General features: G+C 40.9%; 208 protein-coding genes, 1 other RNA gene, 1 pseudogene and 2 riboswitches (1 of these 212 cut by a window edge). Of the genes and pseudogenes, 107 read left to right on the top strand and 103 right to left on the bottom strand.

The features are described 5' to 3' along the window. On the bottom strand, positions 1–1,495 hold the 5' portion of the coding sequence (locus AN214_RS02375; protein WP_054978255.1) for a response regulator. 656 nt of this gene lie to the left of the window's left edge; only the first 1,495 of its 2,151 coding nucleotides appear in the window; it begins with the start codon at positions 1,493–1,495; the stop codon falls past the left edge of the window. Positions 1,496–1,652: 157 nt separating this feature from the next. Beyond that, positions 1,653–1,976: a DUF3718 domain-containing protein gene (locus AN214_RS02370; protein ID WP_054978254.1), complete on the bottom strand. Its 324-nt coding sequence runs from the start codon at positions 1,974–1,976 to the stop codon at positions 1,653–1,655. A gap of 668 nt (positions 1,977–2,644) precedes the next feature. On the opposite strand from AN214_RS02370, the gene AN214_RS02365 reads away from it, so the two are divergent. Further along, positions 2,645–3,010, top strand: a complete 366-nt coding sequence (locus AN214_RS02365; RefSeq protein ID WP_010561467.1) for a DUF4870 domain-containing protein — start codon at positions 2,645–2,647, stop codon at positions 3,008–3,010. 59 nt (positions 3,011–3,069) lie between these two features. Here the strand turns inward: AN214_RS02365 and AN214_RS02360 are convergent, their stop codons facing one another. Next, complete coding sequence (locus tag AN214_RS02360) at positions 3,070–3,975, bottom strand: response regulator (RefSeq protein WP_200911108.1); 906 nt, start codon at positions 3,973–3,975, stop codon at positions 3,070–3,072. Between the two features lie 82 nt (positions 3,976–4,057). On the opposite strand from AN214_RS02360, the gene AN214_RS02355 reads away from it, so the two are divergent. Next, positions 4,058–4,855 carry a hypothetical protein gene (locus AN214_RS02355; protein WP_054978253.1) on the top strand — a complete coding sequence of 266 codons (798 nt, stop codon included), beginning with the start codon at positions 4,058–4,060 and terminating at the stop codon, positions 4,853–4,855. A gap of 1 nt (position 4,856) precedes the next feature. Here the strand turns inward: AN214_RS02355 and cysC are convergent, their stop codons facing one another. The 15 genes from cysC to ubiE all read right to left on the bottom strand — a co-directional run bounded on the left by cysC (position 4,857) and on the right by ubiE (position 19,984). Then, entirely contained in the window at positions 4,857–5,453 is a 597-nt protein-coding gene (cysC, locus tag AN214_RS02350; protein WP_054978252.1) for an adenylyl-sulfate kinase, read from the bottom strand. A gap of 22 nt (positions 5,454–5,475) precedes the next feature. Then, entirely contained in the window at positions 5,476–7,200 is a 1,725-nt protein-coding gene (locus tag AN214_RS02345) for an SLC13 family permease (RefSeq protein WP_054978251.1), read from the bottom strand. Positions 7,201–7,202: 2 nt separating this feature from the next. Further along, the gene (gene cysN / locus AN214_RS02340) at positions 7,203–8,621 is read right to left on the bottom strand and encodes a sulfate adenylyltransferase subunit CysN (RefSeq protein WP_054978250.1); all 1,419 of its coding nucleotides are present in this window, start codon (positions 8,619–8,621) and stop codon (positions 7,203–7,205) included. Next, entirely contained in the window at positions 8,621–9,520 is a 900-nt protein-coding gene (gene cysD, locus AN214_RS02335; RefSeq protein ID WP_010561473.1) for a sulfate adenylyltransferase subunit CysD, read from the bottom strand. The genes cysN and cysD overlap by 1 nt, the downstream gene beginning before the upstream one ends. Positions 9,521–9,557: 37 nt before the next feature. Continuing rightward, complete coding sequence (gene cysG, locus AN214_RS02330) at positions 9,558–10,982, bottom strand: siroheme synthase CysG (RefSeq protein ID WP_054978249.1); 1,425 nt, start codon at positions 10,980–10,982, stop codon at positions 9,558–9,560. A 528-nt stretch (positions 10,983–11,510) separates the two neighbouring features. Further along, positions 11,511–12,524 carry a porphobilinogen synthase gene (gene hemB / locus AN214_RS02320; RefSeq protein ID WP_054978247.1) on the bottom strand — a complete coding sequence of 338 codons (1,014 nt, stop codon included), beginning with the start codon at positions 12,522–12,524 and terminating at the stop codon, positions 11,511–11,513. Then, positions 12,524–14,380 carry a diguanylate cyclase gene (locus tag AN214_RS02315; protein WP_054978246.1) on the bottom strand — a complete coding sequence of 619 codons (1,857 nt, stop codon included), beginning with the start codon at positions 14,378–14,380 and terminating at the stop codon, positions 12,524–12,526. The genes hemB and AN214_RS02315 overlap by 1 nt, the downstream gene beginning before the upstream one ends. Beyond that, entirely contained in the window at positions 14,371–15,159 is a 789-nt protein-coding gene (locus AN214_RS02310) for a TatD family hydrolase (RefSeq protein ID WP_054978245.1), read from the bottom strand. Before AN214_RS02310 ends, AN214_RS02315 begins: the two co-directional genes overlap by 10 nt. 4 nt (positions 15,160–15,163) lie before the next feature. Next, positions 15,164–15,652: a type VI secretion system-associated protein TagO gene (locus tag AN214_RS02305; RefSeq protein WP_054978244.1), complete on the bottom strand. Its 489-nt coding sequence runs from the start codon at positions 15,650–15,652 to the stop codon at positions 15,164–15,166. Between the two features lies 1 nt (position 15,653). Next, positions 15,654–16,412 carry a twin-arginine translocase subunit TatC gene (tatC, locus tag AN214_RS02300; protein WP_054978243.1) on the bottom strand — a complete coding sequence of 253 codons (759 nt, stop codon included), beginning with the start codon at positions 16,410–16,412 and terminating at the stop codon, positions 15,654–15,656. Further along, positions 16,393–16,734, bottom strand: a complete 342-nt coding sequence (gene tatB, locus AN214_RS02295) for a Sec-independent protein translocase protein TatB (protein ID WP_054978242.1) — start codon at positions 16,732–16,734, stop codon at positions 16,393–16,395. The genes tatC and tatB overlap by 20 nt, the downstream gene beginning before the upstream one ends. A gap of 3 nt (positions 16,735–16,737) precedes the next feature. After that, positions 16,738–16,962: a Sec-independent protein translocase subunit TatA gene (tatA, locus tag AN214_RS02290; RefSeq protein WP_010561481.1), complete on the bottom strand. Its 225-nt coding sequence runs from the start codon at positions 16,960–16,962 to the stop codon at positions 16,738–16,740. 37 nt (positions 16,963–16,999) lie between these two features. Continuing rightward, the gene (gene ubiB / locus AN214_RS02285) at positions 17,000–18,610 is read right to left on the bottom strand and encodes a ubiquinone biosynthesis regulatory protein kinase UbiB (RefSeq protein ID WP_054978241.1); all 1,611 of its coding nucleotides are present in this window, start codon (positions 18,608–18,610) and stop codon (positions 17,000–17,002) included. 11 nt (positions 18,611–18,621) lie between these two features. After that, on the bottom strand, positions 18,622–19,227 hold the full coding sequence (locus AN214_RS02280; RefSeq protein WP_054978240.1) for an SCP2 domain-containing protein: 606 nt from the start codon (positions 19,225–19,227) through the stop codon (positions 18,622–18,624). Between the two features lie 4 nt (positions 19,228–19,231). Next, complete coding sequence (gene ubiE / locus AN214_RS02275) at positions 19,232–19,984, bottom strand: bifunctional demethylmenaquinone methyltransferase/2-methoxy-6-polyprenyl-1,4-benzoquinol methylase UbiE (protein ID WP_054978239.1); 753 nt, start codon at positions 19,982–19,984, stop codon at positions 19,232–19,234. A 247-nt stretch (positions 19,985–20,231) separates the two neighbouring features. On the opposite strand from ubiE, the gene AN214_RS02270 reads away from it, so the two are divergent. Then, the gene (locus AN214_RS02270; RefSeq protein WP_161805653.1) at positions 20,232–22,052 is read left to right on the top strand and encodes an EAL domain-containing protein; all 1,821 of its coding nucleotides are present in this window, start codon (positions 20,232–20,234) and stop codon (positions 22,050–22,052) included. Positions 22,053–22,107: 55 nt separating this feature from the next. Here the strand turns inward: AN214_RS02270 and AN214_RS02265 are convergent, their stop codons facing one another. Continuing rightward, a complete protein-coding gene (locus tag AN214_RS02265) occupies positions 22,108–23,118 on the bottom strand; it encodes a diguanylate cyclase domain-containing protein (RefSeq protein ID WP_054978237.1) in 1,011 nt (336 codons plus the stop codon). Positions 23,119–23,490: 372 nt separating this feature from the next. Here AN214_RS02265 and AN214_RS02260 point away from each other — a divergent pair, with 372 nt between their 5' ends. Beyond that, positions 23,491–25,281 (top strand): DUF885 family protein, encoded by a 1,791-nt coding sequence (locus tag AN214_RS02260; protein ID WP_054978236.1) that lies wholly within the window; start codon positions 23,491–23,493, stop codon positions 25,279–25,281. Positions 25,282–25,377: 96 nt separating this feature from the next. Continuing rightward, positions 25,378–25,462: riboswitch (cyclic di-GMP riboswitch) on the bottom strand. Positions 25,463–25,622: 160 nt separating this feature from the next. Next, positions 25,623–26,684, top strand: coding sequence for a potassium channel family protein (locus AN214_RS02255; RefSeq protein WP_054978235.1), 1,062 nt, complete (start codon positions 25,623–25,625; stop codon positions 26,682–26,684). Between the two features lie 45 nt (positions 26,685–26,729). Here AN214_RS02255 and AN214_RS02250 read toward each other — a convergent pair whose 3' ends face one another. Together AN214_RS02250 and AN214_RS02245 are read right to left on the bottom strand one after the other, a co-directional pair. Then, complete coding sequence (locus AN214_RS02250) at positions 26,730–26,978, bottom strand: hypothetical protein (protein ID WP_010561489.1); 249 nt, start codon at positions 26,976–26,978, stop codon at positions 26,730–26,732. A 193-nt stretch (positions 26,979–27,171) separates the two neighbouring features. Beyond that, positions 27,172–27,639, bottom strand: coding sequence for an EVE domain-containing protein (locus AN214_RS02245; protein WP_054978234.1), 468 nt, complete (start codon positions 27,637–27,639; stop codon positions 27,172–27,174). 74 nt (positions 27,640–27,713) lie between these two features. Between AN214_RS02245 and tesB the strand changes: the two genes are divergently transcribed. Beyond that, positions 27,714–28,574, top strand: a complete 861-nt coding sequence (tesB, locus tag AN214_RS02240) for an acyl-CoA thioesterase II (RefSeq protein WP_054978233.1) — start codon at positions 27,714–27,716, stop codon at positions 28,572–28,574. Between the two features lie 43 nt (positions 28,575–28,617). Here tesB and plsB read toward each other — a convergent pair whose 3' ends face one another. After that, positions 28,618–31,029 carry a glycerol-3-phosphate 1-O-acyltransferase PlsB gene (gene plsB / locus AN214_RS02235; RefSeq protein WP_054978232.1) on the bottom strand — a complete coding sequence of 804 codons (2,412 nt, stop codon included), beginning with the start codon at positions 31,027–31,029 and terminating at the stop codon, positions 28,618–28,620. Positions 31,030–31,257: 228 nt separating this feature from the next. On the opposite strand from plsB, the gene lexA reads away from it, so the two are divergent. From lexA to AN214_RS02210, 5 genes are all read left to right on the top strand, one after another. Further along, on the top strand, positions 31,258–31,875 hold the full coding sequence (lexA, locus tag AN214_RS02230; RefSeq protein ID WP_054978231.1) for a transcriptional repressor LexA: 618 nt from the start codon (positions 31,258–31,260) through the stop codon (positions 31,873–31,875). A 338-nt stretch (positions 31,876–32,213) separates the two neighbouring features. After that, positions 32,214–33,344 (top strand): cytochrome c oxidase subunit II, encoded by a 1,131-nt coding sequence (gene coxB, locus AN214_RS02225; protein ID WP_054978230.1) that lies wholly within the window; start codon positions 32,214–32,216, stop codon positions 33,342–33,344. Beyond that, complete coding sequence (ctaD, locus tag AN214_RS02220) at positions 33,344–34,918, top strand: cytochrome c oxidase subunit I (protein ID WP_054978229.1); 1,575 nt, start codon at positions 33,344–33,346, stop codon at positions 34,916–34,918. Before coxB ends, ctaD begins: the two co-directional genes overlap by 1 nt. Further along, positions 34,918–35,493, top strand: coding sequence for a cytochrome c oxidase assembly protein (locus AN214_RS02215; protein WP_010561496.1), 576 nt, complete (start codon positions 34,918–34,920; stop codon positions 35,491–35,493). Before ctaD ends, AN214_RS02215 begins: the two co-directional genes overlap by 1 nt. After that, a complete protein-coding gene (locus tag AN214_RS02210) occupies positions 35,477–36,355 on the top strand; it encodes a cytochrome c oxidase subunit 3 (RefSeq protein WP_054978228.1) in 879 nt (292 codons plus the stop codon). Before AN214_RS02215 ends, AN214_RS02210 begins: the two co-directional genes overlap by 17 nt. Before the next feature lie 13 nt (positions 36,356–36,368). Here AN214_RS02210 and AN214_RS02205 read toward each other — a convergent pair whose 3' ends face one another. Further along, a complete protein-coding gene (locus tag AN214_RS02205) occupies positions 36,369–36,587 on the bottom strand; it encodes a DUF2909 domain-containing protein (RefSeq protein ID WP_010561498.1) in 219 nt (72 codons plus the stop codon). 20 nt (positions 36,588–36,607) lie between these two features. Between AN214_RS02205 and AN214_RS02200 the strand changes: the two genes are divergently transcribed. The 13 genes from AN214_RS02200 (at position 36,608) to AN214_RS02140 (ending at position 49,070) form a co-directional block, all read left to right on the top strand. Then, entirely contained in the window at positions 36,608–37,327 is a 720-nt protein-coding gene (locus AN214_RS02200; RefSeq protein ID WP_054978227.1) for an SURF1 family protein, read from the top strand. Then, positions 37,320–37,844 carry a hypothetical protein gene (locus tag AN214_RS02195; RefSeq protein WP_054978226.1) on the top strand — a complete coding sequence of 175 codons (525 nt, stop codon included), beginning with the start codon at positions 37,320–37,322 and terminating at the stop codon, positions 37,842–37,844. Before AN214_RS02200 ends, AN214_RS02195 begins: the two co-directional genes overlap by 8 nt. Positions 37,845–37,853: 9 nt before the next feature. After that, a complete protein-coding gene (locus AN214_RS02190; RefSeq protein WP_054978225.1) occupies positions 37,854–38,846 on the top strand; it encodes a heme A synthase in 993 nt (330 codons plus the stop codon). A 10-nt stretch (positions 38,847–38,856) separates the two neighbouring features. Continuing rightward, positions 38,857–39,744, top strand: a complete 888-nt coding sequence (gene cyoE / locus AN214_RS02185; protein ID WP_054978224.1) for a heme o synthase — start codon at positions 38,857–38,859, stop codon at positions 39,742–39,744. Between the two features lie 9 nt (positions 39,745–39,753). After that, entirely contained in the window at positions 39,754–40,371 is a 618-nt protein-coding gene (locus AN214_RS02180) for an SCO family protein (RefSeq protein ID WP_054978223.1), read from the top strand. Positions 40,372–40,484: 113 nt separating this feature from the next. After that, positions 40,485–40,754: a lipid asymmetry maintenance protein MlaB gene (locus tag AN214_RS02175; RefSeq protein ID WP_010561504.1), complete on the top strand. Its 270-nt coding sequence runs from the start codon at positions 40,485–40,487 to the stop codon at positions 40,752–40,754. 12 nt (positions 40,755–40,766) lie between these two features. Further along, on the top strand, positions 40,767–41,129 hold the full coding sequence (locus AN214_RS02170) for a response regulator (RefSeq protein ID WP_010561505.1): 363 nt from the start codon (positions 40,767–40,769) through the stop codon (positions 41,127–41,129). Between the two features lie 13 nt (positions 41,130–41,142). Then, complete coding sequence (locus AN214_RS02165; protein ID WP_054978222.1) at positions 41,143–43,239, top strand: chemotaxis protein CheA; 2,097 nt, start codon at positions 41,143–41,145, stop codon at positions 43,237–43,239. Continuing rightward, a complete protein-coding gene (locus AN214_RS02160) occupies positions 43,239–43,739 on the top strand; it encodes a chemotaxis protein CheW (RefSeq protein WP_054978221.1) in 501 nt (166 codons plus the stop codon). Before AN214_RS02165 ends, AN214_RS02160 begins: the two co-directional genes overlap by 1 nt. Before the next feature lie 90 nt (positions 43,740–43,829). Next, complete coding sequence (locus AN214_RS02155) at positions 43,830–46,556, top strand: methyl-accepting chemotaxis protein (protein ID WP_054978220.1); 2,727 nt, start codon at positions 43,830–43,832, stop codon at positions 46,554–46,556. A gap of 53 nt (positions 46,557–46,609) precedes the next feature. Continuing rightward, entirely contained in the window at positions 46,610–47,428 is an 819-nt protein-coding gene (locus tag AN214_RS02150; protein ID WP_082428463.1) for a protein-glutamate O-methyltransferase CheR, read from the top strand. Then, positions 47,425–48,033 carry a chemoreceptor glutamine deamidase CheD gene (cheD, locus tag AN214_RS02145; protein WP_054978219.1) on the top strand — a complete coding sequence of 203 codons (609 nt, stop codon included), beginning with the start codon at positions 47,425–47,427 and terminating at the stop codon, positions 48,031–48,033. The genes AN214_RS02150 and cheD overlap by 4 nt, the downstream gene beginning before the upstream one ends. Positions 48,034–48,041: 8 nt before the next feature. Beyond that, positions 48,042–49,070 (top strand): chemotaxis response regulator protein-glutamate methylesterase, encoded by a 1,029-nt coding sequence (locus AN214_RS02140; protein ID WP_054978218.1) that lies wholly within the window; start codon positions 48,042–48,044, stop codon positions 49,068–49,070. Between the two features lie 5 nt (positions 49,071–49,075). On the opposite strand, the gene AN214_RS02135 is transcribed toward AN214_RS02140, so the two are convergent. After that, positions 49,076–50,101, bottom strand: coding sequence for a polysaccharide deacetylase family protein (locus AN214_RS02135; protein WP_200911107.1), 1,026 nt, complete (start codon positions 50,099–50,101; stop codon positions 49,076–49,078). Between AN214_RS02135 and AN214_RS02130 the strand changes: the two genes are divergently transcribed. Next, a complete protein-coding gene (locus AN214_RS02130; protein WP_200911106.1) occupies positions 50,078–51,412 on the top strand; it encodes an MATE family efflux transporter in 1,335 nt (444 codons plus the stop codon). The two genes, AN214_RS02135 and AN214_RS02130, sit on opposite strands and share 24 nt — an antisense overlap. On the opposite strand, the gene AN214_RS22930 is transcribed toward AN214_RS02130, so the two are convergent. Both AN214_RS22930 and nfuA read right to left on the bottom strand, forming a co-directional pair. Continuing rightward, entirely contained in the window at positions 51,366–51,638 is a 273-nt protein-coding gene (locus AN214_RS22930) for a hypothetical protein (RefSeq protein WP_082428466.1), read from the bottom strand. The two genes, AN214_RS02130 and AN214_RS22930, sit on opposite strands and share 47 nt — an antisense overlap. After that, complete coding sequence (nfuA, locus tag AN214_RS02120; protein ID WP_010561515.1) at positions 51,631–52,206, bottom strand: Fe-S biogenesis protein NfuA; 576 nt, start codon at positions 52,204–52,206, stop codon at positions 51,631–51,633. The genes AN214_RS22930 and nfuA overlap by 8 nt, the downstream gene beginning before the upstream one ends. Positions 52,207–52,415: 209 nt before the next feature. Between nfuA and AN214_RS02115 the strand changes: the two genes are divergently transcribed. Continuing rightward, entirely contained in the window at positions 52,416–54,971 is a 2,556-nt protein-coding gene (locus AN214_RS02115) for a M14 metallopeptidase family protein (protein ID WP_054978214.1), read from the top strand. A gap of 66 nt (positions 54,972–55,037) precedes the next feature. Here the strand turns inward: AN214_RS02115 and AN214_RS02110 are convergent, their stop codons facing one another. Then, the gene (locus AN214_RS02110; protein ID WP_082428462.1) at positions 55,038–55,730 is read right to left on the bottom strand and encodes a ComF family protein; all 693 of its coding nucleotides are present in this window, start codon (positions 55,728–55,730) and stop codon (positions 55,038–55,040) included. A 61-nt stretch (positions 55,731–55,791) separates the two neighbouring features. Between AN214_RS02110 and bioH the strand changes: the two genes are divergently transcribed. From bioH to AN214_RS02095, 3 genes are all read left to right on the top strand, one after another. After that, complete coding sequence (bioH, locus tag AN214_RS02105; RefSeq protein WP_054978212.1) at positions 55,792–56,532, top strand: pimeloyl-ACP methyl ester esterase BioH; 741 nt, start codon at positions 55,792–55,794, stop codon at positions 56,530–56,532. A gap of 102 nt (positions 56,533–56,634) precedes the next feature. Then, the gene (locus AN214_RS02100) at positions 56,635–56,925 is read left to right on the top strand and encodes a flagellar basal body rod C-terminal domain-containing protein (RefSeq protein ID WP_054978211.1); all 291 of its coding nucleotides are present in this window, start codon (positions 56,635–56,637) and stop codon (positions 56,923–56,925) included. A gap of 13 nt (positions 56,926–56,938) precedes the next feature. Continuing rightward, on the top strand, positions 56,939–57,772 hold the full coding sequence (locus AN214_RS02095; protein ID WP_054978210.1) for a putative metalloprotease CJM1_0395 family protein: 834 nt from the start codon (positions 56,939–56,941) through the stop codon (positions 57,770–57,772). Positions 57,773–58,034: 262 nt separating this feature from the next. Here AN214_RS02095 and AN214_RS02090 read toward each other — a convergent pair whose 3' ends face one another. Further along, on the bottom strand, positions 58,035–60,332 hold the full coding sequence (locus AN214_RS02090) for a Tex family protein (protein ID WP_054978209.1): 2,298 nt from the start codon (positions 60,330–60,332) through the stop codon (positions 58,035–58,037). Between the two features lie 156 nt (positions 60,333–60,488). On the opposite strand from AN214_RS02090, the gene greB reads away from it, so the two are divergent. From greB to envZ, 3 genes are all read left to right on the top strand, one after another. After that, positions 60,489–60,995, top strand: coding sequence for a transcription elongation factor GreB (greB, locus tag AN214_RS02085; RefSeq protein WP_054978208.1), 507 nt, complete (start codon positions 60,489–60,491; stop codon positions 60,993–60,995). A 104-nt stretch (positions 60,996–61,099) separates the two neighbouring features. Beyond that, on the top strand, positions 61,100–61,819 hold the full coding sequence (ompR, locus tag AN214_RS02080; RefSeq protein WP_010561523.1) for a two-component system response regulator OmpR: 720 nt from the start codon (positions 61,100–61,102) through the stop codon (positions 61,817–61,819). 19 nt (positions 61,820–61,838) lie between these two features. Beyond that, positions 61,839–63,146, top strand: coding sequence for a two-component system sensor histidine kinase EnvZ (gene envZ, locus AN214_RS02075; RefSeq protein WP_010561524.1), 1,308 nt, complete (start codon positions 61,839–61,841; stop codon positions 63,144–63,146). A gap of 20 nt (positions 63,147–63,166) precedes the next feature. On the opposite strand, the gene AN214_RS02070 is transcribed toward envZ, so the two are convergent. Continuing rightward, positions 63,167–63,862 carry a 2OG-Fe(II) oxygenase gene (locus AN214_RS02070; protein ID WP_054978207.1) on the bottom strand — a complete coding sequence of 232 codons (696 nt, stop codon included), beginning with the start codon at positions 63,860–63,862 and terminating at the stop codon, positions 63,167–63,169. A gap of 76 nt (positions 63,863–63,938) precedes the next feature. Here AN214_RS02070 and AN214_RS02065 point away from each other — a divergent pair, with 76 nt between their 5' ends. Continuing rightward, on the top strand, positions 63,939–64,334 hold the full coding sequence (locus tag AN214_RS02065) for a thioesterase family protein (RefSeq protein WP_054978206.1): 396 nt from the start codon (positions 63,939–63,941) through the stop codon (positions 64,332–64,334). On the opposite strand, the gene AN214_RS02060 is transcribed toward AN214_RS02065, so the two are convergent. Together AN214_RS02060 and uvrA are read right to left on the bottom strand one after the other, a co-directional pair. Continuing rightward, positions 64,331–65,326 (bottom strand): hypothetical protein, encoded by a 996-nt coding sequence (locus tag AN214_RS02060; protein WP_054978205.1) that lies wholly within the window; start codon positions 65,324–65,326, stop codon positions 64,331–64,333. The two genes, AN214_RS02065 and AN214_RS02060, sit on opposite strands and share 4 nt — an antisense overlap. 35 nt (positions 65,327–65,361) lie before the next feature. After that, positions 65,362–68,181, bottom strand: coding sequence for an excinuclease ABC subunit UvrA (gene uvrA, locus AN214_RS02055; protein ID WP_054978204.1), 2,820 nt, complete (start codon positions 68,179–68,181; stop codon positions 65,362–65,364). Between the two features lie 330 nt (positions 68,182–68,511). Here uvrA and AN214_RS02050 point away from each other — a divergent pair, with 330 nt between their 5' ends. Continuing rightward, the gene (locus tag AN214_RS02050) at positions 68,512–69,900 is read left to right on the top strand and encodes an MFS transporter (RefSeq protein ID WP_054978203.1); all 1,389 of its coding nucleotides are present in this window, start codon (positions 68,512–68,514) and stop codon (positions 69,898–69,900) included. A 16-nt stretch (positions 69,901–69,916) separates the two neighbouring features. Further along, entirely contained in the window at positions 69,917–70,591 is a 675-nt protein-coding gene (ssb, locus tag AN214_RS02045; protein WP_054978202.1) for a single-stranded DNA-binding protein, read from the top strand. 104 nt (positions 70,592–70,695) lie between these two features. Here the strand turns inward: ssb and AN214_RS02040 are convergent, their stop codons facing one another. Continuing rightward, a complete protein-coding gene (locus AN214_RS02040; protein WP_054978201.1) occupies positions 70,696–71,256 on the bottom strand; it encodes a hypothetical protein in 561 nt (186 codons plus the stop codon). Between the two features lie 103 nt (positions 71,257–71,359). Continuing rightward, positions 71,360–71,704, bottom strand: a complete 345-nt coding sequence (locus tag AN214_RS02035; RefSeq protein WP_054978200.1) for a HopJ type III effector protein — start codon at positions 71,702–71,704, stop codon at positions 71,360–71,362. Positions 71,705–71,846: 142 nt separating this feature from the next. On the opposite strand from AN214_RS02035, the gene AN214_RS02030 reads away from it, so the two are divergent. After that, positions 71,847–72,335 (top strand): DUF4442 domain-containing protein, encoded by a 489-nt coding sequence (locus tag AN214_RS02030; protein WP_054978199.1) that lies wholly within the window; start codon positions 71,847–71,849, stop codon positions 72,333–72,335. Here AN214_RS02030 and AN214_RS02025 read toward each other — a convergent pair. From AN214_RS02025 to AN214_RS02015, 3 genes are all read right to left on the bottom strand, one after another. After that, on the bottom strand, positions 72,332–73,000 hold the full coding sequence (locus tag AN214_RS02025) for an EAL domain-containing protein (RefSeq protein WP_054978198.1): 669 nt from the start codon (positions 72,998–73,000) through the stop codon (positions 72,332–72,334). The two genes, AN214_RS02030 and AN214_RS02025, sit on opposite strands and share 4 nt — an antisense overlap. Continuing rightward, positions 72,970–74,553: a GGDEF domain-containing protein gene (locus AN214_RS02020; protein ID WP_161805652.1), complete on the bottom strand. Its 1,584-nt coding sequence runs from the start codon at positions 74,551–74,553 to the stop codon at positions 72,970–72,972. Before AN214_RS02020 ends, AN214_RS02025 begins: the two co-directional genes overlap by 31 nt. Before the next feature lie 256 nt (positions 74,554–74,809). After that, positions 74,810–75,697 carry a DMT family transporter gene (locus AN214_RS02015; RefSeq protein WP_054978196.1) on the bottom strand — a complete coding sequence of 296 codons (888 nt, stop codon included), beginning with the start codon at positions 75,695–75,697 and terminating at the stop codon, positions 74,810–74,812. A gap of 325 nt (positions 75,698–76,022) precedes the next feature. On the opposite strand from AN214_RS02015, the gene AN214_RS02010 reads away from it, so the two are divergent. The 3 genes from AN214_RS02010 to AN214_RS02000 all read left to right on the top strand — a co-directional run bounded on the left by AN214_RS02010 (position 76,023) and on the right by AN214_RS02000 (position 80,722). After that, positions 76,023–76,304 (top strand): hypothetical protein, encoded by a 282-nt coding sequence (locus AN214_RS02010; protein WP_152960695.1) that lies wholly within the window; start codon positions 76,023–76,025, stop codon positions 76,302–76,304. Between the two features lie 68 nt (positions 76,305–76,372). Then, positions 76,373–77,602, top strand: a complete 1,230-nt coding sequence (locus AN214_RS02005) for an efflux RND transporter periplasmic adaptor subunit (RefSeq protein ID WP_054978194.1) — start codon at positions 76,373–76,375, stop codon at positions 77,600–77,602. Between the two features lie 9 nt (positions 77,603–77,611). After that, on the top strand, positions 77,612–80,722 hold the full coding sequence (locus AN214_RS02000; protein WP_054978193.1) for an efflux RND transporter permease subunit: 3,111 nt from the start codon (positions 77,612–77,614) through the stop codon (positions 80,720–80,722). Between the two features lie 53 nt (positions 80,723–80,775). Here the strand turns inward: AN214_RS02000 and AN214_RS01995 are convergent, their stop codons facing one another. After that, entirely contained in the window at positions 80,776–83,499 is a 2,724-nt protein-coding gene (locus tag AN214_RS01995) for a choice-of-anchor B family protein (protein WP_054978192.1), read from the bottom strand. A 97-nt stretch (positions 83,500–83,596) separates the two neighbouring features. On the opposite strand from AN214_RS01995, the gene AN214_RS01990 reads away from it, so the two are divergent. The 10 genes from AN214_RS01990 to AN214_RS01945 all read left to right on the top strand — a co-directional run bounded on the left by AN214_RS01990 (position 83,597) and on the right by AN214_RS01945 (position 96,226). Then, positions 83,597–84,238 (top strand): MbnP family protein, encoded by a 642-nt coding sequence (locus AN214_RS01990; protein WP_054978191.1) that lies wholly within the window; start codon positions 83,597–83,599, stop codon positions 84,236–84,238. Between the two features lies 1 nt (position 84,239). Next, positions 84,240–85,349 carry a methanobactin export MATE transporter MbnM gene (locus AN214_RS01985; protein WP_054978190.1) on the top strand — a complete coding sequence of 370 codons (1,110 nt, stop codon included), beginning with the start codon at positions 84,240–84,242 and terminating at the stop codon, positions 85,347–85,349. An 89-nt stretch (positions 85,350–85,438) separates the two neighbouring features. Then, positions 85,439–86,485 carry a proline racemase family protein gene (locus tag AN214_RS01980; RefSeq protein WP_054978189.1) on the top strand — a complete coding sequence of 349 codons (1,047 nt, stop codon included), beginning with the start codon at positions 85,439–85,441 and terminating at the stop codon, positions 86,483–86,485. Beyond that, on the top strand, positions 86,482–87,573 hold the full coding sequence (locus tag AN214_RS01975) for a Xaa-Pro peptidase family protein (protein WP_054978188.1): 1,092 nt from the start codon (positions 86,482–86,484) through the stop codon (positions 87,571–87,573). The genes AN214_RS01980 and AN214_RS01975 overlap by 4 nt, the downstream gene beginning before the upstream one ends. An 11-nt stretch (positions 87,574–87,584) precedes the next feature. Next, the gene (locus AN214_RS01970; RefSeq protein WP_054978187.1) at positions 87,585–88,526 is read left to right on the top strand and encodes an ornithine cyclodeaminase family protein; all 942 of its coding nucleotides are present in this window, start codon (positions 87,585–87,587) and stop codon (positions 88,524–88,526) included. 13 nt (positions 88,527–88,539) lie between these two features. After that, complete coding sequence (locus tag AN214_RS01965; RefSeq protein ID WP_054978186.1) at positions 88,540–88,932, top strand: DUF3592 domain-containing protein; 393 nt, start codon at positions 88,540–88,542, stop codon at positions 88,930–88,932. Positions 88,933–88,967: 35 nt separating this feature from the next. After that, entirely contained in the window at positions 88,968–89,762 is a 795-nt protein-coding gene (locus AN214_RS01960; RefSeq protein ID WP_054978185.1) for an ABC transporter substrate-binding protein, read from the top strand. A gap of 198 nt (positions 89,763–89,960) precedes the next feature. Beyond that, a complete protein-coding gene (gene acnB, locus AN214_RS01955) occupies positions 89,961–92,558 on the top strand; it encodes a bifunctional aconitate hydratase 2/2-methylisocitrate dehydratase (RefSeq protein WP_054978279.1) in 2,598 nt (865 codons plus the stop codon). A 196-nt stretch (positions 92,559–92,754) separates the two neighbouring features. Continuing rightward, a complete protein-coding gene (locus AN214_RS01950; protein WP_152960694.1) occupies positions 92,755–95,502 on the top strand; it encodes a metallophosphoesterase in 2,748 nt (915 codons plus the stop codon). Between the two features lie 109 nt (positions 95,503–95,611). Continuing rightward, entirely contained in the window at positions 95,612–96,226 is a 615-nt protein-coding gene (locus AN214_RS01945; RefSeq protein ID WP_054978183.1) for a paraquat-inducible protein A, read from the top strand. Here AN214_RS01945 and AN214_RS01940 read toward each other — a convergent pair. Then, positions 96,223–96,819 (bottom strand): FMN-binding negative transcriptional regulator, encoded by a 597-nt coding sequence (locus AN214_RS01940; protein WP_054978182.1) that lies wholly within the window; start codon positions 96,817–96,819, stop codon positions 96,223–96,225. The two genes, AN214_RS01945 and AN214_RS01940, sit on opposite strands and share 4 nt — an antisense overlap. A gap of 1 nt (position 96,820) precedes the next feature. Next, positions 96,821–97,402, bottom strand: a complete 582-nt coding sequence (locus AN214_RS01935; RefSeq protein WP_054978181.1) for a GNAT family N-acetyltransferase — start codon at positions 97,400–97,402, stop codon at positions 96,821–96,823. 105 nt (positions 97,403–97,507) lie between these two features. Between AN214_RS01935 and AN214_RS01930 the strand changes: the two genes are divergently transcribed. Then, on the top strand, positions 97,508–98,971 hold the full coding sequence (locus tag AN214_RS01930) for a PLP-dependent aminotransferase family protein (RefSeq protein ID WP_054978180.1): 1,464 nt from the start codon (positions 97,508–97,510) through the stop codon (positions 98,969–98,971). Here the strand turns inward: AN214_RS01930 and AN214_RS01925 are convergent. Further along, on the bottom strand, positions 98,948–99,343 hold the full coding sequence (locus tag AN214_RS01925) for a hypothetical protein (RefSeq protein ID WP_054978179.1): 396 nt from the start codon (positions 99,341–99,343) through the stop codon (positions 98,948–98,950). The genes AN214_RS01930 and AN214_RS01925 overlap by 24 nt on opposite strands. 71 nt (positions 99,344–99,414) lie before the next feature. Here AN214_RS01925 and AN214_RS01920 point away from each other — a divergent pair, with 71 nt between their 5' ends. Next, on the top strand, positions 99,415–100,464 hold the full coding sequence (locus tag AN214_RS01920) for an NAD(P)/FAD-dependent oxidoreductase (RefSeq protein WP_054978178.1): 1,050 nt from the start codon (positions 99,415–99,417) through the stop codon (positions 100,462–100,464). Here the strand turns inward: AN214_RS01920 and AN214_RS01915 are convergent. Together AN214_RS01915 and AN214_RS01910 are read right to left on the bottom strand one after the other, a co-directional pair. Further along, positions 100,432–101,181 carry an AraC family transcriptional regulator gene (locus AN214_RS01915; RefSeq protein ID WP_054978177.1) on the bottom strand — a complete coding sequence of 250 codons (750 nt, stop codon included), beginning with the start codon at positions 101,179–101,181 and terminating at the stop codon, positions 100,432–100,434. The genes AN214_RS01920 and AN214_RS01915 overlap by 33 nt on opposite strands. Continuing rightward, positions 101,178–102,533, bottom strand: coding sequence for an MBL fold metallo-hydrolase RNA specificity domain-containing protein (locus AN214_RS01910; RefSeq protein ID WP_054978278.1), 1,356 nt, complete (start codon positions 102,531–102,533; stop codon positions 101,178–101,180). The genes AN214_RS01915 and AN214_RS01910 overlap by 4 nt, the downstream gene beginning before the upstream one ends. A 165-nt stretch (positions 102,534–102,698) precedes the next feature. Between AN214_RS01910 and AN214_RS01905 the strand changes: the two genes are divergently transcribed. After that, positions 102,699–102,932: a hypothetical protein gene (locus AN214_RS01905; protein ID WP_010561556.1), complete on the top strand. Its 234-nt coding sequence runs from the start codon at positions 102,699–102,701 to the stop codon at positions 102,930–102,932. Positions 102,933–103,345: 413 nt separating this feature from the next. Next, positions 103,346–106,210, top strand: coding sequence for a TonB-dependent siderophore receptor (locus AN214_RS01900; RefSeq protein ID WP_054978176.1), 2,865 nt, complete (start codon positions 103,346–103,348; stop codon positions 106,208–106,210). Between the two features lie 89 nt (positions 106,211–106,299). Here AN214_RS01900 and AN214_RS01895 read toward each other — a convergent pair whose 3' ends face one another. Further along, positions 106,300–106,944 (bottom strand): DUF2959 domain-containing protein, encoded by a 645-nt coding sequence (locus AN214_RS01895; RefSeq protein WP_054978175.1) that lies wholly within the window; start codon positions 106,942–106,944, stop codon positions 106,300–106,302. Between the two features lie 76 nt (positions 106,945–107,020). On the opposite strand from AN214_RS01895, the gene AN214_RS01890 reads away from it, so the two are divergent. Next, positions 107,021–107,914, top strand: a complete 894-nt coding sequence (locus tag AN214_RS01890) for a virulence factor BrkB family protein (protein ID WP_051320887.1) — start codon at positions 107,021–107,023, stop codon at positions 107,912–107,914. A 1-nt stretch (position 107,915) separates the two neighbouring features. After that, positions 107,916–108,353 (top strand): D-aminoacyl-tRNA deacylase, encoded by a 438-nt coding sequence (gene dtd / locus AN214_RS01885; protein WP_054978174.1) that lies wholly within the window; start codon positions 107,916–107,918, stop codon positions 108,351–108,353. On the opposite strand, the gene AN214_RS01880 is transcribed toward dtd, so the two are convergent. Continuing rightward, positions 108,342–109,007: a hypothetical protein gene (locus tag AN214_RS01880; RefSeq protein ID WP_082428459.1), complete on the bottom strand. Its 666-nt coding sequence runs from the start codon at positions 109,005–109,007 to the stop codon at positions 108,342–108,344. The two genes, dtd and AN214_RS01880, sit on opposite strands and share 12 nt — an antisense overlap. A gap of 125 nt (positions 109,008–109,132) precedes the next feature. On the opposite strand from AN214_RS01880, the gene AN214_RS01875 reads away from it, so the two are divergent. Then, a complete protein-coding gene (locus AN214_RS01875) occupies positions 109,133–110,032 on the top strand; it encodes a bifunctional GNAT family N-acetyltransferase/hotdog fold thioesterase (protein ID WP_054978173.1) in 900 nt (299 codons plus the stop codon). Between the two features lie 31 nt (positions 110,033–110,063). Here AN214_RS01875 and mgtE read toward each other — a convergent pair whose 3' ends face one another. The 12 genes from mgtE to AN214_RS01815 form a co-directional block, all read right to left on the bottom strand. Continuing rightward, on the bottom strand, positions 110,064–111,425 hold the full coding sequence (gene mgtE / locus AN214_RS01870) for a magnesium transporter (RefSeq protein WP_010561565.1): 1,362 nt from the start codon (positions 111,423–111,425) through the stop codon (positions 110,064–110,066). A gap of 123 nt (positions 111,426–111,548) precedes the next feature. Beyond that, on the bottom strand, positions 111,549–111,821 hold the full coding sequence (locus AN214_RS01865; RefSeq protein WP_054978172.1) for an HPr family phosphocarrier protein: 273 nt from the start codon (positions 111,819–111,821) through the stop codon (positions 111,549–111,551). 15 nt (positions 111,822–111,836) lie between these two features. Next, entirely contained in the window at positions 111,837–112,685 is an 849-nt protein-coding gene (rapZ, locus tag AN214_RS01860) for an RNase adapter RapZ (RefSeq protein ID WP_010561567.1), read from the bottom strand. Between the two features lie 15 nt (positions 112,686–112,700). Beyond that, positions 112,701–113,156, bottom strand: coding sequence for a PTS IIA-like nitrogen regulatory protein PtsN (gene ptsN / locus AN214_RS01855; protein ID WP_010561568.1), 456 nt, complete (start codon positions 113,154–113,156; stop codon positions 112,701–112,703). 1 nt (position 113,157) lies between these two features. Then, positions 113,158–113,445, bottom strand: a complete 288-nt coding sequence (hpf, locus tag AN214_RS01850) for a ribosome hibernation promoting factor (RefSeq protein ID WP_038638076.1) — start codon at positions 113,443–113,445, stop codon at positions 113,158–113,160. Between the two features lie 22 nt (positions 113,446–113,467). Then, on the bottom strand, positions 113,468–114,964 hold the full coding sequence (locus AN214_RS01845; RefSeq protein ID WP_054978171.1) for an RNA polymerase factor sigma-54: 1,497 nt from the start codon (positions 114,962–114,964) through the stop codon (positions 113,468–113,470). 78 nt (positions 114,965–115,042) lie between these two features. Beyond that, positions 115,043–115,768, bottom strand: a complete 726-nt coding sequence (gene lptB, locus AN214_RS01840) for an LPS export ABC transporter ATP-binding protein (protein WP_010561571.1) — start codon at positions 115,766–115,768, stop codon at positions 115,043–115,045. Next, on the bottom strand, positions 115,765–116,283 hold the full coding sequence (gene lptA / locus AN214_RS01835; protein WP_235576700.1) for a lipopolysaccharide transport periplasmic protein LptA: 519 nt from the start codon (positions 116,281–116,283) through the stop codon (positions 115,765–115,767). Before lptA ends, lptB begins: the two co-directional genes overlap by 4 nt. Position 116,284: 1 nt before the next feature. Beyond that, positions 116,285–116,836 carry an LPS export ABC transporter periplasmic protein LptC gene (gene lptC / locus AN214_RS01830; RefSeq protein ID WP_010561573.1) on the bottom strand — a complete coding sequence of 184 codons (552 nt, stop codon included), beginning with the start codon at positions 116,834–116,836 and terminating at the stop codon, positions 116,285–116,287. Then, complete coding sequence (kdsC, locus tag AN214_RS01825; protein ID WP_054978169.1) at positions 116,836–117,408, bottom strand: 3-deoxy-manno-octulosonate-8-phosphatase KdsC; 573 nt, start codon at positions 117,406–117,408, stop codon at positions 116,836–116,838. Before kdsC ends, lptC begins: the two co-directional genes overlap by 1 nt. Beyond that, entirely contained in the window at positions 117,405–118,367 is a 963-nt protein-coding gene (locus tag AN214_RS01820) for a KpsF/GutQ family sugar-phosphate isomerase (RefSeq protein WP_054978168.1), read from the bottom strand. The genes kdsC and AN214_RS01820 overlap by 4 nt, the downstream gene beginning before the upstream one ends. A 9-nt stretch (positions 118,368–118,376) precedes the next feature. Continuing rightward, entirely contained in the window at positions 118,377–119,360 is a 984-nt protein-coding gene (locus AN214_RS01815; protein ID WP_054978167.1) for a calcium/sodium antiporter, read from the bottom strand. Between the two features lie 162 nt (positions 119,361–119,522). On the opposite strand from AN214_RS01815, the gene mlaF reads away from it, so the two are divergent. From mlaF to murA, 7 genes are read left to right on the top strand one after another with little or no spacing between them, the layout of a single operon-like run. Next, a complete protein-coding gene (gene mlaF, locus AN214_RS01810) occupies positions 119,523–120,332 on the top strand; it encodes a phospholipid ABC transporter ATP-binding protein MlaF (RefSeq protein WP_010561577.1) in 810 nt (269 codons plus the stop codon). After that, a complete protein-coding gene (mlaE, locus tag AN214_RS01805; RefSeq protein ID WP_010561578.1) occupies positions 120,325–121,104 on the top strand; it encodes a lipid asymmetry maintenance ABC transporter permease subunit MlaE in 780 nt (259 codons plus the stop codon). Before mlaF ends, mlaE begins: the two co-directional genes overlap by 8 nt. Positions 121,105–121,114: 10 nt before the next feature. Next, positions 121,115–121,630 (top strand): outer membrane lipid asymmetry maintenance protein MlaD, encoded by a 516-nt coding sequence (mlaD, locus tag AN214_RS01800; RefSeq protein WP_054978166.1) that lies wholly within the window; start codon positions 121,115–121,117, stop codon positions 121,628–121,630. A 20-nt stretch (positions 121,631–121,650) separates the two neighbouring features. Next, positions 121,651–122,310 carry a phospholipid-binding protein MlaC gene (locus AN214_RS01795; RefSeq protein WP_054978165.1) on the top strand — a complete coding sequence of 220 codons (660 nt, stop codon included), beginning with the start codon at positions 121,651–121,653 and terminating at the stop codon, positions 122,308–122,310. Positions 122,311–122,313: 3 nt separating this feature from the next. Continuing rightward, positions 122,314–122,598 (top strand): lipid asymmetry maintenance protein MlaB, encoded by a 285-nt coding sequence (locus AN214_RS01790; protein WP_054978164.1) that lies wholly within the window; start codon positions 122,314–122,316, stop codon positions 122,596–122,598. 5 nt (positions 122,599–122,603) lie between these two features. Next, positions 122,604–122,858, top strand: a complete 255-nt coding sequence (locus tag AN214_RS01785; RefSeq protein WP_010561582.1) for a BolA family protein — start codon at positions 122,604–122,606, stop codon at positions 122,856–122,858. Positions 122,859–122,867: 9 nt separating this feature from the next. Beyond that, positions 122,868–124,127, top strand: coding sequence for a UDP-N-acetylglucosamine 1-carboxyvinyltransferase (gene murA, locus AN214_RS01780; RefSeq protein ID WP_054978163.1), 1,260 nt, complete (start codon positions 122,868–122,870; stop codon positions 124,125–124,127). Between the two features lie 68 nt (positions 124,128–124,195). On the opposite strand, the gene AN214_RS01775 is transcribed toward murA, so the two are convergent. From AN214_RS01775 to AN214_RS01765, 3 genes are all read right to left on the bottom strand, one after another. Further along, complete coding sequence (locus tag AN214_RS01775; protein WP_054978162.1) at positions 124,196–125,272, bottom strand: trypsin-like peptidase domain-containing protein; 1,077 nt, start codon at positions 125,270–125,272, stop codon at positions 124,196–124,198. Between the two features lie 155 nt (positions 125,273–125,427). Beyond that, complete coding sequence (locus AN214_RS01770; protein ID WP_054978161.1) at positions 125,428–126,792, bottom strand: DegQ family serine endoprotease; 1,365 nt, start codon at positions 126,790–126,792, stop codon at positions 125,428–125,430. A gap of 118 nt (positions 126,793–126,910) precedes the next feature. Next, on the bottom strand, positions 126,911–127,369 hold the full coding sequence (locus AN214_RS01765) for a ZapG family protein (RefSeq protein ID WP_054978160.1): 459 nt from the start codon (positions 127,367–127,369) through the stop codon (positions 126,911–126,913). Positions 127,370–127,475: 106 nt separating this feature from the next. Between AN214_RS01765 and zapE the strand changes: the two genes are divergently transcribed. Continuing rightward, the gene (zapE, locus tag AN214_RS01760) at positions 127,476–128,570 is read left to right on the top strand and encodes a cell division protein ZapE (RefSeq protein WP_054978159.1); all 1,095 of its coding nucleotides are present in this window, start codon (positions 127,476–127,478) and stop codon (positions 128,568–128,570) included. A gap of 60 nt (positions 128,571–128,630) precedes the next feature. On the opposite strand, the gene AN214_RS22925 is transcribed toward zapE, so the two are convergent. Then, positions 128,631–128,894, bottom strand: coding sequence for a hypothetical protein (locus AN214_RS22925; RefSeq protein WP_235576699.1), 264 nt, complete (start codon positions 128,892–128,894; stop codon positions 128,631–128,633). An 80-nt stretch (positions 128,895–128,974) separates the two neighbouring features. Beyond that, positions 128,975–129,181 carry a hypothetical protein gene (locus AN214_RS22920; protein WP_235576698.1) on the bottom strand — a complete coding sequence of 69 codons (207 nt, stop codon included), beginning with the start codon at positions 129,179–129,181 and terminating at the stop codon, positions 128,975–128,977. A 396-nt stretch (positions 129,182–129,577) separates the two neighbouring features. Between AN214_RS22920 and AN214_RS01750 the strand changes: the two genes are divergently transcribed. The 9 genes from AN214_RS01750 to AN214_RS01710 all read left to right on the top strand — a co-directional run bounded on the left by AN214_RS01750 (position 129,578) and on the right by AN214_RS01710 (position 138,493). After that, the gene (locus AN214_RS01750; protein ID WP_054978158.1) at positions 129,578–130,585 is read left to right on the top strand and encodes a hypothetical protein; all 1,008 of its coding nucleotides are present in this window, start codon (positions 129,578–129,580) and stop codon (positions 130,583–130,585) included. 650 nt (positions 130,586–131,235) lie between these two features. Continuing rightward, positions 131,236–131,664 (top strand): 50S ribosomal protein L13, encoded by a 429-nt coding sequence (rplM, locus tag AN214_RS01745; RefSeq protein WP_010561590.1) that lies wholly within the window; start codon positions 131,236–131,238, stop codon positions 131,662–131,664. 12 nt (positions 131,665–131,676) lie between these two features. Then, positions 131,677–132,066, top strand: a complete 390-nt coding sequence (gene rpsI / locus AN214_RS01740; protein ID WP_010561591.1) for a 30S ribosomal protein S9 — start codon at positions 131,677–131,679, stop codon at positions 132,064–132,066. 224 nt (positions 132,067–132,290) lie between these two features. Continuing rightward, complete coding sequence (locus AN214_RS01735; protein WP_054978157.1) at positions 132,291–134,366, top strand: TonB-dependent siderophore receptor; 2,076 nt, start codon at positions 132,291–132,293, stop codon at positions 134,364–134,366. A 414-nt stretch (positions 134,367–134,780) separates the two neighbouring features. Further along, positions 134,781–135,371 carry a ubiquinol-cytochrome c reductase iron-sulfur subunit gene (gene petA / locus AN214_RS01730; RefSeq protein ID WP_010561593.1) on the top strand — a complete coding sequence of 197 codons (591 nt, stop codon included), beginning with the start codon at positions 134,781–134,783 and terminating at the stop codon, positions 135,369–135,371. Further along, positions 135,371–136,636 (top strand): cytochrome b N-terminal domain-containing protein, encoded by a 1,266-nt coding sequence (locus tag AN214_RS01725; protein WP_010561594.1) that lies wholly within the window; start codon positions 135,371–135,373, stop codon positions 136,634–136,636. Before petA ends, AN214_RS01725 begins: the two co-directional genes overlap by 1 nt. Then, a complete protein-coding gene (locus tag AN214_RS01720) occupies positions 136,633–137,370 on the top strand; it encodes a cytochrome c1 (protein WP_040641442.1) in 738 nt (245 codons plus the stop codon). The genes AN214_RS01725 and AN214_RS01720 overlap by 4 nt, the downstream gene beginning before the upstream one ends. Before the next feature lie 77 nt (positions 137,371–137,447). Further along, positions 137,448–138,071 carry a stringent starvation protein SspA gene (sspA, locus tag AN214_RS01715; RefSeq protein WP_010561596.1) on the top strand — a complete coding sequence of 208 codons (624 nt, stop codon included), beginning with the start codon at positions 137,448–137,450 and terminating at the stop codon, positions 138,069–138,071. Then, positions 138,071–138,493 (top strand): ClpXP protease specificity-enhancing factor, encoded by a 423-nt coding sequence (locus AN214_RS01710; RefSeq protein ID WP_054978156.1) that lies wholly within the window; start codon positions 138,071–138,073, stop codon positions 138,491–138,493. Before sspA ends, AN214_RS01710 begins: the two co-directional genes overlap by 1 nt. A gap of 65 nt (positions 138,494–138,558) precedes the next feature. Here the strand turns inward: AN214_RS01710 and AN214_RS01705 are convergent, their stop codons facing one another. From AN214_RS01705 to AN214_RS01675, 7 genes are read right to left on the bottom strand one after another with little or no spacing between them, the layout of a single operon-like run. Next, positions 138,559–139,821: a TRAP transporter large permease gene (locus AN214_RS01705; protein ID WP_054978155.1), complete on the bottom strand. Its 1,263-nt coding sequence runs from the start codon at positions 139,819–139,821 to the stop codon at positions 138,559–138,561. Further along, entirely contained in the window at positions 139,808–140,272 is a 465-nt protein-coding gene (locus tag AN214_RS01700) for a TRAP transporter small permease (RefSeq protein WP_054978154.1), read from the bottom strand. Before AN214_RS01700 ends, AN214_RS01705 begins: the two co-directional genes overlap by 14 nt. Continuing rightward, on the bottom strand, positions 140,262–141,227 hold the full coding sequence (locus tag AN214_RS01695; RefSeq protein ID WP_054978153.1) for a TRAP transporter substrate-binding protein: 966 nt from the start codon (positions 141,225–141,227) through the stop codon (positions 140,262–140,264). Before AN214_RS01695 ends, AN214_RS01700 begins: the two co-directional genes overlap by 11 nt. A gap of 44 nt (positions 141,228–141,271) precedes the next feature. After that, on the bottom strand, positions 141,272–141,835 hold the full coding sequence (dolP, locus tag AN214_RS01690; RefSeq protein WP_010561601.1) for a division/outer membrane stress-associated lipid-binding lipoprotein: 564 nt from the start codon (positions 141,833–141,835) through the stop codon (positions 141,272–141,274). Then, complete coding sequence (locus tag AN214_RS01685) at positions 141,835–142,422, bottom strand: SIS domain-containing protein (protein ID WP_010561602.1); 588 nt, start codon at positions 142,420–142,422, stop codon at positions 141,835–141,837. The genes dolP and AN214_RS01685 overlap by 1 nt, the downstream gene beginning before the upstream one ends. 1 nt (position 142,423) lies before the next feature. Continuing rightward, entirely contained in the window at positions 142,424–142,795 is a 372-nt protein-coding gene (locus AN214_RS01680) for a YraN family protein (protein ID WP_054978152.1), read from the bottom strand. Between the two features lie 15 nt (positions 142,796–142,810). Then, positions 142,811–144,688: a penicillin-binding protein activator gene (locus AN214_RS01675; RefSeq protein ID WP_161805651.1), complete on the bottom strand. Its 1,878-nt coding sequence runs from the start codon at positions 144,686–144,688 to the stop codon at positions 142,811–142,813. A 63-nt stretch (positions 144,689–144,751) separates the two neighbouring features. Between AN214_RS01675 and rsmI the strand changes: the two genes are divergently transcribed. From rsmI to AN214_RS01645, 8 genes and pseudogenes are all read left to right on the top strand, one after another. Then, entirely contained in the window at positions 144,752–145,633 is an 882-nt protein-coding gene (gene rsmI, locus AN214_RS01670; RefSeq protein WP_054978150.1) for a 16S rRNA (cytidine(1402)-2'-O)-methyltransferase, read from the top strand. A 75-nt stretch (positions 145,634–145,708) separates the two neighbouring features. Continuing rightward, positions 145,709–147,208 (top strand): OmpA family protein, encoded by a 1,500-nt coding sequence (locus AN214_RS01665; RefSeq protein ID WP_054978149.1) that lies wholly within the window; start codon positions 145,709–145,711, stop codon positions 147,206–147,208. 72 nt (positions 147,209–147,280) lie between these two features. Further along, positions 147,281–147,658, top strand: an RNA gene (gene rnpB / locus AN214_RS02495) — RNase P RNA component class A. 286 nt (positions 147,659–147,944) lie between these two features. Continuing rightward, positions 147,945–148,085 (top strand): annotated as a pseudogene (locus AN214_RS23295) (DUF6538 domain-containing protein); the annotation flags it as partial. Beyond that, positions 148,086–149,723: a DUF3258 domain-containing protein gene (locus tag AN214_RS01660; RefSeq protein WP_161805650.1), complete on the top strand. Its 1,638-nt coding sequence runs from the start codon at positions 148,086–148,088 to the stop codon at positions 149,721–149,723. Between the two features lie 140 nt (positions 149,724–149,863). After that, positions 149,864–151,093, top strand: a complete 1,230-nt coding sequence (locus tag AN214_RS01655) for an ABC-three component system protein (RefSeq protein WP_054978147.1) — start codon at positions 149,864–149,866, stop codon at positions 151,091–151,093. Beyond that, a complete protein-coding gene (locus tag AN214_RS01650) occupies positions 151,074–151,739 on the top strand; it encodes an ABC-three component system middle component 1 (protein ID WP_054978146.1) in 666 nt (221 codons plus the stop codon). Before AN214_RS01655 ends, AN214_RS01650 begins: the two co-directional genes overlap by 20 nt. After that, entirely contained in the window at positions 151,714–154,047 is a 2,334-nt protein-coding gene (locus AN214_RS01645; protein WP_054978145.1) for an AAA family ATPase, read from the top strand. Before AN214_RS01650 ends, AN214_RS01645 begins: the two co-directional genes overlap by 26 nt. Positions 154,048–154,277: 230 nt before the next feature. Here the strand turns inward: AN214_RS01645 and AN214_RS01640 are convergent, their stop codons facing one another. From AN214_RS01640 to AN214_RS22635, 4 genes are all read right to left on the bottom strand, one after another. Then, entirely contained in the window at positions 154,278–154,715 is a 438-nt protein-coding gene (locus AN214_RS01640) for a DUF6641 family protein (protein WP_054978144.1), read from the bottom strand. A gap of 22 nt (positions 154,716–154,737) precedes the next feature. Then, positions 154,738–156,774: an ATP-binding protein gene (locus AN214_RS01635; RefSeq protein ID WP_054978143.1), complete on the bottom strand. Its 2,037-nt coding sequence runs from the start codon at positions 156,772–156,774 to the stop codon at positions 154,738–154,740. Positions 156,775–156,912: 138 nt separating this feature from the next. Next, positions 156,913–157,482, bottom strand: a complete 570-nt coding sequence (locus tag AN214_RS01630; protein WP_054978142.1) for a hypothetical protein — start codon at positions 157,480–157,482, stop codon at positions 156,913–156,915. Between the two features lie 100 nt (positions 157,483–157,582). Beyond that, entirely contained in the window at positions 157,583–157,750 is a 168-nt protein-coding gene (locus AN214_RS22635) for a hypothetical protein (RefSeq protein WP_161805649.1), read from the bottom strand. Between the two features lie 189 nt (positions 157,751–157,939). Here AN214_RS22635 and AN214_RS01625 point away from each other — a divergent pair, with 189 nt between their 5' ends. Continuing rightward, positions 157,940–159,124 (top strand): hypothetical protein, encoded by a 1,185-nt coding sequence (locus AN214_RS01625; protein ID WP_152960693.1) that lies wholly within the window; start codon positions 157,940–157,942, stop codon positions 159,122–159,124. A gap of 57 nt (positions 159,125–159,181) precedes the next feature. On the opposite strand, the gene AN214_RS01620 is transcribed toward AN214_RS01625, so the two are convergent. Beyond that, positions 159,182–159,949 carry a hypothetical protein gene (locus AN214_RS01620; RefSeq protein ID WP_054978140.1) on the bottom strand — a complete coding sequence of 256 codons (768 nt, stop codon included), beginning with the start codon at positions 159,947–159,949 and terminating at the stop codon, positions 159,182–159,184. A gap of 250 nt (positions 159,950–160,199) precedes the next feature. On the opposite strand from AN214_RS01620, the gene AN214_RS01615 reads away from it, so the two are divergent. After that, the gene (locus tag AN214_RS01615; RefSeq protein WP_054978139.1) at positions 160,200–160,715 is read left to right on the top strand and encodes a hypothetical protein; all 516 of its coding nucleotides are present in this window, start codon (positions 160,200–160,202) and stop codon (positions 160,713–160,715) included. Between the two features lie 75 nt (positions 160,716–160,790). Beyond that, positions 160,791–161,063, top strand: a complete 273-nt coding sequence (locus AN214_RS23290; RefSeq protein ID WP_054978138.1) for a viroplasmin family protein — start codon at positions 160,791–160,793, stop codon at positions 161,061–161,063. On the opposite strand, the gene AN214_RS01605 is transcribed toward AN214_RS23290, so the two are convergent. The 15 genes from AN214_RS01605 to glnA form a co-directional block, all read right to left on the bottom strand. Further along, entirely contained in the window at positions 161,060–161,626 is a 567-nt protein-coding gene (locus tag AN214_RS01605; RefSeq protein WP_054978137.1) for a recombinase family protein, read from the bottom strand. The two genes, AN214_RS23290 and AN214_RS01605, sit on opposite strands and share 4 nt — an antisense overlap. Positions 161,627–161,952: 326 nt before the next feature. Then, positions 161,953–163,290, bottom strand: coding sequence for a Na+/H+ antiporter NhaA (gene nhaA / locus AN214_RS01600; RefSeq protein WP_054978136.1), 1,338 nt, complete (start codon positions 163,288–163,290; stop codon positions 161,953–161,955). Continuing rightward, positions 163,277–164,275, bottom strand: a complete 999-nt coding sequence (hflC, locus tag AN214_RS01595) for a protease modulator HflC (RefSeq protein WP_054978135.1) — start codon at positions 164,273–164,275, stop codon at positions 163,277–163,279. Before hflC ends, nhaA begins: the two co-directional genes overlap by 14 nt. Continuing rightward, complete coding sequence (gene hflK / locus AN214_RS01590; protein WP_054978134.1) at positions 164,272–165,327, bottom strand: FtsH protease activity modulator HflK; 1,056 nt, start codon at positions 165,325–165,327, stop codon at positions 164,272–164,274. Before hflK ends, hflC begins: the two co-directional genes overlap by 4 nt. A gap of 37 nt (positions 165,328–165,364) precedes the next feature. Further along, the gene (locus AN214_RS01585) at positions 165,365–166,423 is read right to left on the bottom strand and encodes an alanine/ornithine racemase family PLP-dependent enzyme (RefSeq protein WP_082428455.1); all 1,059 of its coding nucleotides are present in this window, start codon (positions 166,421–166,423) and stop codon (positions 165,365–165,367) included. Further along, positions 166,420–167,616 carry a DUF1611 domain-containing protein gene (locus tag AN214_RS01580; protein WP_054978276.1) on the bottom strand — a complete coding sequence of 399 codons (1,197 nt, stop codon included), beginning with the start codon at positions 167,614–167,616 and terminating at the stop codon, positions 166,420–166,422. The genes AN214_RS01585 and AN214_RS01580 overlap by 4 nt, the downstream gene beginning before the upstream one ends. An 891-nt stretch (positions 167,617–168,507) precedes the next feature. After that, positions 168,508–168,930, bottom strand: coding sequence for a group 1 truncated hemoglobin (locus AN214_RS01570; protein ID WP_054978132.1), 423 nt, complete (start codon positions 168,928–168,930; stop codon positions 168,508–168,510). Next, positions 168,930–169,751 carry a DUF3034 family protein gene (locus tag AN214_RS01565; RefSeq protein WP_054978131.1) on the bottom strand — a complete coding sequence of 274 codons (822 nt, stop codon included), beginning with the start codon at positions 169,749–169,751 and terminating at the stop codon, positions 168,930–168,932. The genes AN214_RS01570 and AN214_RS01565 overlap by 1 nt, the downstream gene beginning before the upstream one ends. Further along, entirely contained in the window at positions 169,735–172,065 is a 2,331-nt protein-coding gene (locus AN214_RS01560; protein ID WP_054978130.1) for an EAL domain-containing protein, read from the bottom strand. Before AN214_RS01560 ends, AN214_RS01565 begins: the two co-directional genes overlap by 17 nt. Next, a complete protein-coding gene (locus AN214_RS22845; protein ID WP_200911105.1) occupies positions 172,043–172,621 on the bottom strand; it encodes a methylamine utilization protein in 579 nt (192 codons plus the stop codon). The genes AN214_RS01560 and AN214_RS22845 overlap by 23 nt, the downstream gene beginning before the upstream one ends. 310 nt (positions 172,622–172,931) lie before the next feature. After that, on the bottom strand, positions 172,932–177,191 hold the full coding sequence (locus tag AN214_RS01550; protein ID WP_054978128.1) for a PAS domain-containing protein: 4,260 nt from the start codon (positions 177,189–177,191) through the stop codon (positions 172,932–172,934). A 143-nt stretch (positions 177,192–177,334) separates the two neighbouring features. Continuing rightward, positions 177,335–178,729 (bottom strand): nitrogen regulation protein NR(I), encoded by a 1,395-nt coding sequence (gene glnG, locus AN214_RS01545; protein WP_054978127.1) that lies wholly within the window; start codon positions 178,727–178,729, stop codon positions 177,335–177,337. Further along, positions 178,729–179,805 (bottom strand): nitrogen regulation protein NR(II), encoded by a 1,077-nt coding sequence (glnL, locus tag AN214_RS01540; RefSeq protein WP_054978275.1) that lies wholly within the window; start codon positions 179,803–179,805, stop codon positions 178,729–178,731. Before glnL ends, glnG begins: the two co-directional genes overlap by 1 nt. A 101-nt stretch (positions 179,806–179,906) precedes the next feature. Beyond that, positions 179,907–180,437, bottom strand: coding sequence for a DUF4124 domain-containing protein (locus AN214_RS01535; RefSeq protein WP_054978126.1), 531 nt, complete (start codon positions 180,435–180,437; stop codon positions 179,907–179,909). Between the two features lie 224 nt (positions 180,438–180,661). Continuing rightward, positions 180,662–182,068, bottom strand: coding sequence for a glutamate--ammonia ligase (glnA, locus tag AN214_RS01530; RefSeq protein WP_054978125.1), 1,407 nt, complete (start codon positions 182,066–182,068; stop codon positions 180,662–180,664). 461 nt (positions 182,069–182,529) lie between these two features. Here glnA and typA point away from each other — a divergent pair, with 461 nt between their 5' ends. Further along, complete coding sequence (gene typA, locus AN214_RS01525; protein WP_054978124.1) at positions 182,530–184,356, top strand: translational GTPase TypA; 1,827 nt, start codon at positions 182,530–182,532, stop codon at positions 184,354–184,356. A gap of 240 nt (positions 184,357–184,596) precedes the next feature. Here the strand turns inward: typA and AN214_RS01520 are convergent, their stop codons facing one another. From AN214_RS01520 to dapA, 5 genes are all read right to left on the bottom strand, one after another. Further along, complete coding sequence (locus AN214_RS01520) at positions 184,597–185,601, bottom strand: phospholipase A (RefSeq protein WP_054978123.1); 1,005 nt, start codon at positions 185,599–185,601, stop codon at positions 184,597–184,599. A 108-nt stretch (positions 185,602–185,709) separates the two neighbouring features. After that, positions 185,710–186,822, bottom strand: a complete 1,113-nt coding sequence (locus AN214_RS01515; protein ID WP_054978122.1) for a succinylglutamate desuccinylase/aspartoacylase family protein — start codon at positions 186,820–186,822, stop codon at positions 185,710–185,712. Between the two features lie 2 nt (positions 186,823–186,824). Then, positions 186,825–188,030 carry a PLP-dependent decarboxylase gene (locus AN214_RS01510; RefSeq protein WP_054978121.1) on the bottom strand — a complete coding sequence of 402 codons (1,206 nt, stop codon included), beginning with the start codon at positions 188,028–188,030 and terminating at the stop codon, positions 186,825–186,827. Then, the gene (locus AN214_RS01505) at positions 188,030–188,770 is read right to left on the bottom strand and encodes a 2,3,4,5-tetrahydropyridine-2,6-dicarboxylate N-succinyltransferase (protein ID WP_010561625.1); all 741 of its coding nucleotides are present in this window, start codon (positions 188,768–188,770) and stop codon (positions 188,030–188,032) included. The genes AN214_RS01510 and AN214_RS01505 overlap by 1 nt, the downstream gene beginning before the upstream one ends. Positions 188,771–188,782: 12 nt before the next feature. Beyond that, positions 188,783–189,664 (bottom strand): 4-hydroxy-tetrahydrodipicolinate synthase, encoded by an 882-nt coding sequence (gene dapA / locus AN214_RS01500; RefSeq protein WP_054978120.1) that lies wholly within the window; start codon positions 189,662–189,664, stop codon positions 188,783–188,785. A gap of 125 nt (positions 189,665–189,789) precedes the next feature. Continuing rightward, positions 189,790–189,984, bottom strand: a riboswitch (Lysine riboswitch). A 175-nt stretch (positions 189,985–190,159) separates the two neighbouring features. On the opposite strand from dapA, the gene AN214_RS01495 reads away from it, so the two are divergent. Together AN214_RS01495 and AN214_RS01490 are read left to right on the top strand one after the other, a co-directional pair. Further along, a complete protein-coding gene (locus AN214_RS01495) occupies positions 190,160–191,098 on the top strand; it encodes a Solitary outer membrane autotransporter beta-barrel domain (protein WP_082428454.1) in 939 nt (312 codons plus the stop codon). 187 nt (positions 191,099–191,285) lie between these two features. Further along, the gene (locus tag AN214_RS01490) at positions 191,286–192,335 is read left to right on the top strand and encodes an energy transducer TonB (protein ID WP_054978118.1); all 1,050 of its coding nucleotides are present in this window, start codon (positions 191,286–191,288) and stop codon (positions 192,333–192,335) included. 49 nt (positions 192,336–192,384) lie between these two features. Here AN214_RS01490 and AN214_RS01485 read toward each other — a convergent pair whose 3' ends face one another. Both AN214_RS01485 and AN214_RS01480 read right to left on the bottom strand, forming a co-directional pair. Next, positions 192,385–193,005, bottom strand: coding sequence for a hypothetical protein (locus AN214_RS01485; protein WP_054978117.1), 621 nt, complete (start codon positions 193,003–193,005; stop codon positions 192,385–192,387). A gap of 91 nt (positions 193,006–193,096) precedes the next feature. Further along, a complete protein-coding gene (locus AN214_RS01480; RefSeq protein WP_054978116.1) occupies positions 193,097–193,993 on the bottom strand; it encodes a TraB/GumN family protein in 897 nt (298 codons plus the stop codon). Positions 193,994–194,523: 530 nt separating this feature from the next. On the opposite strand from AN214_RS01480, the gene ilvG reads away from it, so the two are divergent. From ilvG to AN214_RS01440, 8 genes are all read left to right on the top strand, one after another. After that, positions 194,524–196,173 (top strand): acetolactate synthase 2 catalytic subunit, encoded by a 1,650-nt coding sequence (ilvG, locus tag AN214_RS01475; protein WP_054978115.1) that lies wholly within the window; start codon positions 194,524–194,526, stop codon positions 196,171–196,173. After that, positions 196,170–196,418: an acetolactate synthase 2 small subunit gene (gene ilvM / locus AN214_RS01470; protein ID WP_010561632.1), complete on the top strand. Its 249-nt coding sequence runs from the start codon at positions 196,170–196,172 to the stop codon at positions 196,416–196,418. Before ilvG ends, ilvM begins: the two co-directional genes overlap by 4 nt. Positions 196,419–196,442: 24 nt before the next feature. Then, complete coding sequence (locus AN214_RS01465; protein WP_010561633.1) at positions 196,443–197,357, top strand: branched-chain amino acid transaminase; 915 nt, start codon at positions 196,443–196,445, stop codon at positions 197,355–197,357. A 64-nt stretch (positions 197,358–197,421) separates the two neighbouring features. Then, positions 197,422–199,278 (top strand): dihydroxy-acid dehydratase, encoded by a 1,857-nt coding sequence (gene ilvD / locus AN214_RS01460; protein ID WP_054978114.1) that lies wholly within the window; start codon positions 197,422–197,424, stop codon positions 199,276–199,278. Continuing rightward, positions 199,278–200,825 carry a threonine ammonia-lyase, biosynthetic gene (gene ilvA / locus AN214_RS01455; RefSeq protein WP_054978113.1) on the top strand — a complete coding sequence of 516 codons (1,548 nt, stop codon included), beginning with the start codon at positions 199,278–199,280 and terminating at the stop codon, positions 200,823–200,825. Before ilvD ends, ilvA begins: the two co-directional genes overlap by 1 nt. Positions 200,826–200,931: 106 nt before the next feature. Then, a complete protein-coding gene (locus AN214_RS01450; RefSeq protein WP_054978112.1) occupies positions 200,932–202,107 on the top strand; it encodes a methyltransferase in 1,176 nt (391 codons plus the stop codon). 24 nt (positions 202,108–202,131) lie between these two features. Next, the gene (can, locus tag AN214_RS01445) at positions 202,132–202,782 is read left to right on the top strand and encodes a carbonate dehydratase (RefSeq protein ID WP_054978111.1); all 651 of its coding nucleotides are present in this window, start codon (positions 202,132–202,134) and stop codon (positions 202,780–202,782) included. Continuing rightward, a complete protein-coding gene (locus tag AN214_RS01440; protein WP_054978110.1) occupies positions 202,733–203,506 on the top strand; it encodes an ABC transporter substrate-binding protein in 774 nt (257 codons plus the stop codon). Before can ends, AN214_RS01440 begins: the two co-directional genes overlap by 50 nt. An 8-nt stretch (positions 203,507–203,514) precedes the next feature. Here the strand turns inward: AN214_RS01440 and ubiK are convergent, their stop codons facing one another. Continuing rightward, positions 203,515–203,775: a ubiquinone biosynthesis accessory factor UbiK gene (gene ubiK, locus AN214_RS01435; protein WP_010561639.1), complete on the bottom strand. Its 261-nt coding sequence runs from the start codon at positions 203,773–203,775 to the stop codon at positions 203,515–203,517. Between the two features lie 130 nt (positions 203,776–203,905). Here ubiK and rep point away from each other — a divergent pair, with 130 nt between their 5' ends. After that, on the top strand, positions 203,906–205,918 hold the full coding sequence (gene rep, locus AN214_RS01430; RefSeq protein ID WP_010561640.1) for a DNA helicase Rep: 2,013 nt from the start codon (positions 203,906–203,908) through the stop codon (positions 205,916–205,918). 3 nt (positions 205,919–205,921) lie between these two features. Here the strand turns inward: rep and AN214_RS01425 are convergent, their stop codons facing one another. The 3 genes from AN214_RS01425 to elbB all read right to left on the bottom strand — a co-directional run bounded on the left by AN214_RS01425 (position 205,922) and on the right by elbB (position 209,917). After that, the gene (locus AN214_RS01425) at positions 205,922–208,435 is read right to left on the bottom strand and encodes a diguanylate cyclase domain-containing protein (RefSeq protein WP_054978109.1); all 2,514 of its coding nucleotides are present in this window, start codon (positions 208,433–208,435) and stop codon (positions 205,922–205,924) included. A gap of 278 nt (positions 208,436–208,713) precedes the next feature. Then, positions 208,714–209,109: a cytochrome c5 family protein gene (locus AN214_RS01420; protein WP_010561642.1), complete on the bottom strand. Its 396-nt coding sequence runs from the start codon at positions 209,107–209,109 to the stop codon at positions 208,714–208,716. A gap of 157 nt (positions 209,110–209,266) precedes the next feature. Further along, entirely contained in the window at positions 209,267–209,917 is a 651-nt protein-coding gene (gene elbB / locus AN214_RS01415) for an isoprenoid biosynthesis glyoxalase ElbB (RefSeq protein ID WP_054978108.1), read from the bottom strand. 491 nt (positions 209,918–210,408) lie between these two features. Here elbB and polA point away from each other — a divergent pair, with 491 nt between their 5' ends. Further along, positions 210,409–213,147 carry a DNA polymerase I gene (gene polA, locus AN214_RS01410; protein ID WP_054978107.1) on the top strand — a complete coding sequence of 913 codons (2,739 nt, stop codon included), beginning with the start codon at positions 210,409–210,411 and terminating at the stop codon, positions 213,145–213,147. Between the two features lie 282 nt (positions 213,148–213,429). Here polA and yihA read toward each other — a convergent pair whose 3' ends face one another. Further along, positions 213,430–214,071, bottom strand: coding sequence for a ribosome biogenesis GTP-binding protein YihA/YsxC (gene yihA, locus AN214_RS01405; RefSeq protein WP_054978106.1), 642 nt, complete (start codon positions 214,069–214,071; stop codon positions 213,430–213,432). Positions 214,072–214,414: 343 nt separating this feature from the next. Here yihA and AN214_RS01400 point away from each other — a divergent pair, with 343 nt between their 5' ends. The 5 genes from AN214_RS01400 (at position 214,415) to hemN (ending at position 218,880) form a co-directional block, all read left to right on the top strand. Then, positions 214,415–215,047: a cytochrome c gene (locus tag AN214_RS01400; protein WP_054978105.1), complete on the top strand. Its 633-nt coding sequence runs from the start codon at positions 214,415–214,417 to the stop codon at positions 215,045–215,047. A 575-nt stretch (positions 215,048–215,622) separates the two neighbouring features. After that, complete coding sequence (locus tag AN214_RS01395) at positions 215,623–216,270, top strand: class I SAM-dependent methyltransferase (RefSeq protein WP_054978104.1); 648 nt, start codon at positions 215,623–215,625, stop codon at positions 216,268–216,270. Between the two features lie 36 nt (positions 216,271–216,306). Further along, entirely contained in the window at positions 216,307–216,888 is a 582-nt protein-coding gene (gene yihI, locus AN214_RS01390; RefSeq protein WP_054978103.1) for a Der GTPase-activating protein YihI, read from the top strand. After that, complete coding sequence (locus AN214_RS01385; RefSeq protein WP_010561649.1) at positions 216,888–217,391, top strand: DUF2489 domain-containing protein; 504 nt, start codon at positions 216,888–216,890, stop codon at positions 217,389–217,391. Before yihI ends, AN214_RS01385 begins: the two co-directional genes overlap by 1 nt. A gap of 118 nt (positions 217,392–217,509) precedes the next feature. Continuing rightward, entirely contained in the window at positions 217,510–218,880 is a 1,371-nt protein-coding gene (gene hemN / locus AN214_RS01380; protein WP_054978102.1) for an oxygen-independent coproporphyrinogen III oxidase, read from the top strand. A gap of 4 nt (positions 218,881–218,884) precedes the next feature. Here hemN and AN214_RS01375 read toward each other — a convergent pair whose 3' ends face one another. The 3 genes from AN214_RS01375 to AN214_RS01365 all read right to left on the bottom strand — a co-directional run bounded on the left by AN214_RS01375 (position 218,885) and on the right by AN214_RS01365 (position 220,513). After that, positions 218,885–219,376: a DUF1285 domain-containing protein gene (locus tag AN214_RS01375; RefSeq protein WP_054978101.1), complete on the bottom strand. Its 492-nt coding sequence runs from the start codon at positions 219,374–219,376 to the stop codon at positions 218,885–218,887. A 31-nt stretch (positions 219,377–219,407) separates the two neighbouring features. Next, a complete protein-coding gene (locus tag AN214_RS01370; RefSeq protein ID WP_054978100.1) occupies positions 219,408–219,977 on the bottom strand; it encodes a YceI family protein in 570 nt (189 codons plus the stop codon). Between the two features lie 68 nt (positions 219,978–220,045). Next, positions 220,046–220,513 (bottom strand): DUF721 domain-containing protein, encoded by a 468-nt coding sequence (locus tag AN214_RS01365; RefSeq protein WP_054978099.1) that lies wholly within the window; start codon positions 220,511–220,513, stop codon positions 220,046–220,048. 348 nt (positions 220,514–220,861) lie between these two features. On the opposite strand from AN214_RS01365, the gene secA reads away from it, so the two are divergent. The 5 genes from secA to nagP all read left to right on the top strand — a co-directional run bounded on the left by secA (position 220,862) and on the right by nagP (position 230,260). After that, complete coding sequence (gene secA, locus AN214_RS01360) at positions 220,862–223,573, top strand: preprotein translocase subunit SecA (protein WP_054978098.1); 2,712 nt, start codon at positions 220,862–220,864, stop codon at positions 223,571–223,573. A 68-nt stretch (positions 223,574–223,641) separates the two neighbouring features. After that, positions 223,642–224,031 carry an 8-oxo-dGTP diphosphatase MutT gene (gene mutT / locus AN214_RS01355; RefSeq protein ID WP_054978097.1) on the top strand — a complete coding sequence of 130 codons (390 nt, stop codon included), beginning with the start codon at positions 223,642–223,644 and terminating at the stop codon, positions 224,029–224,031. Positions 224,032–224,174: 143 nt separating this feature from the next. After that, positions 224,175–225,863 carry a gamma-glutamyltransferase gene (ggt, locus tag AN214_RS01350; protein ID WP_408002950.1) on the top strand — a complete coding sequence of 563 codons (1,689 nt, stop codon included), beginning with the start codon at positions 224,175–224,177 and terminating at the stop codon, positions 225,861–225,863. Positions 225,864–226,064: 201 nt separating this feature from the next. Beyond that, complete coding sequence (locus tag AN214_RS01345) at positions 226,065–228,650, top strand: family 20 glycosylhydrolase (protein WP_054978096.1); 2,586 nt, start codon at positions 226,065–226,067, stop codon at positions 228,648–228,650. Positions 228,651–228,961: 311 nt separating this feature from the next. After that, positions 228,962–230,260, top strand: a complete 1,299-nt coding sequence (gene nagP, locus AN214_RS01340) for an N-acetylglucosamine MFS transporter NagP (RefSeq protein ID WP_054978095.1) — start codon at positions 228,962–228,964, stop codon at positions 230,258–230,260. Positions 230,261–230,686: the final 426 nt, after the last annotated feature.

Here is a 230,686-nt window from a genome sequence, read left to right as displayed (position 1 = left end):
GTTGATCCATCGCCATAAACTCAATTGCGAGCTTTTGATTTAATGGAAGATCTTCAACTAGTAATACAGATAACCCAGTAAGTGTATCGGCTTTTTCTTTGGTTTGTTCAACAAGGCTTAGCTCACCAAGGCTAAAGCGAATATCAAAACTAAAACGGCTACCTAAATCGAGTGTACTTTCAATATTGAGCTCGCTCTGCATTTTGTTAAGTAATCGCTCACTTATTGCTAATCCTAAGCCAGTTCCACCTTTGATTTTTCCAGCATCACTTTGTACATAAGGTTCTTTTAATTGTTCAATTTCTGATGCTGGAATGCCTGGGCCTGAATCTGTTACGGTAAATCTTACAATATGCTCTAGAGGTGCTTTAGAAAGAACTTCAACCGACAGTGTAACTTGGCCTGTGTCGGTAAATTTAATAGCGTTACCGAGTAAATTAATCAATACTTGGCGCACGCTTTGTTGGTCAAAGTAATAGCACGCTTTTTTCGGTAAGTTATTGTTGAGTTTGAAATCTATGCGTTTTTGTTGGGCGAGAGGGCGATATAACAAACATAAGTTTTCTAACCAAGGTGTTAGTTCTATGTCTTCCTCTGTTCCTGTTTCAGCATTTTGTTCTAAACGTGCGTAATCAAGCACTTTGCCAATTAGTAAGTTGAGTGATTCTGATGAATTGATGATTGCTTCACAATAAGGCTTCACTTTGGCGCTAGGTGATTGGTTTAAAATTAATTGAGCACTACCCATAATGCCGTTAAGTGGGGTTCTTATTTCATGACTCATGGTACTTAAGAATAAACCACGTAACTCCGCATCTTGCTGGGCTTTGTCTTTTAGGACTGAAAAGTGAAGAGCTTTTCGTTCACTGCACAAATAGGCCATACCTAGTGCGTAAAGTAATGGGCTGACAATGCCCGTAACCATAGCACCGATGGCAAACCATTCATGTTTAAATAATTCGGGTGTGCCTAGCGACATAAGATAGTAAGTACGAATTGGGTATACAGTTATGAAAATAAGCGCGTGGCATAAATAGATATGTTTAGAGAAGCGGTGATTGGACGTATCCATTGTGAACATAATCCATAGGATCATAACGCCTTCAAGAAACCGCTGAAGGTTAAATATTAGTAATCGATTGTGTGCATTTGATTCGCCATAGGTATACCAAGAAAACATGATGATGCAGCAGACAGTCACCAGGTTAAATAGCTTTATAGCGATACTGTTAATCGCAAAAAAACGCTGTAGGCAATGAATACTTAATATCGAGCAGCTAAGAATGATTAAACTTGCAATACCCGCTTTTATATCGATAACGCGATATAAATAAAGAGAGTAACTAAACAGAGCTAGTAACATTAAGCTCGGTAAAAGCAGATTGGTAAACGCCCCATCGACGCTTTTATTTTCTCGCCAAACTTGAAAACTAATAAACCACGAGAGTAATAAAACAACGCCACTAACAATGTAAAGGGTATTTAAATCAAGCATATCAAGACTTCTGTAAGCTGTATTTAGCTATGCTATCTTAACGGTGGCTAAAAAAGCAAAAGGCAAACATTAATTGCTCGCCTTTTAGTTATTGGATTGGGATGTCATATCTAAGATTAGTTATGTTGCTTTACAAAAGCAAGAAGCCTTTTAACATTTATTTTACAATGTTGTTGTTTGCAAGTTGTTCTTGGCTTGGCTCAAGTCTTAAGTGCGCAATTGCTTTGTATGAATTGTGCTTTTGTGCAAATTCAGAAAGAGAAAGGCCATTACAAAATAGCACCTCTTTAGCTTGATGTTTACGTAATCTCGCTTGCTTTAAGCGTTTTGTAATAACCACTGGTTTATCTTTGATAATTGCAGCGCAAAGGCTTGAATCTGCTGAAGAGTCTGTTGTAACTACTTGCTTGCTATGTGCTGAAGATGGTGCGCTAGTTAATGAGAGTAGTGCGATTCCTGCTGTGATTAATAGTGTTTTCATTTTCGTGTCCTTTAATGTGGCGTTGGGTAAAGTGCACTGAAAAGGTAACTTAAAATTTTCATAAGAGTGTTTGAAAACTATGATGTGCTGTAACCAAGTATGTAGGAATTTTCTGTTTGAAAAGTAATCGATTAACAAGTTGTATAGTAAAACATAGGTATTCACATCTGCATTGTTGCTTATTTTGCAATTAAATTCCGTTCGCCATTTAAATCAATCCGACTGTCTTAGGTTATTTAGTTAAAAATGTAAAAAGGAGCAAAAAAGGTTAATTTTTAGTGCTGGGTCATAACAAATAATTTGTTACACATGTATAGCGAGAACAAGCATAAAAAAGACCATTTGGGTCAATACGCGCTGTTGATTTAATAAATATATTTGTGTGATATGAGTACTATCAAGGCAAGCTTGAATTAAGTTACGACTAAGGTGAGTGATATTGCTGCCTTTAGTTGTTGCAATAAAGCCACGCATGTACAGTGCAACAAAGCTAAATTATGTTTTGTCTGTATATCGATACAAGTAAGCAGTAGATTTATAGTTTACTGTTTTTAAGATAGTTTTTTATCTTAACAGCTCCGCCCAGTGATTCTCTTATTGCAATAATTTCAGATGCTTGTAAATTAAGCATTCTGGCAACAAATAAGTTCATCATAAGGAGATAAAAGGTGACTGACCAGGTAGTTGAAACTAACGAAAAGCAAGATGCGTCGGCAAAAAATGGCGCTAAGATTAACTATGTACTTTACCTAGCGAGCATTATTTTAGGTATTACAGGTTTGATCGGCGTGATCATGGCATATGTTAATAAAAAAGATGCACCAGAATGGCTACAAACACATTATCAGTATCAAATCCGTACGTTCTGGATTGGTTTATTGTATGTTGTGATTGGAACAATTCTTTCTGTTGTTGTAATCGGTTTCGCAATCATTCTATTTTATCTTGTTTGGCTAATTGTACGTTGTGTTAAAGGGCTTAAAGCGCTGGACAAAAACGAGCCAATCGAGAATCCAACATCTTGGATGTTCTAAGCAGTTGATTTGAGATGTAGAAGGGCGCCTAACGGCGCCCTTTTTGTTTTTCTAGCGGTTTAGAAGCCTATGATAGTTATTCGCCCCTGAGCCAAAGGGAGAATTTGTATCGAGATATCAAGCCGCCTATTAGCGGGCGTCTTGTAGAGATTTTCTAATTTGGGAAAGGATTGGTCGATAAAGTTAGTATTTTTTAAGCGTAAACTTTTTCGGCTTTGGTGATCAAGAAATGCCACAGCGACCTTTTGCAGAATCTGTTGACTGGTTTCCATCACATACTTACTTGGGCGTTTGGTTTTAATAACGCGTTGAATATGTCCATTTGTTACGTTTGGGTTGCTTTTTGCCAAGGTACACGCGGCATAAATATCGAGTAAGGCCACTGAACGTACTTTTTGTGTTTCACAGTCTTCAAACACCGCCATAATGCAGGGCAGTTTAGATTCATCAAATACCTGTGCTTTGATAGTGTTTATTGTTAATTCTGAAGATGTGAGCTTTACCAAGCTTTTTTCGAGTTGATCAAGGTTAGGCAGTGCCAGTCCTTCTGAAAGTTCTTCTATCTCGTCGAGTATAATCTCGCTTTGCTCCGCGCCTTGCACTAAAGGCAGTAATTTTTCGTAAAGCTCTTGGTCATCAAATGGCTTGCTGAGTACAAAATCAGCTCCCGCTTTTTGTGCTTGTTCGAGTTGCTTTGTATCGTCGATGGTGGTGATCATACCGATTTGCGTATTTAACTGCTTCTTACGAATCGCCTTTATTAATGCGATTCCGCTGAGCTCCGGCATATTCCAATCAGTCAGTAAAATATGAGGTTGCCATTGCCCAATGATGGCAAGTGCATCAATCGGATTATTTGTTTTTTTTATTGAAAGATGACGATAACCAAAACCTTCAAGCGAGCGTCTTACAATTTCAAGGGTCGCTTTGCTATCGTCTACAACAAGTATTCTCAAAATTAACATCTGCAATTGTAGATAATTCATTCAGTATAGTCGCAAAAAATAATCAAGACTATACTTAACTTGTTGTCTTGCTGGAGAAGTTATGAATATCCCAGGTTTAACCTCATTCAAAGTTTTAGAAATACTCGCGCTGGACCTAGGCTTGCTTATTCTTTTGGGTTGGTTTGTCATTTTATGGCTGATCCTTCGAGAGTTTAGAAAATTCGCACATAAAGCGGGTGGTAATGGTTCTCATATCGACGATAAATTGATTGCAGAATATCAAGATTCAATTGAGATGGCGCTCAATTACAGCGCTGATAACCGCGATACGCTCGATGCACTAATTCGTGTACAACAAGGGCTAGAAAATCAACTTGCTAATATTAAAGCATCGACGTCAGATCACATCAGTAAAGAAGAAAAAGCATCAATGGATGATTTGAATGCGCGTTTAAAAAAAGCCCATAAATTAATTCATAAGCTGAAAGGTGATTTAGACTCCAGTGTGAAAAAGCTAAAAATTACCCGCGAAAAACTTTACTCTCAGTACGACACAGTTGAGCGTTTAACCAAAGAAAACAAAAAAATCAGCGAGCAGTTTGAACAGTTAGAACGAGAATACGTGCAATTAACATCAAACCCCTCAACAACTTCAAGTAGTGACGAAAATAACAATTTAAAAAGAGCGCTGCAGCAATACAAAAAGCAAATGACCGAACAAGATCAAGTTATTCAGCAGTTAATGGCGCAAGGTGCGGATAATACTGATGCAGGTGAAGCAAAAAAGTTACAGCAAAAATTGTTAGAAGCGGAAGAACGACTAACACATCTAGTAAAAGAAAAAGACTTTGTAGAGAAGAAATTTCTCGACTTGCTACAACAAGTCGAGAAAAAGTAACTTATATAATATTGCGCTGTTTTAGTTCAGCAATTATTTGCTTAACTGAATCAGCAACTGTATTTGCGCCTGTATCCAGTGATATCTCAGGTGACTCTGGTGCTTCATAGGTTGAATCGATACCGGTGAAGTTTTTAATCTCACCTGCACGCGCTTTTTTGTAAAGACCTTTCGGATCGCGCGTTTCACACACTGCTAACGGGGTATCTAGGAATACTTCAATAAACTCACCGTCATCTACTAGCTCGCGTACCATTTTGCGTTCAGCCTGAAATGGTGAGATAAACGCACTCAGTACTACAAGACCTGCATCGACCATTAACTTAGCAACTTCACCCACGCGGCGAATATTTTCTTGGCGATCTTCATCGCTAAATCCTAAATCACCACAAAGACCATGACGCACATTGTCGCCATCGAGCAAGTATGTGTGTACTCCCATTTCATGAAGTACCGTTTCAAGGGCATTAGCAACGGTGCTTTTCCCTGAACCTGAAAGACCTGTGAACCATAAAATGCATGGCTTATGGCCTTTTTGCGCTACGCGGTTTGATTTCTCAACATGGTAGTTGTGCCAAACGATATTTTCGTCACTCATAATGGGTTCTACAATCCGTTAATTAAAATGGAAAAACAATAGGTATAAAGATCAGTGCCGTAATGGAGTAAACCAGCGACATTGGAATGCCAACTTTAATGTAATCTTTAACTTGATAATTGCCTGCACTGTACACCATTAGATTTGTTTGATAACCAAACGGTGAAATAAAGCTAGCTGATGCGCCAAACGCTACAGCCATTATAAATGGCAGAGGGCTCACGCCAAAGCCAATTGCTAATGAGTAGGCGATAGGGAACGACAGTGCAGCTGCTGCATTATTGGTAATAAGTTCAGTACACAGTAGGGTTAGTAAGAATATAACCACAAGCGCCGTATACGGGCCAAATTGACCAACTAAACTTAATACAAACTCTGATATTTGCGTCGCCACGCCGGTATCGATCATCAATTTAGCAAGACCAATGGCACTGCCGACGATAACAACTAACTCTATTGGAAAACGACGTTTTATTTCACTGACCGAGACTACGCCCCACAACATAAAGCCTATGAGTAGTACAATGAGGCCTTTTACCAGCGGTACTATGTCGAAAATACTTAGACCAATTACCGCAATAAAACCCGCAAATACACAGTGAGACTGTTTTTCATCGAGGTGGCTTTGTAAGTCGAGTCCTGAGATATAAACGAATTCGCGTTTGAGCTTTTTGTTTGATTGGAAGTCGCTGCTTGGCGCTAAAATAAGGCTGTCGCCAGCTTGTAATTGAATATTGGCGAAGCTTCCTTCTAAGCGACTATGGCCGCGACGTATAGCCACTACTGCTGCTTTAAACTCCTTACGGAAGTTAGCATCTTTAAGAGTTTGTCCAACCAACGAACTGCTATGACTTATAACCACTTCAACAAAGTGTTCAACTGCCATTTCGTGTTTATCATGGATAACTTCTAATCCGTCAAACTGTTTTAATAACGGCACCGATTTTAAATCACCTGAAAACAGTAAAATATCACCGGCTTTAATTGCTTGCTTTGGCGTTACTGCGGCAATGCGTTTTTCACCGCGTATAATCTCGGCTAAGAAAATATCTTTTAATTCACGTAAACCGTTCTCTTCAACCGTTTTGCCAATTAATTTAGAGCTGGCCTTTACTTTACCTTCGAGGTAAAACGGTGTGACTTCATCGTCGGCTTCTTGATAATTGGGCAGAAATTTTAATAACAGTAAAATTGCAATTAAACCAGCACTTAAAACCGCCAAACCAACCAAGGTGAAGTCAAAAAAGCCGAGAGGCTCCATACCAGCTTCAACTGCAAAGCCATTGACAATAAGGTTAGTTGAAGTACCAATTAAAGTGAGTGTGCCACCTAGTATTGCCGTATACGACAAAGGCAACAATAGCTTTGACGGGGCATGGGTTTTGTTTTCTTTTACTGCCGAAATGAGGCTTGCTACCACAGCAGTATTGTTGGTAAATGACGATAAAAAGGCGGTTGATAAGCCTAACTTAGTGACTGACTTTGATAAGCTTCCTTTTGCTAAGGAAGTTGACAGTTTACGAACAAACGCGGTTTTTTCGATGCCAATACTTATTAAAATCAACAACACAAGTGTAATAAGGGATGGGTTAGTGAAGTTAATTAGCACGCCTTCTAAATTTATCAGACCTGCTAAATAACTCACACTAATTGCACCAGCAAAAACCCACGCAGGTTTTAGTCGCGTGCCAAATAGGCAGGCGACTAAAACGAACATAATAAGGCTAAGGCTGACTTGCTGATACATACTTATAGCTTTGAAATATCAATTGCTTGCCAGTGAGGGAAGTGTTTACGCACTAATGCATTAAACTCAACTTCAAAGGCACTAAAATTAGATGGTGCTTGTTGTGTATCGGCAGTGTCAAGTACTTGTTCAATCATACCTGCTGCAACGGTTAAGTTTGACAGGCGATCAATCAAGATAAATGAGCCTGTTTCACGGTTTGCTGCGTAAGCATCAGCGAGCACCTGTTCATCGACTTCAATTGTAACAATCGCGATTTCGTTCAGCTGTAAGCTGTCTGCCTGACCGTGCGCTAAGGTGTTAACGTCGATAGTGTGATCAATCGCAACCACTTTCGCAGTTGTTTTCTTAGTTGCCAACTTAACATTATATTCTTTGCCTAGCACTAACGGTGCTTCGTGCATCCATACTAGCTTAGCTTGCAAGCGGTTTGAAATTTTAGCTGCACTATTAGCTGGTACAATAACATCACCACGGCTAATATCGATTTCGTCATTAAGTGTTAATGTAACTGCTTGTCCGGCTTCTGCGCGCTCTAAATTACCATCAAAGGTTACGATTTCTTTTACCGTAGACGTTTTGCCTGAAGGCAGTGCTTTTACTGTTTCACCTACCGTTAATTCACCCGCAACTAAAGTACCTTGGAAACCACGGAAATTCAGGTTAGGGCGTGTAACTAGTTGTATTGGTAAACGTGCTTCAAACTCGGTATTAGCCGCTGCCGCAGGCGAGTTTTCAAGTAACTCAAGTAGCGGGGCTCCTGTGTAATATGGTGTTTTTTCTGAGCGTGTTACAACGTTATCGCCTTTTAAGGCAGACATTGGAATAAAACGAATGTCTTCAACATTAAGTTGCTCAGCAAAGTCTAAATAGTCTTGCTGAATTTTGTTGTAAACGGCTTCATCAAAATCCACGATATCCATTTTGTTGATCGCTACAACAAACTGTTTAATACCCAGTGAATCACAAATAAAGCTATGACGTTTGGTTTGCACTTGCACACCGTAGCGGGCGTCTACCAGAATAATTGCTAAATCAGCTGTCGATGCACCTGTTACCATGTTGCGCGTGTACTGTTCGTGCCCTGGTGTATCAGCAATAATAAACTTACGCTTATTGGTTGAGAAATAACGGTAAGCAACGTCAATTGTGATACCTTGCTCGCGCTCTGCTTGCAGGCCATCAACGAGTAGTGCTAAGTCTAGTTCTTCACCCGCATTACCTACTTTTTCGTTATCTTTATGAAGTGCCGCTAGCTGATCTTCATAAATTTGGTGGCTGTCGTGTAACAAACGACCAATCAGTGTTGATTTACCGTCATCTACGCTACCACAGGTTAATAAACGCAATAAGCTTTTGTCTTGTTGACGCGACAGGTATTGCTCGATACCTAATTCTCTTACTTCATTTGCTGTCGACATTAGAAATAGCCCTCACGTTTTTTCTTTTCCATAGAACCCGACGAATCGTGGTCAATTGCACGGCCTTCGCGCTCAGATGATGTTGATAACAACATTTCTTCAATGATGCCGGTTAAGGTATTTGCTTCAGACTCAACTGCGCCTGTTAGTGGGTAACAGCCTAAGGTACGGAAACGTACAGAGCGTAGCTCTGGCTCTTCGCCTTCACGTAGTGGCATACGTTCGTCATCAACCATGATAAGTAAACCATCGCGCTCAACAACAGGGCGTTTGTCTGATAAGTAAAGCGGCACAATTTCGATGTTTTCTTGGTAGATATATTGCCAAATATCAAGCTCAGTCCAGTTTGATAGTGGGAATACACGAATGCTTTCACCAGGGTTTACTTGACCGTTATAGTTGCTCCACAGCTCTGGGCGTTGGTTTTTAGGATCCCAGCGGTGATTTTTATCACGGAACGAATATACACGCTCTTTTGCCCGTGATTTTTCTTCATCACGACGCGCACCACCAAATGCCGCATCAAAGCCATACTTATCAAGCGCTTGTTTTAAGCCTTGAGTCTTCATAATGTCAGTATGCTTAGACGAACCATGGGTAAATGGACCAACACCCATAGCAATCCCTTCTGGGTTTTTATGCACAATTAGTTCAAAATCGTATTCTTTTGCTAAGCGGTCACGAAACTCGATCATTTCGCGAAATTTCCAATCGGTATCTACATGTAGCAGTGGAAAAGGAATTTTGCCTGGGTAAAAAGCCTTGCGCGCTAAGTGCAATAACACCGATGAGTCTTTACCAATTGAGTAAAGCATCACAGGGTTTTCAAACTCAGCCGCAACCTCGCGGATAATTTGAATACTTTCAGCTTCGAGTTGCTGAAGATGGGTTAATGCCATGATTTTGTCCTAAAACGTAAAGTTAATTCTAAATTCTTTATGCCGCATTGGTGAGCAGCTGGCTGCTCGACAAATGTGGCTGTTGTGAATTACCAAACCAAGCAAGCTCTTTGCTAAGGTTAGCTACTTCACCAATAATGAGTAATGCTGGCGATTTAATTTGCTCGCGTTCAATTAAACTTGCCAAGTCATTGAGTTCACCTGTTATCACACGCTGTTCTTTACGTGTGCCATTCTCAATAATCGCTACAGGTGTCTCAGGTGCGCGCCCATATTCAATCAGTTTTGCTTGAATATGCGGCGATTTTATCACACCCATATAAACAGCGAGAGTTTGATTTGCTTTAGCCAGAGATTGCCAATCAAGTTCTTGACCCTCTTTTTTACAATGGCCTGTGACAAATTGAATTGCCTGCGCATAATCTCTGTGTGTTAACGGAATACCCGCATAAGCAGAACAACCTGCTGCAGCTGTAATGCCTGGTACAATTTGAAACGCTATATTATGCTTAGCAAGTTCTTGTATTTCTTCACCGCCGCGACCATAGATAAACGGGTCACCGCCTTTTAAACGGCATACTGTATTACCTTGCTTTGCAAGCTCAACCAAGATTTGGTTGATTTCATCTTGCGGCACACTATGATTGCCTGCGCGTTTGCCAACACATATGAGCTCTGCATCTTTTCGCACCAAAGTCATGATTTCCTCAGATACCAGGTAATCATACACGATAACATCTGCGGTTTGCATTACTTGCAGAGCTTTAATTGTTAAAAGCTCTGGATCACCAGGACCTGCACCTACCACATATACTCCACCATTCAACTGGTTGTCACCAGCTAAGATGTTTTCAAAGGTTTGTTCTGCAGCAGCAATATCTCCTTTTGCTACTTGCGCTACTGCATCTGACGTAAATGCTTTTTCCCAAAACATGCGGCGTTTGCTAAAGCTATCTAACTGGCTTTTTACTTTATCGCGGAAGTTACCCGCAAGCTGTGCTAATGGGCCAATATGTTGTGGAATTATGGTTTCAAGCTTTTCACGTAAGCGACGCGCAAGCACCGGCGCTTTGCCTGCGCTCGAAATTGCGATGGTGATTGGGCTGCGATCCACAATTGATGGAAAAATAAAGCTGCATTTAGGTTGGTCATCAACCACATTTACAAAAATATTCTTTGCTTCTGCGGCATCAAAAACGGCTTTGTTAACAGCTTCAAGGTCGGTCGCCGCAATCACTAAGCTTTGATTTGTAATATGTTGCTCAGTAAAGTAATCGTGGATAAGAGTTACTTTTTTATCGTTACTAAGCGCTATTAACTCCGCACAAAACTCAGGCGCAACAAGGGTAATGCTGGCGTTAGCCTGCAGCATAGCTTGGCATTTGCGATGTGCTACATCACCACCACCAACAATTAATACAGGCTTATTTTCAAGCTTGGTAAAAATTGGAAAATAGTCCACGTGTTGTCCCCTAAGAAAGCGATAATTTTGCGCTGTGTTATCAGGCTGATTGCGTTACAGGCAAAGATTTAGCATGGAGCATAGAGAAGAGCTTAGAAAGAAAAAAATAATTTTAAATCTAGCTATATTCTTTTTAGTTATATATCGACTTTAATTTTGGTTTAAGTAAGTAAAAACAAGGGGGTTAATTAAAAACGTTGTGTTTAGTAGCGATTAGCCATTATAGTTATTAGATATAAATTTTTATTTTGAGCTGAGACAGCGATGTTGCAAGTGATTTATTTATGCCTATTTGCCTGTTTTGGCGCAACGGCAACCTGTTTTTTGCAGTTTATGTATTTCTATTGGATTAAGCGAGAAATGAAGTTGGTTTATTTGCAGCGCGCAGGCGGAGGCCTTGTGCTTGCTATACTCTGCTATGGTTTTATTATGGTGCTGCATTAGGGGTTATTAAATTGTGCTGCGCGGCGATAACTTTGCTGGGAAAAATAAAAAAGGGCGTTAAGCGCCCTTTTCTGTTTGTTTAATCTAATCTTTTTCGTTTAACCAAATTGCAGCTTTCTTAGCGAAGTAGGTTAAAATGCCATCGGCACCAGCGCGTTTAAAAGCAAGTAATGACTCCATAACGATTGGTTTTTCAGCTAACCAACCATTTTCGATTGCCGCCATGTGCATCGCGTATTCACCGCTTACTTGGTATGCAAAGGTTGGTACGCCAAATTCATCTTTTACGCGGCGTACCACGTCAAGGTAAGGCATGCCAGGTTTTACCATCACCATGTCTGCACCTTCTTGCAGATCTAATGCGACTTCACGTAGTGCCTCGTCTGAATTAGCAGGATCCATTTGGTAGGTCTTTTTATCAGCACCTTTTAAATTACCAGCAGAACCGACCGCATCTCTAAATGGACCATAGTAGCTCGAAGCATATTTCGCCGAATAAGACATAATGCGTGTGTTGATAAAACCGGCATCTTCCAATGCTTCACGAATCGCACCAATGCGGCCGTCCATCATATCTGATGGCGCCACAACATCTGCTCCTGCCTCAGCATGAGACAGTGCTTGCTTAACTAGAATGTCTGTTGTGATGTCGTTTAGTACGTAACCGTCTTCATCAATAATGCCGTCTTGGCCGTGAACCGTAAATGGGTCGAGTGCAACATCAGTAATGACGCCCATCTCTGGCACTGCTTGCTTGAGTGCTTTAACGGTACGCTGAGCTAGTCCTTCAGGGTTGTACGCTTCTTCTGCTTCAAGTGATTTTTTATCTGCTGGCGTCACTGGAAAAATTGCGATTGCAGGTACACCAAGTGCAGCAAGTTCTTTTGCCTCTTCAATAAGTAAATCTATTGAAAGACGTTCAATTCCTGGCATAGAATCAATTTTTTCACGACGATTTTTACCCTCTAATACAAATACTGGATAAATTAAATCGGCCGTTGTAAGTACGCTTTCTTGCATTAATTTGCGTGAGAAAGGGTCTTTACGCATACGACGCATGCGTGAATAGGGGAATAAATCTAAACCTGATTGGGCCATTATAACTCCTCGGGGTCTTTGGGTGACTGGGTTGAATCGGCAATAAGAACACGATTTCGACCTTGCTGCTTGGCGCTATAGAGTGCCTTATCTGCCCAGTCGGTATATTGATTTGGATCTAAGCTTGCATCGGCAACCTTGCTAAATATGCCGGCGCTAATCGTCAGTTTTACATCACCAGAGCTGGTTTTTATCGCATGTTTTGCAATATTTTGACGAATGGTTTCAGATACTAACTTAGCACCTTGGCTATCGGTATTTGGTAAAATCAGGGCAAATTCTTCACCGCCATAGCGACATGCGATATCAGATGGACGACGCAATGCCCCTTTGATACTCGCTGCAACATACTTAATCGCTTCATCACCCGCTAAATGACCATACTCGTCGTTGATCGGTTTGAAATGGTCGATATCCAACATTACTACAGCCAAAGGTGTTTGTTCACGGCGAGAGCGACGAAACTCCATGGTGATTTTCTTATCAAAATGACGGCGATTACGCAGCCCAGTTAATGCATCAAGTGTATTTAGTTCTTCGAGCTCAAGGTTCTTTTCTTGTAGTTCTCTAAGGGTCACTTCTAGCTCAAAAGTACGCTGCTGTATTTTACTTTCTAATTCTTCTTGGTGTAACTCTTGTAAGCGGATCGTTTCACTCTGAATGGCTTCGTTAGCTTCTGCTTCTGCAAGGCGTTTTTGTTGCTGACTTACCTTAATATCACGCTGTTGAATATATTGGCTAATTGCAATTAATGTAAGAGCAATACAGCTAATTAGGTAGCTTACACCAAACACCACCATAAGCTGGCTAAAGTAGATACTGTAAGAAAAGAGCAATGCACCTTTATACAAAAGGGTGATTAGCAGCGGTAAAATGCACACTACAAGTAATTGTGCCTTGGTGTCTTTTTTCTGCGCGCGAATGCCAGTTACTAGTAACAAAATAAGCACATGAATAAGCGCAAAAATAACCGCCACAGTAAGGGCTATGGTGTAGCTTAAAAAAGGTGCTATAACTACTAAAGCTAAGCTGATACCAAGCGTAATGCGCAAACAGGCAACGTGTGGCTTTGCAAGGCTATGTAGCCCTAATATTCGTTCGGTAAGAATGTTTAGTGGGACGAGCACAAAGATGGTTAACGCCGGAATAATGGTATGAATTAACCAAAAGCTTTGGTCAGAAATATAGCGATAAACGTAGCCGAGTAGCCACGCAAATAAAAACCAAACGCAAATATTAAACACTGCTGCAAGGGCAAAGCTTTGCTTTTTAGTAATTAAAAACAGCACAGATAAAATCAGAGATGATGCAAACATCACTCCTAATATCAGCCCCATAATGAGGTTGAACTTGGCTTTTTTCTCAATGTACTTATCGTGCTGCCAAAGCGATAAGTTAAGCTTCATTACGCCTGCTGTTTCAGCTTTTATATAGTATTCATAATGTGTATTTGGTGACAGACTGAGTTTAAATATCTGATCAGCATCTTTTAAATAGCGCGTTTTAATCGGCATGCTATCACCAAGTGTAAGCTGGGTTTGCGTTAAGTTATTGCCTTTTTGATATAACGTGAGCTTATCGATATGAACAAATGCGTTAAACAAAAAGAGCTCTTGCTGCATCTGTGTATTATTATTTATCTTAAATTTCAGCCAAACAGGCGAATTACCCAGTCCAAGGTTGACTTGTCCTGATTCAACACGTTGCCAGGTATTTACTGGGATTTTCTCAGGAGAGTCACTTGGTACTAGGCTGTAGTCAAATACTAACTGCGTATATCTGTTTAATTTAGTATTTAAGGTATTTGCTTGCAGTGCACATGAGAATAACAGGCAGATAAACAAGATCAGTCGCATGCACTCACTTCCAAAGCAAAGAGCTTATGCGCATTATTAAATGCTGCATCAGCGACTTCTTCTACAGGTAACCCATACAACTCAGCAGCTTGCGCAACAACATGTGTAATATGCATTGGTTCACAGCGGCGAGATTTTGGTTTTGGTTTAATATTGCGTGGCAGCAAATACGGTGCATCGGTTTCAAACAACAGCTTGTCGAGCGGAATTCGTGGCAATAATTGACGCAACGTATCTCCACGGCGTTCATCGCACAGCCAACCCGTAATGCCAATATAAAAACCAAGTTCTAAGTAGGCCTCTAACGCTTGCTCACTGTCAGTAAAACAATGCACAACGCCTGGTACTTCAGCTTCTTTTACTATTGCTAAAAAGTCTTGGTGCGCATCACGCTGATGCATATAAAGCGGTTTATTAAGTTTATTTGCCAGTGCCACTTGCGCGGCAAATACTTCGCGCTGTTTGTCGCGTGGTGAAAAGTCCCGATTATAATCGAGGCCACATTCACCAATTGCAACCACGGCGCTATCACTTGCCAGTGACGCGATGGTTTCGCAATAATTGCCTTGTGCTGTTTTCGCATCATGCGGGTGAATCCCCGCACTTGCTGTTAGATTAAAGGTGTGGGCGAGCGCAATAGCTTGGCGGCTATCATCAATGTTTGATCCAATTAGCAGTATATTTTCAACGCCTGCAGATTGTGCACGGCAAACTACATCTGCTCTGTCTTTGGCAAATTGCTCGCTGCTAAGGTTTACACCGATATCAAAGTAACGCATACGACTATTTACGTTTTACTTTAATGCCTCTGTTTCTACCCTTAACTTTCATCGTAAATGAATTAAACATGCCGCGAGAAACGATAACTGTCTCACCTTCTTTAACCGTAAAGTAATCAGAGCCAATCTGGTGCCAAACATGGCCATTCTCCAACGTTATCATAAGCTCGCCGTGTGGTTTTTTCTTAACGTCAACTACAACAGAAGTTATTTCATCCGCCTCTTTCTTTACATTTTTATGCTCAAGGCCAAAATCGTCTTTTGCTGTTTGTGGTTTTGCTTTGTTGTTTACTGCTTGCGCAGGTTTAGCTTTTTTATTGTTATTCGCTTTTGCTGCTGTAAGCTCTTTTCCTGCAACAACTTGGTCATAACACTGCAAGCGCTGAAAATCATTTTCGATAAAACTACATGCTTTTAATGCCTGTGTATTAATTTCTTGTGCACTTAGTGGCAAAGTAAGTAGTGAGAATAAAACAATAGATAACTTTTTCATTTTAGTTTTTAGCCTCTTCAGGGTCTGTGTTCTTTTGATAAAATCCTGCTAGCAGTAAGCCTAACTCAAAAAGGGCTAGCATGGGAATAGCCAACAATGTTTGCGATAAAACATCTGGTGGCGTTAAGAACATCGCAACAACAAATGCGCCAACGACAACATAAGGTCGCTTTTCTTTTAGTTTTTCTTTTGTTGTCGCACCGCTCCAACACAGCAGCATAATTGCGACAGGAATTTCAAATGCAATACCAAACGCGAAGAATAGCTTTAAGACAAAGCTCAAATAACTGCTGATATCGGGTGTAATGGTCATTACTTCAGGGCCAATACCAGTGAAGAATCCTAATACAATCGGCATTACAAGGTAATAACAAAAGGCAATGCCGCCATAAAATAAAATTACTGAGGCTGCCAGGATTGGAATTAGCGCGCGCTTTTCATTTTGATACAAGCCGGGCGCAATAAACCCCCAAATTTGATGCAAAATAAACGGGAAGGCTAAAAACAACGCAGCGAACAATGTGAGCTTGAATGGCGCAAAAAACGGCGCCGTAACATCGGTTGCGATCATGCTCGCATTTTCGGGTAAGTGTGAAATAAGCGGTGTTGCGACAAATTCATAAATATCATTAGCAAAATAAACCAATGCTAAAAATATTAACAAAATGGATGCGAGTGCTCGCATTAGTCGGTTGCGTAATTCTACTAGGTGACTAATAAAGGTTGGCGCTGGTTCAGCGTTACTTTGGTTGTTGGTCATTATTGCTGTTCTGCGCTTGCTCTGTATTTTGTTTGGTATTTTTGTAACTGTGAGTTACCGATTGCGCCGCTTCTGAAAGTTCAGTAACCGAGCGTTTTAGCTCTGGCGACAGGTTATCCATACCTTGTTGTTCTGCTTTCTTTAAGTTTTGGTGCAATTCATGAACGCGCAGTTCTTCATTAATTTCAGCCTGTACATTTGTTGCCATTTGTTTGACCGTTTTTATCCAGCGTGCAACTGAGCGTACCGCAGTGGGTAAGCGTTCAGGGCCGAGTACAATTAGACCTACAACTAAAACAACAAATAGCTCCCAAAAGCCCATTATTTAAACCTTATCGTGCTTTTTTTCGCTGTCGGTAACTTTATCGCTTTCGCTTTTGTTTTGAATTGCGTCAGATTGTTTGTCTTCATCTGATACTGCTTTTTTAAACCCTTTAACAGCGCCACCTAAATCACTACCAATACCACGCAGTTTTTTAGTACCAAACAGTAATACGATAATTGCCAAGATAATAAGTAGCTGCCAAATGCTAATACCACCAATACCCATAATATGTTCTCCAAATCAGTAGATGGTTAAATTATACCTAATGATTGCCTGAATGTCGCAAAGCTCGCCAAGCGCTCACTGTTGCAGCCGTAAACAGTGCAGCAGCAGGAATAATGAAATTAGTAACAAAAAATACTGTGCCAGTTAATGTGAATGTCATGGCAAATATTGCCCAGACTATAGCACGATTAGATTGTTGTATTGTGACGTTTGCACTCGAATTAGTGTGTTGTTTAAGTGCTTTGTAGAGTAAATCTGGCATTTCAGGCAGTTTTTCACCCCAAAATGGCAGATTTTCTTTAATTTGTGATAATACCGCTTTCGGGCCAATTTGCTGTTTTACCCATTCTTCTAAGAATGGTTTGGCGGTTTTCCAAAGATCAAGTTGCGGATAAAGCTGACGGCCCAGCCCTTCAATATAAAGTAAGGTTTTTTGCAGTAACACAAGCTGTGGCTGCACTTCCATATTAAAGCGTCTAGCGGTATTAAACAGGTTTACCAGCACTTGGCCAAATGATATTTCGGCTAGAGGTTTTTGGAATATAGGTTCGCAAACTGTGCGAATTGCAAACTCAAACTCTTCAACATTTGTATCGGCCGGCACCCAGCCTGAATCAACATGTAGCTCTGCAACTTTGCGATAGTCGCGGTTAAAGAATGCAATAAAGTTTTCGGCTAGATAGCGTTTATCTTCTTTATTGAGCGTACCGACGATACCGCAGTCTATACCAATATACATTGGATTTTCAGGGTGCTCTCGCGATACAAAAATATTGCCAGGGTGCATATCAGCATGGAAAAAGCTGTCGCGGAACACTTGGGTAAAGAAGACTTCAACACCGCGTTCGGCAAGTAGCTGTAAATTAGTGTTTTGTGCTTCTAGCGCTTCAATATCTGATACTGGAATGCCATAAATGCGTTCCATAACAAGCACATTTTTGCGGCTTAAGTCGCTATAAACGTACGGAATATAAAGACTATCTGAATCTTCAAAATTACGTTTAAGCTGAATCGCATTCGCCCCTTCACGCTGTAAGTCGAGTTCATCTAACAAGGTTTTGCGATACTCGTTAATGACTTCCACAGGGCGCAATCGTTTGCCATCAGGCATAAATTGACTGACTAATTTGGCCAGTTGCGTCATTAGCTTAAGATCAGAGTAAATGGCGTCTTCAATGTCAGGGCGAATAACTTTAATCACAACTTCGTGTAATTCATCTACGTGTTTTAGTTGTGCAGTATGAACTTGTGCAATAGATGCTGACGCCAGAGGTGTTTGTTCAAACTGTTCAAATAGCTGATGAATATCATCAAGTTCTAGTGCTTGTTCAATTAACTGTTGCGCTTGTTTGCCGTCGAATGGCGCGACATTATCTTGTAATAAACTAAGCTCTTTCGCGATATCAGGTGGTAATAGATCACGACGAGTTGATAGCATTTGGCCAAATTTAACCCATACAGGCCCCAATGACTCAAGGGCTAAACGCAAACGCTGACCGACACTTTTATCTTTGTGTTTATTGCCAAGCCAAAAAAAACAACTGCGCGCGAGTTTGCCATACCAAGGAAACAGGTGTGCCGGAATTAGTTCATCTAAACCATAGTTAAGAAAGGTTTTAATAATTTTATAAGCACGTGAAAAATGCACTAATTGAGCCCTTAAATTGCGTTACAAAGCTTATCTACGCGCTGCTCTAATTGCGCTAAACTTTGCTGTAATGAGCGACACTGCTGTTTAAATAATTGCGCTTCCAGTGGGTGAATAGACACTTTTAACTCATCTTGCAGTAAGCTGGTAAACGTTGTCTGTGATACCGCGCTTTGCTTTTTTGCGTTACTAATCGCGTGTTTAATGCCATTAACTAGCGTGTATGCCAGGCCATCGCCTAAATACGATGACAAATTATCAGCCCAGTCGATGTTCAGCGCGTTAAATGCTTTGCTATATTGTTGGGCTAGGTTTAAATCACCTTCAAGGTCGAGTCTACCGCTGCGAATTAGTTGGGTTACTTTTTCTGGCTGTTTGAGTTCAAGCAAGGTGCTTAAATCTGCGCGAATGAGGCAGTCGCTTTGGCTATCGCCTTTTGGTAAAACATGAAAGCGTTGACCATCAAACAACAGCCTAATAAATAACGAAATATCGGTAACGTCGATGGTAAGCTGTTTACGCGTTGCTGCATGTAACTCGGAGACAAACTGCCCATCAAGCTTGGTTAGTTGATTAAGCAGTTGCTCTATTGCGGCAGAAATTAGGCTCGACACCATAAGCTTAGAATTTAAACCCTTTATGAAGTGCCACAATACCACCGGTTAAGTTTTCGTAGCTAGTCATTTCAAAACCCACATCTTCCATCATTTGTTTAAGCGTTTCTTGATCTGGGTGCATGCGAATCGACTCAGCTAAATAGCGATATGATTCAGCATCGTTCGCAACTAACTTGCCCATATTCGGTAATAGGTTAAACGAGTAGAAATCGTAGGCTTTACTGAGTGGTTCGTGAATTGGCTTTGAAAACTCTAATACAAGCAAACGACCACCTGGCTTTAATACACGCTGCATTGACGCCAGAGCTTTGCTTTTATCGGTTACATTGCGAAGGCCAAAGGCAATTGTAATAAGGTCAAAGGTGTTGTCTGGAAATGGTAACGCTTCTGCGTTCATTTGCACGTATTCAATGTTGCCTACTTTACCTAGGTTACGTAGTTTTTCGCGACCGACTTTAAGCATTGAGTCGTTAATATCGCCTAATACTACTTGCCCTTCAGGACCAACGATATCGCTAAAACGCGCCGTTAAATCACCGGTGCCACCGGCTAAGTCAAGAATTGTTTGGCCAGTGCGAGCGCCCGAGCAAGCAATTGTGTGGCGTTTCCATAAACGGTGAATACCAAACGACATTAAATCGTTCATTACATCATATTTAGCTGCAACAGAATGGAATACATCGGCGACTAGGCCTTGCTTTTCTTCTCGTGCAACAGATTTGTAACCAAAGTCAGTTTGCTCGTCGTGTGGCTTCATTTTCAATCCTATGATTATTAACGCCCATAGTTTACTCGAATGGAATAAGAAATGACAATCATCAGCGTGCCTTAGCGCTTAAATTGGGCACTTTTATTGATCTCACACTAAACTGAAATAATAAAATAAAAATTAGTCAAAACAATCGATGACCCTGAAAACTTATTTTAATGTGATTATTGCTTTCATTATGGTCTCACTTTTTATTGTGATAACCAGTTTTACCGTGAGCAATAGCAAAGCATTTATGAAAAACCAGCTTGCTGAGCAAACTGAATTGTTGGGGTTAACGTTAGTGCAAAGTATTTCGCAGTCAGCGAATGCTAATCACCAGTTATTGACGGAGCAGGTTTCGCAGTTTAGCCGCTTACATCAATATGCTTATATTAGAGTTCAGCACCTTGATAAAACTTTTATAGAAAAGCGAGCAACGCAGCCATCGGCTATGCCGAAGTGGCTTGCGAATTACCTGTCTGTTTCTAGTCCATTGTTTCAACAAAGTTTCGCACTTGCGGAGCAAGAATACATGGTGCAATTGCAGCTACAGGCTTCGCCCGCGAATAACTATATCTATGGCTCATTTAAAGATGTGTGTGCGGTATTTACGTTTTTTATCTGTTTTGCTTGGTTTATTTTACACATTGCAATTCGCGCGCTAAAAGCCCCGATCGATGCTTTGCATCAACACACCAATAAACTTGCTAATAAAGAGTTTACCGAGGCACCTGAGATACAAAGTGTGTCTGAAATGAATGCGTTAATGTCGAGCCATAATCGCATGACAAATCAAGTGAAAGAATTGGTGAACGAGCTAACTCAGCGCTTGGAACATGCTAAAAACGCGTTGTACAGAGATGAGCTGACTCAACTCGGTAATCGCCGTTTGTTTTGCGCGCAATTTGAACAATTACTTAGTGATGAGAAAAACCAAAGCGGAGCACTTATATTAGTGCGCTTAAGTGAGTGGGAAACGGTGCGTCGTAAAGAGGGGTTTTCTGTAGCGCGGTCCTTTTTAGAAGATGTGATATACACATTGCAAACACATTCAAAGCAAGGTGTTAACGCGCGAATTTTTCGCTTAAACGATAATGAATTTGCGTGTGTTTTACAGCATGTTACACGAGACGAGCTAGTAAACGTTTTGAGCGATATGGCGTCGCACTTGGCTCGTTTACAAGGGCAATACCAGCAAAAGAAAGAAGTATTAGTGGGTGCTGTGTTATGGCAAAGCGGTGAGGCAATGCCTGAGGTTATGAAAGCGGCAGATGAAGCCGTATTAATCGCTGCGAAAGAACGCAGAAAATATCATTTATATGAACCGTCTCAACACATGAAAAAAGTATCTGATATGCTGGCGACACGTGAGCGTGTTTTAATGGCAATTAGTGAATCAACACTGGGCTTATCGCAGCATAGCGTGATGATGTCAGATCAAGTTAGTTTAATGTTTTCAGAAGTACTCACGAAAATCACCTTCCAAGATGAAGTGATCCCTACTTTATTGTTGCAATCAAAAGCCGAGCAATTTTCAGCAAGTGGCGAACTCGATAAGCGTATTTTTAATTTGATTAGAAGCTGGTATGTAAAAGGGCAGCTAGACTTGCCTGTGAGTATTAATGTATCGGTTCACAGTGTATTAGACGATACTTTTTATGCTTGGTTGACAGAACAAGCACATCAATTCGCTGATTTGTTTACATCAATAATTTGGGAATTTGATGAACAAATGCTGTCGCAAAGCCAGCTTGCGCCGCAGGTAATTTCTAAGTTACATAAATTGGGTTCTAAAGTTGCGATTGACCACTTTGGAACCGGAGACAATACATTACTCGCATTGAGAAAGTGGCCTGTTGATATTGTTAAGCTTGATGGTAGTTTTATTCGTGAGTTAGAGCAAAAACAAGATTCTTGGTACTTTCTTGAGAATATTATTAAATTGGCGCACAGCTTAGGAGTTGTTGTGGTATGCGAACAGCTTGAATCTGAAGAACAGGTCAAATGGGCGCAGCAGTTAGGTAGCGATGGCTTTCAAGGTTTTAAGCTCGCACTACCTCACGCGATTGGGTAACAACGCCCGTAATCATAACGCTGATTTTAAGTTAAATAGCCTACAACTATAAAACCTAATGAGTATTATAAAATACGTTATTTTTACCTTGAAGTTTGGCTCTTGCGACTGAATGTCTGGCGCTTGCCGTTAACTGCTTTAGATCTTGCTCTTTTTCTTTCATCTCGCTAATACCTAATGAGACGGTTAATGTCGGTAAGCGCTTACCACTGCGAGAGCTTATGAATTTTAGCTTTTCTACGCCAGAGCGCATACGCTCCGCGATTTCTTTTGCTGTTTGTACGTTAACGTCAGGCAGTAAAATCATAAATTCTTTGCCTTTAGTGCGCACAGGCAAGCCACTGTCTTGAACGTACGAACGAATTTTTTTGGCGACTTTACCAATTACAACATCACCTACCGCTTGACCATACTTCTCATTAAAGTCATTAAAGTCATCAATATCAATTGCTATGGCGCATAGCGATTTACCTTGTTCTACCCAAACCGCAGCTTTGTCTACCATATAAGTTTCTTTATATAGGCCGGTTAGCGGGTCAACATGGCGATGCTTTTCAATTTGTTGCAGTTGTTGCTGGCAATTTTTAAGCTCTTGTCTCGCTTGTAATAATGATTCATGCACGTGTTGTTGCGAACCTTTTAGCTCATAGCTCGCATCAATTAAGTCAGCAATAAGCTGTTTTGCTTCACTGATATCTGCATCGTCAATGGCAACTAAACTGCTATCCAATGTGGCGATATATTTGTTGACGCTATCACTACTTTTTTCAACTGAATTATCCATAATATCAATTGTTTCTGACACACCTTTAACAAGCTGCTTCTGGCTTGAATCGTGTTCAGATAAATAGCGGCTAAATAGGTTTTCTAGGGTGTAACTATCCAATTTTTCGTCGGCAGCAAGCAGTGCTTCAATTTCTTCGCACAGCGCATCATGAGATTTAGAGATATAGCTATAGATCGTATGATAATTGATCGGAATTGGTGGTAAGTTATACCTTTCTAAAAACCAGCAAACCTCCGTCATTTTTTGCTGTGCTTGTGCCATGGAATCATGGTACTTCATAAAATCCCAACCTCAGTGGTTAATTACTGCTTAAATATTCACCCTAAATTACTAGCAACCTTCATCCCTTGAAGTCCAAAGTAATTAGAAAACAATTTTTATCTTTTGGGAATAGGAAAAGTCTATTAATTATTAAAAAAAATCGCTTTTATTTAGCTTAAATTTAACTAGTGGCACTATGTGATTTTGGCGAGATGAGCCCAAAGGTGTGTAATTGCTGTATTTACTATATTGATTTTGTTGGGTTTAAGTGTATTTGAATTAAGTAATTTATGATTTTTTGCAATTATTTACTTACTTGGTCGCAAATTGGTTGAGATTAAAAATTGAATTTGCGTATGCTGAGTCAACTTTCTATTTTGGTTATTGTTTATGAAACCGTTCAATTTATCCTTAATTGCGCTGACATTATCTAGTACTTTATTGGTAGGCTGCCAATCAACTCCAAACATCACTTCGCCTAGTTCAACAAGTGTGCAAGCGCAGAGCGTGAGTGTTTTTGAAAACGTCGCGAATGACATTGTGGCATATCGTAAAAGTGTTGACCCGTATCAGCAAAAAGAGGGGATTAACGGTTATTTTCTACCAAATTTATCGCCTGAGTTTTTAGCTAATAATCACGCCAAGAATGTAGCGTTTCTAACACAATTAAACGCTATTGATGTGAGCGCGTTAGATGAACAAAACCGAATTAATCATGCGATTATTGTTTCTCAAGTACAAAACACGGTAGATGAGTATGACTTTAATGCACACTATATGCCGTTAACCTCTGAGTTTGGTTTTCACTCTGCATTGTCATTTATGGTATCGCGCAGCAGCTTTAAAACTGTTGAAGATTATCAGCTTTACTTAAAACGCCTTGCAGATGTACCGCGTTATTTTGAGCAGAATATAGCGTGGATGAAAAAGGGGGTTGCGATAGGACTAACTCAGCCAAAACCAGTGCTGTTAGGTTATGAGGACTCAATTAATGCGTTTATTGTAAAAAGCCCAGAACATTCGGAGTTCTATAAGCCATTTAAAAACAAGCCAGAGCACATTTCTGACGCTGATTTTGCAAAACTTAAAAAGCAAGCGCAATCGATTATAAGCAACAGCGTGATTCCATCGTATCAAAGTTATTTATCTTTCTTCGAAACCGAATATGCGCCGAATGCACGTGCCGAAATTGGTATTTCAACCACACCAAACGGCAGTGAGTTTTATCAAAATCGTGTTAAGCATTACACCACAACTGATATGACTGCCGAGCAGGTACACCAGCTGGGTTTAGCTGAAGTGAAGCGGGTTCGAGAAGAAATGCAGCAAATCATTGACTCAACAGGTTTTAAAGGTAGTTTTGCTGAGTTTGTGCAATTTTTACGAACTGATCCGCAATTTTACGCTAAATCGGCTGAGCAACTATTAAAAGAAGCTTCGTTTATAGCGAAAAAAGCAGATGCGCAGTTACCTAAATTTTTTAAATTGCTACCACGCACACCTTATGGCGTAGCGCCTGTACCAGACTCAATCGCGCCTAAATATACAACAGGTCGTTATGTCGGAGCGAACAAAGACACTGCGCCAGGATATTATTGGGTAAATACATATGGCTTAGATAAGCGTCCGCTTTATGTGTTAGAAGCATTAACATTGCACGAAGCTGTGCCGGGTCATCATCTACAAATATCACTCAATAAAGAATTAGAAAATGTGCCGGGTTATCGTCGTAGTCACTATATTTCAGCATTTGGCGAGGGATGGGGCTTATACTCTGAATACCTCGGCAAAGAAATGGGTTTTTACCAAGATGCCTACAGTGATTTTGGCCGTTTAACCTATGAAATGTGGCGTGCGGCACGCTTAGTTGTCGATACTGGTATGCATATGTTTGGTTGGAGCCGTGAGCGCGCAATGACCTTTATGCAGGATAACTCTGCGCTTTCGTTACACAATATTAAAACTGAAACAGATCGTTATATTTCGTGGCCTGGACAGGCGTTATCATACAAAATTGGAGAGCTAACCATTAAGCGCTTACGTAAAAAGACAGAGCAAGCGTTAGGTGCCGAGTTTGATATTAGAGAATTCCACTTTCAAATTTTGAAAAATGGTTCACTTCCACTGAATTTACTCGAAGAACAGATTGACGCATACATCGAAACGGCGAAAAAAGCGTAAGGGTGCATTGCTAAAATAAAGGCTGCTCCAAAGTCCCATGATTCTTATATTCGTGAGATGGTTTCGAAGCAGCCTACATAGCCCCCGACCTGTTATCGTGGTAGCTTCGCAATCATAGGAATGCTCCCTTAGACCGATAGCTTTGCGTCGTCAGCTTTCGCTAAGTTTGCCTTTGTCGAACTTAACAGTTCAAATTAAGTCTAGAACGGGTTTCATTATTTTGCCTATCAATTTGCTGTTTTTTTACTGCAATCTAAACTGAGATATTTTCACGTACTGCTTGCTCCACTTATTAGATGACGCTACAGTGCGTATCATTAGTAAAATAAATAATATTTATCATGAACTTAGTTATAAAGAAAATTCTAGTAGCTATTCGGCGCCATATTCACTACGTAAGTTGGACGTCGGTTGTTTCTTTGGTGGCAGCACATATGCTCTTAACTTGGGTGTGTTTATTTGCAGCGAAAGAAACAGAGTTATTAGCGATAAATCAATTTATTTATTACTACATAGTAACCACTTCGACAGTTGGATATGGTGATCTAAGTCCCAGCTCCGATTGGGGAAAACTATTTGTAGCCTTGGTGCAAATTCCTATTGGGTTAGCACTATTTGGTGTGGTGTTAGGTAAAGTTGGACAAAGTATTACGGGGTTAATCAAGGCATCTATGACGGGCGATAAAGATTATTCAGGGCAAAGCGAACATATTCTAATTTTTGGTTATCATCCTTCGCGCACACGTAAGATGATTAATTATATTTTGGCTGATAATAAGCGCCTTGAGCGACGAATTTTATTGGCCGTTGACGAGCAAATGACGCATCCGTTTTCAGATAACCCACATGTGGATTTTGTTCGCCTTTCAAGTTTCACTGATGTTGATGAACTTAAACGTGTGGCAATTGATGGTGCTGATAAAGTAATCGTTGATGGCAACGATGATGATCATACGTTTACTACAGCGTTGAAAATCAGTCGCTTAGTGCATTCATCTTGTCATATCAGCGCGTACTTTCTTGATGAAAGTAAAAGTGAGATGTTGCGAGAACACTGTAAAAACGTCGAATCTACGAGTTCGAAGTCGGTAGAAATTTTGGTTCGCTCGATGCAAGATCCAGGTTCAAGTCGTATTCAAGAAGAGCTGCTTTCAACGTTACATGGCGATACTCAGTTTAGTTTGGAAGTCGGTGACATTAAGCAAAATGTTAAATTTGAAGTGTTATTTTTCCACTTTAAAAAGCAGTTTGATGCGACCATTTTAGGTGTAGCGCATAACCGCATCGGTGAGGGATTAGACTTGAATCCGCCGCTAGAAATGGAAATAAAACAGGGCGATATTTTGCATTATATGTCAGTTGAGCGAGTGCTCAGTTATGAAGTCGATTGGCAATCGATGTAATTGTGTATTAAACAATGAATAAAAAGGCAACCTAGGTTGCCTTTTTTAGCGAATGCGAAAATGCGGCTCCATATCGACCTCACCAAGATAGTCGATCGTTGCATAGCTAGTATCACATCTTGCGAATGCTAGGTAGTTTTCTTCTAGTTTTCGCGCAAAAGCAAGTTGATAACCATAGCGATTTAATTTATTTAATTCGACTTTTTGGGCAAAACTTAAGTTGCTCCAAAAGGCATTTAAATCACCTTCTCCTTGCCTTCTCTCCGCTGTAGGCTTATTTGTTAAAGCAGACATAATCTTTCGCAATTAAAAGTTAGACAACTTATACTAAACTATTAAAAAGAATACTGTCTAGTCCGATCTGCTTACTTAGTATACTTGTAAATCGTGGTGCAACTTTATGATTGCAGCAGCGAGAAACATGCAAACGTCACTCTGGTAATCAATTCACTCTTTAAACAAACGCTTTGCTTGCTCGTTTGCGTGACTATTTAAGTAAATTGCTAGTGTATTTATCGAGTATATATTGCCACTCAGATTCCCGCACCGGTTGAATTGATAGTCGGCTGCCTTTTTGCACTAAATGCATATCTGCCAATTGATGATCAGCTTTAAGCTTAGTGAGTGAAATAATACGTAACTTTTCAACGAATTCTAATGTGACACTTATCCATCTTGGGTTATCGGGTGTTGCTTTAGCATCAAAGTATTTTGATTGCGCATCGAATTGAGAAGGATCGGCAAAGGCTGTTTTAATTACCTTAGCAATGCCAACAATGCCAGGTTGTTTACAGCTAGAGTGATAGATAAATACGAGGTCGCCTAACGCCACTTGGTCGCGTAGAAAGTTACGTGCTTGATAGTTGCGAATACCATCCCAAATCTCGTCATTTTTTGCTTTTAAATCGTCGATAGAAAATTCGTCAGGCTCTGTTTTAAATAACCAATACTGCATTACCTATTCTCGCTAATGTTAAAGTGACAGGTGTTTGCTATTATAGCAATACTAGGAAATTACGAAATAGTGTTATGAGTCAGGTACTAAACGATCTTTTAGCATTGCTGAAGTTAGAAAAAATAGAACAGGGGCTGTACCGTGGCCCTAGCCAAGATCTTGGTTTTAAAGCTGCTTTTGGTGGTCAAGTTATGGGACAAGCGCTATCTGCTGCAAAAGAAACCGTTGCAGAAGATAGGCAAGTGCACTCGCTGCACTCATACTTTTTAAGGCCTGGCGATGTTGATCACCCGATTGTTTATGATGTAGAGAACATTCGTGATGGCCGCAGTTTTAGCACCCGCAGAGTTAAAGCGATTCAATTTGGTAAGCCGATATTTTATATGACTGCTTCTTTTCAAGTGGATGAAGAGGGGGTGACTCACCAAGCGGCGATGCCTAATGTACCAGGCCCTGAAAAGCTGCCATCCTCATTGGATGTTTATCGCGAACACAAAGAACTGATCCCGGAAAAAATTCGCAATAAAATTATTTGTGACAAGCCAATTGAAATGCGACCGGTTAATTTTCAAAATCCGTTTAAGCCAGAAGTAACCCTTGCTGAGCGCTATGTATGGTTTAAGGCTAATGGTGATATGCCAAATGACCCGCGAGTACATAAATATTTGCTGGCATACGCTTCTGATTTTGAATTTTTACCTACAGCGTTACAACCGCACGGTTTGTCATTTTTACAACCGGATATGCAAGTAGCCACCATTGACCATGCGATGTACTTTCATCGTCCATTCCGTTTAGATGAATGGATTTTGTATGCAGTAGATAGCCCTTCTGCCAGTGGTGGTAGAGGGTTGGTGCGAGGGCAGTTCTTTAATCAAAAAGGTGAGTTAATTGCCTCGACGATTCAAGAAGGCGTTATTAGAAAATATGGATAAAAAAGGCGGTGTATACCGCCTTTATTTTTGTTGCTGATAACGGCTAGTCTTCAAGTGCACTGGCAATACTTGGATTAAGCTGTTTTAGAATGATTTGACTCAACTGCTTCGTTGCCTCATTGCCCGTGATGCACCCTTGTTCGCAATCATCAATTATGTGGTTTTGCTTAAGTGTGCTAATAAAGCCAGACAATACTTTTTTATCAAAAAACTCTGGTGTATCGATACCAAATAGCTGTGCAAGCTGTTGCGCAAAGTCTTGGCTTTGCGTTTCAAGCTGGTCGCGCGAAATGCTGTCACTTGCCAGAATTAGTTTAATTACGCTGGCATAGCGAATTAATGTGCACTGGATAAAGCGTGCTAACAAGTTAAGCTGAGCTAGAGACTTGCTGCTAGGGTTAACTGAAATCGCATCGTTTTCAACGGTTAATAACCCAATACCGCTCAAGGCTGCAAGTGAGTCATTTAGATACGTTTCGCAGTACGGTTGCATAAACCACTCCTGTTTAAAGAGCGGATATAACGCGTTAACTTGCTTGATTAGCTGGTCGCGAGAAATGTGTTTTTGGCTAATTAAAATTGAGCTAATTAGACTTGGTACTGCGAATAAATGGAGTACGTTATTGCGGTAGTAGTTCAATAATACTTTTTGCGTGTCTTGAATACGGATTACTTCAACTCGCCCTTGCGTAATCACTTCAAACTTATCTAACGTGAGTGCGTGTTCAAGCAGCTCTTCAGCACTTTTGTTTGGCACACTGACATCTTTGCTGTAAGGCGCTAATTCAAGCAATCTCAGGTAGTTTGTCATACAAGCAGTGAGCTCGTTACGCGTCATCGCTTGTTTTTCGGTGTTTAACAAAATTAATGAGATTAAAGTAACGGCATTGATCGCAGCCGCATTGTTAATGTTGACCATCACTGAATCAGCAAGTTTGCCAACCATTGGCGTTAGCCAATTAGGCTTTTCATCTGCAGCAATGCTGTCGCGCCAATTTGACTGGTGCTGGGTAAGGTATTGATTAATGTTGATTGGTTCGCCAAAGTTTACATTACCTTTGCCGTAATTTTTGAGCTTACGTAATGTTTTGAATACACCCAGTACGGATTCATTTTTCTTTTTTTGTCCAGCAAGTTCACCAAGGTAAGTGTTTACTTCCATTACATGCTCGTACCCAATATATACAGGCACGATTGAAATTGGACGATCAATACCGCGCAAAATTGATTGTAATGTCATCGCTAACATACCGGTTTTAGGTGGAAGTAAACGGCCAGTTCGGCTGCGGCCACCTTCTGTATAAAACTTAACAGCGTAGCCTTTTATAAATAACTGGCTTAAGTATTCACGGAACACTGCGGAATAAAGCTTGTTGCCTTTGAACGAACGGCGTAAGAAAAAGGCACCACAGCGTCTGAATATTGGGCCTGCAGGCCAAAAACTTAAGTTTATACCTGCTGCAATATGCGGTGGCACATAACCTTGATGATAAATAACATAAGTAAGTAATAAGTAATCCATATGGCTGCGATGGCAAGGCATATAGATGATTTCGTGGCCTTTGTCGGTCAGCTCTTGAATTCGTTCCGGGTTATTTACTTCGATACCATTGTATAATTTGGTCCACAGCCACGTAAGAATGCGTTCAGAAACACCGATCATTGACTCGTTATAGTTGGCAGCAATTTCATCAACCAGTTTTATGGCATTTTGCCGCGCTTCAACAATTGAGATATTTTTACTTTTTGCTTCATCTTCAATTGCGGCTTTGACTGTGCTTGAAGCTAAAAGACCTTGATACAACTGATCACGAGATGGCAGTTTAGGACCAAGCGCAGCGAGCTTCTGACGTTTAAAGTGAACACGGGCAACACGAATGAGTTTATGCGGTAAATCATCACTTTGTTGCTTACTAGTAAGTTGCGATAGTTCTAATGGACGACTAAAACGAATTAAGTTGTCGCGGCCAGACAGTAATACCACAAATACTTTACGCAACCAGCTTGGTGTAAGAGAACTGGATAAAATAGTGCCAAGGCCTGGCTTTTCCTTGCCTGGATTGCGTCCCCATAAAATGGTTACAGGAATAACTTGTAAATCGGTAACGTCAGATTGCTTTAACGCTGCAAATATCTCTTCACTGATTTCGAGCGCTGGGCTGTCTTTTTTGGCTTTGCCAAACAGTGGCGAGCGATGATGAATTGGAATGTACCTTGGAACTTGCTTATCACCAATTTGCTGTGTGACCTGAGGGTCTGGTAACCCGAGTTTTTTACAAGTATTGCGTAACGCGGCTGAATCAGAAAAAGAATTTAATAATGTGATGTAAACGGTCGGCTTGTTTTTGTCTATTGCTAGGTTGTCTAAAGGGTGTTCAGGTACTATTTTCGAACGCACTAAAAGCTTGTTCATACCGTTTGCAAACCACTGAATCATAGAGCCAACCAACTTCATAACACCAACCTAAAAACAAAAGGGGCGCTAGCATACCAGTTAACTCTAAAAGATTAAATAACTGGTCGTGCCAGAGGAAAAATAAAGCAATTTACTGCGATGATTTTTGATTTGCAGCAATTATCGTCTGTAACTAAGCATAGTGCTAATTATCAAATAATTAATAGTTGCGAAATAAGAATAACTGTATATACTCACAGTTATATGTACTGTATGGAAAACCAGTGAATGAGACCATTAACAAAACGTCAGGCACAAATCTTAGAACTTGTTAAAGTATTTATTAAAGATACTGGCATGCCGCCAACGCGCGCAGAAATCGCATCGACACTCGGTTTTAAAAGTGCAAACGCTGCAGAAGAGCATTTAAAAGCATTAGCCAAAAAAGGCGTAATTGAAATGGTGCCCGGCGCTAGCCGCGGTATTCGTTTAGTGGAAGAAGATGAACCCGAGCAATTAGGTTTACCGTTAATTGGTCAAGTTGCCGCAGGTTCACCTATTTTGGCTAATGAGCACATTGAAAGCCATTATCAAGTTGATCCTAACCTATTTAACCCATGTGCAGATTTCCTACTGCGTGTACGTGGTGAGAGTATGAAGGATATCGGCATTATGGACGGTGACTTGCTCGCTGTTCATCGCACACCTGTGGCTAACAATGGTCAAGTGGTTGTAGCCCGTGTTGATGAAGATGTAACTGTAAAGCGTTTTGAAAAAGCAGGCAAACAAGTACTATTACATGCAGAAAATGATGAATTTGACACAATTAAAGTCGATTTAGAGCATGACCATTTTAATATCGAAGGCCTTGCGGTTGGTGTTATTAGAAATGCCGACTGGATGTAATACACTACTTTTGACCTTGGCTAGTGAGTAGCTTTACTAGCCTCAACCTGCTTTTAAACCCCCTGTTTCTTACTATAACCCCTTCTATTTTTACATCTTCAAAAATCGCTAACTTATAGATTTATAAAAAATTTATCTTAAATTTGACTTGCGTAAAATTTAATCGTTTACTAGACCTTAGTAGTAACCTTGTTTTCTTTTTAAGCAAAGGGCGGCTTTTAGAAAACAAATATAATAAAGAAAATGGAGTGATGCTGTAGTGCGTCGTGCGATTTAATCGCTAAAACTTTCACTGACCATTTCCTAACAACATAATAATAATTAGCTAAGGAGCGAGCATGAGGCTAGTGAAACTATCCTTATGGTTACTATTGAGCTTTCCTTTTTTAGCAGTTGGGACGAGTCAATATAACTTACCTGTTGGGGTGACAGACATCAGCCGTGATGTCTACGAGCTCCATATGACAATTTTTTATATCTGTTGCGTTATTGGATTAGTGGTATTTGCCATTATGTTTTGGGCAATAATCCATCACCGCAAATCAAAAGGAGCAGTGCCTGCTCAATTTCATGAAAGTACTAAAATTGAAATACTCTGGACCGCAATTCCATTTGTTATTTTGATTGGTATGGCAGTGCCTGCGACCAAAACCTTGATTGCAATGGAAGACACCACCAAAGCTGATCTAACGATTAAAGTTACAGGGTCACAATGGAAGTGGCATTATGAATATCTTGACCACGATGTGTCGTTTTATTCTGTTCTTTCGACTCCTCGTGAACAAATCACCAACCTAGATCAAAAAACAGAAACCTACCTGTTAGATGTTGATAAACCGCTTATTATTCCAAAAGGAAAAAAAGTACGCTTTTTAATGACGTCGGACGACGTAATTCACTCTTGGTGGGTACCTGAGTTCGCTGTTAAAAAAGATGCGAACCCAGGCTTTATTAACGAAGCGTGGACTAAGGTCAATGAGACCGGTATTTATCGTGGTCAGTGTGCTGAGTTGTGCGGAAAAGACCATGGCTTTATGCCAGTGGTTGTTGAAGTTAAAGAGCCTGCTGAATTTGATCAGTGGTTGGCAAATGCGCAGCTTGAAAAAGCGCAAGCAGCGGCCGCAGAAAAAGCATCACTTGACCTCACACTATCGCAAGATGAGCTAATGACGCTAGGAGAGCAAGTGTATATGGCTAATTGTGCTGCGTGTCACCAACCTACAGGAATGGGATTACCTGGTGTGTTCCCAGCGCTAAAAGATAGCCCGATAGCACTTGGCGATGTTAAAGCACACATCGATATTGTGGTTCATGGCAAGCCAGCAACAGCAATGCAAGGCTATAGCAAAATGTTGTCACTAAAAGAGTTAGCGGCAGTAGTGACCTATGAGCGAAATGCTTGGGGTAATAACACTGGCGATTCAGTGCAACCAAGTGATATTCAAGAATCTGTGGGAGAAGCACAATAATGACAACACTAGCTGAATCTCATCACCACCATCATGCGCCAACAGGACTAAAACGTTGGCTATTTACAACTAACCATAAAGATATCGGTACGCTTTATCTGTTATTCGCCCTGTTAATGTTTTTAACGGGTGGCGCAATGGCACTGGTTATTCGTGCCGAATTATTTCAACCAGGCTTACAATTTGTAGAGCCACACTTTTTTAACCAAATGACTACAGTTCATGGCCTCATTATGGTTTTCGGTGCAGTTATGCCTGCGTTTACTGGCTTGGCAAACTGGATGATCCCTATGATGATTGGCGCGCCAGATATGGCACTACCGCGCATGAATAACTGGAGCTTTTGGATTCTACCATTTGCGTTTTTCATTCTGCTTATGTCGTTATTTATGGAAGGCGGCGGCCCAGCTTTTGGTTGGACGTTCTATGCGCCACTATCAACCACATATAGCAATGATAATACGGCACTATTCGTCTTCGCTGTGCATATCATGGGTATTAGCTCAATTATGGGAGCAATAAATGTAATTGTAACCATAGTGAATATGCGCGCACCGGGCATGACGTATATGAAATTACCGCTGTTTGTATGGACGTGGTTAATTACTGCATTTTTATTAATTGCGGTGATGCCGGTACTTGCTGGGGCAGTGACTATGGTGCTAACTGATAAGTACTTTGGCACAGATTTCTTTAACGCGGCTGGCGGTGGCGACCCAGTAATGTTCCAGCATATTTTCTGGTTCTTCGGACATCCTGAAGTTTACATCATGATTTTACCGGCGTTTGGTGTTATCTCGACGATTATTCCAGCGTTTTCACGCAAGAAACTGTTTGGCTATGCCTCAATGGTATATGCCACAGCATCAATCGCGTTTTTGTCGTTTATTGTATGGGCGCACCATATGTTTACTACTGGCATGCCATTGGCGGGTGAGTTGTTCTTTATGTATAGCACCATGCTGATATCTGTGCCCACGGGGGTAAAAGTTTTCAACTGGGTAGCGACAATGTGGCGCGGCTCCATTAGTTTTGAAGTGCCGATGCTGTTTTCCATTGCCTTTATTGTGCTTTTCACCTTAGGTGGATTCTCTGGTTTGATGTTGGCAATAACACCGGTCGATTTTCAGTATCACGATACTTACTTTGTGGTTGCTCATTTCCATTATGTGTTGGTAACGGGGGCTGTATTCTCGATAATGGCAGGGGCTTATTATTGGTTACCAAAGTGGACAGGCAACATGTATCACATTGGTCTTGCTAAAACCCATTTTTGGTTATCGCTAATTAGCGTAAACATTTTGTTCTTCCCAATGCACTTTGTGGGCTTAGCAGGTATGCCGAGGCGTATTCCTGACTATGCACTGCAGTTTGCTGATTTTAATGCATTGATCAGTATTGGTGGGTTTGCCTTTGGTTTATCTCAATTACTTTTTGTTGCCGTTGTTTATAAGTGTGCAAAGGGTGGCGAAAAAGTACCTGCCAAAGTGTGGGATGGAGCCGAAGGGTTGGAGTGGGAAGTTGCATCACCTGCACCTTATCATACGTTCTCTGAGCCGCCGGAAGTGAAGTAATGAATAACGTCAAGCTACTCAAAAAGCTAATCTTAACCAGTTTATTAATGTTTGCGTTTGCCTTTGCTCTGGTGCCACTTTATGACGTTTTCTGTGACATCACAGGATTGAATGGAAAGCCTAATATGGAGCAGGCACAAGTGAGTGCGCAAAGTGATGAATCGCGCAGTGTACGCGTTACATTTATCACACATGCGCAAGCTGGTGCACCGTTTAAAGTCAAAGCCAAACGCTACAGTGTTGACGTTAGCCCAGGTGAAATGGAGCGCATAGAATTTATTGCGCAAAACCTTTCGAGTAGCAACAAGATAATGCAAGCCGTACCGTCAGTAGCACCAGGTCGGGCGGCTAAATATTTACATAAAGTGTCTTGCTTTTGTTTTAATCAACAGCCGCTGACAAGTAAAGGCTCAGCGGATTTACCATTGCTCTTTTACCTCGACGAAACCTTGCCAAATGATATTCATGAAGTGACCTTGTCGTACACCATTTACGATATTACAGCAGATGTTGAAGGTAAAGTTGCAAGCAATAGCAAGCGCGATGGAGAGTTAGTCAATGAAAACTCAATATGAAAAATATTATGTACCTGAGCAAAGCCAATGGCCGATTGTGGGTGCTGTTGCTCTGTTCTTAATTGCCATCGGAGCTGGCTTAGCGGTAATGCAAACTGCAAAGCAGCAAGGAGGTTTTGGTTTTCACATTTTAATCTTAGGCATTGCGGTTTTACTTTATATGCTGTTTGGTTGGTTTAAAAATGTGATTGATGAATCTCAAGGTGGGCTTTATTCATCGCAAATGGACCGCTCGTTTAAGCAGGGGATGGCGTGGTTTATTTTCTCTGAAGTGATGTTTTTTATGGCATTTTTTGGAGCGCTATTTTATGCCCGTACATTTGCTGTACCGTGGCTCGGTGGTGATAGCAATAACGCGATGACAAACGAAGTGCTATGGCCATCATTTGAAGCCGTATGGCCTTTAGTTAGTACGCCTGGTGGTACAGAAACGCAAGTAATGGGTTGGCAAGGTTTACCACTTATCAACACTATTATTCTTTTAACCTCATCGGTGACTTTGCATTTTGCACACACCGCAATTGAGCATGGTAAACGTACGCAGTTAAAAGCAATGCTTGGCTTTACTATTGCTTTAGGGGCGATATTTTTAGCGCTACAAGGTGAGGAGTACGTTCATGCGTATCAAGATCTAGGTTTAACACTGGACTCAGGTATATATGGCAATACGTTCTTTTTGCTAACTGGCTTTCACGGTATGCACGTCACGTTAGGCACGCTCATTTTACTTGTCGTATTTATACGAATTTTAAAAGGGCACTTTAGTGAAGAAAAGCACTTTGCTTTCCAAGCTGCAGCTTGGTATTGGCATTTTGTTGATGTTGTATGGTTGTGTTTGTTTGTATTTGTTTACGTACTTTAAAGGTCAATAACCACTAACCAACAGTGTAGGGATTGCTGTTTGGTGTGATGATGCCAAACAGCATTGCCAGCAAAATAATCATCAGAACAATTGCAGAAAATAACACTCGGCGCCCTAAATAATGGGACATAGAGTTTGCAGCAGCGTCGCTTTTAAGCATACAAAACAGTGCTTTAAACAAACTAAAAACGATGTAAAACAATAAGAATACGATAATTAATTTTATCAACATAAGTTTAGGGAGTTTGCTATATGCGGTTAATCCAGAATAGTGCAAAAAGCATCACTCTGCTAGTGTGTACAACAACTGTCGCATTAATATGCGCGAGTTTAGCTGTGTGGCAGTATCAAAGATCACAGCAAAAAATAACGATTATTAAAAAACTAGATCAGCTTAGCCAGCAAGGGGTTATTCCTTGGTATCAGCTCGCTAGTTTACCAAGCGATTGGCTTGCAACGGGCCTTAAAGTATCACTATCAGGCGAAGTCTCTTCACAGTTTTGGTGGCTTGATAATCAAGTGGTTAATAGCCGTTTTGGTTACGACTTGATCATTGCCGTGAAACCAAAAAACTCTTCACGCTGGTGGCTGGTTAATCTTGGCTGGTTTGCGGGCTCATTAAATCGAGAGCAATTACCAGAAGTAAGCTTGCCTCAGCAACTAACACTCACCGCTTTATTAAAGGTTGGTAACTTTACCAGCTTTAACTTGGTATCAAATGATCTTGAATTACGCCAAGGACAACGGTTGCAATACATTACGCCAGAGTTTGCTGCAAGTGCGCTCCAGCAGCCATTCGCGCCATATATTCTTTATGCGCAGCCGGACAGTGCGCTGGGCGAATTTCATTACCAAGTTATTAATATGTCGCCAGATAAACACAAAGCGTACGCCTTGCAGTGGATTTTACTCGCTCTCGCTGCGATTGTGATTGGTGCGGCTATGTATCGAAAAGGAAGTGCACATGAATAAGACTCTTGGACTTTTTATTATTTGTTTTTTAGCGCCAGCGTTAACTGCTTTTTTGGCGTTAAAGTTTGATTGGCTTGAACCCGCACAAACTAATTTCGGGCATTTTGTTGAAAATGAACAAAAAATTGAACAGTGGCCGGCGGAATCTCAACTTAAATGGTCGCTCGTTACTTTATCGGAAGAGGTTTGTGCGCAACATTGCGAAACTCGAAAGCAACTAATTAAAAATGTGTTTGATGTGCTTGGTAAACATAATTTATATGTTGGGGCATTTTCCCTTTCGAGCAGCCAGCAGGCATTGCAGCTGACCAATTTAACTGCACATGAAAATGCTGTTACACAACTAGAAAATCAAACACTTGCTATTGAATCAGATGCAATTTATTTAGTCGATCATCACGGTTTAATAGTGCTTGAGTACCCCGTTAATTATCAGCTTCAGTCAGACAATAATATGAAACGCGGGCTTATTAAAGACCTTAAAAAGCTGCTCAATTATAGCCGCAGTAGAGCATAGGAGGCGCGAATGAATCAATATCATAAAATTGTACTGTTTGGCTGTATTTTTGCGTTTATTGTGGTGGGATTAGGTGCATATACGCGACTTAGCGATTCGGGCTTAGGCTGCCCTGATTGGCCAGGGTGTTATGGTTTTTTAACTGTGCCAAATGAAGTGCATGAGCTAGAAAAAGTCGAAACACATTTTCCAACACATGAGGTCGATCAAGGAAAAGCGTGGAAAGAAATGATCCATCGCTATTTTGCCGGCACGCTGGGCATTATTATTTTGCTTATTGCGATAATGGCGTTTAAGCAACGGCAGCACCGATTAGCGCCAGTCAAGTTACCGTTATTAATTTTGGGGCTAGTCGTATTTCAAGCTGCGTTAGGCATGTTAACAGTCACGATGAACTTACAGCCACTCATCGTAATGGGGCATTTACTCGGTGGCTTTACGATTATGAGCTTGTTGTTCTTGCTCTATATTAGGCTTACTACAGAACGCATCCCAGGTGGAGATTCAGGCGCAAAACCGCATTATGGCTTGGCAATAATCGCATTGTGCTTCGTTGTTTCGCAGATTGCATTAGGTGGATGGTTAGCGGCAAATTACGCGGCCTCACATTGTGCAGATTTCCCTTTGTGTGGAGCCAGTACATTTGAGCGTTTTTCATTTACGAGTATTTTTCAATTACCGAATGATCACGCCAGTTATGAGTTTGGAGTGTTGTCGGCTGAAGCGCGTATGTCGATTCACTTTTTCCATCGTATCTGGGCTATGGTTACTACGTTTGTGGTGCTTTGGGTTGGTTTTAAAATTCTAAAAGATTGTTATTCAACAGTAATAAAACGAGCTGTTTATCATATTTGGGTGGTGTTGTTTTGTCAGATAGGGCTGGGAGTTAGCTTAATTTTGATGCATATTCCGCTCAATATTGCGCTTATTCATAATATGACAGCAGTGTTGCTACTTTTAAGCTGCGTTCGGCTTGCATATCTCATTAAAAGCAAGTGCTAGGGAGTCAACTATGACCAGTTATGTTTTACAATTTCAGCGCTCACTAAGCGCTAAAGTTCATGAATACTTAGTGCTTTGTAAACACAAAGTTGTGATGTTACTAGCGCTTACCGCTGTGGTTGGACAAGGTTTGGCACCCTATGTTGGGCGAAGCTTGCTAGAGCAGGTGTTAACCATAGTAGGTATCGCATTATTAGCCAGTAGTGCTGCGGTGATTAACCATATTGTTGATAGCGATATAGATAAAAAAATGAAGCGCACGGATTCGCGCCCTGTCGCAACCGGCAGTGTGACCAATCGTCAGGCGTTTGTCTTTTCAATGACGCTGTTAGTTATTGGGTTTTGCATGTTAGTTGCTTACGCAAATTGGCTGACCGCTTGGCTTACCTTAGTTGCTTTAGTCGGATATGCGTTTATTTATACGCTGGTATTAAAAAGGCGCACGCCACAAAATATTGTGATCGGGGGTTTTGCTGGCGCGATGCCGCCGTTGCTGGGGTGGGTGTCTGAAACTGGCTCAATGTCTGCAGAACCATGGTTATTAGTGATGATAATTTTCACTTGGACACCACCGCACTTTTGGGCGTTAGCCATTGATCGTAAAAAAGATTATGAAAACGCAAAAGTCCCCATGTTGCCAGTAACGCATGGTATTGAGTTCACCAAAACAATGGTGTTGTTATATAGCGTTTTATTGACATTGGTTTGTGTTTTACCGTTTTTAATTGGTATGTCAGGAAACTTTTATTTAGCGGTAAGTGTGTTACTCAATGGTGTATTTATGTACCGTGCTTGGGAGTTAAAATTTGCTGCCAAAGAAAAGTCTGCGATAAAGCTATTTATCTATTCCATTTGGCAACTTATGATACTATTTATCGCACTATTTATTGATAAGTGATTGATTTAAATGAGTCAATTTAAGCTTTTAATTGTTATATCTTTAATTTTTATGGTTTTGGGTTGCGGCCCAAAATCACCTCCGCAAACAAGCGCATTACTCTATCAAGAGGCTAAGATTGTTAAGCCATTTGTGCTGCAAGACCAAAATGGCCAACAGGTTACTAATCAAAACTTAAAGGGCAACTGGACGCTATTATTTTTAGGTTATACAAGTTGCCCAGATATTTGCCCAATGACGTTGGCAAAATTAACTCAGATAACAAAAGAGTTATCGCCTAACTTTGCCATAAATGTATGGTTTGTATCGGTTGATCCTAAGCGTGATAACGCAGAAAAACGCAAGCTGTACATTGATTACTTTAACCCCGATTTTACTGCTGTTTCAGCAGAGCATAAGCATTTATTTCCATTTGTTCGAAACCTAGGTTTAGTGTACGCCATTCATGATGATGGTGAGTCGGAAAATTACACAGTTGACCACAGTGCATCCGTCACGCTAGTCGACCCAAATGGTGCCGTTAGAGCCATTTTTAAACCTGAATTTGCCAAAGGCAAAGTACCGTTAATTAATCAAAGTGAAATGACACAAGATCTGACCTCAATTATTGGGTACTACAGCAATTAGTATCGATTTATGATCTGCTAACGCATTAATTAGCTTTAATTAAATCGATATTATTTTGGCAAATTTTCATTCTGGGTCTACGCTTAATTTTAAGCGAACAAGGAAAGAAAATTATGTATCAGTTACCTGCTGAGCTTGTCATAAACTCAGTTTCTGAGCTTAAAGAATCTCTTTTAGATTTATTATCGAAACAATCGAGTATTGATCTGGATATTTCCTCGGTTACTCGCGCTGATACCGCTTCAATTCAACTACTCTGTTCGTTGCAAAAAAATCTAGCGGAAACTCAGCATCAAATTACGTGGCATGGCAAAAGTGATGCGTTATTTGCTGCAGCAAAAACATTGGGAGTGCAAGATTTTCTTGCCTTATCAGAACAATAATTTGGGGTCTGTATGAAAAAGATTTTGGCGGTTGATGATTCTGCATCAATGAGACAAATGGTTGGTTTTACGCTTAAAAAAGCCGGTTTCGATGTAACAGAAGCGAAAGACGGAAGCGAAGCGTTAGAAATCGCTAAAGGCAACAGCTTTGATGCGGTTATTTCCGATGTGAATATGCCGATTATGGACGGCATTACACTTATTCGAGAATTAAGAGCGCTACCTGCCTACAAGTTTACGCCTATGCTAATGCTTACTACTGAATCGGGACTGGATAAAAAAACCGAAGGTAAAGCCGCTGGCGCCACTGGATGGATCGTAAAACCATTTAATCCAGATCAGTTATTAGCAGTTATTAAGAAAGTCATCCGATAAATCAGGAGGCGGCATGAGCATAGACTTAAGCCAATTCTTTGAGGTTTTCTTTGAAGAGAGCCTTGAAGGTTTGGATGTCATGGAATCGGAGTTACTCAACCTCACACCTGGTGATGTAGATAACGAGACGATTAATACTATTTTCCGTGCCGCGCATTCTATTAAAGGCGGAAGTGGAACCTTTGGCTTCACACATGTTTCCGACTTTACTCATGTTTTAGAAACGTTATTAGACCAAATCCGTGAAGGCAGCAGAGAATTAACCGCCGAACATGTGAATCTGCTTTTGCAGTCGGTTGATTGTTTGCGCGAAATGTTAGGTGATTTACAAAATAATCAAGAAACAGACCTAACGACGGCAATTCAGTTAAAAGAAAAGTTTGAGGCAATTTTAGCGGGTGAGTCACAGCCAGCTAGTACACCAGCAGCTACAAAAAGTAGCAACGATAATCCACCGGTGGAGCACGGTGCACTTGATACCTACGAAGTGATTTTTAAGCCGCAACATCATTTATTTAAAACGGGTAATGAGCCCATTTATTTGATTGAAGAGTTGGCAGAACTAGGTCAGCTCGACGTATCTGTGAATTTAGATGATGTACCTGATATTCATAACCTTGCGGCTGACGAATGTTTTTTAAATTGGTGCTTTTATCTCGAAACCGATAAAGGCGAAGAGGCGATAAAAGAAGTATTTGAGTGGGTTGAAGATGATGCCGAAATCACTATCACCTTGTGTGGCGGATTGTTTGGTGACGACCCCGTAGAATCTGAATCAGAAGATGTAAGTGAGCAAGTTACTGAAGAGGCTCCAACGCCAACAGCTGAAAGTAAAAGTGACAAACCTGCGCCAGCAGCAAAAGCATCTGCGAAAAGTGGTTCCACCGAAAGTACGTCAATTCGAGTCAGCATTGATAAAGTAGACTCACTAATTAACATGGTTGGCGAGCTGGTAATTACTCAAGCAATGCTTACACAGCTTGGTGAAGGAGAAATTACCGAAAACAAATTAATGGCCTTGCAAGAAGGGCTTGCACAACTTGCTCATAACACACGTGATTTACAAGAAAGTGTGATGCGAATTCGCATGCTGCCAATCAGTTTTGTATTTAGTCGCTTTCCCCGTTTAGTGCGAGACACATCGCAAAAACTAGGAAAAGAAGTCGAACTAAAACTCCTTGGTGAGCAAACTGAGCTTGATAAAACAGTAATGGAAAAAATCTCAGATCCTATGGTGCACTTGGTGCGAAACTCACTGGATCATGGCCTAGAAACGCCAGAGCAGCGGGAAGAAGCGGGTAAGCCAAGAGTTGGCACCGTTACACTTAATGCATTTCATCAAGGCGGTAACATAGTTATTGAGATTATGGACGATGGTGCTGGCTTAAATACACAAAAAATCAAACAAAAAGCGATTCAAAACGGCCTAATTAGCGATTCAGACGACTTATCGGATGATGAAATTAATGAGCTAATTTTTATGCCCGGTTTTTCAACCGCAGATGAAGTGAGTGACATCTCTGGCCGCGGCGTGGGTATGGACGTAGTAAGACGGAATATCCAATCGCTTAATGGCTCAATTGAGGTTACTTCAGAACAAGGTATTGGTTCAACCTTTACGATTCGCCTACCGCTTACTTTAGCTATTTTAGATGGTCAGTTAGTGACCGTTGCTCAACATACTTACATCATTCCGCTGATTTCTATTGTGGAGTCATTACAAATTGATCTGAAAATGGTGAATTGCGTGGGCGGCGGCTTAAACGTTTTACGCTTACGCGATGAATATATTCCTATTTTACGATTACATAAAATCTTTAATCACAGCGGTGCAATTGAAGATCTTGATAAAGGCCTGCTGGTTATTGTTGAAAGTGACAACCAAAAAGTCGGGTTATTAGTTGACGATTTACTGGCACAACAACAAGTCGTCATTAAAAGCTTGGAAGCTAATTATCAGAAAGTAGAAGGGGTCTCTGGCGCAACTATTTTAGGTGACGGAAGAGTATCGCTAATTATTGATATTACTGGGCTAATCAAATTAGCGGGCCTGAAAAAAGCAGGCACTTCTGAGCTTGCAATTGAGCCGATAGAAAGTGAGGAAGCTTGATGGAAGCGATAGCAAATGATCTTCTCGAGTCGAGCGAAGAGAATCAAGAAGAGAATATCTGCCAATTTCTGACTTTTATGATGGCAGATGAAGAATATGGTGTGGATATTCTCGCAGTGCAAGAGATCCGTGGTTGGGAAGAAATAACTCAAATTCCCAATTCGCCAAGTTATGTCAAAGGTGCCATTAATCTGCGCGGCACAATAGTCCCTATTATTGATTTGCGGGCGCGATTTGGCTTGCCGCAGGTGCCGTATAGCTCAGTGACTGTAGTAATTGTGGTCAAAGTTGACCTAGAAAGTGGCGACAAAATTATGGGATTAGTGGTGGATGCAGTATCAGATGTTTACAGCATTTCAGAGTCTGACGCGCGCGATGTGCCTGATGTAACTAATACTGAAAATACTGAGTTTGTTCATGGTCTGGTCAATGTCGGTGAAAAAATGGTTGTGTTGTTAGATTTAAAACGGGTGTTGAATCTTTCTAAAGAGCCGGACTAATAAAAACAATAGCTCATCAACAGGTGAGTACTAAGCGAGTGTAAAAGCCGATGATGAAATGCAATCAAATAAAAAAGGGTGGAGATTGATATGTGGTGGTCTAGCAAAACACCAGACGCAGCATCTGGGAAATCTGAGAGTGATTTAATCTTAGCAGCCTTAAGTCGATCTCAAGCTGTGATTGAGTTTAATCCTGATGGTACTGTAATTACGGCTAACACCAACTTTTTAAATGCGTTGGGATATCGCTTAGAGCAAATTCAAGGACAGCATCATCGCATGTTTGTACCCCCTGCACATGCCAATAATGCTGAGTATAGCCAGTTTTGGGCTCGGCTAACGCGTGGCGAGTTTATCTCCGGTGAATTTAATCGTATTAATGCCGAAGGCAAAGAGATTTGGATTCAAGCGTCATACAACCCTATTGTCAATGAACATGGTGTTGTTACTAAGGTTGTAAAATACGCAACGGATATCACAGAACGTAAACTGACTGCTGCGGACTCCGAAGGGCAGCTAAAAGCAATTCGTAAATCGCAAGCCGTAATAGAGTTTAATCTCGATGGCACAATCATTACAGCAAACGATAATTTTTGCAGTGTTATGGGTTATCGATTAGATGAGATTGTTGGCAAACATCATAGTATGTTTGCAAAGTCAGAATACGCTTCGAGTCAAGACTATAAAGATTTTTGGCAAAAATTGAATCGCGGTGAGTTTTGTACTGGTGACTATAAACGAATTGGCAACGGCGGAAAAAATGTATGGATTAAGGCGTCTTATAATCCGATTTTTGATCCGAACGGTAAGCCCGTTAAAGTTGTGAAATATGCGAGCGATATTACAGAGCAAAAAGAAGCAGAGTTTGAAGCGCGTTTGGCCGCCAACCGTGCAAACGCACTTAAAGTGTGTCAAGCAAATGTAATGATTGCAGACAATGACTTAAAGATAGTTTTTATTAACGATGAAAACTTAAAAATGCTTAAAGGTCGCGAAGCGTCAATTCGTAAAGTATTGCCAAATTTTGATGCTAATAATTTAATTGGGCAGTGTGTTGATGTTTTCCATAAAGATCCAAGCCATCAACAAAAAATGCTAGCTGCGCTTAAAGATGTGTATCGCACCAGAATCACGGTTGCTGAATTAACCTTCTCACTTATCGCAACACCTTGGCTGAATACCGAAGGTGAACGCATTGGTACCATTGTAGAATGGCAAGATTTGACCGATGAATTGGCAGCGCAAAGAAAAGCAGAGGCAATTGCCGCTGAAAACTCACGAGTTCGCCAAGCACTTGATACGGTTAATACCAACACAATGATTGCTAATGCGAGCAATGAAATTGTGTATATGAATAGTGCTGTGTTAAATATGATGCGCAATGCCGAATCTGATATTAAGCGCGATTTACCTAACTTTAATGCGTCGTCATTAATGGGTTCAAATATGGATGTATTCCATAAAAACCCGGCACATCAGCAACAAATGATAGAGCGTCTGACATCAACGTATAGCACTGAAATTTTGGTCGGCGGCCGCACTTTTGCGCTTACTGCGAATCCTATCTTCTCCGACAATCAAGAGCGTTTGGGCACGGTTGTGGAATGGCTAGATAGAACTGCTGAGGTGGCAATTGAGAAAGAAATTGACGAGCTTGTAACCGCGGCATCGCAAGGTGAACTAGATACGCGTATCGATCAATCGGGTAAACAAGGTTTCTTCTTAAATCTTGCGCAAGGGCTTAATAGGTTAGTTGAAATATCCGAAGAGGTAATCACTGAAGCAGCAGAAATGCTTGATGCCATGGCGCATGGTGACTTGACCAAGCGTATTCAGAGCGATTACCTAGGCTCATTTGATAAGTTAAAACGCGATGCAAATACAACGGCAGAAAAGCTGACCGAAGTGATAGAGAAAGTTAGCGTGTCTTCTAATCTTGTTGCCAGTGGCGCGGAAGAAATTTCGCAAGGTAATACTGATTTAAGTCAGCGAACCGAAGAGCAAGCGTCGTCATTAGAAGAAACAGCTTCAAGTATGGAAGAGATGACCAGCACCGTTCGCCAGAATGCCGATAATGCAAAAGTTGCGAATGAACTAGCCAACGACACCCAAGTAAAGGCTAAACAAGGTGGAGAAGTGGTTGAGCGTGCGGTAGAAAGCATGGCCGAAATCAATCAAGCCAGCAAGAAAATTGCAGACATCATAGGTGTTATTGATGAGATTGCATTCCAAACTAATTTACTTGCACTGAATGCTGCAGTAGAAGCTGCAAGAGCAGGTGAGCAAGGACGAGGCTTCGCAGTTGTGGCTGGTGAAGTGCGAAATTTAGCACAACGTTCAGCCGCTGCAGCTAAAGAAATTAAAGAGCTAATCCGAGACAGTGTGAGCAAAGTTGAAGACGGAACGCTACTGGTGAATGAATCAGGTAGTACGCTGCAAGAGATAGTTGCCTCAGTACAACGAGTAACAGAAATGATTGCTGATATAACGGTAGCATCGGAAGAGCAAAGCTCGGGTATTGAGCAGGTTAACAAAGCCATTACGCAAATGGATGAAATGACTCAGCAAAATGCCGCGCTTGTAGAGCAAGCCTCTGCGGCGAGTGAATCCATGGCTGAACAAGCAAATGGCATGCGTCAGTTATTAAGTTTCTTTAATACTAGTGGCAATCATAGTATTGAGTCTCCGATGATTACACCGCGACCCGCTGCAAAAAGCGCCCCAAAAGTTGCTTCGCGTAATGAGCGTTTGCAAATAACCTCGGCTCCATCGGGCGATGATTTCGCCGATAGCAGCGAAGAGTGGGAAGAGTTTTAACAGTTCGTTAAAGCTAGGCCGAGGTTTCTGCTTAGCTTACTCTAGGAGTCATTGTGGCGAAGGAATTTCTGCTAACAGATCAAGAGTTTGAATTGATCGCAAAAATGGTTTACGAAGCCTGTGGTATTGTGCTTGGTAGCCATAAACGTGAAATGGTTTATTCTCGTTTGGCGCGCCGTATTCGTGCATTAAATTTGGCAAGTTTTGCACAGTATATTACTTACCTTGATCAACATAAGCGTGACGAGTTTAGTCATTTTATTAATGCAATCACTACTAATTTAACTTCATTTTTTCGCGAACCGTATCATTTCGATTTTTTGCGTGAAACGCTTATTGCTCAAATTCTTGAACGTAATAAAAGCTCAAGGCGAGTAAGAATATGGTCAGCGGGTTGTTCTACAGGTGAAGAGCCTTATACGATAGCGATGACTTTGGCTGATAAGTTTCCGTCTAATTGGGATGTGAAGATATTAGCAACGGACTTAGATTCAAATGTACTGGCGAAAGCAAGCGCGGGTGAATACGCAGAAAACTCAATTACAGGCTTAGATAACGGCCTAAAAAAACGCTTTTTTCTGCGTAATAAACAAAGTGGCCTGTTTAAAGTAAGGCCTGAACTAAGAGACAAAATTTACTTTAAGCGACTTAATTTATTACAAGAGTGGCCTATGAAAGGTGAATTTGACGTGATCTTTTGTCGTAATGTTGTGATCTACTTTGATCAGCCAACAAAAGAACTGTTATTTCAACGCTATGCTGCTCAGCTATGTTCGCAAGGGCATTTATTTTTAGGTCATTCAGAAAGTATGAATAAGACACAAACGGAATTTGTAGCGCTTGGTAAAACCATGTACAGGAAGGCACTTTGAACGAGAATTTTAAGCAGTGCCTAAACGGCTTTGAAAACATAAAACGTTATTGGGATAGAGGTCGTGACGCCGTTGTCGCGAAAATTTTACCCGGCGAAGTGTATGTTACTAAACAAAATGAATTAATTTCTACGGTGCTGGGCTCGTGTATATCAGCATGTGTTTATGACTACAAAATGGGGATAGGCGGCATGAATCACTTTATGCTTCCGGCAAATAATAATGCAAGTATTGATAGTCTAAGCTGTCGCTATGGTAACTGGGCGATGGAGTTTTTGATTAATGAAATTATTAAAAACGGTGGCAATCGCGATAACTTTAAAATTAAAATTTTTGGTGGTGGTAAGATAATTCGCGGAATGGGCGACATTGGCGAAGGTAATATTATATTTGTGTCGCAATTTTTAAAAAACGAAGGGTTGCAAGTTGAGTCCCATGATGTTGGTGGGCCTTGGCCGCGAAAAGTGCTGTTTAATCCCACTACAGGCAAAGCACAGGTAAAAAAACTTCGAAGTATGCATAACGATACAATTCAACAACGTGAATTTAAATATCTTCACGAAATTGAAGAGCAAGATACGCATACTGATATCGAGCTATTTTAGGAATTAAGATGATCAGGGTTTTAGTAGTTGATGACTCACCATTGATTCGAGCGGTACTGACAGAGGTCTTACAGCAAGCACAGGATATTGAAGTAATTGGTACGGCAAATGATCCGTATCAAGCGAGGGATTTAATTAAAAAGCTTAATCCAGATGTGCTAACGCTCGATGTAGAAATGCCAAAAATGGATGGCGTGAGTTTTTTAAAAAACTTGATGCGACTAAGGCCGATGCCAGTTGTAATGATTTCGACCTTAACTCAGCAAGGCGCACCGATAACGCTCGAATGTTTAGAATTAGGAGCCGTTGATTTTGTTGCCAAACCAACACAACAAGTTGGTGACAAACTGCATGGCTACGCGCAAACCTTACACGAAAAAATAAGAGCGGCAGCAAAAGCTCGTGTACGAGCGATAAAACCCGTAACTACTCCTGTGACGAGTGTGGTTACGGGTACTTTTGATAATGCTAAGCTGGTGGCAATTGGTGCATCAACTGGTGGCACTGAGGCAATTAAAGAAGTGTTAACTGGCTTGCCTGAGCAATTTCCGCCAATTGTTATTACTCAGCATATTCCACCTGTTTTTTCTGCTTCGTTTGCAGAGCGTATGGATCGTTCAGTTGCGTTAACAGTTAAAGAGGCGGAGGATGATGAAGAAATTAAGCCTAATCATGTTTATATCGCACCTGGCGATTACCACTTAGCAGTGGTGAGCAAAGGCACGAAACTGATGTGTAAAGTGGTTCAATCTGCACCTGTTAATCGTCATCGCCCTGCTGTCGATGTATTGTTTAAATCAATTGCTAAATTAAACTTGGGTAAAAAAGTGTGCGCGTCGTTACTTACTGGCATGGGGGCTGATGGTGCCGCTGGTTTGTTAAAGCTAAAAGAGTGTGATGCGTATACTTTGGCACAAGATGAGGCGTCGAGCGTGGTTTGGGGTATGCCGCGCGCTGCAGTCGAATTGGACGCAGCGCAAAAAGTTCTTAGTTTAGATTCGGTTGCAAATGAAATTGCAACTTGGGCAAAAAAATAATTCTGCTATTCAGTTATCACGAAAGGGTGAGATAACCAGTAAAATCGGCCCGCTTTAGATTTACTTGGCGCAGTACAATTGTAACGCGAACGTCCTTTGTTTAGCTCACCTTCACTTTGCACGGTAACTTCATTTTCACTTTGCCAAGTAATTTTGGCTGTGTTGCCGCTGATAAAACAATTGAATTGCGAATTGTTAAAGTCTCTCTCGGTAAAGGTTAATCTGAGTACTGGTGTCGTGTTGGTTGTAACCGATTGTGCTTTTAGGTTAAATGAAAACGGCAGACTTGCGATTTTTGTTTTTAACGTGTCTAAATTGGCATAAACCCCTGATGCCGGAAAGCGCGGCACGCGCGTTAAGTCGGTACTTAACCCAACAGCGCCTGAATGCTGACCAATACCAACATAGCCCAACTCTTTTACTAACGTTTGTAATTCACGATTAAATTCACCATAGGGATAGGCGACATACTTAAAGTTGTGGCCAATCTCCTGCTTAATACGTTGTTCAGAATGCGTGATATCGTTGCGTATTCTCTCTCGCCATTGCTCAAGTGACTCGTTATTTTCGCGGATATGCAAGTAATCGTGCTTTGCGCTGTGGTTTGCAATGTATGCACCTTCTTTCGTCAGTGCTTTTAGCTGCGGCCACGTCATCACATAGCTTTTACCTTCGTCTATCAGTTGTGGGTTTACAAAAATGGTATAGGGATAGTTAAAGCGCTTTAAAATGGGGGCTGCTTGCGTGAAGTTATTAATAAATCCATCGTCAAATGTGAGTGCAACTGTTTTGTCAGGTATACTCTTTTGCTCTTTAACTGCTTCAATAATGTGCTGAAGTGGAACAACACTATAATTATTATCTTTTAAATAACTTAAGTGGGCGCTGAATTCATTTTCAGATAGGCTTGTCACACGTGGTAAAGTTTCTGATACATGGTGATATTGTAAAATCACAGCGGCATTAGCAAACGTAAAATAACAGATTAACCATAATCCAATAAATAAATGAAAAACTTTTTTACTCGTCATAAATCGTTCCATGTTGGGCTGCTAATACTCGCTTGGCCGATGATTATATCAAACATTAGTGTACCACTTCTCGGTTTGGTAGATACAGGTGTAATCGGCCACCTCAGTGACGCTAGCTTTTTAGCCGGCGTGGCACTTGGCAGCATGGTTATCAATTTACTTTTTTGGCTCGCAGGTTTTTTACGTATGAGCACAACCGGCTTGGTTGCACAGGCTTACGGCAAAGACAGTAAAAATGGTTTGCTGCAAGAGCTAAAACGCGCAGCACTGTTTGCGTTCGCTGTTGCGCTATTGTTACTAGCAATAAGCCCTGTGTTCAGCCATTTTATGGGGCTGTTTTTATCGGGAAGTGATGCCGCGATAAAGCACGCACAAACGTATTTTAATATTCGTATTTTTAGCGCGCCTGCCGCATTACTCAATATGGTGTTATTGGCGTGGATGTTAGGCACACAATACAGTAAAGGCACGTTAATGATCGTGCTGGTGACCAATGTCGCCAATATTGTGCTCGATATTGTATTTGTAGTGGGTTTTGACTGGCAGGTTGAAGGTGCTGCACTTGCTTCGGTATTCGCCGATTACATTGGTTTATTTGCCGCTTTGTTGCTACTTAAAGCGCGTTTTACTAAACATGGATTATCGTTCTCCGCGCTTTTTAAAACATCACTCGACGGCCTATCGAGTGCGCTTAAGCTAAATCGAGATATCTTTATTCGCTCATTGTTTTTGCAGCTTTGCTTTGCCTTTATGACTTACTATGGCGGCTTTTTAGGGGATGCCACACTTGCTGCAAATGCTGTATTACTTAATTTTTTATTATTAGTAAGCTTCGCTTTAGATGGCATTGCCTATGCTGTAGAAGCTAAAGTGGGCCAAGCAAAAGGACGAAAAAAGGCGCAAGCGATTCATATTTGGGTTGTTATCGGCCGCTTTTGGGCTTTTATGTTTGCTTGTTTATACAGTGTAATGTTTTTGCTGCTAGGTAGCTGGATTATCAGTATGTTAACCGATCTGCCTAATGTGTTGGCGACCGCCGAGAAGTTTCTAATTTGGTCTATTATTTTGCCGCCAATTGCTAGTTTTTGCTTTTTGTACGATGGCGTGTTCGTAGGTTTAACCCGCGCAAAAGAAATGCGTAATACCATGATTTTTTCAGCACTTGTTGGCTTTGCGGGAGTATTTGCCATTAGCTACCCTTTGGGTAATCACGGGTTATGGCTGGCAATGACGTGTTTTATGGCGTTAAGAGGATTAACGCTGGCTAAAAAATATCACGATTTTTGGCGCTCTCGTCAGCTTTTGCAATAACTTGTGAAAAGCGATTAGCAAAAATACCTAAATAGCCGTAAATGGCAAAGTACAGCGCGATAGGTAGTAGAACAAGCCCTGCTATTTGAAAATAATGACTGTTGAAGTAGCCATAAACAATTAAGCTGGCAGCAATAAAAAACAAGCCTAAACCGCTGAAAAAGCGTTTTAGGCTTGTTTTAGGTTCTTGACCTAGTCGGTAGACTAGATGTTTGAACTTAGTAATATGAATGCTCGCCAGACTGGTGTTCAGTAATGTCACGTACACCTGTGATTTCATCAAACTTAGCAACCATTTGCGTTTCAATGCCGTCTTTAAGTGTTACATCAATCATTGAACAACCATTACAACCACCACCAAACTGGACTACGGCAATACCGTCTTTGGTGATTTCAACTAAGTTAACCTGACCACCGTGATTCGCTAGTTGTGGGTTAATTTCTGTTTCAATCATATGTTGCACACGCTCTTGCAGTGACGCGTCATCACTTAGCTTCTTCGCTTTTGCATTTGGTGCTTTAAGCGTTAGTTGCGAGCCCATTTTGTCAGTAACAAAATCAATATCGGCTTCTTCTAAAAACGGTGCGCTTTCTTCGTCAACAACGGCATCGAATCCATTAAATGGTAACTTAATGTCCGTTTCTTCAACGGCATCTGCCGGACAATATGACACGCCACACTCGGCTTGTGTTGTACCTGGGTTAACCACAAAAACGCGAATGTTAGTGCCTTCAGCTTGATCTGCTAGCAGTTTGGCAAAGTGGCTTTGTGCTGCCTCAGAAATGGTAATCATAATTCGACCTATACCTGACTAATTTACTCGGTTTTTAGTATATCACTTTTTTGCTTTGCTAAAATAGTAGGGCAAGTTGAAAAGGTTTTAACTTATCTTATTTTTTTGCTGCTTCAACTTAAAGCTGTAGGTTTGCGTAGTAAACATTGTTAATGTGAATATGCATAAAAATGCAATAAATATAACTAACCTATCATTATGGCATCACTATGAAAAAGCTGTCCTTTTTTTTAATAACAGCCTGTTTGACACTGTTTAGCTGTATCAGTTCAGCAACGAACTTGAACTTTTATTTTGACGATAATATTCGTTTCGATCCTTCTATTCCTACGCCAGAGTCTGTTCTGGGTTATCAGGTAGGCGATTGGCATGTTCGCCATGATCAGCTTGTTAGCTATATGAAATTGCTCGCTGAAAAAAGTGAGCGCATCAACATTGAGGTGATTGGTTACAGCCATGAACAACGTCCGTTATTATTATTAACGATCGCTAACCCAGCACGCTTAAATAACATAGAAACTGTGCGTAAACAGCACTTAGCGCAATCAATCGAAGGTACAACAATCAATGCTGATGCACCTGTAATCACGTGGATGGGCTATAGTGTGCATGGTAACGAAGCAAGTGGCAGTAATGCTGCGTTATTAGTTGCCTATTACCTTGCTGCAGCGCAAGGTGAAAAAATTGATCGCTTATTAGACGAAACAGTTATTTTGTTAGATCCTGCATTAAACCCAGATGGTTTAGCGCGATTTGCACAATGGGTGAATAGTCATAAAGGCAAAAACTTGGTCGCAGATGAAAACCACAGAGAACATAATGAAGCTTGGCCGAGCGGCAGAACAAACCACTATTTTACCGACCTAAACCGAGACTGGTTATTGCTTCAACACCCAGAGTCGCAGGCGCGTATTGCTAAGTATCATCAATGGGTGCCCCATGTATTAACTGACTTTCATGAAATGGGTCCACACAGCACTTATTTTTTCCAACCGGGTATTCCATCGCGTAAGTTTCCACTTACTCCTGAGCAAAATGTAGAACTAACAAAAGAAATAGCGACCTTTCACGCAGCCGCATTAGATCAACAAGGTGAGCTGTACTTTACTGAAGAAAGCTTTGATGACTTTTATATTGGTAAGGGTTCTACTTATCCTGATATTCACGGCACCATTGGTATTTTGTTTGAGCAAGGCAGTGCCCGAGGCCACAAGCATGAAACTATCAATGGTGTGCGCGAGTTTTATGATGCTGTTAAAAACCAATTAACAACCTCTTTATCTACTTTTGATGCGGTTGTATCGGGCAAGCAAAGTTTGCTGTCTTACCAGCAGAAGTTTTATCAAGATACCGCAAAGCTTGCGAAAAAAGATAAAGTAAAAGGCTATGTAGTTGCAGCTGGTAACGACAAATCACGTTATGAGTTATTTTTGTCGCTATTGCAGCAGCATCAGATTAAGGCATATCCACTGAGTAAAGACGTTAGCGTTAACAAGCAAGGTTTCTCTGCTAATAGCAGCGTTTATATTCCGCTAAATCAGCCTCAATATCGCTTAATTAAAGGCGCATTTTTAGAACAAACAAGCTTTAACGATAATACCTTTTATGATGTTTCAGGTTGGAACTTAGCGCATTCATTTAACCTTGAATTTTCTGCTGTAACCTCAACCCGTGGTATTAAATACCAAGACTCATGGCAGCCAGCTAATCAAACTGAAAACCAGAACCTAGCTTCAAGTTATGCTTATGCCTTTGAATGGAACGATTACCTAGCACCTAAGCTGCTATCACAGTTACAGCAAAATGGTGTTATTGCTCGAGCGGCAATGAAACCATTTACCGCATCTACTGCAAGTGGTGAACAACGGTTTGCTGCTGGCGCAATTATTATCGCCAAAGGTCTGCGACAAGATGCTGATTGGTTTAACAAGGTTCAGCAATTAGCTAGCAATTCACCGGTAAAAGTACATCAAATAACATCGGGATTAACAGCGCAAGGTGTTGATATTGGTTCGCGCAATATCGTGCCGTTAAAAACACCAAAAGTATTACTATTAGGCGGTAAAGGTACAAGTCAATATGAAGTAGGTGAAGTTTGGTATTACCTTGACCGTTACTTAGATATTGCCGCTACGTTGGTTGATTTAGACCGTTTAGAACGCATTGATTTATCATCATATACGCATGTTATTTTAACCAATGGCAGTTTTTCGACTGTAAATGCAAAAATGGTTGAAAAGCTAAAATACTGGGTGCAACACGGTGGTGTAATTTGGGGTCATAAATCGGGTGCTAAATTCTTAGCTGACAAGGGTATTTTGAAAGCGGAATATCTTTCAACTAGCGAAATGGCAAAAGCTTTCCCAACCGACAACTTGAGTTATGCTGATAAAGATAGTTACCATGGTGATAAACGAATCGCAGGCGCTATTTTTAATGCGAATATCGATTTAAGCCACCCTCTAAGCTTCTCATTTGAGCGTGGCACATTGCCGGTGTTTAAAAACAGCACCTTTGTTTTAAAACCAAGTGAAAAGCCGTTTGTAAATGTTGCAACCTATACTAAAACACCGCTACTAGCGGGCTTTAGTCATGAGCTAAACAATCAGCAAATCGCCGGTGCAGGCGTTTTAATGGCACACAATTATGGTAAGGGCAAAGTGATTGCAATGTCAGATAACCCAGTGTTTCGTAGTTATTGGTATGGCACAAGCCGTTTACTAAGTAATGCTATTTTTTTTGGTCATGCGATTGATGTTAAATAGCCTAAGTTACTAAAAGTTTATTATGTAAAAGGCGTCTTGGACGCCTTTTTTATTAACAGGATTAACTTAACTCGATTTCGTTGGATCACTAATCGCAAACACCCACACTGAAACCTGTTTCACCCCTGCGCTTTTTAATAACCTTGCAATTTCATTAACCGTGTATCCCGTAGTTATGATGTCATCAACAATTGCAACATGTTGGTATTGGTGTTTGAGCTCACAGCTAAACGCACCTTTAATATTGGTTTTTCGAGCGCGTTTATTTAGTTCGCTCTGCGGCTTAGTGCGTTTGGTGCGGATAATGGATTTGGTATCAACTGCAATACCGGTGCGTTGCCAAATTTCTTCACTTTGATTGAAACCGCGAAAAATGCGCCGCTGCCAATGCAATGGTACTGGCATTAACACATCGGGCATTTGCCAATTATGTTCTGCTTGCGCGTCTTTCATTTGCGCTTTAATTAACTGATGTAATGCCGCTTTGCATGTCAGTTGTTTATTAAATTTAATGCCTTTTAGCCAAGTTGAAGCCGGATGTTGATACCAACAAGCTGCAAAGAGTGAGTCAAATGTAGGGTTGGGTATTAGTTTGTTGATATCTGGGCGGTGAAGTAGGTTTGCTGAGCTTTTAAAACTTAACCGCTCAATATCAGACAAACATACGCGGCAAATTTTTGCCGGAGCACGAATAGGTTGACGGCAGCACACGCATAGATTCGGCAATGCCCAATTGAAAAGTCGGGAGCAGTAATTCATATAGGATTTCCATATCGCTAACTGTTAGTATAGCGGCAAAAATTTAAAGTGAGGGCAAAGTATGGCTGATGTAGTTCTACTGCATGGTTGGGGCATGAATAAAGGTATTTGGCAGTTACAAAAAGATGCACTTGAGGTGCAAAGTGACCATACAATACATACTTTGAATTTACCTGGTTTTGGCGGTAATCAATTTAGCGATGCTGTATATAATTTAGAATGTGTTGCAAGGCAACTAGCAAAAGATATTGCAGACCAGTCTGTGTTAGTTGCTTGGTCTTTATCTGGTCTCGTTGTGCTAAAAATTGCTGCGCTCTTCCCTGATAAAGTAAAGAAGATTGTGCTGGTTGCTTCAACCCCATTTTTTGCAAGCAGTGAGCAGTGGCGTGGTATTGACGACAAGGTGTTAGATACCTTTATGGCGCAATTGAGCACCAATCACCAAAAAACTGTAGAGCGGTTTTTGGCAATTCAGGCAATGGGAAGTGAGCATGCAAAGCAAGACATTAAGCAAATAAAAGCCTTGCTTGCTGAATACCCAGCGGCGCAAGAGATCGCGTTATCAGGAGGTTTGGCTATTTTAAAAAATGAAGATTTGAGAGATCTTTTTGCGCAACTTCCTTTACCTATCTCTGGTATTTTTGGCCGCCTTGACTCCCTTGTGCCAGTGAAAGCTGTCGCAAAAATGCAGCAACTTAATCCTCAATTTAAGGCAGATATTCTAGCTAAAGCATCTCATGCACCTTTTATTTCTCACCCGCAAGAATTTACTAACTTATTGTTATCTCATATAGAAAGTTAAAACATTTCCAGGGCGGCAAATTATTGCCGCTTTAACTTTATTTTGATGGAATTTTGAGCGATAATAAAGCTATCACTATTCTTTATGAATAAAGGAGTGTTTATGGACGTTTCAAACAACTTGGGGTCTGCATTTAATGCTGGCTTACAAGGCCTGCAAAGTGCTTCTGATAGTATTACTGAGTCTTCAGCAAATATTGCACGTGCGCAAACGGAACGAGAAGTTGAACGCGCCGAGCCAGCACCAGAAACGCGTGAAGCGCAAAGCCCACGAGTTAATGTAACTAACGAGCTGGTAAACCTTAGGGTTGAGCAATTTAATGCGCAAGCAAATACTCGTTCAATTCAAACGGCAGATGAGGTGTTGGGTACTTTAATTGATGTAAGAGTTTAGCTCAGCAAAACAAATGAACATCGTAACAACTTATCCTAACATTAGCTTAAATACGGCTAATGTACATACTGAGACAGCGCGACGTGATAATCAGTTGCGCGATTTAGTTACGCCTGTAAAGCAAGCAGAAGCTGCCGCTGCAAATTCTCGTCTCGCAGCTGATCAAGATAAAACACGTCAACCTGGCAGTAGCCAAATTGAAAACCAAGACGCGCTCGAAAATAAATCCGAAGACATCACTAAAGTAAGTGAAAAAGAGCAAGAACAGGAACAGCAAGAGCAGCAAAGTAAGCAACAAGAGCAAGAGAAGCAAAAACAGCTTGAGCAAGTAGAGGCGCAAGCACTTTCTCAGCTCAAGCAAAGAGATCGCGAAGTCAAAGCACATGAGCAAGCACATGCGGCAGTAGGTGGTCAGTATGCTGGTAGCCCAAGCTATGAATATGAGCGTGGTAGCGATGGCAACAATTATGCAGTTGCGGGTGAAGTGCCGATTGATATAAGCGAAGTACCTAACGACCCGCAGGCAACCATAGACAAAATGCAGCAAGTGCGCGCAGCTGCACTAGCCCCACAAGAACCATCAGGAGCGGATCGCTCGATTGCTGCTGAAGCGAATCAGAAAATGAGCGAAGCGCGAGCTGATTTGAATGCTGAGCTGAGTACGTTTTTTGATAAAAACGAAGAAAGCTCAGATACAGAGGCTGACGATGGCGAAGCTAAGCAAGCTAACTACGATTTTAGTGAGCGTCGTGATTCTGAAGTTAATCAGCGAGCAGAACGCATCGCTAAATTCTATCAGGCTGCAACGTCGCCGTTTGAACGGCCCAACTTAGCAAGCTATGCATAAATAAAAAAACCGCACCCAGTGCGGTTTTTTATGATTGTGTTTATAACAATTCGGCAGCGCTTGATCGGGTTTTCTACTGTGTTATCGGCTGACTTACATAGAATGACTATGCCACGCAGCCTCTGCCTTGTATAAACCCCAATCAAACTGCTGCAAAAACGAACTTGAAAGATCAACAGACCCTAATCAAACTAGCGGGCAAAGTATCACTCACAGTTCTCAAATGTACTTGAAAGATCAACAGCCCGTAGCTTAAATCACGTTATTTCTTTAGCTTTGCGAATGCTTCAGCAAATGCGTTACCCATAGCAGCATTATTATTTTGCTTAGGCTTTGCTTTTTTTGCAGTAGCTTGCGATGGTTTATTCGTTTTCGGCTTGGCGGCTGGTGCTTTCTCACGCACTTCTTCGTCTAAGCGCATCGTAAAGCTGATACGTTTGCGTTCGACGTCTACTTCAAGCACTTTTACTTTTACAATATCGCCTGCTTTTACCACTTCACGTGGATCTGAAACAAACTTGTTGGTTAATGATGAAATATGCACTAAGCCGTCTTGGTGTACGCCCACATCGACGAAGGCGCCAAAGTTTGCAACGTTTGATACAACACCTTCTAAAACCATACCTGGCTTAAGATCTGCGATTTTTTCAACACCATCTTTAAAGCTTGCTGTTTTGAATTCTGGACGAGGATCGCGACCTGGTTTATCAAGCTCAGCTAAAATATCGCTGATGGTTGGTAGGCCAAACTTATCCGTTACAAAGTCTTGTGGTGAAAGTGATTTTAGTAAACCTGAATTACCAATGAGTTCTGCCACTGAAACGTCCGCCTTTGCAGCGATGCTCTTAACAATCTCATAAGCTTCAGGGTGAACAGCGGAGCTATCTAATGGATCTTTGCCTTGGTTAATGCGTAAGAAACCAGCAGATTGCTCAAATGCTTTAGGACCAAGGCGTTCAACTTTTTTAAGCTCTTTACGTGAATTAAACGTACCGTTTTGGTCGCGGTAGCTAACAATATTTTGCGCAAGGGTTTTGTTTAAGCCTGCGACACGTGTTAATAGTTGTGCTGATGCCATGTTTACATCTACACCAACGGCGTTTACACAGTCCTCAACAACAGCTGTTAGGCTTTGACCTAATTGGCTTTGTGATACATCGTGCTGGTACTGACCAACACCAATTGCTTTTGGCTCAATTTTCACAAGCTCAGCAAGAGGGTCTTGTAAACGACGTGCTATAGAAACCGCACCACGAATAGATACGTCTAGATTAGGAAACTCTTCGGCTGCAACTTCAGATGCTGAGTAAACCGATGCGCCAGCTTCGCTGACCATAACTTTGCTCATTTTTAGGTCGGTTTCTTGTTTTAACAGTTCGGCAATTAATTTGTCACTTTCACGTGATGCTGTGCCGTTACCGATGGCGATAAGCTCAACTTTATGTTGGCGGCACAATTGACTTAGTGTACGCAGTGACTTATCCCAATGATTTTGTGGTGCATGTGGGTAGATCGTTACGTTATCGAGCAGCTTGCCGGTTTTATCTACCACCGCAACTTTACAACCTGTACGTAAGCCAGGATCGAGACCTAACGTGGTTTTTGCGCCCGCTGGCGCAGCCATTAATAAATCATTTAGGTTCTTAGCAAAGACATCAATTGCACCTTGCTCTGCAACTTCCCTGATCTTACCTAAAAACTCGTTTTCTAAGTGAAGTGCTAATTTAATTTTCCAGGTCCATTGCGCTACTTGCTTAAGCCATGGGCTCGCTAGTACGTCTAACTTGTAATGATCGGCGATAATACGAACACACTCAGCGTTACCATCTTCTAAACTTGGATCAGGATTAATTGTTAGGCTGATAATGCCTTCATTACGCGCACGCAGCATTGCTAATGCTCGGTGTGACGGTACGCGGCTTAAGGCTTCGCTGTGTTCAAAGTAATCTTGATATTTGGCACCGTCTTTTTCTTTGCCAGCAATCACTTTGCTTTCAATAAACGCATGTTTTTGTAGCATGCTTCTTAACTTAGCCAGCAATTTTGCATCTTCCGCAAAACGCTCCATTAAGATAAATTTAGCACCATCAAGCGCTGCTTTACTGTCTTCAATGCCTTTTTCAGGGTTAATAAAGTCAGTTGCGGTTACTTCTGGATCAAGCACTGGGTTATCTAATAATTGGTTTGCCAGCGGCTCAAGACCTGCCTCAATAGCAATTTGCCCTTTAGTACGGCGTTTTGGTTTATAAGGTAAGTAAAGATCTTCCAGTTCTGTTTTACTGGTTGCCTTATCGATATCGGCCTTTAACTCAGCACTTAGCTTATCTTGCCCTTCAATGGTCTTAAGAATAAATGAGCGACGTTCTTCTAACTCACGAAGATAGCCAAGGCGCTGTTCAAGTAAACGCAGTTGGCCATCATCTAAACCACCGGTAACTTCCTTTCTATATCGAGCAATAAATGGAACGGTTGCTCCATCGTCTAATAATTGTGTTGCAGCAGTCACTTGCTGTACTGAGGCGTTTAGCTCGTGAGCTAATTGATTAGCAATAGCGTTCATTAAAAACCTTTAAATCGGTAAAAAGTGGGTGGTTTGTAATTTTGAGAGACCACACCAGAAAATTTGTTTTATATATATTGCCTATAGATCTTGTATCTAAACTTAAATTTTTCAATCATAAGCAATAAATAAATTACCACACCTAGTTATTTAATTATGAGAAAACCACCTAAGCAGGTATTTCCTAAGCGTTCCAATTATATTACACGTAGCGGCTATGATGAACTAGAAAGGGAGTTACGTTACTTATGGAAAGAAGAACGCCCAAGAGTAACACAAGCAGTATCGGAAGCTGCGGCACTTGGCGACCGTTCGGAAAACGCTGAATACATTTATGGTAAAAAGCGATTGCGTGAAATTGACCGCCGCGTACGCTTTTTAACCAAACGTCTAGAACAAGTGAATATAGTTTACCCGAAGCCTGAACAAGCAGGAAAAGTGTTTTTTGGTGCCCGTGTCGAAGTGGAAGATGAAGAAGGTAATACCTTTAACTATCAGGTCGTTGGGCCAGACGAGTTTGATGTGAAAAATGGCAAAATTAGCATCGATTCACCCTTTGCTCGTGCTATGTTAGGTAAACAAGTTGATGATGAGTTTGAATTTAAAAATGCTGAGGGTATAGCATTATTTTTTATTAATGCCATTACTTATGATGCGCCATAGTAAGAGTTTGTAATACCTAGTAACACTCTTCCTTTACCTAATTGTCAAAAAAGTATTTATAGTAGGCTATATTGCCAAAGAAAAAATAACAGAAGAATGAAATCATGGGACAAGAAACAACAAAAATACTAGTAGTCGATGATGACATGCGTTTACGCAGCTTACTTGAGCGCTATTTAGTAGAGCAAGGCTTTATTGTGCGCTCTGCGGCAAACTCGGAGCAAATGGACCGCTTAATTGAACGAGAAAACTTTCATTTAATGGTATTGGACCTGATGCTACCAGGCGAAGATGGTTTATCGATTTGCCGCCGTTTACGCCAAAAAGAAAATGACATCCCAATTGTTATGCTTACGGCTAAAGGCGATGAAGTTGATCGTATTATTGGTTTAGAACTTGGCGCTGACGACTATATTCCTAAGCCGTTTAACCCGCGTGAACTACTTGCACGTATTAAAGCTATTTTACGTCGTCGTGCCAGTGATGTACCAGGCGCGCCTTCGGCTGAAGAAAATGAAATACGCTTTGGCCAGTTCTCATTAAACTTAGCAACACGCGAAATGAGTAAAGGCGATGAAACAGTGTCGCTTACCAGTGGTGAGTTTGCAGTATTGAAAGCCTTAGTTTCACATCCTCGCGAACCGCTAAGCCGTGATAAATTAATGAACTTAGCACGTGGTCGTGATTACAGTGCGTTAGAGCGTAGTATCGATGTGCAAGTATCTCGATTACGCCGCATGATTGAAGAAGACGCTGCTAATCCGCGTTACATTCAAACCGTATGGGGCTTAGGCTACGTATTTGTGCCAGATGGCAAAGAATAACCACAGCTAAGCTAACATTATGCGTATTTTTCCGCGCAGTGCATTTGGTCAAACCGTTTTTTTGGTTGGTGCACTGCTGCTTATCAATCAAATCGTATCTTATATTTCGGTTACGCTTTACGTTGTAAAACCTTCTATCGAGCAAGTTAACTTAATGCTGGCGAAACAAGTTCGCACGGTATTTATTGGTCATCAAGATGGTGTGGAAATGTCGGATGAAGTTGCGGAGCAATTTTATTTGGCTACTGGCGTTGAGATGATGAGCGAACGTGAAGCGATGCGACACGGCTTAGAACAAGCCAGCGAATATCCTTATTTGTCTCGGGTGATGTCTGAATATTTGCAGGGGGAGGCGCGTGTACGCATTAGTCAGACCGATATCCTTGTGTATTGGGTTGAGCCACCGCAAGCGCCAGGCTACTGGGTTAAAATTCCGTTAGTCGGTTTTCAAGAGGCGAATGTAAAAGTACTGACTTTCTACCTTGCCTTTATCGGTGTGTTAAGCGTGTTAGGCGGTTGGTTATTTGCAAGTCACTTAAACCGCCCTCTAAAAGCAATGCAAAAAGCAGCTAACAAGGTGGAAGTGGGCGATTATTCGAGCCAACTTCCCGAGCTAGGTTCAATTGAAATGATTGAAGTAACGCGTGCTTTTAACCAAATGTCACGTGGCCTTGCTGCGGTAGAAGAAGATCGAAGACTGTTAATGGCTGGTGTTTCCCATGATTTACGCACGCCATTAACACGTATTCGTCTTGCAACAGAAATGATGTCGGAACATGAAGATTACTTACGAGAAGGCATCATTACCGATATCGAAGATATGAATGCGATTATTGATCAGTTTATTGAGTATCTGCGCAATCATAAGCTAAGTGATTTAGCGCCAGACGATATAAATGCACTTGTTTCGGAAGTGGTTGCATCGGAACAAAAGCAAGGTCGAGAAATTAGCTTTAGTGCTAATGAAGCGTTACCAAATATTCCAATCAGCCATGTTGCCATGAAGCGCGTAATTACAAATATGATTGAAAACGCGCTGCGCTATAGCGAAGAGGATGTCACCGTTGTGACTCAATACTCTGCGAATAAAGAGTATGTTGAGATCCTTGTGCAAGACAAAGGCCCTGGTATTCCTGAGCACGAGTTAGAGCGAGTGTTTCAGCCGTTTACCCAAGGCGATCAGGCGCGCGGTAGTGAGGGCAGTGGCTTAGGACTTGCAATTATTAAGCGCATTGTCGATATGCATCAAGGAAAAGTAACATTGCGCAATCGTGCTGAGGGCGGTTTAGAAGCAAAGGTTAGCTTGCGAGTTCATTTAACAAACTAACCTTATGGTGCCTAGCTTATTTAGGCACCATAAATTTGTTCTGCAGTATTGAACAGTACCCATGATGTGACAATGTACTTATCATTGGAAACTGGAATACACCCTCTGTGGGTGTGAGTGAAATACGCCGGTGCAATTACCATAGAGCCTTGCTTTGGTTTAATCTTTTTATTTTGATAATAGAATTCAGTCTCACCACCTTCTTCCACATCATTTAAATAAAACATAAACAGTAAAATACGGTGCAAGCTATCGTTATGGCCTTTTTGCGGATAAACCTCACTGTGCCAGTAGGGGTAACCGCCTTGGCCAGCAGTGTATTTTTGCGCTTGAATTTGACCCAAGCGAAAAATTTGTTGCACTAAAACGGGTAACTGAGGGCGACCCACTTCTTCAAAGTTTTCTACCGTTAAGTCAACTGGCTGTTTGGTTTTTGGGTGATATACTTTTAATCCAAATGCGCCAATAAGTGCAAAGAAGTGTTCTTCAAAATACTCAAATACTTTTTCGGTGGTGTTTTGCAGAATATGTTGTAGCTCACTTTGATATTCGATGTGTTGGTTCAAATATAAGTCTTGGCTGTTCTTTTTACTAAGGTCAACGCCGCCACTGGTTTTGCCTTGTGTTAAAAACGGGCTGTTATCAAACTTAGTGAGGAAGTTGTCACAAAACTCCTTGCTAAGTACATTGTCGTATACTCGAATAAAATCCTGCATTATTGACCTTATTATTTTAATTATTAATAAACATAACTATAGTGAGCACATATTTAGTTTATAAAGCTCATTTACTATGTTTAGTGAAACACTTATGCCGCGTTTTAGCGAAACAGATGCGTTAGGACATATCAATAATACAGCGCTACCGGTTTGGTTTGAAGCGGCGCGTACCCCTTTTTTTCGTTTCTTTACACCAGACTTAGATTGCAATAATTGGAAGCTTATTGTTGCCAAAATCGAAGTGGAATTTAAAGGTGAGCTATTTTATGGTCAGGAAATTACCATAAACTCCAGCATTATCCGTATTGGCAATTCATCGTTTGTAATTTGCCAAGAAGTGTATCAGCACAATGAACTTTGTGCAGTAGGTCACGCCACAATGGTGCGCTATGACTTTGATAAAAAAGCGTCGGTAGCACTTAACGATACTGAGAAAGCACAGTTAATGGAACATTTTAAGGCGAGTTAATTATTTTTGAATAAATGGCTCGCAGGTGAATCGCACACCGTAACGGTAAATTGGTAGCCATACTGTGCGTTGTTATCTTTGCTAATGAGTAATACCTCATGGTCGTTTAGTTCAACCGCTTTTGTGTTGTTCGGTTTACTGCAGCGTGAATATTTGTCGGCTTCTTGGCGATATGCAAACATCGCTACTAGATGATGAATAACTGACTCGTAGCCTTGGTTTATCGGTATTGTTAGTTCGTCAGTGGCGCCCGAATCATCATTAAAGCTAATGCTAAATGTTTTTTTCTCTGGCTTTTCTAGTTCAGGTGTATCAGATGGCGTTAACCTATCCTGTTGTTCGTTAAACTTAGCCTGCTCTTTTTCAGTGGTGGTAACGTTTGGGTCAATACTTTGGAAGATTCTATCAATCTCCTGTTGATCGCCTAACCACAGTGACGTTAGCTGGAAAAGTACGGTAAAACAAACAGTAAAGCGCATCGCATTGGAAAAGAAAGGATGATTGCTTTTTGAAAAGAAGCGCACAATTTTAATGCCAAACGGTTTTGCCAATAAAATAGTAAATAAGTAAAAAGGAACAAACAGTTGGTAAATAAATAAAGCGAATACACTAATGCCGAGCAGCCAGCTTGGCAGTACCATTAAAATGGCAAAGTTATGGGTATAATTAAAGTGCGTAGCAGACACACCGGTTACTTCATTTACTAACGACGCACTCGAGGCTAAAGCAAAGTTAGTTATGACTGCATAAAACAGTAAAATCACCGCTTTGCCAGCCAACGTGTCCCAAGCCTTGGTAAACCTCGGCCAAAATTCCATAATTAGGCCAACTAAAGTCAATAACGCTGCAAGCTGGTAATCGCCTTGAAAAACCACAAGCAAGGCAAATGATAAACTATAGAGTTTTTCTGGCAGCGACAATGACTGCCAAAAGTTAACTAGCTTTAATTTTACTAATGTTAACTTTGGCAGTTTTTGACTAATTAATTCCATTTAGGTACTTTGTTTTTTTATTAAGTAAGAGTAACTTATAGCATTTGTTTTAAGTAGCGACCAGTATGAGACACAGGATGTTGTGCAACTTCTTCAGGCGTACCCGAAACTAAAATCTCACCACCGCCCGAACCACCTTCAGGGCCTAAATCAATAATCCAGTCGGCAGTTTTAATCACATCGAGATTGTGCTCGATAACCACAATGGTATTGCCGTGATCACGTAAGCGATGCAAAACGACAAGTAATTGCTGAATATCAGCAAAGTGTAAACCTGTTGTCGGTTCATCCAGAATGTATAACGTTTTACCGGTATCGCGTTTAGATAGTTCGCGGGCCAATTTAACACGTTGCGCCTCACCGCCAGAAAGCGTTGTTGCCGCTTGGCCTAGACGAATATAACTTAAGCCAACGTCCATTAAGGTTTGTAACTTGCGTGCAATAGCGGGAATTTTGTCAAAAAATTCGCGCGCATCTTCCACGGTCATATCAAGCACTTGATGAATATTTTTGCCTTTGTATAGTACTTCTAAGGTTTCACGGTTGTAACGTTTACCGTGGCACACATCACAAGGTACATACACATCAGGTAAAAAGTGCATTTCTACTTTAATTACACCATCACCCTGACACGCTTCACAGCGCCCGCCTTTTACGTTAAAGCTAAAACGTCCAGGCTTGTAACCACGTGAACGGGCTTCTTGCGTGCCTGAAAATAACTCACGAATAGCAGTGAAAATACCTGTATAGGTAGCAGGGTTCGAACGTGGAGTACGTCCGATAGGGCTTTGGTCAATATCGATGACTTTGTCGAATAAATCCATACCGGTAATGGATTTATAGGGTGCAGCTTCGGCAGTTGTTGCGCCATTGAGTTCAGTATGAGCCACTTTAAATAAGGTGTCGTTGATTAAGGTCGATTTACCAGAGCCAGAAACGCCCGTAATACAGGTCATTAAACCAAATGGAATTGATAGGTCGACACTTTTTAAGTTATTACCTGTTGCGCCTTTTAACTCCAGCCATTTATCTTGTGGCTGGTGGCGAGTCGCAGGTATTTCAATTGCTTTAGTGCCCGCTAAATACTGTCCAGTAATTGAGTCCTTACAATTTACAATGTCGTCACGGGTACCTTCGGCAATAACTTGCCCACCATGCACCCCAGCGCCTGGGCCAATATCAATAATATGATCCGCAGCACGTATTGCATCTTCATCGTGCTCAACCACAATTACTGTGTTACCTAAATCACGTAAGTGCGTTAATGTGGCGAGTAATCTGTCATTATCTCTTTGGTGCAAACCAATTGAGGGTTCATCTAAAACGTACATAACACCAACAAGGCCAGCACCAATTTGACTGGCAAGGCGAATACGCTGTGCTTCACCACCCGATAACGTATCAGCGCTGCGCTCAAGTGATAAGTAATTAAGCCCAACATTTACTAAAAACGATAAGCGATCACTAATCTCTTTTAAGATTTTCTCGGCGATTTTTGCTTTTTGTCCGCTAAAGCTTAATTCACTGAAAAAATGCTGTGCTTCACCGATACTCATGCGTGTTACGAGAGGTAAATTAGTAGTGCCAATAAACACGTTACGTGCTTCTTCTCGTAAACGTGAACCATGACAGCTAGGGCAGTCTTGATTCGTTTGGTATTTGGCCAGCTCTTCACGTACTGAATTAGATTCTGTTTCTTTGTAGCGGCGTGCCATATTATTTAGCACGCCTTCGAATACGTGATTCCGTACAACAACGTCGCCACGGTCGTTGCGATATTGAAATTCAATTTTAGTACGCCCCGAACCATTTAGTACCACTTTTTGCGCATCGGCTGGTAGTTGTTCAAACGGTGTTTCAACATCAAAGTCGTAGTGATTTGCAACGGCTTGCAGCATTTGGAAATAGTAAAAGCTACGCTTATCCCAACCGCGAATAGCACCGCCAGCAAGGCTAAGCTCTGGATTTTGTACCACACGGCTTGGATCAAAATACTGGCGTACACCCAAACCATCACAGCTTTGACAGGCACCCGCAGGGTTATTAAATGAGAATAAACGCGGTTCAAGTTCGGTCATGGCATAACCACAACTCGGACAAGCAAAATTCGCCGAGAAAACAATTTCGTCTTTTTCTGGCTCATCCATGTAGGCGATTTGTGCCACGCCATTTGACAGATCTAATGCTTGTTCGAACGATTCAGCTAAACGAAGTTGTAGGCCATCTTTTACCTTGATACGGTCTACAACCACTTCAATTGTGTGTTTTTTATGGAGCTCTAGCGTTGGCGGATCTGAGAGATCACATACTTCGCCATCAATTCGCGCGCGAATAAAACCTTGTGCTGCTAAGTTCTCAAGTAACTTGATATGTTCACCCTTACGCTCTTTCACTACGGGGGCAAGCAACATTACTTTTGTGCCTTCTGGCAGCTCAAGTACCTGATCGACCATTTGACTAATGGTTTGTGCGGTAAGTGGTAAATCATGAGTAGGGCAGCGAGGTTCACCAACACGGGCGAAAAGCAGCCTTAAGTAATCATAAATTTCGGTGATAGTGCCTACGGTAGAGCGTGGGTTATGAGATGTTGATTTCTGTTCTATCGAAATGGCTGGCGATAAACCTTCAATATGGTCTACATCTGGTTTTTCCATTAAGGATAAAAATTGACGCGCATAAGCAGAAAGTGACTCAACATAACGGCGCTGACCTTCGGCATATAACGTATCAAATGCCAGCGATGATTTTCCTGAGCCAGATAAACCAGTGATAACAATCAGTTTATCGCGTGGAATAGTTAAGTTGATATTTTTTAAGTTGTGCGTGCGGGCGCCGCGAACCTCGATATGTTCCATTGTTATCCTATAGCATTAGCGAACAGCAATATTGCGCCTAGTATTGCATTATATTGTATAAATATACAGCCCTAACTTATACCGATGCCCCAAATGGCTCATCATGTTATAAGGCTAAATTGCGTATTAAATAGAGCTTAGTAGGCGCAAATTTAAATGGGTAATAGTTTATTTAAGCAGAAATTACCTGCATGGATCACCTTAAGTAGCGGAATTAGTTGAGTAGGTGTAACGATAAACATTTTTAACCAAATACGGGTTAGAATAACTAATAAGGTTTATGGTAAACTTGCCGCCTTAATTTTCTAATCATTATTTGCTAATTCGTTAATGTCAGCTTCTTCATTAAATGCTCTTGAAAAACGCACAGCGGTGTCGCTTGCATGCGTATTTGCATTTCGCATGCTCGGCTTATTTATGCTTATGCCTGTGCTTGCAATCTACGGTACTGAATTAGAAGGGTTTTCGCCTTTATGGATTGGTATTGCGATAGGCGCATATGGCTTAACACAAGCGCTTTTACAAATTCCTATGGGTTGGTTATCAGATAAATTTGGTCGTAAACGGGTGATTGTAGCGGGCTTAATTATGTTTGCGATTGGCTCGGTGATAGCGGCTATGGCCGAATCAATTTACACCGTAACCCTTGGTCGCGCATTACAGGGAATGGGCGCAATTGCCGCCGCTGTATTGGCGCTAGCGGCTGACTTAAGTCGTGATGAGCAACGTCCTAAAGTAATGGCTGTTATTGGTATGTGTATTGGCCTTAGCTTTGCTGCTGCCATGTTGCTAGGGCCAATGATTGCTGCGTCATTTGGTGTGAGTGGTATATTTTGGCTGACGGCATGTTTGGCTGTGTTGGGGATTTTTATTGTGTTAACTGTGGTGCCAACCGCGGTAAACCGTGCACCCAAAGGCGATACATCCGCCTCTTTGAACGATATTAAAAACCTAGTGAAGCACCCGCAATTAGTGCGTTTAAACTTAGGTGTGATGTTACTCCACTTAACTTTAACTGCGGTGTTTGTTGCGCTGCCGGCTGAACTTATTAAAGACGGGTTAGCCGCAGAAATGCATTGGAAGCTTTATATTCCGGTTTTATTATTGGCGTTTGTATTTATGGTGCCAATGATGATTATTGCGATTAAAAAACAAAAAGAAAAAATGGCCTTTTTAGTATCAATCGCACTGATTGTTGCAAGTTTAATGAGCTTAAGTTTGTTTGGCTCAAGCGCACTTATTATTGGCGTGTGCATGCTTATTTATTTTATAGCGTTTAACTTTTTAGAAGCCACAATGCCGGCATTGGTTGCGCGCATTTCCCCTGCAGGCCAAAAGGGATCTGCAATGGGCGCATTTAGTTCTACCCAGTTTTTAGGCGCCTTTTTAGGCGGTATTATTGGTGGGTATTTCGCGCAAGTAAGCGATGCTCAGACAGTATTTGCCGCAGCAACCTTGGTTGGGGTAATATGGTTTGCTATAGCGTGGGGAATGGAAGTACCACCAAAAAGTAAGCTGATAAGCTTACTCACTGAATTACAAGGGGAGAAAGAAAATTTTGACCCTGAAAAAGCAGCCGAAAAGTTAGCAAATGACCTTGCTGATTTACCGGGTGTATTAGAAACAACAGTAGTACTTGAAGAAAATCGTACATACTTAAAAGTAAAAGAATCAGAATTCGATTTGCAACAAGCGAAAGCGGTTGCAGGTATAGTTTAATTAAAGGAGACAGACCATGGCTCGTGGTATTAACAAAGTGATCCTAGTTGGTAATTTAGGCCAGGATCCAGAAGTGAGATATATGCCAAACGGTAACGCAGTTGCCAATATCACACTTGCAACGTCTGACAGTTATAAAGATAAAAACACGGGTCAGTTAGTCGATAAAACCGAATGGCACCGTGTGGTGTTTTTTGGCAAGTTAGCTGAAGTGGTTGGTGAATATTGCCGTAAAGGTTCGCAAATTTACGTTGAAGGTAAATTACAAACGCGTAAGTGGCAAGATCAGCAAGGCCAAGAAAAGTATACAACTGAAATTGTGGTTGATGGCTTTACCGGTCAAATGCAAATGCTAGGTGGCCGCGGTGATAACGCGGGTAGCAATTCTGGTGGTGGTTTCCAACAGCAGAATCAACAGCAATCAGGTTTTGCATCACAACAATCACAAGGTTTTAACCAAGGTGGTCAACAGCAACAAGGTGGCTTTAACCAGCAACCTGCACAGCAGCAATCTGCGCCAGCACAACAGTCTGGCGGTTTTGCACCACAGCAAGGTGGTCAGCAACAATCTGGTGGTTTTGCACCACAGCAGCAATCAGGCGGCTTTGCACCTAAGCAAAATGCACCACAAGGCGGCGCATCAAACCCAATGGAACCACCAATTGATTTTGATGATGATATTCCGTTCTAGTTTCCGTGAGTAGAATAAGTGTAAAAAAACACTTGTAAACTAGATCAAAAATCATTAAGCCCAGCAAAAACGCTGGGTTTTTTTATATGTTTTTTCAACGGGAATTAGTTAAATACTTGCTCAAACCAACTCTTTTTAGTCGATGGGTTAATTTGGTCTAATACTTCATTTAGATCATTAACAGTTAATTCAACTAGCTCTGAAATATTTGAGTTATCAGATGCCATGAAACCAGAAGTTTCATGATGAGTTGCAGTGATAACTGATTTATTTTCTAATGCGATAAGTTTGCTGTAAAGAGAAGTAATCGGGAAACCTGTAAACTGATTTTTGGTTTTTGACGTTTTAATTTGACCAAATAAAACACCATCAACCTTAAGCTCTTTAGCAAGTTCAAACATCACTTTTTGAGGGAATTCGTTATATTCTTTTATTAAGTTACGTTTATCCAGCTCAAGCCTAATGTGATCTGGTGTATAAACGATTACTTTATCGCTGATAGCGAATACTCTATCTAATTCCATCTCAACAGCGTCAGCTTGCTTACCTTCAATAGGTGCGATAGCAATAGCTTGCCAATTAGCATTGATGTATCTGTTATTGATTGGTGTTTGTGAACACGCAGAGATCAATAAAATGAAAGTGATTAAAAGTAGTTTTTTCATGTTTATCCATGCCATGAGTAAAAAGTTTTTTGATACTAACAAATTACTTTAAATCACACCAAGCGAAATCAAAGTCTTGTTCATTCTTTTTACAATCAGAAGTTTAGCAAGCAGTTAATGCAAGACTATTGAAGTTCACACCCGCCCAACCTGTTTTTATAAAGTTGCGAATATTTTGGTGATCGTCACCATTTGGGTGTTGTAACACATCAACTCGGTAGTAATCGCCAAAGCAGTTTAGAGTTTGCTCTTCATTTAAGTTGTTAAGCTTTGCGAAGCTGAAAATTTTACAGCTACCCGCATTTTCACCAGCGTTATTTATCAGCTCGCCATTAGTAAATGTTTGAGGTGTATAGCTATAGTGATTTTCAATCACAGTCATTACTTGTTGAAAAGTAACACTTTCAGGGGAAGTTTTTAGTTGTTCAAGTAGCGTTTCTAGGGTCATAATACTTACGTCAAAAAGTTAAAAGCACACTATGCAACTTATTGGATTGTCAGTGAAATAGTATTTAGCTATTTGATATTTTGCTGTTTGAGTTTGCTTGCGGTAACCTAGGTGGTCAAACCAGTTAAGTTGAAAAAATAGTATGGCAAATAAATTAAGCAAGCTTGTTAATAAAATCTATAAACTGCCAAAGTCGACCCATGAATTTTTACTGACTAAGTTATTTACCAGTCAGGTTAAATTTGCGGGCACTGCAAAACTACGGGTTTTATCAATTAGTAATGACAAAGTAGTGGTTAAACTTGCAAATAAAAAACGAGTGCAAAACCATATTGGTGGTATTCATGCGGTTGGTGCAGCATTAGCTGCTGAATCAGCGTCGGGCATAGTGTTTGGTATGAATGTGCCTGATAGTCACTTACCGTTACTGAAATCAATGACGTTAGAATACAATAAGCGCATGCAAGGTGATATCACGGCAACAGCGCAGCTATCATCTGAAGTGATCACAGCAATCAATAGTGATGAAAAAGGGGACTTAATTGTGCCTGTAGTACTATCTGATGAAAGTGGTAATAGCCCAATACATTGCGAAATGCGTTGGGCTTGGGTGCCGAAAAAGCGTCGTTAACAGCAGGCCTTTTGGGTTAGTGTGTTAGCAGCTAAATACGCTTTTAGCGCATCGATTTCTAACGGTTTGGCATACAAATAGCCTTGTTCTATATCTATGCCTAGGGTGCGCACTATTTCATGTTGTGCTGTAACTTCAATGCCTTCTGCTACGGTGACAATATCGTGGCATTTGGCAATGGAAACAATCTGATGCAATAGTGCCGCATCTTGTTCTTTTTCATGGATATGGGTGATAAAACTGCGGTCGATTTTTAACTCGTGAATCGGGTAGTCACGCATTTGAGAAAGCGATGAATAGCCCGTACCAAAATCATCAAGTGAAATTAAAAAGCCATAACTCATTAGCTTTTCAAACAAGCCCTGCACCGCACCTTTATCTTCAATAAAAATAGATTCGGTTACTTCTAAAATCATGCGACTTGGTGAGATTTGGTAATGCTCGACATGATGCTTAAGAATATCAAATAGCGGTGTGTACATGAGCTGATACGCCGATACATTTATTGATAAACTGATTTCAGTGTATTTCAAATGCTGCGCATAATCGTAAAGCGCTTGTTGAATAACAAACTCTCCGATATTTGCAATTAACCCTGTTTCCTCGGCGATTGGAATAAATTTATCTGGTGCAATTAAGCCGAGCTTTCTATTGTGCCAGCGCAACAGAACTTCAACACCCTTAACTGAGCCGTGCGCAGAGCAAATTTGCGGCTATAGGTTAAATAAAGCTCTTTATTTTCAATCGCATGTTTTAGTTCAGTTTCAATGTCTACGCGTTGATGTAATTGCTCCGCCAAGCCTTTATCAAAAAAACAGTAACGATTTTTTAGCTTCTTAGCTTCGAACATGGCTATTTCAGCATAAATTTCAGCGGTTTGAGGATCAATATGTTCATCAGCATGGTAAATGCCGATACTTGCGGTTATTGAAAGCTGTAAATTATCGAGCATCATTGATTGCTCAATAGCGTTTAAAATATTGCGTGCTAACGAACTACTTATACTGCGGTCAACCGTTTGTAAAATAACAAAAAATTCATCACCACCGGTGCGTACAGGCAAAGCGTTTGATGGGCAAGATTGCGCAATACGTTCGGCAATCAGTTGTAAGGTTTTGTCGCCGGTGTGGCGACCAAATCGGTCATTAATAAGTTTAAAGTTGTCTAGATCGATGCACAAAAGGGTGTAGCGACCTTGATTATGAATTTGTTCATTAACTAATGTGTTATCAAAGAAATAGCGGTTCGCCAGTTTGGTGAGTTTGTCGAAGTTGGCTTGTTGATAGAGTTTGTTTTTGTAGCCAAGATCAAGTCGATACAAGTGTCGCGTAATAAAAAAAGTGGCAACAATAGTAAGCAAACCAAACGCGCCAATCCAACTGGCAAAGTTGCTTACTTCGTTGTAGATAGTTTTTAACGGCACTCTAACCGCAATAAAAGTATTAAAATGCGTATTGTATGATATGCCGACTCTTACATTGGCAATACCCTGAGTGCGGTTGGTATAAATAGCAACGCCATCACTTTGCAAGTACTTATCTACTGTACGGCCAGTGGCTTTTTTAATGCTTTTATTCACGTAGGCAACAAATGCAGGTGGCATAGGCTGGTTGTAGGCATTACTAAGATCACCATGTAATGATTGTGGTGCTGTGTGGTAAAGGCTCCAATACTGATCTTTAATGCTTGGCTTTTGCGTTACCAATATCTCCATACCTTTATCTAAAATATTGTATCGCCACGGATTATATTGTGAGTTTAAATTTATCTCAGCTACCATCAAAAGCGGAGGTTGAGCATTGCTTAACTGCGATAAATAGCTAATCGCCATGCGCAGTGAGCCATCGTTAGCTTCGTAATACGGAATACTAAACAGCAATTTATTACTTTGAATAACCTGCTTAATGCCAAGTTCAGATAAATTTGTTGCAGGTTTATCAGAGATTTTTCGGGTTGTATGTAGCGCCGTTAGCTGCTGATTATTGGTAAGTTTGAAGTAACTTATATTCAAATAGCGAGGAAAGTTGGCGAACGTTTCTCGGCTTATTTGTGCCAGCGCTTGCTGGCTGTAAGGTTGCTTTAGTTCTGATAGAAATCTTTCAGCCATAGTAAACACGACTAAATGCTGTTCTAGCTGAGTAACTGAAGAATCCATAATGAATTCTGAGTGTGCTTTTATTTTCTCATCGACTTTGGCCAAATGATTTTGATAATGCATAGCGACAAGCGTTGTTGCTAAAACAAAAATTAGTGCGACAATAATGATAAAGAGGCGGCCAAGAAAAGAGCTGTAAAAATGTTTTATTTCAGAAAAATCGTACATACATTAATGAAAAATGTTCCATTGCCTTGTTAGCAATTTAAACCTTTTAGGGTTTTATAGTATATCAACAATAGGCATGAAAGCCCTGTTTTAAATCAATCAAGTAATACAGATAACGCTAACTGTAGCGCAATTTTGGCGGTTCAACCCGTTAGCGTTTGGCTTTTACTAACTTTTGTAGTGCCAAACCACACACTATAAAACCTAAACCTATAATCGTGGTGGAATGAATTGCTTCTCCCAGCAAGGTGTAGATAAAGATAAGTGATAAAAACGGTGAAATAAAAATTAAGTTACTTACACTCGCCGTGTTTTCAGCTTTTTTCATTGCCATTAACCACAGCACAAACGTAATACCCATTTCAAATAATCCAACATATGCTGCGGCAAGCCACGCTTTACCTGTCGGAATTTGCCAAGCGTTTTGCCAAGTCAGTACGAAGGCAATAAACGGTAAACCAATAGAAAAACAAATAAATAAGCTAATTACTGGTTTGTCAGTGTTTTTGGTACTAAAAATCCAATACAGCGCCCAAAGTAACGTTGATAATAAAGCAAGCCCTACACCTAGCGGGCTTTCAAAATTAAGCTCAGTGAATTGCCCTTTTGTACTAATAATCAGCACACCTAAATAGGCAAAAAGCAATGCGGTAATATCAACTTTTCGTAGGCGTTGCCCGAGCATTGGTACTGCAAGCAAACTCAATGCAATCGCCCATGTGTAATTGAGTGCCTGCGCTTGTTGTGCGGGTAGTAAATCATAAGCTTTAAACAGAATGAGGTAATACAAAAATGGATTAAGTATGCCTAATTTTAAATACAGTAAAGGTTTAGTTAAAAACGCCGTTTTTACATGTTTATAATCACCATTTACAAGTAAAAATATGGCTAAAAACAACCAACTAAATGCAGAGGCATAAAACACCAACTGAAGTGGTGTAAGTTGCATCAATGCGAGTTTAAAAGCAGTAGCTACCGTCGACCATAAAAAGACCGCTGATAAGGCGTACAGAATTGCATGTTTTTGGTTTTTTACCATTAGTCGTTTAATTTAATTGCAAAGATGAAAATGAGTGTATGTATATTTTATAATATCTAGATGGCTATGTTAGTTAAATATGCTGATCTATATGGTTATTAATATGTTAAAAGCGGTATTTTAATTTCGAGCGCATTGTTTTGGTATTGATCTTTAGTATCTAGGACCTACTGATTTGCGTTATAAAACGAAGTTTAAGTAACAACAGGTGCTCGCCTTGGGGCTAGCTAAGTTTTATACAATCACGTATACTTTTTACGTTATGCGAATTTTGTATTTAATGCTTATTTTCAGTATTTTTCTAAATCCATTTGCGGCGAACAGCATGCAAGGGGAAGAAATGTCGTGCGCTGAAATGCATCAAGTAGAAAAAAGCATGGAAAGTTCAAATCACAGTTGTTGTGATGACAGTCAAATGCAGCAAGAAATGGCTAAGCATGATTGCGAAACCTGTAATGATTGCAGCGCAAAATACCATACCTCATGCTGTGTCTTTTCGGCATTGGCTTTCTTAGAGCCAATAGCAAAAGAGCTCGCGTATCTCACCATTGGGCTTTCAAACTACCCAACACCACTGCAAGTTAGCATTATACCGCCAATAGCTTAATTCAATATTTTAAGCCGTATTTGCCAACGTCAAATACACCTTATTTATTTGAATTGAGAACTAAATCTATGAAAAATTTATTAATTATTTGCTTAACGCTTTTTGCAAGCCTGAGTTTTGCAAACGTGTCATCGCCTAATCTGGTAAATGAATTGACACAACCACCTGCCAAAAACACCAAGTTTGTCTGTCCAATGCACAGCCATATTGTTAAAGACCACCCAGGAAAATGCCCTATTTGTGGTATGGACTTAGTGGAGCTTTCAGCACCTGAAAGTAGTGAAGAAGTGGCGATTTCAGTATCAGGGCATACTCAGCAGAGCATGGCGTTAACCAAAGCACCCGTTGAGCGTTCTACTTTATGGCGTTTTATTGAAACCTTCGGCAAGGTTGAGTATGACGAAAATGGCCTAACCCATATTCACCCAAGAGCAACGGGCTGGGTTGAAAACCTACAAGTTAAAACTTTGGGCGCGCGCGTAAAAAAAGGTGAGTTACTTTATGAAATTTATGCACCTGAGTTAATTGTTGCCCAAGACGATTATTTATCCCTGCTTAAAACAAACCCAACGAATAAAGCCCTAAAAGAACGTGGTCGCACACGTTTACGTTTATTAGGTATGTCTGAAAAACTAATCGAACAAGTTGAGAAAACTAAAGAGTCACTGTTTCGCGTGCCTTACTACGCACCACATAATGCGATAGTTTCTGATCTTGGCATACGTGAGGGAATGTATGTGCAGCCAGCCGTAAAGCTAATGACTTTGGCGGATCTTTCACAGGTGTGGGTGTTAGCCGATGTGTTTGAGCATCAAATTGATTGGGTGGAAAATGGTAAGTGGGTTGAGTTTGACCTACCAGCGATTGGTGTGTACGCCATTGAAGGTAAGATTGAATATATCTATCCAGCGCTTGATCCTAAAACCCGTACATTAAAGGTTAGGTTGTCTTTAAATAATGAAAGCGGTTCATTTAAGCCAGATATGCTAGCGAATGTACGTATTTATGGTGGCCCCAAAGAAGATGTACTTAATATTCCCGTTGAAGCGCTAATTCGCACTGGCAAGCAGAATCGAGTAGTTGTAGAGCAACACGATGGCACCTTTGTCTCTCGCGAAGTGATGGTGGGCATGATCACCCAAGGCCGCGCTGAAATTATGCAAGGGCTAGCGCAAGGTGAGCAAGTGGTAACTTCTGGCCAATTCTTAATAGATAGCGAATCGAACATTCGCTCAGCTATTTTGAAAATGAGCCAGGATGGCAAACCAGCTAAAGCAATGCAGTCGCATCAACACTAGGAGGCGGTTATGTTGCAGTGGATTATTCAAACTAGTTTAAAGTACAAAGTATTGGTGCTGTTATTAGCTGCCATGCTAGCGATTCTTGGTGTTTATTCAGTAAAACAAACACCGCTTGATGCCATTCCTGATTTATCGGATGTGCAGGTTATTGTTAAAACGAGCTTTCCGGGACAAGCACCTGAAGTAGTTGAAGAGCAAGTAACGTATCCGTTATCAACCAGTTTAATGGCGGTACCAAAAGCAAAAACAGTGCGAGGTTTTAGCTTTTTTGGTGACTCTTACGTGTACATTATTTTTGAAGACGATACCGACTTGTATTGGGCACGCTCGCGGGTGCTTGAATACCTAAACCAAGTTACCGCTAATTTACCAAGTGATGCCAAACCAACTTTAGGACCCGATGCGTCAGGGGTTGGTTGGGTTTATCAATATGCCTTAATTGACAAAACAGGTCGGCAAAATTTAGCCCAGCTGCGTACTTTGCAAGACTGGTTTTTAAAGTATGAATTGCAGTCAGTGACAGGAGTGAGTGAAATAGCTACCGTTGGCGGCATGGTGCAAAGCTATCAAGTGGTTGTGGAACCGCTAAGGTTAATGCAGTACGGCATAACGCTTACACAAGTTAAGTCAGCGATAGAAAACGCTAACAGCGAGGTCGGTGGCTCGGTACTTGAAATGGCAGAAGCTGAATACATGGTGCGCAGTCGCGGCTTTTTAACCGATTTAGCTGCATTTAAAGCCATTCCACTTGGCATTATTAACGATGATGGAAGCCCATTATTACTTGAACATGTTGCAACTATTCGTTTAGGCCCACAGATGCGCCGAGGTATTGCTGAATTAAATGGTGAAGGAGAAGTGGTTGGTGGCATCGTGGTGATGCGAGATGGCGAAAATGCACTGACAACCATTGCCAATGTAAAAGCTAAAATTGCCCAAATTACCCCGAGCCTACCGCAAGGGGTTGAGATTGTAACGGTTTACGACCGCTCAAACTTAATTGAACGTTCGGTTGAAAATTTACAGTCAAAACTGATTGAAGAAATGATCGTGGTTGCCTTGGTGTGCTTAGTCTTTTTAATGCATGCACGGTCAACGCTAGTGGCTGTGATTTGTTTACCGTTAGCGGTATTAGCGGGCTTTATACTAATGCGCTTAATGGGCATTAATGCCAATATTATGAGTTTGGGTGGTATTGCGATTGCGATTGGCGCTTTAGTTGATGCAGCCATTGTTATGGTGGAAAACTGCCATAAACACCTTGAGCATTATCGCGCTGAAACGGGCGAAAACGCTAAGGGAAAAGCGCATTGGCTATTGGTAAGTAAAGCTGCTGTGGAAGTAGGGCCTGCGCTTTTCTTCTCGCTAATTTTAATTACGGTGAGCTTTATGCCGGTGTTTGCCTTTGAAGCTCAAGAAGGTAAATTATTTAGCCCGTTGGCTTACACCAAAACTTTTGTAATGGCGGCTGCAGCACTGTTAAGCGTGACCTTAGTGCCTGTGTTAATGGGGTATTTAGTACGTGGTAATATTCCAAATGAGCAAAATAACTATCTCACTCGCGCGTTGGTAGCAATTTATCGCCCGATTTTAGACCTGTGCTTAAAAGTACCTAAATTTACGCTGTTGGTTGCTATTGTGATTGCGGCATCGAGTTATTACCCGCTTTCTAAATTAGGCAGTGAGTTTATGCCTGAACTAGAAGAGGGAGACTTACTCTACATGCCAACCACGCTGCCGGGAGTTTCCATTGCGGAAGCGGGTGAAATACTACAACAAACCGACCGCTTAATTAAAACTCAGCCCGAGGTACTTAGCGTATTTGGTAAAGTAGGCCGCGCAGAAACCGCAACCGATCCTGCGCCGCTCACCATGCTTGAAACCACCATTCAGTTAAAAGCAAAGAGCGAGTGGCGCGAAGGAGTCACCCTTGAAACCATTATTGCTGAGTTGCAAGCGAGTGTGAATTTTCCGGGACTTGCCAATGCCTGGGTGCAACCGATTAAAACCCGTATTGATATGTTGTCGACCGGTGTTAAAACTCCAGTTGGCATTCAAATCTCGGGCGATGATTTAGCGCAAATTGAGCAAATAGGCCGTGATGTGGAGCGTATTTTAGCGAATGTACCTGGTACGCTATCGGCGTATGCCGAACGTGCGCAGTCAGGGCGATATATTGATATATCACCAAGGCGCAAAGACGCAGCCAAATATGGTTTAAATATTGCTGATATTCAAAATCTAGTTAGGCATGCGTTAGGTGGCGCCAATATTGGCCAGTCGGTGCAAGGCAAAGAGCGCTTTCCAATTAACTTGCGCTACCCACGCCGCTATCGTGACCAAATTGAAGAGCTAAAAACATTACCGTTTTTATCACCAACGGGTGCATGGGTCACGCTAGAACAGGTTGCTGATATTGAAATTAAAGATGGCCCAGCGATGATTAAAAGCGAAAATGGTCGTTTTATTGCGTGGACATTTGTCGATTTAGCGCCAGATACGGTTATTGGTGATTATATTGCGGCTGCCAAAGCGGCACTGGATAGTGAGTTAGTGCTGCCTGCTAAGCACAGCATCCGTTTTTCTGGCCAGTACGAGTATATGGAACGAGTTACCAGTAAATTGGAATTGCTGATCCCAATTACCTTGGCGATTATTTTCATCATTCTCTACCTCGCATTCAATTCATCACTGCAGGCAACGTTAGTGATGTTAACACTGCCCGTGGCACTGGCGGGGTCATTATGGTTTGTTTATTTGCTGGATTATCAGTTATCCGTTGCGGTTGCGGTAGGTATGATTGCCCTTGCGGGGGTTGCGGCTGAATTTGGTGTCGTGATGCTGATTTACCTCAATCAGGCGTTAAAGCAACATCAGGATATTTTAACTGCGGTTAAACAGGGGTCGGTACAGCGCGTTCGCCCTAAAGCGATGACGGTACTGACTATCGTAATTGGTTTAACACCGATTATGTTGGGTGGCGGCACGGGCAGTGAGGTGATGCAAAAAATTGCAGCGCCAATGCTTGGCGGTATGGTGATAAGCCCACTGGTTAGTATGCTGGTATTACCTTGTGCGTATTACTTGTTATATCGCAATGAACGCACCCAAGCATAAAGCAAAAAAGCGCCAAAAGGCGCTTTTTTTCAAAGATAATCAGGCCTAACTTTTTACCTTCTACGAATTGCTAACAGTGACATTAGTAGTAATAAGTAAATAGGTAAACTACCACTGGATGAGCTTGATTCTTCTGGTACCGGTGGGCCTACTGGAATAACTGGTGCAACAACGGTAATGATTAACTCATCACTGCTGCTCGCGCCATGTTCATCGGTTGCTGTAAATGAAATGACAGCAGTACCCGCTTCGCTGCTAGCTGAAACGCTGGGCGTTAAGCTATCTGCATTAGTGATATTAATTGCAACACCTGAGACAAATTGCCACTGATAATTCAGTTGCTCTGTGCGATCATCGCTCGCAGTTGCGGCATTTAACACTGTTGATGCATTTGTTGCCAACTCTATATCGTTACCGGCGTACACCTCAGGCGCGCTATTGCTATCGTCATCTGAAATGGTAATTTCAATCTGCTGATTGCTTAACAGGCTGTCATCATTATTAGTGAGCTTGATAATAAAGCGTTCAGCACCTTCAATTTCTTGATCGTCCGTAATGCTGAATGCAATGGTTTTATTGGCAGTGTCGCCTTCAGCCCAAGTTACAGTGCCATTCTCAAAAGAAATATCGTTACTGCTCGCTGTTAGGTATTCAACTTGGTAGTCAAAGGTAATTTGGCCGCGGCTGCCACCCATGCGGCTTAATTCAATATTTACATCACCTGTTTTTTCAGAGAAGGTGCGGCTTGTTTGAACAAAACCAACTTTGCCTTGGCTGGCAAGGCCATTAATGGTGACTTTCATAATTCGGTTATCACCGATTTCAAGGTTGCCTGATGCGTTGTGTAAGCGAATATAAAAATCTTTAAGCGATGTTTCACCGTTATCTGTAAGCGCCATGCCAATTACTTTAGGTGTTGTATCGTTGGCTGCCCAAGTTAATGTTTGAGAGCTATTTCGTAGGTTCATATCACTATCAAGTAATGCGCTACCATTGATGATTTCAAATTCAACACTAGCTTCATCGCTAACTGCGGATGGCTTAGTGACGACAAGGCGCAGTTCATCACTGCGCTCAGCAATTAATTCGGTGTTTTCAAACGCTACATTAACGTTATTATCACGAGTGTTATCTTTTAATACGTACAAGCCGCTATTAATGTCGCTGATTAAAATATTGCCAGACGGTAAATAAGGATAAGCGCCCCAAGCACCATTAAATGATGGATTATCTGATGTTGGGAATGTATCGAAGTAACCAACTTCTTGCGGATTGATTGGGTCACTAATATCTAAAATAGTTAAACCGCGCTCGTAATTAGACATGTAATAACGGTTGCCTTTAACAAAGCCGTTGTGGTCGATGGTGCGGTTATTACTGGTCCATTTACCAACAATCGTTGGCTGTGTTAAATCGGCTAAACCTAGAATGCGTACAGTGGTATTTAAACCGCCTTTATTCTCATCAAACTCATCATGCACATACACGTAGCGTTTGTTCTCGTGCCACCAACCTGAATGAACATACTGGCTGCTGCTATCAACATCATCATAGCCAACTTGGCCTAAACGTTCTGTATTGGCAGATTGGGTTGCATCCCAAATGCGAATTTCATTCTCGTTAAAATCTATAAATACATCACACACACCGCTAGTGGCATTAACGCAATCTCGCGTAGCACGGGTGTCGTTTATCGACATGCTGGTGGCGTCATGAGTGTAGTTAGCCCGTGATGTTGAGCCAATATCAAAGCTTTTGCTGGGATTACTGGGCGTTGTTAAGTCATAGGTAGTAAACGAGCCGCCATATTTGTTTGAACCAACGATTTGCATTTTTGCAGATTGGCCGTTGAGCGGTAGATTTAAACTGTAATCAACATTACTGACATACACATTATGCGCGCTACTCACTGTGAAGTTAGTACCAGAGAGCGATACCGATGTGGGTAAATTATTTAGGTTAATTATCTGCACGCCAGTGTTTGCTTCAGCTGTTACATAGGCGTACGCTTGGTAGGCGTTTAACGATTCATCGTAGTATTGCAGCACTTTAATGTCACGCCATGTGGTATTAGCACCTGCGACACGTCCAACTAATGTTGGATTAGTCGGATCTGCCAAATTGTATACGCGGATACCATCAGAAAATCCCATAATGGCGTATTCAATACCACTATTTAAATCAACATGCCCCCAAATATCATTGCCTGAGGTATTTGCTGGCAATGGTACGTGGGCAACTAAATCTACATTGTTACAGGAATACGAACCAGCACGGCCATTTTCACATGTTGTGCTACTTTGCTGCTCAAAAAGCGCTTGATGACGCGCTAGTTTTTGTTTTAGCTGTTTTGAAATTGTTAAGCTTTTAGTATCTGCAATGACATTAAAGCCAGCCTTTTGCAGCATGTCATGCAAGGCTATTGGTGCACCAACAATTTGTGTTTTGTTGCGATTAGGGTTTTGTACTTGAAAGTGGTCAAAGCGGTTAAAGCCGCCTAACACGGGTACTAACTCGCTTTGTAAATAAAATAGCTCAGATTCATTTTTTAACTCGTATTGACCGCTGGCAACCAATACTTTGTCACCTTTACTTGCTTGCGATACTGCGTAGGCGATGGATTTACATGGCCTGACGGGGTTGTTGCAGTCGCCTTTATCAATTCCGTTTTCGGTTACATAACGCGCCTTATCATGTTCTGTATGTGCGATCGCGTTTAGGCTGGTAATGCCACTTGCCAAAGCGAGTGTTAGCAGTGTAAGTTTCTGAGTCATCATAACTTTGTTAGAATCCTGTTCCTGTATTAATTACAGTGTAACTAATCAATGAAGAGAGTAAACCACCTTGCTTAGGTCATTTTGTATACTTTTGTTAATGAGCTTTTTGTTTGCATGCAAAGAGCCATCGACCACTAAAATTGAATTTGTTGTAAAACAACATGGCGTTCAACGCACATGTGATGAGCGGCAAACGCTTATGTGGTTTGTCTCAGAATTTGCATCAAAGACGGCAATCTCAATTAAGCCCAGTCATTTTTCATCAAACAGCGTTGCCTTAATTGGTGCAAATTGTGAGAAAAGCAGTTGGCAAGTTGAGCTTATGGCAGGTGATTTAGAAGGAAAAAAGCTATCATTTGAGATGGCGGTTCCGTTTAATGAAAATCACCTTAATCCACTTACTGCGGCATCACCACTTAACATTAGTGAAATGTTTTGGAGTTGGCAGTTAGGCCATAAGTTTTTCCGCTTTGATGGCGACAATGGCTTTGCTTTCCATTTAGGCAGTACCGGCTGTAAAAGCGCATCGCGTTTACGCGCACCATCAACACCTTGTGCTTTTCCAAACCGTTATCAGTTTGAATTAGCTCAATTCGATGTGAATAAACCGATTGTTTTAGACTTAGACCGTTTGTTTTCTGAGGTAGATCGTTCTCGATCTTGTATGAGTGAACAAGCGAACGAGATTTGTCAGCAGTTGTTTAGCAATTTAACAACTAAGATATTTTATCAGGAATAATATGCGTCGTTCTTTACTGTTGTTGGCACTATTACTTGTGGGTTGTAGCGAGCCAAGTAAGCCATATAAATGGCAATTACCTGAGGGTTTCCCCGAACCGCAAGTGCCTTCAACTAATCCCATGAGTGATGCCAAAGTAGAACTTGGTCGTCACTTATTTTATGACAAAAACTTATCAGCCAATGGTTTGCAAAGTTGCGCGTCATGCCATCAGCAAGATCGAGCATTTTCCGAAATGATCCCAACCTCGATTGGTTCGACAGGTGAGCTACATCATCGCAATGCGCAGGCCTTAGTGAATGTTGCTTACAATAAAACATTGACTTGGGCTCACTCTGAAATGACAGAATTAGAACAGCAAATTTTACTCCCGTTATTTGGTGAAACACCGCTTGAAATGGGGGTGACAGGGCACGAAGAAGAGGTGTTAGCACGCTTTAATACGCCAGAGTACAACGCATTATTTGAGCGCGCTTTTGGCACACAAGATGCGAGTTTCGATCACATTGTTAAATCGCTTGCCAGTTTTACGCGTAGTTTGATTTCATTTCAAAGCCGTTTTGATCAATATGCCTACGCGATGAAGGATGATGCCCTAACAGCAAGCGAAATACGCGGTATGGATTTGTTTTTTTCAGAGCGTTTAGAGTGCCATCACTGCCACGGTGGTTTTAACTTTACGCAATCAACCACACACCAAAAACAGCAATTAGACCGTCATCCGTTTCATAATACAGGGCTTTATAATATTGATGGAAAAGGGGCTTTTCCGCTAAGTGATCAAGGATTATTTTCTATCACAGAAACGCCACAAGATATGGGTAAGTTTAGGGCGCCAACATTACGTAATATCGCCTTAACTGCGCCTTATATGCACGATGGTAGTTTACAAACGTTAGAGCAAGTAATTGATTTCTATGCCGATGCTGGCCGCAATATAACAACTGGCAAGCATCGTGGTGATGGCCGTGAAAATCCATATAAAAGTGCATTTATTAAAGGTTTTCAGTTAACTGAACAAGAAAAGCAAGACTTAGTGGCATTTTTACACACTTTAACTGATGAAAAATTCATAAAAAACAAAGCATTTAGTAATCCATTTAAACAATAATCAAGTACTTCAGCTGGGCTTAATATTGATTTTAATATTTTCAAAGGTATATTGTATGCAAATATTGATTTCGATATAGAAAGCTAAATATGAACACAAATGCGTTTGCTAATTGGCAACCAAGCAAAGCAATGCAACAAATTACCACTCTTGAAATGCACACAGGTGGTGAACCGTTACGCATTATTACATCGGGGTTTCCTACTTTAAAAGGCGACACCATTTTAGCAAAACGTCAGGATTGTTTAGCTAATCATGATGATTTACGAAAAGGCTTGATGTTTGAACCTCGCGGTCACGCAGATATGTATGGCGCATTGATCGTTGAACCTGAGCGTGATACCAGTGACTTGGGAGTGTTGTTTTTACATAACGAAGGTTACAGCACTATGTGCGGTCATGCGATTATCGCGCTATCTAAAGCGGCAATCGAGTCGGGTGTTGCCAGTAAACAAGAGGGCGTTAATCAGATTAATTTTGATGTGCCTTGTGGTCAAATTCGCTCATCGGTAACGGTTAATAATGGTGAAGTAAGCGATATTCGCTTTTTAAACGTGCCTTCATTCTTAGCGATAAAAGCACAGCAAATAGAAGTCGAAGGCATAGGAACTGTGACTTTTGACTTAGCCTACGGCGGTGCGTTTTATGCCTATGTGGATGCGGATGCAATCGGTTTGTCACTAAAACAAGATAACAGTAATCAAATTATTGATTGGGGTAAGCGTATTAAACAGGCGGTGAGTGCCAACACCGAAATTAACCATCCTTTTGAAGCTGATTTAAGCTTTTTGTACGGCACTATTTTTGTTTCGCTTACCCAAATGGAAAACCCTGATTCGCATAGTCGCAATGTGTGTATTTTTGCTGAAGGTGAGTTAGATCGTAGCCCAACAGGTTCGGGTGTAGCGGGGCGAGCAGCAATTCACTTTGCTAAAAACGAAATTGAAGCACAGCAAGAGATTGTGATTGAAAGTATTTTAGGTTCACAGTTCATCGTTAAAGTGGTTGATACACTAGAATATGGTGATTACATGGCGGTGATCCCAGAGGTGAGTGGGAACGCCAATGTGGTGGGTAAAAACACTTTTTATTTTGATCAGAACGATGCATTAAACACAGGATTTATTTTCCGATGAGTAGCCCATTTTTATCGCGCCAAGCGACGTTTCGCAGTTTATTAACCAGTTCACAACTCGATAGCGCATTGATTTTTGGCTACGAGAATATTCGCTATTTATCTGGTTTTAGCGGTCATGCCGCGTATTTAGTGATTAATCAAAATAGTGGTTATTTAGTCACTGATTACCGTTACGCAGAGCAAGCCACAAATGAAAGCCAAGGCTTTGAAGTAATTTGTCGCGACCGTGATAACGAAACGTTAGGCCATTGCTTTAATCGCCTTATCGACCAAGGTGCTAAGCTCGGTTTTGAAGCTGATCACATTAATGTTGGGGCTTGGCAAGCAATAAATGCAGAGTTGTCAGCAGCACAATTAACACCAATTCAAGGCGTTGTTGAACGTATGCGCTCAGTAAAAGATGATTGGGAAGTGAAGCAAATTGAGCTCGCAGCAGCGATTGCCGACCAAGCACTTAACGAAACATTGCCTTACTTTAAAACCGGAGCCAGTGAGCGCGATATTGCACTTGAGCTTGAATATCGCATGCAAAAGCTCGGTTCAAATGGCATGAGCTTTGACACGATTTTGTTATTTGGCGAGCGCACCTCTTTACCACATGGTATGCCGGGTGATCGCAAACTCGCTGTAGGTGATTTTATTACCTTAGATTTTGGCGCCGTAATTAATGGTTATCGCTCTGATATGACGCGTAGTTATATTTATGGCGAAGCCAGTGAAAAACAACAATTGGTTTATCAAACTGTCGCAGATGCACAGGCTGCAGCTATGGCTGAAGTGGTTGCAGGTGCTGCTGCAACCAATGCTTTGAAAGCAAGTCATCGCGTTATTGAAAATGCGGGCTTTGCTGAGTATGCAGGTGAAGGGTTAGGCCATGGCGTAGGATTATTTTTACATGAATTTCCAATTATAAAACCTAACTGTGATTACCATCTTGAAGCCGGTAATGTCATTACGATTGAACCGGGAATTTATATTCCAAACTTTGGTGGTGTGCGTTTAGAGGATGATATTTTGGTTATTGAAAATGGCTTTAAGTTACTGACTCATGCGCCTAAGCCAATGATTTTACCTGAAAGAGGTTAAGTGGATACGCCATGAAAATAATTGAAAAAGAACAGGTATTATCTAGCCTTTCGTTTGATGCCTTAATTAATGCACTTAACACGAGTTTTGCCGGCAACTTTTTAATGCCACAGCGACAAGTGTTTGAACTGCAACCAGGCGACCCTTCACATAATGCATTTGCTGTTTTACCAGCGTGGGATGAAGAAGTGATTGGGGTGAAATCCTTTACTTATTTTCCGCAAAATGGCGAGGCGGGCTTTGAATCCTTATATTCTAAAATTATGTTATTTGACCGAGCGCATGGTGTGCCGCTTGCGCTGGTGGATGGCACAAGTGTGACGCTTTGGCGCACCGCTGCAGTTTCCGCACTGGCGGCACGCTATCTAGCACGTGAAGATGCAGAGCATTTAGTGTTTTTTGGTAGCGGTAACCTTGCCAGTTATATGATTAAAGCGCATTTGTCAGTTCGCAATTACTGTAAAGTGACCATTATTGGCCGTAATCGCGACAAGGTAGACAGCTTGATAAGCCAGTTACAAAGCGAATTTAGTCAAGTTGCATTTGTTGTTGGGCAATCTGATAAAGAGACGATTGCAAGTGCCTGCACAATTAGTTGTGCAACAGGCTCACCTGAGCCGTTATTTGATGGTAGTTGGCTGAGTGCTGGTACGCATATAGACCTAATCGGTAACCATCACAAACATTGCCGAGAGTGTGATACACAAACAGTAACAAAAAGTCAGGTTTACGTGGATGGTCTAACAAACGTGTTAAATGAAGCGGGGGAGTTGTTAATTCCGATGTCTGAAGGAGCGTTTAGCCAACAGCAGATAAAAGGTGAATTAGCCGACTTATGTGCTAAACGAGTTTCAGGCAGACAGCAAGAAAACAACATCACATTATTTAAATCGGTAGGTACGGCACTTAGCGATCTTGTGGCTGCTAACCTCGTTTATAAGTTATCTAACTAAGCTGAGAATGGACATGAAGTTAGAGTTGTTTTTAGTTGGTGGGTTGATATTACTGTGGGGCTTAGAGCCATGGGGTTATTATTTTTTATGCCGTCAACGGAAACGCTCTTGGCGTGCTTGCGCGATAGAGAAAGCCACATTAGTTGGCTTACAAGATTTAGTGCCATTTTATAGCTTTAAAGATAAACAAATGATGCTGCAATACTGTTTTGAACAAGAAAAATACAGTGTTATTTTGGCGTATGACAAAAGTTGTCTAAATGCGCTTAATGAGAATCAAACAGTGTATTTGTTTGTTGACCCAACTAACCCAGAAAAAGCATTTTTATACCGTATGCCTAATCGCATCATTGCTTATTTATTTCCTTTAATCGGCACACTTTTATTTACGCTAGCACTCACCTAGACTAACGGTATTGTCTTCTTTTTATTGAATAAGCGATGTGGCGACGTTGGATTGGGATTAGCTTTTTATTACTGATTGTTGTATTTGTGGCTACCCGCGTAAGTGCTGTTGAACTTGAAATGGTTGTTACAGAGCATTTTCCACCTTATCAAGTTAAATCAGGGGAAAAACTCGATGGCGTAGCGGTAGATATTGTTAGGGCGTTACTGCGCCGAGAGCAAATCTCCACTGAGCATTTAGTATTGCCTTGGTCCCGTGCTTATCATATTGCTACCACAGAAAAAAACGTATTAATTTACTCAATGCGCCGAACGCAAAAACGTGAAAGTAGTTTTGAGTGGATTGGACCGGTTTTTCCAAATAGCTCAATGCTACAAAGCAAAAGCTCATTGTTTTTATGGCAATTAAAAGCACGTGAACAAGCAAACGTTACGACTCAGTCAATGCAAAATCTAACCTTAGTCGTCGCAAGAGATGATTACATTATGGATGAAATTGTTGCACGCTATCAGTGGCCTGAAAAAAACATAATGAAGGTAAGGCATTGGCCTGAAGCAATTAACGCACTAAAAGAGCAGCGCGTAGATGCGATTGTATTGCAGAAAAACAATTTAATCGCACTTAGCAAGCAAATGGCGTTTGATTTAAACGATTTTGTGCCTGCTGTTGATTTGGGGCGTACTCCTCAGTTGTATGTTGCTCTTAGTAAGGGGTCTGATAAACAGCTAGTTGAGCGTTTACAGCAAAGCTTAGCGAGCTTACATGCTTCTGAAGAATATAATGTAATTGAACAACAATGGCGTTCATCATTCATAAAAGTTAATTTTTAACTCCTTTCTATTCATGCTACTTATGATAAGCATAAACATGCTGGCCTTGGATCGTAATATAAAACCCTTATACTAAAGGTGAATAACTAACCAATACCTGACGCTTTTAATTAAAGTGCTACAGTTTATTAAAGTGCTTGAAGTCGTTCAAATACTCAAGCCATGTTAGGTATTTCACGTCACCAAGGAGGTATTATTGTGCTTCAAGAATATCGTTTACATGTCGAGCAGCGTGCAGCTCAAGGTATAGTGCCAAAACCGTTAGATGCACAGCAAACCGCTGAACTTATCGAATTAATTAAAAACCCGCCGGCAGGTGAAGATGAATTTGTTTTAGATCTACTCGTTAATCGCGTACCGCCAGGTGTTGATGATGCGGCATACGTAAAAGCAGGGTTCTTAGCTGCGGTCGCGAAAGGTGAAGCATCATCGCCACTGATAACAAAAGAATATGCCGCTGAACTACTGGGTACCATGTTAGGTGGCTACAACATCGCCCCGATGATTGAATTACTAGACGATGAATCGTTAGCGCCTATTGTGGCAAAAGGGTTATGCAAAACATTACTAATGTTTGATGCGTTTTACGATGTAGAGGAAAAGGCAAAAGCGGGTAACAAATATGCGCAACAAGTGATTGAGTCATGGGCAAATGCTGAGTGGTTCACCGACAGGCCCGCTGTTGCCGAGAAAATTTCTGTTACTGTGTTCAAAGTAACAGGCGAAACCAATACTGATGATTTATCTCCTGCGCCAGATGCTTGGTCACGTCCAGATATCCCACTACACGCGTTAGCAATGCTTAAAAACGAGCGTGAGGGTATCAAGCCAGAAAAGCCGGGTGAAATTGGCCCTATCTCTCAACTTGAAGAGTTAAAAGCAAAAGGTTTGCCACTTGCGTATGTAGGTGATGTGGTAGGTACGGGGTCTTCTCGTAAATCAGCGACTAACTCAGTGCTTTGGTTTATGGGCGATGACATTCCATTCGTGCCTAACAAACGGGTTGGAGGAGTATGTTTAGGGGGGAAAATTGCCCCTATTTTCTTTAATACCATGGAAGATTCAGGCGCGTTACCAATTGAGCTGCCCGTTGATGAATTAAATATGGGTGACCAAATTGATATTTACCCATATGAAGGCGTTGTTAAACGTTTTGGTACTGACGAAGTAATTTCTACGTTTGAACTTAAATCAGAAGTAATTCTTGATGAAGTACAAGCGGGCGGTCGTATTCCACTTATCATCGGTCGTGGTTTAACAGATAAAGCGCGTACGTCACTTGGTCTTGATCAAGAAACAATATTCCGTAAACCGGCAACTGCAGCCGATACTGGCAAAGGCTACACGCTAGCGCAAAAAATGGTGGGCAATGCGTGTGGCGTTAAAGGTGTGCGTCCTGGTCAATATTGTGAACCGAAAATGACAACTGTTGGTTCACAAGACACCACAGGCCCAATGACACGTGATGAACTAAAAGACTTAGCATGTTTAGGTTTTTCCGCAGATTTAACCATGCAGTCGTTTTGTCATACCTCTGCTTACCCAAAACCAATTGATGTAAATACGCATCATACATTACCCGACTTCATTATGAATCGAGGAGGGGTATCGCTTCGCCCCGGTGACGGTATTATTCATTCGTGGCTAAACAGAATGCTGTTGCCTGATACCGTGGGAACGGGTGGTGATTCACATACACGTTTTCCTCTGGGTATTTCTTTCCCTGCAGGCTCTGGTGCGGTTGCTTTTGCCGCTGCAACGGGAGTAATGCCGCTCGATATGCCGGAGTCAGTACTAGTAAGGTTCAAAGGTGAAATGCAAGCGGGCATTACGTTACGCGACCTTGTACATGCCATTCCTTACTATGCAATTCAGCAAGGCTTATTAACGGTAGAGAAAAAAGGCAAAGTTAATGAGTTTTCAGGGCGAATTTTGGAAATTGAAGGGCTGGAGTATTTAACCGTTGAGCAGGCATTTGAACTGTCTGATGCATCAGCAGAGCGATCTGCGGCGGGCTGTACCGTGAAGCTTTCACAGCAATCAATCGAAGAATATTTAAACTCGAATATTGTTATGCTTAAGTGGATGATCACAGAAGGCTATGGTGATGTACGCACTATTGAGCGCCGAATTACCAAAATGCAAGAATGGTTAGATAATCCAGAGCTTATGTCGGCGGATGTGGATGCAGAGTACGCCCATATCATTGAGATTGATTTAGCAGAAATCGAAGAGCCTATTTTATGTGCGCCAAACGATCCAGATGATGCTCGCTTGTTATCAGAGGTGCAAGGCGAAGAAATTAACGAAGTGTTTATTGGCTCTTGTATGACAAACATCGGCCATTTCCGTGCTGCAGGTAAGTTACTTGATAATTTTAAAGGCCAATTACCAACACGAATGTGGATTGCACCACCAACCAAAATGGACCGTGATCAGCTTACCGACGAAGGCTACTATGGCATTTATGGTCGTGTAGGTGCCCGTATTGAAACCCCAGGGTGCTCGTTATGTATGGGTAACCAAGCGCGAGTTGCCGATCAATCTACAGTGGTATCTACTTCTACACGTAACTTTCCTAACCGCCTAGGTACGGGAGCAAATGTGTTTTTAGCATCTGCCGAACTTGCTGCAGTAGCTGCAATTATAGGTAAATTACCTACGGCAGCTGAGTATCAAGAGTACGCGACAATGATAAATGCAACAGCTGCTGATACATACCGTTACTTAAATTTTCATAGAATGCCACACTATACTAAAAAAGCTGAGCAAGTGATTATTCAGCAAGCAGTGTAACGATTCAGCTGTGTAATTGAGTGTGATGGTTATAAAAGCCGATGTTATTTAGCATCGGCTTTTTGCATTTTAAGATAATTTAATTCTTTAAATCTGGGAATTTATTATTAGCTATGATGTAATATTTTCAATAATTGTTGTTAAATTAACCATTTGTTAATTTTTATAAATGCGAATTTAAACGCGAGGCAAGGAAGTGTATTTCAGAGTATTGCTATATGTGTTCAGCTCATTGCTGTTGTTGGGTTGTGTAGGTGAAGGCGAAACCAGCAAATCAGTTAGTGAAGATGCGGCGCAAACACCGGTACCCGTAGGCAGTGAAGGGGGAGTTATACGCTTTGATGGCACAGGCACTTTAGATCTAGAAGTTGGCGCAGTTGCCGATGGCTTGACACTGTCAGTTGATGTAGGGCAATCGCAAGCCTTTCCCGATGCACAAAATTCGCTTTCAAAAGTGTATTCGATAACACCAATCGAAACCGCATTATTTGATAAAGCCGATCTGACGATTCCATTACCAAGTGATTATCAAGCGGACCAGCAATATGTACTGGCAAGGCTTGTTAACAATACATGGGTACCTAATTTTAATTCGCGCATAGAAGGTAATTTTATTAGCGCTGAAATTTATCACTTAGGTATATATGGCATTCGTAAATTACCGAATGTTTCTACCTTTAAATCCATTGGCCCAGCATGTGATATGGCTGCTGTACAACAAACGATTCGTTTTGTGCATGTTGCTGATTTGCATTCTCGCTTCGGCTATAAAGAGCGCTTATACAGCCGTTTGAAATCATTGCATTTAACTTCACTTGAAGAAAATCCTTACACTGTTTTTACCAACGGGGGCGATGATTATGAAAAAGGCAATGTGGCTGAGCAAGTATCTATGGGTCGGGCCTCATCACTGGCAACACAAGCTATGGAGTTTGATGTGCGTGTGGTGGGAAACCACGATTATGCTTGGGGTGAAGACGAACTACTAGCTTACGCACAAGATGAAACTGCACTGGTACTTGCTTCAAATACGCAATATGTTGGTGAAAAAGCACAAGGCTTTGCTACACATAAATTTGGCATTATTGATGTAGGTTGTGTCAAAGTTGGTTTCTTGGGTATGACCTCAGGTCCATGGAATGAGCTTGATAAAGAATACAAAGAACGCCCATTACCTGATTTTATTGATAATTTTGTAATGGATTATGAGTTTACCGAAGTCGCAGAAGGTTTAGTGCGCTTTTATGGTGAGCAAGTTGATTATCTTGTAATGGTGAGCCATTTAGGTTGGGTGGATGATCGCATTGCGCAAAACGTACCTGAGATTAATTTAATTCTTGGTGGTCATAGCCATGATAAGCCGCAAATCCATAGGTATAACGACAATCAATCGATTGTGATTGAACCCGATATTTACGGCATGGGCGCAACCGTGATTGATATCGAATTTAATTTATTTGATAAAACGTCGCGTCCAGTGCGCTTTGAAAATAATGAAATTCAAATTGATACTTTAGATATCAATACATTTCATGAACCGCTTGATAATAAAATAGCAGAAATCGTTAAAACTTATTTAGAAGATCCAAACTATAAAGTAGCAATTTCTGAAAATTACCCCGACCGCAATGATATTGAAAAAGTGCTAGCCGATGCGTTGATGTTTACTCACAAGGTAGACGCTGTTTTGTTGGGGGCTTATGACTTGGCAGATCCGTTTAGCTTGTATCCTTGGCAAGCTGGTGGTGTAACCCAGCAAGAATTGCATGATGCGTTTCCGGTAGAGCGTCAGCCATCGAATACATTGGGTTTTAATGCGGTTTACTCGGTTGAAGTGTCAGGTGCGGATTTAGAGTCTATGGTGGGGCAGCAGCCCCAGTGGCAATACTTTGGTGAGCAGCAATTTAATCCAGATAGCACCTACACAGTTGCGCTTTATAAAGGTGCCGCACTAAACCCAACGTTATTTTTTAACGACATTAGTTTTAAAAACGCCACTGCACTAAATGATAGCTGGCGCGTAATTGAAGAGTATGGTCGTTATCGCACTGGCCAATGCTTGCACTTAGACACAGGTACACAATTAAATGCCTGTAAAGAAGATGAATTTATAACTCTTTGGCAGTTTGATAATAGCGAAGATCCATTTTTAGCGGACTATGGTCCATCGACCATGAAGTTGTTTAACCCTGATCGTAAAAGTTATAGCGATGATGTGATTTTTGAAAAAATTTCGCAACTTGAAGAATCAATCCCGAGTCTCGCAGGTTTTGATGCAACCGTTATGAAGTTCCCACGCTTTAAAATAAACGAAGGCTTAAAAGTGCGCCATAACGTAGATGCCAACGGTGATTGTGTCGATCAAGGACTGGTGTCTGATTATTCATTGGTAATGGATATATTGTGGCCAAGTGAAAGTGTGGCGAAATACCGTCCGTTATTACAAACATCTCTAAATTACGAAAGTGAAATCGAAGACGAAAAAAAGGCTGAAATTCGCTTTGAATCAATAGAAGGAGAACGTACAACTGGCGGCGTTGGATTTGATGGCTTTTGTGGTGAAATGTTTCCAGACACTTGGTACAGAATTGCACTGGTATTTTATAGTGCCCCATTTGATGGCACCTTTAAAGTTTACATTAATGGTGAATTAGCCTGTGAGAAAACAGGTCGAAATATTACTGAGCGTTTTGCATTAAGCGAGCAGTTCTTATTACTAACCGATGGAACTTGGGCAGCCCAACCAGGGTATTTAAATGCTGCGCTATTTGCTGGCCGAAGCTTAAGTGAAACGGAAATTAAAATGATGGGTGGACCATCAGCCAAAATGACGTTTTCGCAAGAAAAAGCCACAACCAGTGAAACAATTTTGCGTCATCAGCAAAGTGCACCAGGGCGACCGTATAATCCATGGCTTGAACAGCGCAATAAGTTCTTTAAATGAGTTAGTTGCGTTATAAGTTGCTTCGATTTATAACGCTTTTTAACAAATCAAATTAGCCGCACAATGTGTGTTGCGTTAAAGTCGGGAAAATTAATTTTTAAGAAGCATTATGAAAACAAAAATTAGCGCTGTTATTTTATTACTCGTGAGCATTGCCTTGCTGATCCCTGGGGTAACTCAGCCCGTGTTAACACTGCAAGGGAATATTGATAAAGCCAAAATTGTAGATGTGGGTATTACCATGCTTGCCGAAGAAGGCGATGGCAATACACGCAGCATGCTTCGTATGTTTTCGGGTATGCTTGGCCTTGATAAGTTAGAAGGTGAAGTTGAAGCCTATCGCAAAACCCGCAGTATTGTTGGCACCATTAAAGAACTTACCAATAACAAAAACCATGTGGTGGCAGTGTTAGTTGGGTTATTTGCGGTGATCATTCCATTTTTAAAACTGTTGATGCAGCTACTCAGTGTATTATTGCCCGCTAAAATTAAGCTCACTCGTTTGCTTAATACCGCTGCTTCTAAGCTTAGTAAGTGGAGTATGACTGACGTATTTGTGATTGCACTTATCGTTTCTTATTTGGCTGGCAATGCCGATGGGCAAATGGGCGATATGTTAAAAATGAAAGCCGAGCTAGGCATCGGCTTTTGGTTTTTTACTGCGTATTGTATTGTGGCAATTGCCTCTTCTCAGTTTGTAGAGCGCATTCATAAAGCCCGCTAATAAATCAATTCGGCAGAGTCTTTATCGCCACGAGCATAAAGACTCTGTTTTATCTCTTTTCGCGTTTCACTTGTCTTATCTTGACTTAGTTTGAAGTTACCAACGACTTCTGCAATCTCTATTTTAAACACCATTATGTACTTTAATGATTGCGATATTTCATTCTCATCTACTTGAGAAAGTTGCCACTGCGTTGCCAGTTTATCTTCAAATTTCGCAACGGAGTAAGCCATTATCTCGCGCTTTTGTGATGGCTTTGTAATCGGTTGTGCTGTGCCTTTTACCTCTAGTTTGGCGTAATGCCATGTAGGTAAATAGACTTTTTCGGCATCATTGGGAGAAACATAACAGTCTGCACCATTAAATAGGCATTTTACGTTTAAAGGCTGCTTGGCAAGTAGCTTGGCAAGCGGGTTGTTTGCTGCCATGTGCCCCAATAAGTGCTGCTTTTTTTCATCAAGCACTAATGGAATGTGGCAAAGCTCAATGTCGCCTTGCGCATTTTGATAAATCAAACTTGCTAGCGGAGACTTCTCAATGTGCGTTAACAGTCGAGCGAAGTCATTTTCAATATATTGGCGTGGTGGATACATGTTATAACTTTGCCTCTAACTGTTGTTTTACATTTGGCCAGATTATATGAGTGATGCTAAATACTGCGCTATTACGATAGCTACCGTCAATTAGCTTTCTATCTTGCCATGCAATGCCTTCAAATTGTGCGCCTAATCGGGCAATGGCATTTCGTGATTTTTGGTTATTTTCATGGGTGCGAAGTTCTACTCGGGCAGCACCAAGTTGTTCAAATGCGTAACTTAACAGTAGATATTTTGCATGTGTATTGATATGGCAACGTTGAAATTCAGGGGTAATAAACGTATGGCCAATTTCAAGTTTATCGTGATTAAAATCAAGAGCAAATAAGCGTGTGCTGCCCACCAGTTGATTACTTTTTTTATCAATAATCACTAACGGCAATTGCTTATCAGCTTGGTATTGCGCTGTTTTATTAAACCAATGCTCAAGCGTATCTTTATCTTTGCAGTAATTGCTAAGCACATATTGCCAAATTTTCGGGTTTTTCCCTGCTTGTAATAAATCATCTAAATGGTGGTGTTGCAGCTTTTGTAAAATGACTTTGTTAGTTTCAAAGTGTGTTTGTGTTAATTGTTGCATGGTGACCTCATTCCAAATTTATAATGCTTAATGAGGTGTATTAAAAAAGAAATCTGGTATAACGTTAACAACCAATTTTTGTTATTTATATAGACCAGAAATTAAATGCGCTTACTGACTATTTCAGTTAATTTACATGAAAAGAAATACCTCGCCATTGCTGCGAGCATTCGAGAGGCCATTTTATCGGGTCAGTTAAAACCACAAGACCGATTGCCGGCAAGCAGGGATTTAGCAAATCAGCTCAATGTGAATCGTCATACTATTATGGCGGCTTGCGATGAGTTAGTGGCGCAGGGGTATTTAGAAAGTTTACCACGTATTGGTTATCAAGTGGTTTCGGTCTTACCGGTAGAGGGTTGTGTACCAAATGAATTGAGCGAAACTCAGCAATTTAACTTGGCTCACTTATTTAAATCGCCAAAAGCGAGTCTTTCTAACGCTGATTTTAACGTACGCTTTAATTTTGCTGGTGGATTACCAGATATAACGCAATTTTCAATGAAGGTATTTAAAAGCCACTTAAATACAGCGTTAAAACAGTTAGATCTTGGCAGTTTGCATTATCAGGGCACGCTCGGGAATGAAACATTACGTGAACAAATAAAAAAATATTTAATAAGAGCGCGCGGTCTTTCATCTGGCGAAATTTTAATAACCAATGGATCGCAAGAAGCATTGTTTATTGTCGCGCAAGCGGTGTTACAGAGCGGTGACAATGTGGCGGTTGAGCAACTTAGTTATCCGCCTGCATGTGCTGCGCTCAGCTCAAATGGTGCAAACCTGATTACCATTGAACAGGATGAGTTTGGTATAAAACCTGAAAGCTTAAAGCGTGTGTTGGCAAAAACCAAAATAAAGCTTTTGTATTTAACGCCACTACATCAGTACCCAACAACAGTGACATTATCGCCACAGCGTCGCAGCCAAATATACCAATTAGCTCAGCAGTATGATTTTTTAATTTTAGAAGATGATTATGATCATGAGTTTCATTATCGCTGTTCACCGTTAGTACCAATGGCGGCAAATGACCCTGATGGGCGAGTAATTTATATCTCAACGTTTTCAAAAATTATGTTCGCAGGCGCGCGATTGGGCTATGTTTCGGCTCACCCTCAAGTTATTGAGTATTTGGCTAATAGTAAAAAAATTATTAACCACAAAACCGAATGTGTGTTACAGCAAGCGGTGGCTAATTGGATGAGCGAAGGGGACTTTGAAAGGCATCTTCGTAAAATGACACAATTGTATTTAGCGCGCAGAGATCACCTTGTGCTGTTGTTAGAAAATTACAAACAAGCAGGTTACCCGATCACTTTTGCTGTTCCCGATGGGGGAATGGCTATTTGGCTTGGTTGCAAGCGTGATTTAACTGGTTTTACTGAGTTGGCACAGGCGCATGGAATATACATTCAATGTCAGCAAGACTTTAACGCACAAGTAACCAATTGTGATGAGCAAGGTTATCAGTATCTGCGTTTAGGGTTTGCCAGTATGGAAGAGCAAACCCGTTTAGAGGCGGTTAATGCATTAATGGCGTTATTATTCCCCGCTTTGCGTACTTAGCCAATTGAGCGCTTGCGCTTTATTGTTGAAACACTGATGTGTTAGTCCCGCAGTAGGGTAAACATAGTCACACACTTGTTGCGTCATCGACCTTGTTACGCAATGTTCAAGATTTACTGCGACAGCTTTGGCACTGGAGGCTTTTAAAAACTCAATGTGTGCATTTTGTGCGTCTGGCGTTGGCAGTGCCTCGCCATGAATGTTAAGTAATACATCAAAATCAGTAATTTGCTGATTACGCACCATATCAATTAATTGCTCATGTAAATGCATAAAAAATTCAGCATTCCATGGCCCGGTTGTGTTTATTTCTAGCGTTTTTCCTTGCCAATTAAGGCTGACATCGCCATGCATTTTAAATTTTTCAAACATATAGCGTTTAAATTCAATTTTTAGTTTTGCTGTACCTTTATTCTAGCTGAGAGTTTTCAGTTGGAGTAGTCATGAAACAAGCAATTATTGTTGGTGCAGGCCATGCTGGTTTAGCAACCGCCTACTTATTGAGGCAAAAGGGCTATCACAAAGTGGTTATTTTAGAAGCATCAAATGCTGTAGGTAGTGCGTGGCGAAATCGTTATGAAGGGTTAACTTTGTTTACTTCTCGGCGCTATAGTCAGTTGCCAGGGTTGAATATATCAGGCAACGCAAGTGAGTACCCGTCAAAACAGGAATTTGTTGAATATCTTGAACAATATGCTGCTGCACTTTCGTTAGATATTAGATTTGGCCGTAAAGTAGTTGATGTGCGAAATGACACCGATGGCTTCACAGTAAACTGCAGTAATGGTGAAACCTACCACAGCAAAATGCTGTTTGTATGTACTGGTGCATTTCAAATTCCTCATTCGTATCAGCTGGATAGTAACTCTTTTTATCACGGTAAAGTGTTTACGCCAGAATCTATTGGTGATCGACACTTAACATGTGAAAACGAAAACTGGTTGGTGATTGGTGATGGTGCCAGTGGCCGGCAACTGGCAAAAATGTTGGTTAAAAAGAATCAAGTCTTTTTATCTACGGGCAAAGCACGCACTTTTTTACCACAGCGTTTTTTGGGTAGAGATATTTTCTTTTGGTTAGATAAGCTCGGCCTGACTCGTCTGGAAAAACAACATTGGTTAGCGAAAAAAATGCGAAAGAAAGACCCATTTCCTGCAACTGGTAGTCGTAATCATCAGTTAGCTAAGGCTGGAATAACACTTTGTAAGCGCTTTAACTTGAATAAGTTAAATAGCGAAAAGCCAATAACACTTAAAGGGCAAGTGATAGATAAGGTGATAATTACTACAGGCTATAAAAATGACTTTTCTTGGCTTGAAAGCTGTTTAGCGGAACAAGCTAGCAATAAAGATATTTTTGATAAAGTATCCGACATATCGGGGTTATATATCTTGTCTCAACCTTGGCTGAACTCGCGTGGTTCGGGCTTGATTATGGGCATTGAGCATGATTTTAATTTATTAGACTTGCTCGAATGTAAGCGTTCCTTTTAATAGCTTTGGTTGTATGCCAAATAACTTTTTACATTCGCGACTTAAGTGTGCGGCATCACTAAACCCTACTTGATGGGCGGCTTTGGTTAAATCAAAGCCATTTGCGAGTAATGGTATTAAGCGTTTGAATCGTAAGTAGCGTTGATAACTTTTAAATGGCATGCCAATTTGTTCACTAAATAAATGTGATAATCGGCTTTGCGATAAATTAACTATTTTTGCTAATTGTGAAAGATTTAGCTGGGCGCTGTCACACTGCTCTAAGTGATTAAGTATTTTTGCAATACGCGGATCCGTAGGGGACTTTGCTTGGGTATGGTAGCATAAAATACTATTTAAAAATTCAGTCATCGCATAATCAAAGCTGCCTGTTTTATCAATAAAATATTGCCAAAGGTATTGCGATTTGGCCTGTTCAAAGCGGGTGTAAACATTGTTTTCATTTTTTTGGCAGTTAATAAGGTGCGTTAGCTTTTTACCAAGCACACTAAAATTATCAATCAATATGGTGATCACCGGTTTATCACTTTTTAAAGTGTGCTTTACCTTACTTGCAATTATTAAGCAGTTTGTGGAAAGCGTTTTTTGGTCAACAGTAATACTGGCTTGTGGCGACAATAAGTTAATTTGAATAAATTGATGGTTATGTTCATTTGCCATCAATTTATCATTAAATGCGATATAAACGCCTTGGTAGGCTAAAAAACGGGTTTTCAAAGTTCTACTTGTTCCAAATACTCAGCTACTTTGGCGTCAATTCCAAGCTGCTCCTTAATGTGACAGCGCATTGCCTCACATGCACTGACTTCACCATGGTTAATATAAATTTGCTTTGGTAATGCTTCGCCTTGCTGCAACCAATTTAGAATATCTTGATAATCACCATGGGCCGAAAGTGAATCTAGGTTTAGAACATTTGCTTTTACATCAATATATTCGCCATGAATTTTTATTCTTTCGGCGCCATTAATAAGGGCTTCACCGCGTGTGCCAGCTGCTTGAAAGCCTAAAAATGCGACTGTGTGTTTATCATCTGGCAATAAACTTTTTAAGTGATGTAATACCCGTCCGCCGCTTGCCATGCCGCTTGCTGACACAATAATACAGGGTAGATTACGGCTATTGAGCATTTCCGACTCTTCTTGCGTTTTAACAAACTCAGTCATGTCATCAATGGCTTGGCATTGTTCTTTTGTTAGTTTGTGGTGCTTGTGGGCTTTTTCATAAAGATCTGTGACCTTTATTGCCATCGGGCTATTGAGATAAACCGGTACATTCGGAATTCGCTGCTCTCTTTTTAGCTCTGCGATTAAATGCAAAATTAACTGTGCACGGCCAACGGCAAAAGAGGGCATAAGAAAAATACCCCCACGCTTAAAGGTATCATTTATCGCATCGGCGAGAATTTGCTTGGTGTCGGTTGCAGTATGACGTCTATCACCATACGTAGCCTCTACAACTAGTAAATCACAGGGTGAAATCGGCTCTGGCGGATACATAATTGGGTCGTCTTGCCTACCAACATCACCGCTGAACACCAACGTTTTACTTTTTGCATTTAACTCAATACTTGAAGAGCCGAGAATGTGCCCATTTGGTTTCAAGTTAATTGTAACATTTGGCAAAATTTCAACATTGTGTTGAAAATCTAGCGGCACAAAAAGAGATAACGACTTTTTAGCATCATTTAATGTATACAGTGGTTCAGCTGGAGAGTGTTTAGAGAAGCGCTTTTTATTTGCATATTTTGCGTCTTCTTCTTGTAAAAAGCCCGCATCAGGCAGTAATACTTCACACAGTTTTAGTGTTTCGTGAGAGCAAAAAATAGGGCCTCTAAATCCTTGCTTGTATAAAAGTGGAATATAACCCGAATGGTCTATATGCGCGTGGGTTAATAAAACGGCATCTAACTTAGTTACATCAAACGGAAGGGCTTGCCAGTTGCGAGTGCGATAGTTTTTTATGCCTTGGTAAAGGCCGCAATCAATTAAGATCTTTAGGTTTTCTACTTCCAGTAGGTGTTTTGAACCTGTAACTGTACTTGCTGCCCCGATAAATGTTAATTTCATGGCAAGCTCCATATTTAGTGTAATTAGCTCTATTTTAGTCAATCTTACTAATAATGAATTGTTAGTAAGGTCCTAAATCAAGCTAACACACTGAAAGTTATATTAATATATATTTGGCATAGAGTTTGATTTAAATTAAATAAATTGGAAATTTGAGAGGTTTATATGGCAGAACAAGGATCAGCAGGCAATGTAATTGCTGCTATTTGTAACGTGTTTTTCCCAGGTCTTGGGCAGTTGGTACAAGGGCGTATTGGCGCGGCACTGATATTTGCGATTGTAGTATTTGGTGGCTACGCTTTATGGTTTTTTGTCGTTCCAGCAATCATTGGCGGTATTTTCCACTTATGGGCAATAATCGATGCGGCTAAGTTTCGTAAAGTTGAAATATATCGGTAATGTTAATTAAAGTTTAAGTTTTTGCATTTTAGTAAGGTGGCGTTTTGGTTACCTTGCTAAAAAGTACGTTTTTTCCATTCTAAATTATCGATCTTGTCCTTTAGCACGCACACACCCGCCTCTTGTAACATCAACAATTCCATATGTAGTGTAAATGAATGTAAATGATGGGTTTGTATGTAAATTTAATTTTACTACCAAATCTTAATTAAGTTGTTGTTTATTATGTCTTTTGTGTTTTTTCTGTATTTATTTGTATTAAGTTCTGCGTAATGTTGTTTATCGAACAGTTATTATGTTTTGTAATTTTTGTGTTAAAACAGAGGTGTTCAGTTTACGTTTTGAAGCAAAGAGAAACATTTGTACGTAATTTGACACGAATAACATTTAGAAAACTTCAGGGAAATCTCATTTTGAATAAATTAAACTTATTAGCGCTGGGTGTTAAAAGCGCATTATTTGCAGGAGCTGTTACAAGTTTTGCTGCAACAGCTGCTGAAGAAGCCAACCAAGCTGAAGAAGTAGAACGCATTACCGTTACAGGTTCTAAAATCAAACGTATTGGTGAGCTTTCTGCTACGCCAGTTACTGTAATTACTGGTGATACATTAACTGACGCTGGTATTACTAACGTTGCTGATTTATTACAAGACTTACCATCCGCAACGACGGGTCTTTCTCCAGAAACTACTAACAATAGTATTTTTGCTAATGGTCTTAACAATACCGACCTTCGTGGTTTAGGTGCAAACCGTACACTTGTTCTTGTAAACGGTCGTCGTTTTGTTTCAGGTTCACCAACGTCAAGTGCTGTAGATTTAAATAATATCCCAACAGCAATGATTGAACGCATTGAGGTTACTACTGGTGGTGCATCAGCAGTTTATGGTTCTGATGCGGTTGCAGGTGTTGTGAACATTGTGACTAAGCAATCTTTTGATGGCGTTGAATTTGACGCATCTACACGTCAGCCTTCTCAAGAAGGCGGTGAGTCAAGCTATGCGTCATTAACATTTGGTGGTGAAGCAGACAAAATTAGCTTTATTGCAAACATCTCTTATACAAAGGATGAGCAGCTTCGCGGTGATCAGCGTGACTTTATCCGAAACGGTGTAATTGCCATTGACCATCCTGATAACGTGAATGATGAAGACGGTATTCCACGTCGTATTATTTATGATCAAGAAGGTTCAACATCGCTTCGTTTCTACAGTAAAACTGGTGACTTTTTTGCACCTGATGGGCACTACATCTTTGCTGATGATGGTTCTATTCGCGCATTTGAAGAAGGTGAACGTTTACCTGCAAGTAGCACACCAGGTAGTCGCAATACTAACTACTATACAGGTGAGGGCGACGGTTATAGTTTCCTAGAGCACAAATATGTACGTACGCCACTTGAGCGTATTAATGTAAATACGCAAGTAAATATGGAACTTGCTGATGACCATAATATGACATTTGAATTACTTTATTCAAATACATCAGCATTTGGTGAAAGTTCGCCAGCATTCTTCTACTTAGGTGGAATGAGAGCTGATAACGCATTCTTTAGTGATGAAACAAAGCAGTTCTTTGCTGACCGTGATATGTCTTCATACGGTGCGTATTACTTAGCCGATATGTTTGGTCACCGTAAGTATGACCAAAAACGTCAAACTACCCGTGGCGCATTAGGTTTTGACGGTATGATCACTGATAACTGGAGCTACGATGCGTATGCTCAAATAGGTTATGTACAACAAGATACAACTTGGTTTGGTGAATTATTAACTGATAACTTTAACAATGCACTTGATGCAGTTGAAGTTGATGGTCAAATTGTGTGTGCTGACCGCGATGCTGATGGCGAAGTTATCGGCGCATTAGCAGGCTGTTCTCCATTAAATATTTGGGGTAAAGGCTTAGCATCTCAAGAAGCTCTTGATTATGTTGGTACTGATGCAACTCGCCGTGCAAGTATCAAGCAAACGGTTGTGGGTGGTACTGTAAGTGGTGACTTATTTGAGTTACCTGCGGGTCCGCTTGCGTCAGCATTTACACTTGAATACCGTGAAGAACGTGCTGAAACTCTTCCTGATCCAGCGATGCGTAAAGGTTTAATCTTCAACAACCAATCAGACGCATTATTTGGTGAGTTCGACGTAAAAGAAGCCGCTGCTGAATTCTCTATTCCAGTTTTAACTGATGTACCATTTGTACAAGACTTATATGTAGAATTAGCATATCGTTATATGGATTACTCATCAACGGGTACTGATGATGCGTGGAAAGTAAGTCTTAACTACGTAATGAACGACGATTTACGTTTCCGTTTAAACCGTTCTAAGTCAGTTCGTGCTCCTAACATCGATGAGCTATACAGCCCTCCAGGTCAAACTTACGCGAGCTTCAATGATCCTTGTGAACAAGGTCAAATTGACAATGCTGGTGAATACAAAGCAAACATTGAGCGTAACTGTCGTGCAGCTGGAATCCCAGTTGGTTGGGCGCCTTCTGATCTTTGGAAGCAAACAACTCATCCAGGTTACGTTGTAGGTAATGATGACTTAACAAACGAAACAGCATATGACATTACATATGGTTTCATTTATACGCCAGCATACCTAGAAGGCTTCAGTGTAACGTTAGATTACTGGAAGTTTGAGCTGGAAGACATGATTACACGTCCTAGCGCTGCTAACATTGTACGTGGTTGTTATGAACTAGATTCTCTAGATAACCCTTACTGTAATCTTGTTGAGCGTGATCCTACGTCACTAGAAATCACTGCTTTCTATCAGTCTCCTGTGAATGCTGCTACGAGTACAATTTCAGGTACGGATATTGAGCTTAACTACGGCTTTGAGTCTGGTTTCGGTGATTTTGATTTCCGTCTAATCACGACCTACCTAGAAGAGCGTGAGCAAAATACTACTGGTAAAGAAGAAGATAATCGTCAATACCAAGGTGAAATCCACCGCCCACGCTGGAAGGGTCGTTTCACTCTTAACTATGGTTATGAGGACCTATCGTTAGCTGCTACGTCTGTATACCGTCATGCATCTGTAGTGGATCGTGATTGGACACCAGAAGATAACAACTATAATGATATTCCTTCTTACATTAAGTGGGATCTAACAGCGCGTTATAACATCACTGACGATCTTCAGGTTCGTGGTGGTGTATTAAATGTGTTCGATAGAACACCACCTCGTCATCCTTCATACTATGATGATGGTGAGTTCTTCGATCTAGATGGTCGTACTTACACAGTGGGTGTGAACTACAAGTTCTAATCTCAAGTAATAATAAAAATGCCGCTATATAGCGGCATTTTTTTGTTTTGATGCAAAGTACTAAAATCAGTACTTCGTTTATAGGCAATCTACTTATTCATCTGCGCTATAAACTTATTTGAATATGCAATGGATTTATTCATTTCGCTCATAAGTGTTTTAATATCGCGTTTTAATGTAGAAAACTCGCCTTTTATTGCGGCAATTGCTTGCGCATTAAGGTTATGTTTTAGATATAAAACATTGTCGTTTAATGCGGTTAAAACGGGTTCCATTTTGCTTTCAGAACGGCGCATTGAACGTAATAGTTGGTCAAACTGGCGCTTAGTGGCGGAAAGTTTCTTTTGGCTATCTCGTTTTAGTTTAGCGTTTGAATACTGTTCTAATTCTTCTTCCCACTCATCAAACAGTGCTTCGGCTACGTCTTCAACGGCATTAATTTTACTCGATACATCTTCGGCAGATTTTTTACTCGCCAAATAATCATCATTAAGTTGGTCGTAAACTTTTTGTAGCTCACCACCATCAAAATTAATTAATGTTGTTAAGCGCTCATAGGCTGATTGGAATTCTTCTTGAGAATCTTGCTGCGACTCTTTTGCTTCTTCTACACGGTCAATCAGAATGTCGCGCTTGTGAACACCTACGCTTTCCATTGCAGAGTAATAAGCTGTTTGACAGCCAGAAAGGGTTAATAAGCTTGTGGTTGCGACAGCGAGCAGTAATTTTTTCATAGTGTGTTCAATTCTCTTTATGCTTTCCATTATCTTGTTATTATATGGCAATATTTTTTTATTAGTAGCGCTTACGATGCAGAATAAAGTTGATTACTCCCAGATGTTTCAGCAATTTGGTAAAGCAATACGCTACGCCGCCTTTTGGTTTAAGGGGTATGGCAAACGTTGCTTAGATGACCAAATTACCGTCAATGCTGGTTATTTAGCTTATGTAACCTTGTTGTCATTGGTACCAATGCTCGCTGTGGTCTTTGCTATTTTTTCTGCGTTTCCAGTGTTTCAAGACTTTAGAGCTGTTATCGAAAATTTTATTTTTAATAACTTTGTGCCAACGTCTTCAGAAACCATTAAAGAGCACATAGGTGCGTTTACTGGTAATGCGAGTCAAATGACGGCAATGGGTATCGGTTTTTTAATCGTTGTAGCGCTGTTTTTGATTCGTAATGTGGATGCAACGCTCAATCGTATTTGGCGTACTCAGAAGAAGCGCCCTGTTGTGATCTCGTTTGCGGTTTATTGGATGGTATTAACGCTTGGCCCGGTTTTATTGGGTGCAAGCTTAGGTATGACATCGTACCTTGTCAGCTTGGCAGCGTATGCCGATGAGGGGATCCCTGGGTTTAGCGGCTTTTTACTTGGCTTGCTACCTTACGTGATTTCTACTGCGGGTTTTATGCTGATTTACACCGTAGTACCTAATATTCGAGTGCCTATTAAAGCCTCCTTACCTGGCGCGATGTTTGCCGCCTTGTTATTTGAGCTCAGTAAAAAAGGGTTTGCAGCTTACGTAAGCAACTTCCCATCTTATGAAGTGATTTATGGTGCGCTAGCGACCATTCCTATTTTGTTTGTTTGGGTGTATCTGTCATGGATTGTCGTATTGTTAGGTGCCGAATTCACAGTATCACTACAACAGAGCTTCGGCGAGAGGAAGAAGCCGTTAATCGTTGAGCAAGAGGAAGAATAATATGCAAGGGTTAATTCAACGGGTGAGTGAAGCCAAAGTGGTCGTTGATGGAGAGGTTGTTGGTGAAATTGGTCACGGTATTTTACTGCTGTTAGGAGTAGAAAAAGGCGATGATCAGCAAAAAGCCGATAAGCTATTGCACAAAGTATCTGGCTACCGCATTTTCTCCGATAGTGACGGGAAAATGAACTTGAGCCTGAAAGATATTGGCGGTGATTTGTTAGTAGTTTCGCAATTTACACTAGCGGCCGATACTAAAAAAGGAATGCGTCCTAGCTTTTCGTCTGCAGCTGTACCAGCGCTCGGTGAAGAGTTATACGAATACTTTGTAAGCCAAGCTAAGCAAAGCTTAACAACAGTGCAAACAGGTCAATTTGGTGCCGATATGAAAGTGCACCTAGTGAACGATGGACCAGTGACGTTTCGTTTAGAAGTGTAAGTGCACTATTTTATTGTTGTAGTCCTTAATCGCGTAAATTGTCACATCCGCTTTAAATACACTCGTCAGGACCGCGCGCAACGAATTTAACTGTTGCGCGCTTTCACATATAAAATTAATAAATAAATGCCGATTAGCGTCATCAGCAAACAGCGATTTCACTCGTTGGTAAAATTCGTGTTGAAAAAGAAAAATAGGGCAGTCTTGCTTACTAAATAAATCAAGTACAACCCAATTGTAAGAGTGGGAAAAATGATAAGTTGTAATATCGCCTGCAATGAGATTTGATTGTGGCAGTGGTGCAAAATACTGCGTATATAACTCGATAATATCTTGGCTTTTCTCAATAGTAGTAATGTTGCAATGCGGGTAACTTGCATTGAGGTAATTGCGAATTGCACCGCCACCTAACCCTACTTCTAATATATTGTTGGGCTCAGGTAAGGTTTGCCATAAGCTTGCTAATTGTTGCAAATGTGGCAGTAAAAACTGCTGGGGTTGTGTTAAATCGCTCACTGACTGTAATGTATTGTCTATTAATAGCCACCTAACATCTTCAAGCTGCCTAATAGTGCATGTACCTATTGGCGTTTTTCTTAAGCAAACTAGGGTGCCAAGCATGTTTGCGTTATTTACAAAATCAATAGATACCACATTAAGCCCTTGTAAACGCGTTCAATATTAAGCTTAGGCTAATACCAAAGTGTTTACCATCGAGTGATTTTATATTGTGCATTTTTAGGTTAATCTGTTGCCAATTAAAATTATAAGGAGTCGCTATGTTACAAGTTACGACACCCCAAAGTAGTCAAGATTGGCAGGATTATTATCAACTTAGATGGCAGGTTTTGCGTGCCCCTTGGCAGCAACCACGAGGTTCTGAACAAGATGAGTTCGAACAAGAAGCAGAGCATCGCTTTATTAAAAATGAACAAGGCCAAGTGCTAGGCGTTGCGCGTTTGCATTGGAATACCGGTGAACAAGCGCAAGTGCGTTATATGGCGGTGAATAAAGATCATCGCGGTCATCACCTTGGTAGCCGCTTATTACATGAGCTAGAGAAACTTGCATGGCAGCAAGGTGCTAAAGAATTACTCTTGTTTGCTCGTGATAGAGCGGTCGATTTTTATAAGCGCCACGGTTATGTGGTTGTTGAAAAAGCGCACTTGATGTACGGTGATATTCAACACTGGAAAATGGTTAAAGTATGCCCGTCATGTCCTGGCTGGTTCCGTCGCCCTGAATGGACTAAGGTGCTGCAAAATACGTGGCGTGAGGATATTCCAATTAGCGATGCCATGGGCATTAAGGTTGAGAGTTATACCGATTGGCAATTTACTACGAGCGCTGAATTTAGTGCTAATCAAAACCTTCACGGTACAATGTTTGCCGGTTCTATTTATAGTCTTGCTACTTTAACAGGTTGGGGAGCAACTTATTTACATTTGAAAGAGATAGGAAGCGACGCTGCAATTGTGCTATCTGATGCAAGTATTAAATACCTGAAACCGCTAAAACAAGATCCTATCGGCAATGTGGACTTACACAAGTGCTCTGGCGATCTTTCTAGTTTAGAGCTAGGTGAAAAAGCAGTTTACACAGTGCCAGTGCAAATTTTTGACGGTGAGCAACTGGTTGCTGAATTTGTCGGTGAGTACACCTTGCTGCCAAAGAAGTAGAACTAAGGTGATATAAGCGTAATAGCTTATATCACGGTAACAGGAAGTAGGTTGCAGTGCCAAGGAAGGCAAAAATACCTACTACATCTGTAACTGTTGTTAGAATTACCCCGCCAGCGAGTGCTGGGTCGATATCTAATTTCTTTAAAATAAGTGGAATTGTTACCCCGGCACAACCGGCGGCAAATAAATTCATAAACATCGCAAAGGCAATCACTAAACCGAGCGTGAAGTCCCACTGCCAAAGCGCTACTACCGAAGCTATTAATACCGCCCAAATCACGCCATTGAGCATACCAATCGCTATCTCTTTACCAATTAACCAACGCTGGTTGGCATCGTTAATGTGGCCAACAGCCATACCGCGAATAACTAAGGTGAGTGTTTGGCTACCGGCAATGCCCCCCATTGAAGGCACAATGCCGTTAAGCACAGCTAAAATCGGTAATATACCTAAGGTCGATTCAAAAAAGCCTGCCACAAATGCAGCGAGGATTGCGGTAATTAAATTTACGCCAAGCCATACTGAGCGGCGTTTGGTACTTTTTACAACGGGAGCGAAGGTATCTTCTTCGTCATCAAGACCCGCCATACTCATCATGCTGTGTTCAGCTTCTTCACGAATTACATCAACAATGTCATCGATGGTAATACGGCCAAGTAATTGGCTGTCTTCGTCGACAACCGGGGCAGAAATCCAGTTATGACGTTCGAATAATTGGGCAACTTCAGACTCACCCATACTGACAGGGATGGCTTCAGATTCATTATCCATAACTTCACGTACAGTGAGTAACGGACTTTTTGTTAATAATGTCGCAAGCTGAATATCGCCTAAAAACTTGTTTTCTTTATCGACAACGTAAAGCTCATCGGTACCTTCAGGCAATTCGCCTTTTAAGCGTAAATAACGCAAAACTACGTCAAGCGTAACATCAGGGCGAATCGTGATGGTATCGGTACTCATTAGAGCACCTGCAGTTTCTTCCTCATAAGATAAAACAAATGTCGCGCGCTCTTGATCTGTTTTGTCCATTGAGCCCAATACTTCTTGGTATACGGTATCGGGTAAGCTACGTAACACTTCTGCAAGGTCATCATCATCCATTTCTTCCGTTGCAGCGGCAATTAGCGCTGGATCCATTTGCGCGATAATGCCGTTACGCACATCTTCAGAAAGCTCTTCTAAGGTTTCACCTTGCAGATCAGGGTCAACCAATTGCCATAAAACAGTACGGCTTTTATGCGGTGAAGACTCCAACAATAAAGCAATATCACACGGTGGCATATGCGCTAACATGCGTCGAACATGCACAAACATGCCGCTACTTAGGGCTTTTGTAACCTCATGTAGTTGTGTTTGTGAGTAGTCTTGTTCTAGTGCTTCTGGCATGTTCACCCTATTATTTATTGAAGGTTGGAGTGAATGATTGCAACTCTTTGATTTATTAGAGTTAACTTACGTCTAACTTATTGTAGCATTATTGCAGAAAAATGTTTTAACTAAGTTAGCTGTTTATTCGTCTTCGTTAAACTTAGCTTGAATTAAATCGCCTATGGCAAGTAATGCTTGCTCTTGGTCAGGCCCTTCACAACGCACTAATACCTCTTTTCCTTGCGAGCTTTCTAATAGCATTAAACCCAATACGCTATCAGCTTCAGCCGTTTTACCGCCTTGGGATAAGTTAATTTTCGCATCAAATGCCATAGCGAGTTTTGCAAGCTGGGTTGCAGCGCGAGCATGTAGCCCTAACTTGTTTTCGATTAAAAAACGTTTTTCAACTGACATAGTAGTCGCTTTTGCTTATTTGTTTACTTGCTCACGATGGTGGGCTTTTACGTTTTTATGGTGTTTGGCGAAGCTATCAGCCAGTGTTTGCGCTAAATAAACTGAACGGTGCTGACCGCCAGTACAACCAATTGCAACGGTTAAATAGCTACGGTTATTCCGCTCTAGATGTGGCAACCAAGTTTCAATAAAGGTTTGTACTTGCCATGCAAATTTATGAACCACAGGCTGGCTAGAAAGGAAGTCGATTACCGGTTGGTCTAATCCTGTTAATGGCTTAAGTGCTGGCTCCCAATGCGGGTTAGGTAAAAAGCGGGCGTCAAAAACATAGTCAGCATGCTTTGGAATACCGTGCTTATAACCGAATGACTCAAACGTGATAATTAATTGATTTGATTTTTTACCGAGTACTTTCTCTCTTATGCTATCGGCAAGTTGGTGAACACTTAAGCCTGTTGTATCGATAAAAATATCTGCTTGCGAGGCGATAGGGTCGAGCAGCTTTTTCTCGGCTTCAATGGCTTCTTCAAGGGAGATATTATTCAGTGATAACGGATGCAAGCGGCGTGTTTCTGAAAAGCGCTTAATTAGCGTGCTGTCATCGCTATCAAGGTAAAATAAGGTTGGTGTTGCAAAACCAGGTAAATAGTCGAGTACTTCTTCTATTTCCTCTGGCTCTTTAGTCATATTGCGAGCATCAACACTCACTGCAATTTTGTCGTATTTATCTGAAACTGAGCGGATCAACGAAGGCAATAAATTAACAGGAATATTGTCGACAACATAATACCCGAGATCTTCCAATACTCTGAGTGCGACTGTTTTTCCTGAACCAGAACGACCACTGACTAAAATAAGTTGCACTTACATCTCCCTAAGTTAACTCGCCTCACTACTAATGATTTGATATAGCTGATGATTATTTTCAGCGTGACGTAGTTGACGGCAAAACTGCTTATCTTTTAGTTTATCAGCGATGGTGGCTAAAGTCTGCAAATGTTGCTGGCACTTTTGTTCTGGTATGAGCAGTACGATAAAAATATCAACATCTTTATCGTCAATAGCATCAAACGGAATAGGTGACTGATTTACAATTAAAAAGCCAATGGTATTTTGTAGGCCATCAATGCGGCCATGAGGAATGGCGAGGCCTTTACCAATACCCGTGCTACCTAGTTTTTCGCGTTGCAGCAAGGCTTCAAGAAACTCTTGAGAAGTAATATCAGGGGCTTGCTGATGGGCAAGATCGCTAATAAATTCAAACAGTCTTTTTTTGCTATTAAAAAGGACCGCGGTTTTAGCGCAGTCCTCAGCAATAATATCGGTTAATTTCATTTTAGTGGCGAGAAAGTTTCTCTTTGTGCTTAATTACTTGACGGTCTAGTTTATCGACCAAGCCATCGATTGCTGCATACATATCTTGTTGTGCTTCAGATGCGAACAGTTCACCGCCATTAACGTGCATCGTTGCTTCTGCTTTTTGTGATAACTTTTCAACATCTAGAATAACGTGCACGTTATTTATGTGATCAAAATGCCTCTCTAGTTTTGCAAATTTGTTAGTGACATAGTCTCTTAAAGAATCAGTAATTTCTACGTGACGACCTGTTAAGTTTAATTGCATAAGCATTTTCCTTCTATTTGGTCTAGATCAGGCTCTTGCGCTGATTAGACGGTGGTATGGATAGCGACTCACGGTATTTTGCGATAGTGCGTCGCGCCACTTTAATTCCTTGTTCTGCTAGTAAATCGGTAATCTTGCTATCGCTTAATGGCTTAGCAGGATTCTCCGCCGCAACTAGCTTTTTGATCAGTGCTCGAATCGCGGTAGATGAACACTCACCCCCATTTTCCGTGCTAACGTGGCTTGAAAAAAAGTATTTAAGCTCGTAAATGCCACGTGGTGTATGCATGTATTTTTGCGTTGTTACACGCGAGATAGTCGATTCATGCATCTCGACCATTTCGGCAACGTCGTTTAAAACCATAGGTTTCATTGCTTCGTCACCATATTCAAAGAATGCCTGTTGTTGTTCAACAATGCAATTGGCTACTTTTAATAAAGTGTCATTGCGACTTTCTAAGCTTTTAATAAACCATTTAGCCTCTTGCAAATGGTTGCGAATAAACTGGCTGTCAGTGCTTGATTTCATTGAGCGAGTAAGCGCAGCATATTGTTCATTCACACGGATCTTTGGCATGCTATCGTTGTTTAAATCAACGCGCCAGCGTCCTTTTATTTTCTTTACTGAAACATCGGGAACCACATATTCAGGCTCTTCTTTTATGATGCTTTCAGCTGGCTTTGGATTAAGGCTATGTATTAATGTTAAGACTTCTTTTAACTCAGGCTCTTTGAGTTTTGCCTTCTTCATTATTGTACGATAATCACGTAATCCTAAAAGTTCCATATGGTTTGAGATTACGCTCTTTGTTTCATTTAGCCAAGGGGTATTTTTGTCGTACTGATTGAGCTGGATCAATAAACATTCTTGTAACGAACGGGCAGCAATACCAACAGGATCAAAGAGTTGAACGCGTTTAAGTACAGCTTCAACTTCGTCTAGTTCAATTTGTTCTTGGTCGTCAGATTGCTGTACCGCTTCTAAAATTTCTTCGCTACTTTGTGTTAAATAACCCGAATCGTCTACCGCTTCAACAATTGTGGTTGCGATCATCTCGTCGGTGTCGCTGAACGGCGTTAAGCGTAATTGCCACATCAAGTAATCTTGCAATGATTCGCTGGTAGAGCCTTGATATACAGTATCGTTGTCAGGAGCTGGGGCGTTACTGACAGAAACAGGTGCGGCGCTGATATAATCATCCCACGACACATCCATCGCTAAATCTTCAGAGATATTCTCGTTGCTAAGTGCATCGCTTGATTCAATTTCACTTTGGCTTGGCGCTGCTTCAACATCATCGCCGTTTAATGATTCGTCTTTGTTTGACTCAGTGTTTTCGTTGTTTTGTTTATCGTCACTGTAGTCAATGTCTTCTTCAAGTAAAGGATTGGCGTCAAGCGCTTCTTGAATTTCTTGCTGCAAATCTAACGTGCTCAGTTGCAGCAGGCGAATAGCCTGTTGCAATTGTGGAGTCATTGTTAGTTGCTGCCCAAGGCGAAGCTGTAAAGATTGCTTCATGTAGTTATTCTAATCCTTCTTTCGATTTCAAGCCGCTAGTTAACAATTCAATTCCAAATTCAAGGCCTATAACTATTACTATAGTCTGAATTGTTCACCTAGGTACACATCGCGTACTTTTTGGTTGTTTAAAACGTCTTCGGCCGTGCCTGATGCGATTAATTCGCCGTGAGAAACAATGTAGGCTTTCTCACATACATCTAAGGTTTCACGCACGTTGTGGTCAGTTATTAATACGCCAATACCGCGATTTTTCAAATGCTCAATTATTTTCTTTATATCTATCACTGAAATAGGATCAACACCAGCAAAAGGTTCATCTAACAGGATAAATTTGGGGTTTGCGGCTAATGCCCGCGCAATTTCCACACGACGACGTTCACCACCCGACAATGCCATACCTTGTGAATCTCGAATATGGCCAATGTTAAATTCTTCTAATAAATCATCGAGCGCTTCTTCACGTTGCACACGATTAAGTTCTTTGCGTGTTTCTAAAATCGCCATGATGTTTTGATACACGGTAAGCTTTCTAAAAATCGATGATTCTTGCGGTAAATAGCCAATACCTAAACGGGCGCGACTATGCATTGGTTGCAATGTAATGTCATTATCATCAATGCGAATTACGCCATTGTCGCTCGGTACTAAACCAACAATCATGTAAAAGGTCGTAGTTTTACCAGCACCGTTAGGGCCAAGCAAACCAACAATGCTGCCAGCTTTCACTTCTAAACCAACATTTTTTACCACTTGGCGTGATTTGTAACTTTTAGCCAGCTTTTCGGCAATTAATGTGCTCATTGTCCGCCTTGTTCATTTTGCGTATTGATGATGGTTTTTACTTGGTTATTTGAGTTTTCAGCTTTTTTAGAGGTCACCGTTTCAGCTGCGCGATCGTATATGATAGTGTCTGCTGACATCATGTCGCCATTTTGTTGAAATTTAGCGCCACCAGACATTGTAAATAATGATTTAGCCACATCGTAAGTGACTTTTTTAGCACTTGCGACAATGATTGTTCCATCTTCTTGTTCAGCACTAAATTTTACCGGATCACCACTGGCAATAAGTAATTGCTGGTTATCTCCTAATTCAGCTCGTTTATGTGCTTCAAGGTAATCGGCGGTGATGGTCATATTGCCATGCTTAATTTGTACATTATGGCGAAAAATACCGACATTTTCTTTTAAGCGAGCAGCTTGCTCATCGGCGTCAATCTCAAGTGGGTGCTTAAGTTTGATCTGCTCAGCGATAGCGTGTCCACTTGTGATACACAAAGTGAAAGCTAGTCCAGCGATTGACAGTAATTTCGTCATGTTATTGGTCATAATAAGTGGTCTTTGTATGGTTTATTAACTTAATAACTTGCTCTTCTAAATTAGCATTGAGGCCTTGTCCTTTAATTTCAAGTCCCGGACCTGTCATTTTTACTTCGGATTGAGAAGTCATTAGTTTGCTATTAATTAAATATTCTACACTTGCCGCTTCAATTGTATTGAGCATGATATTTGGCGTTAGACTTTTGGCAATAACGTTTTGTTCCAAAATAAGCTTTTCGTTATTGTAGAGCGTGGCCTCATCGGCTGTGAGCTGCCACACACCTTGCTCTGAAAAAATAGTAAATTGCGGTTTTTCAAAGTGGGTAAACCCTAAATCTTGATACATCGACATTTTTCGCGCCATCACTTTATGGCTAACAGTACCAGATTCATTAAAGTTGGTTTGTTTTAAGTCGGTTGCAATGTAATCAGGAATACTGGCAACGTTTTCAACAATCGGCTTTGGTTCTTTAGGAGTAAAGAAGTAAGGCAGCCAAAGCCAAACCATAGCAATGGTGAAAAGTATAGTAAGTGCAATACGCGCCGACATTAGCTGCTACTGCCTGCGTGGCTAAGTTTTTTGTTTTGGCTCAGCATAATTAAATCGGTCAGTTCTCTTACTGCGCCAAAACCGCCTAGCATGGTAGTTTTATAATCAGCGATGCGCTTTACCAGAGGGTGAGCATCATTGGTTGCGACAGCAAAGCCAACTAATTCCATTACGGGTAAATCAGGACTATCGTCGCCAATATAAGCAATGTTTTCGTTATCAAGTGATAACGCGTGTTTTAAGTTATTAAAAGCGACTATTTTATCTTCTTGCCCTTGATAGATATGCTGAACAGTAAGGCTTTCCATGCGGTTTTCCACAATCTTTGAGTTGCGCCCGGTAATTACCGCAACCTGTACGCCACTATTGATAAGCGACTTAATACCAAAACCATCTTTAGTATGAAATGCTTTTAGTTCTTCGCCATCATTACCAAGGTAAATGCGACCATCAGAAAATACGCCATCGATATCACAAATCAACAGTTTAATCTTGCTTGCTTTTGCAAATACGTCAGCGCTGGTTTGTGCATATAATTCGTTAAAAAGCTGCTGTGAGGCAGTTAAACTCATAAAACACCTGCCTTAAGTAAATCCTGCATATTAAGTGCGCCAATTGGCTGTTGTTGCTGGTCAACTACAAGCAAACCGTTTATTTTCTTTTGTTCCATTATGTTTAAGGCTTCAGCAGCAAGCATCGATTCATTTGCTGTTGTGCACTGTTTAGTCATCACTTCTGAAATAGCTGTAGCGTGAATATCAATGCGTTGTTCTAAAATTCGGCGCAGGTCACCATCGGTAAAAATACCTGAAAGCAATCCGTTATTGTCGACAACGGCTGTCATACCAAGCCCTTTAGCTGTCATTTCTAACAGAGCGTTTTTAACCGTTGTGTTTTCGGCGACCACAGGTAATGCTTCGCCTTGATGCATAACATCTTTAAGCATCAACAATAGGCGCTTTCCTAAACTGCCGCCAGGGTGTGATAAAGCAAAATCATCGGCGGTAAAGCCTTTTTCTTCAAGTAGTGCAACAGCAATTGCATCACCCATTGCTAAGGTTGCAGTGGTACTTGCTGTTGGTGCGAGTCCTAAAGGGCAGGCTTCTTCGGAAATGGCAATAGAGATGTGTACATCTGATTGTTGTGCAAGAGTTGAGTGTTGTTTGCCACTCATACCCACGATTTTTGCACCAATGCGTTTAATAACGGGGATCAGGTTAATCACTTCTGCGGTTTCACCTGAATTAGAGATCATCAATAGCACATCATCTTGTGTGATCATGCCTAAGTCGCCGTGACTTGCTTCGCCTGGGTGGACAAAAAAAGCTGGGGTGCCTGTGCTTGCAAGCGTCGCCGCTATTTTATTACCGATATGGCCTGATTTTCCCATACCAATGACAATAACACGGCCTTTGCAGTCATACATCAACTGACACGCATTGCTAAAGTCATCGTTAATATATTGAGCGAGTTGCTCAATGGCATTTTTTTCGATTTCTAAAACGCGTTTACCGCGAGCAATAAAGTTCATGACTTTGCCTTAAGCGCTTACTGTTGAGAAAATAAGGTATTGATATCCTAAAAAGGCAGCTAACAACAAACCGCCTTCAACACGATTAATACGGCGTGAACCGCGAATACTCAAACTCATTGCAATAAGTGCTGCTGTTGCACCTAACATAATTAAGATATCGCGGCTTGATACTGCAGGATCAACGCTTGATGGATTAATAATGCCCGCAAGCGACAATACCGCTAACAGGTTAAAGATATTTGAGCCAATAATGTTGCCTAGCGCTAAGTCGTCTTCATTTTTAAGTACGCCAGCAACACATGCCGCAAGTTCAGGGAGGCTGGTACCAATTGCAATAATAGTTAGGCCAATCACCAAATCGCTAATACCAAATAGTTTGGCAATGTCGGTTGCTGATTCAATAATAAAATGTGAACTGATAGGTAAAATCGCCATGCCGATAACTAACCACATAAGCGCAATCGGTGTGCGTACATTGTCAGGCACTTCGTCACAGGCTTCGTCAACGAAGGGATCGTGTTCGGCATTGGCTGCTTTGCTTTGTTTTACCGAGATAATGGTCACTGCAGCAATAAAAATGAAGAAACTCACCATCAGTGCAACACCTTCACCAAATGCTAAATAGTTGTCCGATAAAATGTACCAAGCACCAAGGGATACTAGCATTACGACTGGCATTTCACGTTTTAGCGTACTCGATGACACACTCAGCGGGCGCAACAGTGCAGTAATACCAAGTACTAGCAGAATATTAGTAATATTTGAACCAACCGCGTTACCGACAGCAGTGTCTGTTTGTTTTGCTAGCGCCGCTTGCGCCGATACCATCATCTCTGGTGCCGATGAGCCCATCGCGACAATTGTTAAACCAATAATTAATGTTGGAATACCATAGTTCTTTGCCAGTGCAGCCGCACCAAAAACAAAGCGATCCGCACTCCAAACTAAGCCGACAAATCCTGCAATTAAAATAGCAATTGATAACAACATTATTGAATAAAAACCAAAATTTAGATAACACCAAATAATATCAAATCTGGATTTAAAACACAGCTTTTGTAAGTGTTATTACAAATATTTACTTTTTCATAGGTTTCACAACATTTTTAAAACGCTTAGAATACAGTGCGCAATTAATTCTAGGAGAGCGACTTGTCGCAAAGTTTAGTTGAAATAAAGGACGTTACCTTTTCTCGTGGCGATAGAGTGATTTATCAAAACATGAGCTTTAGCGTTCCTACAGGAAAAATCACCGCGATAATGGGACCAAGTGGTATTGGTAAAACAACCATGTTGCGTTTGATTGGTGGTCAGCTGAAACCCGATTCAGGCGACATTTTGTTTTCAGGTGAAAGCATTCCGAAAATGTCACGCAGCGAGTTATACCAAGCGCGTGAACGTATGAGTATGTTATTTCAAAGCGGCGCTCTATTCACTGATATGAGCGTGTTTGACAATATTGCTTTTCCACTTCGTGAACATACTAAACTGTCAGAAGATGTTATCCGTATTATCGTATTAATGAAATTAGAAGCGGTTGGGTTACGTGGCGCGCGTGACTTAATGCCGTCAGAACTTTCAGGTGGTATGGCAAGGCGTGCGGCACTGGCTCGGGCAATTGCACTCGACCCTGAATTAATCATGTACGATGAACCTTTTGCGGGCCAAGATCCAATCTCAATGGGCGTGTTAGTTAAGTTAATCAAATCATTAAACCAAACACTTAATATCACTTCTTTGGTAGTAACGCACGATGTGACAGAGGTGATGAGTATTGCGGATCATGTCGTGATTTTAGCGGATAAAGGAGTGATTGGCGAAGGTTCACCTGAACAGGTCGCTCAGTCAAAATCGCCGTTAGTTCAACAGTTTTTACAAGGGCTATCTGATGGCCCTGTGCCATTCCACTTTGATGCTGCGCCATACGAACAAGATTTATTAATGGGAAGCGAACGTGGTTAATACTATTCAAACAATCGGCCGCAATACACTAGACACACTAGCAGGCATAGGCCGTGCGCTAATTATGTTGTTAGGCGCTATTTTTAGTGTGCCAAATTTCAAAAAGGGCACACCATTATTGATAAAGCAACTTTATATGGTTGGCTTTTTATCACTGATTATTATTTTAGTTTCAGGCCTTTTTATCGGCATGGTATTGGCGTTACAAGGCTACACAGTATTGGTGGATTACGGTGCTGAAGACAGCCTAGGCCCATTGGTTGCGCTGAGCTTATTGCGAGAGTTAGGCCCAGTAGTAACGGCATTGTTATTTGCTGGTCGCGCAGGCAGTGCATTAACTGCCGAAATCGGTTTAATGAAGGCAACAGAACAGTTGACTAGTTTAGAAATGATGGCTGTAGATCCCCTAAAACGTGTGATTGCGCCACGTTTTTGGGCAGGCATGATTAGTATGCCGTTGCTTGCGATGATTTTCTCGGCGGTAGCGATTCTTGGTGCACATATTGTTGGTGTTGATTGGCTTGGTGTGGATTCAGGTAGTTTTTGGTCAATTATGCAGGCACAAGTATCGTTTGAAAAAGACATTTTAAATGGCGCAATTAAAGCCGTGGTATTTGCCTTTGTTGTGACTTGGATTGCACTTTATAAAGGCTACGATTGTGTACCAACTTCTGAAGGTATTAGTAAAGCAACAACAGAAACCGTAGTGCAGTCATCATTGGCAGTTTTGGGATTAGATTTTGTGCTAACAGCAATTATGTTTGGCGCGTAAAGGGTAAAAAATGAATTCGAAGAAAATTGAAATATTAGTAGGCTTTTTCGTTAGTTTAGGTATAGCAGCAATTGTGATGCTGGCACTTAAGGTAGCAAATGCGGGAATGAGCGGCAACGGCGATACTTACAGCCTTTATGCAAAATTCGACAATATAGGCTCACTTAAAGTGCGTTCACCAATCAAGGTGGGTGGTGTTGTAGTGGGTCGTGTAGAAGCAATTAATTTAGACCCTACGGACTATGTGCCTGTTGTGCACATGAAAATTGCGACAGAATACAGCAATTTTACCGAGACTACGTCGGTCAATATATTAACTTCAGGCATTCTTGGTGAGCAGTATTTAGGTATTAACCCAGGTGTGATTGCGCACAAAGATATGAATGGTGAGGATGAACTAAGTGAAATGTTTGGCCTCGAAGAAGTAAAGGTTTTAAAAGATGGTGACTTTATTACTGATACGAAATCAGCTCTGGTATTGGAAGAGCTTATTGGTCAGTTTTTGTTTAACCAAAGTAACGATTAATTAGGATTGTAATAGTTAAGATGATGAAATATTTATTTGCGATTTTACTGGTATTGGCATCGAGTGTATCAGTTGCTAAAGAAGTGGATGAAAGTAACCCGTATTTAATGGTGAGAACGGTTGCGGAGAATACCTTTGCTCGTATCACTCAAGATAAAGCGATTATTGAACAAGATAAAAACCATTTAAAAGTAGTGGTTGAGCAAGAACTACTTCCTTATATCGATTATCGTTATGCGGCGCAGCGTGTGCTTGGTAGCTATATTTCTAAAGTGCGTAATATTAAAGATAAAGAACAGCAAAAGGCGGAAATTGAAAACCTTAAACGCTTTATTGATGTATTTCGCGAATACTTAATTACGTCTTATGCGGGTATTTTTACGCAATATCGTGGTCAAGAAGTAGAATTTGCACCAGCTCAAGACTTTTCAGACGATAAGTTAGTGCTTGTTAAAACTAAAATTGTTGAATCAGGTAAGCCAGATATCAACATCGACTTTAAAGTACGCAAAACTAAATCAGGCGAATGGAAAGGTTTCGATATGTTACCTGAAGGCATTAGCTTATTAGATGCTAAGCAATCAGAGTTTCACGGTATTTTGCGTACAGAGGGCCTTGGTTACGTAATTGATATGCTAGATAAAAAGAGCAAGTTGCCAGTGCAATTTGCTGGTGAATAAGTAATGTCTTTACTTACGTTAAAAGCGGTTGATGACACAACTTATGTATTGAGTGGCGAGCTTAATCGCTACTCAGTACCGAGTGTTAAACTACCCAAAGTTCCAACTCAATCAACCCTAACGCTCGACTTGAGCGAGGTTGCTAAAGTTGACACTGCAGGCCTTGCTTGGCTCATCTATAATTTCTCACAATTGCAACGGAACAATATAAGCCTTAAACTTGTCCACTTACCTGAGCAACTCAAAAAGCTAATGCAATTGGGTCACGTAGAGAATTTATTTGAGTAGAGTTAATGGATCCTAAACAAGTCGAAGATATTTTATCGCAAGCATTATCGCTTGATTTTATTAAAGTAAAAGCCGAAGGCAGTCATTATGAACTGATTGTTGTAGGTGAGTGTTTTGCTGGCGCGTCGCGCGTTAAGCAGCAGCAAATGGTTTACGCACCATTAATGGAAAAGATTTCTGACGGCACAATGCATGCCGTATCAATTAAAGCCTACACGCCAGAACAATGGGAACGTGATCGCAAATTGATGATGCTATAGGTGGCATAAATGGATCAATTTGTTATTCAAGGCGGCAGCACTATTGCCGGAGAAGTGACTATTTCAGGCGCTAAAAACGCCGCACTTCCAATTTTATTTGCAGCAATCCTCGCTAACGGCAAAAGCCGTTTTACCAATGTACCGCGTTTGCGCGACATTAATACCACGGAAGCACTACTATCAACATTAGGCGCTAAAGTTGAATGGCAGCAAGATGATTTAATCGTTGATGGCGCGACTATAGACAAAGTGCTTGCGCCATACGAGCTTGTAAAGCAGATGCGCGCATCTGTTTTAGCGTTAGGGCCGTTATTGGCTCGTTTTGGTGAGGCGCAGGTCTCGCTACCTGGTGGTTGTGCTATTGGTGCTCGTCCAGTTGATCTTCATATTTCAGGTCTTGAAAAAATGGGCGCTGAAATCACGGTAGAAGGTGGTTACATTAATGCCAAAGTAAACGGTCGCTTGAAAGGCGCGCACATCTTTATGGATGTGGTGAGTGTTGGTGCTACCGAAAACTTACTAATGGCGGCAACCTTAGCAGACGGTGTCACTGTATTAGAAAACGCAGCACGTGAACCTGAAATCACCGACTTAGCTAAGTATCTAAGTGCTATGGGGGCGAAGATTTCAGGTGCAGGTTCGGATCGTATTGAAGTAACCGGTGTAGAGTCGCTAAAAGGTTGTCAGCATCGCATTTTGCCAGATCGCATCGAAACGGGTACGTACCTAGTTGCAGCGGCAATGGCAAAAGGCGAAGTGCTATGTCATGGCACTGACCACTTTAGTTTAGAGCCTGTTATTGAAAAGCTACGTGATGCTAACGCACACATTGAGCTTACGGATAACAGTATTTATCTTGATATGCGTGGTCGCATGCCAAAAGCGGTTAATATTAAAACCTCTCCGCACCCAGGCTTTCCAACCGATATGCAAGCACAATTTACAGCGTTAAATGTGGTTGCTGAAGGCAGTGCAACGATTACAGAAACGATTTTCGAAAACCGTTTTATGCATGTGCCAGAGCTAAAGCGTATGGGAGCGAATATTCGCTTAGAAGGTAATACCGCAATTTGTGAGCACACTGAGCAACTTAGTGGCGCACAGGTAATGGCGACAGACCTTCGTGCTTCAGCGAGTCTGATACTGACAGGTGCAATTGCACAAGGTGAAACCGTGGTAGACCGCATTTACCACGTTGACCGAGGTTATCAGCGCATTGAAGATAAACTAGGTGGTTTAGGCGTTAAAATTAAGCGTCGTAAAGCTTAATCACCTAGATTATTGAAGAATCAAAAAAGGCCGCATATGCGGCCTTTTTGTTTTATAAAGCTACTATTTTAGAACTGTAACTCACCAACAGTGACTGGCACTTCAATAACTTTACCTTCACGAATAATTGTAAAGTTTAATACGCTACCTGGAGGTGTGTTCGTTACTAATTCCAATGTTGTATTGGTATTCACGACTTTTTTACCATCGATTTTTGTCACGATATCGTTGAGTTCAAAGCCTGCTTGCCATGCAGGGCCCAACGGGTCGAGGCGAGCAATGCGCATGCCATATACAGGAGTGTGATTGTTTCTCACAAAACGACCTGAACTATCGACAGGGTCTGCATCAAAGCCAATATAGCCACGAATAACACGGCCATACTTAATTATTTTATCCATCACTTCTTTGGCAAGCGAGTAGGGCACAGCAAAGAAAATACCTTGCACTTCTAAATTGCGCGCATGCTTAAACTTAGCTGAGGTAATGCCCACTAGTGTACCGTTGGTATTAATCACTGCTCCACCCGAATTACCGGTATTAACCGCGGCATCCATTTGTAAAAATCGGGTATGGCGGGTTTGCGCAATATTAGTTTTGTCGGTGGCACTAATAATGCCTTGCGTAATTGTTTGGCCCAAGTTTAATGGATTACCAATTGCTAAAATGACGTCGCCCACTTGTGGGATAAAGTCGTTATTGGTTGGGATTTCCGGTAGATGTTCAGCGGTTATTTTTAACAATGCTAAATCCGTAGGTACGTCAAAGCCAATAAGCTGTACATCAGTAAATTGTCGGCCATCGTTTAGTACAACTAAAATTTGGTCTGCGTTATTAATTACGTGATAGTTAGTGAGAATATAGCCTTTTTTGGACATGATAATGCCAGAGCCAAGCTCTCTTACAGGCGTTGATGGGCGCAGGCTGCGAGGGCGATTGCTAACTGATTCTGAATATATGTTCACAACAGCAGGCGATGCGGCTTTTACCGCGTTAGCAAAACTTAAATGGCTAGCATTAAGTGGCGCTTTATTTGCTGAAAGCTGTTCACGCAATAATTCTGGTGAAAATACCAATAGGTAGATAAAGGCAAAACCAAGTCCTAACAAAATAGGAGTAAGCAAAAACTGAAGCTTCTTTAACACGCTGAGCCGTTAATTATTATTTTCAAAGGGTGTTTATTGTGGCAAGAATATGACTATTCGGCAAGTTGCAGGTTTTAACACTAATCCATAAAAAACGCCCAAATTACTTTGGGCGCTTGGATTAGCAAGTTGTATTATTTTTTGAACGGCAGAGATTACTGAATTTGTACGTTAAAAATACGAGAGCCACGTTGAACTCGTAGGAAAATATAACCTTGTACATCTTCAACTGCCTTGGTTAAGTCGCGCACAGAATCTATACGGGTACGGTTAACCATTAAGATGACATCGCCTTCTTCTAGTCCTACGCGTGCAGCTGGTGCACGGCTAGAATCAATCGATTTGACTAAAACCCCTTCTTTGCCATCGTTCGTTTCACCGGCTTCTAGCGTTGCACCCGTTAAATTGCGATGTAGTTTATCTGCCGAGGTTGCAACATCTGAAATCCCGCCAAGTTTAACCTTAACGGTTTTGCTCTTGCCGTCACGAATAATTCCTAACTTCACAGTTTTACCTTCGCCAGCGGTTGCGATTTTACTGCGTAGCTCTAAGAAACTATGGATTTTCTTACCGTCGATACTGGTGATTACGTCATTCACCTTTAAACCCGCTTTTTCAGCAGGACTATCTTCATCAACTGCGTTTACAAAAGCGCCTTGTTTGGTTTCTAGGTCAAATGCTTCCGCTACGCCAGCATTCACATCACCACCGCGAATACCTAAGCTACCGCGGCGAACTTCACCGTATTCTAAAATTTGGTCTATAAGACTTTTCATCATGTTTGATGGAATTGCAAAACCAATACCAACGTTACCGCCAGATGCGCCTAAAATTGCAGTGTTAATACCGATTAATTGACCGTTTAAATTTACCAGTGCACCGCCAGAGTTACCTTGGTTAATTGCTGCATCGGTTTGAATAAAGTCTTCGTAACCTTCAATGTTTAAGCCTGAGCGACCAAGCGCACTTACTATGCCTGAGGTTACTGTATGGCTAAGCCCAAATGGGTTACCAATCGCCACTGAAAAATCACCGACACGCAGCTCGTCTGAATCAGCTAATTTTACTTCAGTTAAATCATCGCCTTCTACTTCAAGTAATGCGATATCAGACTGAGGGTCGCTACCAACTAACTTGGCTTCAAACTCGCGGCCATCTTGTAAGGTGACAATAATTTTTTCAGCGTCTTGAATAACATGGTTGTTGGTAACAATATGACCGTCTTTCGCGTCGATAATCACGCCAGAACCTAAGCCACTAAACGGGCGTTTTTCGGCGCGGGGCTGGCGCTGCGGGTTACCAAAAAAGAAATCAAACGGGTCAACGCGTTGGCGTACTTGTTTGGAACCAGATACGCGAATACTTACAACACCCGGGGTTACGCGTTCTAGCATAGGCGCTAGCGTTGGCAGTTGTTGTCCGTTAACCGAAACAGGTAATTTTGCATGGCTAATTGCCGGTGAAACTAAAAGAGTTGCAGATAGTATCGCTGCACTTAAAACGGTAAATTTAGTTTTCATAGTCAAAATAACGCTCCTTAAATCAAAAGGGTAGCTGATTTGCTTTTTCTTGTTAGCGGCAAACCAGCCAGTTACTTATAATGACTATGGGGTCAAAAAAAAGTTCATCAAGATGCGATTAAGCACTTTCTGTTTGCTTGTTTTCTGAGCTGTTACCTCTGAAAATGCCCGATTCGCCAGTGACAAAGTCGGCTGGCGCTGCTTGTAATTCAGCGTTTCGTGCTAATAACTCAGAGCGAGTTTTGTCGTTATTACGTGTCTCAGACAAAATCTCGGTCGCTTCTTGTGAGAAGAAAGGCACGACTTCTACGTTTTTTTCAGCAACTAATAACTTGTTAGTTTCTTCCATATGCTTAACTAGCTGCACGTAGCTGTCTTGCATTTTATTAACAAGTTTATTGGTGTGAGCAACGTGGTCGGCCACATCTTGTTTAAATTGCTCAAGGTCACCTTGCGCTTTTTCTACTTCTTTTTCGAGCTCATCATGTTCGTATTGACGTTTGGTAATTAGGCTTCCGATAAAAAAGCTAGCAACGGCAGTGACTACTAATAGGGTGATCCAAATGGCTGTACTCATACTATTAAGCCTTATAATTTTTCAAAATAGATAGTTTAAATATACGCTTTGATTGCGCTCGTGTTAATATTTTACATCAAAATTTCAGTAACGCTTTGTATTTATCATGACCCCTTGGCAAAAATATCAACAAGATTTAACTCGCGATGACTTTCACCATGATGCTGCGCAGGAAAATGCAGTGCGTCATTTGCAACGTTTGTACGACGATTTAACGGCACAGCCACCGTCTAAAAAAGGCTTTTTTGCCAGCCTTTTTTCAAAACAAGAAGTAAAGCCGATAAAAGGCCTATATTTTTGGGGCGGGGTTGGGCGTGGTAAAACGTATTTGGTTGATACGTTTTTTGATTCGCTGCCGTTTGAGCGCAAAATGCGAGTGCACTTTCACCGTTTTATGCACCGTGTACATGATGAATTAAAGCTGCTAAAAGACGTAAAAGATCCGCTTGAAAAGGTTGCTGATAAATTTAAAAGCGAAGCGGATATTATCTGCTTTGATGAGTTTTTTGTGCAAGATATTACCGACGCCATGCTATTGGGCGGTTTAATGCAAGAGCTGTTTAAGCGCGGCATAGTACTCGTTGCTACATCCAATATTGTGCCTGATGAGCTCTATCGCAATGGTTTACAACGTGCACGCTTTCTGCCAGCAATTGATTTAGTTAATGCGAATACTGAGGTGGTTAATGTTGATTCGGGCATTGATTACCGTTTGCGTACGCTTGAGCAAGCAGAAATTTATCACAGCCCGTTAGATGCGCAGGCAGATAAAAATTTATTTGAGTACTTCGATAAATTATCGCCTGAAGCCGGTTGCTTGGATAAGGTTATTGAAATTGAGGGACGTAACCTTACGACGCGCAAAGAAGCTGACAGCATAGTGATGTTCGAATTTAGCGAGTTATGTGAAACTGCGCGTAGCCAAGTAGATTACATGGAACTCAGTCGTATTTATCATACTGTGTTGCTATCAAATGTAATTCATATGGGGTCGGAACATGCTAATGACGACGCAGCGCGCCGTTTTATTGCTTTAGTTGATGAGTTCTATGAGCGTAATGTAACTTTAATCATTTCAGCGATTGCACCATTAGAAGAGCTTTATACTGGCGGTATTTTAGACTTTGAATTTAAACGCTGTATTAGCCGCTTACAAGAAATGCAAAGCTTAGAGTATTTAGGACGCGAGCATTTAGCCTAACAAGGCTTGTTTAACGTAAAGAAATTAGATCTTAGGCTCTAGTTTTTTTAACCTTTTTTTCTACTTCAACTTTACGTTTTTTATTTTTATCCAAGCGTTACCACCTTTTTCATCGGTTAGATTTGGCACAAAATAAAGTGCAGAAACATTCGCTTTTGTGATGCCTTTATCCTTTGACCAGTTTGGCGTCCAATCTGGGCGGTTGAAATCACCTAAGGTTAACGTGTGCGTTTGCCATTGATTAGCGCTTGGTAAAAGCGCTTGATAGTGGGCATAGCTTTTATCACCTTTTCCACCATAATCCTTCTGCGATAACTTAACCACAAGCGGTTTGTCGCTTTGATAGGTGAGTTCAATACTCGCAATGTCGTTTAATGACTTATTCGGCAGATCGTAAATTAACTCTACCCACGAATTATTCTGTGTATCAACGCGAGGTACACGGTTGAAAGCAACCCCACATACTCTTCTTTAACCAGAGGCTTTTCATAACTTGCAGTACTGCCGTGCGGGTCAACTGCATAGCGCCATTGGCTCGCATCGAGGGTTTGCCCAGCGTAAAGCGCGGAGATTGAAAAGAGTGTTGCTAAAAGTAGTGTTTTTACATACATGATTATTTTCTTATAGTGATTATCTTTTGTTAGTAGCAATACTGGGGAAGTTGCTGGATGAGTGCTTAATTGTAGTGTAGCTAATGTATATTTGGTAGAGGTTGAGTTTCGCTTTTAGTTGTAGAGATTGAGTTCATTTATAGACTTGTTCCTCTTGAGTTACCTAGTTCCATCCAAAATACAAATATACTGCGTAGTAGGTCATGCGAAGTTGTTTTATGAAACTGTGAGAGCTAGGATAATATGAAGTGGTTCAAATCAGTTAGTACTCAAAAAAACGTTATTCCCCTAAACCATTAGAAAGTGAAATTCAGCTCAACAATGTTGCAATTTATTGACATTTTTGAAAATTCAAAGAAGTATATCGCAAAGGATTTTTAACTATATGGACATAAAATGAAGTACCTTATCGTTTTTTGCTTGCTCATATCATCTGGTTGCTCTTCTATTATTGCTAATAAAATTACCAAATCAGAGGATATCCAAGGAAACATAAACCTTTCAGCGAAAGAGATTGATGTATGCGGAAACGCAAACAATTGTACAAAGGTATATCAAGCTGATGGGTATTCTCACACTATGGTGTTCAATCTTGATTTTGGTAGCAGTAAACAAACTTGGTTATATCAATCAAAGTTTGCTGAAAAAATTGAGGAAAAGCCTTTAGAAGGTGAGATTGTTTATGTATTTGCCGGTTATAGTCAACCATTTAAGTTACTGACACAGTTTCAAGATTGGCTTACACAAGTTACAGGAGCAGAAGTGTTTATTGTGCCGAGCGCAAATAATGAGAGTACATTTCGTTTTGGTATGAGTTATGTTGAACCCATAGCTCAATACATTCGGAAAGAAAACAAAAAAGTCCATTTAATAGGCTTTTCTATGGGGGCTGTCCCTGCACAACAAATTGCAATGCAAATCGAAAACTCGTCACTACATCTTATAGCACCTATGACGAATTTTGAAACTAGTCTCAATGCTTTTCGCGAATACTATTTGTCAAGTGTGGACAGATACTTTTTCGGCCAAGAAGAGGTGAAAGAAGCTGCAGATATTGTTATCGAACGAGCCGAACTCAAAGGGCGTGAATTAGACATAATAGGCAACTTGAAAGAATCACATAACAAGGCTTTTGTTTACATCTCACCTGAAGATATTGTTGTTGCTGATAATAGGTGGAGTGAATTCGACCATCCAAATGTACATGTTTATAATTATAGTAATATGATGCATGAGGTGATTGTTATGTTGATGAATCAGCAATTAAAGTTTGATTTAGTAAGTAACCTTACAAGCGAAGAATACATCTCTAAAAATAATAAGTTCTTAGGTACTATTTGCGAGGCTAAGGATAGAAACTGTATCAACAATTACACTCAATTAGAAACTGAACTGTCAGAATGATACCTGTGAATACTTAGTTTCATTGTTTAAAAGCAAATAAGTGGTAAATAGGTATTCTCCTTTTAATCAAACCAGAAAAAGGGATTTAAATGAGTAATGCGAGACATGGCGCGTAGCGGTCGAGCAAGCCATGCTGAGGCATGGATGCCGCTTCATGGCGTTTGTGTTCATATTTAAATTTTTTTAGAAGAGACAGTTTGATTTATGGGGCGGCTTTTATTACGAAATACATCCGTATATTTCGCCCTTCAGGCCAGCTTCGCTGTTCAAATTTATTCCCGATAAATTTGTGGTTCGCTCTTTTTGGCCGTTTAAAAAGAATGAACGAGTGTGTCATGGATGACACAAGATATGCGCAGGGAGGCAAATGTTTGCAACAACTCAAGCACTATCCCGATCACTAAATTTCCAATATTCTGTAACGAACCCAGAAAGACAATGAAAACCTTTATTTTCCTCAAATTATTAGTAGAAAAACTATCCAGCTCTTGCTATACTCCGCGTCCGCCACTTACCGTTCTACCTCGGTTAGTTTAGCCACAGCTGAGGGTTTTAAGTCTTGAGCTCGAAGGGGTTGAAGCAAGTGTAATAGAGCAGCAGAAATTTTTCTGCTTGTGGTTTTTAAATTGTAAACATTGGATTTTTAATAAATGAAAACGTTTGTTGCTAAGCCAGAATCTGTAAAACGTGACTGGTACGTAGTTGACGCTGAAGGCAAAACTTTAGGTCGTATCGCTACTGAAATCGCTCGCCGTCTACGCGGTAAGCATAAAGCTGAATATACTCCTCACGTAGATACTGGTGATTACATCATCGTTATTAACGCTGAGAAAGTTACTGTAACAGGTAACAAGACGACTGATAAAATGTACTATGCTCACACTGGTTTCCCAGGTGGTCTTAAGTCTATCACTTTCGATAAGCTTCAAGCTAAAAAGCCTGAAATGATCATCGAAAAAGCAGTTAAAGGTATGTTACCAAAAGGCCCTCTAGGTCGTGAAATGTACCGTAAACTAAAAGTATACGCAGGTTCAGAGCACGCACACGTTGCTCAACAGCCTCAAGTACTGGACATTTAAGGAGCATAACTCATGGCAAATCAATACTACGGTACAGGTCGTCGTAAAAGTTCAAGTGCTCGCGTATTCTTACGCCCAGGTACTGGCAACATCGTAATCAATCAACGTTCTATCGAAGAATACTTCGGTCGCGAAACTTCTCGCATGGTTGTTCGTCAGCCACTAGAGCTAGTTGAAATGACTGAAAAGTTTGACCTTTACATCACTGTTGAAGGTGGTGGTTCTACTGGTCAAGCGGGTGCTATCCGTCACGGTATTACTCGTGCGCTTATGGAGTTTGACGAGTCTCTTCGTTCTTCACTTCGTAAAGCTGGCTTCGTTACTCGCGACGCTCGTAAAGTTGAGCGTAAGAAAGTGGGTCTTAAGAAAGCACGTAAGAACACTCAATTCTCAAAACGTTAATTTTTTACGTTTACAAGAATTACAAAACCCGGGTTTATACTCGGGTTTTTTATTGCCTAAAATTCGTGATTGTCAGCGAGTCACTATTTTTAAAAATTACTATTTAAGGGCTTTGTTACGGCACCCTACATTTCTCAACATTTTCCCACAGTCACTTACAGAGAGTAGGGGTATTATTTCCCGCGTTAACTTCTTACTCAACTAATCCGTATCAAGGAAGTGATATGACTTCATTTAAATCGATCTCTTTAGTTGCGCTGGCTGTGGCGAGTGTGTTTGCAACGAATGCCTTGGCCGAACAAGCTAAAGGTGAAGAAATTGAACGTATTCAAGTGGTATCGAAGCGTTCAAGTGTGCTTACTGAAATTACCGAAGATGCTGAAAAGCTGATTAATATGCCGGGTGCTTTGGGCGATCCTTTGCTGGCTGTATATGCATTGCCTGGTGTTGTTGCTGCTGGCGGTTCTATGGGGGAGCCCGCTGTACGTGGTTCGTCGCCAGATGATAATTACTTTGAAGTCGACTTTATGCCTGCAGGCTATATTTTCCATGACTTTGGCAGCTCGATTTTTACCAAGTACTTGGTGCAAGACTTTCGCCTTTATTCTGCAGGTTATGGCACTAGCTTTAGTGATGCAACAGGCGCGGTATTTGATGTCACACTGCGTAACCCAAAAAATCAGGATGTTAAAACCACGCTTGATTTTACTATGTTTAAAGCGGGAGTTTTTGTTGAAGGTGCAATCACCGACGATATTTCATTTTATCTTTCTGGGCGAAAAAGCACGCTTCCGTTATTTTTCTCAGAAGGTGAGGAAATTGAAGACGAAGATGGCGAAAATACAGGCATTACAATAAATGATGCGCCCGATGACTATGATTACCAGAGTAAATTTGTTTGGGATATTAATAACAACAATGTGTTAAGTGTGTTGTTTACGGGCGCAGAAGACAGTGCGGCAGCAAGTTTTAGTGAACGCGCGGATTTATCACTTAAGAATCCTGATTTCCAAGGCGATGCAGATTTTGCGCGTTCCTTCGATAGCCAAAATGTTATTTGGGACCATTATGGTAAAGGTTATCAAGCAAAAGTGGGGATTGGCTCGTTAACACATTCGGGTCGATTAGATTATGGGCGCAGCAAGTTAACACCCAAAGGGTATTTTGAAGAAGAAAAAGAAGAGCTACTTACCTACAAAGGGCGTGTAAGTATAAATGTGGTAGGTGATGACTTACTTACATTTGATAGCGCTTATTTTGATAAAACGATAAGCTATGAATATGATACTTTTCTCTATGTCTGTACAGAATTAGATCCAGATTGCGAGCTTGCCAAAGGAGAGCGCATAGCAGGTAAACGAGAAGTCGATATTGGTAGTTACTTTATTGGCGCAAATTATCAATACACGATAACCGACTCGTTAATTGCCGACATTGGCGTACAACATCAAAAAAATGATTACAGTGATGAGTCGTTTACTCACCCGCGTTTAGGATTGACCTATCACATTAATCAAGATCAATCAGTGTGGGTTAAATATGGCAGTTACAATCGCCTGCAAGATATTGGGACTATTTTAGAAGACACAGGTAACCCCAACTTAAAGTCGCAAACAGCAAATCAGTCGGTTGTTGGTTATCAGCAGTTTTTGGCCGATGACTGGAGTTGGTCAATTGAAACCTATTACAAAACCATGGATGACTTACCGTTAGCACTGACTGAAAACGATGTGGATCAGCCTTTACGTTATAGCAACGATGTAACGGGTAGAGCTTATGGTGTTGATTTGCTTATTAATAAAAACAAAACTGACCGATGGTACGGCTGGATGAGTTTAAGTTATGGCAAAAGTGAACGTACGGATGAACGCCGTGATATCACTCGTGATTACTATGCCGACACACCACTTGTGTTTAATATGGTGTTTAACTACCAAATTAGCGAACGCTGGAATGGTGGCTTTAACTTCACAGCGCGCAGTGGTCAATCTTACACACCTATTGTAGGTGTGCGTGAAAACCCTGAATTTGAGGGGAATTTTTTACCGGAATATGGCGAACCATTCTCTGAGCGTTTTGATGCTTATCATCGTTTAGATTTGCGTTTTGAACGCAAAACCGATTTTTTTGGACTCGATGCATTGCTGATTTTAGAAGTAATGAATTTATACGCTAAAGATAATACGGCATATATCGACCTTGATTACGCTAAGGTGAAGTCAACCGATGACTTGATTTTAAAAGAAGAGAGCGATGACTTTGAAATGCGCCCGTCAGTTGGTTTTAGTTTCACATTTTAGTCACAAATTAGTCTAAAGCGAGGAATTTCCTCGCTTATTTCATTGGTTAATCCTCCCGCAGGTTGCTATACTCTGGCATGCATCAAATGTGGCTCGAAAAGCATAATTTAGCGACTAATTACTTTGAATTTCACGCACACTTCTACGGAGTTTTGATCTCTATCAGGACACGCTCACTCAATTTTGGGTAAGCTCTGTAAAAGCACAGAATTTTCACAGTTTTAGGCTGTGTGTTCGTGATTTCAAATAAATCGAACTAAAATACAATTTAATTGTGCTTGAAGACCGGTATAACCTTGTTTTAATCAAGGCTTTTATTTATGATCGCACCTATTTTGTAAAGTCAAAATTTAAACTGCTGTAACTGATGTTCTCAATATGGCAAGTGTTGAGAATCATAGTGGAGATGAGTGGATGAGCAATGCGCCAGTAGACAATAGCCGCCGTCGCTTTCTAACTATCGCAACTTCTGTTGTTGGTGGTGTGGGAGCTGTAGGGGCTGCTGTTCCTTTTATCGCGTCGTGGAACCCAAGTGAGAGAGCAAAATCTGCAGGCGCGCCTGTAGAAGTTGATATCTCAAAGCTTGAGCCAGGGCAATTAATTCGTGTTGAGTGGCGAGGTAAGCCTGTTTGGGTTATTAATCGTACACCAAAAATGCTTGAGCAGATGAAAGCTCACGAAGGTCAACTTCGTGATCCTAATTCTGAAGAGCCACAACAACCAGAGTTCGCACAAAATGCGTACCGTTCGCAAAAAGAGAATATCTTTGTTGCTGTTGGTATTTGTACTCACTTGGGTTGTTCACCAACTTTCCTTAACGGTGGTTTTGGTGAAAAGGTTGAAGGTACTGAAGATGGTTTCTTCTGTCCTTGTCATGGTTCTAAGTTTGATATGGCTGGCCGTGTTTTCCAAGCTGTACCAGCACCATTAAACCTAGAAATCCCTCCTTACACATTTATCGATGACACCACTATTTTAGTTGGTGGAGAAGAAGGGGCTGCGTAATGTTTGCGAATATTATCGATTGGATTGATCAGCGTATTCCGATGACTCGCGTTTGGAATATGCACATTGCACAATATCCTGCGCCAAAAAACTTTAACTTCTGGTACTTCTTTGGTTCATTAGCCATGTTAGTACTTGTTAACCAAATCGTAACGGGTATTTGGTTAACAATGAACTATGTTCCTTCAGCAGAAGGCGCGTTTGCTTCAGTTGAATACATCATGCGTGATGTAGAATACGGTTGGTTACTGCGTTATTTACACTCAACGGGTGCCTCTGCATTCTTCGTTGTTGTATACCTGCATATGTTCCGCGGCATGATCTACGGTTCTTACCAAAAACCACGTGAACTACTGTGGTTATTCGGTATGTTTATCTTCTTAGCGCTAATGGCTGAAGCATTTATGGGTTACTTACTACCTTGGGGACAAATGTCTTTCTGGGGTGCGCAGGTAATTATCTCGCTATTTGGTGCGATTCCAGTGATTGGTGAAGACCTTACTCAGTGGATCCGTGGTGACTACGTAATCTCTGGTGCAACGCTTAACCGCTTCTTCGCACTACACGTAATTGCATTACCATTAGTACTTGTTATCTTAATTTTCTTACACATTATTGCACTTCACGAAGTGGGTTCAAATAACCCTGACGGTGTTGAAATTAAACGTAAGAAAGGCACTGTTGCTGAAGAAGATAAGGCTAAATTCAAATTCCATGAATATTACACAGATAAGAAAGATATCGTTGACGCGATTCCGTTCCACCCTTACTACACAGTAAAAGATATTGTAGGTGTAACAGGTTTCTTAATCTTGTTCTGCTGGGTTGTTTTCTTTGCGCCAGAGATGGGTGGTTTCTTTTTAGAAGCGCCGAACTTTGAAGCGGCAAACCCGTTGAAGACGCCTGAGCATATTTTCCCTGTTTGGTACTTCACACCATTCTACGCAATCCTACGTGCTATCCCTGATAAGCTACTAGGTGTAATCGCGATGGGCGCATCAATTGTTGTGCTTGCGTTACTACCTTGGATTGACCGTGGTAAAGTGAAATCAATTCGTTACCGTTGTGGCTTCCACAAGTTAAACATTGCTCAGTTTGTTGTTACTTTCATCATCCTAGGTTGGGTTGGTGCGACACCACAAACAGACTTTAAAACTGTGTTATCACAAATTACGACTGTAACTTACTTCATGTTCTTCGTATTACTGTTCTTCTACAGTAAAAACGAAAAGACTAAGCCAGTGCCAGAGAGGTTAACGAAATGATGAAAAAGCTAATTATTGGTTTATTCGCTTTGTTGCCTTCACTAACAATGGCAGCAGGCCCGTCGGTTCCACTTTTAGAAGCGAATCATGATCTAACGGACAAAGCATCGTTACAACGTGGTGCTAAAACGTTCATGAACTACTGCTTAGGTTGTCACCAAATGCAGTACCAGCGTTATGAGCGTACATTCCGTGATATCGGTATTCCAACTAAAGTGGGCGAAGAGCAACTTATTTTTGATGGTTCAAAAGTAGGTAGCCACATTCTTAACGCAATCGAGCAAGACGATGCTGCAAAATGGTTTGGTGCTGCGCCACCAGATCTAACGTTAGTAGCACGTGTTCGTGGTGCAGATTGGATTTACACTTACCTGAAGTCTTTCTATGTTGATGAAAGTCGTCCATTTGGTGTAAACAACACTGTATTCCCATCGGTTGGTATGCCACACGTATTGCAAGAGTTGCAAGGTGTACCTACTGCGCGTTTCGAAGAAGTTGAAGAACACGGCGTTAAAGTTAAGAAAGTTGTTGAAATTACGACTGATGGTTCAGGCGAAATGAGCGATGACGAGTACGACCAAGCGGTACGTGACTTAACTAACTTCTTAGCGTATGTTGGTGAACCAACACGTTTACAGTCAGAAGCGATTGGTTATAAGGTATTAGGTTTCCTAGTAATCCTGTTTATCCTAGCGTTCTTACTGAAGAAAGAATACTGGAGAGATGTGCATTAATTTGCACACTTTTTAGCACAAAATTTGTAATAGGGGCTTAAGCCCCTATTGCTGTTTTTAATATACTGGAGGAAAGCATGGCTGTAGCTGCCAATAAGCGCCCTGTGATGACACTGTTTTCTGGTGAAAACTGTATGTATAGCCACCAAGTGCGTATCGTACTTGCAGAGAAAGGCGTAAGTGTTGATATTCACCTAGCAGAAAAGGACAATTTGCCAGAAGCGTTACATGAAATTAACCCTTACGGCACTGTACCAACATTGATCGATCGTGAGCTTGGTTTATACGAAGCAAACATCATCATGGAATACCTTGACGAGCGTTTTCCTCACCCACCACTAATGCCTGTATACCCAGTTATGCGTGGTCGCAGCCGTTTAATGATGCACCGCATCGAAAACGACTGGTATAGCCTTGCTAAGAAAATTGAAGCAGGTGTTGATGTTGATGCGTCACGTCGTGAGTTAACAGAAGGCTTATTAGCGATTGCACCTATTTTTGGTGAAGCGCCTTACTTTATGAGCGAAGAGTTTAGCTTAATTGATTGTTACCTAGCACCACTACTGTGGCGCTTACCTGAGTTCGGTATTGAACTTACAGGTCAAGGTAGCAAAGAGCTTAAAGACTACATGATGCGTTTATTTGAGCGTGAGTCGTTCCAAGCATCATTAACTGAAGCTGAGCGCGAGATTCGACTTTAATGACTTCTAATCGCCCTTATTTACTGAGAGCTTTCTTTGATTGGATTGTAGACAATCAATGTACACCGCATTTAGTGGTGAATGCAGAATTTCCAAATGTCACTGTGCCAATGCAGTTTGTGCAAGACGGACAAATTGTGTTGAACATCAACCCAAGTGCGGTTGCACAGTTTCATATGGATAATCATGAAGTAAGCTTTAATGCACGTTTTGGTGGTCAACCAATGCGTGTGGTGGTACCAATTGGCTCCGTACTTGCTATTTACGCAAGAGAAAATGGCGAAGGTACAGTGTTTACCCCTGAAGACTTTTCAGAATATGAAGCACCAGCAGAGGTTGAATCACAAGAAACACCACCAGAGGGTGATGGTAATGATGAACCACCGAAAAAGCGTGGTTCGCATTTAAAAGTGGTTAAGTAATCGCAAAAAAAACCGGCAATAGCCGGTTTTTTTATAACCTGCGATTTTTACAACCTACGATAATGCTACCTTGTAACAATCTCTGGAAACATCACTAATAAACCAAGCATCAGTAAAATAATCAAAAAGTACGGTAGGCAGGCTTTTGCCAGCTGAGCCAGAGAGGCATTGGTGAGAGACTTTAAAACAAATAAGTTAAAGCCAATCGGCGGCGTAATTTGCGATATTTCTACCACCACAACCAAGTAGATACCAAACCAAATGAGGTCGATGCCAGCTAGCTCTACAATAGGTAAGAGTATGGCTGCGGTCAGCACAATAATCGAAATACCATCTAAAAATAACCCTAATAAAATAAATGCTAAGGTTAAATAGATTAGCAGTTGATAGTTACCAAGTTCTAGGCTGGCTATCCAAGTGGCAAGTGTTGCAGGTAATTGTAAAAAGCCCATCGCGATGGTAACAAAACTCGCACCGAGTAAAATCAGTAATATCATAGCTGTGGTCATCGCCGCATCTACTAAGCTTTGCTTAACCAGCTCTAGCGTCAGTCGTTTTTTTGCTTTAATCAAAATAAAGCTACCTACTATACCTAACACCGCAGACTCACTGGGTGTTGCAAAGCCGAAGTAGATGGCAGCAATAACAAATGTGATTAACGAGATGATTGGAAGTAACGTTAATGGACTACCTGAGCTTGCAATGAGTTGGCTTTTATCTAACGGTTTTAAGTAGCCGCGAATCGCAATATAAGTGGAAAACAGCGCTAATAAAATTAGCCCTGGCAGAATGCCTGCAATAAATAGGTCTGCAATGGAAATATCCGCAGCAACGCCATACACAATCAAAATAATCGACGGTGGAATTAGTAGTCCAAGAGTAGCAGAACCAGCGAGCGAGCCATAAATATCTTGCTCGTTATAACCGCGTTTTTTTAGTTCCGGAATAGTCATACGCCCAATTGTTGCGGCAGTAGCTGCAGATGACCCAGATAAAGCCGCAAAAATACCAGAGCCAAACACGTTAATGTGTAAGTGTCCCCCCGGTAACTTTTCCAGTACCGGGCTTAAACCATTAAATAAGTCATCAGCTACTTTAGCTTTGTATAGTAGTTCGCCCATCCAAATAAATAGCGGTAAAGCGATCAATGACCACGGTGTTAAATGCGCAAATGCAGTGCCTGCAAATATCAGGTCGATAGCCGAATTGTTATTAAGAATAAGTGCTACTAAAGCAACGCCAATTAAACTAAAACCAATCCATACGCCTGTTAGCAGTAAAGTGGCAAAAATAGCCGCCAAAATAGCGCTAAGGCTAACTATGTCCACGTAGTACCTCCAATCCCTTAAATGCAATGGTAATCGTTGTTACGCAGCTGGCATAAGCCATAATAGCTTGAATGGGCCATTCTAAAATAGCAATCTCACCGCTAGATACTTCATGAAAATGATAAGAGTCGAGCGTTAGCTGAATACATGCATAGCTAATAAAGGTGCAAATTAAGGTCGCTGTTAAATAGCTAACCACTTGGGCGTAATGACTGAGATTGGGGTTGTCGAATTCAAACACTAGAGCCACACGAATATGTTTCTCTTGTTCAAAGCTATAGCCTAACGCCAAGAAAAAACTGCTGATCAGCAAATATCCGCATATCTCATTCAGTGACGGAATGTACAAATTAAACAAACGTAATACGATTTGGCTGAGCACTAACAAAAAAATCGCAACGATAAGTAAAATGCTCACTTTCATGTTGAACGCATTTAATTTATTGAGCATTTTGTTGCTCCTTAAATTTTTGCAGCACGTGTAACTCGCTTTGTGTTGCATTGAGTGCCCATTCTTGCGCCATGTTAGCGCCAACAATTTTTAAACTCTGCGATAAACTATCGCTCACAGGCGAAATAATCATGCCGTTATCCGCTAATAACTTGGTCATCTGTGTGGTTTGCTGCTCAGCTTGTTGCCATGCACGCTGCTGATACTTGTTCACGATTTGTTTCAGTTTCTGTTTTTGCGTTGGGGTTAACGATTGATACAGGGCATGGTTCATTAGCACCATATTTTTTGGGATCCAGGCATTGATTGGTGTGTAATAGCGACTAAATTGCCACGCTCTGCTCGAAACTCCCGTCGCTGGCGAGGTGATCATTGCTTCAATCATACCGGTGGCAAATGCTTGTGAAATCTCAGCGCTTGAAACGGCGGTTGGGATCATTTTAAGGTGGTTTGCTAATTTTGCCGTCATTGCGCTGTAGCTTCTAACCTTAAGGCCACTTAAATCGTTTGCAGTTTTGATTGCTTTACTAGTAAATAAGCCTTGTGGCGGCCAAGGGTTGGTAAATAACAGGTGTAATCCGTGCTCGGCAAATTGGCTGCGTAATTCAATGGCTTGTTGCTTAGCTAGTTGTTGAGCGCTGCTAAAATTTGTGGCTAAAAACGGTAAGTTGTCGAGTTGATAGATAGCACCATGATTACTTAAACGAGCGATAAATATTTCACCAAATTGTATTTGGTTTGTGCGCAGTGCGCGGTAAATTTCATTGTGCTTATAAAGGCTTTCACCGCTATGAAAAATAATGTTAAGTCCCAATTCGCGATTTACTTCATCAGCAAATGCTTTGGTGATTTGGGTAACATAAACACGTTCGCTATAAGGCGTAGCAAAATGCTGCTTGGCGTGTAATGTGAATACTGCAAATAGCAGTAGCGGTAAAATTAAATAATGGCGCATGTTTTTATTCTTATTTTTATAATAAAAAAGGCGCTAACAGCGCCTTAAAGGTATTCGAATACTTTTATTACTTTTTCGACTCCCGAAACATGGCGGGCAACGTCGGCTGCTAAATTAGCTTCTTGTTCTGTAACGAGTCCCATTAAAAAGACTTCCCCGTTTTCGGTAATCACTTTGATATCATTAGCACTGACACTTTCTTCAGATACCAACATGGTTTTTACCTTGGAAGTTAGCCAAGTATCGTGTGTTTTGGTACTAACACCTGTGATGTTACCAATACGAATTTGATTATGGATTTTTTCAACGCCACGTATTGGTTTTACAATCGCTTCGGCTTTAGCGCGCATTTCTGTGGTTGGCGTTTGGCCAATCAGTAATACGCGGCCATTTAAGCTCACCACAATAATATTGCTAAATTTCGCTAACTGCTCGTCGTCTTTTAAGGCCAGTGTGGCTTTGATTTCAAGGTTGTTATCATCAATCTGTGTGCCAAGCGTGCGGCGATCGGTTGCTGATGTTACTGCGCCTGCAGTACCAGCGACAATGGCAGCGCTACATCCTTGTAAAAGAACAATAGATGCAACAACAGCTAATTTAAATTTCATTAACTATCATCCTGTGGAAAAAGGGTTAAATCGATAAGCTCACTTAAGCAATGGATATTAAACAAGTGAGATTCGATAATTCGGCTCGGTCTTTTTGAGGGCACGCGTATTTCAACATCGTTTGGCCCTAATAGTCCTGCCAGCTCGCCGCCATCATCACCACTTAATACAATTACTTGCATATCTTTGGTAAGAGCAGCTTCAACGGCGCTGATCACTTCTTTCTCGTTACCGGTTACCGTGATCACCACAAGCAAGTCACCACTTTGTCCGTAGGCACGTACTTGGCGCGAAAAGCTTTCGTTGGCATCGGTTGTGGCATAGCTCGACAGGTGTGTTAATTCGTTGCTTAATGCAATTGCTGGCAAGCACGGGCGCTCGGTTTCATAAAAGTTAACCAGCAAGTTGGCAAAATGCGCTGCTAACATATGATTATTGCTGCCACCGCAACACAGTACTTTATTGCCGTTAATTAGGCTTTGCACTATGGTAAATGCCGCGGCTTCTAAAGCGCTAGGTAATGCTTCACCAGCGGCAATTTGAGCTTGAATGCTTTCTGTGTATATTTCTTTAACGAGTTCTTGCATACTAAAATGCGCTTTTAATCCAAGTAAATTGTTCTGAGTTCTGCCCGCTTATTGCGACATAGTCGACTCTATATGGACAATCCTCTAGCCTATTTTGTTTCAAATAATAAAACAAGGTGCGTGTTAATTTTTGCTGTTTAGCGTGTGATAACGCGTTAATTGCACCGCCAAACGCCTCTGACTTGCGGTACTTAACTTCAACAAACACTAAAGTGTTACCGTCTTTCATTATTAAGTCGAGTTCACCATAACGGCAATTATAATTACGTGTTACTGGTGTTAAACCTTGTTTCTTTAAATATTGCTCAGCTTGCAGTTCGAAAAAGTTTCCCTTTTCTTTACTGTTTTTAAATAATCTCGAGGTCCATCCCATGTTATTCCTTTTGCCTTATAAAGCCGCTTCCTGCGTTTCTTGTTGGTGATTCTTAATAAACAACGGCGTTGGCTTGTGCGACTTAATATCGAGCGTTACGATTTGTTTTTCTCGATATTGTGCCCACTTTAATGCGCGTTCAATGTCGCCATCTTGATTGACCGTTAGATCACCTGTTAGGCCTGTTAATGTTTTGCCCGGCACCATTTGTAGTTGGCGCAATTGCGGAATTAACTTAACCGCATCAAAACCCATGGCGAACAACTGTTGCTCTAAGGTTGTGTGCTCAGGCCAGATTTGATCAAATTCACTGCGTAAAGACTGTTGTTCGCCTGTTAATGGCAGCATCCACGGAATTTCTGAAAAATACAAACCGGCTAAGTCTTTTTTGTCGGTTTTATCGGATTTAATATCGTGGCTACGCGAGCTGGCAAAAATAGGAATACGCTTAGCAAAGGTTGAAATATTCACATCAAAAGACGGTTTCAGCAGTCGCGTTTGCGCGGCATCGGCAATAATATAAATCGCATCAATATCGCGACGAGAGCGTGTTTCTTCATGCAGCTTACCTCTGAACATTAGGCTGATTTCCCTAATGCGTTGTTTACTCTTGTCGACTTCAAGTAGCTCTTGCACCAGCTTTTGCATATCCCGTTTGTTTGCATAAAAACCTACTTCCGGCTCATTATCAGAAAACTCCAACCACTGGTTGGTGAAATGGTTGGCTAATCGTTTACCTAAGCGATTGCCTGGTGCAATAACAAGTGGCTTTTTAAACTCTTTATTTACAAAGTGATAAACCGCTTGGGTTACTTCATGCTCAGGATTAAGTGCAAAGGCAAAGTGATCAATCGACTCAAGTGCCTGTGGCGTGGTGTTAAGGTACATTGCAGGATAAGCATCGAGCGTTCCTGCTTGTTGTAACTTATCAATATTTTCTTTTAAAAGTGGGCCAATAACAAAATCAGGCGCAAGTTCATTTAGTTGCTCTGCAATTTGTTCTGCGCTCAATGCTGAATTAATAAAGTGTAATTCACGATCAGGGTGTTTTTCTGATGCCGCTAAAATGCCAGCCTTTAATGATTGCGATAATGCTTTTTGCTTACTTTGATTGCTTGGCAAAATAATTGCGATGCGGTTCACATTAATTGGTTGCACATCGATAATCTGCTGCATGTTATCAGGCAGAGCAAAGCTTGCTGGGTGGTTTGAATAGGCATAATTCCACTTATTTAGCGCGGCTTGTAATGAGGTCGCATCGCCAATATAAAGCTGGGTATAAAGTGCCAAGCTAACCCATCCTCGTTGAATGCTGCTACCTGAGTTAAGTGCTTCAAGCTGTTTAATTGAAAGCTGGTTTAACACCTGCCACAGTGCTTTATTTACTTTGTCGGCCTTAAAGTTGTGTTTATTTGCGGTTTCTGACGCGCGAATTAAATACGGTGCCGCCTGATGAGCTAAGGCTTGAGCTGAGTATATATTGCCGTAAATTTCTTGGTGTAGAAAAAAATGCATTGGGGATGTGAGTTTGGCATTGAGCGACTCAAGCGTTTCTAATGCCGTGTGATAATCTTTTTTCTGGGTGTAAGCCAAGGCAATATAAAGCTGATTACGCACACTATCAGGGCCACCCGATTCAATTAGTTGCTCGCAAATGGTAATAACAAGCTGCCAGTTTTGCTCTTCAATCGCACGGTCGCGCGCGGTATAAAGCAACTGAATCTTATCAAAATCACGTTTAGATAAGGCTTTTTGATATAAATCTTGTGCGCTGAATTTGACCTCAACAGCGGGCTTGGTTTTTACCGTTTCAACAACCGGTGTTTTTTCGGTTGTACTACACGCTGATAACAAGGAAAATATAGCTGTTAACCCTAATAGTTTTAGTCGCACGCTGATCTCAGTATTTTTCTATCCAATTAGGTCATATATTACAAACTGTTGTAGGAGAGCTCAATGGCAAATAGCCAGAAACCAACCGATTTAGGAACATCAAATCATCAAAGCGCTAAAGGGCAGTTATTTGTAGTAGCAACACCCATTGGTAATTTAGAGGATATTACGCAACGTGCACTGAGTGTTTTATCAAGCGTTGATATTATTGCAGCAGAAGACACGCGCCATACCAATAAGCTATTAAGCCACTTTTCAATTAAAGCAAAAGTGATTGCGGTACATGATCATAATGAAAAGCAAAAAGCGAGCGAGCTACTCGATTGGTTGGAGCAAGGGTTAAATGTGGCGCTTGTATCAGATGCAGGTACACCGCTAATTAGCGACCCTGGTTATGCCGTGGTTAATTTATGTCGTGAAAAAGGCGCAAAAGTAAGCCCAATTCCAGGAGCATGTGCTGCAATTGCTGCGGTTTCATGTTCTGGCCTAGCGACAGATCGTTTTCAATTTATTGGTTTTACACCAGCTAAAAGCAAAGCGCGCCAAGAGTTCTTTATTGATGCTCACAATTCAGGCATGACTAGCATTATGTACGAAAGTACACACCGTATTATGGCTAGCTTAGATGACTTAAAAATAGCGCTTGGTGATGAGCAAAAAGTGGTGTTGGCAAAAGAGTTAACGAAGAGCTTTGAAACTTTTTTTAGTGGCACAGTGGTGGAGTTAATCGATTTCTTAACGGAAGACACTGCACGGCAGAAAGGTGAAATTGTGTTAATGTTGCCTGGAAAACAAGCGGATAAAAATGCAATATCACCTGAGGCGATAAAACTGATTCAATTGCTACAAGCAGAAATGCCACTGAAAAAGGCTTGTGGTATTGCCGCAGACTATTTAGATTTAAAGAAAAACGCGCTGTATAAAGCAATGCTCGAACTGGAGTAAAAACACATATTCACATGTAAAGCGCATTAACCGTGCGCTTTTAAATATTAAACAGCAATAGATTAAGGAAGATAGATGTTTAAAAAAGCACTCGCATATTCATGCGCACTCTTACCATTGGTGGCAATGGCCAGCTCAGATGGCTTAGCCGTGGCAAAAAACGATAGCGCCAAAACTCTTAGCAGTGCGCAATATGCGTACGTGCCTACTGTAATAATGATGGACAATGAAGGTAAAAAATCCGTTGAAATTACAGGTCAATATAAGTCTTATGTTCAAGAACAAAAAAATCAGCCTAGCATCAGTTACTCGCATTACCTTGAAGAATTAGCAAATAACCTAATTGCAGACGGTTTTACGATTGCCACAAAATGCCTCACAGATTGCAGTACAAAACCTTACCGGAAAACCGTTGAAAATAGCTTTCGCTATAACAATATTTACCAAGTGGGTTATTCAAATGTTAGAAAAAGTCGCTTTGGTTATCTTTCTGCGATAAAAGGAGAGGAGGGTAGTCGTCAAGCGATACAAGTGTTTGCACAAAATGATTATCGAGATGCATTAAAGTATGCCTATGAGCAGATTGTTGAAACGAAAATGCCAGATATTGGTATATCTATTGATAGCAATTTTGAAATGCAACCGCTTGATTTTTCGAATTTAAAAGCGCCAAAAAAAGATGCCAAAGGTAGTACTGACCACCCAATGATAGAGCGCTTCCCTGGCAGTTATATTATTCATTCAGCGGTTAATGATTTCGAGTCTTACCCTTTAATAATTGGCCCGTATAAAAAATCGATACCGACTAAAAAAGTAAGCGGTAAAATTACTACGATTAACTACAGTATCGACAAAAATGTTGGCCCCTACGCAGTGCATCAGAATTACATTAATGCATTACAAAAAGCAGGGTTCAATTTAATTTATGAGTGCAGTGCAGCAGATTGTGGTAACTATATTCTTCGCGATAACCTTGAAAAAACAATTCATGCCAAGAATCACCGTTCAGACATTTATAATATAACCCGCGAGAGTCATTACTATTTATTCAGTGCTGAAAAAGTAACACCTCAAGGTAAGATTTACATAACCATGTATAGCACTCAAAAACGCGCTCAATTTAATGTAGACATGGTGGTTGATATTATTGAAGAACGTGCAATGAGCCAAGTTGCACTTAATATTGATAGCGATACCCTAAGCAAGCAAATTCAAGCGACAGGCAGCGTGTCTTTGTATGGCATCGAATTTGATTTTGATAAGCACACACTAAAAGCTAGTTCGGATAAGCAACTAGCAGAAATTGCAGACTTTTTGAAAAACTCGAAGCAAGTATCTTTATATGTGGTGGGACACACAGATAACAAAGGACAATATGGTTACAATCATGATTTGTCTAAACGCCGTGCTGCAGAGGTGGTTAATACGCTGATATCAAACTACAAAATTGATAAGCAACGTTTGACGCCTGTAGGTGTAGGCCCGGTTGCGCCAAAAGCAGCAAACGATACCGAGTCGAATATGCAGCAAAATAGACGTGTTGAACTAGTTTTAAAATCGCCGCAGTTTCTTTGATCTAAGATGAATGGTTTTGCGGGGGCGCTAATAAAACTAGCCGCAGACGTTAAAATCCGTATAATGGCGCCCTGAGTCAGCCAGATAATCGCTGCTTTATCGTTGTATCTTCGGATATACGGGTAAAGGGGAGGAAAGTCCGGGCTCCACAGGGCAGGGTGCCAGCTAACGGCTGGGAGGCGCGAGCCTACGACAAGTGCAGCAGAGAGAAGACCGCCAACTTCGGTTGGTAAGGGTGAAAGGGTGCGGTAAGAGCGCACCGGGCCACTGGTAACAGTTGGTTGCAAGGTAAACTCCACCCGGAGCAAGACCAAATAGGGTTCCATCTTTATTTATAAAGAACGTGTGGCCCACATCGGAACCGGGTAGGTTGCTTGAGCCTTGGAGCGATCCAAGGCCTAGACGAATGATTATCCACGACAGAACCCGGCTTATAGGCTAGCTCAGAAATTTTAGTAACCGCTTGATTTGCTTATGTAGATCAAGCGGTTCGCTAAAATTATCCAGTATCAAATCACATTTCCATGTACCCTTTGGTACACGGCTCGCAGCTTCAAAACTCAATTCACAAGACAAAATTTAACACGTTATAAATTCCTAAGGTATTGATTTAGGTACTTCTTTTCGCCTGATACACTTTTCACTAACAGTTTGATTTTAAACTTCAAAAGCACAATTTCGTGGTACATGGCTTTGGTACACGGTGCTTTAATTTGTATTGGTTAGTGAGGTGAATATGCAGTCCGTAGTTGGTTGCCAATATTTATATCGCCGTAAGGCCACTTATTACCTTCGGGTTAAAATACCTAAGCGCCTTGGAATGAGGGAAATAAGGATGTGCCTTAGGACACACAAACTAGAGGTGGCCTTGATATTGATGGAACGCCTCAAGCCATTAATTTCACAGCTAAAAGGGCTTGTCATTCATTCAAGGACGTTAGACACTAGCTTAATAAGCCAACAGCTAAACCAGATAAAAAATGCCATGCAAAAGCAGTTAACCATAGCCGATATAGATCCATTGATAGCCAAGCTAGAGCAGGGCTTTAGCGATGGTGGCCATGCTGTTAATGCCTTGGGTGATAAATCGATACTGGAGCTGGATAGCAGATTCAAAGAGTTGTTTATCCACATGGCGGATACTGATTCTAATGAAGAGCGGGTAAATCGATTTGCTGAGATTATTAAAGGTTTGCCTGAAGGTGAGAGGTGGTCTTTCCTAGAGTCAATGTCCTCGGTGATAAAGCTGTTTACAAGAATTGAGGGCAATCAGTCGGAAGGTGACGGGTTATTGCAACAGGCAAATGAACTGCTGGCAGAACATGGTTATGCTATTGAGCCAAAAAGCCTACCCTACCGAGTTCTATTGAGTAAGCTCAAGACCAGTAATGCCGTTAGAGATGAGTTATTAGCGTCCATTTTTAATGAAGATTTCCTAGGCGAGCGAGAAGCTCAAGGCTTACTAGCCAGTACTTTTGAGCCTATGGTTCATAAGCCGATTGCTGATGTGGATAATGAGCCTACAGGCCCACTTTTTTCTGAGGTTTATACCGAATTCCTTGAATTTAAAATTAAGAAGGAAAAACTCACCGAGAAAATCCAAGCTGACTATGAACGGTTCTACACAGTTTGGCAGCTATTGATGGATGATAAGCCTATCGACCAATACAAGCCTAAGGATATAGGGCGGTTTATTGATAGGTGTTTTGAGCTGCCCCGTATGAACATTGCACCTTACAACAAAATGACTTGGCAGGAGCGATTGGATTGTGAGGTACCTGAAGAAGACGTTATTTCGGCTAAGTCGGTGCAAGGTTACTATAAGTGGCTGCAAAGCATATTTGCTTACGCTAAGAAAGACACGGTGGACTATATCAGTGTGTCACCTTGCTCAATCAAACGCGACTTTTCTTCAAATACCCGAGGGGCTTTTTCAGATATGGAGCTTGGTCAGTTCCTCAATGCTGCCAAGGCGGAACGCAATCCTTGGAAGAAGTGGATTATTCAGCTAGGAATCTACACGGGGGCACGTTTAGGTGAGCTGGTGCAGTTGAGGAAGTCAGATATTCGTTTTGATGAAGAAACCAAACGCCATTACTTACTCATCACCGACGAACACAAAGATCAGAAGTTAAAAACCGAAAATGCCAAACGTAAGATCCCAATACACAAATCTTTGAAGGCTGATGGTTTTATTGAGTATGTGGCTGCATGTGGTGAAAAGGTATTTGAAGAATTAGATAAGTCAGTACGTGTAACAGGTTGGATGCCTAGGCTAATGGAATCCATTGGTGTACCAACCTTCAATGAACTAGGTCATAAACGCTCGTTCCACAGTTTCCGCCACACCTTCATTACTAAGTTGATGAATGATGGTGTGCCAGTAAATAACCTTCAACAGGTTGTAGGGCATGAGATCAGCTCGTTTGGTATCACTAGCAACTATACCCATAAGGCGACCAGCATTAAGAATCTGGTTGAGGTGGTGGATATGTTTAACATTAGATCAAATTAGTTCGTTACTAGAAGTAAAAAAAGGGATAGTCCCCTTAATCAATATTGGACTTAAATAACTCGAATAACTACTCAAATATTTTTAAATACAGTAAGATACGTGCACCATGTTGAAGCTCACTAACGGTGAAAGGAGTTCGAGTGAGTCAAGAAATTGAAACATATCCAGCCAGTGCTATATCGTCTTGGAGCGGCTTTGTTTATCAAGGAAAAGTTGCTCTATATCATTCGCTTAAACTTATTAACGATGGCGAAGAAGACTTTGAACTTCAGTTAGACAGTAGTGACGATTTCGCTATTTATAAAGGAACGAAGCTGCTTTCTGCTCATCAAGTTAAAGCCAAGATTAGTAAATATCGTAGTGGCTATACTAAGGCTTTGGAGCAATCCTCTTTAATAGAGTACGACAAAGTTAAGGGGACTTCGCGGTACTTTCATGTATCAGTACCGCTAGAAAATACAGATGATTACATCGGTAGTAACGGGGAAACAGTGAAATTCTACGGCTACGGAGATAACTTCCATTGTGGTCTGGGTGAAATTGAAGGACTGACCAAAGCACTAATAAAAAAAATATGCGAGAAGCGGTCTATCGCTGTCAGTGATAATCTTATTAACTTTAACTATTGTTTACTCTCAGAAAAGATAAGTACCAAGGCGGTATACAACCACAAATTAAATCAAGAGAATGGCTTATCAGAAAATCAAGCTGCATACGATGGCCGCGTCAATGCCACTGAAATTCTCTCGGATTTGTTGACTCAAAATCCCTATCAAAATCGCGATTATTATGCCGTTGACCTGAAAGCAAGGCTTCTAACCTACCTAGAAGAAAGACTAGATCAGACGTTACCTAAAATGAGTGACGCCACCTATGAAAGAGCTAGGCTCCTGTGTGATCACATACGTAAAACTCATACCAATGAATTGAAAAACTTATGTCAGATGATGAAGCCATCTGAGCGGTTTCAGGACATTCAGAAGAATGATATCAGGCGCTACACTAAGCTGATTCAGGATATCTCAGTCGAGCCTACATTCAACCACCTTCCTCATTATCTCGATAGCGAAAATAGGTTCTACGTTCCAACAGCGTTAGACATAGATGAAAGTGAAGAGTGTGAGTCAGACATGAGCTATGAAATGAAAAACAACGGGGATCTACTGAAACTACTTTTTGAGTACAACCATCTAATTGCCAGCAAAGCGGAAGCTTCCTTTACTTTTGATACAAAATTCACAAACTCGGATGACTTTGACGACAAGTTGGCCACTGAAAAGCTTGAAAGCAACATTACTAAGTCGCTATGCATTAGCGTATTAACAAAAGACGACGCGGAGGGGCGACTGAATGATAAAGCAACTCATTGATGAAGCACTTATTGCTCATGGCTTTGCGAGAACGCATGAATTGGAAACTACAAGTTTTTATATTCGTAATTCTGGATCAGCCATTAGATTTGCAGTAGTAAACATCATAGATGACCTTCCTGATCCTGCTGAGTTGAATAATCGAATCAATCACCTTGTTCCTGAAGAGTTTCTCAGAAACCCAAGCTTTAAGAAAAACTGCGACTTGATTTGCATTTATCGACTTAGCGTTCTGGCTGAGTTCAAGGATCATGAAGAAGAAATCTTCGCAATCGAGGAAGATCCGCATTTCTATAAAAAGTATGTTCTCTATTACAGCATTGCAGAAGAAACCGCCCTTACTGATTTTACCTACGACAAATTAGTAGCCGTGATTGCTGACAAAAAGGAATTCATTGATTACAAAGAAAACCCTCTTGTAGCTTCACAATACAGCTTTGCAGCGAAGACCTTTATTAAGCTTCCTTTCTTGGAACTACCTAACCATCAAGGCAACCTTGTGTCCTTAAGGTTGCAAGCTGCGGAGGCTGTTGCAGAAGCTGGTCTGGAAGATACTTATTCGACTATTAAGCAAATAACTAACAAAAACGTCGACGAAATGGTAAAGGAAATGATTAAAAATGAATTGGCAAATATCCAAGATTGAAGTCTCCAGCTTCAAAGCATTCAAACATATTTATTTGGATCTTGGCGAGTATTCCTTGCTAACTCTAGACGGTCCAAACGGTTATGGTAAAACTAGCATCTTCGATGCAATTGAACTGCTGCTCACGGGTCAGATCAATAGAATACAAAACCTATTCAAAACTTTATTAACCAAACAAAAGAGAGACTACTCGGATAATCTCTTCTGGAATAGTCGTTCAGGCGATAACGACCTCTGCATTAAAATTGAATTCATTGATGATGATCGCAAACTAGTTTTAGCTAGACATTGTCCAGTCGATATGTTCAAAAAACCATCAAATAATCGTGCTGACAAATACGAAAACTTTAAACTTTATGAGCTGCCAGAATTTGAATCATTTGATTTTACCAATAAAAATCTGCGTGATAACACCTTCCTTGATGAAGCTTTCGGTAAAAACTTCAGGGAAAACTTCGCCTTTCTTAACTATCTGGAGCAAGGTCAAAACCGACTTTTACACACTCGCGTTGACGAACGTAAGGATAAACTAGGGAATCTCTTTAACATCAGTGATATCGAGGCGGAGATTGATAGCTGCAATACTTTATACAGTAAGTTTACAAAGTACATCAAAAGTCCTGAGCGAATGGCTGAAAAGGCATCACTTGAAGAAGAAATAGGCAAATTAAGAGAAGGATTGCAGCTAATAGATGGTAGCTTCGAGTACAAAAAACTTTCGACAACTGATGTCCAACCATTATGGGATAGTGAAGTGCTGTTCCCAACTTATTCAGCAGAAAACCATGCAGCTTATCAGAAATCAGTTAGTAAGATAATTGCCCTTTTACCACTTAAGACAACGATAAAAACTAGGGTTTACAATGATACCATCGACGCTGACATTGCCCGAAACGAGGAGTCACTAAGAAGCTTGGCTCAATTCGGGAAAGATCTTGACAAACTTACTTGGCTTGAAGGAATTAAAAAGGGAATCGATGAATTAAACCAAGTTGTGAGTATTATCAAACGAGGTGCTAAAGTCATTAGTATTGACGAAGCTAGAAAATTACCACACTGGGAAGAAGGGCGCCTAAAATGGTTTGAATTACAAATTGAATCTCGAAACAAGTTACAAGAAAAAAGCAGTGCCAATGCGACAGTAGTTGTCGAATTAGAACGCTTGAAAGCGCAGTTGCTTGAAGAGCATAAAAAATCCTATCCCGACGACCCATTATGTCCTCTTTGTGGTGCAGATTGGAATGAACACGAATCAATGGTAAAAGCCATTGAAGTGAAGACGAAGAAGATTTCTGATGCACTTGGTCAAGAGGGTAGAGAGCTTGTTAAACTTATAGCTAGAATGAACGAAGAGCTAAATTCCATTGACAAACATGCACAAGATGACTTGAAAGTTCTCACATCATCATTTGAATCAAGTCTTTATGAAGCGCTGAACAAAATTAGACTACGGCTCCCAGCTATAACCAAGTTGCAAGAGAAGCTTCAAACTGAAAATATTCATTTTACAGACTCGTTCACGGAAATTGATGTTGTAATAGATGAGAGACATAAAAAACTTAAAGATTTACTAAGCAATAAAAAGCAGGTTGAATCTGATGCTCTTTCACTACCTGAGGATTGGCGAGAAACCGTTACAGGTGCATTCAAAGATCTAGAGGATTTCTATATAGTTACAATTGAAGAACTTAGGAACAAAGAGCGGTACATATCGCTTAAAGCGAATGAGGCTCAAAATGCGAGGCTTCAAACCTGTATTGCTGATCTTAAACTTATAGAGAAAGAAACTCTAGCTGCTCAAAAAGCACAACATAAGATCAAAAAACTCCGCGACACATTAAAGGAAACAGAAAAGAATTATACAGACCAGACAATTTCTGCAATCGAGCTCATTTTTCATATCTACAGTGGCCGACTAATTCAAAACTATCAGCGTGGTTTAGGTCTGTTTATCGAGAGCCGTGAAGGTACGCAGTTAAGGTTTCTTACAGCTGAGAAATCAGAACATGATGCAGTCATGTCAATGAGTTCAGGCCAAGTGTGTGCACTTAGTCTTGCCTTCTTTCTATCACTCAACAAGGTCTATGCCAAAGTGCCACTTATTTTGATTGATGATCCATCGCAATCATTGGATGAAATCAACGTTGCTTCGTTGACTGACTTACTTCGATGTGAACTCAAGCATTGTCAGTTAATAGTATCCTCTCACGAGGATGATATATCAGCCTATATGCGCTACCGCTTCGATAGAGCTGGGCTTAAAACAAGTTCGCTCAACATGCAGGTCTTAGCTAAAGAGATCTCGTAGAGTTGCCTAAATTGGTCACAAAAGGGTAGTTTATTTGATAGTGTTTTCTTAGATTAAAAATAGAGATCAACAATTGAAAAATGAGAAATCCATTCGTTGGATAGGATAGTTTTTGAGTTTAATCCAGAAAACTCTATTGTGGCTCTTAGATTGATACCTCTATTGTTATTTGCATTGCTTCAATTTACCAAGACTGAGAAATGGTCTTGGTAAATTGAAAAGGAGGGTGTTTAGGCTCTGTTGATTGGTAGCTTGCTGGCGACCATCTCAATTGCCTTATCCAGTTCACCATTGGCGGTGGCATCAATCACCGTTTGGATCACTATCGGTAGGCTTTCTTTGTCACCAACTTCAATAGCATGGTTTCCTTTAGACAACTCCAATGGCTTATTAGCGTAACGTACCTCCAAGTAATATTTGCCGCCTTTGGTGTAGAACCAAGGGCTCACTTTCTTTGCGATTTTAACTTTTTCCTGCTGGCCTGTTTCCTCGTTCTTCTGCCACTTTTCTTTGTAACAGGTGAAGGATTCACCGTTAACCAGTGCTGTTGCCATTTCCAATTGAACTTGGAGGCGGTTGATTAGTTTGTCACGGCGTTTGGCTTCTGGTGTGGTGCTTTTCTCTGGGCGTGCAACCGCCTTGAGTGAACTCAATATTGATTTAGTCATGGTATTTACCTTTTGGTTGTGGTTACTTTACAAAGCCGATGGGCCTTGTGATTTGCTTGTGATTTGATTCAGTAATGAGAATATCTAAGCAGTCTTGGGCGGATAGCTTAGTTGTCGAAAATTGCTGTCTGCGTTTGATAATCGCAAAATCGCCGACAGCGATGTTTTTAAGATTTGCTAGCTGCTGTAGCTGATAATCTGTTATCTGAGAGCGTCCACAGGCTGTTTTGAAGAGCCGTTTTAGCTGTTCTGATGTAAGACACTCAAAAGTTAACTTAAAGTCAAAGCGACGCATTACAGCGCGATCAAGATGTTTATCAAAGTTCGTCGCTGCAAACAGAGGGAACTCGAAACAGTCGATTTGAGTCAGTAGCTCATTTACCTGTTGTATTTCAAAGTTTTGAGAAGCCCCCGACCTATCGGCCAACAGGCTATCCACTTCATCAATAAACAGGACTGCTCCTTGCTCTGTGGCATTGGCAAAAATGCTAGCGATGTTCTTTTCTGAGCCACCCACATACTTATCAAGTACATCACTGCAACGGACGGTGATTAGCTCTTGGTTGGATATTTGGGCTAGGTGGTTGGCTAGCGCAGACTTCCCCGTGCCACTTGGCCCCGTGAATAGGGCGCGTATACCACTATGTTTTTTCATGGCGCGTTCAATATCCGCCAAGGCTTTACTGCCACCTTTGATGTTAAGGTTATCGAGCGAGAAATCCATTTGCGGTTTGTAGCTGGCGGTATTTGTTTTAAAGCCACAGGCTTGGTGGACTTCAGTAATAAGGCTATCCACCAAAGCCTCAGCCTGTTTACCTTGGTGGCCTATGGTATGACATATGAAGGCGGCATTGGCGATATTGGCAGGGGTAACATTGTCCTTGGTGGCAAGCTGCGCCTTAAATGGTTTACTCAGCCTCAGGCCTTTGGTGGTTTTGGCGATAATGCCTTCCATTACACGGTTGTCTGGCACGAAAATGTGCTTAACGAAATTGAACCGCCTTAGGACGCTGGCTGGAATGTCTTCTACCGAATTAACCACCCAAATACACGGTACGGTGTTGGCTTCTAGTGTGGCATGTAGGTTATCTTTGCCACCTGAGGCGCGGTGGTTAAACACCTGTTGGACTAAAATATCCTCGGCCTCGTCCAACATAAGCAAAGACTTCTCGTCATGGCTAACTATTCGCTGTACCAAATTGTGGTGTTGAAGCCTAAGGTTAGAGCTAAGCTTCTCTTGGTCATAATCCACCTCCCGCTGGTGGACATCAGCGCCAAAGGCTTTAATGGCGATAAGTGAAGCGCCTAATGTATCAGCCAAAAAGCGACTTAACTGAGTTTTGCCCGTGCCAGGCTCGCCCCACAAAAGCACGTTACAGCCTTGGATGGAGTGATTTAATGCCACATCAAGGAAGGCAATTAAGTCCTCCAATTCAAGGTGTTTAAAGTCATTCAAGCCTAAGGTTGGTGGTGGCTGTATTTGTACCAATGGTTCAATTAGCTCGGTATAACTTGTAACCTTTTCACCCACTAACTTTTCCACCAAGGCATGAGGGATACCCGACTGGTCTAGCTGAAGGTATTGTGAACCCTGCACAAGGCCAGTTTCCACCAAGGCGAGGTTGATGTTAATTAGCGCCTCTTCAGTGATACCAACCATATGAGAAAACATCGAGTTGATATGAATGTCCGAAGGCAGACAGCAGTGTATCCACTCATAAAGGCCACCGTTTACCTTAAGCACCACCATCAGTTTAATCACTTTCCAGCTATTGGCTGGTAGCTGTAAACCATGTTCAAACACACGGCAGTTATGGCCTAGGTCGCAGCCTTTGGTAACAGATAACCTTTGGTGTAGGTGGTGGATTAGGTTGTCGAAGTCTTCATTTTGTCCTGTGAACTTAAAGGATGTGCCACAGATACTTTTAATGGTGGCGCTTTTGACCGCCATTAAGTCAGTGGAATCGATAAAGCCTGAGGTCATCGCCCGATATGTATAGCCTGTGGCGTAGGACTGATACATATTTGCGGGCAGTAGTTTGTTGTATGTTCGAGTCATACTGCCTCCATGAGCTGAAGGCAATATTGCTGTAAGTGTATGATTAGCATAGTTGATACCCTGTTTCTTTTAATCCAAGGTATCAGGTAGGCTTAAGCGGTTTTAGGGTGAGCCTTGGCCGTGTGTAGGCGATTAAATCTATTCATCAAAATCAATCCCATGGACAGGATCGGAGCAGTTCGAGATTTCCTTTTGCAACTGGGACACTAGTTTGTTTAGTCGCTTTATTTCTCTTTGTAGTTGAGTAATATTATCTTCCGTCACTTCGTCATCATACGCGATTAGGTTAATGCGTTCGGGCAGTTGGTCTATGTCACCGCTATTTAACAGTGGCTCAATAATTGGTTTAAACGAATCGAGTAAGAAATCGATAGAAGCCTTACGAGAGCCAAGGCTAGCAGCAACTTTGACCTTATCAATTAGTGTGGCATTGTGCTGACCAATCTCAATCTTAGTAGACTTTCCAGCAGTACAATTGTGAATAGCCTTGGTCCAACTCGTCCAGTGTTTACTGTAAGGTCTCACTTCCCTCAGTTCATTTAACTTTTCAATTTGCTGTTTTCGTTCTTGCGTACCATCAGCTGTAGCAAGAAGTACTTCTATCATTGGTGCTATTTCGTCTCTCGCTTTTTTTGGAAGCAACTGGGTCAAACGTTCATGATGTGCTATCCACTCGCGTTCACTTTTTGCCAAGTTTGTTTTCGCCATCCACAGAGTCCTATCAATCAAATAAAGTTCTTTCCAGATTTTTATTTTAGCTCCTTTCCAGATTTTTTCTAAAAATCTTTCCAGAATTTTTAAATAGGTTCTAATTAGGTGCAGAACCTTCTTGGTGCAGATTGTGATTTTCTGAAAAATGGTAACGTTGGTTTGTTGCCTCGTCTTCAAATGGGTGCTTTTCCAAAACTGTAAACGCTAATTTGTGTACAGCTGAGAAAATTAAAAACTTTTGCTGTTCACAATAGTCGCGCTGCATACGAATGCAGCGTAATTGGCGTTAATCTATCGTTTAGAGGCCCCCGCGTGGGGATGCATTATGAAAAAAGCAAAGAAAGGTTCTAATAGCACTGTGAAACCTAACCATCTATCCAATTACAATAAGTATAGGTACCTGTTTATACCCATAGCCAAACTACCAAATAACCAATACGACCTATTGGCTCCAATGGCCAAACGGTATACAAACTTCTATGGTGCTGATGGCCACTTTAGAAATATTAGGAATAGTAAGCTACTGAGTTTTGTGCGAGATGAAGAATTTGCTAATTTTAGTCATGATGCGCTTGCACGAGTTCTACAAAATCCTGAGCAGCACACAGAGCCAAGTATCGATGACTTTGCCATGACTCTTGAACTGAGTAAGCGAACATGGAAACGAATGCAACGTAATGTTGAGTTGTTAAAGTCTAAGGTTGAAGTCGAAGTATCTAGCCACTCTGGTGGTGAGCTTGAGCACTTGTACAAGCGACAGCGTATCTTCAAATTTAAAAATGGTGGGGACATACGGTTTCATTTTGATCCTGTTTACAAGGAGAGTGAAGAAGATAGTGATACCAGCCAAAACGAAGTCAGGCGGTCTTCAAGAATTTCAACACGCCTATCCCAGCTAGGGCTCAGAAGCTTTCGTATATTCTTAGGTTGGCTTAAAGCGCAATCGAGTGGTGAGTATGATAAGGCTGTTAGGTTTAATCGTAAGCGGGGAGCGAGAGGGACAACGAGTGGTGCATACGTTACAAGGTTGGACTTTGAACTTAAGTTATACGGTGTACCAGTTCCATTTTTGTTAACTAGAGATCCTCATCACATGTCTAGTACCTATTCTATTTGGCCTGAAGATGTATCTCACGCTCTGACAGAAACAGTTTACCATGGCGACATTGCGGGCTCTTCGCACTACGCAGTGTATGACCCACTACTGAAGCTGATTGGCGATCGTACTATCACGCTAAAGTATGCGAAGCGATTAGGTCCGATCTCTAAAATTGAGCGCAGGCTACTATCTAGCAAAGACGGTAAAGGTGGCACATTAGTTTCAGCTTTAATACCCAACTCGAACGCTAGACTGGGTGATAAAGGGAAGGGCGTACAAACGAACCTTGGTCGATTAGAGTGCTTTTCTCCGAGGCTATATCAGCACTTGCCTGATGAGTTAGCAGTAAAAGTGGCAAGGTACAAACTAGATGGTGTATGGGAGCATCTAGGAACCAGAGAAAGGAGGCAGTTGGACAAGGCTTTAACACTAGACAGTAATAAAATTGCTGTGGACAGTGACGCAATCGAGCGGTGCTTCTTTAAAGTGATTGATAAACTGTATTGGACTATCCGAGATCCATCTTCGGTTGAACTGTAGGTGCCTTTAGGGAGCAGGTTTGAAAAAGAAGATATTGTGTCAATTAGTTGTACACAATTAGCTTGCTCTCTTGGTCTGAAGCCATTTTATCGAAGCTGTTTTATTGCGCCAGTTGAGAAACCGAGCAAGAACTTCTTTGTTTTGCGTTAATTGTGGTACTAGCTGCTCCCATAAGTCGATATGTCGTTGCTGGTTATGTTTCTCTCTCTCAATGCGGCTAATGTACTCTCTTTTTATGTTGGTGATGTTATTAATCAAGGATTCTGGCGTTTGTCTGCATTTTTCTTTCAAGTAAAGATAAAAGTCTTCGATAAAGTCAAAATCAAAGGCGTTATACCTGCCATCCAAGAGTATTGCTACTGACTGTTTGATGTTGGGGTCAATAATTATTTGATAAGTGGTAAATGAAATTGTTTTTTTATTCAGGCGCTTCTTAGTTCCTTCTGAGCTCTTGCGTTTATATGCCTTCGCATTTCGCCATAGTTTGAACTTCCGCCAGTTTACGGTCATGTCTTTTGCTAAGAAATAACACTTAGTCCATTTCTTAAAATATTTATCATCACCTACTAGCCCTTCCTTTGTGTCTTTCAGTACTTTTTGAGCCGTTCTAATGAAATTTTCGGCAATCTTAAGTTCATCTAAACATTTGTGTTTATGTTTTTTTAGGTAAGCACAGAACTCCCTCATCAGCTCTGGTGATAGGATATTTCTGCGTTTATCACGCCACCTGAGCTGGTATTCGGTTTGATTGCGTTCGAATAAGCAAAGCTCATCGGTATCAAAACAGGTAAATCCATGAGATTTGATCTCTCTCCAAGTACCCATATCAGCTATATCCTTGTATTTTTAAATAAAAACAGAAAATTGCCATTTATCCTATTGATTTATATTGTTAAATATTTTTTGTTTCTCCTTTTTAATTGTAAATATAGCACCCTGCCATAGAGAAACATAGTACAAGTTGCTCTATACGCTGTTGGGAGCATGATTGACGGTAAGTACACTGAAAATAACTGCGTTAAAGCTTTGGTAAAGTATCAACCATCTTAAATAAGTCTTAAAAAGAGGAAGATAAATGAATGAGCTAGTTATTCGAATTGAATCTGTAAATCCAGTTTGTACTGAGCAATCAACGATACAATATAGAGAGCGATGGCATAAACTTTTCAGTAAACGCGAGAAGTCAATCATCACAGACTCAAGAGACATTATGAGTTTTCTTAGCTGGGCTGTGATGAAACTACCTAAACTAAGTAGATCATCACGGTTTAACGTTAACAGACTCTTCTATAGTGGAGTTTTGGACAGCTCTTCAGAATATTTCAGAGTAATTAAAAGCATTGAAGTAATTCCACATGATTTAGTTTATAGCGGTGGCGATAGGGGCTCTATAGTGGCTTTCGAATATCAAACTGATTTTAATGAAGAAGGTCAGCTCTTTTATTCCAACCTCAACTGCTTATTGATTTCATTATTTTCTGCTTTTGATGATGGGGTGACAACCAGTGAATATTACTCAAGTGGCTTTAATTTTGAAGTTGAGATCCGAAATGGAGACTGTCTGTATTCAGAAGTCTCATTCGAAAACTAAGGTCCAAAATCGAGGTATACGTATTACTTCAAATAACCATATCAAAATATCTGACTTAGATTTTAGGAGAGAATAATGAGTCTAATTGTTGTTCCTACTCGTCGTAGGAAGTTAAATAACAGAGAGTGGTTTGTCGTTTTTAGGGGGTTTCAACCTGGCATCTATTGTTCTTACTTGGAAGCACAAAAAAGTATCGAAGGCTACAGATGCCCAAAAATCAATAAGTATAAATCATATAAAATTGCAAAAGACGCTTTCAACAAGTACTGTGAAATTAGGGATGTTAAGGGAGAAAAATCTTCCGATTATGAGTGGTCATATAATGTCCCATACAGGCGTAAAGATTAGCTGCAATTTACTTCCTGATTTCCAGCTAACGCTTTGTAAACCGTTGCCCTAGCACACCCTAGGGCTTTTGCTATCTGCATCTTGTTCAAGCCTTCAGAGTACATCAGCCTGATTCGCTCATGTAGTTCCTTGTTAATACCTTTGCCTTTGTACTTACCGTTCGCTTTAGCAATAGCTATGCCTTCACGCTGGCGCTCAAGTATCATAGACCGCTCGAATTGGTAGATTGCGCCCAATAGTGTCAGCATCAATTCTTGAGTTGGGTTATTGATGCCTGCAAAATCAAGGTGTTCCTTGTAGAACTTCAAACTAATACCTTGCTCGGTGAATAGGCGAACTAACCGAAGAAGGTCTTCGGTATTACGTGCCATACGGCTTATGTCATGGCAGTGGATTACGTCACCTTCACGAGCATATTCGATCAACTGCTTGAGGGCTGGCCTGTTAGTATCTTTACCGCTGCACTTGTCAACGAAGGTCTTATCAAGCTTGATGTCGATTAATTGGCGAGCTGTATTTTGCTCAACTGAGCTAACGCGAATGTATCCGATTTGTTTAGTCATAGTAGAAGTGCCTGTTTTAAGTCTATGACGTTGATGGTATCTGGCTACTATAGATTCCAACAGGGCTTAAAATAGACGGTCTTAGGCGAGAAACTGAACGTCTATTTTGAGTGTACTTAAAATGAACACTGATGATCTAACCAGCAATACTTTACTACCCATTTTTGAACCTGAAAGTACGAATTTACTTAAAACGATCCGAATCTTTTTTCATGCGACATAGGAATATCAGGTGATTTTAGGTTCATCTCAGAAGCACTAATATCATTGTTTATAAGAACTGGAAAGACAGCCTAACTGTGAAAATAACATCACTTTTTTGCTCCTCACAACCGTGTCCTACACTTTAAAAATAAGCAACCAATGGAAGCTGATGTGAGTGATGCAATAATTATGGCGAATTTTGCAGTTGTTACGTAGGTTGCTTGCAATGCTAAATCGGTTATAAACAATGCCATAGTAAAACCTATCCCTGCTAGTAAACTCCCACCAAATATCATGTGCCAATTTAAGCTTTCAGGTAAGGTTGCAATGCGTGTTTTAACAGCAAACCAACTAAATAAAATTATGCCAAGAGGTTTACCAATTACGAAGCTTATGAATATAGTGATTGCTAGAAAATCAAAAATATTAGCTTCTTTTATGATAATTCCTGCATTTGATAATGCAAAAAGCGGCATAATTGCAAAACCAACCCATGGGTGCAGAATATTCTCTAGTCGTTCAACAGGGGAAAGAGCTTCTCTTGCTGCTGATTCCGCGGTTTTCAAGGCTTGTTTGTAAGGTATGTTAGTGTCGTTAAGTTGTGATAAAGGATATGATGTTATACATGCTACAATGTTATACAGCCTTTCATTGTCCACCCATTTCACGGTTGGAGTCATAAGTCCTAGGATTACACCTGTTATAGTTGGGTGAAAACCTGACGAATCGATAGCTAACCAAATTAAACCACCAACCATTGAGTAGAATATAAAGCTTCTAATGCCAACAAATCCCATTGTTTTTACCGTGACTAAGCCAATCGTAGCAAAGCCTATATACATCCAATCAATTGTGCTGCTATAGCTAATAGCTACAACTAAAATAGCACCAATGTCATCGACGACAGCAAGGGACAACATAAAAACCCTTAATGCTTTTGGAATACTTTTACCAAGTAATGCTAAACACCCTAAAACAAACGCTGTATCGGTCGACATGACCACCCCCCAACCATTAAAGGTAGGGACATCAAATTGTAACAATACAAAAATAAATACAGGTACGATCATACCGCCTATGGCGGCAGAAATTGAGAGCATAGCTAATTTGGGACTTCTTAGTTCACCTAAAATAAGTTCTCTTTTTAGCTCTAAAGCGACTAAAAAGAAAAAAATGGTCATGGCACCATCGTTTATCCATTGATGTATAGAACGGTTAAGCTGAATATCACCAAAGCTGACTCCAACAGGAGTTGCCCAAAATTGAAAATAGACACCGCTTAAACTAGAGTTCGCGAATAGTAATGCGATGAGTGTCGCAAGTAGTAAGATGCCGCCTGACGCTGTTTCAATTTGTATAAATCGAGTAATTGGCTTTACAAACCAATCTATATGCTTTTTTGGTAGTTCATTGTATTGAGTTTGCTCAATCTGATTTAGCGCGCCTTTAGTCCTTCGCATTTTGCAGCGTATTTATTGAGTTACTTAGTCTTGTTTTACCCAGAAACTTAAAAAGTTCATTTTTTGATGAAAGGATAAGTGTTGTATCCTCTGTCATGATGGATGAATACGTTGTCATGGTGTGTGTAAATTCATAGAATGCCACTGCTTCAGGTGTTTGATTGTAGGCTTTAGCATAGATTTGGGCAGCTAAAGCATCGGCTTGTCCTCTAATCTCTTCCACTTGCTGATAAGCTTCTGACTGAATTTTATTTAGATCTCTGACTCTGTCTCCACGAATTCTGGCAGCTTCGCCATTACCTTCTGATAAGAAGCGTTCAGCTATTTGCCTTCTTTCACTTATCATGCGTTCATAGATTTTTGGCCGAACACTTGCATTATAGTTAATTCTTTTGAACCGGATATCTAATAGTTCAATACCAAATACGGCAACCTTCTGAGACGCAGAAGAAAAGATTTCTTGCTCAACAAATTTTCGACCTTTTTTGATTGGCACTAAAGTGCCTATTTTTAGCTCTTCCTCAAAGGTACTTAATAATCCTTCTCTTAATGCTAAGCGGTTTCTGTTAGTTCTGATAATTTCGATAAGTTCATGCTTGGCAACTGCATTGCGGGTTTCACTGCCCAGAATATCATCTAACCTTGATTGGGCACTGTGCTCATCTTTTAATCTCAGAAAGTATTGTAAGGGGTCGACAATTCTCCATCTTGCAAATAAGTCGACTGATATGTAGAGCTTATCTTTTGTGGGCATGTCAGAAGGTCTGCCATTCCACTCTAAAACTCGCTTATCCATTACATTGATCTGTTGGACAAACGGAATTTTTATTTTGAGGCCTGCATGGGTTATTGGTTCACCAATCGGTTTACCAAACTGAGTGATAATAACTTGTTCAACTTCACTGACCGTGTATAAGCTATTACTGGCAAAGATAGATACAACCACTGCGATAAAAACCGTTGAAAATGTGAGAAGATTCTTCACTGTGGCTCTCCTAGTTTTGACTTTCCAAAATGGAATAATGGCAAAATGCTGTTTTCAGTGTCTTCGATTATCACCTTTGAACGGATATTAGGGAGCACTTGCTCCATGGTTTCTAGGTGTATCCTTTTTACTGTAACTTCTGGTGCCTTTAAATATTCAATGTAGAGCGCATTAAAGCGAGCGGCATCTCCTTTAGCTTCATTGATGCGTTTTAATCTATAACCATCCGCTTCTCTTATTCTTTGGTCTTTTTCCCCCAAAGCGAGCGGTATTACTTTGTTATAATCTCGGCGAGCTTCATTAATTAGTTTTTCTTTCTCTTGCTGAGCTTGATTTACTTCATTGAATGAGGCTTGTACAGGTTCAGGCGGGTTGATGTTTTTCAGTTGAACTTGGTCTATTCTAATACCCATTGCATACTTTGTTGATAGAGCCTGCATTTTACTTAATGCTTCTGATTCAATTTCTTGTCTACCGATTGTTATCACTTCATCAACTGTTCTATCGCCGACCACTTCACGCATCACAGATTCAGAGACATACCTTAATGTTTCTGAGGGCTCTCTTACTTCAAAAAGAAACTTTGTAGGTTCATCTATTCGGTATTGAACCACCCATTCAACAAGCGCAGCGTTTAAGTCACCTGTAACCATTTGAGTTTCTTTTAAGTCTAAAGATTGTCGTGACAATTGGCCGCGAGCATCTTCTTTAAAAGTCGAAAATCCGAACTCTTGTTTAAGTTGTCGCTTTACTGCGACGATTGTTGACTTATCAATGTTTAAAGGCAGCTTAAAGTGTAGCCCCGGTTGCTCTGTGTGTGAGAATTTTCCAAATCGCTGAATTACAGCAACAGAATCACTAGGAACTGTATAAATTGAGCTCCATATAATTAATATGATGCTCACCATAATTACTATGATTAAAAAATTAAATGGACTTCGACCAGGTAGATATTTCTTGTATTGAGAATATGCGTTAAATATATCTTTTGGATTTGGAGGTGAGTTATTTCCACCTCCCCATGGATTTCCTGTATTTGATAACTGCTTCATTAGTGAATTTCTCCAAAGTTAAAATGGTTCCGCTGTGTTAGATGAATTGCTTTTGAACATAAGGTGAGGTCATTGCTGACAGTAATCCCACGTAATCAATGTTAAATTCAATTTCTTGCCCTATTTTTAAAGGTACACCTGTACTTTCTAAGACAAGATGATCACTGCAACTAGATACAATAGATAACCCCACAGGAGGGATTAAGCCTTCGGGGTCGACATCTTGCCTTCCTAAAGCAATTAAAACTTGATTTATATCGCCTTTATTTGTTATTTCCTGTTGTTCACCAAAAGCATTGTGATGGCGTTTACCCCAAGGCATGGATGGTTTCCGGTTGGATTCGATGACTTCAGCTATTAACTTAACCGTATTAGTATGTGCGCCTTTGATGTGACGTTTTTCAAGCGCCTCTATGCCAAAATAAATTGCCTCACCTAGTCGTAATTGATTAAAGTTATTTATGTTTTGTGAGCTAAATGCCCACAATAAATTAGCTGAGTTGCCAGCAGAAATAACTTCAAGTTTTAGCTGAAAATGTGTCTCTATCTCTGTCACTAACTTGGCCAAAAGCGACATATTGTGAGAGTCGGGTGCAATGCCATAGCGGCACGTTAAGTTAGCCCCAATACCTTTCAAGCCAATATTAGACAATAAACGTGCCTCTTTGATTACATGCAATAGGTCATAAGGCATTACGCCTTCTCTTAAGTCACCAAGCTCTACCATGATTATTACTTCATGGAATACCCCTAATTTTTTTGCAGTTGAGGAAAGTGCCCTTATTACCGAAAGTTCAGTATTGAGGCTTATATTACAGTTCATAACTACCCGTTCAACTTGACTCAACATAGGGGTTCTAATCAACATTATGGGGACATTTATGCCAGCACTTCGCATCCTTTCGATATTTTCAATACGTGAGTCGGCTAATTGAGTTGCTCCTGCATCAATGAGTATGCGCGCAATAACTGGGTGACCCATAAAGACCTTGGTTACAGGGACAATGTCAATAGACAATGGTTTTAGTATCTGCATTAGCAGAGCAGAATTCTCTGCTATTTTGCTACAGTTAATTTGCAATCGAGGATTACTCATTGCAGTGAAGACACTTTGATTTTGAGATGCGGAAATGCGATGAGAATCATATGGACCAAAAACATACTTGAGCGACTTAAAGCATCGGTAACGGGTACTGAAAAATCTTTAGAATACCGATAAATGTATTCTTCTACCTCAGTTTCATCCATATCTTCATGGTTTATACATATACCAATAACCTTTATTTGGGCAAATCGTTCAATAAGATCTATTTCATAAGAAAGTTTTGGCATTGGCATATTATCAAAATCTACACGATCCTTTCTATGTGGTGCATGTTGCAGTACCACAGCATGAGGTGCACTTCCTCTTAAAATCATCGCACTTGTTGAAAATGCAGGGTGACTCAAAGCCCCTTGGCCTTCAATAATGATGATATCGGGCTTTTCGACATAATAAGCTCGGTGAATGACTGCTTCGAGCTCGCCTGGGCAAAATTGTGATGGTATAGAGTCCATCACTAAGCCATAAGGTGCTCCTTGGATTACCCCCGTTTGGCCTGTTGCAATCAAAACGGTCTTCAATCCATACTCTGTAAGTGCATTGCTTAGTTTGATTGCCGTAGTGCGTTTCCCTATAGCGCAATCTGTGCCCATAACAACAACGCGAGGACATGAAACCTCGCGAATGATGTCTTGGTAAATTTGTAAATTATTTTTATTTATTGGCCTTCGGATGTCATATATTGACACGCCATATTCGTTGCAAGCTGCGATAAACTCTGGGTCATCATTTAGATATTGATGTAAACCATTAATAATATTCATTCCTAGTGACATTGCTTCTAACATCACTTGACGGGCTAGTTTTGGCAATAACCCATCGGAATGGGCTAAACCGTATATGAAAAAGTTTGGATATTCATCTGCCATTGCAACTGCTTCGTCAAGGCTTGAGTAAATAGGGATCCCATTTCTTTTATCATCTAAAACATACCCTGAGTCTAAGCCAGCCATTTTGCTATCGATGACTGAGAGTATTTTGAAATTAGATGAGTGACGAATTAGCCCATTGGCTGTTTTACCATCATTTTTAGTAAAATTAGCTTCACAAAAAACAATTGCGGTAGGCACAACATCGAGATCTAAGAAAGAATTAGGTTGAATGCTTTTACTTTGATTTGGTTCATTACTATAACCAAGAAAGCGTTGCGAAGAAGCCTCTTCCGTTTTGAGTAACTTTTTAATCATGATAACACCTCTAGTAAGTACATACTTAGGGGGCAATTTGTGCATGCCGAGGTGCTAGTTCGGGAGAGGTACAAGCGGTCCCCACTAAGTTAGTTGGGGGATATCTAAGGTAGTCTATTTTTTGAACAGAAGATAGCTAAAAATCAAATTTAATTACAAATAATTTTATTTAAAATTTAATCTTATGAATTAAAAGTAATAATTCGAATTATTTGTTTGAGTGGGTTAGTGCACAGTGAACCGATTGTACACATTTAGACATGCTCTAAATATACACTATCTGTGTTGCTAAGGTTTGAACGGCACAAAATGTGTCGTTTTAGCCTGTATTTGTTAGTTGATTGAGATCATAGGTATTAGGTTTTATGGTTCAGGTTTAAAGTATATATAACGGTTAGTGTTTCAAGTGTTAAACAAAATCTATGCACCATATCTGTTTGAAGACTATCTTCCATATAGGACTCAGTAGCTTTTGGAGCTACTTGCTCTTTCAATTAGCTCTTAAAAATCCCATATTTCAGAATCGTCACAGACTCAAATCGTACACGGCTACACTAATTTTCAATTTTCATATTTCGAGACTTAAACAAAATCAGATAGTTACAATTCCACACAGTTGTCTTACCGGCTAGCTCAGAAATTTTAGTAACCGCTTGATCTTTCAAGCGGTTTGCTAAAATTCCAAACATCTTCATATAAATCCGTGTACCAAAGGTACATGGTTTGGTACACACCAAAAAATTCCCAACCATCTGAAACCACATTGTTTTTAGTCTATCCAGATTGTCATTGGACGATTCAGTTAACTTATGGCTGACTCAACAAATTAATGGAAAAGCCCGAGCGTTTTAGCTTGGGCTTTTTTGTAAGTGGAGTTATTTGAATCAATCACTAACGCTTAATAATTTCAGCGCGGTGTGGTGCGAGTTTTGCAAGTACTTGATTTTGGAGCGGGTAACTTACATTGTTGTCTTCCATTGCTTTTATCAGTAGCTCGACAATGCGGTTAAAGTCGGCTTCATTGATATTCATACCAGTGTGAATGTCGACCATGTTATCGCCTTTATATTCGCAAGGGCCGCCTGTGGCATCGCATAAATGCGTAATGAATCCAGCGCGGAAGTGACTTACGCTGGCTTTGGCAAAGTAATGAAATACTTGCTCGTCACTGGCGATGTGTTTAATAAAACTATCAACAATGTTTTCTAATCCTTGCTCACCCTTTAATTGAGCATAGAGCGTTTGATTGGCGTTATGGGAAGCGCACGCTGTTAGCAAAACAGCAGTAAGGAAAAGAGTTAAGAACTTAGTCATTAATAATACCCCGTGAGAGAAAGATACCAGCCACGTTGCTTTTCGATACCTGCAATTGTGCCCAAATTGATGTAAGCAGCGGTAACGCTGACATGTTTGTTTGGAAACCATGCGATAAACACATCATGCCAATCGTCTTCTTTTAACCCCAAATTATTTGGTTTTTGCCGATATTCAGTACCAATGGCAAGATGTTTATTGAGTAAGATAGCAACGGATGCCTCTAATTGAAGTCGATGGTCTTGTTGTGATCCACCAAAGCCAAGCAATCCCATTTCATTGGCGGTGGTGTGTCTGATTGTTGCATTCCACAATAGGTTGTAGCCAGCTACAGCACCTAGATGCAGTTTACTGGCAGCAAGGTAAAAATCGGTACCTGAATCATCTTTTGCACCAAGGGCGAAGGCAATGTCAGCTGTGTCGAGTTGTTTGTGTTGTATACCAAACGAAATCTGTGGGTAGCGACTGTAAACAAGGTCGCCGTAGAGTTTTATTTTAGCGCCATAAATCGATTGCTCAAGTGTTGTTGAAAGCGGTAGAACATCAAAGCGCTGCGCCGCATACGAAAGTTCTACGCGGTCATACAAGTTACCTTGTACGCCACAAGTACTCAATTCAAAATCATCGACATTTGCCTGTGTGCAATATCCTGAAATCGACATTTCATCTTCGCTTGCGTAGCCTGCGAGTTGCGCCCATGGTACTAGGCCGCCACCTGCAGAGCCTTCAATTTGAGATACACCGGGCGTTGCAAGCAATTTACCGTTGGCATAACAGTGAGTGGTAATAAGTATAAAAACAATGCTAATGATTTTTGACATAGTGTGCGTACCATTCGTTGAGCTGCTGCGCTTTTTGCGGTTTAGCCAAGTAGTAACCTTGAATATAATCGCAGTTAAATTGGTTTAATAAATCCAGACTTTCTTTGTTTTCTACACCTTCTGCAACAACGCGCAACCCTAGTTTATGACCTAGGTTAATGGTTGACTCCACAATGTCTTGATCTTGTGAAGATTCATTTAATTTAAGAATAAAGCACTTATCTATTTTTAGTTCATCAACGGGTAAGTTTTTTAGCTTAGCAAGAGATGATTGCCCAATGCCGTAGTCATCGACTGATATTTCAAAACCGAGTGATTTTAAATGGGTTAACTTAGCAATCACTAATGCTTCATTGTCGGCAATATCACGTTCGGTGAGCTCTAAAATAATACTCGAAGCGTCAACTGAGTAATGTGCAATTGTTTCTAATAAAAAATGTACAAATTGCTCATGTTGAATATCTTGCGCAGAAAGGTTAACTGACACGTTGAAGTGAAGTCCTAGTTGGTTCCAGGCGTGTATTTGCTTTGCCGCTTGGCGAATAACCCATTGCGTCAATGTCACAATAAGGCCCGATTGCTCGGCAAGGGCAATAAACAATTCGGGGTTTACAAATTCATTGTTTTTATTGATCCAGCGAATAAGCGCTTCGGCTTTATCTACTTGTTTGGTCTTTAAATTAAGCTTAGGTTGATAGGTTAAAAATAAATTTCCGCTATCTTGCTCTAGCGCAAGCTTTAACTCTTCAATTAAATTCAACTTATATAGGTAAGCTTCGTCGTCACCACTTTGATAAAATTGTAAGGTGTTGTTACTTTTTACTGCGTTTGCAGCCGCCATTGAGGCGCGGCGAATTAACTTTTCACCATCATTACCGTGCTCAATTGAGTTGGCGATGCCGTAATAAATTTGCAGTGATAAATCGATGCCCTCAAGATAAAAAGGACGTTCTAACTCGTTACGTAGTTGAGAAATAAACCCATTGATTTGCTGCTCTTCTGAAATGGTAATGGCAACAATAAACTCATCAGCGTTAGGGCGTGACAGCAAGCAGTGCTTGGGTGTTTGGCGTTGTTTATGAAAATTATCTAGCCTAGTGGCAATCTCTTTTAAAATTGTGTCACCATTAGTAATGCCAATCGTATCGTTAAGTGCCTTAAAACCTTTAATATTTAGGTTTATTAATGCGATGTGTATTTTCAACTGAAGCAATACGTTAACGTCGTTTATTATTTTGTAGCGGTTGTATAAGCCGGTGAGTAAATCTCGCTCAGCCTGGTAGGTAATTTTTTCTTCCCGCTGCTTAATGGCACTGCTCATCAAGGTAAAACCGCCATACAGCTTTTCAAGTTCTCTTGGAAAGTGATTCTCGAGCTTAGGTACTAAAAAGTTACCATCACTGATGTTTTGTGTGACATCCATCAATTTATTAAGCGGCTGTGTAATGCGCTTCGATAAGATGCGCGACAGGCTAATGGCAATAAACAATACAAATAAAATAGCGAGTATGGTGGCGACAATAAGTCGTTTGATATCGCTATGCAGGGTATCAAGTGAGGCTGATAACACGGCGGAAATATTGTTAGTCGCAGTAATCTCAATTGGTTGATGATAAAAAGACGCTGATGATAACAATAGGCGAATACCTGTTAAGTTTTCGCCAAGTACATTTTCATTTGCGAGCACGTCTTTTGATAAGCTTGATTGAACAATGTGTTGATTGGCTAGGAACGTGATATCTAACGATAACAGTTCACGTAATTGCGATAAGGTATTCTGATCAATACGAAAACCAATTATCGCATAAGCAATAGTGCGCGGTGCTTTGACCGGAGCGAGTATAATTTGATAAATACTGTCGTTAATGACTAACATTTGTGCATTAACGGCTTTCAGTGGAAGTGCATTAAGGTGATTACGAAGTTGCTCTGAAGAGTATGAGTTATTGTTACTCGCAATAAATTCACCATTAAGGTCAATTAACACCATAAGATCAGCTTTGATACGCTGGCCATGGTTAAGTAGCGCACTTTGCAGTGTTTTGGTGTCTTGTGTGGCGACTGCCTGCTTAAAGCCAAAATCAGCGGTAAGTACGTTGGCGGATGTAACGAGCACTTGCTCTTGTTGTTTAAGATTTTGCTTAAGTACATTCTGGGCAAAATACATTTGTTGTTGTAATTGTTGCTCAACATAGCTTGCAGTGGTTAACCAATAATTAATCGTTAACAACAGAGTTGTCATTATAATCAGGTTGGCAGCAAGCCATGTAATTTGCGCACGTAGGCTAAGTTTAGTTAGTTGTTTTAAAAACATCTTCAAAACTGCCCGTAGCCTTTTCAGGTGAAACTGTTAACGCTAATTCTACAACGCCTTTTGCTTGTTTAAGTTTAGCAAGATCAATTGCTTGTTTATGGCTTACGCCCTTTGCATTTCTCGGGTGCCAAAGCCACGCTCTTTTTATTTCAGATGGTGCTAAAGCGATAGTTGTTTCACCTTTTTCGTTCGACATATACACGTGATTATTATTGTGTACATATATGTAACCCACCATTGAATCATGAATATTACATCCCAGGACCACAACACCAGTATTTTCAAATATGATGGGTGACTTTGGTTGACCTGCATACAGCTTTAATTCAAACGGCTTTGCTTTAGAAAAAGAATAAACATGATGGCGAATATCATCGCTATTAGGAAAGCTAACATAGCTATTAATGGGGGCGGCAAGTACATGCGGCTCGAAAGCTTTGTTTATTTGATCCATCACTAATGTCTCTTTCGCTGTTTTTTGCTTAGCAGTATCAGAAGCGGCGATTTCGATAATGGCATGCTCTAGTGCCTGTTTGTTTTGATCTGTTACGAGCACCGAAATAGCAGCATGCGCTTGAATTGAAGCAAATAGAGCACAGACAAAAAATTTAAGTTTTAGAAGGGGAGGCAAGTGAATAATCTCTTAAAAGGTCACGTATTAATAATACTAGCTAGCTTGAGGAATGTCGTCCAATTTATGGGTTAAAAACTAATAATTTTAGACTGTTAGTTATATTTGATATTTAAATCAGAATAATTAAACACTGGTTTTCAGCTATTGTGTGTTAACAACAGTTTATTAAATTAGACACTATAGTAGATATAGAATTTATTCACGATAATTCACAAGTGCTACCATAAGGGGATTACGTAAACAGTAACTTTAACTTGCCTTTTACATCGTCAATTGAAATAGGCTTCGAAATATACTCATTCATGCTCGCAGCGAAGCACTTCTCTTTATCACCTTCCATCGCGTTGGCGGTCATCGCAATGATGGTTGTGTGTTGGTGTTGCTCACCACATTGGTTTTTTCGTATGGCATTTGTTGCTTGGTAGCCATCCATTTCTGGCATTTGAATATCCATAAAAATGACATCATACGGTTGCGATCTATCTTTTAGCTTATTTACTGCATCAAGGCCGTTTTCAGCGGTGTCACAGGTTAATTTAAGCTTTCCTAGTATACCTTTGGCAACCATTTGGTTTATCGGGTTATCTTCAACTAACAATACATCAAGCTGCGGTAAATCGTCATTATTAGGTAAAGCTGGTGGGTTGTTAAGCTCATTAATATAGTGGCGTGTTAGCAGTGGTTTAGCGTGTTTTAACGGTTCGCCGTTATCAACAATAATCTGCAAGGCCGCGCGCAGATCCGCACTGGTCGCAGGTTTTGGAAAATAGCCATCAAAGCCAATCTTTGCAAAATGTTTAGCATCACCTTTGTGTTGCATTGAGGTCATCATAATTAACTTAATTGCAGCCAGCTCATTATCCGCTTTAAGCTCTTTAGCTAGCATTTCACCGCTCATTTTTGGCATTTGCATATCAAGTACCGCTACATCAAATAACTTATCTGTCCCTTTGAATGTATTACATAGCGCTAAAGCTTCTTGTCCGTTTGAAAACGTAGTAACCTTGGCGCCCCAATTTTTAAGCTGTTTTGCTAATATTTCACAGTTAGTTTGATTATCATCGACAACTAAAATATTTAACCCACTTATTGCTACATTAGGCTGAGAAAGCGAGCTTTGATTTGCCTTTTTAATACGTAAATTACAAACAAATTCGCTGCCTTCGTTTGTCGCACTGGTTAAGCTAATATCGCCATCCATGTGATTACATAACCGTTTTACGATAGCTAAACCAAGCCCAGTGCCGCCATAGTTGCGTGTGGTTGAAGAATCTTCTTGGCTGAATAGCTCAAACACATGTTGATGTTTTTCTTTGGAAATACCAATGCCTGTATCTTTTACCGCTAAGGTGAGGCGCCAATAGTGTTCACTGTCATCTTGTAGAGCCGCGCTCACTATGACTTCACCCTGGTGAGTAAATTTAATGGCATTGCCGATTAAGTTACTCAGAATTTGACGAATTCGTCCGGGATCGCCGATTACGAAATGCTCATTTAAATTGACCGTATCTAAAATAAGCTCAAGCTGTTTTTGTTCTGCGCGGGTTGCAAATAACTCAACAAGTTCAGAAAGTAACAGGTGTAAATCAAATTGAATTTGTTCTAGTTCAAGCTTATCTGCTTCTATTTTTGAAAAATCGAGAATGTCGTTAATTAGAATTAATAGCGAGTTAGCGCTATTCTTTGCAATGTTTAACCGGTGCGTTTGCTCATCCGTTAATGGGCTATCTAGCATTAACTCAAGCATGCCAATAACGCCATTCATCGGTGTTCGAATCTCATGACTCATACTGGCTAAAAACTCATCTTTGGCAATTATGGCGGCTTCAGCCTCAACTTTGGCTTTAGTAAGTGCTAACTCGTTTTCAACACGCTCGGTAATATCGTAGTTTACACCGATCATATTTGATACTTGCCCGTTGCCATCAAGTTTATTGATTGCAGACGCTTTAATATAGCGTGTTTCACCTGCTGGTGTGATAATTCTAAATTCCGTATCAAATTTAGAGTTGGTTTCCATGGCATGTGTAATTGCGGCCACGGCAGTGGCTTTGTCATCGGGGTGCAAACCACTTTCCCAAGCGTCGTACGCTCCAATAAAGCTATTTTGGTCAATGCCATATAGCTTGAACATCCATTCGTCCCACTTTAATTCTTGGGTCTGAACGTTGTAATCCCAAATACCTATGCCCGCGGAGTCTGCGGCAAGCGCCATACGCTCATTCTTATCTTGAATTTCGAGTTCAGCTTGCTTCGACTGGTGAATATCGAGATGTGTACCGATCATCCGTTTTGGCGAACCATCAGCATGCCACTCAACTATTTTACCGGTGTCGAGTACCCAAACCCATTCGCCATTTTTATGTTTCATACGGGTTTCACAGCTATAGTGTTCGGCTTCTCCCTGCCAGTGACGCTGTAATTGCTGTTCTGCTTTGGCTAAATCATCGGGGTGTAGCAAACTCATCCAAGTATCTACTGAAGTGGGTGCTAATTCATCAAGCGTGTAGCCAATCATGGTTGCCCAGCGATCATTAAAGATAGTTTTTCCGCTATCAACGTCCCAATCCCAAATACCCACGCTGGTAGATTGCAGCACAAACTGTAAGCGCTGGTTGGTATCGGTTAAATTGTCTCGCGCTAAAACTCGCTCGGTTATATCTTGGAATGAACCAAATACACGTAGACATTGGCCGTTGAGCATTTCTGGTTGAGCGCGCGCCGCAACCCATTTCTCGTTGCCTTTAGCTGTGATTAATTGCAGCTCTTCTTGGAAAGGTGCGCCATGCTCAATTGCGTTTGCCATCAACTTGGCGATGCGGTCACGGTTTTCGCCTGGCTTATAGTAATCAATTGCTGTTTCAACTTGAGGCTCAAAATTGTCACTGACTTCGTGGATTTTCTTGGTCATTTGTGACCAATATAACGAATTGTTTGTTACGTTATATTCCCACGCGCCAATGAGCGCTTGTTCACTCATTTCTTCCATTAACTGACGCTGTGAAAGTAATTTGTTTTGTTGCGCTGTGCGCGTTAATTCAAAGCCAATCCAGTGGGCAAATAATCGGATCAACTCGAGATCGCTATTAGTAAACGGGTGAGATGAGGCATCAGGGCTTGAAAAGTTTAGTGTGCCAAAGCGCTTGCCGTCGACAAAAATAGGGCAGCCAATATAGCTTTCTAAGCCAAAGTTTAAGTAACAAGGATGCGTTGCAATTTCGCTTTTTGCTACGTGATGAAATGCAATAGCTTGGTCAGCATTAAAGGTGTGAAAGCAGTAGGTATTTTCAAAATCAAATTGGTCGTTTGGTGAAATTTCGTTATTTGGGCTTTTTGCGTATAGCACTTTATAGTTGTTTGAAATTTCACTCACTATGCCAAGCGGTAGCTGAAAAATATCACAACCGAGCGTTAGCATGGCATTCATTTTATTATCAAGACTCGCATTGATATCACTGGTTATTTCGTGCAGGCTTTTAAACGCTAACTCGGCATGTTTTTGCTCAGTAATATCGTTTTGAATAATGATTGATGTGTCTTTTTGCTCATCATTGCTACGCAGCGGCACTATGGTGGTGCTAAACCAATAAAAACGCCCATTTTTAGCCTTATTATATAGTTCGCCATGCCATACTGTGTGTTTTGTGATGGCATCGGTTATTTCTTGATAAAGGGCGTCATCATGGTAATAACTTCTGAGCGTACGCGTTGAATGGCCAATAATCTCATTTTGCTCATAACCATAAAAATGCGTGAACATTTTATTGCAGTACAAGATGTTCGTTTGGTTATCAACTCGCAAAACTGCAGAATGTTTATTGATTGCGAACTCAAAATCAGATGCTCGATTACGCTGCGTTAGCAGTTTAGAGTAGGTATCTACAAGCCAAGATTGCGTAGGCTTTAGTATTGCTATCGCAAGTCCGATTAGGCATAGCAGCGAGCCAATCCAGGTAATATAAATCAGCTCATTCTGTAGTTGTTTATCAAGGATTGCTGCACTTTCAAATACACTCACTACTTGGTCTAATTGAGTGAGTATTTGGTCGGTTTTATCTGTTGAAAATAAACTATTTTGCGATGTCGAAAGCGCTTTTCCTTGCGAGAGAGATAGCGCTGCATTAGCGTAAGCTTCAAGGGTTGCTTGCAGCTGATTATCAGAAAAGTAAATTTGTTTAATTTGTTGCTGGGCGTTTTCGTCAAACAGCTCAAGTTGTTTTATTAGCAGGGTTTGATTGCTTAATAGCTTTTCTGCAGCTTTCGCAAGTTGCTGTTGATGGTATTGGGTTGGCTCACGTTGAGTAAATAAAGCAATACGCTGCGACAACATTCGCTGCTCGCCGGCACTGTTTACAATACTGGCATAACTTTCTTGCTGCTGTTGTTGCAGAGTAATTATTAAAAACGCGCATGAAATGAGCACCGCAATTGCAAAAAGCGCCGTTTTATAACGCTTGGAAAAGTTAGTAAGTAAAGACTCCGTGCTAAGCATTCAACTTCCTGAGGCGGTGCTGTTATATTTAGAACCTTAAATATTGCACTAAATGGCGCGTCTTGCCAGCGCAAAATGATTAAAAACAGGTGCTTACTTCAGATTTAAGTGCCTTTACTATTTTTTATCTAAACCTGAAGTAGTTAATCGATATTTAGCTCTTTAAGCTTACGGGTTAAGGTATTACGTCCCCAACCAATTAAATGTGCGGCATCTTGTTTGTGACCATTGCTGTGTTTAAGTGCGCTTTTGATAATTTGACTTTCAATCTTGTTTTGAATGTCTGGCCAAATATTGTGTTTGCCTTGTTTTAGCTCGTTTTCAAACCACACTTGAAATTGCTGTTGCCAGTTTGAATCATGACTATTGTCACTGTGGCTTATTTTTTCGGTAATTTCGCTGGGTAAATCTTCAACGCTAATCAGCTGACCTGGGGTCATAACCGTGAGCCAACGGCAGGTATTTTCGAGCTGGCGTACATTGCCCGGCCATGCAAATTCCATCATTTTATTGGCTGCCTCTTTAGAGAGAATTTTGCTATCGACTTTGAGCTCTTTGGCACTGCGACTTAAAAAGTAATTGGCTAACTTTTCAATATCGACGCTGCGTTCACGCAGTGGTGGCAGTTTTAAGCGAACTACATTTAAGCGGTGAAATAAGTCTTCTCGGAATTTGCCTTCTCGGGCCAGTTTCTCGAGGTTTTGGTGGGTTGCGGCAATGATGCGTACATCCACCTTTATGCTTTGATGGCCACCAACACGATAAAACTCACCGTCGGCAAGCACACGTAGTAAACGAGTTTGCACATCAAGCGGCATATCACCTATTTCATCTAAAAACAGTGTACCGCCATTAGCTTGTTCAAAGCGGCCTTTACGCACGCTATCGGCACCGGTAAATGCCCCTTTTTCATGACCAAATAGCTCTGACTCAACTAAGTCTTTTGGAATTGCCGCCATATTGAGCGCTATAAAGGTTTTTTCACGACGTGGGCTGTGGTTATGCAGCGCGCCTGCAACCAGCTCTTTACCCGTACCGGATTCACCGTTGATAAGTACGCTCATGCTCGATGCGCTGAGTTTACCTATGGCTCTAAATACTTCCTGCATGGCAGGCGCTTCACCAATAATATCGGGGGCTTTTTTCTCGACTTTTTTCGGTTTTACCTTAACGCGTGTGTTGGCACGACATGCGCTTTCAACAAGTGAAACAGCTTCATTTAAATCAAATGGCTTTGCTAAATATTCAAATGCCCCTTTTTGGAAAGCCTGTACAGCAGAATCGAGATCGGAGTGGGCGGTCATAATAATCACCGGCAAGCCAGGGTTTTGCTCAACAATATTTTCTAGCAATGACATGCCATCTTGGCCTGGCATGCGCACATCTGAAATCAGTACAGTTGGTTGATCGTATTCAAGTGCAGAGGCTGCAGCTTCTGCACTGGCGAATGATTCGGTATTAAAACCTGCACGCTTAAGTGCTTTTTCTAGTACAAAGCGAATCGAAGCGTCATCGTCAACTAACCAAACGGTTTTCATTATGGCTTCTCCATAGACAGGGGTAGATAAATATTAAATTCGGTGTGGCCTGGCCAACTATCACATTCAATATAGCCTTGATGTTGGTCAATAAGTGTTTGTGCAATGGCTAGCCCTAAACCTGAGCCGCCATCTTTGTTGGTGACCATAGGAAAAAATAGGGTTTCTTTTAGTGCTTCATCAATGCCAGGGCCGTTGTCGATAACTTGAATGATGAGTGCATTTTTAAATGCCTTGTTATGCAAGCGTACATGGTGTTTAACTCGGGTTTTTAACGTTATAGTACCAAGCTCTGCCAGTTTATTTAGCGCATGTTGCGCGTTTTTAACGATGTTGAGCAGTACTTGCTGAATTTTACCGTTATCGATAAACACATCGGGAATACTCGGATCGTAATCTTTAACGAGTTTTATTTTGTGTTGATTGTCTAACAAGCTCAGTTTTATCACTGACTCTAAGGTTTGGTGAATGTTGATCCATTCTTTGTTTGGTAGCTGGTTTGGCCCAAGTAGTCGGTCAACAAGCTCAGTGAGACGATCGGCTTGTTCGATAATTAAGTTGGCACATTGTTCGCGTTCTTGCTGGTCGCTCTCATATTGTAGTAATTGCGCTGCACCGCGAATACCACCTAACGGATTTTTAATTTCATGGGCGAGACCACGGATTAAATTACGCGCTGCACTTTGTTGGTGCATTTGGTGTGAAGCCTGATCATGCTTGAGCTCTTGGTTAAGTGAACGGCATTCAAGCAGCATTAAAAGCTGGTTATCTAACTCGACGCGACGTGTTGAAAGGCTAATGGTTGCGTGTCGACCATCGTTAAACACCACGTTGGCACGATGTTGAACGCAATCGTTACCACTGAGAAAGGTATTTTCTAGGATCTTATGCAGATCAATGGAGTGATAATGAAATAGTTGTTTAAAATTGGTTGTGACAATGCGTTTGGTACTGATGCCAAATAATTCGCTTGCGCTGGTATTTGCGTAGTGAAGTTTAAAGTCACCATCGACTAACAATACACAGCTTGTGAGATTTTCTAGTAGTTTAATGTAGCTGGATAAGTCTTTAAGCATCATTGCACCATTTTAGTGCGCTATTTTAATTAAAATCAATGTAAATTGATGTTTAATTAGAAAAAAGCAAGAAGCGTTCCGCAATGAGCTTATTTAGAGAGTTATTTTGCGATACTGCTTGCGCGGTGCATAAAGAAGGTGATTTGCTCGCTGGTTGCAACAGCATTACCTTTTTCATCAAATAGTTGCGCTTGAATTGTATGTGCGCCGCGGTCCACATTACGCATTACAAAAACCGATTTGGATTGCGGAGGGGTGTTGCGTTTGCCATTAAATAATAGCTGTACTTTATATTTGGGATTAAAGCTTGGTGTTATGCGAATAGAAACGTGCAGGGAGCCAGTGTTATCACGAATCGTTTCTTCATGACTTGGCGATACAACTTCAATGCCGTATTCAATTTTTTTATTGGGGTCATCCGGTTTATCAAAGATGGATGTATCCGCTTTTTTCATGCTGGTTGCTTTATCGTCAGCTAAAGAGATCACTTTTGCGCCCGGACGTTTCGTATCTGAGAATACTAAAACACCGTTTTCATCGCGCCACATATAAATTTCTTTTGCAACGACGTTTGTTACCGGCAGTAACATGATAAAAATTAAAAGTGATAGCAGCGCGCTTCTAAAAGCCACATCAGCTCCTTGCTTAGATATGTTATTTTTATTTTAGTACTGAACGGAAAAATTCGCCTGTTTTACAGAAAAACTAGCTATAAAATACCCAGCGAAACAATATGATAAGGTTCAGATAGTATAAATGTATAATATATATATTCATTTTTCCACAAAAAAAGCCCGCAGAACGGGCTTAGGAACACACATTGAAACAATAAATTGATTCTGGAGGCGTGAAATTATTACACGCTGTAGTACATTTCAAACTCAACTGGGTGAGTTGTCATGTTTAATTTTTCTACTTCTTGACTCTTAAGATTGATGTAAGCATCGATTAAGTCGTCAGTGAATACGCCGCCTTGAGTTAAGAATTCACGGTCAGCATCAAGTGCTGCAAGTGCTTGGTCTAATGAAGCTGCAACAGTTGGGATTTCAGCTGCTTCTTCAGCTGGTAGATCGTATAGATCTTTATCCATTGCTTCACCTGGGTGGATCTTGTTTTTAATACCGTCAAGGCCAGCCATTAACATTGCTGAGAATGCTAAGTATGGGTTAGCTGTCGGATCTGGGAAGCGAACTTCGATTCGACGTGCTTTTGCCGATGGTACTACTGGAATACGAATTGATGCAGAACGGTTACGTGCAGAGTATGCAAGCATTACCGGAGCTTCAAAACCAGGTACTAGACGCTTGTATGAGTTAGTTGACGCGTTCGCAAATGCATTGATTGCGCGAGCGTGCTTGATAATACCACCGATGTAGTAAAGAGCTTCTTCAGAAAGACCGCCGTACTTGTCTCCAGCGAAGATGTTTTGACCATCTTTAGCAAGTGATTGGTGACAGTGCATACCTGAACCGTTATCACCAACAATTGGCTTAGGCATAAATGTAGCCGTTTTACCGTAAAGGTGAGCCATGTTGTGAATAACGTATTTCATTTCTTGAATTTCGTCCGCTTTGATTACCATTGTATTAAAGCGAGTTGCAATTTCGTTTTGACCAGCTGTTGCTACTTCATGGTGGTGAGCTTCAACAACTTGACCTAATTCTTCTAGCACTAGACAAGTAGCTGAACGCCAGTCTTGTGATGAATCTACTGGTGCTACTGGGAAGTAACCGCCTTTAACACCTGGACGGTGACCTGAGTTGCCGCCTTCGTAGTCTTTGTCTGAGTTCCATGACGCTTCTTCAGCATCGATTTTGTACATAGAACCAGACATGTCAGTTTTGTATTTAACATCGTCAAATAGGAAGAATTCTGGCTCAGGACCGAAAAGTACAGTATCTGCGATACCAGTTGAACGCATGTATTCTTCTGCGCGTTTAGCTACAGAACGAGGGTCGCGCTCATAACCTTGTAGTGTTGAAGGCTCTACTACGTCACAACGTACGATTAGTGTTGCTTCTTCAGCAAAAGGGTCTAGTTTAGCTGAATCTGCATCTGGCATTAATACCATGTCTGATTCGTTAATGCCTTTCCAACCAGCAATTGAAGAACCATCGAACATTTTACCATCTTCAAAGAAATCTTCGTCAGCTTGGTGATGAGGAATAGAAACGTGCTGCTCTTTACCTTTTGTATCTGTGAAACGTAGGTCAACAAACTTAACGTCGTTTTCCTTGATAAATTGTAAAACCGTGTGTGACATAGTGTCCTCCAACCGTGTGTTGTTTTTAATTGTGAAATCGCTGTTTATAAAGCGGCTTTTGTGCCAGTTTTATAACTTAATGAATGTTAATGATTTTTAGTAAATTAAATTTACTCTGCACCATTTTGATGCACCAAAAAGATCCTTGCTTGCACTGATGTGGTGCGCGATAAAGTCTAGAAAACACGGCTAAAATCGCAAGCCCAAAATCGATTTTTTAAAATAAACCAGTAATGTGACAAAAATATCGCAAAAATCAGCTATTTTTATTCTGTCTAAACTTTCATCTGTCACAGTAATAGGGGATAATATGCCACTTTTTTGCAGGCGCAGACCCTTTTGAGGTCATCATTAAGATGACATAAAAGGTGTTTAGCTTAGATTTTTAGCGGGCTTTGATGGGTATTGTGCCTATTAGATAATCCGTAGCTTCTATCCAGAGCACTAACTTGAGTAAAAATATGAGTATCGAAAAATTACGTAATATTGCGATTATCGCGCACGTTGACCACGGTAAAACAACACTAGTTGATAAGCTACTTGAGCAATCAGGTACATTAGAAACACGTGGCGGTAATGAAGAACGTGTAATGGATTCAAATGATATCGAGAAAGAGCGCGGTATTACAATCCTAGCTAAAAATACAGCAATCGAGTGGAATGACTACCACATTAATATCGTGGACACTCCGGGACACGCCGACTTCGGTGGTGAAGTAGAACGTGTTCTTTCAATGGTTGATTCAGTACTGCTACTTGTTGATGCACAAGAAGGTCCAATGCCACAAACGCGTTTCGTAACGCAAAAAGCATTCGCATTAGGTCTTAAGCCTATCGTTGTTATCAACAAAATCGACAAACCAGGCGCACGTCCTGATTGGGTTATGGACCAAGTATTCGATCTTTTCGATAACTTAGGTGCGACTGATGACCAGTTAGACTTCCAAGTTATTTACGCGTCAGCAATCAATGGTTGGGCAACGTTAGATCTAGACTCACCGTCAGACAACATGCAACCTATGTTTGAAGCAATTGTTGATCAAGTAGAAAAGCCTGATGCCGATCCTGAAGGCGCATTCCAAATGCAAATCTCACAGCTTGACTACAACTCATACATCGGTGTTATCGGTGTAGGTCGTATTAAGCGTGGTACGGTTAAAGTTAACCAGCAGGTAACGATTGTAGGTGCTGATGGTTCTAAGCGTAACGGTAAAGTAGGTCAGGTTCTTACTTATTTAGGTCTTGATCGTCACGAAGCTGAACAAGCGCAAGCTGGCGACATCATCGCAATTACAGGTTTGGGTGAGCTTAAAATCTCAGACACAGTATGTGATGTAAACGCAGTTGAAGCACTTCCTGCACTTTCTGTTGATGAACCAACGGTAACCATGACGTTCTCTGTAAATACTTCACCGTTCTCAGGTCAAGAAGGTAAGTTCGTTACTTCACGTAACATTCTTGAGCGTTTACAAGCTGAACTAGTTCACAACGTTGCACTACGTGTTGAAGAAACAGATAACCCAGATAGCTTCCGCGTATCAGGTCGTGGTGAACTTCACCTAGGTATTTTAATCGAGAACATGCGTCGTGAAGGTTACGAACTTGCAGTATCTCGTCCAGAAGTAATCCTTCGCGAAGTAGATGGTCAGCTAGAAGAACCATACGAAACAGTAACAGTTGACGTTGAAGAAGAGCACCAAGGTTCTATCATGGAACAACTTGGTCTGCGTAAAGCTGAAATGACTGATATGGCACCAGATGGTAAAGGTCGTATTCGTATGGACTTCATGATGCCCTCACGTGGTCTAATCGGTTTCCAAACTGACTTTATGACACTAACGTCTGGTTCAGGTTTAATGTACCACACGTTTGATCACTACGGTCCTCACAAAGGCGGTAACATTGGTCAGCGCAAGAACGGTGTACTTATCGCTAACGCAACAGGTAAAGCGCTTACTAACGCACTATTCAACCTACAAGACCGCGGTAAACTATTCATCGGTCACGGTGTAGAAGTATACGAAGGTATGATCATTGGTATTCACGCTCGTGATAACGACCTTACAGTTAACGCGCTTAAAGGTAAGCAACTTACTAACGTTCGTGCATCAGGTACTGATGAAGCACAAAACCTTGTGCCACCAATCATTATGTCTCTTGAGCAGGCGCTTGAGTTTATTGATGATGATGAACTAGTAGAAGTAACGCCAGAAAGCATTCGTATTCGTAAGAAACTTCTTACGGAAAGCGAGCGTAAGCGTGCTAGCCGCGAATCGAAAAAAGCGTAATAGCGATTTCGTTTTGTAATAAAAAACCAGCCTAGGCTGGTTTTTTTATGTTTGAAATTTAACTAAATGCTCTGGTACCAATTCGCTTAAGTAGCTAATCATCCTAGCGGGCTAAATATCATGCTAACTACGTTAGAATTTATCAATGTAGAACAACTACATAAGAAAAATCCCGCCTTGTTAGCATTTCATTTATCCAGCGCTATCCCTGATCACATACTTAACAGAATTGGTATGAAATTATAAAAAGTCAGTTAATAAAATACCTACACCAAAGCGTTCAATGTGTTGGTTGTAATCAATCAAGCTTTCGCCATAACCATTGTAATATTGCGCATATCCACGTAATCGCCCCCATGCAGGGAATGACCAATCAAGTTGCACTGCACCTTTGTTATCTGACTTTAAGTTGTTGCGTAACATTACGGTAAACTCATGTTCTTCATAGCGATAAATCGTAGCAAACTCAAAGTGTCCCATATAATCATCAATATCTGGGTTGTCATCACCAGTTGGGTCATCTTCGTTGCGTCTTTCTTCTTCAGGGATGCGGTACCAGGGTCTAAAGCTAAAGACAAAGCCATCTTGCTCCCAAAACAGGTTCGCATAAATTCGATTCCAAGAGCGAGAAAGTGGAATATTTCGGCCATTTGATTGGTGTTCAAAACCAAGCACTATGCCCATTTCGTCACCCCATAAACGATTTTCATCGTCCAGTAAATTCATCCAAAATACTTCAGGTTGATAGTTGGTTTCACGAAATGGCGATGAAATATCATTATTGTAGAGTTGCCAATACGACTGCATGGTAAAACCAAAATAAAATGCTTGGTCGATATCAGACTTAACTTGGTATAGCGGCACTTTTAACGAAAGTTGAAACTTAGCCTCTAATTCATCTAAAGGCGCACCTTTGAGGTTAGGGTCGCTTTCTGCAGGTGTGTTCTTGGGGCGATCCATGTAAGTCACCGGTAGAATATAGTTGCGATTATGTGGCGTAATTACATTGGGGTTATTAGTGGTAACTTTTTCTCGGATAACGCGTTTATCAATTGCCGACATGTCATCCATATCTGTTATTTTCAAACACTTTTTCTTAACTTCAGCAAGCGTTTGCGAATCATCACCCGCAGCAAGTTCGTTAAGAATACATTGCTTGGCGAGTTCTTTTTCGGAAGTGTCATCGTTTGCAAATGCAAGCGAGCTGGCCAGTGAGAGTATTAAGCTAGAAGCTAAAAGGCGCATTAATTATATCCCTAAAATGAGTGAGCTTTTATTATAACCATTTTAGACACATAAAAAAGGCGGCATATTTGCCGCCTTGTGCCCCAAAGGGGACTTCTCACGCAACTGTTACAATTCAAAGTAGTTTGTAAAAAATTTATAAAGCTCAGTGCCTTGATTTACGCTGGCTGAAGCAAAGTGCAAAATTGCTATGCCATCTTGCTCTAGGGTAATTTCATTTAGTGGCTGCTCAGACAAATAGCGTTCCATACGTAAAATTTTGGCAATGGTATCGCCTGCTTTTACGTGACTACCGAGCGCTGCTGTGTATTCAACCATGCCACCCATTGGGGCGTAATACGCAAGATAATCATTTAAGTAACAGGCGTAGCGGGTAATGGCTTGTGGCTGGTAATGTGAATCTTGCAATGCTTCTTTATACGTTAAATAGCTTAGTATGCTATTTGCATCGTTAGCGGCTTCTGTCAGATCAATCTTTTCTTGAGATCCCAGTTCAACGGTAAAGGCTTCCACTAAAACGGGAATGTCGCGACCTGCTTTTTTATAGGCTTGGCTTAGTTGCCACCATGGACAAAAGTTCGCTTCGTCCATTGCGCCATCAAATTCATTTGGAATAAGTAACACATGCTCAATATCAAAAAAGCGGGCACTGTCTTTGGCATATTCTGGGCAATATAAATGCTTAGCTGAGATTGGCCCTGTGTGCAGGTCGAGCACAATGTCTGCCTGATGCGCTAATTTTTGTAAGTTTAAAGCAATTCGCTTACCCGTATTGAGTGCGTAACTTGGTCCTTCTAAAATTTCCGCAGTTGCATTGATTAGGCGCGATTGAAACGCGCTTTTAATCGTAGCGATATCAGCATCCAAATATTCCGCAACAAAGCCATCGACCAAAGCCGAGTGGTTTTGATACATACGGTTCCAGTTGGTCCCCGTAACTGGATCAAAGCGCCCCAAAGTGAACTCCCCCGACTTTTGATTACAACCAATTGGGTTCGCATAAGGCACTAAGGTAATGTTCGATGCCAACGTCTCGCGCTTCAGTTTTTCAAGCAACTGGTATATCACCGCATTACCTTGCACTTCAGCACCGTGCATATTGGCTTGAATATACACATTTGACCCTGTGCCGTTTCCTTTGAGGCGATAAACCGGAATAGTCAGCGGTAAGCCGTTGGCAATTTCACCAACTTGAATGTTTTCTTGGGTGATTAGGTTCATAGTTACCTCAAGTAATAATCAGCGCTTTCGCTTTGTCTGACACATGTTACGACGCCATTTTTTACGACAAATTCGGCTGGTAATTCATGGCATAAAAAGTACGGCATACTTTCAGTAAAGCCATACGCGCCGCATTGGGCAAAAATAAGCCAGTCAGTGTCGTTAATATCGTTGGCTAATTCAAATTCGCCTAAGCTATCTAATGCTGTACAAAGTGGTCCGTGCACTAAATAGGGTTTAGTTTTGCTGTCTGTTTCACGCAATAACTCAGCAGGGAATGCCTGATTGGTAACCGCAGGGCGTAAAATGTGGTTAATACCGCCAGCAACAATGAGTTGATTAGCACCGTAGTTTTGCTTTTGTTCAACGACAGGGTTGGCATAAAAGCCCACTTCGCCAACCGCATAGCGACCGAGCTCCATCCAAAGCTCTTCGCAGCCTACCGCGTGCTTTATTGTTGCCAGAGCATCTACTAATTCTTGCCAGATAAGCTCTGTGCTTGATGCGCAATAAGGAATACCTAGGCCACCGCCTAAATCTAAAATACGTAGATCAAATCCGAGTTGCTTACTTAAACTTTGTAATGGTGTAATCATGGCGCGCCAAAGCTCAGCTAGCTTCTCTGTGCTGAGCATATTGCCCCACTGAAAAATATGTAAACCGGCAAAGTCGAGCGCTGGGAAATCTGCAATATTCAATGTGGCCCAGTCGTCACAGCCAAGGCCAAACGGCGTTAAGCTATCGCCACCTAGCGGATTCTTTTCGCCATCAGGCCAGCGTAACTGCACCCGCAATAAAATTCGCAGGGTTATATTATGTTCTCTTGCAGCTTGGTTTAACCAAGCCAATTGGTTGTGACTTTCAGCAACAAAGGTGCGAACACCTTTGTCGAGAAAATGCTGGATCTGCTTTTTCGATTTTGCAGGTCCAGTGTTGAGCACACGTTTTGCGTTTATGCCTTGGGCTAAAACTTGATTTAGTTCGCCGCTGCTTGCTACATCAAAATCAAAGCCACATTTATCTAACGTTTGGATGATCGCCGAAAGCGGGTTTGCTTTTACTGCGTACCAAAGCTTCACCACATTTTGTGATGTAAGCTGCGTTAAATGTGCTTCTAGCTTATCTAAATCGTATAGATAAAATGGCAGATCTGTTTGTTGGCAAAGATCTGCAAGTAATTGACGTTGTGGTGTGCTCAAAAAGCTCATTAACGTAAAGCCTCTTCCAGTTCTAATGATGCATCGCTTTGTTCATCGCGATATTTAACGATAAGGGCACATGACATGCTTAAGCCTTGCTCGCGGCCCCATTCACTTGATGAAGGGCGTGAACCTGGAATAACAATCGCATTTTCTGGAATTGGTTCGCCTTTTTCTAATACGCGCTCATTTACACAGTCATAAACAGGAATAGTCGCAGAAAGACGCACGCCCGGTGCAAGTACCGCACCTTTTTTAACGACCACACCTTCAACGATGACACAACCTGCGCCGATAAATGCATCATCTTCAATTACTACTGGGCTTGCGCCAACAGGCTCCAAAACACCGCCAATTTGCACTGCAGCACTTAAATGTACGTTTTTACCAATTTGAGCACATGAGCCTACTAATGCATGGCTATCAACCATAGTGCCGGTGTCGATGTAGGCACCAATATTCACATAGGCTGGTGGCATAATCACTGTGCCGCTTGCAACATAGGCACCTGGGCGAACACTCGTGCCACCTGGCACCATACGTACACCTTCTTGTGCCGAAAAACCGCGTACAGCAAGGTTATCTTTATCTACAAAACCACCTGGAAATTCAGTATTAGTACCATTTTTGAAAACATCTAAAATGCCTTTTTTAACTTCAACGTTCGCGTGCCAGTTACCATTTTCATCTTGGTTTGCTGCGCGTAAGGTGCCGTTCTCTAGGTTTTTTAATAGTTCTTGCCAGTTCATAGTACTTCTCTCTTAATTCCAAGATAAAATTGTTTGATTAGCAGCGAGAATTGCTGCAGGTGATTCCAGCTCATGATGGGTAAGCGGTGGACGTAAATTTGGGGTGTTGAGCTTGCCTTGCTGGTGCATTAGCACTTTTACCGGCACAGGGTTAGCTACTTCAAATAAGCTATTTACCGCGTCGCTCCAAGTAGTAAACAGGTTTGGTGTGCCTAAAAGCGATCTGCGAACAAACTCTGCGGTTTGTTTAGGCCATGCGTTCGCAGCAACCGATACTAAACCTTTTGCGCCAGCTTGGGCAAAATATGGCATTAAGGCATCATCGCCACTGTAAATAGCCACATTAGGATTGCTGCTTCTAAATACTTCAAATTTACTAATGTCACCACTGGCTTCTTTTAAAGCCCATAAGTTGGTGTGATGACTTAATGCTGATAACAGTTCAGGAGCAAGTGCCACGGCGCTGCGTCCTGGCACGTTATATAACATGCAAGGAAGTTCTGTGGCACTGAGTAATGCATCAAACCACTGAATTTGGCCTTTAATGCCGGGTTTAGCGTAAAGTGGTGAACCTAGTAATAGTGCGTCAATCGGCTGTTGGTTACAGAATTCTAACCACTCAAGTTGTTGCGTTAAGTTGACCCCGCCTACAGCAACCATCAAAGGTACAGTCGGTGATAAGTCACAGACAAAACGCACGATTTGCTGCTGCTCTGCGATGGTTAATGCTAAACCTTCACCTGTGCTGCCGAGTAATAAAATGCCATTGTTGGCATCTTGTTGATCTGCTACTAATTGCGCAAGATTGTCATAGTCAACTTCACCCGTCTCAGTGAAGGGAGTGACTAATGCAGTCCACAGCGGGTACTGCGTCAAATTAAATTGTGATTTCATCTCTAGCGAACTTAATATGTGTTCGAAGAAGGGATAAGAGAAAGGCTTAGTCCAGCTTCGAACAACTAAAAATTCGAAGAGCAATGGACTTAAAAAATAGATAAGGCGAATGGCCTTATTTTTCTAAGACCAGAAGCTCTCCACCAAACATATTTACTTAATACAAGTAATTGGTGACAGTCGCCGGGATTCAGCCCAAGCGCCCGAGATAAGTTATCAGCAAAAAAGCTTATCTCTCGGCGTTAATTCCCCTCATTCAGTGTCTTTGGAGTTTGCTCCCCTCAACTGAACTACCTGAATAACGCACCTCTTCCAGCCCTAAGCTAGCCGCTATTTTAAATAGCCACTAACGTAAAATAGGGTGATTGAGCGGCAATTGAAACATTTTGGACGTCTAAATGTCAATAAAATTTATTTTAGAGCACTGCAATCGCATGATGTTTAATGATATAACTAGCGGCTATTGCCGTTGAAATTAAGTAAAAATCGTTAGTTGTGAGAAAGTTAGTATTTCTGTTGTGCGTTTTTATAACCTTGCCATGCGATGCATCGGTGAAAAAAGCCTATGAGGAATCGTTTGCGTCCTCGGTAGTATTAAGTGACTCTGACGTAGTGCGCTTTGGTTTTGGTAACTTTGACCCGGTTAATATTTTAGAGCAACTCGGTGATGATGCGGGCGATAAAAGTGTTGATTTAAGAACTCAGCTACAAGTATTTGCACTGCCTTATACCTACACGTTAGACGAAGATTCACGCATAAACACGCACTTTTCTTATATTTCACAATCGCAAGAAATATTGCTGGATGATGTGACCATTCCCGACGATAGCCATGATCAAATCTTCACCGCTTATGCCGATTATGAAACAGCGCTGTATCGTTACGATAATTGGTTGTTAGAAGGCTCAATTGGTGCGCATGTGATGCATTACGACAATATTCATGACTACAACAGCCCTGAAAGCCGCGCCGCTAAAGCAGAGGTGGAAGGTATTTATTTTAATACAACTGCAAACTCAGTGTTAACCGATATGGGGTTAACTCTCAGTCGCAGAAAAGCCAGTCGTTGGGGTCATTGGTTAGTTAAGTCGAGCTATAACCACTTCTTTGGTAAAGGGTTTGGTGGTGATGATGCAACACGTGATTCAACCCCATCAGGCTGGTATTTTGCGAATAGCGTTAGGGCAACCATTAAGCTCGACCAAAAATTAAAACATACAGAGTCAATCTATCTTAAATTTCAGCGTGTTGATTTGGGTGGAGACGCACGTAGCGCCTTTAGCACAGGCCATTATTATGAGTACGGTGGCGGCTTATTAATTGACACTCGGCCGTGGACATCTTGGTTTGATAATATCGGCATTGGCTTGCATTACAACGAGGGTAGTGTACTTAGTGGCGGCAGTATTGTAATCTACTTCAATGAAGAGTAACTCCAACTCACTGTAATTGTTATTATTCTAGTGCGCTAAAAGCAATGCTAACTAAGCCTAAATTATCGATGTGACGTAGCACTATCAGATAAATTCCGCCTTATTTAGTATGTCATTTTCTCAGCGCAATATTTGAACATAGACGTAAAGAGTTGGTGAACGCCACGAATATAAAAGGACTTAGATAATGATTCTATTACCGCTTATAACGCTGTCTGCAAGTGCTTTGAGTGCAGCTGATACATCTGATTTAGCAAACAAAACCGAACAGCTTCACTTAAATACCATTGTCAATGCTGAGGCAATTGAGCGTGTGCCGCCTAAATATCCAATTAATGCTGCGCGTAACGGCAAAGAAGGTTGGGTGCAACTAAGTTTTGTAGTCGAACCAGACGGTTCAACATCTAATATTATTGTTGAAGACTCCTCTAATGAGGCATTTGAAAAGTATGCACTGCGCTCAATCAAAAAGTGGAAATACTCACCAGCCACTAAAGATGGTAAGCCAATTCAGCAATGTCGAAATCAAGTACAGTTGGATTTTAAATTAAGCAACATCCCCAAAGGTGCGTCAAAGTGGTTCTTTAGGCAATATCGTTTAGCAAATCGTTATCTTGAAGAAAATAAACTAGAAGATGCAAAAAAAATTGCTAAAAAAATTGAAGAAAAAGGGCGCTGGAATGCCTATGAAGATATGTATTATGCAATTCTTCACTCATTGATTGCAGAACAGTCAAAAGATAACGAAGCCGAACTTAACGCAATTAAGAGTGTATTAGGATATCGCGAGTTGCAAAAAGAAGAGCAGTACAGTGCCTTTGCTGCACGAGCGTTTAGCCTTGCGGTTGAATTGCAGCTTTATGGTGATGCAAAATCAATATTTGAAAACTTGCAAACGCATTATTCTGACAACCCGAATGTAGCGAAATTAATTCCTTACTACGATCAAATAACCGCTTATTTAGCCAGTGATAAGCCATTAGTGATTGATGCCGAAATTGGTAAGCGTGATTTTTGGAGCTATCAGCTCGAACGCAGTGCTTTTATCATTGATAATGTGGTTGGTAATTTAACTAATCTTGAAGTGCGTTGTGATAATCATCATTCACAATTTTTGGTTGAATCAGGCAATAAATGGCAAATTCCTGAGTCTTGGGGAAGTTGTTCTGTGTATGTTTTTGGTGATACCAATGCGCAGTTTACATTGGCCGATGTTCACGGTGAACAAAAAATCTAAATCATAAAAAAGGCGCTTAATGCGCCTTTTTTATTACTTGTTGCGTATTTTATTTACGCACTTTGATATCACCCACACCTACTTCGGCTTCAATGCTGTGATCGCCTGCGCCAGAATAACGTGTTTCAGAGCTAACAATATTACGTGTGCTTTCTAAGTCGCCACTAAAGCCTTTAATGCTAGTATCGCCAACGCCTGTTGATAGTTCGATGCGCTTAAAGTCATCAAGTACTGTGTCGACACGAATTGAACCAACACCTACTTCTGCTTCAAGTGAGTTTTCAAGTTTTTCTACATCAATGCTGCCAACGCCAATTTCAATGTCGATCGCTGCATGCTTTGGCACTTTTACAACCCACTCTTGACTTAAGTTTTCTTCGTCAATTTCCAATGAAATACGGTTATCACGAACGCGTTTACTTAGTTCTACATTTGATACATCACGATTTTTTGAAAACCAGCCTTCGTCTTTGCCCTCAATTTCAATTTCAATGCTAAGCTCGTTGCTATCTACTGTGATAATTTCGATGCTGCCCACAGGGAAATCAATTTCAAGATTTTGGCCTTGGTTTAATGTAAGAGTTTCAGTAATACGTTTTTCATCACCAGCATAAAGATTAGTTGAGATACTTGCGGCGATTAATGTCATTGCTAACGCTAATTTTTTCATGATGATTATTCCTTTTGATGACTGCGCTTAATCAGTTTTAACTGTTTGTTATTTAGTTAGACGCAGGCATCAATTAAAAAGGTTTAAAAAATTATTTATTTTTTTTCGAAAGTTTAAATCCTTCCTTTTCGAGAAGCTTTAGTAGACCTTGTGGACCGTATAAATGAAGTGCGCCAACAGCAATAAAATGTGGTTGTTTGGTTAGGGGAGCCTTTAACTGATCTACCCAGTTGTTATTGCGATCAGTAAGCAGTACTTTTTCAGTTAACGCGCTGTAGCTGTCACCCGTAAAGGTTTCGCGGTAGTAGTTTTCAAGTGCGCTATCGTTGCCTCGTTTCCAGTTACCAATCAGACGATTAAAGTACTTATCCATATCAGCCAGTTCTTTTAAACCGTCTTCAATCATTTTGTTGTTATGTTTGCTAAATCCTTTAAACATGCCCATTTGTTGCTCTAGCGTTTCAAGTTGCATAATCGGAATTTGCAAACGTTGCGCGACATTCATTACTTGCTTGTCGATACCAAAGGAGTCTTGATAACCTGCTTTTTGGTATTCCATTAGGGTGATCTGTAGCATTACAGCAAAGGGCTGCATTTGCTGAAAAAGCTCCATACCAAGGCCTAACTTCGCCATATAACTGCTTAGCGCTTTGTAATTCTTAGCGGATAACTCTGACTGTAATGTTTTACCTGCAGGCAGCATCATATAGTTCATCATTACTTGCTGCTGTTCTATTGGGTTCACCTTAGATAGATCAACCTCAACAACCAGTTTATCGGTTTTTTCAATCGCGCTTTTTACGTAGCTTGGTAATCCCGCCATTTGCTGATCACCCAGGTGAACGGTTCCTACTAAATAAGATGTCACGCCATTTTTTTCAATTTGCCAAAGGCTTGGGTTGATATTGCTGTTTGCAAATACCGGTTGAGTTAAACCGAGTAATAAAATGGGTAGTAGCAGTATTCGCGTAATTAAGAAAAGTCGCATTGCAGATCCTTGCGTTAATAATTAATTTTGCGTATCAGTGTACTTGATAGTGCAATATTAGTCTTTGCTTAATGATTAACAAAAAAGTTATAAGACTTTTAAAAATAAAGCGATATTCAAATAAGCTTTAGTCTTAGCATACATAATCTTTAAAATTGTATAAAATGGATTTTTTATTCTTTTTATGCGTTTTTTTATGCTTATCTTGGTTTTTAGTTAATTCTATTGATTTAAAAATGCATAGATTTCTTGATTGACTTTTTTGCTCATAAACGATACTAATAAAAAAGAAGCCAAGCAGACGAACGCTTGGCTATTTTTGTAAAGAATTTATGGTTGCTTACACAGATGTTTAAAACAGTAAACGTACTAGTCCTAATTATTAACGTGGTGATTATTATTACCGCGGGGGCTTCGTAGTGCTGTAGCAAAAGTTAAGCATTGAGAGAGCCCCCGAACTGAAAAGTCCGGGGGCTTTTTTTTTGGCAGTAAGAAAATGAGCAAGTAGTAAACATCACAGGGTAGAGAAAATGACAGGTGCAGAGTTAACAATCGATTTATTAGCCAAACATGGCGTGAAAGAGGTATTTGGATACCCTGGTGGTGCGATTATGCCAATTTACGATGCGCTGTATGGCTCGCCTGTTACTCACTATCTAACCCGTCATGAACAAGGCGCTGGTTTTGCCGCTGTTGGTTACGCAAGAAGCACAGGTAAACTGGGTGTTTGTTTTGCAACTTCAGGCCCTGGCGCGACAAACCTTATCACTGCACTTGCCGATGCCATGATGGATTCTGTACCACTGCTTGCAATTACCGGTCAAGTACCTACCGCAGCGATTGGCTCAGATGCCTTTCAAGAAGTCGATGTGTTAGGTATGTCACTGAGCTGTACTAAACACAGCTACATGGTAGAACGAGCTGAAGATTTAGCCGAGGTTTTACAAGAAGCGATGCATTTAGCGCAATCAGGCCGACCTGGCCCCGTGCTTGTTGATATTCCAAAAGATATCCAAATGGGCGCTGTTAACTATCATCCTTGGCTTGCGGCAGACGACTACAAACCTGAATTGAGCCAATCGGAACTAGCCAAAGCTAATGAATTACTAAGCCAAGCGAAAAAACCACTGGCGTATGTGGGTGGCGGTGTACAAATGGCAGATGCACAAGATGAGCTTATGCAATTCTTAAAAGCGACTAATATGCCTGCTGTAAGCACATTAAAAGCGCTTGGGTCTGTGACACCTGATTATGCCTATAACCTCGGAATGCTGGGCATGCACGGTGGTCAAGCGGCTAACTTAGCAGTGCAAGAATGCGATTTGCTAGTGTGTATTGGTGCTCGTTTTGACGACCGTGTAACAGGTAACCTTGCTAAATTTGCCAGTAAAGCTAAGGTTATCCATTTAGATGTTGATGCTGCTGAGGTAGGTAAGCGTAAACCAGTTAATGCCTCACTGGTTGCTGATTTAAAAGATTCATTACCGCATTTAGCGACGCACAAAAGTAATCCAGAATGGTTGGCGCATATCAGTCACATGCAACAGCAATATGCATGGCGCTATGACTACCCTGGTGAAAAAGTATATGCCCCTTATTTATTAAACCGCTTAAGCCGTTTAATGCCAAGTAATGGCGTGGTGTGCTGCGATGTTGGTCAGCACCAAATGTGGGTTGCGCAACACATGACGTTTTCACATCCAAGTAATCATTTAAGCAGTGGCGGTGCAGGCACTATGGGCTTTGGTTTACCCGCCGCAATCGGTGCGCAAATCGCGCGCCCTAACGACTTTGTATTAACCGTTTCTGGCGATGGTTCAATAATGATGAACATTCAAGAGCTGGCCACAATTCGCCGTAACAACTTACCCGTAAAATTGCTTATTTTAGATAACCAGCGTTTAGGTATGGTTAGACAGTGGCAGCAACTTTTCTTTGATGGTCGCTACAGTGAAACAAATCTTTCAGATAATCCTGATTTTGTACAATTAGCCGCTGTTTTTGGTATTCCGGGTGAAACCATCACGCATGCAAACCAAGTCGATGAAGCGATAGATAAATTAGTGGCGAGTGAAGGCCCTTATATTCTTCACGCGTGTATAGATGATAAAGAAAATGTTTGGCCATTAGTACCGCCAGGCGCCGCGAACGATCAAATGCTAACTGAGGTGGCAAAATGAAGCACAACTTATCAATCGAAGTGAAACAACAAAGTATCGCATTAGAGCGGTTTTTACGTGTAACACGCCACCGAGGTTTTAATTTAACCTCAATGAACATTGAGACTAGCGAAGAAAAGTATATTGTAAATATGATGGTAGACAGTGACCGACCTATTTATTTATTAACACAACAATTAAAAAAGTTAGTTGAAGTAAACCAAGTTGAAATACTTGAACAACAATCGATAGCAGCAACTAGCTAATTATTATTTTTAAGGTTTTACAGAATGTCAGATTTAATTTGGTTCAACGGCAAAATTATTCCACAAGAACAAGCAACTACTCACGTACTTAGTCATGCACTGCATTATGGTAGCTCAGTATTTGAAGGTGTACGCGCATACGAAACGCCAAATGGTCCAGCCATTTTCCGTTTGCAAGATCACACCAAGCGTTTATTTGATTCAGCAAAAATTTACCGTATGCAAATCCCTTACACAGCTGATGAAATTAATGAAGCGTGTAAAGCAGCAGTACGTGAAAACGGTTTAAAAAATGCGTACCTACGTCCGTTTGCGTTTTTAGGCAATGTGGGATTAGGCGTAAATCCTAAATCACATAAAGCAGACGTTGCCGTTGCCGCAATGGAATGGGGTACGTATTTAGGTGACGGCGCATTAGAAGCGGGCGTTGATGCGTGTGTTTCATCATGGAACCGTTTAGCACCTAATACCATGCCAACAGCAGCAAAAGCAGGTGGTAACTATTTGTCATCGCAGCTAATTTCAGGTGAAGCAAAACGTAATGGTTACGTTGAAGGTATCGCACTTGATGTAAATGGCTATCTTAGTGAAGGTGCTGGCGAAAACCTATTTATTGTTAAAAACGGGGTGATTTATACGCCTCCAACAACCGCTGCAATTCTGCCGGGTTTAACACGCGATACCATGATGTATCTTGCGAAAAAAGCGGGCTTTGAAGTACGTGAAGAATCAATCTCGCGAGAAGCGCTTTACCTTGCAGATGAGTTCTTTATGACAGGCACAGCAGCAGAAGTAACACCAGTGCGTAGCGTAGACCAAATTGAAATTGGTACAGGTAAGCGCGGTGAAATCACCGAGCAATTACAACAAGCGTATTTTGATTTAGTGAAAGGCCAAACAGAAGATGAAAATGGCTGGTTAACACTAATCAACGAATAATAGAAAAACACGACATATTTATTGGGAATGAGGAATGGGGCAGAGCCCTAAAATGAGGTAAACCATGGCAAAATTAAGAAGTGCAACAACAACTGAAGGTCGTAAACGTGCTGGTGCTCGTGCACTCTGGCGTGCAACAGGGATGACAGATAAAGACTTTGGTAAACCCATTGTTGCTGTAGTGAACTCATATACCCAGTTTGTACCGGGTCATGTTCACTTAAATCAACTAAGTGAAATGATGGCTGAAACCATTCGTGATGCAGGCGGTGTTCCGCGCGAATTTAATACTATTGCGATTGATGATGGTATCGCTATGGGTCATGGCGGTATGCTGTATTCATTGCCTTCACGTGACCTAATTGCAGACTCTGTTGAATACATGGTTAATGCTCACTGTGCGGATGCCATGGTGTGTATTTCAAACTGCGACAAAATCACCCCAGGAATGTTGTTAGCTGCACTTCGTTTAAATATTCCAGTGATTTTTGTATCAGGTGGACCAATGGAAGCGGGTAAAACGCGCCTTGCTGAAATTGATATCAAGCTTGATTTAGTTGATGCCATGGTAAAAGGTGCCGATCCATCGGTAAGTGATGAAGATTCAGACCAAGTTGAGCGTAGCGCCTGCCCAACTTGTGGCTCGTGCTCAGGTATGTTTACTGCAAACTCAATGAACTGTTTATTAGAAGCGCTTGGTTTAGCGCTGCCTGGTAACGGTACAACATTAGCAACACACAAAGACCGCAAACAACTCTATGTGGAAGCAGGTCGCCGTATTGTCGATTTATGTCGCAGTTATTATCGCGATGAAGACGATTCAGTATTACCGCGTAATATTGCCGATCGCAGTGCGTTTATGAATGCTATGACACTCGATATTGCAATGGGTGGTTCATCAAATACCGTGTTACATATCATCGGCGCAGCGCAAGAAGCGGGCGTTGATTTTGATATGACCCATATTGATCAGCTGTCACGTCAAACACCTTTCTTATGTAAAGTAGCACCAGCAACACCTGAATATCATATTGAAGATGTGCACCGCGCTGGTGGCATCATGGGTATTCTTAACGAGCTTGGTAAAGCAGGCAAGTTAGAACTAAATGCAGGCCATGTGGCTGGTGGCACCTTAGGCGAATTAATTGAAAAGTGGGATGCAACCAATTCTGACAATAGCGCTGCGCAAAAATTCTATAAAGCGGGCCCTGCAGGTATTCGCACCACTAAAGCAATGAGCCAAGAAACGCGTTGGCCTGAACTTGACTTAGACCGTGAAAATGGTTGTATTCGCAGTGTTGAACATGCGTTTAGTCAAGATGGTGGTTTAGCGGTACTTTACGGCAACCTTGCGCCAGACGGTTGTATCGTTAAAACTGCCGGTGTTGCAGACGGTATGTTGGTATTTAAGGGCACAGCGAAAGTATTCGAATCCCAAGATGACGCAGTTGACGGCATCTTAGGTGGTCAAATCGAAAAAGGGGATGTGGTTATCATCCGCTACGAAGGGCCAAAAGGCGGCCCTGGTATGCAAGAAATGTTGTATCCAACAAGTTACCTAAAATCAATGGGATTAGATAAAGATTGTGCCCTATTAACGGATGGTCGTTTCTCGGGTGGTACCTCGGGTTTATCAATTGGTCACGCATCGCCTGAAGCTGCTAGCCAAGGTGCAATCGCGTTAGTTGAAAACGGCGATGAAATCGTCATTGATATCACCAAGCGCAGCATTGATATGATTGTTAGCGATGAAGAACTTGCCGCGCGTCATGAAAAGCAATTAGCGCGCGGTAAAGATGCCTATAAACCAGTGGATCGTATACGCAGTGTAACGCCTGCATTAAAAGCCTATGCATTATTGGCAACCAGTGCGGATAAAGGCGCGGTACGTGACCTTAAAAAGTTAGAGGAGCTCAGTTAATGGTCTCCCAAGAGCTCGACTATTTTCGCGCTATTATCCAAGCCAACATGGAGCCCTTGGCAAAAGTAACTGAGGTCAGCCCGGTTACTAACCTTGAGCAGAAACTTGGCAATCATATTTGGTTAAAGCGCGAAGATCAGCAGCCGGTATATTCGTTTAAATTACGCGGTGCGTATAACAAATTAAAGCAGTTACCAAAAGGCTCGCAAGTAGTTACCGCATCGGCAGGTAACCATGCTCAGGGTGTGGCGCTTAGTGCCAGTCACCTTGGTCATACAGCACGCATTGTAATGCCAGTGACGACACCGGAAATCAAAGTAAATGCGGTGCGCAATCTGGGTGGCGAAGTTATTTTACATGGCCATCATTTTGATGCGGCGAATAGCTATGCATTAGAAATTGCTGAAAAAGAAGGCGCGGTGTTTGTACCACCGTTTGATGATAAAGATGTGATCATCGGGCAAGGTACCATTGCGCGCGAACTGATGCAGCAGTTGCCATTACTTGATGCGGTGTTTATTCCGGTAGGCGGCGGTGGCTTATTGGCAGGTATGTCGATTTACTTAAAATCACTGCGCCCAGATATAAAAGTGATTGGTGTTGAAGCTGAAGATAGTGCCTGTTTAAAAGCTGCAATGGATGCAGGTGAACCCGTGGAGCTTGAGCGCGTAGGCAGTTTTGCTGATGGTGTTGCAGTTAAAATAATTGGTAAAGAAACCTTTCGCTTAGCACAAAAATACTGTGATGAAGTCATTACCGTTTCGAGTGATGAAATTTGCGCCGCGATGCAGGACATTTTTGTCTCAACCCGCGCTGTCGCTGAACCATCTGGCGGTTTATCACTCGCAGGGCTTAAAAAGTGGGTAGCACAAACGGGTTCAAAAGGTAAAAACCTTGCGGCAATTTTATCAGGTGCAAACCTTAATTTTGATAGATTACGTTATGTGGCAGAGCGTACTGCGCTAGGTGAGCATAACGAAGCACTTTTAGCGGTAACTATTAAAGAAGAGAAAGGCAGTTTTAAAAGTTTCTGTAAGGCACTAAATGGTCGCTCAATTACGGAATTTAATTACCGTTACACAGGTCCAGGCGATGCTGAAATTTTTGTTGGTGTTGGCTTGCGTAATGGTGAAGCAGAACTGGTGAGCTTAAAACAAGAGTTGACTGAAAAAGGCTATGCTTTTGTTGATATGACCAATAACGAGCTTGCTAAATTGCATGTGCGTTATATGGTTGGCGGTAAACCGGGTGAGCAGCTATCAGAGCGCTTGTTCCGTTTTGAGTTTCCTGAATACCCAGGAGCGCTTGAGCGTTTTCTTGATACCTTAGGTGCAAATTGGAACATCAGCTTGTTTCACTATCGCAATCATGGTGCCGCAACCGGAAATGTATTGGCTGCATTTGAAGTGCCTGAACAAGATAACGCTGCCTTTAGTGAGCACTTACAACGTTTAGCTTATGCTTATCAAGAAGAAACAAACAATCCGTGCTATTTGCAGTTTTTGTCGAGTAAAGCACAAAAGCTCGCGCAGGTAGCAAATAGCTAACGTAAACAACTTACCTAAATGCCCCAATTATTGGGGTATTTTCTATTCTGAACATCACAGCAAGATTTGCTATCATAGCGCTATTCAAATTTAGCTTGTGTTGAAGATGTCTCACACCGCACTTTTTACCGCAATCGATACGCTATTAACTAAAACACAAGCCTATTGGCAATGTGTTGCGTTTGCATCGCGCGAAATACCTTGGCCGCATTTAACGGAAATCCTGCTGGCGTTATCTGACGATGATGTTGAAAAACTTGAAAGCAATCAAGTTGAGTTGCAACGTTACTTGGCAAATCTTATTCCTGAATTAGCTAATGTTGAAAGCTTATTGCAATTGCCAAGCGCAAATAAGCAAACAGCTGAATTTCCGTTTTGGCTTACAAACGGCATAAAAGGCAGCAAAATTGCGCAATTAGAAAGTTTTGTGATGCAAACCGCAGAGCAAAACTTACCCCTGCTGGAGTGGTGTGCAGGAAAAGGGCATTTAGGTCGGTTATATCATTTTGCTCACAAAGTGCCGGTACAGAGCGTAGAAATACAGCCTCAACTGGTGGCGCAGGGGCAGCAGTTGGCACAGCAATTTGGTTTAGATATTAAACTGGCTGAATTGGATGTTTTATCTGAACGTGCGGCAGATTATTTACAGCAAGAACAACATGCAGTGGCACTTCATGCCTGTGGCGGGTTACACCAAGCACTAATTAAACATGGTGTTGCCAAAGGCACTAAATTAATGAGTATTTCACCGTGTTGTTATCACTTATTTCAGCAATCTGAGCAGTATGAAGCTATGAGCAATATTGCTAAGCAGTCTCAGGTTGCCTTTACTGCCAGTGATTTAAAACTTGCGCTGCAAGAAACAGTTACTTCAGGCAAGCGCATTTCACGTTTACGCGAAACTGAAACCGTATGGCGCTTAGCATTTGATTGTTTGCTTGATGATGTACTTGAAAAAGATAGCTACCTTCCGGTGCCGTCCGCCAAAAAAGCGTTGTTCACCGGTGAATTTAGCTATTTTTGTACGTGGGCTGCCAAGCAAAAAAACATCACTTTACCAGCACAAATAGATTACGCAGCTTATTTAGCGCAAGGCAAATTACGACGTCAAATTACGCAGCGCATAGAATTAGTACGCCATGGTTTTAGGCGTTTGATTGAGCTTTGGTTAGTACTTGATCGCGTTTTATATTTGGAGCAATTTGGCTACCGCGTTACACTCAGTGAGTTTTGTGAAAAGCAAATCACACCAAGGAATATTCTAATTCAGGCAAAAGCCTAAACACTATCAGGAACGCAAACACTGATGAATAAATTAGCGCATCTTTTTGTCAAGAATCGCTCGTGGGCAAAAGAAACAACGGATCGGGATCCTGAGTTTTTTAAGATTCTTTCAATGCAACAAAACCCCGAATATTTATGGATCGGCTGTGCCGACTCCCGTGTACCCGCTAATGAGATAGTTGGTTTATTACCAGGCGAATTGTTTGTTCATAGAAATGTGGCAAATATGGTAGTACATACCGACCATAACTGCTTGTCTGTACTACAATATGCAGTAGAGGTGTTAAAAGTTAAGCACATTATGGTTGTAGGGCACTACGGCTGTGGTGGCGTAAAAGCAGCTCTTGACGGCATTCGACTTGGTTTAATCGATAATTGGCTAAGACATGTTGTCGATGCGCGCGATAAGTATGAGACTCAACTTAGTAATTCTGTTAGTGAACAGCAAAAGTTTGATCGCTTATGTGAAATAAACGTCATTGAGCAAGTGAAGAATGTGTGCCAAACAAATATCGTGATGGATGCGTGGGAAAGAGGGCAAGCATTAGAAGTCCATGGCTGGATTTATGGGTTGGCCGATGGCCATATTAGAGATTTAGAAACCAGCATTAATGGGGCGAACGATGTGGCAAAAATTTATAACAATGCCGTTCAAGGTGTGTTTAGTCGTTAGTGCGTATTTTGCGTTAACAGCTAATAATGCCTATGCCGAGCAAGTTGTACCACAAACGACAGAACAAAAAATAACACTGCGTTTTGCAGTGCCGCATTTTCCACCGTACATTTATTTAAATGAAAATAAAAAGCTTGCAGGGCAAGGTATTGTGCGTGTAACGCAAGTACTTAACAACTTGGAAGTGAACTACGAGTTTGAACTTGTTGCAAATTACGGTGTGGCGCTGCGTGAAATGCGAAGTGGCAACGTTGATGGTTTTTTCTTAGCGACGCAAAACCGTTTTCGCGACCGTATTGCACAAATTAGCGATGCGGTACTCATTAATAATTGGAGCTGGTTTTATAAAACATCTAATGTAATTGATGTGAAACACAGTGGATTTCGCGAACAAGCAAAAATAGGTACTATTTTAAACACCAATACGCAGGTTTGGCTGCAAGATAATAATTATCCTATAGCAACTCTAAGTAATGATGTGGATACGCTAGTTGAAATGCTGTTGGCTGACCGACTAGATGCGGTGTTTTTATCGGAAAGTGTGTTTGTTCATGCATTATCGAAACGTTCGCAAAACCTTGATAATATAGCAAGCATTATTGAAGCAAGCAGAAATTTCTCTGTTTACTTTTCAAATAATTTTTTAGTAGAGCACCGCTGGTTTTTAGACGCATTCAACAGCGAGTTAGCAAAACTAAAAGCACAGGAAAAAGAAGCGCTTTAGCTTCTTTTTTATTCTGCGTCTTTATCGGCAAGCTTTGCTTCTAGCTCGTTCACACGTTGCTCTAAAATCGCCAATTTCTCACGTGTTCTTAATAATACTTGGCTTTGTACTTCAAAATCTTCACGGCTAACAAAATCCATTTCACTTAATTTATTTTGAATAGCTTGTTTTGTTTTGCCTTCCAATGTATCTGCTAAGTTTTTAACACCTTGTGGCATGTTTTCAGTAATTTGCTTGGCAATTTCTTCAAGTTTCGCTGGGTTAATCATAGTCAAATTCTAGTAATAAAAACTGTGTTTAGTTTAACCCATCGGGGCTTGCAGGCAAAGACAATCCTTGCGCCTGACATAGCTGCATTTTAAAATCCCTTTCTTTGTTGTATTAATGCAAGCGATTTTAATGAAACTCAATCCTAAACAAGATGAAGCGGTTAAATATATCAGTGGTCCATGCCTAGTGCTGGCAGGCGCTGGCTCAGGTAAAACCCGTGTAATCACAAATAAAATTGCCTACTTAGTGCAAAAGTGCGAATACAAGGCACGCAATATTGCGGCGGTAACCTTTACCAATAAAGCAGCAAAAGAAATGCGTGAGCGTGTGGCACAAACACTGGGTAAGCAAGAAGCGAAAGGGTTATGGGTTTCTACGTTTCACACGCTTGGCTTGGAAATTGTTAAAAAAGAGCTGGATGCACTGGGATATAAACCTGGTTTTTCATTATTTGACGATCAAGACAGCAACAAACTCTTGGCTGATTTAACAGAACCCGAATTAAAAGGCGATAAAGACTTACTTAATCTGTTAAAAATGCAGATTTCGAATTGGAAAAATGACCTGATTTTGCCACAGCAGGCCATTGCAGAAGCCAGAGAGCAACAAAAAGTTCAGTTTGCTCAACTTTATGCGCGTTTTCAAAATCAATTACGCGCTTATAACGCGCTAGATTTTGATGATTTAATTATGATCCCAACTTTGCTGCTAAGCGCTAAGCCAGAGGTGCGTGAACGCTGGCAAAATCGCTTTCGTTATTTGTTGGTGGATGAATATCAAGATACCAACACCAGCCAATACCAATTAGTTAAACTGTTAGTGGGCGAGCGAGCGCGCTTTACAGTTGTAGGCGATGATGACCAAAGTATCTATTCTTGGCGCGGGGCAAAACCACAAAACCTAGTGCTGTTGAGTAAAGACTTTCCCGGATTACGTTTAATTAAACTTGAGCAAAATTATCGTAGTGCGGGGCGTATTCTTAAATCTGCCAACATTCTGATTGCTAATAACCCGCACGTGTTTGATAAAAAGTTATTTAGTGAATTAGCTTATGGCGAACAGATTAAAGTTATTGCGACAAAAGATGAAGAGCATGAAGCTGAGAGAGTGGTTGCTGAGATTATTTCGCATAAATTTATGAAGCGCACCAGCTATAAAGATTACGCAATTTTGTATCGTGGTAATCACCAAGCAAGGGTATTTGAAAAAGCCTTAATGGGAAGCCATATTCCGTACAAAATTAGCGGCGGTATGTCGTTTTTCTCACGTGCAGAAATTAAAGACATTATGGCGTATTTAAGGTTGTTGGTGAATCAAGATGACGATAACGCCTTTTTACGTATCGTAAATACACCACGCCGTGAAATTGGTCCTATCACACTTGAGAAATTAGGATCGCTGGCGAATGAAAAGCACATTAGTTTGTTTGCTGCGTGTTTTGAACCTGAATTATCATCGCGCTTAGCTGGGCGTGGTTATAATGCGTTAATGGGTTTTGCCCGTTGGGTGGTTGAGCTTTCTGACCGAGCAACCCGCGGAGACACCCTTGAAGCCGTAAAAGACATGGTGCGCGAGATTAATTACGAAGATTACTTGTATGAGACTTCAACCAGCGCTAAAGCTGCTGAAATGCGTATGAAGAACGTGTCGGAACTGTACCGATGGATCACCGATATGTTAGTTGGCAGCAGTGATAACCCGCCGCTGACCTTACCTGAGGTTGTGATGAAGCTAACACTGCGCGACATGCTTGAACGCAATGAAGAAGAAGACGAGTCAGACGCGGTGCAATTACTGACATTACACGCATCGAAAGGCTTGGAATATCCTTATGTGTTTATGGTGGGCATGGAAGAGGGATTGTTACCACACCAAACCAGCATTGATGAAGATAATGTTGAAGAAGAAAGGCGTTTGGCTTACGTAGGCATTACTCGTGCGCAGCAAGAGTTGATTTTAACCTATGCAAAAGAGCGCAGAATGTTTGGTGAAACGGCAACGCCAGAGTTAAGTCGTTTTGTTGCTGAAATGCCACAAGATGATCTTGCTTACGAAATGCGAAAACAACCGCAAAACCAACAACAACGTATGGAAAAAGGCCAAGCGCGAGTTGCTAATTTACGCGCCATGTTAAAGAAATAACGTTTACTTTTTATTGGTTTTACTGAGCAGTGATTGGCTTTTATCTAACTGCGATAGCTGCTCAGAACCTTGCGCCAGTGGGCTTAAGAATAAATTGATACCAAGTATTTTGAGTGCCGACTGAAAATTCACTATGGCAGGTCCGGTAGCGATAATTTCACACTTACTGCCTTTTGTAAGTGCAAGTAAGGCTGCAAGCTGTTGCTGTGCTACTTTCTCTGTGACTAATTTACGACAAAAATTTAGCTCTAACTGCATAAAATCAAACTCCACGCAGGTTAGCTTTGCAAGATCGATTTGCTGACGAGCAACGTCAATAACACCTATTTTGAATCCCAATTTTTTGAGTTTTACTAGATTATCAATTTGGGTCGTCGACATTTCAGCAAGGTTACTGTCGTTAATTAACCAGCAAATATTATTTGCTGACTTACTTAGTTCTTTGTAAAAACGATCAAATTCACGTGCCAAAATACTGGTATGCAGTTGCAAAAACACCGTACCATTTTGCACAACATGAGGAAGAATTTGATTTAATAAGTAATCGCAGTAATCAATTGCTGCATGCTGTTCTTGTAATAAGTGAGCAAGGGCTATTGTTGCACCTGATTCCAGTGTTAGCTGTGGATTGTAAAAAGTTGCGACACTGTGATCTTTATGCAGATCAATCACATTTGATTTAGCAAAACTCAGTTGCCCTGCGTTAATTTCGGTCGGGCGAATCAGGCTACTTCTTGGCTCTAGATGTTCTGCACTGAGCTCAATGGTACCTTTACCTGATTTCTTCGCTTGATACATAGCACTGTCTGCGTCACGAATAATTTGGTCTGTGCTGGTATAGGCTTTGTTGCTGTATGCAATGCCAATGCTTGCCCCACTTTTAATGCACAATTCATTAATACAAAAAGGCTTTTTCATTAATTTAATTATTCGCTTAGCGATAAGCTCTGCTTCGTCTATGTGCTGTAAATGGGTTAATAGAATAACAAATTCATCACCACCAAAACGTGCCAGTAAATCATGCTCTCGAATACAAGTAGAAAACTCATTAGCAGTCGATTTTAAAAATTTATCGCCAGCGTGATGACCGAGTGTGTCGTTGATGTCTTTAAAATTATCGAGATCGATAAACATCACAGCAAAGCCATGCGATTTATCTCGCTTGTGTCGTTGCAGGGTTTTATCTAATTGAGAAATAAACAAGCTTCGGTTTGCTAAGCCTGTTAAATTATCATGGTGGGCATCGTGAAATAACTGACGCTCAATTTTCTTACGCTCTTCAATTTGCAATTGCAAATGAATATTGGCTTGTTGTAATTCAGCGGTTTTTTCTTTTACTCGTTGCTCTAATTGATTATCTGCCAAGTGTTTTACGATTACATTGGAAATTTGCTCTGAGACAAATGAGATAAGCTCAATATCAGATTGTTTGTAGCTGTATTCGTGATTAAACGCCTGACAAGCCAATACACCAATTACTTGTTGACGGTGATAAAGCGGCACGCCAATCCAAGAAGTCGGTAAAGGAGAGTTATTAAATTTAGCGGGCAGCTCAACATGACCTTTTGCTACCTCATTTAATATTCGGTTTTGGTCAAACAATTCCGTTTTACCTGTGCGAATAACAAATTCAGTTAGCCCCTTAGAGAAGGTACGAGGTTGATAATCAACAGACATTTCATCCACTGCGTAGGGACAGCTGATCATATTTTCGCTGTGATCATAAAGCGCGATAAACAGGTTTTTAGCGAATACTTCTTCGTTAACAATATTGTGAACTCGCTCAAAGAAGTCTTGGTTATTAAGGCTTTTTGTCGCTAGCTTAGAAATCGCGTACAAAATATTTTGTTTGCGAATAGTATCTTGGTTTCGAGCAATTTCGCGGCTTAACTGTTCCGTGCGCTCAGCAACTTGTTGCGCCATATACTGGCGTTTTTTAACACGCTCAACCGCGGTACTAAAATAGAATGCGACGGTTTCAAATAGTGCTATTTGGCTATCATCAAACGGCTGATTTACATTATAGCTTTGTGTTGCCATAACACCGATCACGCGACCATCGTGATGGATTGGCACACCTAACCAGTATTCACAGGGCGTGCCCATAACACGGCATACACCTTTAATTTCGCAATCGGCAATTTGTTCTTTATTAAATAGTTTGGTTTTACCGGTTTTAAATACGAGGCCAGTAAGCGAATTATCGAGCATGCCAGTTTGTTGCGCTTGAATGGGTAAATGAATGCCATCGATCTCGTCGACAAAATAAGTAAGTTCGAGTTCGCCAATATCAGGGTTGAATAACACCACATAAAAGTTTCTACATGGAAGGCTGCTCTCTAAAATTTGCTGAATAGCGGGGTAGAGCAAGGTAAGTTCTGATACTTTACTTGCTTGTTCGGATAGTTGTAATAACGCAGTTTGTGTTTGCAAAGAGGTTTGATATTTCTTTACTAAACTTTTTAAGCGCTTTATTTTTCTTTGCTGTGAGCCGTTATCGGCATAAGCATCTTCCATTGCTATTTCTTATTATTAGGTAGAATTTATAGCAGTGTGAACCCAACCGAACCACACAGTTAATCACTGCCTATTTTTTAACCTTATTTTTCCATTTTTCGTTTTAAATAGCAATCTTGTCGATGAAATTGCGTTAAATTATAACTCATTGATAAATTTGAGTTTTTAAATAAATCGAATATTCTTTTTTATTCTAACTTGTGTTTCCTTAGTTATATAAATGTTAACCAATAAAAAAGCCGCTTTGTTAAGCGGCTCTTTTAAAATGCGTTTTATGTTTATTGACCTTTTGCCATAAACTCGATTGCATCTTTAATTTCATCATCAGAACAGTTCATACATGTACCGCGAGGAGGCATTGCATTGAAACCATTAATTGCATGCTGCATTAGTACATCCATGCCTTTCGCCATGCGAGTATCCCAGTCAGCTTTTGTCTTTGGCGCGCCTAGAGCACCTGTACCGTGACAACCAAAACAACTTGCTTGATACACTTGTTGGCCAGTACGTGGACCTGTTGGCTCAGCAACAACTGGTTCTGCACCTGCTAAATAAACAGAGCCAACTGGAGCGATACGTTTTTTAATTGCTTCTTCAGTTAACGAGTTATCAAAAGGTGCTGCAACTGCGACAGTTGCACTCATCATTAGTAATGCTGCTGTTAATTTTTTCATTTTTTACTTGCTCACAAATTGAGGTGATCAATCACAATAGACGGAAATTAGCACAATTATAACGTTTGCTGCGAATTTATAAAATGGTTAGTTATGGCTATTTAGTCGTAAAATATGAAAAAGTTGCGCTAGCGCAACTTTTTCTTTTGTTACAGGGTTAGCTCATTTTTACTAATTGTGCGATGGCTTTTTCAATACCGCTCGCCGCTTCGCGAATATTTGTCGCTAACATATAAGCTGGTGTGCTGATTACTTTTGCACTTTCGTCGACAATAATATCGTTTACCGCACAGTTTTGGTGTGCTGCGCCTAATGCGTTAACGCCATTTGCTGTATCTAGGTCATTGCCAATGGTTGCAAGTGTGCCTGCGGCGTACACTTGTGGAATAATTGTCGGTGCAATACAAATATAGGCTGCCGGTTTTTTCGCATCAGCAAATGCACGACACGCATTGGCAACGTCTTCATTGATCTCGCAATCAGCGCCTTTTAATGCGAAATCACACAAATTTTTCGCAGCGCCAAAACCACCAGGTAAAGCCAGTGCATCAAACTCCGAAATGTTGAGCTCTTTAAGATCCTTGATCTCACCTCGAGCGATACGCGCAGATTCGACTAGTACGTTGCGTTTCTCTGACATTTCCTCGCCAGTGATATGATTAATTACATGGTGTTGATCTATATTGGGTGCGAAACATTGGTAACTTGCACCCTGCAGTTCAATATTTAACAGCGTTAATACTGCCTCATGAATTTCAGCGCCATCAAATACCCCACAGCCACTTAAAATCACTGCTATCTTCTTCATATATCTATTCCATATCTCAAGATTGGTTAAGCATTATATTCTAGCTATAAAGAAACGATGTAAATAAAAAAAAATTATAAAAAGATCGCTAGGATCTTTGATCTTTTATTGGTAGAGTAACTGCCCTGCTAAAGATTAGGATGTTCCTTGCCAAGCTTTAAGGATAAAAAGTTTAGCAGTTTCCACATCTTGGAAAATTAATAATAATAACAATACGCTAGTAAATTAGCCTTGTTAACTCATTGTATATTAAACAAAAAATCAGATTCTCCATTTGTTTTTTCAAATTCGGGGAAGGCACTGTTACATCTTTACTAACAAACTTATCCACAGGTTACAACCAATTGGTCTGAGGAATATTTCAACAATTCGTTTACTGCTTGCACTGCACTGATTATTTCTGTTGTTTATATAGCTGAATTCTCGTTTTCTTATCGGGGATATGGCATGCTATCGGCAATTTATGTTTAATCGTTTTAAGGCGAGTGCTAATGGCTCAGATCCCTGAAAATCCGTTAATCTTGGTTGATGGTTCATCATACTTATTCCGTGCTTACCATGCTCCACCACATCTAACTAACTCAAAGGGTGAGGCTACCGGTGCTATCTATGGTGTAATTAATATGCTTAAGAGTTTGGTTAAGCAGTATTCGCCAAGTCATATGGTGGTGATCTTTGACGCTAAAGGTCCAACTTTTCGCAATGATATGTATTCTGAATACAAGGCAAACCGCCCACCGATGCCTGATGATTTGCGCACTCAAATTGAGCCTATTCACAATATTATTAAGGCAATGGGTTTACCGCTTATTAGCATTCCGGGTGTTGAAGCCGATGATGTAATTGGCACATTAGCGAAACGCGCGTCAGAACAAAAACGTCATGTACTTATTAGTACTGGCGATAAAGATATGGCGCAGTTAGTTGATGAGCATGTAACACTTATCAACACCATGACTAATACGATTATGGATCCTGCTGGAGTTGTCGATAAATTTGGTATTGGTCCTGAGTTAATCATCGATTATCTCGCATTAATGGGCGATAAAGTCGATAACATTCCGGGTGTGCCAGGTGTGGGCGAAAAAACGGCTCTTGCAATGCTGCAAGGACTCGGTTCTATTGATTCACTTTACGATAACTTAGACAAAATCGCAGATCTTGGTTTCCGTGGTTCAAAAACCATGTCGAAGAAACTAGAAGATAATAAAGAACAGCTTCAGCTTTCTTATGAGCTTGCAACGATTAAGTTGGATGTAGAGGTTGAGCAAAACTTGGATTCTTTCGAAGTTGCGGCGCCAAATACTGATGAATTGATCAAGCTTTATGGCGAGTGTGAATTTAAGCGTTGGTTAAGCGAATTACTTGATGGTGACACTGCACCTGCTGCGGAAGTTGAAGTGGCAACTAAACCCATTGAAACAAATTACGAAACTATACTAACTGAAGCACAGCTAGATAGCTGGGTTGCTAAACTCCAAGCGGCAGATCTTTTCGCGTTTGATACCGAAACCACCAGTCTTGATTACATGCAAGCTGATCTAGTCGGTATGAGCTTTGCGGTAACAGAAGCACAAGCAGCTTATTTACCGCTTAAACATGATTATTTAGGTGCGCCAGCACAACTAAGTCATGAGCTAGTATTTGCTAAACTTGCGCCAATTTTAGCTGATGAAAATAAAGCGAAAGTAGGACAAAACCTTAAGTACGATAAGAGCGTATTAGCGCGAGCGGGTATTCAACTTAATGGTATTCGTTTTGATACCATGCTTGAGTCTTACGTACTTAACAGTGTAGGTACTCGTCATGATATGGATTCACTTGCGCTAAAATATCTCGGCCATAAAAACATTAGTTTTGAAAAAATTGCAGGTAAAGGCAAAGCGCAGCTAACCTTCAGTCAAATTGAGCTAGAAAAAGCGGCACCGTATGCGGCGGAAGATGCCGATATTACCCTGCGTTTACATAATACGCTTTGGCCAATGTTAGAAAAAGAGCCAGAGCTAGTGGATGTTTTCAATTCAATCGAATTGCCATTGGTAAATGTGTTATCAGATATGGAACGTACCGGTGTTCATATTGATAGCCAAATGTTGGCACAGCAAAGTGTTGAAATTGCAGCGCGCCTTGAAGAGCTGGAAAAAGAAGCGTATGAGATTGCAGGAGAGGAGTTTAACCTAAGCTCAACCAAGCAATTACAAGGTATTCTGTTTGAAAAACTGGGCTTACCAGTATTAAAGAAAACACCAAAAGGCGCGCCGTCGACAGCGGAGGAAGTGCTGCAAGAACTTGCGCATGATTACCCGTTGCCTAAGTTGATTATTGAGCACCGTGGTTTAGCTAAGCTCAAATCAACGTATACTGATAAACTACCTAAAATGGTAGATGAAGTAACACAGCGTGTACATACTTCGTATCATCAAGCGGTTACCGCAACAGGTCGCTTAAGTTCAAGCGATCCTAACTTACAGAATATTCCAATTCGTAATGAAGCAGGTCGCCGAATTCGTCAGGCTTTTGTTGCGGCTCCTGGCAAATTAATAATGGCAGCTGACTACAGTCAAATAGAACTGCGTATTATGGCGCATTTATCGCAAGATAACGGCCTATTAAGTGCATTTGCTGAAGGTAAAGACGTTCACAGCGCAACGGCTGCGGAAGTATTTGGTGTACCACTTGAAACCGTAACATCTGATATGCGCCGTAAAGCTAAGGCTGTAAACTTCGGTCTAATTTACGGCATGAGCGCATTTGGCTTGTCACGACAATTAGATATCCCGCGTAATGAAGCACAACATTATATGGATACTTATTTTGAACGTTTCCCTGGTGTACTTGAGTATATGGAACGCACGCGTGAAGATGCTGCTGAAAAAGGTTACGTGAGTACCTTATTTGGTCGTCGTTTATATTTGCCAGATATTAAAGCGCGTAATGGTGCGCGTCGTAAAGCAGCTGAACGAGCGGCAATTAACGCGCCAATGCAGGGTACTGCTGCAGATATTATTAAGCGCGCAATGATCAATGTAGCTGGTTGGCTGAAAACGCAGTCGTCAGATGATATTGAAATGATCATGCAAGTTCACGATGAATTGGTGTTTGAAATTAACGCAGATAAAGTGAACGAATTTAGCGATAAAATTTGTTTATTGATGAGTGAAGCAGCTCAGTTGGACGTACCATTATTAGTGGAAGCTGATTCAGGTGACAACTGGGAGCAAGCTCACTAGTTTGCGCATAAATTAACAACAATTTTAAGTAGCCAATATTTAATGTTGGCTATTTTTTTATGTTAAATTTAAGTTTGCTGAATTTTAGTGCAGATTGTTACATTTCTTTGCAATTTGTCGCGATATAACTTTATTTTGCAAATCTGCTTTGTTAAAGTGCGCGCCGTCCTATAAGGACATCCTGTTGATGATGTATCTCTTACGGGGTACAGCGTTTTAATAGCTTCTCCCCAGATTGCTATACCCGGTTGGTTTTTACCAACCGGTTTTTTCTCAAACGTTTTATTGTTGCTCGTCTGACTCTTGTTCTACAGCTTCAATTTCACCTAAGTACCAAACATCTAATGTTTTTGCCAATTCAGGTAAACCAATGCCTTTTAACGATGAAAATGCGTGAACAGTAATTTTGTCGCTGAGTTCTTTTAACTCGCGGCGAACTTTTAGCACTTCACTTTTACGCTTACCTTGTTTTAGTTTGTCGGCTTTAGTAAGTAGCGCAAGAATCTCTAAGTCACTTTCAACGGCCCAGTTAATAAGGTCCATATCAAGCTCTTTTAATGGATGACGAATATCCATTAAGACCACAATACCTTTTAAACTTTCACGCTTTTGCAGGTATTCACCCAGTGATTTCTGCCACTTCTTTTTCATTTCAAGTGGTACTTTGGCAAAACCATAACCGGGTAAGTCGATGATGCGCATATCTTCACCCAGCGAGAAGGTGTTGATTAGCTGCGTACGACCTGGTGTTTTACTTGTGCGCGCAAGTTTTTGATCGGTTAACGTGTTTAGCGCACTTGATTTACCCGCATTAGAACGACCTGCAAACGCAACTTCAACACCCGAGTCAGCAGGCAGTTTAGTGATGTCTGGTGCACTTGTAATAAAGCTCGCTTTTGAATATTGAACCCGTGACTTTAGCAAGGTTAGCTCCTTAAAACGCTATCTTAAGATTAAAGGCGAATCCCTATTTTCAGAGATTTTTGCTACACTGCCTTTAACATATCTTTTATTTCTGGGCGCGTATTTTATACTAACAATAGCCAAATAAGTAATGCTTTGTCTTTTTTAATGGGCATATTTAACCTTGAGAAAGATCAAAGAAATGCGCCTTTACGGAGTTTTTTAGTAAAAACCCCTATATTTTATATGTTTTATCAAGGCACAAGAGGTGTCAGATAAAATTTAATCGTGTAGAATATGACTACTTTAGCTGGTATTCATTCCTGCTTGTCAGGTTTTAACAGGGTCGAAACAGAGAAATAGCATGAAAAAAATAGCTTTATCTTTAATGATGGTTGCTGGTGCGTTCAGCGTCAATCAAGCTGCTGCTTTTGAGGGCGATATAGAAGCTGGTAAAACAAAAGCTGCGACATGTGTTGCTTGTCACGGTGTAGATGGAAACAAACCTCTTCCTAATCACCCTAAACTTGCAGGTCAGCACGCTCAATACTTATTTAAGCAATTAAAAGAGTTTAAATTAGGTATGACATCAGGCGGTGCAGAAGGTCGTATGGACCCTGTAATGAGTGGTATGGCTATGCCACTATCAGAGCAAGATATGCGCGATATCGCGGCTTACTTTTCAAGTCTTAATATGGAACCAGGTAGTACACCAGAAGAGGTGGTTGAGCTAGGTGGTAAACTATACAAAGCAGGTGATGCGGAACGTGGTATTCCGGCATGTGCAGCATGTCACGGTCCTCGTGGTAACGGTACATCATTAGCGGGCTTCCCGAAAGTATCATTCCAAAATGCTGATTATGTAAAAGCGCAACTTGAGAAATTCCGCTCCGGTGATCGCAATAATGACCTAAATGGTATGATGCGCGATTTAGCGACAAAACTAACAGATAAGGACATTGAACTACTTTCTAAGTACGTTTCAGGTCTTCATTAATAACACTTACTCTTATAAGTGATGAAAAAAGCAGCGCAAGCTGCTTTTTTTATACCTTAGTCTGTGAGATATATCTCACATTAAGGGTGGGATAATGACCAATGTTAACTGTAAGTTAATTCGCTATTTTGTCTCTGGTTATGGTTTAAGTGTCTGTTTTTTATTGTTAACATGATTTTTAAAGAAATCTTTTTTTATTTATTTTAGTTAAATTAGTTGTAACAAATTTATTAACAAGTAAATTATTCACCTGTCGCAAGGGACAAAAAAAATAACAGGGAAAGCAGTAAAATACGGAAGTGCAGCGACAATTATGTGCGTAGGGGAAAGTAACCATAGGTTACAAATGGACTGCTAAGAAAGCGTCAGGAAGACCGAAAATAAAAAAGCACGGATGAAAATAATAAAAATACGGATAGCAAAATAATAATAATATTAGACTCGTTGGTTAAAACAGTCGAAGGGAGAAGTGTCATAAGACACTCAGATTAGTAAGCGGCAGAGATTCTCTGTCGCTTTTTTATTTGTCGAATAAAATTGCTATGATTACGGCAAATAAATTTCACGTTTAAACCATGTCTGAACCTTGTCCACTATGCCTGCATTCTAAAAGCGCCTTTTATAGCGAAGACAAACGCAGAGCTTACTATCAATGTGAGTTATGTCAGTTAGTATTTGTTGCGCGCAGCCAGTTAATTTCACTCGAACAAGAAAAACAAATCTACGATAGTCATGAAAATGATGTAAATGACACGGGCTATCAGAAGTTCCTGAGCCGCGCGTTAGCGCCTTTGCTTCCAGAATTAGCAGAAGCTAGCCAGGGTCTTGATTTTGGTTGTGGACCGGGTCCTGCACTTGCCAAAATGCTCGCAGAGAAAGGTCACGCTACAGCGCTTTACGATATCTTCTATTATCCAAACACTGAGGTGTTAAATCGTCAGTACGACTTTGTAACCTGTACTGAGGTAATCGAACACTTAGCCAAGCCAAACGAAGTGTGGGCGCAACTACTGAACTTATTAAAGCCAAATGGCGTATTAGTTGTGATGACAAAGCTCGTCATCGACCAAGATAGATTTAAAAATTGGCATTACAAAAATGATATTACGCATATCAATTTTTTTTCGCGAGCCACGTTTGATTATTTAGCACAGCACCATGGCTTATCACTGACATATCATGGTGATGACGTGATGCTATTTAAACAGTCAGCAATAGTGTAAAATAAGCTTAGTTTTGTAAAAATTTTAGATTTAATTATGACCAGAAAGAAAAAGTCACGCAAAATCGGTACCGGTGGCAACGGAAGCTTCCGCCTTAGCAAAGAGAAACTTGCCGAACTACGCGCTTTGAAAGAGCAGCGTGTTAAAAAGCGTACTGGTAATAAAGCGGGTACACGCAATGCACAAGATGCCTTAAATGAGCAGCAAGGTACGGGTAAGCAACGCAAAGACAGCCGTTTAGGCAGCAAAAAACCTATTAGTCTTGTGCCTGAAGCAGCGGTTACTCAGCAACAGCCAGAGTTTAAGCGCCATCTACAGCCGCAAGTAGAGTTGCGTAAAGTGGGCGAGCCTGAACTGACACCAGAGCAAGAGCTTGAGCAAATTGAAAACGATCAAAAGCTAATGTCGTTACTTGAGCGTCAAAATGCAGGTGAAGTGTTAGTTGGAAAAGACATCAAATACTTAAACGCAAAAGTAGAGCGTCACCAAGCACTTTGCGACTTGTTAGGTATTGATGATGAAGATGAGTTTGACGACGAAGACATGCTTGACCAATTTATGTCGAACGATCTTGCCGATGAATGGTTAAGTGATGATGACGAGGAGGAGCTTAAGTAGTGAATGCTATTTGGGTTATCGCCATTATTATTGCCGCTGCTATTGTTGCAGGGTTAGCTTTTTACGCTGGTAAGTTGTTATTCCAACTGAAAGTGCAAAAAGAAAAGCAACAAGCGCAAATTGAAAAGTTAAAAGTTAAAGCGGCTGAGCGCAATGCAAAAATTGCCGACAGCATTAACTTGATTGCACGCGCGATGAAAGAGAAGCAGTGTGAATACTCAGAAGGCTGTTTACGTATTTGGGTGTTGATGTCGCAGTATCAATTCTCCGAAACAGTGGATCTTGAAACGGAATACCAGCACGTTTTCAAAATGTATGATGTGGTAAAGGAAATGCCGACCCACGATGCGCGTAAGAAATACAGTAAGAAAGAAGTTTTCCAAATGGATAGCAAGCGTTGGCGTGCTGAAAAAGAGCTTGAAGAAGGCATTTTGGCCGAAGCAGCTAAGCTAGAAGCTTATTTCCCAGCTGATCCGAATACCAAACACGTATTCGCTAACTAGCCACCTTATCTAATCTGTAAATAAAGCCAGCACTCGCTGGCTTTATTGTTTTGGATCAAAGCCTATTTCTCGTTCCTTTTGTACACTTGCTAAACCTTAATATTGTTAGGTTTCAGTCGTGCAAAACTTCGTTGAATGGGATAACTCCCTTATAAAAAAATACAATGTGTCAGGTCCTCGTTATACTTCGTATCCAACGGCGTTGTCGTTTGAGCCTGGCTTTTCTGTTGAATCGGTAACACAGGCGATTGCCAAAAGCGATAATACGCGCTTGTCGTTGTATATTCACGTGCCATTTTGTCATCAACTTTGCTATTACTGCGGCTGTAATAAAATAATTACTCGCCACCAACATAAAGCAGATGTGTATTTGGACTTTTTAGAGCAAGAAGCAAAAGCACAAGCAATCCTTTATAAAGATTACAAAATCGAGCAGTTACATTTAGGTGGTGGTACACCCACGTTTTTAACAAAAGAACAAATGAGCCGTTTAATGGCGATTGTTAAAACGTATTTTAACTTTTCAGACCAAGTGCAAGCTGGAATTGAAATTGACCCACGCTCTTTACCTGAAGATATGCTTAGTCATTTACGCTCGCTTGGTTTTAATCGTGTGTCTTTTGGTATTCAAGATTTTAATGACGATGTGCAAAAGGCGGTAAACCGTGAACAATGTGCTGATAACGTTGCAAACTTGGTAACTGAAGCGCGCGCACTCGGTTTTTCTTCAGTGAATGCCGATATGATTTACGGCTTACCATTGCAAACGCCAGAGAGCTTTCAAGAAAGCATGGCGCGTTTAATCGCCTTGTCGCCTGATCGTGTTTCGGTATTTAACTATGCCCATTTACCTGATCGTTTTGCTGCACAGCGCAAAATTAAAGATGAGCAATTACCTAGCCCAGAGCATAAGCTAACAATGTTTAAAAACACCTTGGCGCAAATGGTTGAGGCTGGGTACGTTAATATCGGCATGGATCATTTTGCCAAAAGCACGGATTCGTTGGCGATTGCGCAGCAGCAAGGTAAATTACACCGTAACTTCCAGGGTTACACCACACACGGTGAGTGCGACTTATTGGGTTTAGGTGCATCATCTATTTCGCAGGTAGGCGATAGCATTTTCCAAAACCCGAAAGATCTAAAAGATTATTATCAAACCGTTGAAACGACGGGCGTACCTGTTGTTAAAGGCCTAACGTTAACCACAGATGACAAAATTCGCGCATTTGTGATTAAAGAAATTATTTGTCACTTTAAGTTAAATTTCGCAGATGTTGAGCGCAAGTTTTCGATTAATTTTGCAGATTATTTTGCAGAAGAATTATCAGGGCTTTCGTGTTTTGCTGAAGATGGCATGATCTCATTAAACAATGAACAGCTTGTGGTTGAAAATAAAGGGCGCTTGTTTATTCGTAATATTTGTATGACGTTTGATGCTTATCTAAAGCAACAGGCAAAGCTAACACGCTTCTCGCGAGTGATTTAAAAGTTTAACCAATAAAGAAGTCTTGGCCGCCAGAGCAAATAGCAAAGCGGCCTTTTTTTTGCTCTGAGATTTCAGCCCATTGATAAAATACGTTTCGTGACACTTTCGCCATTACACCATGATGTAAATGCAGGTAAGGCACGTCACCATTTATCTCTAAGGTGTGATTTTCACTAAGCACATACTCTCTCGCTAGGTTATCGCAGCAAACAATAAAGCCGTCTTTTTGATACCAATGCGTAATTAGAAAAGGCGCATCTTCTACCTGAATGCGCATTTTCTCAACGGGTGTTTTTAAATAGTAGTGGCCTTGCTCTTTGGTTAACACCTTAGCAAATAGTTTTACCAAATTAATGCGATTGATTTTACTTGCTTGGAAATACCAATCGCCATTGCGTTTGATAGTGATATCAATATCGCCACAACTTTCTGGCTGCCATGTTTCAAATGGCGCAATACTGGTTTCAATTTGTTGTGTTAATTCTGCAAGGTTCATTTTTGAACAAGACCTGTGTTTGCCGCAAAAATTACTTAGCGAAATGCAATACGAAAGTCACAGGAACAGCACGCGCGATATTGGGTAGGCCTGCTACTTTTTGCAGCGCTGCTACGCCTGTATCTAAATTAAAGTCACTGGCGTTAATCACAACCGGTGTCATTGCGCTGACAAGTAAATCATCTTGACTAGTACGCGCAACAAATACTTCGATTGAAAGTGTTTTTTCAATGCCATTTAGCGACAACGTAGCTGGTACTGAAAATACATGTGTCGGTGCGTTTTTCATTGCGGCAAGTTCTTTGCTCACATTGGAGCTTAACGTTAATTTTGGGAAGACTTTAGTGTTGAATAGCATGCTTTGCATACGTTCATTGCGAATAGGGATGTTAGTTTCAACAGACGTTAAGTCAATTTCTAGAGATAATTTACCGTCATCAGCAATCGCGCCAGATAATGTTTTAAAGTGGTGTACTTCACCGATTGTGTCTTTTTTTACCGAGACAAAACTGAGTTTTGAACTGTCGTTTTGTAGTTGCCACGCTGCAAGCGAACTAAAGCTTGTTGCTAGTAAAGCAATTGAAAAAAGTGATTTAAGCATAACGCATACCTAGGTTAGTAATAAAAATAATTGCGATTATATAGTAACTTAACTATCGCTAAATTCCATTATCTATCTGCGAGCTTAGCGAGTTTTTCGAGTTTTAATCTAAGAGAGTCCGGTGCGTGCTGAGCAACTTCAAGCAGCGATTGCTGTGCACTTTTGGTTAGGCGTTTCTTCTCTTGGCTTTGCTGCTGTTGTTGGTTTGCTTGTAGGCTTTTTGCGCTGCGTGGCGATGTTTGAATTTTAATCTGGCACAACTCAGGCAAACCAAGGCGTCTAAAGTCACTGAGTAAGCTCATTTTCATATAATTTAGTCGCATAGCAACGGCCGCAGATTGGGCGTTTAACACTAATGTGCCATCTTGATAGTTTGCTATGGTGCATTTTTGTAGCATATTTTTATCAAGTATTTGTTCAAGCAAACTTTGTAATTGCTTGTTTTCTTGATTCTTATTTGAAAATTGCTGCAGCCGATTAGGAAGGTTAGTCAGTACATCCCCTAGCGGTTTAGGTGCAAACCTGTTTTTAGCCATGGTTAGATACCTCTTTTTTATTATTGTATTGGGCAAGAATAGTTACAGCAAGTAAAAAGCTGTAAATAAAGCAGAACAAAGGGCAAATTAAACTTGGCTCACTGTGATTAAACGAATAAAATATCGCCCTTGAATTTGGCAGTTTTGTCTCAATATATAGAAAAATATAGTTGTATCACACAAGGCTATATTGCTAGTTATCTCAAATAATGCAATTTCACTATTGTTAACGAGCCAGGTTTGGTCGGGTTAACTAGCAATATCGGTGCTCTGCTGATACTGTACGCACAATTAATTTGAAAAGTGGCATGGGTTTTGTCACTAAACTAAGGTTGTAACGGTTTTATCATGATAGCTAACTTACTTACCAAGATATTTGGTAGTCGCAATGATCGAATAATTAAAAACTTACGAAAAACGGTCGCGCAAATTAATGGATTAGAACAGCAATACGAAGGGCTGTCGGATGAAGAACTAAAAGCGAAAACAGCTGAGTTTCGTAAGCGTTATGATAATGGTGAAACCTTAGATTCATTTCTAGCTGAAGCATTTGCAGTTGTACGTGAAGCATCAAAGCGTGTTTATGGTATGCGCCATTTCGATGTACAGCTGATTGGTGGTATGGTTTTACACCAAGGTAAAATCTCTGAAATGCGTACTGGTGAAGGTAAAACCCTTACAGCAACTTTACCAGCATACTTACATGGTTTAACAGGTAAAGGCGTTCACGTTATTACGGTGAATGACTACCTTGCAAAACGTGATGCGGAAACAAACCGCGCACTTTTTGAATTCTTAGGCCTGACTGTTGGTTGCAACGTACCGGGCATGATGCCGCAGCAAAAGAAAGTGGCTTATGCTGCAGACATTACTTACGGTACAAATAACGAGTTCGGTTTTGACTACTTACGTGACAATATGGCGTTTACACCAGATGAACGTGTACAACGTCCTCTATACTACGCCGTAGTGGATGAGGTTGACTCAATCTTAATCGATGAAGCGCGTACGCCACTGATTATTTCTGGTCCAGCGGAAGATAGCTCTGAACTTTATCAACAAATTGATAAGCTCGTTCCAAGCCTAGAGCAGCAAGAAAAAGAAGACGAAGAAGGCGTTGAAGGTGATGGCGATTTCACGATTGATGAAAAAGCTAAACAAGTACACCTTACAGAGCGTGGCCAAGTACGTGTTGAAGAACTACTTACTGAGCTAGGTTTAATTGATGAAGGTGATTCGCTTTATTCTGCTAATAACATCACATTACTAAGCCACGTATATGCAGCACTTCGTGCGCACAAGCTTTATCAAAAAGACGTTGATTACGTAGTAAAAGATGGCGATGTAATCATTGTTGATGAGCACACTGGCCGTACTATGGAAGGCCGTCGTTGGTCTGAAGGTTTACACCAAGCTGTTGAAGCAAAAGAAGGCGTAAGTATTCAAAACGAAAACCAAACGCTTGCATCAATCACGTTCCAGAATTACTTCCGTTTATACGATGTACTTGCAGGTATGACAGGTACAGCCGATACAGAAGCATTTGAGTTCCAGTCAATTTATGGTTTAGAAACCGTTGTTATTCCAACTAACAAGCCGATGGTACGTGATGATCGCGCGGATTTAGTTTATTTAACACAAGAAGAAAAGTACGAAGCAATTTTAGCGGATATTCGCGACTGCCAAGAGCGTGGTCAACCTGTGCTTGTGGGTACTATTTCAATCGAAAGCTCTGAGTACTTATCGCAGTTTTTACGCAAAGAGAAAATTAAGCACAACGTACTAAATGCAAAGTTCCACCAACAAGAAGCTGAAATTGTTGCCAATGCTGGCCTTGCAGGCGCAGTAACCATTGCTACTAACATGGCGGGTCGTGGTACCGATATCGTGTTAGGTGGTAACTGGAAGCTGGAAGTTGAAAAACTTGAAAACCCATCTGATGAGCAGATTGCAAAGATTAAAGAAGAGTGGCAAAAACGCCATGATGCAGTTTTAGAAGCAGGCGGTTTACACATTATCGCTACTGAGCGTCATGAATCACGTCGTATTGATAACCAGTTACGTGGTCGTTCTGGTCGTCAAGGTGATGCGGGTTCGAGCCGTTTCTACCTATCAATGGAAGATGCGCTTATGCGTATTTTCGCTGGCGAACGCATGATGAACATGATGCGTAAACTCGGTATGCAACGTGGTGAAGCAATTGAGCACCCGTGGGTAAACCGTGCAATTGAAAATGCACAGCGTAAAGTTGAAGCGCGTAACTTTGATATTCGTAAGCAATTACTTGAGTACGATGATGTAGCAAACGATCAACGTCGTGTTGTTTACACACAGCGTAATGAACTGCTTGAAGAAGGCGATATTTCAGAAACAATCACAGCAATTCGCTCGGATGTATTAAACGGTATTATCGACCAGTACATTCCACCACAATCACTTGCTGATATGTGGGATATTGCTGGCTTAGAAGATCGCTTACGTGCAGATTTCTTAGTTGAAATGCCGATTCAACAGTGGCTTGATGAAGACAATAAACTTTACGAAGAAAAACTTCGTGAGCGTATTGAAGAAGGTGTTACAGCGGCTTACAAACATAAAGAAGATCAAGTGGGTGCAGATGTACTTCGCCACTTCGAAAAAGCTATTATGTTACAAACGCTTGACCAACATTGGAAAGATCACCTTGCTGCAATGGATCACTTACGTCAAGGTATCGGTCTGCGTGGTTATGCACAGAAGAATCCAAAGCAAGAGTACAAGCGTGAATCATTCGAGTTGTTCTCTGACATGTTAGAAGCACTGAAAGTAGAAGTGGTTAGTATTCTTGCAAAAGTACAAGTACGTGCTGAAGAAGATGTTGAAGCGGTTGAAGAGCGCCGTCGTCAGCAAGCAGAAAATACGCCAAAGCAATATCAACATGAAGAAGCGGAGCACGTAGGTGGTGAAACACCAGAAGGTGCAGCGGTAACTGTGCGCAATGATGCAAAAGTTGGCCGTAACGAACCATGTCCATGTGGTTCAGGTAAAAAATACAAACAGTGTCATGGTAAATTAAGCTAATTGAACCAGGCTCTGCTAAAAAAGCGACACTTAGATGTCGCTTTTTTTATGATTAAAGTGAGTAAAAAATGAAAAAACAAGTACATGTTGCAGTGGGTGTAATCAAAAAAGCTAACTTAATATTTATTGCAAAGCGTCACGATGAACAACATCAAGGCGGAAAATGGGAATTCCCAGGCGGTAAAGTGGAAGCGGGTGAAACAGTAACGCAAGCACTGGCAAGAGAATTAAACGAAGAAATCGGCATTGAAGTAAAATCTTCAACCCCCTTTTTAGAAATTCACCACGCCTACCCAGATAAATCAGTACATCTTGATATTCACTTAGTAGAAGAATTTGATGGGCAAGCGAGACACCTTGAAGGGCAAGATCACAAATGGGTGGCTATTAGTGATTTAAATAATTACGAATTTCCAGCAGCTAATGTGGTGATTATCGAAAAGCTGCAATCAAACTAGTCCCCAACTTAGTAGCAAAGCATGTACCGCTTTGCTACCAACCTGCATTTTATCTATAGATCTTCTCTATTTACCTCGAATTATTGTTTCCTGTTCAGAAAAAGCGCTATGTTAGTTATCACCAGAACAACAGGATAATAATAATGAAATGGCTTAAACCCTCTTTACTGATTATCAGTTTGGCAATTCCTTCAATCGCCAGTGCTTACGATCGCATTACAGGTGAAATGTTTGCTAGTCGCTCAGAAGTCTTTGCTGAAAATGGTATGGCTGCAACGTCACAACCGTTAGCAACGCAAGTTGCACTCGATATTTTAAAAAAAGGGGGCAGTGCTGTGGATGCCGCGATTGCTGCAAATGCAGTATTGGGATTAGTTGAGCCAACAGGTTGCGGTATTGGTGGCGATTTATATGCCATTGTGTGGCAACAAAAAGAGCAAAAACTGCATGGACTCAATGCATCTGGGCGTTCACCAGCATCGTTAACGCTAGATACATTAAAAGCACAGGGCGACAAAATCCCAAGTTATGGTCCTTTGCCGGTTTCGGTGCCAGGTGCTGTCGACGGTTGGTTTGAATTGCACAATAAATTTGGCAAATTGCCAATGGCTGAGTTATTAGCCCCTGCAATCCACTATGCCGAAAATGGCTTTCCAGTATCAGAGTTAATTGCTTACTACCTCAATAAAAGTGTTTCTGTTCGTGGAAAATATCCGGGCTTTAAAGAAGTCTTTATGCCAAACGGTCATATGCCAAAAAAAGGTGAAATCTTTAAAAACCCTGCACTTGCAAAAACTTACCGAAAAATAGCAAAAGGCGGTCGTGATGCATTCTATAAAGGTGATATCGCAAAAGAAATCGACCGTTATATGAAAGTTAATGGTGGTTATTTGAGTTATCACGATTTAGCGTCGCATAAAAGTAACTGGGTAGAACCAGTAAGTACTAACTATCGTGGTTATGATTTATGGGAGCTGCCACCCAATGGCCAAGGCATTGCTGCACTACAAATTTTAAATATTCTTGAAGACTACGATATTGCAAGTATGGGTTTTGATAGCCCTGAGTATGTTCACACTTTTGTGGAGGCTAAAAAATTAGCTTTTGCAGACCGCGCTAAATACTACGCTGACTCATCATTCAATGACATTCCAGTAAAACAATTAATTAGCAAAGAATACGCGGCAAAGCGTCGCAAGCTTATTGATGAAAATAAAGCGAGCAAGCAAGTGGATGCGGGGCCAGTTGAAGGCGATACCATTTACCTCACCACTGCTGATAAAGATGGCAACATGGTGTCACTTATTCAAAGTAACTATCGTGGTATGGGATCAGGTATGACACCAGAAAAGTTAGGGTTCGTTTTGCAAAATCGTGGTGAGCTATTTACCCTAGAAGATGGCCACTTTAATGTTTATGCACCTAAAAAACGACCTTTTCATACTATTATTCCTGCCTTTGTCACCAAAGATGGCAAACCATATATCAGTTTTGGTGTGATGGGTGGTGCAACACAGCCGCAAATGCATGCGCAAATTCTAATTAATATGATTGATTTTGGTATGAACCTACAAGAAGCCGGAGATGCACCACGCATTTTACATACTGGTTCGTCACAGCCAACTGGCGAAGTTATGGCAAATGGTGGCTATGTCAGCTTGGAAGCGGGATTTTCGGAAAAAACAAAACGTGAGCTTGTGAAAAAAGGACACACTCTTCAGCATGCGGTTGGCCCATACGGTGGTTATCAAGCGATTATGAAGCGACTTTCTAATGGTGTTTATGTGGGCGCATCGGAAACACGAAAAGACGGAATGGCTGCAGGCTATTAATATTCAACATGTTAGAGGTATTTTATGATGCCTCTAACATCCTGATTTTTAATTATTTCAGATAAAATTAAGGTTTTTTTTAAACTGTTTTGATAGCGCTGTCATTAAATAGTCATTATGATTCCTAATAACAAAAACTAAAATTAACGCTTTCGCTGTCTAATGTTAGAAAGCGCACAATAAACAAGTAAAGGAAGTCTTATGCATTTGAGAAAAACCATACTTGCTACAGCTTTATTAGCAACCCCTCTGTTTGCTAATGCTAAGCTATCGCAATCCGACATTAAACAGTTTGCAGCTCAAGCGGATCTTAAATTTGGTGTCGTTGATAACTTTCATGATAATGACGGTGGCTACATTGGAAAAATCCAACTTAAAAACACCTCAAAAGTAGCTTTACCAAAAGGCGAAAGTAATTGGCAGCTGTATTTTCACAGTATTCGTAAAGTAAAAACCTCTGAAGTAAAAGGCATCGCTATTGAGCATGTGAATGGCGATTTGCATCGTTTAGTGCCAACTAAAGCATTTGCCGGTTTAGCCGTAGGTGAAACATTAGCGCTTGAGTATGAAGCTGCAGCTTATATTGTGTCTTATTCCGATGTGATGCCACGTGCGTTTATCGCGTTAGACAATAAAGACGCAGAAGTATTTGCTAGTACAGATACTGAAGACCTAAAACAGTTTGTATTGCCAATAGTTGAAGAACGTCAATTAAAGAAATTTAATACACCAAAAGATTTAAGTGTGATTGCCGACGCACAGAACCGTCATGCACTTAATATCAAAAACGAAAAATATACACCAAGCCAAGAAGATGCTTTAAAGCGTATTATTCCTAAGCCGCTTGATGTTGATTTCTCTCGTGGCGAAGTAACGCTTTCGTCAGATTGGGTTGTGAGCTATCAAGGCAGCTTAAAGCAAGAAGTAACAGTATTTCTTGATGACTTATCGAAATTATATGGCCTTAAGCTAGAAGCGAATGCTGATCATATCTCAGTAGGTAAAAAGCCGCATTTATCTTTAAAAGTAGATAATTCAATTCAAAGTGGCGACGCCGAAAGCTATCACTTAGAAATTGATAAAAACAAAATTACGGTTGTTGGTAGTGATAATGCCGGTGTTTTTTATGGCTTGCAGTCATTATTAGCACTTTTCCCAGCAGACGCTAACGGCAGCGTTGAATTACCACGTGTAGAAATTAAAGATTCACCACGCTTTAGTTACCGCGGTATGCATTATGACAATGCACGTAACTTCCATGGTAAAGATGCAATGTTTAAGCTGGTTGAGCAAATGGCAAAATATAAGCTCAATACATTACATTGGCACTTTTCTGATGATGAAGGTTGGCGTTTAGAAATCCCATCGTTACCTGAGCTTGCAGAAATTGGTGGTGTGCGTTGTTTTGATTTATCTGAAGATTCTTGCTTATTGACTCAGTTAGGTACAGGTCCGCATAAAGACGGATCAGGCAATGGCTACTTAACAAAAGATGATTTTGTTGCATTATTAAAATTTGCAGCGGCACGTCATATTAAGATAATTCCTGAGGTAGAGTCGCCAGGTCATGCACGTGCATCGATTAAAGCGATGGAAGCGCGTTATCGTAAATTGATGAAAGCAGGCGATGAAGCGGGTGCGAAAGCATATTTATTAAGTGACCCAGAGGATAAGTCAGAATACATCACAGTACAGAATTACACAGATAACTCGATCAATGCGTGTATGGACTCAAGTTATAACTTTATGGAGAAAGTGACGTACGAGCTGCAACAAATGTATCGTGAAGCGGGCGTACGGTTAGAAAATCTACATTTTGGTGGCGATGAAGTGGGTGCGGGTTCTTGGACTAATTCACCAGCATGTCAAAAAATGTTTGAAGAGGCCGGTAATGGTGTTGCAGGTCCTGCAGATCTGAAGCCTTACTTTACTCAACGCGTAGCAAAAATGCTTGCTAAACGCGGTATTGCTCCTGGCGCATGGGAAGATGGCTTAATGTATGACCGCGTTAATACATTTAACCGTGAAGAGTTCCCGAATCCAGTATTTACAGCGAATGCTTGGGATAATATTTGGGAGTGGGGTGTTGCTGACCGAGCTTACCGCTTAGCAAACAATGACTATCAAGTTGTTTTATCGCATGGTACGCATCTTTACTTTGACCACCCGTATGAAGCTCATCCTGAAGAACGTGGTTATTATTGGGCAACTCGTTTTATCAGTAATGAAAAAGCATTTGGTTATATGCCAGACAATGTTTATGCCAATGCTGACTTTACTCGTACTGGTGAAGTTATCAAAAACTTAGAAGACTTAGTTGGTCGTCCGCTACCACAGCTTGAAAAGCCGGAAAATATTTTAGGTATGCAAGGTCAGGTATGGTCTGAAACTATCCGTACTGAAGATCAAGTATTGGCTATGTTGTTCCCACGCGTGTTAGCAGTAGCTGAACGTGCATGGTATAAAGCGCCATGGGAAGGTGAAAAGCCAGATGCACAAAAGCGTGCTAAAGATTGGATGACATTCTCAGCGGCACTTGGCACGAAAGAACTGGCAAAATTAGCCAAGTCTGGTGTCAAAGCAAATCTTGATGTACCAGGCGGTGAAGTCAAAAATGGTAAACTCACTACAAGTGTGGCTACGGCTTACTTAGATGTTGAATACAGTGTTGACCAAGGAAAATCATGGCAAACATACCAACAACCAGTTAATGTAGGTGATACGCAAGTGTGGTTAAGAAGTTCATTAAATGACCAAGTTAAGAGTCGTATAACCACAATTAATTAACTAATTGTTATTAAAACTAAAGGGAGCATTTGCTCCCTTTTTGTTCTAATTAATTCAAAATTCAAACTGGCAATATTTATTCAATTGAATTAAAGTAAAATGACAGCGCTATCATTTTGAGGCTTAGGGGAAGCGCTAACTTCCATAAATTGCCGTATTCAAAGTGATTAGCGTTAATAATAAAACCAAGAAATAAACTGATTGCGTTAACTATTAATATAGTGCGTCTGAAAGATGGGGCGACTTAACGCAAATGGTATTTTCATAGCGTAAAGCTATGACATAAGATTAACTGCAACAAGAAGAAGTTTATGGAAGCAACAGTGGAAAACGAACAAAATTCCCAGCAAAGCATCATTTTACCAATGGTACTAGCTGGCTCTATGTTTTTTATACTAGGTTGTATTACCTGGTTAAACGGTGCAATAACACCTTTCTTACAACAAATGCTTGAGCTGTCGCCGCTGCAAGCTTCATTTATTATTTCATCTTTCTATATTGCAGTAACCATTGCGGGTATTCCATCGGCAATGTTAATTAAGAAAGTGGGCTATAAAAATGGCATGGCAATTGGCTGTGCGATTATGGCGAGTTCTGCGCTGTTGTATATTCCAGCAGCGAAATTGCAAATGATTGAAATTTTCTTATTTGCTCAATTGCTCATCGGTGTCGGTCAAACTGTATTACAAACGGCAGTTAACCCTTATGTTGTTAAAATGGGTTCAGAAAAGTCAGCAGCTGTACGTGTTTGTATCATGGGTTTACTAAATAAGTTTGCTGGTGTTGTTGTTCCTATTGTATTCGCTATGGTAACGGTTGCAGCAGTTGCAGGTGAAGGGGAAGTACTTTCACAATCGCAAAAAGATGCAATGGCAAATAGCTTAGTCGCACCTTATATAGCTATCGCAGGATTAATCTTTGCGTTTGCTGCATTCGCAAAATTCTCACCACTTCCAGATTTAGTATTTGAAGATGAAAACCCAAATGCAAAAGGTGAAGTACGTGAAGCGCTCAGCCACCCTCATTTAGTATTAGGTGTAATTGGTATTGCACTTTATGTAGCAGTAGAAGTAATTGCTGCAGATACTATTGGTTCTTACGCACTCGCGATTGGCGTTGCTGATTACTCTATGATGACATCATACACTATGGCATGCATGTTAGTGGGTTATGCAATCGGTATTGCGCTTATTCCTAAGTATATGTCTCAACAAAATGCATTGGTGATGTCTGGTATCGCAGGTTTAATTACCGTTGCCGCTGTTGTATTCGGTAGTAACGAATCTACCGCTATCTCAAATGTGCTACTTGTGCCATTTGGTGGTCCAGAATTACCAGACCCATTAGTGTGTATCGCATTACTTGGTTTTGCTAATGCAATGGTGTGGCCTGCAATCTGGCCGCTGGCATTAAGTGGTTTAGGCCGTTTAACTGGTACAGCATCAGGTTTACTTATTATGGGTATTGCTGGTGGCGCATTAGGTCCGTTACTAATCGGTTTAGGTAACGTAGCGGGTTTAGGTGCTCAAGGTGCATACGCATTAATGGTGCCTAGCTATCTATACATTCTATTCTACGCATTAAAAGGTCATAAAATGCGTAGTTGGTAATAACCACTTTTTAATTAGTATTACACTCCCGTAAAACGCCAAACCTAAGTTTGGCGTTTTTTTATGCGCAAATGTAGCTCTTAAGTTAACGAAATAGCTGTTTTGAATATTAAATAATCAAACGATCAAAAAAGATCGTTTTTTTATAAAAAAGTGGTTGATCTGATTTTCGATCTGCCTATAATGCGCATCCACCGACACGGAGCACAGCAACAACAAACGCTGAGTTAAGTGAAGGAAAGTCAAACGGAAAGTTACTTTGAAAAATAATTAATTTTCTAGTTGACTTTAAAAGTGAAGCGGTTAATATGGCGCTCCACTTCGCAGCAAGAGATGCTGCACTGTTCTTTAAAAATTTAAGCAATCATCTGTGTGGGCACTCGTACAGATTAAGTTCTAACATACGCTTTTAAAGCGTAACAAAAT

It is taken from the genome of Pseudoalteromonas sp. P1-9, from assembly GCF_001399975.1.
Lineage (GTDB): Bacteria > Pseudomonadota > Gammaproteobacteria > Enterobacterales > Alteromonadaceae > Pseudoalteromonas.
Note: the sequence above shows the minus strand (reverse complement) of the source record. Positions and strands in the feature narration are given on the sequence as shown.

Excerpts from the sequence above, each read along its gene's own strand:
- AN214_RS02370 (WP_054978254.1), bottom strand. The coding sequence starts at position 1,976 with ATGAAAACACTATTAATCACAGCAGGAATCGCACTACTCTCATTAACT.
- AN214_RS02360 (WP_200911108.1), bottom strand. The coding sequence starts at position 3,975 with ATGTTAATTTTGAGAATACTTGTTGTAGACGATAGCAAAGCGACCCTT.
- AN214_RS02355 (WP_054978253.1), top strand. The coding sequence starts at position 4,058 with ATGAATATCCCAGGTTTAACCTCATTCAAAGTTTTAGAAATACTCGCG.
- cysC (WP_054978252.1), bottom strand. The coding sequence starts at position 5,453 with ATGAGTGACGAAAATATCGTTTGGCACAACTACCATGTTGAGAAATCA.
- AN214_RS02345 (WP_054978251.1), bottom strand. The coding sequence starts at position 7,200 with ATGTATCAGCAAGTCAGCCTTAGCCTTATTATGTTCGTTTTAGTCGCC.
- cysN (WP_054978250.1), bottom strand. The coding sequence starts at position 8,621 with ATGTCGACAGCAAATGAAGTAAGAGAATTAGGTATCGAGCAATACCTG.
- cysD (WP_010561473.1), bottom strand. The coding sequence starts at position 9,520 with ATGGCATTAACCCATCTTCAGCAACTCGAAGCTGAAAGTATTCAAATT.
- hemB (WP_054978247.1), bottom strand. The coding sequence starts at position 12,524 with ATGGCCCAATCAGGTTTAGATTTATTCCCCTATTCACGCATGCGTCGT.
- AN214_RS02315 (WP_054978246.1), bottom strand. The coding sequence starts at position 14,380 with ATGCGACTGATCTTGTTTATCTGCCTGTTATTCTCATGTGCACTGCAA.
- AN214_RS02310 (WP_054978245.1), bottom strand. The coding sequence starts at position 15,159 with ATGCGTTACTTTGATATCGGTGTAAACCTTAGCAGCGAGCAATTTGCC.
- AN214_RS02305 (WP_054978244.1), bottom strand. The coding sequence starts at position 15,652 with ATGAAAAAGTTATCTATTGTTTTATTCTCACTACTTACTTTGCCACTA.
- tatC (WP_054978243.1), bottom strand. The coding sequence starts at position 16,412 with ATGACCAACAACCAAAGTAACGCTGAACCAGCGCCAACCTTTATTAGT.
- tatB (WP_054978242.1), bottom strand. The coding sequence starts at position 16,734 with ATGGGCTTTTGGGAGCTATTTGTTGTTTTAGTTGTAGGTCTAATTGTA.
- tatA (WP_010561481.1), bottom strand. The coding sequence starts at position 16,962 with ATGGGTATTGGTGGTATTAGCATTTGGCAGCTACTTATTATCTTGGCA.
- AN214_RS02280 (WP_054978240.1), bottom strand. The coding sequence starts at position 19,227 with ATGGTGTCGAGCCTAATTTCTGCCGCAATAGAGCAACTGCTTAATCAA.
- ubiE (WP_054978239.1), bottom strand. The coding sequence starts at position 19,984 with ATGAAGCCACACGACGAGCAAACTGACTTTGGTTACAAATCTGTTGCA.
- AN214_RS02270 (WP_161805653.1), top strand. The coding sequence starts at position 20,232 with ATGAAAAACCAGCTTGCTGAGCAAACTGAATTGTTGGGGTTAACGTTA.
- AN214_RS02265 (WP_054978237.1), bottom strand. The coding sequence starts at position 23,118 with ATGAAGTACCATGATTCCATGGCACAAGCACAGCAAAAAATGACGGAG.
- AN214_RS02260 (WP_054978236.1), top strand. The coding sequence starts at position 23,491 with ATGAAACCGTTCAATTTATCCTTAATTGCGCTGACATTATCTAGTACT.
- AN214_RS02255 (WP_054978235.1), top strand. The coding sequence starts at position 25,623 with ATGAACTTAGTTATAAAGAAAATTCTAGTAGCTATTCGGCGCCATATT.
- AN214_RS02250 (WP_010561489.1), bottom strand. The coding sequence starts at position 26,978 with ATGTCTGCTTTAACAAATAAGCCTACAGCGGAGAGAAGGCAAGGAGAA.
- AN214_RS02245 (WP_054978234.1), bottom strand. The coding sequence starts at position 27,639 with ATGCAGTATTGGTTATTTAAAACAGAGCCTGACGAATTTTCTATCGAC.
- tesB (WP_054978233.1), top strand. The coding sequence starts at position 27,714 with ATGAGTCAGGTACTAAACGATCTTTTAGCATTGCTGAAGTTAGAAAAA.
- plsB (WP_054978232.1), bottom strand. The coding sequence starts at position 31,029 with ATGAAGTTGGTTGGCTCTATGATTCAGTGGTTTGCAAACGGTATGAAC.
- lexA (WP_054978231.1), top strand. The coding sequence starts at position 31,258 with ATGAGACCATTAACAAAACGTCAGGCACAAATCTTAGAACTTGTTAAA.
- coxB (WP_054978230.1), top strand. The coding sequence starts at position 32,214 with ATGAGGCTAGTGAAACTATCCTTATGGTTACTATTGAGCTTTCCTTTT.
- ctaD (WP_054978229.1), top strand. The coding sequence starts at position 33,344 with ATGACAACACTAGCTGAATCTCATCACCACCATCATGCGCCAACAGGA.
- AN214_RS02215 (WP_010561496.1), top strand. The coding sequence starts at position 34,918 with ATGAATAACGTCAAGCTACTCAAAAAGCTAATCTTAACCAGTTTATTA.
- AN214_RS02210 (WP_054978228.1), top strand. The coding sequence starts at position 35,477 with ATGAAAACTCAATATGAAAAATATTATGTACCTGAGCAAAGCCAATGG.
- AN214_RS02205 (WP_010561498.1), bottom strand. The coding sequence starts at position 36,587 with ATGTTGATAAAATTAATTATCGTATTCTTATTGTTTTACATCGTTTTT.
- AN214_RS02200 (WP_054978227.1), top strand. The coding sequence starts at position 36,608 with ATGCGGTTAATCCAGAATAGTGCAAAAAGCATCACTCTGCTAGTGTGT.
- AN214_RS02195 (WP_054978226.1), top strand. The coding sequence starts at position 37,320 with ATGAATAAGACTCTTGGACTTTTTATTATTTGTTTTTTAGCGCCAGCG.
- AN214_RS02190 (WP_054978225.1), top strand. The coding sequence starts at position 37,854 with ATGAATCAATATCATAAAATTGTACTGTTTGGCTGTATTTTTGCGTTT.
- cyoE (WP_054978224.1), top strand. The coding sequence starts at position 38,857 with ATGACCAGTTATGTTTTACAATTTCAGCGCTCACTAAGCGCTAAAGTT.
- AN214_RS02180 (WP_054978223.1), top strand. The coding sequence starts at position 39,754 with ATGAGTCAATTTAAGCTTTTAATTGTTATATCTTTAATTTTTATGGTT.
- AN214_RS02175 (WP_010561504.1), top strand. The coding sequence starts at position 40,485 with ATGTATCAGTTACCTGCTGAGCTTGTCATAAACTCAGTTTCTGAGCTT.
- AN214_RS02170 (WP_010561505.1), top strand. The coding sequence starts at position 40,767 with ATGAAAAAGATTTTGGCGGTTGATGATTCTGCATCAATGAGACAAATG.
- AN214_RS02165 (WP_054978222.1), top strand. The coding sequence starts at position 41,143 with ATGAGCATAGACTTAAGCCAATTCTTTGAGGTTTTCTTTGAAGAGAGC.
- AN214_RS02160 (WP_054978221.1), top strand. The coding sequence starts at position 43,239 with ATGGAAGCGATAGCAAATGATCTTCTCGAGTCGAGCGAAGAGAATCAA.
- AN214_RS02155 (WP_054978220.1), top strand. The coding sequence starts at position 43,830 with ATGTGGTGGTCTAGCAAAACACCAGACGCAGCATCTGGGAAATCTGAG.
- AN214_RS02140 (WP_054978218.1), top strand. The coding sequence starts at position 48,042 with ATGATCAGGGTTTTAGTAGTTGATGACTCACCATTGATTCGAGCGGTA.
- AN214_RS02130 (WP_200911106.1), top strand. The coding sequence starts at position 50,078 with ATGAAAAACTTTTTTACTCGTCATAAATCGTTCCATGTTGGGCTGCTA.
- AN214_RS02135 (WP_200911107.1), bottom strand. The coding sequence starts at position 50,101 with ATGACGAGTAAAAAAGTTTTTCATTTATTTATTGGATTATGGTTAATC.
- nfuA (WP_010561515.1), bottom strand. The coding sequence starts at position 52,206 with ATGATTACCATTTCTGAGGCAGCACAAAGCCACTTTGCCAAACTGCTA.
- AN214_RS02115 (WP_054978214.1), top strand. The coding sequence starts at position 52,416 with ATGAAAAAGCTGTCCTTTTTTTTAATAACAGCCTGTTTGACACTGTTT.
- AN214_RS02110 (WP_082428462.1), bottom strand. The coding sequence starts at position 55,730 with ATGAATTACTGCTCCCGACTTTTCAATTGGGCATTGCCGAATCTATGC.
- bioH (WP_054978212.1), top strand. The coding sequence starts at position 55,792 with ATGGCTGATGTAGTTCTACTGCATGGTTGGGGCATGAATAAAGGTATT.
- AN214_RS02100 (WP_054978211.1), top strand. The coding sequence starts at position 56,635 with ATGGACGTTTCAAACAACTTGGGGTCTGCATTTAATGCTGGCTTACAA.
- AN214_RS02095 (WP_054978210.1), top strand. The coding sequence starts at position 56,939 with ATGAACATCGTAACAACTTATCCTAACATTAGCTTAAATACGGCTAAT.
- AN214_RS02090 (WP_054978209.1), bottom strand. The coding sequence starts at position 60,332 with ATGAACGCTATTGCTAATCAATTAGCTCACGAGCTAAACGCCTCAGTA.
- greB (WP_054978208.1), top strand. The coding sequence starts at position 60,489 with ATGAGAAAACCACCTAAGCAGGTATTTCCTAAGCGTTCCAATTATATT.
- ompR (WP_010561523.1), top strand. The coding sequence starts at position 61,100 with ATGGGACAAGAAACAACAAAAATACTAGTAGTCGATGATGACATGCGT.
- envZ (WP_010561524.1), top strand. The coding sequence starts at position 61,839 with ATGCGTATTTTTCCGCGCAGTGCATTTGGTCAAACCGTTTTTTTGGTT.
- AN214_RS02070 (WP_054978207.1), bottom strand. The coding sequence starts at position 63,862 with ATGCAGGATTTTATTCGAGTATACGACAATGTACTTAGCAAGGAGTTT.
- AN214_RS02065 (WP_054978206.1), top strand. The coding sequence starts at position 63,939 with ATGTTTAGTGAAACACTTATGCCGCGTTTTAGCGAAACAGATGCGTTA.
- AN214_RS02060 (WP_054978205.1), bottom strand. The coding sequence starts at position 65,326 with ATGGAATTAATTAGTCAAAAACTGCCAAAGTTAACATTAGTAAAATTA.
- uvrA (WP_054978204.1), bottom strand. The coding sequence starts at position 68,181 with ATGGAACATATCGAGGTTCGCGGCGCCCGCACGCACAACTTAAAAAAT.
- AN214_RS02050 (WP_054978203.1), top strand. The coding sequence starts at position 68,512 with ATGTCAGCTTCTTCATTAAATGCTCTTGAAAAACGCACAGCGGTGTCG.
- ssb (WP_054978202.1), top strand. The coding sequence starts at position 69,917 with ATGGCTCGTGGTATTAACAAAGTGATCCTAGTTGGTAATTTAGGCCAG.
- AN214_RS02040 (WP_054978201.1), bottom strand. The coding sequence starts at position 71,256 with ATGAAAAAACTACTTTTAATCACTTTCATTTTATTGATCTCTGCGTGT.
- AN214_RS02035 (WP_054978200.1), bottom strand. The coding sequence starts at position 71,704 with ATGACCCTAGAAACGCTACTTGAACAACTAAAAACTTCCCCTGAAAGT.
- AN214_RS02030 (WP_054978199.1), top strand. The coding sequence starts at position 71,847 with ATGGCAAATAAATTAAGCAAGCTTGTTAATAAAATCTATAAACTGCCA.
- AN214_RS02020 (WP_161805652.1), bottom strand. The coding sequence starts at position 74,553 with ATGCATTATCAAAATCATTTGGCCAAAGTCGATGAGAAAATAAAAGCA.
- AN214_RS02015 (WP_054978196.1), bottom strand. The coding sequence starts at position 75,697 with ATGGTAAAAAACCAAAAACATGCAATTCTGTACGCCTTATCAGCGGTC.
- AN214_RS02010 (WP_152960695.1), top strand. The coding sequence starts at position 76,023 with ATGCAAGGGGAAGAAATGTCGTGCGCTGAAATGCATCAAGTAGAAAAA.
- AN214_RS02005 (WP_054978194.1), top strand. The coding sequence starts at position 76,373 with ATGAAAAATTTATTAATTATTTGCTTAACGCTTTTTGCAAGCCTGAGT.
- AN214_RS02000 (WP_054978193.1), top strand. The coding sequence starts at position 77,612 with ATGTTGCAGTGGATTATTCAAACTAGTTTAAAGTACAAAGTATTGGTG.
- AN214_RS01995 (WP_054978192.1), bottom strand. The coding sequence starts at position 83,499 with ATGATGACTCAGAAACTTACACTGCTAACACTCGCTTTGGCAAGTGGC.
- AN214_RS01990 (WP_054978191.1), top strand. The coding sequence starts at position 83,597 with ATGAGCTTTTTGTTTGCATGCAAAGAGCCATCGACCACTAAAATTGAA.
- AN214_RS01985 (WP_054978190.1), top strand. The coding sequence starts at position 84,240 with ATGCGTCGTTCTTTACTGTTGTTGGCACTATTACTTGTGGGTTGTAGC.
- AN214_RS01980 (WP_054978189.1), top strand. The coding sequence starts at position 85,439 with ATGAACACAAATGCGTTTGCTAATTGGCAACCAAGCAAAGCAATGCAA.
- AN214_RS01975 (WP_054978188.1), top strand. The coding sequence starts at position 86,482 with ATGAGTAGCCCATTTTTATCGCGCCAAGCGACGTTTCGCAGTTTATTA.
- AN214_RS01970 (WP_054978187.1), top strand. The coding sequence starts at position 87,585 with ATGAAAATAATTGAAAAAGAACAGGTATTATCTAGCCTTTCGTTTGAT.
- AN214_RS01965 (WP_054978186.1), top strand. The coding sequence starts at position 88,540 with ATGAAGTTAGAGTTGTTTTTAGTTGGTGGGTTGATATTACTGTGGGGC.
- AN214_RS01960 (WP_054978185.1), top strand. The coding sequence starts at position 88,968 with ATGTGGCGACGTTGGATTGGGATTAGCTTTTTATTACTGATTGTTGTA.
- AN214_RS01945 (WP_054978183.1), top strand. The coding sequence starts at position 95,612 with ATGAAAACAAAAATTAGCGCTGTTATTTTATTACTCGTGAGCATTGCC.
- AN214_RS01940 (WP_054978182.1), bottom strand. The coding sequence starts at position 96,819 with ATGTATCCACCACGCCAATATATTGAAAATGACTTCGCTCGACTGTTA.
- AN214_RS01935 (WP_054978181.1), bottom strand. The coding sequence starts at position 97,402 with ATGCAACAATTAACACAAACACACTTTGAAACTAACAAAGTCATTTTA.
- AN214_RS01930 (WP_054978180.1), top strand. The coding sequence starts at position 97,508 with ATGCGCTTACTGACTATTTCAGTTAATTTACATGAAAAGAAATACCTC.
- AN214_RS01925 (WP_054978179.1), bottom strand. The coding sequence starts at position 99,343 with ATGTTTGAAAAATTTAAAATGCATGGCGATGTCAGCCTTAATTGGCAA.
- AN214_RS01920 (WP_054978178.1), top strand. The coding sequence starts at position 99,415 with ATGAAACAAGCAATTATTGTTGGTGCAGGCCATGCTGGTTTAGCAACC.
- AN214_RS01910 (WP_054978278.1), bottom strand. The coding sequence starts at position 102,533 with ATGAAATTAACATTTATCGGGGCAGCAAGTACAGTTACAGGTTCAAAA.
- AN214_RS01905 (WP_010561556.1), top strand. The coding sequence starts at position 102,699 with ATGGCAGAACAAGGATCAGCAGGCAATGTAATTGCTGCTATTTGTAAC.
- AN214_RS01895 (WP_054978175.1), bottom strand. The coding sequence starts at position 106,944 with ATGAAAAAATTACTGCTCGCTGTCGCAACCACAAGCTTATTAACCCTT.
- AN214_RS01890 (WP_051320887.1), top strand. The coding sequence starts at position 107,021 with ATGCAGAATAAAGTTGATTACTCCCAGATGTTTCAGCAATTTGGTAAA.
- dtd (WP_054978174.1), top strand. The coding sequence starts at position 107,916 with ATGCAAGGGTTAATTCAACGGGTGAGTGAAGCCAAAGTGGTCGTTGAT.
- AN214_RS01875 (WP_054978173.1), top strand. The coding sequence starts at position 109,133 with ATGTTACAAGTTACGACACCCCAAAGTAGTCAAGATTGGCAGGATTAT.
- mgtE (WP_010561565.1), bottom strand. The coding sequence starts at position 111,425 with ATGCCAGAAGCACTAGAACAAGACTACTCACAAACACAACTACATGAG.
- AN214_RS01865 (WP_054978172.1), bottom strand. The coding sequence starts at position 111,821 with ATGTCAGTTGAAAAACGTTTTTTAATCGAAAACAAGTTAGGGCTACAT.
- ptsN (WP_010561568.1), bottom strand. The coding sequence starts at position 113,156 with ATGAAATTAACCGATATTATTGCTGAGGACTGCGCTAAAACCGCGGTC.
- hpf (WP_038638076.1), bottom strand. The coding sequence starts at position 113,445 with ATGCAATTAAACTTAACAGGTCGTCACGTAGAAATTACTGATTCTTTA.
- AN214_RS01845 (WP_054978171.1), bottom strand. The coding sequence starts at position 114,964 with ATGAAGCAATCTTTACAGCTTCGCCTTGGGCAGCAACTAACAATGACT.
- lptB (WP_010561571.1), bottom strand. The coding sequence starts at position 115,768 with ATGAGCACATTAATTGCCGAAAAGCTGGCTAAAAGTTACAAATCACGC.
- lptA (WP_235576700.1), bottom strand. The coding sequence starts at position 116,283 with ATGACGAAATTACTGTCAATCGCTGGACTAGCTTTCACTTTGTGTATC.
- lptC (WP_010561573.1), bottom strand. The coding sequence starts at position 116,836 with ATGTCGGCGCGTATTGCACTTACTATACTTTTCACCATTGCTATGGTT.
- kdsC (WP_054978169.1), bottom strand. The coding sequence starts at position 117,408 with ATGAGTTTAACTGCCTCACAGCAGCTTTTTAACGAATTATATGCACAA.
- AN214_RS01820 (WP_054978168.1), bottom strand. The coding sequence starts at position 118,367 with ATGAACTTTATTGCTCGCGGTAAACGCGTTTTAGAAATCGAAAAAAAT.
- AN214_RS01815 (WP_054978167.1), bottom strand. The coding sequence starts at position 119,360 with ATGTTGTTATCAATTGCTATTTTAATTGCAGGATTTGTCGGCTTAGTT.
- mlaD (WP_054978166.1), top strand. The coding sequence starts at position 121,115 with ATGAATTCGAAGAAAATTGAAATATTAGTAGGCTTTTTCGTTAGTTTA.
- AN214_RS01795 (WP_054978165.1), top strand. The coding sequence starts at position 121,651 with ATGATGAAATATTTATTTGCGATTTTACTGGTATTGGCATCGAGTGTA.
- AN214_RS01790 (WP_054978164.1), top strand. The coding sequence starts at position 122,314 with ATGTCTTTACTTACGTTAAAAGCGGTTGATGACACAACTTATGTATTG.
- AN214_RS01785 (WP_010561582.1), top strand. The coding sequence starts at position 122,604 with ATGGATCCTAAACAAGTCGAAGATATTTTATCGCAAGCATTATCGCTT.
- murA (WP_054978163.1), top strand. The coding sequence starts at position 122,868 with ATGGATCAATTTGTTATTCAAGGCGGCAGCACTATTGCCGGAGAAGTG.
- AN214_RS01770 (WP_054978161.1), bottom strand. The coding sequence starts at position 126,792 with ATGAAAACTAAATTTACCGTTTTAAGTGCAGCGATACTATCTGCAACT.
- AN214_RS01765 (WP_054978160.1), bottom strand. The coding sequence starts at position 127,369 with ATGAGTACAGCCATTTGGATCACCCTATTAGTAGTCACTGCCGTTGCT.
- zapE (WP_054978159.1), top strand. The coding sequence starts at position 127,476 with ATGACCCCTTGGCAAAAATATCAACAAGATTTAACTCGCGATGACTTT.
- AN214_RS22920 (WP_235576698.1), bottom strand. The coding sequence starts at position 129,181 with ATGTATGTAAAAACACTACTTTTAGCAACACTCTTTTCAATCTCCGCG.
- AN214_RS01750 (WP_054978158.1), top strand. The coding sequence starts at position 129,578 with ATGAAGTACCTTATCGTTTTTTGCTTGCTCATATCATCTGGTTGCTCT.
- rplM (WP_010561590.1), top strand. The coding sequence starts at position 131,236 with ATGAAAACGTTTGTTGCTAAGCCAGAATCTGTAAAACGTGACTGGTAC.
- rpsI (WP_010561591.1), top strand. The coding sequence starts at position 131,677 with ATGGCAAATCAATACTACGGTACAGGTCGTCGTAAAAGTTCAAGTGCT.
- AN214_RS01735 (WP_054978157.1), top strand. The coding sequence starts at position 132,291 with ATGACTTCATTTAAATCGATCTCTTTAGTTGCGCTGGCTGTGGCGAGT.
- petA (WP_010561593.1), top strand. The coding sequence starts at position 134,781 with ATGAGCAATGCGCCAGTAGACAATAGCCGCCGTCGCTTTCTAACTATC.
- AN214_RS01725 (WP_010561594.1), top strand. The coding sequence starts at position 135,371 with ATGTTTGCGAATATTATCGATTGGATTGATCAGCGTATTCCGATGACT.
- AN214_RS01720 (WP_040641442.1), top strand. The coding sequence starts at position 136,633 with ATGATGAAAAAGCTAATTATTGGTTTATTCGCTTTGTTGCCTTCACTA.
- sspA (WP_010561596.1), top strand. The coding sequence starts at position 137,448 with ATGGCTGTAGCTGCCAATAAGCGCCCTGTGATGACACTGTTTTCTGGT.
- AN214_RS01710 (WP_054978156.1), top strand. The coding sequence starts at position 138,071 with ATGACTTCTAATCGCCCTTATTTACTGAGAGCTTTCTTTGATTGGATT.
- AN214_RS01700 (WP_054978154.1), bottom strand. The coding sequence starts at position 140,272 with ATGCTCAATAAATTAAATGCGTTCAACATGAAAGTGAGCATTTTACTT.
- AN214_RS01695 (WP_054978153.1), bottom strand. The coding sequence starts at position 141,227 with ATGCGCCATTATTTAATTTTACCGCTACTGCTATTTGCAGTATTCACA.
- dolP (WP_010561601.1), bottom strand. The coding sequence starts at position 141,835 with ATGAAATTTAAATTAGCTGTTGTTGCATCTATTGTTCTTTTACAAGGA.
- AN214_RS01685 (WP_010561602.1), bottom strand. The coding sequence starts at position 142,422 with ATGCAAGAACTCGTTAAAGAAATATACACAGAAAGCATTCAAGCTCAA.
- AN214_RS01680 (WP_054978152.1), bottom strand. The coding sequence starts at position 142,795 with ATGGGATGGACCTCGAGATTATTTAAAAACAGTAAAGAAAAGGGAAAC.
- rsmI (WP_054978150.1), top strand. The coding sequence starts at position 144,752 with ATGGCAAATAGCCAGAAACCAACCGATTTAGGAACATCAAATCATCAA.
- AN214_RS01665 (WP_054978149.1), top strand. The coding sequence starts at position 145,709 with ATGTTTAAAAAAGCACTCGCATATTCATGCGCACTCTTACCATTGGTG.
- AN214_RS01660 (WP_161805650.1), top strand. The coding sequence starts at position 148,086 with ATGGAACGCCTCAAGCCATTAATTTCACAGCTAAAAGGGCTTGTCATT.
- AN214_RS01650 (WP_054978146.1), top strand. The coding sequence starts at position 151,074 with ATGATAAAGCAACTCATTGATGAAGCACTTATTGCTCATGGCTTTGCG.
- AN214_RS01645 (WP_054978145.1), top strand. The coding sequence starts at position 151,714 with ATGAATTGGCAAATATCCAAGATTGAAGTCTCCAGCTTCAAAGCATTC.
- AN214_RS01640 (WP_054978144.1), bottom strand. The coding sequence starts at position 154,715 with ATGACTAAATCAATATTGAGTTCACTCAAGGCGGTTGCACGCCCAGAG.
- AN214_RS01635 (WP_054978143.1), bottom strand. The coding sequence starts at position 156,774 with ATGACTCGAACATACAACAAACTACTGCCCGCAAATATGTATCAGTCC.
- AN214_RS01630 (WP_054978142.1), bottom strand. The coding sequence starts at position 157,482 with ATGGCGAAAACAAACTTGGCAAAAAGTGAACGCGAGTGGATAGCACAT.
- AN214_RS22635 (WP_161805649.1), bottom strand. The coding sequence starts at position 157,750 with ATGCAGCGCGACTATTGTGAACAGCAAAAGTTTTTAATTTTCTCAGCT.
- AN214_RS01625 (WP_152960693.1), top strand. The coding sequence starts at position 157,940 with ATGGCCAAACGGTATACAAACTTCTATGGTGCTGATGGCCACTTTAGA.
- AN214_RS01620 (WP_054978140.1), bottom strand. The coding sequence starts at position 159,949 with ATGGGTACTTGGAGAGAGATCAAATCTCATGGATTTACCTGTTTTGAT.
- AN214_RS01615 (WP_054978139.1), top strand. The coding sequence starts at position 160,200 with ATGAATGAGCTAGTTATTCGAATTGAATCTGTAAATCCAGTTTGTACT.
- AN214_RS23290 (WP_054978138.1), top strand. The coding sequence starts at position 160,791 with ATGAGTCTAATTGTTGTTCCTACTCGTCGTAGGAAGTTAAATAACAGA.
- AN214_RS01605 (WP_054978137.1), bottom strand. The coding sequence starts at position 161,626 with ATGACTAAACAAATCGGATACATTCGCGTTAGCTCAGTTGAGCAAAAT.
- nhaA (WP_054978136.1), bottom strand. The coding sequence starts at position 163,290 with ATGCGAAGGACTAAAGGCGCGCTAAATCAGATTGAGCAAACTCAATAC.
- hflK (WP_054978134.1), bottom strand. The coding sequence starts at position 165,327 with ATGAAGCAGTTATCAAATACAGGAAATCCATGGGGAGGTGGAAATAAC.
- AN214_RS01585 (WP_082428455.1), bottom strand. The coding sequence starts at position 166,423 with ATGAGTAATCCTCGATTGCAAATTAACTGTAGCAAAATAGCAGAGAAT.
- AN214_RS01580 (WP_054978276.1), bottom strand. The coding sequence starts at position 167,616 with ATGATTAAAAAGTTACTCAAAACGGAAGAGGCTTCTTCGCAACGCTTT.
- AN214_RS01570 (WP_054978132.1), bottom strand. The coding sequence starts at position 168,930 with ATGACTAAGTTCTTAACTCTTTTCCTTACTGCTGTTTTGCTAACAGCG.
- AN214_RS01565 (WP_054978131.1), bottom strand. The coding sequence starts at position 169,751 with ATGTCAAAAATCATTAGCATTGTTTTTATACTTATTACCACTCACTGT.
- AN214_RS01560 (WP_054978130.1), bottom strand. The coding sequence starts at position 172,065 with ATGTTTTTAAAACAACTAACTAAACTTAGCCTACGTGCGCAAATTACA.
- AN214_RS01550 (WP_054978128.1), bottom strand. The coding sequence starts at position 177,191 with ATGCTTAGCACGGAGTCTTTACTTACTAACTTTTCCAAGCGTTATAAA.
- glnG (WP_054978127.1), bottom strand. The coding sequence starts at position 178,729 with ATGAAAACCGTTTGGTTAGTTGACGATGACGCTTCGATTCGCTTTGTA.
- glnL (WP_054978275.1), bottom strand. The coding sequence starts at position 179,805 with ATGCTTAAAGACTTATCCAGCTACATTAAACTACTAGAAAATCTCACA.
- glnA (WP_054978125.1), bottom strand. The coding sequence starts at position 182,068 with ATGTCACACACGGTTTTACAATTTATCAAGGAAAACGACGTTAAGTTT.
- typA (WP_054978124.1), top strand. The coding sequence starts at position 182,530 with ATGAGTATCGAAAAATTACGTAATATTGCGATTATCGCGCACGTTGAC.
- AN214_RS01520 (WP_054978123.1), bottom strand. The coding sequence starts at position 185,601 with ATGCGCCTTTTAGCTTCTAGCTTAATACTCTCACTGGCCAGCTCGCTT.
- AN214_RS01515 (WP_054978122.1), bottom strand. The coding sequence starts at position 186,822 with ATGAACCTAATCACCCAAGAAAACATTCAAGTTGGTGAAATTGCCAAC.
- AN214_RS01510 (WP_054978121.1), bottom strand. The coding sequence starts at position 188,030 with ATGAGCTTTTTGAGCACACCACAACGTCAATTACTTGCAGATCTTTGC.
- AN214_RS01505 (WP_010561625.1), bottom strand. The coding sequence starts at position 188,770 with ATGAACTGGCAAGAACTATTAAAAAACCTAGAGAACGGCACCTTACGC.
- dapA (WP_054978120.1), bottom strand. The coding sequence starts at position 189,664 with ATGAAATCACAATTTAATTTGACGCAGTACCCGCTGTGGACTGCATTA.
- AN214_RS01490 (WP_054978118.1), top strand. The coding sequence starts at position 191,286 with ATGATTCTATTACCGCTTATAACGCTGTCTGCAAGTGCTTTGAGTGCA.
- AN214_RS01485 (WP_054978117.1), bottom strand. The coding sequence starts at position 193,005 with ATGAAAAAATTAGCGTTAGCAATGACATTAATCGCCGCAAGTATCTCA.
- AN214_RS01480 (WP_054978116.1), bottom strand. The coding sequence starts at position 193,993 with ATGCGACTTTTCTTAATTACGCGAATACTGCTACTACCCATTTTATTA.
- ilvG (WP_054978115.1), top strand. The coding sequence starts at position 194,524 with ATGACAGGTGCAGAGTTAACAATCGATTTATTAGCCAAACATGGCGTG.
- ilvM (WP_010561632.1), top strand. The coding sequence starts at position 196,170 with ATGAAGCACAACTTATCAATCGAAGTGAAACAACAAAGTATCGCATTA.
- AN214_RS01465 (WP_010561633.1), top strand. The coding sequence starts at position 196,443 with ATGTCAGATTTAATTTGGTTCAACGGCAAAATTATTCCACAAGAACAA.
- ilvD (WP_054978114.1), top strand. The coding sequence starts at position 197,422 with ATGGCAAAATTAAGAAGTGCAACAACAACTGAAGGTCGTAAACGTGCT.
- ilvA (WP_054978113.1), top strand. The coding sequence starts at position 199,278 with ATGGTCTCCCAAGAGCTCGACTATTTTCGCGCTATTATCCAAGCCAAC.
- AN214_RS01450 (WP_054978112.1), top strand. The coding sequence starts at position 200,932 with ATGTCTCACACCGCACTTTTTACCGCAATCGATACGCTATTAACTAAA.
- can (WP_054978111.1), top strand. The coding sequence starts at position 202,132 with ATGAATAAATTAGCGCATCTTTTTGTCAAGAATCGCTCGTGGGCAAAA.
- AN214_RS01440 (WP_054978110.1), top strand. The coding sequence starts at position 202,733 with ATGTGGCAAAAATTTATAACAATGCCGTTCAAGGTGTGTTTAGTCGTT.
- ubiK (WP_010561639.1), bottom strand. The coding sequence starts at position 203,775 with ATGATTAACCCAGCGAAACTTGAAGAAATTGCCAAGCAAATTACTGAA.
- rep (WP_010561640.1), top strand. The coding sequence starts at position 203,906 with ATGAAACTCAATCCTAAACAAGATGAAGCGGTTAAATATATCAGTGGT.
- AN214_RS01425 (WP_054978109.1), bottom strand. The coding sequence starts at position 208,435 with ATGGAAGATGCTTATGCCGATAACGGCTCACAGCAAAGAAAAATAAAG.
- AN214_RS01420 (WP_010561642.1), bottom strand. The coding sequence starts at position 209,109 with ATGAAAAAATTAACAGCAGCATTACTAATGATGAGTGCAACTGTCGCA.
- elbB (WP_054978108.1), bottom strand. The coding sequence starts at position 209,917 with ATGAAGAAGATAGCAGTGATTTTAAGTGGCTGTGGGGTATTTGATGGC.
- polA (WP_054978107.1), top strand. The coding sequence starts at position 210,409 with ATGGCTCAGATCCCTGAAAATCCGTTAATCTTGGTTGATGGTTCATCA.
- AN214_RS01400 (WP_054978105.1), top strand. The coding sequence starts at position 214,415 with ATGAAAAAAATAGCTTTATCTTTAATGATGGTTGCTGGTGCGTTCAGC.
- AN214_RS01395 (WP_054978104.1), top strand. The coding sequence starts at position 215,623 with ATGTCTGAACCTTGTCCACTATGCCTGCATTCTAAAAGCGCCTTTTAT.
- yihI (WP_054978103.1), top strand. The coding sequence starts at position 216,307 with ATGACCAGAAAGAAAAAGTCACGCAAAATCGGTACCGGTGGCAACGGA.
- AN214_RS01375 (WP_054978101.1), bottom strand. The coding sequence starts at position 219,376 with ATGAACCTTGCAGAATTAACACAACAAATTGAAACCAGTATTGCGCCA.
- AN214_RS01370 (WP_054978100.1), bottom strand. The coding sequence starts at position 219,977 with ATGCTTAAATCACTTTTTTCAATTGCTTTACTAGCAACAAGCTTTAGT.
- AN214_RS01365 (WP_054978099.1), bottom strand. The coding sequence starts at position 220,513 with ATGGCTAAAAACAGGTTTGCACCTAAACCGCTAGGGGATGTACTGACT.
- secA (WP_054978098.1), top strand. The coding sequence starts at position 220,862 with ATGATAGCTAACTTACTTACCAAGATATTTGGTAGTCGCAATGATCGA.
- mutT (WP_054978097.1), top strand. The coding sequence starts at position 223,642 with ATGAAAAAACAAGTACATGTTGCAGTGGGTGTAATCAAAAAAGCTAAC.
- ggt (WP_408002950.1), top strand. The coding sequence starts at position 224,175 with ATGAAATGGCTTAAACCCTCTTTACTGATTATCAGTTTGGCAATTCCT.
- AN214_RS01345 (WP_054978096.1), top strand. The coding sequence starts at position 226,065 with ATGCATTTGAGAAAAACCATACTTGCTACAGCTTTATTAGCAACCCCT.
- nagP (WP_054978095.1), top strand. The coding sequence starts at position 228,962 with ATGGAAGCAACAGTGGAAAACGAACAAAATTCCCAGCAAAGCATCATT.